Origin of the sequence: Legionella birminghamensis, assembly GCF_900452515.1 — a bacterium.
Taxonomy (GTDB): domain Bacteria; phylum Pseudomonadota; class Gammaproteobacteria; order Legionellales; family Legionellaceae; genus Legionella_C; species Legionella_C birminghamensis.
Genome location: NZ_UGNW01000001.1, coordinates 3,307,501 through 3,538,186, shown reverse-complemented (window position 1 = coordinate 3,538,186; position 230,686 = coordinate 3,307,501). Strand labels below are relative to the sequence as shown.

The window sequence follows — 230,686 nt, the reverse complement described above, 5'->3', positions numbered from 1 at the left end:
CTTAGAGAACTCAAGCAATTGCCTATTGCCGACCTTGTCAATATCGCTCAAAAAAAGGGAGTCGAAAACGTTTCCAGTAAACGCAAGCAGGATATTTTATTTGCTATTTTAAAAGCACATGCCAGTGAAGGCGAAGATATTCTCGGCGGCGGTGTCCTGGAAGTGTTGCCCGACGGCTTCGGCTTTTTGCGCTCTGAAGACGACTCATACCTGGCAGGACCTGACGATACCTATGTTTCACCAAGCCAAATTCGCCGTTTTGGCTTACGCACAGGAGATACCGTCTATGGAAAAATTCGTCCTCCCAAAGATAATGAACGTTATTTTGCCCTGCTGAAAGTCGATCAGATTAATTTTGATGCGCCTGACAGTGCCAAACGTAAAATCCTGTTTGAAAACCTTACGCCCTTATTTGCTACCGAGCGTCTGGTTATGGAACAGGGGAATGGCAGTACGGAAGACCTTACCGCTCGTGTAGTGGACCTTTGCGCACCTTTTGGACGTGGCCAGCGTGGTCTTATTGTTTCCCCGCCAAAGGCAGGAAAAACGCTGATGCTGCAAAACATTGCTCATTCCATCGCGAAAAGCTATCCAGAATGCTATCTGATTGTGTTATTGATTGATGAGCGTCCCGAGGAAGTAACCGAGATGCAGCGCTCAGTTAAGGGTGAAGTGGTTGCCAGTACTTTTGACGAACCAGCAAACCGCCATGTTCAGGTTGCTGAAATGGTTATTGAGAAAGCCAAGCGTCTGGTCGAGCACAAACGTGACGTAGTTATTTTACTAGACTCTATCACTCGTCTTGCCCGTGCATATAACACGGTAGTGCCTTCTTCAGGCAAGGTACTGACCGGAGGAGTTGATGCCAATGCGCTTCAGCGTCCCAAGCGTCTCTATGGTGCTGCGCGAAATATCGAGGAAGGCGGCAGCTTGACGATAATCGCCACCGCGTTGGTTGATACCGGCTCCAAGATGGACGAAGTAATTTATGAAGAGTTCAAGGGAACCGGTAATATGGAAATCCATCTAAGCCGAAGCATTGCCGAGCGGCGGACCTTCCCTGCAATTAATATCAATCGTTCCGGTACCCGCCGTGAAGATCTGCTGCTTTCACCTGAAGATCTGCACCGTACCTGGATTCTGCGCAAAATATTACAATCAATGGATGAGTGTGATGCAATTGAATTCCTGATTGAGCGCATGAAGAACCATAAGACCAATGCAGAATTCTTTGAGGCAATGAAGCGTCAGGAGTAGTAACGCCGCTTTGCGAGCGAAGCTCCTCGTCATTGCGAACGAAGTGAAGCAATTGTCTCGGTGCTCCCATCGGGCTCCGATCTGGATTGCTTCACGACGCTCGCAAAGACGTATTCAGTTACTTTCCAAGGCTATCAACTGCTTCTTATCCATCGCTTGAGCAAGACTCATGATATTCTCAAGCTGCATGGCAATCTGTTTCGAACTCAAAAGCTGTTTTATTTCATCCCAGGCAGTATCTGAGCGGATGGATTCCAAAAAATCATAGCCAACCCAGGTCAAACGCAGTAAATGAAAGTCATGCGGCGAGCCGCCCGGCGTTTTATGAATTTTTCCCTGCAGGAGACCCCCTTCCTGTAATATTTCCAGGTGGGAGGAGACTTCACTATGTTTTTCTAAAGGAAAACTGTCCAGGGTTAATAAGGCATTAGGTGCAAGGCTCTCTATTTGTAACAGAATATCCCTAATCATATCCCAGTCTCTTTTCATAGTTATTTGTCCACAGGTTGTTTATCAATCAGAGTATAGAAGAATAACGGCTTCATAGCCCGTCTACAGGGTGGCGGCTGTTCGCTCATACTGCAGATAGGATACGGTATGGCTGAGCAAAATAGTACCCAGTGCTGCAACAAAGGGAACAGTCAGTAAGTAAAACCAGGGCATACGGAAAGAGATCCCCAACAGGCTGTCTGCTACATAAAAATTAATAGCAATTGCGGTGCTGACTGCGAGCAACCCGGCATAAAATCCGATGAAGAAGGCTTCACTGCTCTTAATCCATAACATTTGCTTCCTGCGCATTCCCAATGTTTTCAACAGGTAAGTTTCCTGCTTTTTGCTTCCGGTCAGGGAAAGCATGGCCAATGCTGTAATAATTAACCCGGTGAATAAGCCAAACAAAGAAACAAGGCTTATTGCTTTACCCACATTTTCAAAAATTGTCCGCACTTTCTCAAGAGTGGTTGCAATATCAATCACGGTTATATTGGGAAATTGCTTTACCAGCCTCATCAGAAAGTCGCGGTTTTCTGGTGGTAAATATAAACTGGTAATACTGGTTTGCGGGAAGGAGTTGAGCACTCCCGGCTTAAATAATATAAAGAAATTCGGTTTAAAACTGGACCAGTTAAGCCTGCGAATGCTGGTAATTTCGCCGCTAATAAGCCGATCGATAATGCGAAAACCAAGCTTGTCGCCAACCTGCACTCCCAGGCGGTTCGCAAGCCCTTCTTCAATCGACAGCCCGGTATTCCATTGACCCTGAGTCAGTGTATTGTCATCAGGGAGACTATCTGTCCAGGACAGATTGAGTTCGCGCTGCAAGGCATTAATCTCCTGGGCATTACTCCCCAGCGCCTGATTAATCGACTGATCATTGATTGTAATCAAACGGCCGCGGACAACGGGATAGATAGGCGCAGCATTGATTTTCTGCTGTGTCAGAAATTGCTGCAGCGAAGGAATCTGGCTGGGCTCAATATTAATCAGGAAATAGTTGGCGGCATCGTGCGGCAGCTGATGCTGCCAGTCGGCTAGCAGTTGTGTTCTTAACAGGCTCAGGCTTAGCAGAGCAGTCAGTGCCAGGCCCATGCCGATGATTTGCAAGGCACTATTTCCCAGGTTGCGCGAAATACTGATAAATCCAAAACGCCAGTTAAGATGGATTTGCCTGGCGCTGGCTAGCAGGCCAAAACCAATATGAAGGCTGAAAATGACCAGGACAATAAACAAAAGGCAGGCCATTATCACCACGGCCGTGATTGACCATGAGCGGGTGTAAAGATAAGCCAGTCCAGCAGAGAAAATGAAGGCCAGTGCATAGCCTTCCACCAGGCTGCCTTGGGGCTGCACAGTACGGCTTTTGAAAATACTGACCGGACTGGTATTTCTAAGTTTTAATAAGTGAGTGAGACTAAAAGCACTCAAAATGAGGATACCCGTGGCAAAACTGAGTAAAGCAGGTTTTAAGCTAAATGGCGCTTGCATTTCAGGGGTAATTCCGCGCAGCCACTGTATTAGCAGCGGTTTAAGTGCATACCCTAAACCAATACCTAAAATACTGGCAATACTGCCCAGAAAAAGAATGCTGAGAAAGTACCAGCGTAAAATATGTTTTTGCGAAGCGCCAAAGCAGCGAAGAAGAGCCACATGCTGCTGATGCCGTTGGCTAAAGCGTAAACTCGCCATGCTGATTGCAACGCCGGCTAAAACCAGGCTCATTAAAGTGCCCAGATTAAGATATGCGAGCGTCCTGCTGGTGTTTTTCTCCACTGCCTGGTTGCCTGACTTGCTGTCAAACCACTGTTGCTGCTCGTTTAATTGCGGCTGCAAGTATTGATACAACTGATCGAGCAATAGCGGGTTGCCGCTGACAAGCCATTGATAGCGTATATTGCTTCCTGTCTGAATCACCGCTGTTTTGCCAATATCACTTTGGTTCATCAGGATGTGAGGAGAAATATTAAACCAGTCTCCGACCTGCCCCGGTTCCTCGATGATAATGCCGTCAACAATAAACTCGGCTGCCCCAATCTGAACCTTACCCCCGATTTGAAGATTTAAAGGGGGAAAGAGACGCCATCCCATCCATATATGCCCCTCTGCAGGTGCCTTGTTGGTAGTGAATTGCTCAGTTCTGTTCATTGTTCTGGCAATGGTTAAGCGGCCATTGAGCGGAAATGGCGTCTGGATTGCCTTTATTTGTGCCAACTGTAAATTGTCTCCATGACTAACCATTGATAGAAAGCTTAACGCTTGCGATTGTCTTAATCCTAAAGAGGAAGCTTTCGCAAACCATTCCTTGTTAAGCACAATGCCGCTGTTTAGCTGGCGATCAGCCCCCAATAATTGGGCTGCCTGGCGGTCAAGCTGATAATGAATCACTTCCGCGAGATTATTTAAAGCACTGACACATGCCATCGCAAAGAATAAAGCAAAAGCAAGAAGACTCAATTCGCCGCTTTTCCATTCGCGAATAAAGCTTCGAAAAAATGCGGGCATGGCTAACATTGTAACCGCCCTTCCACCAGCGGCCAGTGTGTATGACAGCGGGCCGCTAAGGACTCGTCATGGGTGACAATAATTAGCGTGCTCTGATGGACACTGTTAAGCTCAAAAAGCAGATCAATAATGTGCTGGCCGGTTTTTTTATCCAGATTACCGGTTGGCTCATCAGCAAATAAAATAGAGGGGGTAATTGCAAAAGCGCGGGCGATGGCGATACGCTGCTGTTCTCCGCCTGATAATTGGGATGGAAAATGCTGTGCCCGCCTGGAAAGTCCAACTTGTTCCAGCCATTGCAAGGCAATCGCCATGGCATTGGCTCTGTTGCTAATCTCCAGCGGAAGCATGATATTTTCAAGCGCAGTAAAATTGGGCAATAATTGGAAGGACTGAAAAATGAAACCGATACGCTCGGCTCGCAGGCTGGCGCGGCTGTCTTCATCCAGTTGGGTGATGTCGATATTATCATAGAAAACATTGCCTGAGCTGGGTAATTCCAAACCTGCCATAATATTTAATAGCGAGGTTTTCCCTGAACCGGAAACTCCAGTGATGGCAATGGTCATTCCGGAATTGATTCGCAGATTGATATCATTGAGAATAACCAGTTGCTCATTTCCACTTTGAACCTGATAGTTCAGATCCTTTAATGTAATTGATTCAATAGGAGAAACCATGTTAAGGACAATCCTTGCACTTTTGTTTTCACTAGTTATGATAGCACCTTTACAGGCCGGAACGCTGTTAATTGTAGGCGATAGTCTCAGTGCCGGCTATGGCCTTGCTGATCAAAAAAATTGGGTGGGCTTGCTTGAGCAAAAATTAAAGAGTTATCCGGGTAACTGGAAAACAGTGAATATCAGTACCAGCGGCGATACGACTATTAATGGGCTGGCCAAGCTGCCTGATGCGCTGGAAAAATATAAACCCGGGATTGTCGTTATCGAATTGGGCGCTAATGATGGTTTAAGAGGCCTGTCCATCGAAGAGATGAGCAAAAACCTGGAAACGATGATTAATCTTTCCCGGCAATCTGGCGCCAAGGTGGTTTTATTGGCAACCAAACTGCCGCCAAATTATGGCCAGCAATTCCTGTCCCGTTTTGATCAAGCGTATCAGGATTTAGCAAAAAAATATCAGCTGGTCTTTGTCGCCATGTTTTTGGAGGGTGTTGCCGGCCATCGGGAATATATGCAAAATGATAATATTCACCCGAATCAAGCAGCACAGGGCAAGATTTTTGATAATGTCTGGCCAGTGATTGAGCCGCTGTTAAAAAGTAACTAAACCGTTGGACTAATTGAACCGCCGCGGGCGAAGACAATCGAATCCCCGCGACTTCGACCATCCGTACCCCGCGGCATCGACCATCCGAATCCCCGTGGCATCGATCATTCGAATCCCCGCGGCATCGACCGCGGGGCCCACACTACGCCTATACAATATCGGTCTTGCTAATTGCTTTTCAATCTCTATTTTTTTGCAAATTTGAAACTCATTTGGGGAGCCTGTTTCTCCAAGAGACATGGGCCCCGCGGTCGGTGCCGCGGGGATTCTGGAGCGGGAAAAAATTTATGTAGATACCTAAGCGAGTAACAATTGTTAACAACTGCTGGTTTACCTTCTTGCCTGCTAAAGCGATAATGTTAACATAAGGCATGGTTCCTGCTTAATAAAGTGAAACCATAAGTCAGGCTCCTCATTGGATGAGCCAGCAATCCTATATAAGGGGAAACGCATGAAAAATTTTCGATTAACAGCACTTGCCTGCGTTTTAAGTGCCATTTCAACCTGGACGTACGCCAATCAGCAGTCCTGGAGCAGTTGGGTTGCTGGTGTCAGGGAGGAAGCCTTGTCGCAAGGAATCCCGGCCTCTTTGTTTGATCAGGCCTTTGCTGATATTCATGAACCTAGCCGTCAGGTTAAAAGCCTCGCTCGTTCGCAGCCTGAGCACCGTCTGACCTTCAGTAAATATTTAAATACCCGTGCAGATGCCTACCGCATTGCCATGGGTAAAAAGAACTATCAAAAGAATAAAGCCTTGCTCGATCAGGTAGGTCAAAGCTTCGGTGTCGACCCCTGTTTCATCGTATCTTTCTGGGGTATGGAAACAAGCTATGGGACTTACATGGGTGATTTTCCAGTCATCAAATCCCTGGCGACCTTGGCCTATGATTCAAATCGTCAGGATTTCTTCCGCAAGCAGTTAATGCTGGCCTTGCATATCGTCAACGATGGCCATGTAAGTCTTAAGGATTTTAAAGGTGAATGGGCCGGTGCTTCCGGGCAGCCTCAGTTCCTGCCTTCGAGCTGGGTAGAGTACGCAGTGGATTATGATGGAGACGGACGCAAGGATATCTGGAAGGCTAAGGCAGATGTGTTTGCATCAATTGCTAACTACATGAAGAAAAATGGCTGGCAAACCGGTGAGCCCTGGGCTATTCATGTTCGCTTGCCGGCAAATTTCGACAAAAGTCTGGAAGGCAAGACTACAGTCAAGCTCGCCAGCGAGTGGAACGCTATGGGCGTGCGCACAACGGACGGAAAGCCATTGCCTTATCAAAATCTCGAGGCCAGTATTGTTCAGCCTAACGGCGGCCCGGTATTTCTTGCTTTCCCTAACTACAAGATGATTTTGCGCTACAATAATTCTATCTACTATGCAGGCGCAATTGGTTATATGGCAGACAAGATCTGCGGTCGGGTCAACTAAGTCTTTTTCGCTGGGCTTCACCGCCCAGCCTACCCTATCCTTACCCGCCTGCCTTTCTAAAGGTGAATTTCATGGATAACTACCTCGATAAAACAGCAAGCCTTACACCTCAAAGCCGACGTATTATCTGCGACAAAGCCACTGAATATCCTAACACCGGCCAATATGTCAAGCCGGTAAAACAAGGCAGTTACCTTTGCCGTCGCTGTGGGCTGGCTTTATTTCGCGGCTCAAGCCAATTTCATTCCGGCTGCGGTTGGCCAAGTTTTGACGATAATATCATTCAGGCCGTCAAGCAAGTCCCTGATGCCGATGGTCAGCGTACTGAAATTCTTTGTGAGCGCTGCGATGCGCACCTTGGGCATGTGTTTACTGGCGAGTTTTTTACCCATAAAAATCTGCGTCATTGCGTTAACTCTGCCTCTATTGATTTTGTAGAAAATAGTGAGGTGCTGGATACGGAAGAAGCGATTGTTGCAGGGGGATGTTTCTGGGGTGTAGACCATTTTTTGAAACTGCTTCCTGGTGTTTTGAAAGTTGAGGTTGGTTATACTGGAGGCCACAGCGCAAATCCTGGCTATGAACAGGTTTGCTATGGTCATACCGGTCATTTTGAGGCAGCAAGGGTTGTTTATGATCGCGATAAACTGGACTATGACTCCGTGATTAGACGCTTTTTTGAAATTCATGATCCAACTCAGGGCAATGGACAGGGGCCTGATATTGGTCAGCAATATCAAAGTGCCATTTTTTATTATAATGATGATCAGCTAAAGATAATCCAGCAATTGATCAAGCTATTAAAAGAAAAGGCTTATCAAGTGGTTACTAAAGTATTACCAGTGCAGGTGTTTTGGCCGGCGGAGGACTACCATCAGGATTATTACCAGAAACACCGTAAAGCACCCTATTGCCATCGTCCGGTGCCGCGGTTTGATAATTAAAAGCCCCTGCCTGTCAAAGCCATAGGTATCTACACAAATATTTTTCCCACTCCGAATCCCCGCGGCGAAGCTCTACCGAATCCCCGCGGCAGCGACCGCGGGGCCCATGGTGGGCACTAACAGGAGCTCAGAAAAACAATAAACCTGCCAGAGTAAAGATTGAATGAACTGATTAGTAAATTGGGGCTCTGAATAAGATTCATTGGGCCCCGCGCAGCCCATAGCTATCTACACATCCCTGAAAACACAGTCTGCTCTTAGCTTCGACTTCCCTCGGCTTGTGTCCAGGGATCCAAATGACTCATAGAAACACTGGACCCTGCGGACAAGCCGCAGAGCATAGTGGTGATGCGTAGATACTTATGGGCTAGGACCGCGAGGTCGAAGATTGAGCTGGGTTATGGGCCCCGCGGTCAGTGCCGCGGGGATTCGGACGGGGAAAATATTTGTGTAGATACCTAGGTCGCAGCCGTGGGGATTCGAAAGCTTTATTGCTAATGCATTTGTGCAGATACCGATGCTGTCAAAGCCTGCCTCGGGTTTCCCCGCCTATTCCTTTTCTTGCTGATAAGCAGAATCAGCCTCTTTTGCCTTGCGTTCATTTTCAAGTAACTGCTGTTCATTCATTTGTTTCTGCCAGAATTGATAGGCTTGATCGCGGAAATGATTTAAGTGGCGGAACAGTTTTCCCAGGTGTTGTGCCAGCATAGGTAATTTTCCCGGGCCAAAAACGATAATGGCGACAATGGCAATGACCAGCAATTCACTGCTGTTCATGGATTCTTTTCATCGTTTTTTTCCTCATCATTCATGGCTTTGCGAAAGCTTTTGATAGCACTGCCCAAATCACTGCCAATATTTTTGAGCTTGTTAGTGCCAAACAAAGCGAGAATGATTAATAGGATAAGTAATAATGATAAAGGACTGACGCCGCTTAAGCCCATGTTAGCTCCTGTTGGTTCGCTGAATGAATGTTATTAAAGCCCCTGCGCAGGCGACCAGCAGGCTTGATAAGCCCAGCTGATGCGCATCCAATAGCTTAAAATAACTTAAAATGCCAGTAGCTGCCAGACTAATAAAAATGCCTGTGCCTAATCCTCTGAGCCAGAAACTTCTTTTCTGCGGTATAGGCAGATTGTCCCTTTGGTAGAGTGCGTGCATTTTCTCTTCTTTACTTAACAACAACACTTCATGCATCAGGCGCGGCAGCTGCGGCAGTTGCTCAGCATAAAAGGGAAGATTCGCTTTTAGTTGCTCCAGGAAAGCCCGCGGTCCCATCTGCTGCCTAATCCATTTCTCAAGAAACGGTTTGGCTGTTGCCCAAAGATCCAGTTCCGGATACAACTGGCGCCCCAGTCCCTCGATCGCAAGCAGGGTTTTCTGTAACAACACCAGTTGCGGCTGGACTTCCATCTGGAAACGGCGTGCCACCTGAAACAGACGCAGTACGACCTGGGCAAAGGAGATGTCTTTAAGCGGTTTTTCAAAAATGGGTTCACAAACTGTGCGCACCGCGCTTTCAAATTCTTCAACCCGGGTATCTCGGGCTACCCATCCTGACTCAACGTGCAATTGCGCCACCCGGCGATAATCACGGTTAAAAAAGGCAAATAAATTTTCCGCCAGATAGCGTTTATCATTCTCATTCAGTGTGCCAATAATCCCGAAATCGATACAGATATACTGGGGATCATGGGGATGTTCAAATGAAACAAAGATATTGCCTGGATGCATATCTGCATGGAAGAAACAATCGCGGAACACTTGGGTAAAAAAGATTTCAACACCGCGTTCCGCGAGTTTTTTGATGTCCACCTGATAGGCATTCAGGCTGGCAATATCTGCCACAGGAATCCCGCGGATGCGCTCCATTACCATAATATTCTCGCGGGTATAATCCCAGAAAACCTCTGGTATGTAGAGCAAGGGGGAATGCTGAAAATTGCGTCGGAGTTGACCGGCATTAGCCGCTTCACGCTGCAAATCAAGTTCGTCTATCAGATTGTTTTCAAACTCCTGAACAATTTCCCGTGGTTTGAGACGTTTGCTTTCTGCCCAGTAACGCTCAGCAAGATTGGCAATCGTATACAGGATGCCAAGATCCTGTTGAATAATCTTGCGCATGTTGGGTCTTAGGATCTTGACCACCACTTCTTCACCCGTTCTCAGGCGGGCGGCATGCACTTGGGCCATGGAAGCGGATGCTAGCACATTGGTATCAAACTCGGCAAATACTTCGAATGCCGAACGCCCATAGGCCGCTTCAATGATGGACAGGGCTGTTCTGCTGTCGAAAGGCGGCACATTGTCCTGTAATTTGCAAAGCTCAAGGGCAATATCCGCGGGCAAAATATCAGGACGGGTCGAGAGCGCCTGGCCAAACTTGATAAAAATCGGACCCAATTCCTCAAGGGTTTTACGAATGGCCTCGCCCCGGCTTAATTTCTCACGGCGAAACCAGTTCCATGGATTTAAATAGACAATGAAACGGAAAGGAGAAAAGAGCCGTATTGAAACAACCACGCTATCTAAGCCATTGCGTGCCAGAATGGTATTGATATGTAAAAGTCTAATCAGTTGTTTAACGGGTTTCATAGGCTTTTTTTAATAAATTGAGTTTGGCCTGCAGTCGTTCGACGGCGAGATTTAACTGGTCAATATCATGGAAGAAATCATTGACTTCTTCTCGCGGGGGGAACAAGCGGGCTTCTTCATGGAGATAATCATTTAAATTGCTGCGCAGCGAATCTTCCATGCGGTTTTTCAAATCCTTGCCCTGGCGAAGGAAAGAGCCTAGTTGATAAGCAATTACATCACCCGTAAAACGTGCCAAATGCCCCTCCCAATCAATATCCAGCTCATCAAAGAGCTTTTTCACTTTCTCGCCAAGCTCAATGTCGCCTGAGATACGGATTTTATCGTTAAACAGAGAGCGGGCTTTGGAGGCTGGAAGAAGGCTCAGACGAATTAAGCCTAAGGGAGAGCTATGAATCATTGTATCCGGTTTTTCTTCATAATGGTCCAATAGGCGTAAACGCTGCCCATTAAATTGAATGAAAAATTTTATTCCCAGGGTATCGATAAAAATTTCAATGACTTTTCCATCTAGTTGAGCAATTTTACCCGGCATGCTGTCGTCAAGCGACAGGGCAAGGTTGATGGCCTGCTGTAACACTTTCAATGAATATTTTTTAATCATAAAAATGCTCTCAATATTTGTGGGCAATGTGCAAGGCAACAATACCGCCGCTCAAATTGTGATAATGACAGTCTTCAAAGCCGGCTTTCTCAATTTGTGTTTTCAAATCTTCCTGATTTGGGTGCATGCGAATCGATTCGGCAAGATAGCGATAGCTGCTGCTATCATTTGCAAATAACTGTCCCAGCTTTGGTAAAACACTAAATGAATACCAATCATAAATGGGTTTTAAGCCAGGTAACACCGGAGTTGAAAACTCCAATACCAGTAATTTGCCTCCTGGTTTACAAACTCGAAACATTGATCGCAAGGCTTCATCCTTGTCAGTTACATTTCTTAAACCAAACCCGATACAGATACAGTGAAAGCTGTTATCAACAAAGGGCAGCAATTGTGCATTGGCCTGCGCATAGAGCACATTGTGCAGCAGTCCTTCATTAATTAAACGATTACGGCCTACTTCAAGCATAGCTGAATTAATATCAGCCAGAATGACCAAACCTTTTTCTCCTACCTTTTTGCTTAGCAGACGGGTCAGATCACCGCTGCCGCCAGCCAGATCCAAAACCGTTTGCCCAGGTCGAACCTGGCTGAGTTCAACGGTAAAGCGCTTCCACCAATGATGAATACCAAAAGACATAAGGTTATTCATTAAGTCATAGTTTCCTGCGACGGACTGAAAAACCTCTTTGACTTTTTTTTCTTTGTCTTCCCAAGCGACGGATTCAAAGCCGAAATGAGTTTTCTGGTGTTTGGTCATGGTCTGTTCGATAAAAAAGAATGGCTTATGTTAACCGATTCTGTATATAAATGAGTAGCTTTTTTGCGGTTATTGCCATAGGTCCGGGTTCAATAAATTTTTTTCTGCCGAAAGCAGATAAAGAAAAAAAATCTGTTTTGGTGTAATCTTTTGCCTCAAAAATCTAAATCTTTTTAGTATTAGTTAATCTATGGAAAATTTTAATGCCGTATACATCGGCAAAACTGAGCGATTAGCCGAATTAAATACCGAGCTTGGTAGTGAAACACAAGTGATTGAAAATCTCGTTTTATCGCCGCGGGTTATTCCGGCATGTTTTGCCCTTGATATCTGGTTTAATCCACAAATTATTCAATTTGCTTCGATTAGCGAGGCGGTGAAGCGGTTAAAACAAGCGGGTAAATACTGGTACTTGCAACCTGCAAGCCATATCAGACGCTCGCGCCTGATTGAAGGGCAACTTCGCAAACTGCCTTCCCTGCAGCGCTCATTTCCCTTGCAGGAAGACATCCCCTCAATTGGCGGTTTTTGCCTGCTTGATCAACATACGCTTTTGTATAGTCTTGAACGTCTGAAACCCTGGCCAGGCGGCCACTGCCTGTTTATTGAAGATAAAATCAATCCTCCCAATCGCGCTTATTTAAAACTATGGGAAGCCTTAAGTTTATTAGGGCGATATCCTGCGCCTGGCGACACTGCCCTGGATTTGGGTGCTTCACCCGGAGGCTGGACCTATGTCATGCAGTCTTTAGGGGCAGAAGTCACCGCTGTGGATAAAGCAGCACTTGACCCACGCATTGCTGCGCTGCCTGGCGTTAACTGCCTGAATCAGAGTGCTTTTGCGCTTGAGCCTGCAAAACTGGATCAATCCTACGATTGGGTATTATCGGATATTGCCTGTTATCCGGAAAGGGCTTTATCGCTAATCATGAAATGGCTGGAATCGGGTAAAGCCAGGCAGATGGTTTTTACAGTTAAATTACAGGGCGAAACGGACTGGACCACCCTTAAACAGCTGCAGCAGATCGAAGGGTCTTCTCTGCTTAACCTCTTCTATAACAAGCATGAAGTGACGTTCTTCTACCCGGAAATCCGCGCAATACCCAGATGATGCGATTATTTTTTCAAGCGTTTGAGTGCTGATAAATAATGATCCTCAATCGCTAGAGGCGACGGGCTGCGCTGGGCCTGCCAGAGTGTCTCTGCCAGGCACTCCATCATCAAGTGTTCAACTGTAAGCTCATCCTGCCATTTCATCATCAATTGCTGGTAGATATCTAAGATCCCGGCTGGACGGTTAGTTGTAACCTGATCCCGGATAGCCAGGTGCAGGCCCATGTGCAGGAAAGGATTACTCTGGCCCATTTCCGGTGTATAGGTTTTGTCCAGATGGATTGCTGGATCTTCGAGCATGGCATGGTATTCAGGATGGGCAATAATGACATTCGCTACCTGCTTCTCCAAAGCGCTCAGCTCTTCCTGCTGGCGGTATTTTCTCCAGCTTTCGAAAAAGATCGTTCGCATATCCTGTACATTATCACCATAAAACATCGCATACTCATTTTTAGTAAATGACGAAGTCTACTGTACATCATTGAGCAGGTCTACCCGGATAATGGAAATTCTTAGAGCAGAAATATTGACAATAGAGCATCCGCTATGAGATATTTCGTTTGCGAGGTTGGACTTGCTATGTGTCATTCCACTGGGTCAATTGGCGACACACTGATTGGCCCTTTCTAATTCAAAATCCCTTCCTAACAAATTTTTGATTATCTGTTGTAATTTTCCGCAAATTGAAATAAAAATGAGATTCATTATTTTCAATGGATGGAGAGGTTTATGTCAGGTTATACTCTATTTGGTTATGTATTCGGACAAGGGCAGCAACAAGCTGGAACAGCAGTACAGACTGAAAATAATTTCAGTAATGCATTGAGTCTGCCGCGTTTTACTCGGCCAACAAGCCCGTTTTCGGCTTCTGATGAGGGCCATCGTAAAATGCTAACTGCCTATACAGACAAATTTAATAAAGCACTTAAAGAATACCACTCGCTGAATGTTTTCACCTTGGTTCTGTTGTCAGTATCCGCGGGGAGTTATCTCCTTTCTTTCGCATTGAGCACAGTACTATTGTCAGTGATATCCGGATTCGGAGCAGGTTATGAGCTTAAATCAATAGGTGACAAACAACTGAAGTATAAAGAAGCGCTTAATGATTTAATTGCTGTTTACAGCTGGGCAATGGGCAAAGAGACTGGAGATCATTCTGTTAAATTGAATTGTCCCGAGGTGCGCGCGCTAATTATGACTTTGGGCCATTATGTTCCTGCCAGTACTATCATAACCTGGAAAGACGAGCAGCAGGAGCAGACAAGCCTTTTTACAGCAATTAAATCTATGTTTACTGGTGATACCGAGCCCAGTAAAGAAAGGCAGTCGCTGCAGAGTTTCCTGTTGTATCTTGAGCATGGCAGCCACGTCAAGACTTCAAATTATTCGGTATACGGACAAGGGGGCAAAGGACTAGTCAGATATCTCTGGGAGCAAATACAGCCAGAGCTGCAAGATGTGGGGCAAAGTATCCCAGGTCATTTAAAATTTAGTTAGGTTCAGGGGTTAAATGCTGTAATAACCTACCATCAGCATTAGAACCGTTCGGCCTGAGGAGGAGCAAAGCTCCGTCTCGAAGGCTTTGCATCAAGCAACTTCAAGACGTCGCTAAAGCGGCTCCTCAGGCGAACGGATTGTGAAATTAGGGTTCAATCTTTGGAGGGGCGCCCAGTCTCATGATGTGAGTAACTTCAAACCAATCGCAAGCATCAAAATACCACTGCCGAATTCAATCCGCCGCCACACTTTGGCGCGGGACAGCACTTCAGAAAAATAAAAAGTGGTGAAAGTCAAAGAACTGAACCAAATGAAGCTGGCAGTCAGAACACCGCATAGGAATAACCATTTATGATCGGGAAATTGCGCACTGCCGCCGCCAATAATCACCAGGCTATCAATAATGGCATGTGGATTCAATAAACTGAATCCGAGCGCAAGTAATAGAATCTGTAAGCGGTTGCTGGCCTGTTGAGCTTCCTGTTTCGTCTGGGTGTTCATTTTGAGCGCTTTTCTTATCGACATGAAACCATAATAAAAAAGAAAAAGCGTACCAAACCAGGTGACCCAGATCCTCAGGGTGGGGTGCAGTTCAAGCGCCTGGTTTAAACCGGCAATGCTGCCGCATACCAGAATAACGTCACAGAAAAAGCAGATGGTCGCTGACAAAATAGCATGGCGGCGCATGGCGCCCTGGCGAATTAGAAATATATTTTGCGGGCCAAGTGCAGTGATTAAGGATAAACCAAGTAATAATCCATTGATGTAAACGGGCATAATACGAATAGAAAGTAAAGGAGGGTTATTATCGCTAATTTTGCACTTTTATTAAACTATTTTTTTTCATCACTTGATTTCAAAGTTCTTATAACGGGAATATCAAAAATCAAAGCCCCTGCCATATTTTAAACAACCTGTTCAAGTATCATTAAGTGAGCGCTATCCATTAATCAGATATTGCATTTTAGTAGCGTATTTGCTGCGAAACACGATTGCAAGTTATAGTAGGAGAAGTATAAAATGCAAAACTAATTTTTCCTGCCTGAAAGACCCCGGTTAATTGATTTAAGGAGGGAGCGTGCGCTCTTTGTTGAAAAATAATGCAAAAATAATAAGCTTTATATTGACCGCTGTTGTTTGTAGCCCTTGGGTTAATGCCGCTGAGACACAAGTCACAGATCTGCAGGCTGCAGCGCAGGTTGCCACACAGACTGACAAGCCGGCCACTCAACAAACCAGCCCGGCTGCTTCGCAGGAAGATCGGCATAAGCAGATCCCTGAGATCTTTATCGAGGGTTATTATCCGGAGTATCCACAAACTGCGCCAGCTGAGGGTGTCCAGCAGGAATTGATCAAACGTGGTGAATATCTTGCCAAAATGGGTGACTGTATTGCCTGTCATACGAATGTAAAAGGCAAGACGCCTGCCTTTGCAGGCGGTTTGGAAATTGATACGCCTTTCGGAAAATTTTACAGCCCCAATATTACCCCTGACAAGGAAACAGGAATTGGTAACTGGACGGAGGCCGATTTTATTCGTGCTTTAAAAGATGGGCGTGATCCACAGGGTCGGAACTATTTTCCAGTATTCCCCTATGTTTATTTTTCAAAAATTACGGATGATGATGCCAGAGCTCTTTACGCCTATTTCATGAGCATTCCACCGGTTAAGCAGCAAAATAAATCCCTCCCGTTTCCCTTTAATGTGCCAGGGGCTCGTCTGAGTCTATGGGGATGGAATTTGTTATTCTTCTTCCCTGAAGAAAATGAAATTCCCTATGATCCGGAAAAATCACCCGCCTGGAACCGTGGTCGGTATATTGTTGACGGACTTGGCCACTGCAGCATGTGCCATACACCGCTCAATGTGCTTGGTGCACCAAAAAATCGTTATTACCTGACTGGCGGTTTCGTGGATGGTTACTGGGCGCCTAATATCACCCGTCTTGGGTTGGAATCAGCAAGCCATTATGAAGTGGCTGACGTATTCAAGACAGGCGAACTTATTAATAAGGCAGGACCGGTAGCAGGTCCAATGGCGGAGGTGAATCATAATAGCCTGGGGCATTTGAGTGAAGAAGATACCCTGGCGATCGCGACTTATCTGAAAACCGTTGAGAGTGATGAATCATTGGGCGTTGCTGCTTCTGATGCACAACCCACGCTCAAACGTGGCAAACAGGTCTATATCAATGCCTGTATTGTTTGCCATCAGAACGGAAAAATGGGAGCTCCCTTGATTGGAAATGGCAACAACTGGTATCAAAGGCTAAAAAGCAGTGGTTTGACCGGATTATACCGTCATGCCATCCATGGCTATAACAGCATGCCGGTTAAAGGTGCCTGCGTCACCTGCTCCGATAACGATATTATTGCGGCCACTGACTATATTCTTAACCAGTCACTTTCCCGCTCTCAATGGCAGGATCTGGCCAATAGCGGCGCGCAGAAATATCCTTCTAGTGGCAAAGATGTTTACAATGAGAACTGTGGTGTTTGTCATAACGAGGGTAAACAAGGCGCTCCCAAAATAGGTGATAAAGCCCTGTGGAAGCCGATAATTGAGAAGAATATGGATGTGCTGATTGCCGATATTCTACATGGCGAAGCCCATCCTAAAAATGGCGGTTGTAAGCAATGTACAACTGGCGAAATTATTGAAGCAATTAAATACATGGTTAGCCAGTCCAAAACAGAGGGCAATTACTCTCTCTGGTAGGATTAAGATAATTTCTGCGGCAAGGACTAATCGCTTTGCCGGTTTTAATTTTATGAATCGTCCATGGTTCTACGCCATGGCTATCAGCTGATGTGAGGAAAGGGGATGCAAAACAGGTTTCTGAATGTGAAACAAATCATTGCTCTGGCTGCAGGTCTTGGGATTGGCAACTCTGCCATAGCCGCTGCAGATACCTGGCAGCTCAATATGTATAAGGGTGTTACGCCATTGAGCAAGGATATGTATTATCTGCATACAGTTGCGATGGTAGTATGCGCGATTATTGGTATCCTCGTTTTTGGGGTAATGGTCTATTCGCTGATACACCACCGTAAATCCAAGGGTTACAAACCTGCCTCTTTTCATGATAATACCCGTCTGGAAATTTTATGGTCGATAATTCCTTTTCTGATTCTTGTCGGCCTGGCCGTGCCAGCTACAAAAATCCTGATTGATTTGGAAGATGCCAGTGATTCTGATGTAACCATTAAAGTGGTTGGCTACCAGTGGAAATGGCAATACCAGTACCTGGATCAGGGTATTAGTTATTTCAGTAACCTGGCAACGCCCTATCAGCAGATACAGAACCAGGAAAAGAAAGGGCAATGGTATTTGCTGGAGGTCGATAAGCCGCTGGTCATTCCCGTTCATAAGAAAATCCGCTTCCTGGTTACTGCTAATGACGTCATACACTCCTGGTGGGTTCCTGAGCTAGGGATAAAACGCGATGCGATACCTGGGTTTATGCACGAAGCCTGGGCGCGTGTTGAAAAGCCTGGCGTCTATCGCGGCCAGTGCACGGAACTTTGCGGAATTAATCACGGTTTCATGCCCATTGTGGTTCAGGCAGTTTCCGATGAAGAATTCGACAAATGGGTACAAGAGCAACCCAAGGTGACTGATGAATATGCCCAGGATGCAGGCGTTGCTGCCGAACAAAAGCCCATGACTCGTAAAGAGCTGATGGATCTTGGAAAAACAAAATATGACCTGATATGTGCGGCCTGCCATAAAGCGGATGGAACAGGGATGCCGCCTATGTTTCCGGCATTAAAAGGCAGCTCAGTTGCAGTCGGTAAGCCAATTTCACGACACATAGGGATCGTATTGAACGGTGTACCCGGTACAGCTATGCAGGCTTACAAAGATCAATTAACTGATGCTGAAATTGCAGCGGTTGTTACCTATGAGCGTAATGCCTGGGAAAATAATACAGATGACGATGTCCAACCTGCAGATGTAAACAAGGTTCGACATGGCGACGATCAAGAGCCTACCAAGGTCAATAAAGCTCAAGCTGGAGGTTTACAATGAGTGAAGTACTGACACATCACGATAAACATGATGCTCATCTCCATGATCATGAGCATGATCATGGGCCTGAACAAGGAAAGGGTGTTCTCGGGTTTATCAAGCGCTGGTTATTTACAACCAACCATAAAGATATCGGAACGCTTTATTTATTTCTGGCATTGTTCAGTTTCTTTGTTGCAGGCGGTATGGCGCTGGTGATCCGTGCGGAACTTTTCCAGCCTGGACATCGTTTCGTGGATCCTAATTTCTTCAACCAGATGACCACGTTGCATGGTCTCATCATGCTCTTCGGGGTGGTGATGCCCGCTTTTACCGGCATGGCAAACTGGCAGATTCCGATGATGATTGGTGCACCGGATATGGCGCTGCCCCGATTAAATAACTGGAGTTTCTGGATATTGCCATTTGCGTTTGCATTATTGGGCTCAACAATGTTTCATGGTGGCGGCGGTCCAAACTTTGGCTGGACGATGTACGCTCCATTATCAACCAAGTATGCCCCTCCAAGCACCGATTTTATGATTTTTGCCATCCACATGATGGGGCTTTCTTCAATTATGGGTTCCATTAATATCATCGCAACTATATTCAATATGCGTGCGCCTGGCATGACCTTGATGAAGATGCCGATGTTCGTTTGGACCTGGTTGATTACTGCATTCCTTTTAATCGCTATTATGCCCGTATTGGCTGGTGCGGTAACCATGATGCTGGCCGATCGCCATTTCGGTACCAGCTTCTTTGAAGCGGCTGGCGGCGGTGACCCAATCCTTTTCCAGCATGTGTTCTGGTTTTTTGGTCATCCGGAAGTTTATGTATTGATTCTTCCTGCATTTGGCGTTATTTCCGAAATCATTCCCACATTTAGCCGCAAGCCATTATTCGGTTATCATTTCATGGTTTATGCTACCGTGAGTATTGCGCTTTTATCGTTTATCGTCTGGGTGCATCATATGTTTACTACAGGTGTTCCTTTAGGCGCTGAACTGTTTTTTATGTACACCACTATGTTAATTTCGGTTCCAACTGGAATTAAGGTGTTTAACTGGGTAAGCACCATGTTTAAAGGTTCGATGACCTTTGAAACCCCCATGCTGTTTGCTATCGCCTTTGTATTTTTATTTACTATCGGCGGTTTTACAGGATTAATGCTGTCGCTGGTTCCTGCAGATTACCAGTATCAGGATACCTATTTCGTGGTTGGGCACTTCCATTACGTTCTGGTTCCAGGTGCGATATTCTCATTGATGGCCGCAACTTACTACTGGCTCCCGAAATGGACTGGCCATATGTACAATGAGACCCTGGGTAAATGGCATTTCTGGCTGTCTGCAATTTCTGTGAACATTGCCTTTTTCCCCATGCATTTTCTGGGCTTGGCGGGCATGCCGCGCAGAATTCCTGACTACGCCCTGCAATTTACCAATTTCAATATGGTTTCAACAATTGGAGCCTTTATCTTTGGCTTTTCGCAGTTGCTGTTTTTATATAACGTCATTTCGACAGTCAGAGGCGGTAGAAAGGTGGATGCAAAAGTATGGGAAGGTGCTCATGGCCTGGAGTGGACTTTGCCTTCGCCGCCTCCATATCACAGCTTCTCTGTCCCACCAACTATTAGCTAAGCGACATCAGCTGCAACAGCAGCTGATTAGCCGATCGATAACCATGAGGTAATAAATTTGGTTAAAAATCATTTCAGGTTGGTAATATTGTTAACCGTAGTTGTTTTATCAATGTTTGCCTTCGGTTTTGCCTTAGTCCCTATCTATAACAGCTTATGCAAGACTCTGGGCATTAATGGAAAAATCACTGGCCCCGCTGGTAAATATGATCCTTCTCAGCTGAAAGTGGCCGCGGAAAGAACAATCACTGTGGAATTTGTGGCAACGAATAATGGTAATTTACGTTGGAAGTTTTATCCGCAAACTAAAAAAATAAAGATTCATCCGGGAGAAATTGCGAAACTTTCGTTTTATGCTGAGAACCAGACCAATCATCGTATGACGGTTCAGGCAATACCGAGTATAACGCCAGGGATTGCAGCTAAGTATCTTAAAAAAACGGAATGCTTTTGTTTTGCCCAGCAAACGCTTAATGGGCATGAGGCAATGGATATGCCTCTGCTGTTCCATTTAGATCCGGAGCTTCCGGAAAACGTCAGGACGATAACACTGGCGTATACATTGTTTGATGTAACAAACCGGGTTATAAATTAGAAATAGAATTGCGTCAAATTACTAACAGGAGATAAAGAAATATGGGAGCGCACGGCACCTATTACGTCCCCCAACCAAGCCACTGGCCGCTTGTTGGTTCAATCGGTTTAACCACAATGCTGGTGGGCGCCGCATCCTGGCTTCATCATGATTGGTATGGCCCTTATTTATTTACCTTAGGTCTGATTATCATGATTACCATGATGGTTGGCTGGTTCGGCCAGGTTATTTACGAGAATCAGAAAGGCCTCTACGATCTGCAGGTAGACCGTTCATTCCGTTGGGGAATGTGCTGGTTTATATTCTCGGAAGTCTGTTTCTTTGGTGCATTTTTTGGCGCCTTGTTTTTCACTCGCTTTTGGTCTGTTCCCCTGCTCGGCGGTGAAATTCACCCAATCACTCATTACACCCTGTGGGCCGATTTTAAAGCAGCCTGGCCTTTGCTGCAGAACCCGAATAATCAGATTTTTGTTGGCGCTCAGGAAGCAATGGGAGCCTGGGGGCTGGCGGCAATTAATACCTTAATCCTGTTAACATCTGGCGTCACGATAACCTGGGCACACTGGGCTTTGAAATTGAATAAACGCCGCCAGTTGGTAATTGGTATGGCGTTAACAATTGCCCTGGGTATACTCTTCCTTGGCTTGCAGGGCTATGAGTACCATGAAGCATACACCGAAAGAGGTTTAACCCTGGATGCGGGTATCTATGGCACGACCTTTTTTATGTTAACCGGCTTCCATGGTTTGCATGTGACCATTGGTACCATCATGCTGATTATTATCATGATACGCTGCATTTACGGCCACTTTACCCCGGAGCGTCATTTTGCTTTCGAAGCGGTTGCCTGGTATTGGCACTTTGTAGACGTTGTCTGGTTGTTCTTGTTTATATTTGTTTATTGGTTATAGTACTCCCGTTTGGCCTGAGGAGCAGAGCCCCTCAGGCTAAACAGGTTATCCAATGCCTGTTATTTATTAAGTCAATTTGATTGCCAATTGCTCTTTATGTTACAATAGGTACACCTTCCTCAAACCAAATCCACTATGGGAATCCGCAAACTTCTAAGCCCCCAAAATTTTCCCCGTGTCTCCCTGACTCATTTAAACGAGTATTTAAAACTCGTGAATCAAGTCATAGATCTGATTCCCGATGAACAAACTGAGTTGGATCTAAGTGGAGAAGATTTATCCTCCCTCGCCCAGGGTTCGTATGATTTAGTAGTGGAACGTCTCCCCGCTAATATTAAGACGATTGATTTGAGACAAATAGGTTTGCATAAGCTAAATCTGTTTAATATCCAGGAATTATGCAAATTAATTAATATGAAGCGTAAGAATGGGAAATTTGAAGAATTAAAATTTACTCAGGAAGAGCTTCAGCGGTTTTTTTCCAGTACAGGTTGGGAGGCAAGAACCAAAATCAACCATTTGCATGAGGCGATGGCGGATGATAAACGGATCCATGTTGTTTCGCCTTCCGGAACGAAGATATTTAACTCCCCCGCCCAGCTTGTCAACTTTCTGGAGGGGTTGCCGCCCCTGACAACTAAAGAATCCATGAGTGAGCAGGAGGTGGTCGAGCATCTTCGCAAATTGATTCTCGATATTGAAATTAAGATTCATGCATTGAAACATGCCCGTTGCCGTTTTTTCAATTTCAACAAGCTGCACAAAGCACATATGATTCAGAATGCGCTTGATAAAGCGATTGAAAGCGATACCCAGGATTTTGACCGTTTCGTCAATGACAAACACGGTGATTGCGGATACAGCCTGCGGGATGCATTGAATTACAATCGTTTATGGGTACATAAAGACCATACTAGAACGTTGCGGGAACTGCATACTGCCAATCCTGCGTTTAATTTAATAAAGGGTTAGGGACTTGGATCCCGCGGTGTAGACTCTTCGAATCCCCGCTGCAGCGACCGCGGGGCCCATGTCTGAGCCGAACATGCTCTTCAGATGAATCCAATGTTGCCGAAAATAGCAATGATAAGCAGTTAGGAACAAGTCTTTCAAATCTTACAAAAACCGATATTCTAAGTAGGCTTCGTGTGGGCCCCGCGGTCGCTGCCGCGGGGATTCGGAGCGGAAAAACATTTGTGTGGATAGCTATGGGTCGTAGCCACGGGGATACGGAGCGTGTGTAGATACCTATGGGTTAGTCACTACTCTCTCTACAATTGTGTATTCACCAGAAGACCCGGTTGAAAATTGATCTGTTCTATCTCTAAGGTATAAGTAAAACGATAGTGATCATAGGATATCGTTATGATGGATGCTTCACCGCGGAAATATCTGGATTTGAAAAGAACAGCGCTTCCTTTTTCAAGAAAGTCAGTGCAAGTGACGCTGAGCATATGTTCAGTTAATTCTACAAGATAGCTTGTAGTCTTTACTTCGCCGCAGTTAAGCAATACGACTAACGGCTCTACAGGCTGAATCTGCATAGAACCCCCTCACCATCTTCCATAGGAAGCGGGTGGCAATTTTTACCGCCATACTATGAGTATGGTTGAGGGTGCCCCAAAAATAAAATTACTTCTCAATTATTTGCTTAATGACAGAATCGAGATCATGTAAAGTATCATAATGAATAATTAAGCTGCCCTTGCCATTTTTACCCGGCTTTAATTTGATTTTAGAGCGCAGGTGCTGAGCCAGGTTCTGAATCTGCATTTGGGTATGTGCAGGAATTTCGCGCTCTACCGGTTGTGCCGCTTTCCCTTCTTTAATCCGGCTAACCAGTTTTTCCGTTTCACGGACAGAAAGCGATTTGGCAACGACCAGCTTGGCAACCTGTACTTGCTGTTCCGCATCCAATATTAGCAGTGCTCTCGCATGCCCCATATCCAGATCACCATACTCCAGCATGCGCATCACTTCTTCGGCCAGGCTAAGCAGGCGCAGATAATTGCTGACTGCTGTCCGTGACTTGGATAATAACTCGGCAATCTGCTGATGGGTTAATTCAAACTCATGATGGAGGCGACCCATGGCTCTCGACTGATCCATGGGATTTAAATCTTCGCGCTGCAGATTTTCGACTAAAGCCATGGCCATTGCCGTTTCGTCGTCCACTTCTTTAATAACGACAGGGGCTTCGGTCAAACCGGCCAGTTGGCAGGCCCGCCAGCGGCGCTCACCGGCAATAATCTCGTATTTCTGATTTCCCAATGGGCGAATAACAATAGGTTGCAGTAAGCCTTGCTGTTTGATTGAGCCTGCCAGCTCTTCCAGAGACGCTTCGTCAATTGCCTTACGCGGCTGATACTTACCAGGCTGCATCAATTCCAGTTTCAATTTGCTGGTATCGGATGCTTTTATAACAGGAACTGCAGTCGCTGGGTTTGTTCCTAATAAAGCAGACAGATTTTTCCCCAGACTGCCTCGTTTAACTGACATATTGACCTCTAACTGGTTACAGTTTGTTTACTGATGACTTCGGCGGCAAGCACCATATAAGCCGCAGCTCCTGGTGATGTTTTATCATATTGCAAGGCAGGCATGCCATGGCTGGGTGCTTCTGCCAGTCTGACGTTGCGGGGAACTACCGTACGGTAAACCTTGTTGCCGAAATGATCCAGCAACTGGCGCGATACTTCGGAACAAAGCCGATTACGCGAATCGTACATCGTTCTTAAAACCCCTTCAAGCTGCAGCCGAGTGTTAACAGAATTCCTGATTTGCTCAATCGTGTTCAACAAGGCGGCCAGACCTTCAAGCGCATAATATTCGCATTGCATGGGAATTAATACGGAATCTGAGGCTACCATGGCATTAATGGTTAGTGTATTCAATGCTGGCGGGCAGTCTATCAGAATAAAATCATAGTTGCCCTGTATTGGCTGAAGGGCTTTAAAAAGAAAGGTCTCCCGATGGTTTCTCTCCATCAGGCTGACTTCAGCGACGGTCAGATCACCATTGGAGGGGATCAAATCATAGCCGCAGGCTGTGACTAGACAGGCTTGCTCGGCTAAACAATCCCGTAAAATGACTTCATTACAAGTATGTACCAGTGCATTTTTATCGACGCCGGAGCCCATTGTGGCGTTTCCCTGGGGATCCAGATCGATTAGCAGTACATTCTGGCGGTGGGCAGCAATCGAAGCAGCCAGATTAATAGCAGTCGTTGTTTTGCCAACGCCGCCTTTTTGATTGGTAATAGCAATAACTTTGGCCATGGTTATTCCTTGGTATTATTGGCAATAATGATACAGCAACGTTCACCATCGAGACCCGGGACATCGTAGGGAATAACCTTATAACTTCGGTTGATGGTGTTTAACTCAGTCTCAGGGTGGCGGCCTTTCATCGCCAGCCAGATTCCACCACTGGCAATCAAGTGTTCAGTCCAGCTTATCATTTGCGATAAATCGCTGAAAGCCCGACTTACCACTGTATCAAAACCAACAGCAGGTTTATAGTTTTCAACACGTGATTCGATGATTTCTATGTTGCCTAGCGACAGCTGCCGTTTTACTTCCTGCATAAAGCGAATTTTCTTGCCATTGCTGTCCAGCAAACTAAACTGCAGATGCGGATGGGCAATTGCCAGGGGAATACCCGGCAGCCCCGCCCCGGTGCCTACATCAATAATTCGTTGACCCTGCAGCCAGGGTGAAATAGCAAGGCTGTCCAGAAGGTGTTTGCGGACCATTTCGGGAAAATCACGGATGGCGGTTAAATTGTATGCTTTATTCCATTTCTGTAACAAGAGCAAATACTGTAATAAGGGCTCAACAGGAACGGATAAACCAAGTTGCTGCAAGCCCTGTTTTAATTCATGTTCGCTGGTCTGCATCATGCGGAAGCTCGATTTTTTTTCAAATGAACCAGCAGTAGCGATAAGGCTGCTGGAGTGACCCCTGAAATCCGGCCAGCCTGCGCAAGAGTGGTCGGACGGATTTTATTTAACTTCTGCACTACTTCATTGGAAAGGCCTGTGACTTGAGAGTAATTCAGCGTGGCGGGCAGCTGTGTTGCCTCATGCTTGCGCAAACGTTCAATTTCCAGCTGCTGACGCTCGATGTAACCCGCATATTTGCTCTGAATGTCCAGCTGTTCTGCTACTTCATCGCTAAGAGCAGGCAAGTCCAGACTTTCTAAAGCCTGTAACCGCTGATAGCTGATTTCAGGTCGTTTCAACAGGTCAATTGCCTTGCAATCCTGCTGCAGAGGCTTTTCAAGTAATTTTTCCAGCACTTCCTGGTTGTCGGCGCGAATGGCGGTATTTTGTAATAATGTTTTACTGCGTTCGATGGCATCACGCTTTTCACAGAAATGCTGCCAGCGTGAGTCAGCCACCACCCCTAGCTCCCGTCCTTTCGCGGTTAAGCGTAAATCGGCATTGTCTTCCCGCAGCAACAGCCGGTATTCGGCACGGGAAGTAAACATGCGATACGGTTCCTGGGTTCCTAATGTAATTAAATCGTCTATAAGCACTCCAATGTAGGCCTCATCACGGCGCGGGCACCAGAGCTCTTTTTCCTTAACCATTAAGGCGGCATTCATACCGGCAATAATCCCCTGCGCTGCAGCCTCTTCGTAGCCGGTAGTACCATTAATCTGGCCGGCAAAAAACAAATTATTAATGACTTTGGTTTGCAAAAACGAGGTCAGGCCGCGCGGGTCGAAATAATCGTATTCAATGGCATAGCCTGGACGAGTGATATGGGCATTTTCAAAGCCTTTAATAGAACGAACAAACTGGACCTGGACTTCGAAAGGCAGGCTGGTCGAAATGCCATTGGGATAAATCTCATCACTGGTGAGGCCTTCAGGCTCTACAAATATCTGATGTGATGATTTATCGGCAAAGCGAACCACTTTATCCTCAATGGAAGGGCAATATCGTGGACCCACTCCTTCAATAACGCCGGCATACATCGGTGACTGGTGTAAATTCGCCAGAATAATCTCATGCGTTTCTGTGGTGGTGTGGGTGATATAGCAGGGCAGCTGCTGCGGATGCATATCGGCACTTCCCAAATAGGAAAACACAGGCACCGGCGTGTCTCCTGGCTGGATTGTCATTTGCGAGTAATCCAGCGAGCGGCTATCAATCCGTGGCGGCGTTCCCGTTTTTAAACGGCCAACCGGCAAGTCGAGCTCCCGTAATTTGCGGGCCAGTGCAATCGCTGGCGGATCGCCGGCGCGGCCGCCTGCATATTGCGCCATCCCCACATGGATTTTGCCGCCAAGAAATGTCCCTACAGTCAACACCACCGCCCGGGCGCGCAGCTTTAAGCCCATTTGAGTAATAACGCCGGTGACCTGGCCATTTTCGATAATGAGATCGTCCACTGACTGTTGAAACAGGCTTAAATTGGCCTGAGCCTGCAGAAACTGCCGGATAGCCTGGCGATAGAGTACCCGGTCGGCTTGGGCGCGGGTTGCGCGTACCGCAGGTCCTTTGGATGCATTAAGCATACGAAACTGGATGCCGGCCTGATCGGCTGCCAGCGCCATCACGCCATCCAGCGCATCAATCTCTTTCACCAGATGCCCTTTGCCGATGCCGCCAATGGCGGGATTGCAGGACATTTGGCCTAAAAGATCCATATTATGCGTTAGCAGTAAAGTTTCGGCTCCCAGGCGCGCTGAGGCAAGGGCTGCTTCGGTACCGGCATGGCCTCCACCGACAACAATGACATCGTAATGCTTTTCCAGATTCATGATCGTAAGAAGTTGGACAACAAAAAGGAAGGATTATACACATTTTTGACTGTGCACCCAAGGTTGATAGTGACTAATTCACGTAAATATCGTTTCAGTAATGTAAAAATAAAAAATCCAGGCTTGTCTCATAAATACCTGCTATGTTATAAAAAAGAACAGCTTGTGTCTTTTTATAAAATCACCAGCACCCCTTGACCAAATGAGGTGATCATCATGTCGGATAAAACAGTTCAAAATTCAGCGATGCTCGATCAAATGCTTGGATTTGAATTTGTTCGCCGCTTTGAGGACTTTGAGTCACCTTATAAGATAGACGAACTGGCTGATAACCGGGATTGGATAGCCTTATTTTTAAACTACCACAGACAGCAGCTTAAACAGGCCAATCCTCATCGGTACCGGTTTCTGACACCCGCACAGCTTGCGGAAGAAAAAAAGCGGCTGCGGTTTATTATGGAACTGCTGAAATATCAAAGCTTTCTGCATTTTCACGAAAAGAGAATGCATCCCTTAAATGATTTGAATGCTGATTATCTGAAATGTGAGCAATTGCTGCTAAAAATCGACCAAGTGGAAGCACCTGGGGACGATCGGGCAAAAAAAGCACAGCTTAACGAAGCCATTGAGGAAAGCCCCGAAAAGCCCGCCAAATACCTGGGTTTTGCTGTCGGACAATTCATTGCTGACAAAATGGCCGAAATTGCCGAGGCAAAAACCGGTACCCTGATTGGCTGGATGTCGGATGTGAATGAAAGGCGGCTTTACTGGGTATGGGGCGGCGGGATGCTAAGCTCGGTTATCGAAATGCTGCCCGATGATTTTTACCGGAAGGCCCAGGCGCAAAAAGCAGTGTCTGCCCCAGCCCCGATTACTGGCTATATGAGTTGGGTGCTTTACTATACCCGTTTCGCTATTAATTTATCCCTGCTGTTGAAACACAGCATTGATGGTCCCTGGATGAGTGAAGAAGAGCGAAAAATCCCCGCCTGGGAGCGGTTTAAGACCCAATGGAACCAACGAAAATTTTCTTTGCTGAATGATTCCATCTGGGGATTGGCGAACATGGCCTGCTTTTTCTGGCTGAAAGGGCCTGGTGCTATGGGAATGGCAGGCAACGTGGCAACCGCCGGCTTATTATTAATGGATTTGAGTTTATCGATCTGGCGTTTCTATGAAGAGAGTACAGCTTACAATAAGCGGATCCAGGCAATGTATGACGCTTACGACCGTTTGAAAGGGAAATTGAAAAAGGCGGAAGAATCAAGTACCCCGGATCCGGATCGCATTGCGGAATTGCAAAGGCAGTTGCGGGAAGCAAATCGTTTAATTATGCGCACTGAACTGGATTGGAAATATAAAAAGCTGAATATGATTAATGATATGGCTTATGCAGGAGGGCTTTTAGCTGCTTTTTGTGTGGCTTGCTGCTTTTTCTTTCCACCGGCAATGCTTGCTCCGGCAACATTTATGATGATTGGGTTAATTGGCGCCAGTCTTTGCTTTGTGTTAAATGCCGCTTATGCCGGTATTGCCGGCAGTCTGGACGTTTCCAAATCAAAGGCTTTAAGTGATCAGAACAAGTTTGAGGGCCGGGAATTGCTGGAGTTATTCGACAAGTCCACCAATGAAAATGAACGAAAAGCCTTGTTTCTGGAAATGAAGGGTCTGATGATTGATTCTGATTATCAGGAAAAAATGATCCGCTTTCAGAAAATCAAGTTAGCAAGGGCAATATTAATTGACGCCCTGATTCCGGCAGTCATTTTTGTGTCCTTTATCTTTATGCCTGTGGGCGCAGGTATTGGCTTAATGGCGGCAGGCTTTGCACTTGCAGCATTGTCTCACATCGTGCTTAAGCAGTTTGAACCCCAGGCAGATGCGCTGCCAGACTTTGATGATGCACTGGCGCTGGAATACGATAAGTTTTCTGCCGATCCGGATCATAAAATAGAAGATTTAAGCCCTGCCAGGATTAGAAAGGCGCCGGTATTATTCAAACCGGAGAAACAGCCTGCAGATAATGCAAGCGCCGAAGTCCTGATTGAAGGCAAGCCCTTGCTATCCTGACCACGAAAAGCGTGCTGCATGCAGGGGCTGGTGCGGCATACTTGATTGAAGTAGGTTACAATCCGTCTCAATTCAGAATTAGAGAAAAGTTATGAAAAATGCAGTTGTATTATTGTCTGGCGGGCTTGATTCAACCACTTGCCTTGCGATTGCCAAAGCCGCAGGTTATCAGTGCCATGCCCTAAGTTTCTCCTATGGTCAGCGTCATAATTCCGAGATTGAGGCAGCCAGGCGGGTGGCTGCATTTTTCGATGTTGCTGAACATCGTATCGTCAATCTGGACATCAACCAGTTCGGCGGTTCTGCCTTAACCGATGAAACAATATCTGTCCCTGACTATCAGCCATCACAAAGCATTCCTGTAACCTACGTTCCGGCAAGAAACACTATTTTTTTGTCTATTGCTTTAGGTTATGCGGAGGTAATTGGCGCTAGTGATATTTTTATTGGCATCAGCTCAGTCGATTATTCAAATTATCCGGATTGCCGCCCGGACTATATGGATGCGTTTAAAAAAATGGCTGCGTTGGCGACCAGGGCCGGTGTTGAAGGGAAGCCCCTGGAAATTCACACTCCGCTTGTTTCATTAAGTAAATGCGAAACCATCAAGCTCGGCGCCAGCCTGGGGGCTGATTATGCCCTGACGATTTCCTGTTATCAGGCCGATAGCCAGGGAAAAGCCTGCGGACGATGTGATAGCTGTACTTTCCGTCGCAAGGGTTTCATTGAGGCCGGCCTTAGCGATCCAACCATCTATCAATAAAGCCAATCATTGTTCCAGAATGATAAAGAAATGGCTATTTTTTAGTTCCCTTGTGCAATTGGGATTGCTATGATACTTCGGTCTTGCACTGGCATTCACTAGGGGCTAACAATGGGCAAATGGTTACGTCGTCACTGGAAATTGCTAACTGCTATTTTACTGGCTCTGCTGGCCGCCACGGCGGTAGGTTGTCTGGTTGCATTTTTTCCCCCCGCCCTGCCGGCTATCGCTGGCCTGGTATTATTTAATGGCTGGCATCCCTTTTTATTTTTGTTGTCTATGGGGGTTGTTAAAGCCACATTCGCAGCCGCTGGTGTAGCTGCAGCCGCAGCGCTGTTTTTTTCGGCAGTGGTCAATTTGTTCAGTTGGGTAATTCAGGGTTTGGATAATTTAATTAACCCTCCCAATCAGGATAAAATGCCCAATTTAACCGAGCAGGACTATAGTGATTTTTATGGTGAAACTACCCAAACAACTTACCAGCAGATTTTGCAGGGCCTGGATTTCGATTTGGAACCTCCCGAACAGGACAATTCTGCCTCTTGTGGTTGCTTTGGGGGTGGAAAAGACAGGCTTTGGGGCAACGGTCAACCGGTCAATCCTGAACAGGAGATTTTGCATCGGCCTCTGACTGCCCCTGCTCTTCAATAGCCAGGCTGTCTCACTTAACAAGGGATTTTTGCAACGCAATCGATTATACTTGGCGATTTTTATTAAATGAGAAAACGATGACGGAAGTGCGTAAACTATTGGTAACCAGTGCGTTACCTTATGCCAATGGCCATTTACACCTGGGGCATTTGGTTGAACATATTCAGACTGATATCTGGGTACGCACGCAAAAGATGTCAGGCCATCAATGCATCAGCGTTTGCGGTGATGATGCGCATGGCACCCCGATTATGCTGAAGGCGGAGCAACTGGGAATGACGCCTGTTGAATTAACCAGCATGATTCGTGAAAGCCATGAGCAGGATTTTAAAGCCTTTGCGATTGACTATGATTGCTATCACACCACGCACTCTGAAGAAAACCAGTTGCTCGCTAATAGCATTTATGAGCGTTTACAGGCTAATGGCGATATCATTAAAAAAACAATTCGACAATCCTTTGATCCAGTAAAAGGAATGTTTTTACCAGATCGCTATGTTAAAGGGACTTGCCCCAAGTGTAAAACGCCAGACCAATACGGCGATAATTGCGAAGCCTGTGGTGCCACCTATTCTCCCACTGATTTGCTCGATGCAGTTTCAGTCATTTCAGGTGTGAAACCGGTAGAGAAGGATTCCGAACATTATTTCTTCGATTTGCCGCGATATGAACAGTTGCTTAGGGAATGGACGCGAAAAGGACACCTGCAGCCAGAAGTAGCCAATAAACTTGATGAGTGGTTTGCTGCCGGGCTTAAGCAATGGGATATTTCCCGTGATGCGCCTTATTTTGGTTTTCCCATTCCCGGTGCACCGGATAAGTACTTCTATGTCTGGCTTGATGCGCCGGTGGGTTATATGGCCAGTTTCAAGAAATATTGCAATGAAACGGGTGTGTCTTTTGATGAATTCTGGAATAAAGATTCCACTACCGAATTATATCATTTTGTAGGTAAAGATATTGTTTACTTCCATGCCTTATTCTGGCCGGCGATGCTGGCTGGCAGCCAGCATCGCTTGCCCACAGCCGTTTATACGCATGGCTTTCTTACCGTAAACGGCCAAAAGATGTCCAAATCCCGAGGAACGTTTATCGAGGCGCGCAACTATCTCAAGCATTTGCATCCAGAATACCTGCGTTACTATTTTGCCGCCAAATTAAATGGCCGGGTTGATGATCTGGATTTAAATTTTGATGATTTTATCAATCGTGTCAATGCGGATTTGGTTGGCAAAATTGTTAATATCGCCAGCCGCTGTGCCGGTTTTATCAATAAGCGTTTTGACAACCATCTGGCTGGCAGCCTGAGTGAGCCCTCTCTGTATGCGGAGTTATTGGGTGCCAAACCGATAATCGTTGAGGCCTATGTTCAAAGAGATTATGCCAAAGCAATCCGTCAGATTATGGATTGCGCTGATAAAGTAAACCAGTATATAGACAGCAACAAACCCTGGGTCTTAGCCAAAGACCCGGAGCGCAGCAGCGAAGTGCAGGCAATTTGTACCATGGGCCTGAACCTGTTTCGAGTATTGATGACCTATCTGAAACCGGTATTGCCGATGATGGCCAAAGAGGCAGAGGACTTTTTAAATGCCCAGGTTGAAACCTGGGATGCTATCGAAAAGCCTTTGCTCAATCATGATATTCGAGTCTTTAAGCCATTAATTACACGAGTGGAAAAGGAAAAAATTGAGGCTTTACTCGACGAAGGCAAACAAGAGAAACCGGCCACTACCAAAGCAGCTGCCGAAAACCAGATGGCCAGAATTTCAATTGATGATTTTAGTAAAATTGATTTGCGGGTGGCGCGAATTGTTTCAGCAGAATCAGTTGAAGGCGCGGATAAATTACTAAAATTGAAACTGGATTTAGGAGGCGAAGAGCGCCAGGTTTTTGCAGGAATCAAGTCTGCTTATCAGCCAGCTGATTTGCTTGGCCGATTGACAGTTGTGGTTGCCAATCTGGAGCCGCGAGCCATGCGTTTTGGGCTTTCTGAAGGAATGGTGCTGGCAGCCGGCGATGGAAAAGGGATTTATTTGCTAAACCCTGATGCAGGCGCATTACCCGGTATGAAAGTGAAATGAAATCCCTTGTAGATGCGATTGATAATGTATTGCCGCAGACGCAGTGCGGCGAATGCGGATTTGCTGGCTGTATGCCGTATGCCGAGGCATTGGCCCAGGGAAGTACGGCCATTAATCTCTGCCCGCCTGGTGGTGTAGAAACAGTGAAGGCTTTGGGTGCATTGCTTAACCAGGATGCGGCAGCTTATCTGGAAGAAGCGCGCAACAATACCAGAGCGCCTGCAATTGCTGTGATTCGCGAAGCGGAATGCATAGGCTGTACTAAATGCATACAGGCTTGTCCGGTGGATGCAATTGTCGGCGCTGCCAAGTTGATGCACACAGTTATTCATTCCGAATGTACTGGCTGCGGACTCTGTGTTGAACCTTGCCCGGTGGATTGTATTGAAATGACAGCAGTAGAAACGGCCAATTATGATCGGCAATTGGCAAGGCAGCGTTTTAATGCGCGTAAGATCCGCTTGCTTCGAGAGGAACAGGCGCAACAGCAAGCTTATCGTCAAAAAAAGCAACTTGCAAAAGTAGCGAAAAACCAGGGAGAAGATATTCTCGCCAAGCAGGATTATATTTTACAGGCCTTGGCACGTGTTAAAGAGAAAAAAGGCAGCTAATGCATGCGGGGAAGACATCTTTTTAGAACGCAATAAGAAGACTCTTCTCGAATCCCCGCGGCAAAAATCATCCGAATCCCCGCGGCTTCGACCGCGGGGCCCATGTCTGGTAGCCGAACATGCTCTTGAGTTTGCAATGTTGCCAAAAAATAAAGAGTGGAAAAGTGCAAGACTGATACCTGAATAGGTATCATGTGGGCCCCGCGGTCGAAGCCGCGGGGATTCGATAGCTTTATTTTAAATGCATTTGTGCGCCGCGGGGATTCGTGTTTCTTCTACAGCAATTTTTGTTGGTTTGACCAGCGGATGAAAAGAGAAAGGTATTCTTGCTACGGTTCTGAGATGACCAGGGTGGGCGCCTCATTAGATGTTTCAGGCTTCTTAATTCACGTTAAGCATGCACACCACATCTAGGTTCTGGCTCCAAAAGTAGGTTGTTAGCCGAGCAAGAATACCTTTGTTATATTCAGAATAAGCCTTCCCCTCTAATTATTCCAATGAATAATTGTTAATTATTTGCAAAGTTTATAAGTGCCGGCACGCCCTAAACCACTTTATCCCCGAAAGGATCTATGCGCATAATTTTTCTAGCCAGACGAATCATTGCCGCATTATAGACAATGTTAATGCCGATATAACAGATAATTGCGCCGTCCAGACCCAGCCAGTTGATCAGCACCAGGCAGCAGAAAAGCTGAAAAACCAAGAGATCAATGGTGAGTTTTGCGCCTACTTCGCTCCCTTCGTGTGAATATTGAATCATTTTTGAAAGCGGCATGGAAATCGCGTAGGTCACTATATTAATCAGACAGAAATAGGTGTAAGGAAGCGCATCAATAAAATCTGATTTATACCAAACCAGAATCTGCCGTGCTGATAGTCCTAAAATGGCGACCACAACGATGGAAATGGCCAGGCAAACCCACAAATATTTCTTCATTACCTTTTTCAAGTGCTCGCGGCTTTGCGCAAAGGCAGCAGATATTTCAGGTCCAATCAAAACGCCGATTGGTGCAATGGCAATGAAACCCAGCGATATAATTGAGCTTACTGCGGAAAATAAACCGACAGAGCGTTCATGCTGTCCCAGCCACTCAATAACCATTAAGGGAATGGCGGTAAAAATATACTTATTTAAATTCTGCACGGTATACCCGTAAATCTTCCCTTTCCATTCGTGGATGGCGGCAGCCGATTTTTTGTAGCGTCTGAGCGCGCTGCGGCTTTGTATAACCACTGACAATAAAACAATCACCAGATAGCTGGCAATGAAGCCAATCAACATAATGTGTGGAAAATAGCGGCGCTCGTGCTGGAAAAAATAAGGATAGATATAAAAATAAATCAGCAGGCTAAAAATAAAATAACACAGGGTTTGCAGCAGGCTCATAATGACGGCGATGCGCATGTAATCTACAGCGCGAAAAAATTGCAGATAAATATTATACAAAGAAAGGGCAATTGTACCCCAGATAAACAGAAAAAGCGGGTGGCTGATATCAAAAAGCGCCAGGCTGCTAATTGTCTGACTGAGGACAATGAGGGTTATCGCTGTTAAACAGCCGATTGCTGCTACAGCAAGGTATATCGGTTTCAAAAATCCTTTCATCGATGAAGTGAGCGTGCGAATGTCGCTGTATTTGCGATGAACGAATAATTTGGGAACATAATAGGCAATAATCGAGTCTATACCCAAGGTGATCAACGTGGCGAGCAAAAGCAGCGCGTTGGTCGCTACTGTAAAATCGCCAAATAATTCCTCACCGGCGTGCCTGGCAACCAGCATGTTAACAACAAATAACATGAACTGATCAGCAATAATAATAAATAAATTTAACCCAAAACCCATAAATTGACGGGAGATGATAAACCTTGCAGTACTGTACTGTTGATGGTTGGTAAATTCAAGAAGATATGCAGCCGCTGCAGATTAAACCCCCGCGGGGATCGATAAAGGATTCTTCTTCAGAATGTGTTTAAATTCAACCCATGAGCTACAATTTAAATCAAGAATTAACAAAAATGAGTTTAGATCATGAGCCACCAGGATAAAAAATACCATCGACTGGATAGTAAAATTCTAATTCTCGGCTTTGGCAGTGTGGGACAGGCGATACTTCCACTCTTGCTGCGCCACCTCGACATGTCACCCTCCCAGATTATCGTCCTCACTCAGGATGCAATGGGGGAAGCAATTGCCCGAGAACACGGTCTGACCTTTGTCAGGGAAATGGTCACTCGAACTAATTACCTGAATGTACTCAATGAATTAATGAATCCGGGCGACTTTTTAATCAACTTGTCCACCGGTATTTCCAGCCATGATTTGATTAAATACTGTCAACAAAAGTTTATCCTTTATCTGGATGCCTGCACTGAACCATGGCTGGACGCCAAACCCAGACAGCATTCCTTTCATACTCGCTATGATCTGCGTCAGGGAGTGCTGAAGTTAAAAGAAGAGCATGGGCCTACGGCTATTCTGACCCATGGCGCTAACCCCGGATTGGTTTCTCATTTTATCAGGCAAGCATTGTGGAATATGGCCAAGGACAATGACTTATCCACTCCTTTGCCTGCTACTCAACCAGAATGGGCCAGCTTAGCTCACACTCTAGGTATCAAAGTGATTCACGTAGCTGAGCGTGATACCCAGGTCAGTAAACAGTTCAGGGTGCCGGGTGAATTTGTGAACACCTGGTCGGCTGAAGGATTGATTGCAGAAGCCAGTCAGCCTGCCGAGCTGAGCTGGGGAACTCATGAGCGGCATTGGCCCGAAGATGCCACCCATCACACCTTCACCAATGATGGGGCAATCTATCTGAAACGCACAGGTGCCAGCACTAGAGTCAGAACCTGGACACCTACTCACGGGCCGTTTTATGGTTTTTTGATCACCCATGCTGAATCCTTAACCATCGCTGATTTTCTGACAATAAAAAAGGATACCGATGTGATTTATCGGCCTACTGTCCACTATGCCTATTATCCCTGTCCTGATGCAACTCTGTCACTGCATGAGTATGAGGCGAGCAATTGGCCGGAAGAACATCGTAATCGCTTAATTATCCAGGATGTGGTTGATGGTACCGACGAATTGGGCGTATTGCTGATGGGCAATAAGAAAGGGGCATACTGGTTTGGTTCACAGTTGTCGATTCATGAAGCCAAACGTCTCGTCCCTTATAATAATGCCACGAGTTTGCAAGTCGCAGCAGGTGTATTGGCCGGTGTTATCTGGGCACTTAAAAATCCTAATCGAAGCATTGTCGAGCCGGAAGATCTTGATTTTCAGGCAGCCATACAGATTGCTTTACCCTATTTGGGTAAACTGGCCGGATACTATACCAGCTGGACGCCCCTGGAAAATAGATCCCGCTTATTCCCGGAAAAATTGGACACCAGCGATCCCTGGCAGTTTCTCAATATAAGGGTGGACTGATAACTTTATTGACAAAGGCTTGCTTTTTTCTGCACTCGGTTTAAAGTTGCTGCAAAACCTAGATCGGAGTAACCATGAGCAGCAGATTGAAACAGGCCTTAAGCCAGCTTATCTTCATGGGGCGATGGCTACAAGCCCCATTATACCTGGGCCTTTTGTGCATTTTAGGGGCTTATGTTTATCGCTATATTATTGAATTATATCATTTGATTATTCACATCAATGGGCTTGACGATACCCAGATTATGCTGGGGGTGCTGGATTTAATCGATGTGGTGATGATAGCGAACTTATTGATTATGGTAATAATGGGAGGCTATGAAACCTTTGTCTCTCATTTACAGCTGCATGCCCATCCCGATCAGCCGGAATGGCTGGATGAGCTGGATGCTGGCGCAATGAAGATCAAGCTGGCCTTGTCACTGGTCGGAATATCATCCATTCATCTGCTGCGAACCTTTATCGATCCCACCAAGCATCAAAATGATACGATTATGTGGCAAGTTCTCATCCATCTAACCCTGCTTGTATCGGTTCTGGCAATCGCGTTCACCAATCGCTTATTGTTCAAGGGGAGGTAGGACGCAGCCAATTGTGAGGATTGACCATTCCGTTCCCGCGACGCAGCCTCTTCGAATCCCCGCGGTGCCGCGTTTTCGAATCCCCGCGGCTGCGACCGCGGGGCCCAAACGAAGCCAATTGAATGTCAAGAAGACTTGTTTACGACTACCTGTTAAATCTTATGTTTTGGCAACATTGAAACTTGTCTGACGACCCATGCTACTCCTACAGGCATGGGCCCCGCGGTCGGTGCCGCGGGGATTCCATTGTTCTGATGCTGCTTGGCTTCGATTGTTTAATACCGCGGCTTCTGAAAAATCAATTAAACGATTGCTGTGTCCTGACGAAACGGATCGGCAATTACAGTATTGGTATCAACCTGCTCCAGAGCGTGGCAGTAATTCTGACGTTTGACCGGATCCTGTTCTTTGGCGCAACGCTCTTGATAGACAGTAATCATGGCATCATCTTTAGGGGTAGCGAAAGAGACTACAGGAACTAAACATAAGATTAATGCAATATTTTTCATGAAAGATACCCTTGGCTGGTTGCTAAAAACCCGTCTATGATAACAGGTTAAATTCATTCCCGATAGATGTAAATTAATGAAAATTGTTAAATATTCTTACAGGCTAATGGATCGGAGGTTTTTCTGAATGCAATCTAGCACTTCTTTGATGTCACTGTCCAAAGGAATGACATGTGCGGAATTTTGTAGCCAGTGGATTTGAATATGCGCTTGCCCGGCAAAACGAGCAGCGACTTTATGAGAGGATATTACTTTATCGTGACACCCTAGAAACACATCAGTGGGGCAGCATGGCAGGGTAAACTGAAAATTACGGATAAGGCTTAGTATTTCAACAATGGTATTGAGCGGCAATTGGCGGTAAGCAATTTCGCAACTTGAGGGTTTAAAAATATTTCCCGCGGCACTTCGTAAGCGGATAAATCCCAATTTGCGCAGCGCCCTGGCAAGATGTAATGTTTTTGACAGAGTGAATGGCAAATCAAGTGCAGGAGCAAGTAAGTAAAGATGATTCAGTTTGAATTCAAAGCCCAGATGACAGGCTAGCAGGCCACCCAGGGAAAGCCCCAAAATATCGACCTGCTCGTACTCGTTAATCAGCGTTGCACAAATTCCTCTCACATATTCCAGCCAGTCCTGCGCTTTGGTGCGGGTAAATTCCTCAAGATTGCTTGCATGGCCGGGAAGAACAGGAATAACAATAGCATCATAGCCCTCAAATCCGGTCTGTAATTCTCTAAACACTGCCGGGGAGGAGGAAAAGCCATGCAAAACCAGTAGCGCTTTTTGTTTCTTTCCATTTCGGCGATCGATGGCATTTAGTAAAGAAACCTGTTCCGGTTTAACGACCGATAATTGTACTCCTTGCCGCATGCAACGAAAGTCACTGAGATTCATAATGGCCTGTCTAAAAATTGAAAAGAAAATGTAAACCTTGGCGCTTGAAGATTTTTTCCATCTTCAATTTGTTATAGTTATCATACTCGTTTTATCTGGTTTCTAAAAGCAATCAGGATAGCTGCGCTACAATGTGAGTTTATGCTATCTTTAATAAGAAACTATTTTTAATTATAGGTGCTGATATGTCTGGTATGAGTCCAATGGGCGGCGGTTCAGATGCCTCGAGTAACCTCGATCAAATGATGGGGCAAATGTTTCCCAGTGACGATGGGAAAAAGGACAAAAAAGATCCCTGGCAGGAAATCCTCGAGGGTATGCAGGATATGGTTAATCAATTAGGCGGTATGCTAACTGACACCGTGTCAAACGTTTTTGGCAATATGGATTTTGGCAAGGCGTTTGATCAAATGGCCGGCATGTTCAATCAAAGCCAGCCTGGGGGATCTTCATTTGGCATGGGTTCCGGCCAGAGTCTTGACAGCGGTGCTTCACTGGAAAGTGGTGTATCAATGATGATGTAATCCGCTTCAAGGTCACTGCGGACAAGCCGCAGCATGTTCTCTTCCCTACTTTCCGCGACATGTTCGCGGAATCCATGTTGCAGTCGAATCCCCGTGGCATCGACCTATAGGTATTTACACAAGTTCTACAAGCCGTCTTGGCGGGCATAGCGAAGCAAGAACGGAGTTAATATGAAGCACCGAAAACTCGATTGCTTCACTTCGTTCGCAAAGACAGATGGCTTCTCCGTCAGACTCATTTTATCTCATATGGCTTGTAGGCACTTGTGTAGATACCTATGGGTTTATCCGCGGGGATTGAAGCGGGCTTTGAATTCTCAATCTGTCTGCGGATCAAACTCCGGACTACCATTAACTACCTGGTTAATCCGCGTCTCAAGGGAATTGATGAACTGTGTGACCTGATGGCGTTGCTGTTCCTGTTGTTTTTGACACGATATCAATTCGTGGCTGATATGAATGGCCGCCAGCAAAAGATTCTGAAACTCATCCAATTGCCTGAACTTTTTCTTATTGGCGAGCAGTTGCTCATTTAATTTTTGACCGGCACGCTGTAAGTTATCCACTTCATGATCAGGGCATTTAATTTCATAAGTTTTATTTAATAATCGAATAGAGCAGGGTTTTGATGTTGTCATAGCAGATGCCTTGGAATATTCAGCGACATTCAAACAGTTTAACAATTTTGGTTTGTCCCAGCAAATCAGTTATTATAATCACAATAAGATTATTAAAAAATCCTATCATTTTTTAAATTGTTTATATCAGAGTGTATTATGTCGAATGAATTTACCCACTTGCGTCTCCCTGCTTTTCAAGCCTTTGAAGAGAAAGTTGCTGTGCTGAACTTACCGATTTCCAGCAGTGAATTGCATGGTGTCCTATGCGGTTATTTATGCGCCGGGGCGGTCAGTGCGGGGGAGTCCTATGTGCGGGCGCTTATGATTGATTACAGGAAAAATGAAGAAACCAAGCAAGCCGCGATGGCGATGTTTGATGTTTATTCTGTTAGCCTTCACCAGATCAATAATCTGGACTTTGATTTTCAGTTGCTGCTTCCCGAAGAACATATCCCGCTCATCGAAAGGGCGAAAGCGTTCAGCGAATGGTGTGAAGGATTTACCCAGGGTTTGACGATGGCCGGCATTGGCTTTTCTGAATTCGAAGAAGAAGAATCCCAGGAGGCCTTGCAACATCTTCAGGAGTTTGCTGAACTGGATTACCAATCATTGCAAATCGATGAAGATGATGAAAAGGCTTTAATGGAAGTCAGCGAATATGCCAGAATGGCTGTGCTTCGCCTTCATGGCGATTTGAATTCCAATCAATCGAATCGAGGCTCTTCTACTAACACGCATTAAGGAATAAAAGCATGATAAGCCAGCATGAGTATCACCAGAGGCGTTGCCGCCTTGCGCAAGCATTACCTGCCAATAGCCTGGCAATTATACCGGCCGCTGACGAAGTACTGCGAAACGGAGATGCTCACTACCGCTTCAGGCAGGACAGCCATTTCTATTATTTAACCGGCTTCCAGGAGCCAGAAGCCTTGCTGGTCATTATGGCGGGAGAGGAAGGGGATAGCCTGTTGTTTAACCGCCCCCGCAATGCAGCGATGGAACAATGGACTGGCAGGCGTTTGGGTCAGGATAATGCAGGCAAAGTCTTAGGCGTAAAACAGGCCTTTTCCATTACCGAACTCTCCGAGCGCTTACCCCAGTTACTTGCCGGTAAAAATGCCGTCTATTATACCCTGGAGCGCAACCCGCATTATGATGCCTTCATCCTGGGCGCAATTGATTCCCTTAAAAAGCAGATAAGACGCGGTGTGCAGGCACCGGAGGCAATTGTAGATGTAGATCCGCATATCAGCGAATTGCGCTTGTTCAAGAGCGAGGCGGAAATTAATCTAATGCGCAAGGCGGCTGATATTTCAGTGGCTGCCCATAAAAAAGCCATGCAAAAATGCCGGCAATTAGCTTACGAATATGAACTGGAAGCAGAGTTAATCCATGAGTTCTTTCGTCAGGGTTGCCGCAGCGTTGCCTACGACCCCATTGTTGGCGGCGGGGAAAATGCCTGTATTCTGCATTACACCGACAATAACCAGCCCTTGAAGCAAGCTGATCTGGTTTTGATCGATGCCGGGGGCGAATATCAGAACTATGCTGCTGACATTACCCGTACCTTTCCAGTGAGCGGAAAATTTTCTCCGGAACAGCGTGCAATTTATGAGTTGGTATTAAAAGCCCAGAAAGCAGGCGTGGCCTGTATTCGACCAGGCTTGCGCTGGGTTGAAGTCCAGCAGACGATGGTAAAAATCATGACGGCCGGTCTCATTGAACTGGGATTGCTCCATGGTAGTCTCGAAGAGCTGATTCAAAAAGAAGCCTACAAATCCTTCTATATGCATAATTCCGGTCATTGGCTGGGTCTGGATGTTCATGATTGCGGCGCTTATAAACTAAATAATGACTGGCGTTTGCTCGAACCGGGTATGGTCTTGACTGTTGAGCCTGGACTTTATATTAGCGCCAATACGCCGGGAGTCGATGAAAAATGGTGGAACATTGGCGTTAGAATTGAAGACGATGTGCTGGTTACCGCAACCGGCCATGAAAATCTGACTGCTGCATTACCGGTTGAGGTAGATGAGATTGAACGCCTCATGCAAAGCTGAAGAAAGCATTGATATTCTTATTGTCGGCGGCGGCCTTGCCGGCGCCGCCCTGTTACTGGCTTTAGCCAATACCGGCTATCGCTGCCTGCTGATTGAGGCGCAGTGTTTTTCTGAACGCATAAGTCCCGATTTTGATGCGCGCACTCTGGCCTTATCGCCAGCCAGTATACGAATTTTACAAATGCTCAATGTCTGGCCTTTATTACAAGCGCATGCGACTGCTATAGAGGCTATCTATGTGTCAGAGCAAGCCCATTTTGGCGGTACCCGCCTATACAGGAAAAATGAAGAGTTACTAGGCGCGGTACTTGAAATGCAGCATATCAATCAGGCTCTGCATTCGCTGCTTGATAAAGATTCCATTCTCGCACCTGCCCGTCTGATCAATTGGGATAATGAGAAGCATATTGCACTGGTTCAGCAGGGAGAGCAGACGCGGCAGATTAAAACCAGACTGCTGGTGGCCGCTGATGGGCTAAATTCTATGGTTAGGAAGCTGCTGAATTTACCGGCTGAGGTGAAGGACTATCATCAGGTGGCGCTTGCTGCCAACATTGGTTTGTCCAGATCACATGCCAACTCTGCCTATGAACGGTTTACCTCAATGGGACCTATGGCGATCCTGCCGATGAGCGGGCAGCGTTCTTCTCTGATTTGGGCGATGCCGCCAGCGGCGGGACAGGAGCTGATGGCTCTGGATGACCGCGCTTTTCTAAGCCGTGTGCAAACTGTTTTTGGTTACAAGCTAGGCCGTTTTCTGAAAGCGGGCAAACGCCATTTATTTCCTCTGCAGCAGGCCATTATGCCCATGCAAATACAATGGCCGGTGGTGTTTGTCGGTAACGCCGCACATACTTTGCACCCTGTGGCGGGGCAAGGGTTCAATCTCGGGCTGAGAGATGTAGCGACTCTGGCACAGTTGATTATTGAGAAAGGGCTAAATCCTCCTATGTTGTCGCATTATCAATCCATGCGCCGTTATGATCAGACCGCCATAAGCTATTTCACCGATGGTCTGGTAGAACTGTTCACCAGCCCCTTGCCGGGGGTGGGGCTGGCTCGCCGCCTGGGCTTAATGGCAATGGATAATTCTCCAATGCTGCAGAAATTATTAACCTATCATGCTCGCGGTTTTTCAGGTCATGTACCTGACCTGGCCTGTGGCATCCCTTTAGAGCAGAGAGAAAAACATGATTGAACCGGTTGATGTGCTGGTCGCGGGCGGGGGTGTGGTTGGGCTGACTGCGGCTCTGGCCATGGCAAAACGCCAGTATAGTGTTGCTTTGCTGGACGCCAGGGAAATGGCAATCTCAGAGGAGCCGGATCTAAGGGTCTATGCAGTGAATCAGGCATCGGAGCATTTATTTAAAACGCTTGGGATATGGGATGCTATCCGGCAATCGCGCCATTCTCCCTACCAGGCGATGCATGTCTGGGAAGCCAATGGGGCAGCCATTGATTTCGATTCACGGCTGATCGCCGCTGAAAAGCTGGGGACGATTATTGAAGAATCGGTAATAAAAAACGCTTTGTTGAAGGCCCTTCAGCAACTGGATAATGTTCGCTGCTTTGCCTTAACCGAAATTAGGGATATTGCCCCTTGTGCGGATAAAATTACTGTTAAAAGCAAGACAGGCTGTTGGGAAAGCCAACTGTTAATTGCTGCGGATGGTGCAGAATCGCCAAGCCGTAAGCTGCTTCATGTTGACCTGGATTCCTGGCCTTATCATCAGCATGCGCTGGTTGCCACTGTACAGACTGCATTGCCGCACCAGCAAACCGCTTATCAGATTTTTAATAGCGACGGCCCCCTGGCTTTCCTGCCATTAAAGGATTCTCATCAATGTTCGATTGTCTGGTCTACAACGCCGGCGCGTGCGCAGCAATTACTGGGAATGGCAGAGCCTGATTTCAATCAGCAGCTTAGCTTGGCATTTCAAAAAAAATTGGGACAGGTGGAGCTTATCAGCAAACGCTTTCAGTTTCCGTTAAGAATGCGCCATGTTAAACAATATTCGGGTCCGCATTGGTTATTAATGGGCGATGCCGCCCATACCATCCATCCATTGGCGGGTTTGGGTTTAAATGTGGGCTTAGAAGATGTTGCTGCCTGGCTTGCAATTCTTGATCGAAGCGGCAAAAAAATAGTTACAAGGAAAATGATGGCGGAATATCAGCGTGCCCGCAAAGCCAGTGTATGGCAGACCATTTTACTGATGCAGGCTTTAAAAAGCGGCTTTGCCAACCCGCTGCCGCCACTGCGGTTTCTGCGCGGAGTCGGAATGCGATTTTGTAATCAGGTGACCCCATTAAAGCGCTTGTTTGTTGAGCATGCCAATGGCGAAACGCTTTTGTGAAAGCTAATCGAATCCCGCCGGGATTCGATTAGTGATACAGCTGTCAGCCTCTCAGCTTCAATGTCACATAAGGTCCTGCGACAGAAAAATTGCTTTGTACATGTTTCACACTGGAGGTGGATAAAGAGCCGGTGTCCAGGGCAATCACATTGGTGTTGGTTTCATAAGCAGCTAAGGGGTGAACATACACTGTACCCATATAACCCGCTTCGAAAGTGAGTACGTGCTCATGCAATAAATGGCTATAGCTTAATCCCAGTTTTGCATCGACCGCAGGAACTATCTGATCAACACTGGAGTTGGCCAGTTTTTCCTGATTTAAAGCAATACCCACCAATGCCAAATCAGACGAACTGCCAAGAAATTGATATTCACCGGGTTTCAGGCGGCCAAACAACACAGAGCCGGCCACTTGCCCTACCAGGTGCAGCCCTTGATAAATGCTGTAATCATTGAATAAGCCTAACCTTGGTCCTGCGCCTTGATAAGTGGATTTGTTCTTTAGAGAAAATACAACCGTGGGAGCGCCATTAAAAGTAGAAACCAGTTCCTCTTTTATCCATGCGCCGCTTATTCCGGTAAAAAAACGTGTCTGCAAATCAGGGCCGAAATTGACAAATTTTCCAATGTCGAGATTGATGGCATTATAGTTAAAATCCAGGTTCGCCTCCGCACTGCTTAAAAAGGCAACGCCAGTAATTTCTCCTCCAGAAGGAGGTGTTCCGGTTTGAGAAAAAGGCGAAACCCATTGAGTCAGCGGATTAACAACAACGCTGTCATGATCCCTGGTATCCAGGTAAAACCAGTTGGCCTGAATATCAGTCCCTGAGTTAGGGAAAACATAGCGTGCACCTAAATGAAAGCCCGTATCAAAATCAGGTTCAATGGCATTAATCTGCCATTGAGGATTTGGGATGGGAAATACAGTGGTATTAGCTGACCAGCCCAGATTATCCGCTTCTGGTTTTAGAAAAAGGGCACTGACGGATAGTTCAAAGCCTGGCTTAAGCGCGGGAATGAATACCATACCAGCAGTAGATGCTTCGCCCATTTCGCCTGCAATGCCGATCATGCTGACAGTTTGCAAACCCGCTGCAATAATTAATTGATAGAGTCCTTTCATGGCTATTCTTGTGTAGTTGTAAAAGAATGTGGAGAATAACCCAGTTTCATTGGTCTGGGTAGTGTCTTCTGTCGGTAATTATTAAAGAAGCCGAGCTAGTAAATCAGGCCAAAATGTGGTTTAATTTTAAACATGAATCAGGCTGAGAGGATGAATGTTGAAGGTTTGGCAAGTATTATCTGCGATGTTATTGCTGGCCTTTCTGCCATGGAATAGCTGCAGCGCCCAGGCAAGCCAACCTCAAAGCCCTGCTGAAGCGGTTTCCCTGTATCGCTGGACAGCTGATCCGGGCAAGGAAGCGCTTGAGGTGAGCGAGGCTGAAGCCCGGCTTGAACAGGCAATCCATAATCCGGAATATATGCTTGATCACTGGATTGAATTGCCGCTTTCCCCCGATGCCAAAAACAAGAAAGTACAGCATCTTGGACTAAGGGAGGCCATTTTGCTTGCCCTGCGCTATAACCCCAATATCCAGAGCGCCGAACTGGATCGTATCATTCAACGCTATCAACTCCGCCTGGCCCATAATGAATTTGAATTACAATATGCACTTGCCGGCACCGCTTCGATTGAAAAAAGCCGCTATGAGAGCGTGGGGTCTGCGGTTAATAAGAATTTTATGGCGACACCAGAACTGGATCTGAAAACTAAACTGGGTACGCAATTATCATTGAATCTCGATAATAATGTTTCCAATTATAACAGTTACAGCCCGGTGCTGAATTTTTCGGTCACCCAACCGCTGCTGCAAGGATTCGGCAAGGCAGTAAATGAGGCGGGCTTACTGGATGCTATTGACTCAGAGCAACTCAATAAAATTAATCTGCGCCAATCGGTTATCGAGCAGGTTACCCAGGTCATTACCGCCTATCGCAGTCTAATAGTCAGTGGCAATAATCTTGAAAATCAGCGTTATCAACTGGAAGAAGCGCGAAAAACCTTTGAAATGAATGAGAAAAAGATTAAGGCAGGGCAGCTGGAACCGACCGCTAATATTCAGCAGTCTTACCAGATTGAGTCGTTGAATTTAATGGTGGAACAGGCCATTAATGAGTTTGAAAATGCTAGCCAGGACTTGCTGCAGGCCATTGGCCTGGATCCGGCCATGCGTCTCGCCGTTCCCAATGATATCAAGGTGGATAAAATTATAGTGCCTGATTTACAGGAATCCATCCGCCTGGCTTTGGAAAATAACAGCAATTATATTGCCCAGCAAATGCAATTAAGGGCGGATGAACGGGCTTACAAAGTGGCGCAAAATCAGCAGTTATGGCAGCTGGATGTCGGTGCCAATGTGCAATCTGGAATGGTGACTGACGTGGATGGCAATAATGGTTTTCGCGGTATTTATAATGGCCGCAATGTAAATGAGTCTGCCAGGCTGACTTTGACAGTACCCTTAAATGATATCAGCCGTCGAAGCCAGCTTATTAATGCCAAGGTAAAGCTGGAAAAAGACCGGCTGAACCTGACGGCCAGCCGCCGCGCTTTAATTACGACCATTACCAATACCATTACGACTATTCAAAGTCTGGCGAAACGCTACAAGCTGGCTGAAAAGCAGGTGAAGCTGGCGGCGCAATCCTATGCGCTGGAGAAAAAGAAACTGCAGGCGGGTATTGCCAGCGCACTGGATGTCAGCAACACCCAGAACCAGCTCATTTTGGCCCAGTCGGGTCTGATTAGTGCTAAAATCGCCTATTTGAATCAACTGTCTACCCTTCAGCGTTTATTGGGCACCACATTAACGGAATGGAATATTAAACTCAGGTTTGGCGAATGAGACTTTTTAAATTTATAACGTATTTATTTTTTCTGGCCTTATTGAGCGGCTGCGGTGACGACTCCCCTGCAAGCCACGGTGGGCAAAGCTATGTGGTGAAACCGGAACCCATGAAAAAAACATTGGCTTTTACCGGAATTATCCAGCCCTTGAAAGAAAACACCCTGAGCAGTTCAATGGATGCAATCATTGAAACAATGAATTTTCACTACGGTCAATTAGTTCATAAGGGTGATGTGGTTGTGGTGCTTAATTCCAATGAATTACAAAAGCAATACAATGAAATTTTGACTGACTATCTGAAAGCCAAGGATAGCTATAACATTGCCAAGGCGAAGTTTAGCGGCACGCAGGAGCTCTGGGATGCCGGCTTATTATCAAAAAATAATTATCTTAGTGAAAAATCAAGCCTTGATACAGCGCGCATCACTTTGATGCAGGCGACTCGTAAATTAAGCGAGATACTGGAAAAAATGGATGAGGGTGCGGATTTATCCAGCTTAAGTCTGTCGGAGTTTGATAAAGTCAGACAAGCCTTAAACACTAATCACAATCTAATCCAGCTTAAGGCGCCGGAAACCGGTATCCTGCTTTATCCTCCGAAAAGCGGCGATGACAAGACCGGGCGCTTGACAGTCGGCTCTGCGGTCAAATCAGGGCAGGCCATTGCTTTGATTGGCGATATGAGCGGCATCAGTGTGGAAATTGATGTGCCCGAGGTGGACATTGATAAAATACACCCTGGAATGAAAGCCACTGTATCTGGTGTCGCTCTGGGGCAGGAAGCATTGAGCGGGGAGCTGGTGGCGGTCAACGCCCAGGCCACGGCGAATGGCGGTGCCCTGCCCTCATTCAGCGCTATTGTTGAAGTAAAGCATTTAAGCAAGGCACAGCAGGCGCTGATTAAAGTAGGGATGAGTGCTTCTATTGAGCTCTCCACAGAAGAAGAGAGGCATCTACTCATTCCCATTGCCGCCGTTTCCCAGGATAATGGCCGCAGCATGGTCAATCTGCGTCAGGCGGACGGCACAATCAGTAGACAGCCCATTGCAACAGGTGCTTCTCAAGTGGATAAAGTAAGCGTTGTCGCTGGCTTGAAGGAGGGGGACGTAATCGTTTATGACTAATTCCGCTCTGATTCGCATCCAAAACTTATGCAAGCGTTATACCATTGGGGGAGTGAGCAGTCAGGTTCTCAAACAGGTTTCCCTGACCGTTAAACGCGGCGAATTACTTGCCATTGTTGGTGCCTCCGGCTCCGGGAAGTCCACCCTGATGAATATCATAGGCTTGCTGGATAAGGCCGATAAGGGGGATTATTATCTCAATCAGCAGCCGGTCGCTGATTTATCAGAAGATGAACTCGCCAGCCACCGCAATCGTAACATTGGCTTTGTTTTTCAGCAGTTCAATTTATTACCCCGGTTCACTGCACGCCAGAATGTCGCTTTACCCTTAACTTATCGCTCCATTGGCTCAGAGGCATCAGAAAATCTGGTGATGTCTGCCCTGTCACGGGTGGGAATGGAAAAATTCGCCCAGCATAAGCCTACCCAATTATCAGGCGGGCAGCAGCAGCGTGTGGCAATCGCCCGCGCCTTAGTGACTGAACCCGAGGTCATTCTGGCGGATGAACCCACCGGTGCGCTGGACTCCAGGACAGGGACTGAGGTAATGAATCTGTTTCTGGCGCTGCATGCTGAAGGCCGCACCATTATCATGGTTACCCATGATGAGCAAATTGCGGCCCAGTGCCAGCGGCGAATCGTGCTTTGTGATGGGGAGATTGTAGGGTGAATTTTCAAAACAGTCTCCCCGCAGCGCATCCACGTATCCCCGCGGCTTCGACCGCGGGGCCCATGCCCTTTGGCGCGAAGAAGAATTGTAACTATTACATAATTCAGTGGTGGACCCCGCGGTCGGAGCTCAAAGCTATCTACACAAATGCATTAGCTATCGAATCCCCGCGGCTGCGACCGCGGAACCCAAACGATGCCTATTCAGGGTTTCAGTCTTGTACCTTTTCCCCCTCTAATTTTTGGCAACATTGCAAACTTAAAGTGCAGGTTCGGCCACCAGACATGGGCCCCGCGGTCGCAGCCGCGGGGATTCGGAGCGGGAAAAACATTTGTGTAGATAGCTATGGGTCGAAGCCGCGGGGGTACAAGCTGGTTGGCGCGCTGATACAAATTGGAAATCTCCATGAACTGGTTTAATCATTTTCAGCAAGCCCTGGTTAATCTGACCGCTTCCAAGCTGCGCTCCTTTCTTGCAGTGTTGGGCGTGCTGGTAGGAACGGCAGCCATTGTTGCCTTGATCAGTTGTGGGCAATTGGCGACAGAAAAAGCGCTGGAACAATTTAAGGCTTTGGGTACTGATCTCTTGGCCACCACCGTGTTCCAGAAAGAGCGGGGCCAGTCCAGTGTGCAGTCTGAGTTAGCTTTGCAATTCTGGCGCAGTTTACCCGCGAAAGTTCCCTCCATTTTAAAAATAGCCCCCTATGCCACCGCTTATCAGCCGGTGAGCTTTAAGGGCCAGGTTTTACAGAGTGCTATTATTGGTGCAGATGACAGTCTGGCTGATATTATTCATATTCAAGTGGCGCGCGGCCATTTTGTTTCGTTTCTGAATTCTTTTGAACATTTCTGCGTTATTGGAGATGATTTGGCCCGCCAAATCCGCGAGATAACGCTGGATGATCCCATAGGAAAACAAATTCGCATTGGCAATTCGCTTTATACCATTATCGGGGTGGTGGATCGCTGGCAGGAAAACGGCTTTTTCAATGAAGACGTCAACCATTCCGTGATTGTACCGGTGGCCGGCATTGCTTTGATCAGTAAAGACAGCAAGGTGAATAATGCCGTCATGCTTTTAAAGCCTGACACTGATATCGATTTAGCAATTGGCCAGATCAAACAACAGGTGGAGTTAGAGGCGCCGCGGCTCAGTTTGTTTACCCGAAGTGCCAAGCAAATTATTGCCAGTATGGAAAGCCAGGGGCAGATTTTCACCTTGCTCTTAGGCGTTATTGGCGGGATATCTTTGTTGGTGGGCGGTATTGGTGTGATGAATGTGATGCTGGTTTCAGTCAGTGAACGTAAAAAAGAGATTGGAATTCGTAAAGCAGTCGGTGCCAGGAACAGCGAAATACAGAATTTATTTCTGGTTGAATCGGTGCTGCTTTCGTTTCTGGGCGGCGGCCTTGGTGTATTGTTAGGTCTTATATTCACAAGAATTGTCGCTTATTTCAGTGAATGGACCTTCATTCTCCATAGCCTGCCCCCTTTGGCGGGCTTTGCCGTTTCTGTAGCCACGGGTATCTTTTTTGGCTTTTATCCAGCAAGGCGTGCTGCGAAGCTGGAGCCGATTATGTCTTTACGGAGCGAGTAAAACGAATCCCCGCGGCAACGACCGCGGGGATTCGGATGAACTGGAGCGCGAGCATTCGAGGAGACTGCTCCGCTGGGATGGAGTGGAGTATCCCCCTACCTCTCGAGGGCTAATGCAATTCCCTGGCCGCCGCCAATGCACAAGGTAACGATACCTCTTTTCAAATGATCCCGGGCCATGGAATAAAGCAAGCGGGTAGTCAGTATCGCTCCTGAAGCACCGATTGGATGGCCGTGGGCGATAGCGCCGCCATCCACGTTGACAATGGATTCATCAAGATGAAGCTCGCGCATGACCGCCAGCGTTATCGCGGCAAAGGCTTCGTTGATTTCCAGGCGTTCCACATCAGCCAGCTTCCACTGTGCTCTTTCAAGCGCTTGCTTTACTGCCGGCACGGGACCAAGACCAAACATCCCTGGTTCTACGGCGGAAATACCGTAGGATACAATCCTCGCCATGGGATCCAGCTGATAACGCTTAACGCATTGGGCGCTGGCGACAATCATGGCGGCCGCCCCTGAATTTAACCCGGGTGCATTGCCGGCCGTGATAGTACCTTGCGGGCGGAATGCAGGCTTTAGTTTAGCGAGGATTTCGGCGGTGGTATCGGCCCGGTTATGTTCATCTTTTTGAAACAGCTCAATTCCCTTGCGCGAACCAATTTCCACTGCAGCAATTTCCTGTGCAAATTCTCCTGCTTGCTGCGCTTTGGAAAAACGTTGATGGGAGCGCGCAGCCCAGGCATCCTGCTCTTCTCGGCTAATGTGGTATTCACTGGCTAAATCTTCAGTATGCCAGCCTGAATGCTGGCCGGAAAAAATATCATGCAGACCGTCTAGCAATAAACTGTCACGCATTTTTCCGTCCCCCAGACGATAACCCCAGCGGGCTGAAGGTAAAAGATAGGGGCAGAGATCCATATTTTCCATTCCGCCCGCAATAGCGCAGTCAATATTGCCGCTGACTACCTCAAGATAGGCGGAGACGACTGCTTGCGCCCCCGAACCACAGACCCGATTCACCGTAAGTGCCGGAACCTGCACTGGCAAACCGCCTTTAATGCTGGCCTGACGTGCAGGATTCATGCCGGCCCCTGCTTGTACCACTTGCCCCATAACGACTGTTTCAATTGTTTGGGAGTCCAGAGCAGCACGCCGCAGGCTTTCTCGAATAACCACCGCTCCCAAATCAGGAGCGGGTGTATTTTTCAAGCTGCCATTAAATGTACCTATTGCAGTGCGCACAGGGGCACAGATAAAGACGTCATCGGTCATAATGATCTCACTTTAATGTACTTTTGACTTCACCGGGCTTTTACCCAACAGCCAGTGAGGGTTAACTTCCAGCTCGTCAGCTACGATATTGACTAAACGAGTATCGAATACGCTGCCGTTAAGTAGTTCCTGAGCGGTGAATGAGGGCAATTTAAAAATCTTTGCTACTGCTTTGACTCGTTCTTTGTATATACAGGGAACTCCAATAGCATCCAGCTCTCGATTCAATCGTTCTGAAAATTGTTTGTTAGGCATGTTCCACCTCCAATTATTTGGTTAAATCCTGATTAATCAGGTAAGGCTTGGGTTTACCGCCATGACTACAAACTGCATTACAGAAATGGAAGCGTATCTTTCTATTTCTGCACGACTGTATTTCTTTCTTTATCTTCCTTGATAACTAGTGAATCAATTTGTACTTAATTATTATAGACTATAATTATTTTTATCAAGCATTGAGGAAATCCGATGATTTATAAGTTATTAATCCAGTATTTCAGATTGCATCTGCTGCGCTTATTTCTAAATAAGGTGATTAAGCCTAAAGGCATTAATCGGGGTAAATTACATCCGGTAAATTTAGCAGCCATTGCTTTAGAGCTGTTACTGACTGTATGGGCTAGCGGGAAAAAGAAATCCTGAGTTATTCGGGTGTCACCAGAGAAATAAAGTCTTCAAATTTTCCACCCGGGCTTCGCGGAATGTTTTCCATGTATTTGAAACGGAAATGGAAGGGATACTTGAAAATAGTTTTAAGTTTTTCGCGAAGTTGCTCTTCCTCTGATGAGGTGTAAGGGCTATGAGTCAGATTCACCTGGATTTCAGTCAGAGTCATTTGTATCAACTGAAATTGCGAACCGCTAAAAAGATCCATGAGCCGAAGTCCATTACCTGCAAAGCTTGGCCACAGCTTGCGGCCGTCTGGCATCAGAAGCATATTTCGTTTTCTGCCCAAAACAGTTTTCAATACCGGTAGTTGACGCCCGCAGCGGCAAGGGCTGCCAGGAATTGCATAATCGCCGATATCATAACGGATCAAAGGCGATGAGAAATTATGAAGCGTAGTTACCACCACACGTCCGGGCTCGTCAACCTGGCAGGGCTGGTTTTTTTCATTCAGAATTTCAACCAGAACATTTTCAGACTGAACATGATAATGTCCACTCTCTGGACATTGGAGGGCAATATAGCCGCATTCCTTAGAGGAGTAATTATCGATCAGGGGGATCCCCAAAACTTCATGGACCAGGGACCGTAATTCAGGCTCGACGATTTCACTATGGGTGTGGACCTTTTGCAGGCGAGATGGCTTTATGCCGTGCCTGGCAAAATGAAGCGTTATTTCCCTTAAGGTGGATGGATTGCAATTCAAATAATGCGGGTTCACTTTGAGCAGCCATTCAGCCTCTTCCTCAGGAGTGCATAAATTCAGATGGAAGCAAGGGCCTGTTTCCACAATGGCATAGGTTGCAGGGCTCCAGTTTTCATAGCGAGTACCCAATGGCGGCAGCGCTTCCTTTTTTTCAGTGTAGCGGATACTGGCAAATGAATTTGCAAATTCATCCCCATGCCATAAATGATTGCGAAGGGAGATAGCGTTCCAGAAAAATTGCGTCGCCATATTTCCTTTTACAGTAACCGGCCGGCCGGTTGAACCGCTGGTAGATAATAATTCGGCGGGCTCATGCCCTGAAGGAAGCTTCACGGCAAAAATTGATTCGCCGGCATTTTGTATATCTTCCCTGGTTAACAAAGCTAATTGAGGCCAGTATTCAGCCAGTTGTTGCCATTCCTTAAACAGGGGTAAATGGGCCCATCGTTTCTGATAATAAGGGACATATTGACGCGCGAATTGCATGAATACTAATAGCTGGGAAAACTGATGTTTTTGAATCTCAGCAGCAGGCAATCTCTCTGTATAAAGGAAATGATCCAGCTGATAATAGAGCTGGGCAGCCATGGGATGCGGCGCAGGCGGCCAGGCGATACCTGGAATTGCACTGCGCATTTTTGAGGGGGATAGTTTCATTAAATACAATTATCCACTAGAGGCAATCGCTTGTTAATTTAACACCGAAGAATAATCCCTGATTGCTAAAGTTGGACGTTCTGGGTAAAACAACACCTACAGAGCCCTCACCTCCAATAAGCCCGGTAGAGGGGCGTTCAATGGGATCAATATAGGTTTCTGCTTGCCAGCCCAGCTGTAAATCGATTAATGATGTGCTGCCAGTTAAATCAAACGATTTTTTATAATCCAGACCCACTCTCAAGCCGAATTTAGGCACTACTACACTTCGGTCAGCAAAATCTCGGGAGGTACCATCAAGATCTAATGCATGTAAAGCAAAAGTTCGTTCTCCGATTAAAAGAGCCGAATTTGCGCTCGCAAATACACTGATATCCTGATAGAGATTATAGAAAATATCCGCTTCCACGCGTGGGCCGAAGCCATGAAAATCGCTGACATTACTATAGCCGCGCTCTACAAAATCAGTAGTCCTCCCCTTTACCGATAATCGGGAGTCTATCTCTGCATATTCAGCACCGGCACCGTAACGAACAAGCCAGCCGTTTGCAAAATCTTTAGTATGTGCAAACACGCCAGAGACTTCATCATAATCAAAACTGCTTTTACCGCGAATGTATTCCCAGGGGAAGAATGTTAACCAGCGAGGTTCGACAGGTTGGTTGCCATCGCTGCCGATATTATCCAAATCGTTGGTGTGAAGCCTTTGCCATGCGATGGTTATATCATTGTTATTGAGCAATTTTACACCGCCGTAAAGCCGGAATCCCCAATCGTAATCCAGATTGACATTGTGGGTTTTGGTGTAGCCGCTGGAATAAACGGTTACATAGTCCAAATCGTCATTTCGCGGTTCAAGATAGAGGGCGTCTATGCCGGCAAAAAGATGGTATCCGCTACAATCTTTTATCGGGCCCATACTCCCGGCAACAACAAGGGGTGAATTACATAAGCCAATAACAAATGCGCTAAGCGCGGTCCTTCTGAAAGCAGTCATTTAATTCCTTCTCCCTGACTATATAAATGGCACACTATTGCAGCACTATAATCGAGAAAAAAGTATATTGGAAGATAAAATTGCAAGCCGAGCGAGACTGGATTATTTCTTTTCGGCAAAGAGCAAAGATAACTCCCCCGGATGATTTAGCACAAAGTCTGGTTTATAACGCATCAGTGCTTCAGCATTATTCAAACCCCAGGATACCGCACAGCTTTTAATGCCGGCTGCGGCTGCTGCTTCAATGTCCCGTGTTTCATCACCGATATAAATGACTTCAGAGGGTTGCATTTTTTTAGTTCTTATAAGTCCCTTTAAACCTGTCGCTTTGTTAAAAACCGTGTAGAGACTCGAAACCGATTCAAAGTAATGGCTGATATGGTGATGCTTGAGGAATTGGCGGATATTCCTCGCAGAATTGGACGATACAATATGTAGTTGGTGACCTTGGCTGTTAAGCTTCTTCAGCGCTTCTTCCATGTGTTCCACCAGACCGATGTCATGAATATTTCGCTGGAATTCTTTGCGGATGGAATAGATTAAATAAAGAAAATGCAGCCTGCCGATATGCATAGTGTCCAGTATTTCCCTAAAGCTCATGCTTCGCAATGTCTCAAGCTCTATCGGATAGGGCAGGGCGTCCTTAAGCTTTTTCAGGAGCAATGGGGCAGAATTGGCAATGGTTCCATCAAAATCAATAACCAGCTGCATAATTACTATCTAGATAATCAAAACACTATCATACCAGGCATCAGAGGAATGATATAGCAAGAGCCGTTTAACTCGCTTCCATGCCGGACTTATAGCCCGCTTCAAAATCATTTACCCTTTTTTCTGCTTCCTGGAACATCTCGCTCATTGCTTTTTGGGAACTGGTTTCCCGACCAAATGTTTTAGTCCAAAGCCCTTGCGCTGATTCAATAATTGTTTTGTCATTTGATGATTCATAATCCCGGCGTACCTCGTCGAGTTCTTCCTTAGTTGTACAGGATGCGATTTTTTCACGGTATTCTTCCACTATTTTCCGTTTCAAAGCATCGCCGCGGAGCTCCGCCAAGTCATTTCTCAATCCATTTGCGGAAGCAGCCCGCCAATGATAACGGGTTCTATTATTGTCGCCATGGTTATAACCATGACTAATACTCATTAAAGTCTTTTTATCAAGGATGGTTGCTTCCTTTACCATGGCTTCAAGCTCTTTGGAGAACCTGACGCTTATACGTTGGGGTAGATTTTCAATTATCGCCGCTTTATAGTCTACGATATATTTGGCAATGGCAGGCCATTGCTCCTTGGGGTAGTTATCGCGGATGAAAGAGCCGCCCTTCTTTATTTCAGATATCTTGAGATGCAGATCCTGTTGCGTTGTTGACACCTCTTTGCTGTTGACCAGCGCGTTATCTTTATATACGACCATGCGATCAGCAATGGATTGTTTAAGGTTGACTTCGTTAAATGCATCATTCCATGTTGGAAACCCTTTAGGCTGGAATGCCCGTTCCCGCTCTCTGCCAGGGACAGGTTTATATTCCCCTTCGATGCCTGAAATTATCTCATGCGCATTGGTGGCTGCGATACAGCCTTCATCGGTTTGCCTGCTCCCGGCGACCCAGTCGTTGCCCTCAAATGAAAAAGGATCCCAGGCAAAGACTTTACAGCGTCCGTAATTTTTAAACTCTTCCAGCTCTTCGGCTGATTCTGCAAACTCTTCAGCTTTAGATAATTGTCCCAATTCAGAGTATGGTTGTCCGCTGTGTAAATGGTGATCACCATTGTTCCCACCGGAGTTACGTGCACGTAGCAAGGTATTTCCAATGCGCTGATCATTAATATGGGGGCTTTGCCAGCCATCCAGCCAAACACAGCCTATATGTTCCCATTCCGGGTGTGCTTCCAGGATTGTTGCGATGGCTTTTTCCAGGTTAGGCATCGTTTTACCCTTGAATGCACCAGCAAAAACCCCATTACCGATACCTGGCACAGTAACCAAGGTTTTACGCCCCTCTTGTTTTCCCAATTCATTAGCTTGCATGAACATCATTTCCAAACGATCCACATACACATCGTTGTACTTTTCCTGGTTAATGGCTTTGGAGCCATCCGGCTGGGTATCGACAATCCTATCGGCATCAATCGGATTGGCGAGAACAGCGCCCGGTATACAGAGTAAGTGGACTTTATGCGGGTTGTCCGCATATCTGCCATCCCCCTGGATTTGGGGGTTACTGTGCCGGCCATTATCATAGACAGTAGCATTTTCAACAACAGAACCAATACAACTCAGTATTTTAAACTCCGCCTCATTCCAGGCCTGGCCATCACCAATACGGACTTGCTCTGCAAAGATCCAGTTTTTTCTGGAATTCATCAGGATCTGGGCAAATTCTTCAGTCGAAAGCTTGCGGATTTTTTCCAAATCTTCGGGAGTAAAGGCTTTGTTGGGATCGAATTCGTCATTACCCTCCGCTAAAAGGTAATTAAGGGCTGCCCGCACGTTGACGCCGGGCTCTACCTTACCCTGGCCCAATTGCTGTTGATATTCATGAATCGCATCAAAGGTTTGTTTACTAATGAGATATCGCTGTTGGCCATTATTAGGCATATAGCTTTGGGGGATACGTTTAGGCATAGTAACTTTTTAACAGATTTATTTATACCTTATTATAGTATCATTTTGTTTTGGATGCTTCATTTTTAGGATTTCAAATGGATTAAATAATGCATAAATCTAATTGCTTTGTTTTCCCACCTGATTGTTTGGTATAGACTGTAATAAGTCCATTCTTAAGATTAATACTTGTTTTGCATCAATCGATTAGTGGTGCAGGTTGTCTAAATGTTTTGCAGGAGCTAATATGCTGGATGAATCTCCAGTGATAGAACGAAAAAAGGAACTGGCTGAGTTACAGTGTGAACTGCAACTTAAAGAACAAAAAATCAAAGCACAGGCCGAACAAATAAATGCGCTTTACGCGACGTTACGCTCTTTACAAAACGGTAATAGCATCCAAAAAAATAATGTAATTAATTCAACGTATTATGATGAAAGCTATTTACTCAAATTGGAAACCGAATGCCTTGAGCTCAAGCGCTCATTTAATTTAATAAACAGTTTGTTTCAAACTGCCAATGAAGCGATAGCAGCTGTCGACAGTAATTTCAATTTTATTGCTATCAATAAATCGTTCTTTTCTTTCTTTTCGCAAGTCTTCGCCGAAGAAATCTCAATTGGCATGAATTTGGCGCATCTGATGAATAATCATTCCTTAGTAAAGGACAGAATTATGACGGCTTGCTCTAACGCACTAACAGGCGAATACAGCAGCATTGTGATTGAGAATAATAATCTGGAAGAAGAACTTTTTTACTACGAGCTACATATAGGCTCTGTGGAGCCCCTCTATTCACAAAGGAAAAAAATTTATCTGCATATTAAAAATTTAACAGCGTTTAAATTGCAGGAGAGAGAGGTTCACAAACAACAGGCGGAGATAGAGCGGGTGGCACGGAGTAATGTGATGGGCGAACTAATTTCAGCATTGGCTCATGAAATTAACCAACCCCTGACAGCAATTAAGGCATACAGCCGCAGTTGTTTACTAAAAATAAAACAGGATCCTGCATATGTCAGTCTTGCATTTCCTCTGGCACAAATAGCCAATCAATCCGAACATGCGGGCACCATTCTGCATCGCATGAAGGACTTTATGCGTGATGGCACGCTTTATCTTGAATTAACAAATATCAATGACTTGATAACCCAGACTATCCCTTTTCTTTACTATGAAAGAGCCGACAAGTTACAAGTTAAGCTGCAATTAGAAGACAATTTGCCCCTATTGCTTGTTGACCGCATTAAGATAATGCAGGTTATCCTCAATTTAGGCAGGAATAGTATTGAAGCCATTGATGGGAGTAAAAGCATTAAACCGGTTATTACTGTCAGCACTCAAAAAGAAGAGGATAAACTGAAAATTCATTTCCGCGATAATGGTCCCGGAATTCCAGAAGAAATACGTGGCAAAATCCTGTCATCCTACTTTACTACTAAAACACAGGGTGCAGGATTGGGTTTATCCATCTGCCGAAGTCTTGTTAAGGCCCATGGTGGGTCTCTGCTTATCAATGATACAAATGATGGAGCCTGGTTTACAGTTAGCCTGCCTATCAGGAAGCACGATGATGCCTGCTAATACAATCTACATAATTGACGATAATGAGGCGGTTTGTTCTGCTCTTAAATTTCTACTGGATTCATTTTTCAGTGTACCTATCGAGATTTATGACAACCCGCTTAATTTTCTTGAGAATTATTCCACTGAGTGGCGGGGTTGCCTGATTATTGATTTATTTCTTCCGTTCATGGATGGCAACGAACTGCTTCAGGAGTTAAAAGAACGTGATAATTGTATGCCGGCTATCGTTATGAGCGGGCATGGCGATCGAATTGCCAGGCAACAGGCATTGCAAAATGGAGCGACTTATTTTTTAACCAAACCATTTAACATTAATGAATTGTTAGAAAAGATCACAGAATTTCTGGAACCTTCGCCAGTGGCAGGTTAAATTTAATCACTTCACGGTGGGGCTATGGCTCACCTGGATTCCTGGTAATGGCCTTGATTTTCCTTTTCCTTCAGCCTTGTCTAAGATCTTAATACAGAACAAAAAAAAGTTTTAGTCTGGGCTTATATGAAAAAACGCTGGGCTTTGTTTTTGATAATCGCAATGCTTGTTGCTGCCAGCTATTTTATTCTGCCGGCCAGAAGAATAATGGTTGTGCACCCTCATTATGGCCCTGCGGTACAGGCAGCTTATGGTACCGGCACTGTGGAGGCCTCAGTAATGATGCCCATTGCCTCAAGGGTCACGGCCCGGCTTATCGAGTTGAATGTGGATGAGGGAGCCCAGGTCAAGAAAGGGCAAGTTCTGGCACAGCTTGATAATGAAGAGCTCCAGCATAACCTCAAGGAATTACAATCCCGCGAAGAGTTTGCTCGCAAGAAATACGAGCGCAGTGCCTCTCTTCTAAAAAAAGGGAATGTCTCTATCAATGAATACGAAAGCGACCGCTCGGGCTGGCTTGCCGCCCAGGCTGCGGTGAGCGCTGCTGAGTCAAAACTCACTTATCTGCAGTTGATTTCCCCGGCCGACGGAACCATCATCCGCCGGGATGGTGAAATTGGCGAACTGATTCCGGCCAATCAAACGATATTCTGGCTAATGTGCTGCGCACCGCTTCGGGTTTCAACTGAAATTGACGAAGAAGACATTGCCAATGTAAAGCCAGGCCAACAGGTACTCATTCGGGCGGATGCATTTCCAGGCCAGGTATTTCATGGTGTGGTGCAGCAAATTACTCCCAAAGGAGACCCTATTGCGCGCAGCTATCGGGTTCGGGTTCGCTTCACTCAGGAGAATCCGCTCAAAATTGGCATGACTGCAGAAACAAATATCATTTTCTACGAAAACAAACACGCCCTTCTTGTTCCCTCTTCTGCAGTTATGAATGACAAAGTCTGGCTGGTAAAAAACGGGCGTCTCAAACTGCTGTCAGTTAAAACCGGTGCAAAAGGGGAGGAGCAGGTCGAAATAATGAGCGGGCTTTCGGTCGATGATTTAATTGCTGTTTCTCCCGATGAGCATTTCAAAGAAAACCTTCCTGTACAGATCCAATTGCAGGAAGCATCATGAGCCTGCCCGTAAAAATTGCAGTCAAATACCTGCTGGCGCGCAAACGGCAAAGCCTTGTTTCCCTTTCGGGAATAATTTTAGGTGTTTCTTTTTTTCTGGCCATTTCAGCGACCATGCAGGGTTCGGAGCGTGATTTCATAAACCGTCTAATTAATAATACAGCCCACATTTCAATTTCGGATGAATTCCGCAATCCGCGTCTCCAGCCTGCTGAAAGTTACTATCCGCAAGGCGCTATCGAAATCAGTAATGTTCGCCCTTTAACGGAAACCCGCGGTATACGCGGCTATAAAAAAGTGATCAATTACCTTCGCCGCAATCCGAATATCCTCGCTGCGGCTTCATTGAAAGGGCAAGTGTTAATCAATTTTGCAGGAAAAGATTATGGGGTAAATTTAAACGGCATGTTGCCCGAGGAAATTGGCCAGGTGACTACCTTGGCTTCCTATATGAAAGCGGGCTCACTCGATAACCTCATTGCCAATCAGGATGGCATCATTATCGGCAGCGAACTGGCCAGAAAGTTATCCCGCAACCTGGGTGATAATATAACCATTACAGCAAGCAGCAACCAGATCCGGGTATTTAAGATAGTCGGTATATTTCGCACCGGCAGGGCTGATTTTGATAATACCCAGGCCTATGCCGGGCTTAAACGGGTACAGGCATTGCTGAACCGCCCGAACCGTGCCAATGCAATTACCATCAAATTAAAAGATCCTTACCAGGCTTATGATGCTGCGGCAGCCATTGAAAACTATATCGGTTATAAATCAGTTTCCTGGCAGGAAGCCTCTGAAGATTTACTCAATACTCTAATGATTCGAAATATCATCATGTATACGGTGGTTTCCGCTGTTTTAATCGTTGCCGCCTTCGGGATTTATAACGTCATTTCGACAGTGGTAATGGAAAAACACCGAGATATTGCTATCTTAAAATCTATAGGCTTTCACGCAAAGGACATACAGGGAATTTTTTTGTCACAGGGAATTATACTCGCTGTGTTGGGCTGTCTTCTGGGCCTACCGTTAGGTAGTTTACTAATGTATGGGATGATGCAGATAGAGTTTAAAACGCCTGGAAGTACCGAAATTATTCATATGCCGATGGATTGGGGCTGGCAGCAGTTTGCCATTGCTGGCAGTTTCGCCTTAATTGCGGCTTTATGTGCCAGTTTATTGCCGGCAAGAAAAGCAGCTTTAGTAAGACCGATAGAAATTCTGCGAGGTGAAATATGAGTGCTTCAGTCATTAAAGTGGAACATTTAACCAGAAAACTAAGGGGAGAAGTACCGATAACCCTTGTCAACGACGTGAGCCTGCAGGTTGAACCGGGGGAATTTCTCGCCATTACCGGCCCTTCCGGTTCAGGAAAATCCTCCCTGCTTTATCTTTTGGGGCTGCTGGATGTCCCCACGCAAGGCAGCATCTGGATCGAGGATGAAGATATCAGCCATTACACGGAAGAACAGCTGGCTAATATTCGTTTGCGCAAATTGGGTTTTATATTTCAGTTTCATTTTCTGCTGCCGGAGTTCAGCGCATTGGAGAATGTCATGTTACCGATGCAACGCCTGGGCAGGCTTTCGCCAGATGAAATTCATAAACGGGCGAGCGGTTTACTTGAGGAGCTTGGCCTGGGCCAGCAGATGCACAAACTACCCAAACAGTTATCCGGAGGACAGAGCCAGCGGGTAGCCATTGCCAGAGCCTTAGCGAATGAACCGGTGATGCTCCTGGCGGATGAGCCGACTGGTAATTTAGACAGTGCTGCGAGTCAGAACGTGCAAGCTCTGCTTAAGGAAATTGCGCATCATTATCAGCGGACAGTGATTGTAGTCACCCATGATACGCAGTTCGCGGCCGCTACCGATCGCCAATTGGTATTAGTAGATGGACATTTGCAATGACAGACCGTCCGAATTCCCGCGGCTGCGACCCTGAGCTCTACACAAAATGCTATCGAATCCCCGCGGCTGCGACCCTGAGCTCTACACAAATGCTATCGAATCCCCGCGGCTGCGACCGCGGGGCCCACATGATGCTTATTCAGGGTATTAGTCTTGTGCCTTTTCACTCTCTATTTTTGGGGCAACAATGCAAACTCAGTGAGCATTTTTGGCCACCAGACATGGGCCCCGCGGTCGCAGCCGCGGGGATGCGGTAGGTCGCAGCCGCGGGGATACGGTAGGTCGCCGCTCGCGAGGATATGGTAGGTCCCCGCCGACGGGAAGAATGCCTTACACCGCAATAGGTGCCTTGATAAGCGGGTGAAATTGATAATTTACAATTTCAAAATCTTCAAAGCGGTATTCAAACAAAGAATCTGGTTTGCGTTTGATTTCCAATTGCGGCAAGGGATAAGGGGTTCTTTGTAACTGGGTTTGCGCCTGTTCCAAATGGTTCAGGTAGAGATGGCAGTCGCCGCCCGTCCAGATAAATTCCCCTGGCTCGAGATTGGTTTGCTGAGCCACCATGTGAGTCAATAAGGCATAAGAGGCAATATTGAAGGGAACGCCGAGAAACACATCAGCGGAGCGCTGATACAGCTGACAGGAAAGCTGGCCATTGGCTACATAAAATTGGAAAAGTGCATGACAGGGCATCAAAGCCATTTTATCCAGTTCACCCACATTCCAGGCACTGACCAGTAAGCGTCTGGAGTCAGGATTGCTTTTGATCTGCTGTACCAGTTCGCTTAGCTGATCAATCGTTTTACCCTCAGGCGTTGGCCAGCTGCGCCATTGCCGCCCGTATACCGGACCCAGATCGCCATTGCTGTCTGCCCACTCGTTCCATATGCTTACGCCATTTTCATTGAGATAGGCAATATTGGTATCGCCCCTGATAAACCATAATAATTCATGAATAATGCTGCGGGTATGCAGTTTTTTAGTAGTAACCAGGGGAAAGCCCTGGCGAAGATCAAAACGCATCTGATAACCAAAAACCGAGAGAGTCCCGGTACCGGTTCGATCCGTTTTTTCTGTACCATTTTTTAAAATATGTGTCAGTAAATCTAAATAGGTTTGCATTGTTTTACCCACCATAAACATAATCCGGCTAACAGCATGGGAATTGAGAGCAATTGCCCCATGGTCAGCGAATCAAATGCCAAATAGCCGAGTTGCACGTCAGGCTCACGGAAAAATTCTACAAAAATACGGCAAAGTGAATAGCCGATTAAAAAAACAGCTGATACACAGCCTGTTGGACGTTTTTTAGACGCATATAACCAGACTACGATGAAAAGTACAAGCCCTTCCAGGCCTAATTCATAGAGCTGTGAGGGATGACGCGGCTGGCCGTCACTGCCAGGGAAGATCATTGCCCAGGGCACATCGGTCACCCGTCCCCACAATTCACCATTGATAAAATTGCCAGCACGTCCAGCTGCAAGGCCAAGAGGTACCAGCGGCGCAATGAAATCTGCGACCTCGAGAAAGGGTTTCTGCATACGCCGCGCGAATAACCACAAGGCCAAAGCGACCCCAATTAAACCGCCATGGAAGGACATGCCCCCTTCCCAGAGTTTAAATAAAGCCCAGGGAGCGCTAATCAGCTGATGGGTATTGTAAAAAAGCATATAGCCGACACGGCCGCCGATAATAACGCCGAGCGCAGCATAAAAAATAAGATCGCTTACCTGCTCGGCACTCCAGTTTAAATGGTATAACCTGACTCGTAAGCGCGCCAGAAGCCAGGCCATAAGAAATCCAAGCAGATACATCAGTCCATACCAGTGTACCTGCACTGGACCCAGCGAAAAAGCGACGGGATTAATAATGGGATAAGTTAGCATGTATGCCTCGATTAAACAGTTTAAAAGAAGTCCCAAAGTAAATGCACAGCAGTAACAATTAACATAAAAATAAAAATATAGTTTAACTGTTTTACCGGTAAACGGTAATTCAAACTGACCCCCGCTGGCGCAAATAAAATACTGCTTACGGCAATGGGAAGAACTGCCGGCCAGTAGACATAGCCGCAGGCCCCTGAGGGGAGCTGTGTGTCAGTATAGCCAGCAATAGTAAAGGCGATACATCCTATTGCGCCAACAGTCAGGGTGCAAAGAGCGGAAATACCAGCAATTTTTTTAATATCCACGCCGCAATAAGCTAAATAGGGAACAATTATCAGTCCGCCGCCTATTCCCAACAGCCCGGAGATAAAACCAGTGAACAAACTGAAGGAATGATTAATCCAGGCGGCAGGAAAGCTGCCCTGCGTTCGGGAAGGCAGTCCGGATCGCATGCGGATTGCCGCCCCGACGAGAAAAATACCGAGCAAGGCTTTGAGCCAATAAGCGGGCAATATCCTTGCTATGGCTGCCGCAAGCATAACCCCTGTTGCCAGCCCGGGCCAGACATGATTAAAAAGCGGCCATGAAACATTGGCACGCTGATGATGCGCCCAAATGGCTGCCAGCGAGCTGAAAACCATAACTGCCAGCGAACTGCCGACGGCCAGATGGGGGGCTAACTCGTTGGTGATTAATGGATTTTGTTCAAATAGAAAAAGCAGGGCAGGCACAACAATAATTCCACCGCCAATGCCTAAAAGTCCAGCCATTAACCCGGCAAATATACCGGTAAGAGAATAGGCAAGCCCATTGAATAATAAAATATTGCTCACGACTTCCCAGCCCGGATTAAGCCCCCGAGGCCCTCATTTTCAAGTGCAGTCTGTAAGTACAGTTTAATTTCTGCTGGATGTTCCATTTCCAGCACATCGGCTAAAATCTTACGGCAAGTGGCTAGTGAGACATTGCGAATGATCCATTTAACCCGCGGCAAACTGGTAGAGTTCATGCTCAAGGTATCAAATCCCATCGCCAGCAATAACATGACGGCCAGAGGATCGCTTGCCATTTCACCGCAGATGCTGACTTCAACACCGGCTGAATGCCCCCCCTCTACAACACGCATCAGCGTTTTTAGCATCGCCGGATGAAAGGCTTCATAAAGCCCGGCAACCCTTGCATTATTGCGATCAACTGCCAGTAAATACTGAGTCAAATCATTACTGCCCACTGATAGAAAATCCACCCGCTTTGCTAATTCCCGAGCCAGGTAAACAGCGGCTGGCACTTCAATCATAACGCCCAATTTGGGTTTCTCAATGCGGCATCCCTCTTCCAGCAACTCATGGTAGGCCTGCTCAATTAACAGGGCAGTCTCCTCAACCTCGCTAATCGTGGTCACCATGGGCAGCATAATCCGGAGATTATTTAATTCTTCACTTGCACGGATCATGGCCCTTATCTGCATCAGGAATACGTCTGGATGATCGAGTGTTACGCGAATGCCGCGCCATCCCAGATAGGGGTTTTCCTCTTCTACCGGGAAATAAGGCAGTATCTTATCACCGCCAATATCCAGAGTGCGCATAGTTACAAAGCGTGGGGCAAATGCCTTTAGAATCTGCCGGTATATAATGTATTGCTCATCTTCCGATGGGAAGCGATCCCGGCTCATGAAGGGTACTTCAGAACGGTATAAGCCAACACCCTCTGCGCCTACGCTCATTGACAAGCCGGCATCCATTGCCAGACCAGTATTGACCTGCAGAGAAACCTTATAATTATCCAGCGTTTCAGCGGGTTTATCGCGAAGGCTTACCAAGGTCTGGTTCAGATCATGTTCTTCCTGGGCCAGCTTCTTGAACTCAGCGAGAACCGTGCGATTGGGAGAAATATACACATGGCCTAAAAAGCCATCGACAATCACCGCCCTTTCCATCAGATACTCGGTTTTTAAGCCGCGAACGCCCATAACTGTCGGTACACCGAGCGCACGGGCCAGGATTGCCACATGCGAATTATTAGCCCCTTTGGCTGACACCACGCCGGCTAAATGCCCTTCCGGTACTTCAGCCAGCGCCGATGCAGTAATCTCCTCACCGACTAGAATGGTGCGTTTGGGATAAACAATTTCTTCGCGCTGGGTCCGTTGCAGTTCAGCCAATACCCGGCGTCCCAGATCACGGAAATCACTGGCACGTTCACGTAAATAATCATCCTCCATGCTTTCAAACTGCTGGATGTGCTTCTTGATTACACTCGATAGTGCTGCCTGGGCGCTTAGTTTTTCAGCGCGGATGACTTCTTCAACTTCGGTACCCAGACTGTCTTTGTCCAGAATACGGATATACACATCAAACAGGGCATGCTCTTCTTCCGCAACCGTATGCTTCATACGTTTACTCAGCCTTTGCATATCCTGCCGGGCAATCTGCAGGGCATCAAAAAAGGTGGCTGCTTCCTGTTCGACATCCTCGATATTATGCCGGGGGACAGCGTCAATGTCTGCGGGGGGATAAACAACGACTGCGGTGCCAATACCCACGCCTGGCACGCTGCCTACCCCGGTCAGGGCGGTTTGCGTTGCTTCAATTTTTTGGCTGCCAGTGGGTTTGGGCTGGGTGATCTGGATGAGTTCACCGGTGGCTTCAGCCTGCGCAATAATCCCGCCAAGCTGGGCGGCCAGCGTGATAAGGAATGCTTCTTCAGCGTCATCGAAGCAACGTTGTTCCGCCTGTTGAACGGTTAATACACCATACAGCTTACGATGTTGAATAATAGGCACACCCAAAAATGCTTTCAGATGCTCTTCGCCGATTAAAGGATTCTGGTGAAACTCAGGATGAGTGGGGGCATTCTCCAGATTGATAGGTTCTTCGCGCCGGCCAACCAGGCCGATAATACCGCTATCCAAAGCAACCCGTACCCGATATTCCGCCATTTTATTTAAGCCGTCAGTAGCGACCAGCACATACTCGGCATGTTTGTTGTCAATCAGAAAAACGGATACCGCGTCCGCGCTGACCGCTTTGCGGACACGCTGAACGAGAATGGACAATGCATCACTTAAATGGTTGGCTGTAGTTACATCCTGAACTATTCGCTTAAGTATTTTTAACATTTATCGACTTTGGTTACCTCGCTTTCGTCGAATGCCATAGGGCGTGCGCCGTTTTCTTAATAAATGCTCCAGCTCTTTCATTGCCTGGGCATAAACTTGCCGTTTAAAAAAAATAACCTGCTCCTGCGGCTCGTGATAATCTATCCATCGCCAACTGTCAAACTCGGGCGAGTCGCTTAGGTCAAGGCGCAGTTTCTGTTCACTGGTCAGCAAACGTAAAAGATACCATTTCTGCTTTTGACCGATAACCAGCGGTTCGCTGCCATGTCTTAAGTATTGCTTGGGCAGGCGATATTTTAACCAGCGTTTGGTGACGCCCAAGACCTCAATGTCATCCCGATCCAGACCAACTTCTTCCTTTAGCTCCCGGTACATCGCTTCCAGTGACGTTTCACCCGCTGCCAGTCCCCCTTGAGGAAACTGCCAGGCATCATGCCCGTGGCGCCTTCCCCAAAAAACCCGGCCGGAGTCGTTCACCAGAATTATACCGACATTCAGCCGATATCCGGCACGATCAATTACCATGACTTTACTACTTACACTAAACTCTTAATGCCCTGATTTTTTCACAAACTGTCAATCCGAGCAAATAAAACTGTATTTAACTTGATTCCAACACTAAAATAATAGCTGTTTTGTTTATTTTTGACCGTTTATGAAGAAAAAACGCGTTCTGATCATTAATACCGGCGGTACCATCAGCAGTATCAAAACGGATCACGGCTACGAGCCAGCCCAGGGATATGTGCAGCATGCACTAAAGCAAATGCACGCCCTGGAGCATCCAGGCATGCCGGAGTATGAGATTAAGGAATATTCCCCGCTGCTGGATTCATCCAATATGACACTCAATGACTGGAATCAGATTGCCTGCGATATTGCCTCTAATTACGATCAGTTTGACGGCTTTGTCATTTTTCATGGTACCGATACCATGGCTTATACGGCATCAGCGCTTTCCTTCATGCTGGAAAATCTAAATAAGCCGGTGATTCTTACCGGATCACAAATCCCCCTGTCTGAAGTTAGGAATGACGCCTATGATAATATCCTGACCTCTTTATGGCTTTGCGTGCACCAGCCTGTTGCGGAAGTCTGTATATATTTCAATCAGCGATTATTAAGGGGCAACCGAAGCCAAAAAGTTTCCGCACAGCATTTTGACGCCTTTGCCTCTCCGAATTTTCCCTTACTGGCGAGCGTTGGCATCGATATAAAAATAAATCAGGACTTAATCCTGCCGCCTGCCAAAAAACCGTTTCATTTACAAACTATCAGCCCGCATTTCATCGCAAACTTCAGATTATTCCCCGGGTTTTCCACTGATGTGCTGCAAGCGCTCCTGCAACAGCCCCTGCGCGGCCTGGTGCTTGAAACCTATGGCGCAGGCAATGCCCAAAATAATGATTTGCGTTTCCTGCAAATGCTGGAAGAGGCCGGCAAACGCGGGGTCATCATTGTAAACTGTACCCAATGCCAGCAAGGCTGTGTCGAGATGAACCAATATGCAACTGGTCATACGCTGAAAGATGCCGGATTAATCAGCGGCCATGACATGACTCCGGAAGCGGCGCATTGCAAATTGCTTTATTTGTTCAGTAAAAACCTGTCTGTGGTAAAGATCAAGGAGGCACTGGAGAAAAACCTGTGCGGTGAACTGACAGAGACCGACCTTAAATGGAGGAAGAGTTAAGCAAAAGCTTATTTTCTTCCTCGATTGAGCTTTGTCTAGGAAAGCGTCGGTAATGCGGCGTGCTTCGGTTCGGTTATTATAGTTTGAGCTTGATCAAGGCAATGTTTTAAATACCCTTCTGCGGGTCTTAATTTTCCTAATTCAATGGAAAATGAGGCCAGCACATTAATCGTGCAGGGAGCTGATACATTAGTACTTCGTTCGTCAATTGCTTTCAGGTTCCCTTCGCTCAGTTGTTTGATGTATTCCAGGACTCTCTCCCTGCGTTTCTCAAGATATCTGGGGTGATGTTTGTCAAGGGTATCAAGATCGTCAGTTAGGGTGATGAGAATTCTTTTAATCAGACTTTCCTTCTCATCAGCTAGTTCCTTTGGATTTCCCCAGAAGCCCCAGCTTTTCCGCCCGTAAACCTCCTCGCTGACATTTTTATATATATACTGGGCCATCCAATATCTGAAAATATCAAGTGGATCATCTGTCTGAAGTGCACCAGTTACGGGGTGTAAAGAAAAACTGATATTTGCCAAACCTGCTTTTGCAAAGCGCTCGTTCAGCTTATTTGCCAATTTGATACATAAATCAATCTTGGATTCAAATGTTCCGTCTTCTTTATGTTTTTCATCCGCTTTTATAGATGAGGTAGCCTGATTCCGGGTAAGAATTGCATTAACTTCATTATGAAGCTCTGTGTCTGTTTTCGCTAATGGAACCTCCTTTTTATCGGAACTTTTATCCGCTTCGACATCTTCTTCGTCATCTGAAGTCTTTTTTACCGCTACAGCTGCTTTTTCAAGCGTAATTTTCTTCAGGTCTTCAATAATTATACTTCCGATATCTCTCTTTGCCCCTGAAAGCTCGGAATCAATTCCCATTTCAATACCAGTGACCGATGTAGCAACAGCGGCTGCAGCATTCCACCATGAATTTTCATTTGCTACAGATTTGCCTGTATAATTTAATATTTCTTTTTTAATATGGAATCGCACTATTTCCAAATACATTGTCATTGCACTACTCCTTTTGTTGCAATTTTTTTATCATAACAGTAATTTCAGGATTAGCAATACAGACGCAGAGTGTTTAATTCAACACCGCCCTAAACAGTAAAAGAGCTTGTTTTTACAGGAGAATTTGAAAGATGTCTCTACACATCATTATTTTAGCAGCTGGAATGGGAAAAAGGATGTATTCCAATACACCCAAAGTGCTGCATAAGTTGGCAGGTAAACCCATGCTATCCTGGGTGGTGGAGGCAGCTCAAAGCCTAAAGCCTGAGGCGGTTCATATCATATACGGCAATGGCGGCGCCCTGGTACGCGAGGCGCTGTCGTCTCTGGATGTGAATTGGGTGTTGCAGGAAAAGCAACTGGGTACGGGCCATGCTGTCATGCAGGCCTTGCCTTTTATTCCCGACGAGTCCAGAGTACTGATTCTTTCGGCAGATGTTCCCCTGATTAGTGTCGATACACTGGAGCATTTAATCAGACAATCCGGCAGTTTCAATCAATTAAGTCTTCTACTGGCTAATTTGGACAATCCGTTTGGATTGGGCCGAATATTGCGGGATGGCAATTCTGCTATTTACGGTATTGTCGAAGAAAAAGACGCGAATGAACAGCAAAAGCAGATTAAGGAAATCTATAGTGGTATTTGCTGTGCCAATGCCGGTGATCTAAAGCGCTGGCTGCCTAAACTCGGCAGTAATAATGCCCAGGGGGAGTATTATCTGACAGATATTATCGCCCTGGCAGTGCAAGAGGAGCAAATGGTGCAATCGATTACCGCCAGGGATAACATTGAAATCCAGGGGGTTAATAATCAGTTGCAGCTGCAGCAACTGGAACGGATATGGCAGCAGCGGCAAGCCGAAAAGCTCCTTTTGTCAGGCGTATCGATTGCTGACGCAGCCCGCTTGGATATTCGCGGCGAATTAGTTTGCGGTAAAGATGTTTTTATTGATGTCAACTGTGTATTTATCGGTAAGGTTATTTTAGAGGACGGTTGTCAGGTCGGCCCTAATTGCTTTATCCGTAATAGCAGCATAGGTGTGGGGACAGAGATTCTGCCTGGCAGCGTAATTGACCAGGCGGAGATCGCTGCGCAATGCCAGATTGGTCCCTACGCCCGTCTGCGTCCCGGCACCCGGCTTGCCTCTTTTTGTAAAATCGGGAATTTTGTCGAAACCAAAAATGCCTTATTGGATGAACATTCCAAAGCAAGCCATCTAAGCTATCTGGGAGATGTACGGATTGGCCGGGATGTGAATATTGGTGCCGGTACAATAACCTGTAATTACGATGGGGTAAATAAGCACCAGACCATTATTGAGGATGGGGTGTTTGTCGGTTCGGATACTCAATTAGTTGCGCCGGTAACTATAGGCACAAACGCTACCATAGGCGCCGGCAGCACGATTAGAAAAAATGTTCCTGCGGATGAACTTACATTGAGTGAAAACCGCCAGAAGACGGTGTATGGCTGGAAAAGGCCAGTGAAGGAAGAAAAGCGTTAATCTGTTCACGAAACCAGGCGGTGTGCGCCCCGCGGTCTTTGCCCCATCCCATAGCTATTGATACAAGTGCATGAGAATTAAAAGCGATCGAATCCCCGCGGCTGCGACCGCGGGGCCCACACGAAGCCAATTTAATGTTAAGAAGACTTGTTTATGACTACCTGTTAAACTCTATTTTTTGGCAACATTGAAACTTGTTTGACGACCATGCTCAAACAGGCATGGGCCCCGCGGTCGCAGCCGCGGGGATTCGGTGTCGGTGCCGCGGGGATTCGGACGGGGAAAACATTTGTGTAGATAGCTATGGGTTGAAGCCGCAGGGTCCATGCTAAGCTAATCAGGCTCTCATTCCATATACAGGGTTGCAGCTTGCCGTCTTAAAATCTGTGAGTTAAGCAGTTCATAAATCCACAGGACAAAGGGAACGCCAATCAAGGTGAGGATAAACTTTAATACCCAGGCATTGGTAGCCAGGTTGAAAATTTGTTCGAAAGGATACATTCCGCCAAATAACAAGCCATAGTTCACCAGGCATAGCAGCGTATTAACAATCAGATTAGCTACTAAGAGACGTAACCCGCGATTACTGCCATAACCGGTCTGTTTTAATTTTTCCAGAAGAAAACTGTTGCCGGCCAGGCAAATTAACAAGGTAAGAATAGTTGCAGGGATACGTCTTGGCATCATGAAGGAATAAAATGGCGTCAGATCAAAAAAATCTGGCGAAGGTAAAATGATAGCCAGCATCAATAAACCATCAAACACCAGTTCCGCAAGAATGATGAAACAGGCCAGAAGCAAATTGGCCTTGTACCCATAAAGCTCACCAATTAAATTACTGGCCATAATCACCAAAGGAAACACAAGGCCGCTGGCTGTTAAAGTCCAGTCATTACCAAATGAGACAATGCGGTATTCACAGGATAATGAAATTAACGTTACAGTAACCGCAAAACTGACCAGGTAGTGATACCAGGGGGAAATAAAATAAAAGGATTCTTTGCGGCTACTGATAGACGTAGGCTTGCTCAGTATATGGCTTATTAGATAGATGATTGCAGCAATAAGCAGAATGCTTGAAGTAATAAGCAGCGAATCAAAATAAATGCGGCCAAAGCTTTCAGCATGAGGGTCGGCAAACAAGAGGAGAAAATCAAACGTGAAAAAAGAAAGCCCGCCAAATAATGCCAGCCATAGGCGTTTTTTGGCAGAGGCCATTATTTTGGGTCGGCGTGAGCAAAAATAGAGGTGAGGCAAATAGAAACTGACAGCAAAGGCAATTGTCGATGCAAAAAACTTTCTGGGAATGTCTTCAAATACAATCTGATAGGCAGTGCTGTCGCGCATATACTCAGCAGCAGGTAAATTCACGAGAATATAAATGCCGATAGAGAACAGGTAAAGTGTCAGTAAGGATTGATTAAGCGTGTGCCGTTGCTGTATCAGACTGCATTTATTCAATATTGCCAGATAAAAACAGGCAACCAGCGGGCAGAGTACACTGCTGGAGGTAATTAACATGCCCTGAAAAATAATAATCTTGAAGGATACGTTAATGAGCAGCATCAAACAGGTCAGCAGGGAGACTGTTAATATCAAGCAATTGCGTGATTGTTGCTGTATTGGAAAAGACATGAGCCAACCGCCCTAATTCAAATCATTTAGAGCACCCATTGCCCACATCCGTGCCAATAAGTGCCCAGCAATATACCACTATAACAATTCTTTTGGCAAGTTGTGGGGCTTTTCCGAATTCCTCATGTCCTCATGGGCCAGCTGCGTAGCTAAATTGCCAATAAACCCTTCTTTCATTTACACTCATAACATACTGGGAACAGGGAAATAGCGATGGTTCATTATAGAAAGCAATCTTCTGCAAAACGCGGGATGCTGCCCGGATCGGCGGTATATGTTGGTGAGAACCCTCCAAAGCCCACGCAGATTTTTATACATGTATATGATGAGTCCAGCTATACCTGCTATGAAGGAATGAACCAGGCAATTGTAGAAACAGCTCTGCGGGAAAAGAAAACAGTCTGGATTGATGTGTTTGGTTTGAACAATGTTGCTCTTATTGATAATTGCTGTGACCTTTTCGATATCCACCCTTTAATCGTGGAGGATATTATGAACACCCATCAACGTCCCAAGGTGGATGTCATTGATGGCGGCTTATTTATTGTGTTCAGAATGCTTGATAAGCCAAAAGAATTCGAGTGTGAGGACAGTGAGCAATTCAGTATGATTATTAAGGAAAATCTCTTGCTCACTTTCCGGGAAAGCGATGATGAGGAATTAGTTGCCTTATATAAACGCATGGCTATGGAAAATTCGATGATTCGCGATCAGGTTGTGGATTATCTAGCGTATTTATTAATGGATCAGGTGGTTGATAATTTTTTTGATTATGTAGAAGGGATCGATAGATCCTTAACAGCGATTGAGGATCTGCTCATTGGCAATCCTCAAGCCATCTCCTTGCAAGATGTATATGTAATAAAACGCCGGGTTGTACTTCTTCGCAAAATCATTGCGCCGCTGCGCGATATTGTCCATTTATTAACCTCAAATAAAGGCACGCTCATCAATCCTGAGTACCAGATGTATTTTCGTGATTTGCATGATCACTGCCTGCGCTTATTGGAGTCACTTGATTTGCAGCGTGAAATGACGAATAACATACTGGAAATTTATTTGTCAACGCTGAATAATCGAATGAACGAAACCATGAAGATATTGACTCTTTTTGCGAGTATTTTTATCCCATTAACGTTTATTGCTGGCGTTTACGGAATGAATTTTGAACACATGCCTGAGTTAAAATGGCGTTTTGCCTATCCGCTGGTATTGGTCGGCATGGCCTTCATTGCGTTGGCCATGCTCTATTTTTTCAAAAAAAAGAAGCTTCTCTAGATTGTGAAAGTTCTTTGAAATTACTGTTGGTCGTATTGCTATCAGACTTAAAATCCGCCAGATCGTATTGGGAGAATGCGCCGACATGGCGCAAAGCTTTCGCTGAAATCGCCAATGGACAGGGCTTTAAGTCCTCAATTAAGGCTTCAGGAACCTGCGGTTTTAATTCGGTTGAGGGTGGAAGAGGCGTTGCCGACTGTTGTTCAGAGTTTGCTGCCAGATCGGAGGCAGCAGCCGATTCGATTACCCTTAACCTGTTATCATCAACAGGGACTATCGGTTTTAATTCTTCCGGCTTTTTTCCTGTAATTTTAAAATTAATCAGATAGACAATTTTCATTAAAGGTGGAGTATATAATGAAGCCAATGCAAACACAGTGACAAAAGGTGGCAAATTTTTGAGCTTCTGCAGTACACTTGCTGAGGCGTTTGGTACCGATGAGGCCATCTGTACAAGCTTATTTTCTCTGATATCAATAATTACATGGGTAACCGATTCTGTGCTCTGCAGTATTGCGTTCCAGCACGGTTTAATCATGGGATCATTGGTGAATTTTTCCTCGCTGACCAGCATGGAGGGTAATAGGTATTGCTTGGGTTTTTGCAAATAAGGGTTATTCCAGCAATCTTGCGCAATTTTAATAGAATTCGGCCAGTCGAAGTCTGATTTCTGACCCTTTAACATTTCAGGTACTTTTTTCTTGGCCCCTGCAGTCATCAGTTCAAAAACAAAATCAACACCTCTGCTAAAAATCGATAAGGGGTCAAGCAATTCCCTGGACGATTTTTTAACAGGCGCTGGCAGGCTCATATGAGTAGCTGTGCCTATCTGCATTAAAATGGCAAATTTTTGTAATACATCCTGATAATGTTCGCGGGGTATACCTGTTAAATAGAATACCCCTTCCACAAATGCAAAATTAATAGCGCGGGAACCCAAGCCAAGGGAAGCAGCCAATTCCCAGTTTTGTTCCAGATAAGCGGTAATGTGCCGGTTACAATGATCTGGCATAGCCATTGCCAGGATGAATTGACCGTCATATAGGATGAGCAATACGGCTGACAGGGGTTTTCCTACATAGGGAATAAAACTGATGCCCCATAATAATCCACGTATAGCCCAATAGTTTACACTGTTTTCAATCCCCCCTTTGAATTTGCGCAGAAAATTACAATTCTCTTGCTCGCAGATAGTGACCTGTTTAAGTTCCCCTTCCGGTGTGGGATTCGAAAATACCTTAAAGGTTGAGCCCTGTAATTCTTCACCAGCTTGCGAAAACTGATTCGATGCTTTGGCCATCAGAATCAACATATTAATAGTCGTTTCAGCACTTTTCTTGGCTTGATACATAAAAGTCAGACAGTTAATAGCACCAACCATTAGGGTTAGGGCGGTATTGACGCTGATCGATTGATCATTTTCTGGATCAGTCATTTCTTGCAGTTGGGTAACGATCAAACTGTTGAGGTAACTTGCTAAGACCCAGGGTGTTACATTTTTGTAAAGGATATAGGCCATATCTGTGTAAATGGATTGCACATTGGGATTGGTCGTCTCAGAGACCAGATCAAAAAGGCCAGCGCTTTGTTTAAAACCGTAGGAAAATACCTTGCGTGTTGAAGAGCCTATCCCTTTTGCTACCTTTTTTATGGTAAGATTATTATTCAATGCAGCGACTGCATTGCTTACCACAGCCGCTTTGTCACTCAGACTTTTACCCCATTCCCGAACCGTGGGCATCCAATTGTTATTCAGACTTTTTCCCCATTCCTGAACTGTGGTCATCCAACCCATAATGCTCTCCTGCAATAGTTCGAAATTTCATTCTATGGGTAAAATCTGCAAATAACCAGAGCAGCACGTTTTTTTTATGGCATCTCACCAGTGGGATCTTCGGTGGCGTCGAGCCATAGGTATCAACACACCACTACGCCCTGCGGCTTGTCCGCAGGGTCCAGCATTTTTTTGTGGATCTTCTGGATCCCTCGGACATAGCCGAGGGACGTAGAAGCCAGGAGCAGGCTCTGTGTTTGGATATGTGTAATACCCATGAGTCGGAGCCGGGGGAGTGCGGTTGGGACCGCTAGACTTAACGCGTGAAATCCAGCGTTGCATCAAAGCTTATTTAAAATCCGCAAGAGTAGTCTTATCCGGATACTCACAGTATTGGCGGATTGGGCATTCAGGGCAGCGCGGCTTTCTTGCCTGGCAGATATACCGCCCATGCAGGATGAGCCAGTGATGGGCATCGTGAAGGAACTCCTTGTCTACCCGCTTTAGTAATGCCTGCTCCACGGCCAGAGGCGTTTTTCCCGGTGCTATTCCCGTGCGGTTGGCCACGCGAAAGATATGCGTGTCTACCGCCATAGTCGGTTGGCCAAAGGCGGTGTTGAGGATGACGTTTGCCGTTTTTCTGCCAACGCCGGGCAGTTTTTCCAAAGCGGCACGTTCTGCAGGCACTTGCCCTTCAAACTGCGAAACCAGAATCTCACAGGTTGCAATGACATGTTTGGCCTTGGTATTAAAAAGACCTATGGTTTTAATGAAATCCTTCAGTCTTTCTTCCCCCAGTTTTAAAATGGCCTGAGGGGTATTGGCCACGGCAAAGAGTTTTGCCGTTGCTTTATTCACGCTGATATCAGTCGCCTGCGCGGATAGCAAAACAGCAATCAGCAACTCGAATGCTGAGTGATAGATTAGTTCAGTGGTTGGGTGCGGGTTTAAGGATTGGAAGGTTTTAAATATGGCACGACGGGTTTCCTGATTCATAAAGCATGTTCCAATCGGATTAAAAAGTTTCTGGCCAAGTGTAGTGGCTTAATAATTGATGGGCAAGTCAAAGCGGTGGACGAAGAAGCTAAGCGGTAAAATATCGCTATAGCCAATAGTTGTTAATGTCACAAAGGAATAATAAATCACAATCGTTTAATCAGGGCGACAAAGCGTTTCATCAGGAAATCCTTTTCCATTTTTATCATTCAGGAGTGTTGAGCCAAGAGTTCACGGGCGTGGGAGCGCGTTTGCTCAGTAATTGTAATCCCCCCCAGCATTCGCGCAATTTCATTTACCTTTTCAGCCGCGCCAAGTTCAAGAATGCTGGAATAAGTCTGATTGCTGTCACTATGCTTTTGAACCACAAAATGATGATGTGCTGAAGAGGCAACCTGTGGTTGATGCGTCACGCAGAATACTTGCAGGCGCTCACCCAGCTTGCGTAACAGCTGACCTACCAGCGCGGCAGTTGAGCCGCCGATACCCACATCCACTTCGTCAAAAAGTAAGGTAGGCGTGGCACCGCGTTGGGCTGTAATCATCTGGATAGCAAGGCTAATCCGGGACAATTCACCGCCAGAAGCGATTTTACTTAATGAGTCGGGCGCCATGCCGGGATTGCTGCAGACCTTATATTCAACTTTATCCAATCCATGCGATTGCATTTTATCGAGTTCGCTAAGGGCCACATTGATATAGCCTTTGGGCATGCCTAATTGCTGGATGATACCGGTAATTTCTTCAGCGAGCTGTGAAGCATATTTTTGGCGGGATTGGCTGAGTTTTGCAGCGGCTTCCTGATAGGATCTCAGTTGAATCTGATATTGCTTTTCGAGCTCGGTCATTCGCTGCTCGGCATGGCTGAGCTGTTTAACTTCTTCCCTTAACTTTTCGGCATGCGCTGGAAGTTGCTCTGGATCGACATGGTATTTACGGGCGGCCTGATGAAGCGCCGCAAGACGCAATTCAACTTCCTGCAGACGTTCCGGATCTAATTGGACCGATTCAACAAACTGCTTTATTTCAGCCAGGGCTTCCTCGCATTGGATAGAGGCTGTTTGCAGGAGTTCCAGCGCATTCTGCATGGCAGGATTTTGTGCTGGTAAATTAGTGAGAAGCTGCATGCTCTGATGCAGCCCCTGCCGCAGGCTAGGCCCCTCATCGCCATCCAGAAGCTGAATGATCTGATTGCCATTCAGGAGATAATCCTGCGCATGGTGCAGCAGCTGATGCTCGGTATGCAGGCTGTCGATCTCCCCCGGTTTGGGAGCGAGATTGTCCAGTTCTTCAATTTGAAACTGCAGCAAATCGATGCGATCCTGCTGGTTTTCAAGTTTTTGTAATTGTTCCAGTTCCTGCTTTATTTTCTGGCATTGTTTGTAATGATGCTGAACCTCCTGCAATAGCGCAGGATGATTGGCATAATGATCCAGATGTTGGCGGTGGGTCGCATGCTGCATTAAGGTCTGGTGCTGATGTTGGCCATGAATGTGAACCAGCATTTCACTTAGTTCTTTGACCTTCTGCAGTGGGAAAGGATTGCCGTTGATATAGGACTTTGAGCGGCCTTCGGCGTAAAGCACGCGCCATAATACCAGCTCGCCGTCTGAATCAATGCCATGTTCTTTCAGCCAGGCGGCAGTATCCTTTGAGCCGCTGCAGTCAAAAATAGCTGTGATGTCACAGCGATCAGCCCCAGGTCTGATTACCGAGGAATCGGCGCGCTCCCCCAGCGCAAGCATTAAGGCATCAATCATAATGGATTTGCCTGCACCGGTTTCCCCTGTAAAGGCGGTCATGCCTCCGGCAAAATCCAGTTCAAGAGATTGTACAATGGCAAAGTTTTTGATGCGTAAGGTGGTCAGCATGATTTATCCCTGATGCTTGGATTCCCAACCCAATTTAATGCGTAGTGTATCATAATAGTGATAGTCGAGAGGATGCAAGAGGCGCAGGCATTGCGTATTCTTTTCAACATTAACCTGCTGGCCGGGTTTTACCATCCTGGATTCATGGCCGTCACAGCTGATCCGTAGTTCGGATTCATTGGTATCGCTTATCACCAGATCAATGGAAACCTGGGAATCGACCACTAAAGGCCGGGAACTGAGACTATGGGAAAACATCGGTACCAACACGATGGCATTAAGATGAGGGTGCATAATGGGTCCGCCTGCGGACAGGGAGTAAGCTGTTGATCCGGTTGGCGTTGAAAGAATCATTCCGTCTGAGCGGTAATGGCTTACAAACTGCTGATTGATATAAACATCAAATTCAATCAGGTGAGTTTCATTACCGCGGCCAAGCACCACGTCATTTAATGCGTTGCTTTGAAAATAGGTATTTTCATTGTCATGAATGCGTGTTTTAAGTAAAAAACGCCGCTCTTCATAATATTCGCCATCAAGGACGGGTTTGAGCTGTTTTTCAATTTCGGAAGGGAGAATATCAGTCAGAAAGCCCAGGCGGCCACGATTAATCCCGATAACCGGCACATCAACGCCAATCGCCATGCGGGCAGCCGACAGCAGGCTTCCATCGCCGCCGACCACCACAATTAAATCCTGTTTTTTGCCCATCTGCATACGAGATAATACGGGCAGACCACTATCGAAATGGTCTGCCGTATCGGCATCTACAAACGTTTCAACCTGTTTTGCCAAAAAATCAATCAAGCGCTGTAAGGTTTCATTGACCCCTTGATTAGCGCGGTACTGCCGCGCATATAAAATGACGCGTTGAAATTTCTGTTTCATAATCTGCCGTGGCAAAATTAAATCCTATTCTTCAACATTAGCACGAGAGCTGCGTTTGCGTTCGTTTTCCTTCAATTCCTTTTTGCGAATACGGATGGTTTGTGGGGTTACTTCCACTAATTCATCGTCATCGATAAATTCCAGGGCCTGCTCAAGGCTAAGCTTAATCGGCGGCGTTAATAAAATATTTTCATCGCTGCCGGATGCGCGAATGTTTGTCAGTTGTTTTTCCTTGGTCACATTCACTACCAGATCGTTATCGCGGGAATGAATGCCCACGACCATGCCTTCATAGCACATGACCTGCGGATCAATGAAGAGACGACCGCGTTCCTGCAAATTGAATAATGCGAAAGCACGCGCTGCGCCTTGACAGTTGGCAATGAGAACGCCGTTGTTGCGCTTGCCTAAACGGCCTTTAAACGCCGGGCCATAATGATCATAGACATGATAGTTAAGGCCTGTGCCGGAAGTGCTGGATAGAAATTCAGTATGGAAACCAATCAGGCCTCGGGTCGGAATGATATAATCAAGACGAACCCGCCCTTTTCCATCAGGCAGCATATTTTGTAATTCACCGCGGCGCTCTCCCAGTTTTTCCATGATTGCGCCCTGATGCGTTTCTTCAACATCCACCGTTAACCGTTCATAAGGCTCCAGCATAACGCCGTCCTCTTCACGCATAATAACTTCTGGCTTGGAAATTGCCAGCTCATAGCCTTCACGGCGCATGTTTTCAATGAGAATGGATAAATGCAGCTCTCCGCGGCCGGATACCCTGAATTTATCTGGATCGGCAGTATCTTCAACGCGAAGTGCTACGTTATGGAGCAATTCAGTCTGCAGGCGTTCGCGAATCTTTCTACTGGTAACATATTTTCCTTCCTGGCCGGCAAAGGGGGAATCATTAACCTGGAACGTCATGCTAATCGTTGGCTCGTCCACTGTCAGCGGGGTTAATGCCTCGACCTGGTTTGGATCACAAAGCGTGTCGGAAATGTTTAGTTGTTCGATACCGGTAACCGCAATAATATCGCCGGCATTGGCTTCGTCTACTTCGACTCGCTCCAGCCCTTTGAATCCCAGCAGCTGTAACAGACGGCCGCTGCGGATATTACCGTCTTTATCGATAATTTTAACGGGCGATTTTGCCTTGATATTGCCGCGGGTAATACGGCCAATGCCGATGGTACCTACATAAGAGGAATAATCAAGTGAACTGATTTGCATCTGGAATGGACCATTCTCATCCACGTCCGGCGGGGCAACACGCTCAACAATGGTTTCCAGCAGCGCATTCATGTCGCTGGCTTCCTCATCCAAATCAAGTTTTGCGTAACCATTCAGTGCAGACGCATAAACCACGGGGAAATCAAGCTGCTCATCGGTCGCGCCAAGATTATCAAAGAGGTCGAATACCTGATCCATAACCCAGTGCGGACGGGCTCCTGGACGATCGATTTTGTTAATAACAACGATGGGCTTAAGGCCGCGGGCAAAGGCTTTTTGCGTAACGAAACGGGTTTGCGGCATGGGGCCATCGACCGCATCGACCAGCAGCAATACGCTATCGACCATGGAGAGAATACGCTCCACTTCGCCGCCAAAGTCAGCATGGCCTGGGGTATCAACGATGTTAATCTGATAATCCCGCCAGTAAACACAAGTATTCTTGGCTAAAATAGTAATGCCGCGCTCTTTTTCCAGGGCGTTGGAATCCATGACGCGTTCCACTTTGGGGCCACGCTCATTCAGGGTACCGGTTTGTTGCAGCAGCTTGTCAACCAATGTAGTTTTACCATGATCCACGTGGGCGATAATGGCTATATTTCTTATCTTCTCAATCATAAAAAACCTTGTTCACGACGAATAACGATGCACAGCAGCAGGCGTATAAGCCAACAGGCCAAAAAGGGGGCTTTTTGGAGTTTGCAGCAGTGAGTAATTAATTGTGCTTACATTATACACTAGATGCAGGCACAATCCTAATGGCGTGTAAAAGAACCGTTCGGCCTGGGGAGGAGCAGAGCCGTCTCGAAGGCTTGACACCGAGCGAGGCCTTCAAGACGCCGCTAAAGCGGCTTCTCAGGCCGAACGGATTGAGGTAAAAGTTTAATCTATAGAGGCCATTGCAATACTTCACTCGCAAAAGCAGTGTAATGGACTGCATTAGGGCATCCGTACTGTCTGCTGGTTTTGCTGCTCAGCTTCCGCGCTAGCCTGCATGCTTGGTGCAGGTGCGTCGCCGCAGGAGCGAAATTGCTCGGTCAACTGTCTGATGTTATTGGGGTCAATCGGCTGGCCCTGGGGGATTTGCCGGAGCAGGGCGTTGGTTTGCTGATTTTGGCCAAAAGTATTCACTACATGATTTTGTAATGCCTTCATGCCCCCATCACTGTAGTTATCCGCAACCCGATTAAGCATTTTGTAAAAAACAGACGTTGCCTGATCGATTTCCGCCTTGGAGAGCTGCTGATTTCCTGATGCAGGTGAAGGGCTTGGGCTGCGTAAATTATTTTTAGCATCCTGACATTTTTCTTTTTCTTTCAGCGCTGTTTGAAGCTGCATGCGCATCTCTGCGGATTCGCTCATTAAGCTCTGTTTCTTTTGTTGGGCGGCGTCCAGGCTCTGGTTATTCATTCCATGCTCACCGCTGCGGTTATTTTTGATAACATCCTGGACACTGGTCATTGCATTTTTATTTCTTTGAAAATCTGCCTGCGCTTGCTGTTTCTCCCCAGTAGATAAACTATCAACACTAGCGACCCCTTTGTTAACCAGGTAGAGATTGCCTGCATCATCTTTTAATATACTTTTGTTGCTGGGAGCCAGATAGGCAAATTCATCGGGATTAGAGGTCTGGGTACCGTCTGCTGTATAAGCCGTTTGTTTTCCCTCATAGACATCCAGCATTTCTTCCAGTGCTGCAATTTCCATGATATTATTTTTTGCCTTTTGCAAGTCTTCCAGAGCCCCGTCTTCGTCTCTATCCACTCTCTCAAAGGCGCTTTGCTCGTTTTTTTCAGCTTCAGCCCTCATTGCCCCGATACGGCTCCTCATCGCAGCCCTGTCGTCTGGATTGTCGGGGTTAAAACTTTTAGCCCGATTAACTCCATCCTGATATGTGTTGTGTTTTGCATCGATAGATTTACCCTTTTGCTCGAGGCGCTCAATCTCTTTATCAACTTCTGCAATTTCTTTATCTTTTTCAGCAATTGCTTTTTGCAAGCTTTCAATCTGCTCGTCATAAGCGCCAATCATCGCATCCAGATCAGCTTCTTTTTGTGCTTTTTCATCAGGTGACATGGAGTCAGCAAGCTGTTGCTGTTTCTGCACCTGTACCCGTTGATCAATATCTTCCTGTATTCGAATGTTCCTTTCGGCAATCAAATCAGCATCCTGGCGGGCCGCATGGATGAGAAAAGCCGCCAGCCGCTGCTCCTGCAGAAGCTGCTCTCTTTGTATTTCTTCGTTTTGCTTCTCTCGCTCTACCGCCTGAATCAATTCCGTTGCAATTCTTTCTTTGGTTGTGTCGCCTGCTGGTGTGTTAAGGAAATTAATGACATCCCGTGCTTTCTGCAAACCTGTTTTACCCAGGGTGATTGAAGGATTATCGGTTTCAGAAGTCTGGGTGCCGTCCACTTTATTGAGCCAGTTTTGTAATTTTACGGCAGTCAGTTCAACCGTAATCTGTTGATCGGAGTCGTGAAGCATTACTGAATCCTGATCAATTTTGGGTGCAGCACTTGCCCCTACATCGAGTGGTTCGTCAGCCTCTAACTGTAATTCAGGATTATAGAGGAAAGAGCTGCCGACTATATCTTCGGGTGATTCGTAGACAGTGCTCATTTCGCTTAAGTTGAGACCCGGGGCTGGTTTTGGCTTTGCTTCGCCTGTTAACTCGCTTCCATCGAGATCAAGCCCTTCATCCCGTGTCGGCTTGCTGGCGGTCTCCAGACGAGCAGTTCGCCGCATCAGATCGTCTTGCGGTTTCGGAGGGTTAAAATAATTTTTTACCGCATCAAAAGCTTGGCTTCCAACTGCTTGGGCACCCTGGGCAACCCCTTTTAGTTTTTCCCCTGCAAAGTCAGTAAATTGGGCATTCAACTCGTTAATCAGGTTAAGCCATTCCTTAACCATTTTTAGCCAGGGTTCATCATTCTGATCTATCGACTGTTTAAAAAAATAATCATCTTCAGCTGGCGGCGGCGTACTTTCCTTGGTTGCTGCAGCAGTTTTAGCTGGAGCGACAGGCGCCATTGTCGCCTTGGCCGCAGCAGGTGCCGCTGTGGTTGCAGGTGCAGGGGCTGGTGCCGAGCTCTGCGGTGCAGAGGTCGGAGTAGAAGTGGGGGTGGATTCTGCAGTTTCTGTGCTGCTAGAGGGTGCTGATCCGGACATGGTATTATCTTATCAAATAAAATTCATAGATTATCATAGCATAGCCTAATTCACTGATGCATGACGCCTAAGGTGCCATTAGATTTTCCTGGTTTAGTTCTTCACCGTCATCTGCCATTGCGGAGAGTTTATCTCCTTCGTCCATTGTGGTCATTACAGAAGCAGTTTCTTCAGGGGTGGGATTAAGTTCCCCCAGCTGGAAATCAGCATTGTCCGCAAACGAACTGCCCAGGACAGCTTGGGGAGACTCTGGCAGGGCACTCATTTCAGGGCTGGCTAAAGGCATATCGGCTTTCGGTGCCATAGTTTCGCCCAGGTCCAACTCATCTCCAGTATCCCAATAATCGGCACTGGGATTATATAAATGAGAAGTGGCCAGAATATCTTCAGGAGCTTCCATTTCCGGCTTCGGTATGGCTGCTGAAATATTATGCTCCGCATCAAGTGCTAATCCCGCATCAGGTGAAGGTTTTCCTTCATGGCCGGGAGGAACCTCTGCTGCTTTCGGAGGGGGATTGAAATAATCCTTCAGTGTGCTAACGCCATTGGCGGCTTGTGATTTCAGCCCCTCAAAAAGCTGACCGCCAAGTTCTTTGGCACCCATGGCGGCACCTTTTAGTTTGTTCCCGGCGTAACTGGTAAATTGTTCATTCAGCTCATTAATAAGATTTATCCATTCTTTTATGATTTTTAGCCAGGCATCTTCATTGGGATCGATGTCCTGCTTTAAAAAGGATTCTTCCTCGGCGGGGGCTGCTTTCTCCTCTTTTTTGCTTGCTGCTGCAGCTGCAGGCTGAGCTGCGGCCATCGTGGTTTTTGCTTTAGCCGCATCTGCGGCGATCGCGGCATTAGCCGCAGTATCCTGAGCCGCTTTTTTATTAGCAGTATCAGTATCGCTTGGCGCAGTAGCAGCCGGCGCGGTGCTTGCAGGGGTTGCGGGGCTCGCGGCAGAAGGGGTTGAAACAGTTTCAACAGTTTCTGCACTGCTTGATTGGGTAGTTCCAGACATTCTGCTTAAATCTCATTAATGACTCATACATTAATCATAGCATAGTCATTTTTTTCAAAAAGCCATGCTTGAGATCTTAATAGAATCTTTACGTTGTTCCTACCGAGCTGCTAACTTATCGTCTAAATAAACACGGAATGGGGGTAGTGGATAATATTATGAAAATAAACGCTTTGGCCGCTCAAATTGCGATATCCATGGGGTTTGTCGGCAGCGAATCGAATAGCTTCTCCTTTACGCAGTGATTTCCATTGTTGCTCAACCAATACCTCCAAGGCGCCATCAATAAGAATAACATGCTCGATAACACCTCTTTCGTGCGCGGTCGAATATTGTTCGCACCCGGGAAGCAGTTCAATCTGAAAAATCTCAAGATGTAAATGTTTGTCAAAGGGAAAAAGCGGAGTGATTTTTATTAATTCGTCCCCATGTTCCCAGGCACTGGTTCTACCCTCGCGGAATTCTTTCGCGGGCTCATCGTTCGTTTCTTCCAGAAAAGAGGAGAAGGAAACGCGAAAGCCGCTGGCGATTTTCCAGAGTGTAGCTACCGTAGGTGAAGATTCGAAGCGCTCAATTTGTCCCAGCATGGCTTTGCTGACGGTGGTTTCCTGTGCCGCTTTATCAAGACTCCATCCGTAGTGTTGTCTTAGTTCACGCAGGCGTATTCCAATACGCTGGTTTAACTCTTCCACAGACTCTCCCATTAAAGCACTCTCGTATCCGGGTGGAGAACCTGATACGAGAGTCTGGTAAATAAAACTTGAGCGTTATAACGCACGGTGTTATGCTTTCTGCTCTGTGCGTTATAGCGCATCGATCATAACATACCTAAAGTGTTTTTAACAGGAATCCAAGCATGCGATTGTATTTTTCTCTTTCTCATCTTTCTGCCGGGTTTATCGCAGTGCTAGTGGGTTTCACCAGCTCGGCTGCCATCCTGTTTCAGGCAGCTTCTGCAGTGCATGCTTCAACAGCGGAACTCGCTTCCTGGATTCTGGCTCTGGGGGTAGGCGTTTCAATAAGCTGCATCGGCTTATCGCTATACTATCGCATGCCCATTCTGACCGCCTGGTCTACGCCTGGCGCTGCTCTTCTAGCCAGCAGTCTGACTGGCCTGACCTTATCCCAGGCGGTCGGTGCATTTCTCTTTTCGGCTTTTTTAACTGTTCTGGCAGGCGTCAGCGGGTGTTTTGAGCGGTTCATGTCCCGTATACCCAGTGAGCTGGCATCTGCCATGTTAGCTGGAATTCTTCTGCATTTTGGTTTGAATGTTTTTCTGGCTTTGCAGAATGCCCATTTAATGATTCTGATAATGTTATCTGCTTACATTCTTGGCAAACGGTTTTATCCACGCTACGTGTTGCCTATTGTCTTACTATTAGGTATTACTGTCGCTGCTTTCCAGGGCGAAATTCGCATGGATTTGGTGCACTGGGGGTTTTCATCACCTGTGTTTACCTGGCCTGAGTTTTCCTGGTTTGCATTATGCAGTGTTGGACTGCCGCTGTTTGTCATCACCATGACCTCTCAGAACATCCCCGGCCTGACTGTGCTCAGAGCTGCCGGTTTTCATCCGCCCGTTTCTAAGTTGGTCAGCATCATGGGAATGGGGAATTTACTGATGGCGCCCTTTGGTGGATTCAGTTTAAATCTGGCGGCGATTACTGCGGCTATCTGTGCCAATGAAGAAGCGGACCCTATCGCATCGCGCCGTTACCGCGCTACAATCAGCGCTGGCTTGTTTTATTTGCTGATGGGTTTGTTCAGCACCACGATTGTTGCATTGTTTGCCGCTTTTCCCTCTAATTTGGTTTTGGCAGTTGCTGGTATGGCCTTGTTCGGTACCCTCGCTTCAAACCTTAAAGAAGCGCTGGAGAATGACAAACAGCGTGAAGCGGCCATTCTTACCTTTCTGGTCTCCGCATCGGGCCTCGATTTTCTGGGATTTAGCGCCGCATTCTGGGGCTTGCTCACCGGTATTTTATCTTCTTTAATTATTAAACCGGGTTTGGTTAGCCAATCAGTTTTTTCTCCTGTAAAGGAAGGAGCGGAATTGCTTAATGAATAGACTAAAAGCAGGACGGTTTACATTTAGCGAGACAAAATCACCGACTTTTTTTAATTTGAATTATTATCTCCTTGAAGCAGGATGGAAGCCTGCACGATTCAAGTGGATGGCAAATTTTAGTGATGCCAACCTGCAATTCAATGAAGAGGCTGCCCAATGTTTGGAGTTTAAGCATTCTCTGGCCGAGTTGGTGTCAGAGTTTTGTCCGCAAATTATGATGCCTACTTTCCTGATTAACGATCAGAACTGGCCTCTTGTTTTGCAGTTTCTTAACAAGGCCGCTTTGGAGCAGCCGTCACCTGTCTGGATTTTAAAGCCTTCTCTGCTAAATAATGGGCAATTCATTAAAATATTTAGCAAGCTTAGTGATCTGGAAAGGCATTTTTCGACCAATCGACGTTTGGGCGGCGACCATGTATTACAGGAATATATTAACCCACCGCATTTATTGCGTGATGATCGCAAATACAGTATCCGCATGTTTCTGGTACTTAGTAATTATGCAGGTGCTTATTTATTTCCGCGCGGGTATTTTAATGTTTCCCGCCATCCCTATACCCCAGGGCGGTTTGAAGATTTGCGCCCGCATTTGACAAATGAGCATTTGCATGAAGAGGAAAGTAACGTCATCCAGATTCCAACGGATCGTTTTGAGTTTTTTGCCCTGCTTTATCCGCAAATACAACATATTATTGGCCAGTTGGCTGAGGCTTTAGCAAGGCGTTATCCCCAGGCATTTACCAGCAATGGGTTGAAATCGTTTGCTTTATTTGGCGTGGATTTTATGGTGGATTGCAATTCGAAGGTCTGGCTTTTGGAAGTAAATCACGGCCCCTGCTTTCCGATAGAAGCGGAGCATCCCTTACAAAATTATCTTTACTCCGATTTCTGGCGTGCACTATTGAGTAGTTTTGTTTTGCCTATTGGTTTGAATCAGGACGATAAACGGGTGGATTATTCTACCTTTGACAAGGTTGACTTGCACCCAGTCCGCTAGGTCATGGGTACCTATAAGATTCATTGGGGTCGCAGCCCCTTCGAATCCCCGCGGCTTCGACCGCGGGGCCCAATGAATCTTATTCGGAGACCCAGTTTACTAAGCAGTTCATTCAATCGTTACTTCAGGCAGGATTGTAGTTTTTTCTAAGCTATTATTTAAGCCCACTATGGGCCCCGCGGTCACAGCCGCGGGGGGGCGGAGCGGGAAACACATTTGTGTAGACACTTCGCTATGAGGAGCAGCGCTCCGTCTCGAAAGCCTTCCACTCCGTCCAGCTCCCTGAATAACCCTGGAGATAATCCTGGGCATAGCGGTAGAAGCGTTGCAGAAACTGATAGCGCTCCTCGAAAAAATGGGTTAATTCGCTATCTGAACGGCTTGTATTGGCCAGATCATAATAAGGTGGTACGGCTGCATGCCGTGCTATGATCTCTTCAAAACTGAAGTCCTGAGCATTTTTCAACATATCATACATCACGATAAAGGTTGTTGAACGCCCTTTTCCTCCACGGCAATGAATATGCAGCCAGGCCTGAGGGGGAAGATGGTTTATGAAATTTACAAATTCATCAACAATCTTGTCACCAGGGGCCTGGTGATCACTGACCGCCATGCGATAATAAGTAAACCCAAGATTACTGACTATCTGTTTTTCATTATTCAGGGATTCAACTTGCACAGTAGTCCCTGAGCTATAATTTTTTTCGACAAATTGTTCAGGCGTTAAAATGCCGGAAATTTCCGCAGCACTGCCAAGGGTCAATAGCCAATCGCGCTCAGCCTGCTCAGCCTGTTCCGTGGACTTGCCAAGGTTTATCCAGTTGTGAGTGTCGCAAAGCGTAATTGAATTGCCATTCAGATAAGCGTGATTTTCCTGTCGCAAGTCAAGGACAATACGCGGATTGGCCATAAAACTGCTTTTCAAGTCAATGAAATCCGCCAATTCAAGCCAGCCTTTTAAATTGGGATTAGCGCTTGCTGAAACCCATAACTCAAAACTGTCTTTATTTCTCAGTGGTATGATTTGCGATAGATCCCGCATGGAACCGAGCGAGGTAGAATCCGGCATTGTATCTTGAATTAAGCATGGTTTCTCAACTGTTCCATCGCAAGTGGATTGATCACTGGCGTAGAGGTTGAGACAAAGAAAGCCGATTAGGAGCGCGAATAAACGTTTATACACTGCAGACCCCAAAGCAAGGCAAAAATTTTAGTTTAGGGAAAAAAAAAGCGCTCTACAATAGGGGTTGTTAAAATAACTTCATGATAAATAATAAAAAAATGCCTAATATTTTTGAATTGTGCTCACAAAAATGATGCTGTTGTGGTGACGGGGTCAGTATGATTTTTTATCTTATTTAGCGCCTTAATTTTAATCTTTTGGTATGCCCTTTGCTAAACTTTCAGTGACAAGTACAAAAAAAGGAAGCCATTCATGAAGAAGTTGATACTGCATCCTACAGAACTCAGTCAATGGCATGCATTGGTCAATGAAGCGCAAGCCACAACCGATTTGATTTTAAATGAATCAACAGAGAGTTATCTTGTTTTTTTATTGATGCGTTTTTCCCAGGGAACAAAACTCATCGAATCAGTTGTTGCGCTGGACTTTCTTGAGTCCATGCAGTCAAAAAAACACAAACAGGTAGAGTTATTGCGGGACGTAGGGGATAAGAGTTTATTGTTCTGTGGCTTGTTCCCCGGTATGGCTGAAAAAAGACATGTCAGCCTCAGTTATTTTTCGAACATGGGAAAGGCCGCCTATTTAACAGTTGGTGAGTTGCAGGAAAACCAGAGTGCAGAGTTGTATTTTCAGCTCAGCTATGAATTCTCAACCTTGCAGCAGATTTTACAGGCGATGCGCTGTGAATATCTCCATATTCAGCAGCTTGATAGTATTGTTGTTTCAGGTAAAGAGGTTCCCTTGCAGTAAAGGTCGGTCGACTCCCCATCTGGGGAGTCCAAGTGGCCAAGGAGGATTTACATCCTGTAAAACTGGTAAATCGTTTTACTCAGACGTTCTACCAATTCATCCATTTCTTCTTCATTGATAATCAGCGGCGGTAAAAGCCGGATGACGTTTTCGGCGGTCACATTAAACAATACGCCGTTTTCCAGTCCAATTGCGCGCGCATCATTCGCCGGTTTGTCAATTTCAATGCCCAGCATTAATCCTCGTCCGCGGATTGCCCGTATTCCCCGGTGCTCGTGAAGGCTGCGCATGAGCTTGTCTTGCAATTGTATGCCATTGTGAGCTGCTTTTTCACAAAGATTATCTCTTTCGATAACCTCCAATACAGTGAGCGCTGTTGCGCAAGCCAGTGGATTTCCGCCAAAGGTTGAGCCATGGTTGCCCGGTTTAAACAAGTCGCAGGCTTTTCCACTCATCAGGCAGGCGCCAATCGGCATGCCATTACCAAGACCTTTGGCGGTAGTTAAAACATCCGGTTTAATGCCTGCATGCATGAATGCAAACAATTTCCCGGTACGGGCATTGCCAGTCTGGATTTCATCCAGTATTAATAGCCAGTCGTGTTTCTTACATAATTCAGATACGGCACGTAAATAGGAATCCTCTGCTGGAAAAATCCCGCCTTCACCCTGTATGGGTTCGAGCATGACTGCGACGATGTCGTCACGGTTTTCTGCAATGGTTCTTAATGCCTGAATGTCATTAAAAGGGGCGCGGATGAAACCGGGCACCAGGGGTTCAAAGCCGGCCTGTACTTTACGGCTCCCTGACGCGGTCAGCGTCGCCATGGTGCGGCCGTGAAAAGCGCGATCCATCACAATGATGGAAGGGGTTTCAATTCCTTTCTTATGACCGAATAAGCGAGTCAGTTTGATAGCTGCTTCATTGACTTCGGCGCCGGAGTTGGCAAAAAATGCCTGCTCCATACCAGTCATTTTTGTCAAGCGTTCAGCAAGAAGTTCCTGCTCTTTGATATGAAAAACATTGGAGGTATGAATCAGCTTGGCAGCCTGGTTTTGAATTGTTCGGGTGACATCGGGATGGGCATGCCCCAGTCCACAGACTGCAATGCCGCTCAAGCCATCTAAATAGGCTTTTCCATTCTCATCATACAACCATACTCCTTCTCCATGAGTAAATGAAACAGGCATTGGACTGTAACTGGTTATAATGGCCATTATATTCCTTTTTTTGGTTTATTCGCTGCTGCATGGTACATGCAGATATATTTATCAGGGATATCGGGACGAGCGTCTGATATCGATCGTCCCTAAAATAGCAGCATTTAAACTAAAAATGAACTCCTGGGTTAACGCATGTTCTGGTTCACAAAATCCCAGTTGACCAATGACCAGAATGCATTCACGTAATCCGGGCGGGCATTGCGATAGTCAATATAGTAAGCATGCTCCCAGACATCGCAGGTGAGCAGGGCGGTGAGATTATCTGTCATCGGGGTGCCTGCATTACTGGTGCTGATAATTTTGAGGTTCCCGGTATTATCCTGAACCAGCCATGCCCAGCCAGAACCGAAAGTGGTGATGGCCGCTTGCGTAAACTGTTCCTTAAACGCAGCAAAAGAACCGAATGCCTTGTTAATCGCTTCAGCCACTCGCCCAGTGGGTTCGCCTCCCCCCTGAGGGCTCATGCAATGCCAGTAAAAGGTATGGTTCCATACCTGTGCGGCATTATTAAAAACCCCGCCAGCTGAATTTTTGATAATGTCCTCGAGTGACATCGATTCAAATTGGGTACCCGGAATGAGTTTGTTCAGGTTAGTGACATAGGCATTGTGGTGTTTGCCATAGTGATATTCAAGCGTTTCTTTGGAAATATGGGGCTGCAAAGCATCCATTGCATAAGGGAGTGGAGGGAGTGTAAAAGCCATGGTTTCTCCAATTAGTAAGTTGAATGAGTAAGTGTAGCAGGATGCTGGACATATTCAATGAAATCAAAAGCCTCTCTGAGGCTTTTGCGGCCCAGGCGTGGGAGGATAATTGCAGTTCGGTTGCTAATTGATCTTATTTTCGCCATAATTAAGGTTTACTAATATTTTCGTAGGTATAATCAGTGGAAATTTCAGTTGATGTAATTAGCAAAATAAAACAGCAAATTAAAGACAATGCCATATTACTTTACATGAAAGGCAGTCCCAAAATGCCTCAATGTGGCTTCTCTGCCCGGGCAGTACAATGCATTGATGCCTGCGGTGTCAATTTTGCCTATGTTGATATTCTTGCAAACCCCGATATCAGACAGGCCTTGCCGCAAATCGCTGATTGGCCTACGTTTCCCCAGCTATATGTAAAAGGTGAATTAATCGGCGGATCTGATATTATAGCCGAGTTATACCAGCAAGGTGAGCTGGAAGCGTTGTTACGTGAAGCGGTAACTTCTTAAGAAAAATAACAAGAACTTTATGCACATTGATTGATGTGCTGAAAAGGAGAGCAGGAATGAGTGTTTTAGTTGGAAGAAAAGCCCCTGATTTTACTGTGCCTGCAGTGTTGGGCAATGGTGAAATTACTGACAAATTCAATTTACATAATGCATTAAAGGATCGTTACGGATTAATTTTCTTTTATCCCCTGGATTTTACCTTTGTATGCCCTTCAGAATTAATTGCCCTGAATCATCGTATGAATGAATTTAAAGCAAGGAACGTTGAAGTCATTGCAGTCTCTATTGATTCCCAGTACACGCATAATGCTTATCGTAATACGCCGACCAAGCAAGGCGGTATTGGCGCTGTTGAATTCACAATGGCTGCCGATATGACGCATACCATTTGCCAATCTTATGGCGTGGAGCACCCTGTCGCAGGCGTTGCTTTCCGCGGTGCGTTCATTATTGATAAAAACGGAATGGTGCGCTCACAAATCGTTAATGATCTGCCAATTGGCCGTAATATCGATGAAATTATCCGTATTATTGATGCGGTACAATTCTTTGAAGAGCATGGCGAAGTTTGCCCTGCTGGCTGGGAAAAAGGAAAAGCAGGTATGAAAGCTTCTCCAAAAGGGGTTGCTGAGTATTTATCTGAGCACTCTGACAATCTCTAGCATTAATGCGGAGGATTGCTGATCCTCCGCCATTCAATTCGTTTCTGCTTTCCAACACCTAGAAAATGGTCTTATTGATTGAAGTTTGCCGTTTCTTTTTTTTTAGTCTTTCCCGAAGGAGAGGCGTTTGGGTTACCTTCAAACACGTAGCCTTTCATCTCGGCTTTGGGTGTACGCATAGTACCACCGGACAAGTTTTCAGATTTTCATCGGTAATCTTTTTGTCTTTGGTGGTGGTTTTGTGTGTTCTGGTCACGATATATTATCTCCAGTACCAACCTTGTTAATTCTTTGATCCATATCAAAATTGTATACAAGAAATCATTTTTAATCCGTCAACCCTGTATTCAATCAACGGCTTTTCTTTTTTTTACCCTTATTTTTGGATGTATTTTTGGGTTCCTTAAATCCTATAACCTGAATATTCAGGCCGCCTGACAATTTTTCCAGATTCTCATCGGCTATTTTTTTGTTTTCTTTTGCATAGGTTTTATCAACTTTGGCCATGATACATTACTCCAACATAACTATTACCTATTATTAATTATATGTAGTAATTGTGCAAAAAAAATCCAATTTGTCTTGTTGAGGTTCGATGAATAAAGCAGATATAAAACAGGATGTCAACGGGTTTCCCGCTTTCACGGGAGACCGAGAGACGATGATATTGCTGGGAGATTTATTTACCGATTAGAGACAGAAACTCAGCCCGGCTGCTCACATTATGACGCATATCGCCCAACATCACTGAAGTTAGCATTTGCGAGTTTTGTTTTTCTACGCCGCGCATCATCATGCATAAATGTTTGGCTTCAACAACGACTGCTACTCCTTTGGCGCGGGTGATTGATTCAATGCAGCTGGCAATTTCCATTGTCAGCCGTTCCTGAATTTGCAGGCGGCGGGCAAAATATTCAACAATGCGTGCAACCTTGGATAATCCAAGTACTTTTCCGTTAGGAATATAACCTACATGGCATTTGCCCAGGAACGGCAAGAGATGATGCTCGCACATTGAGTACAACTCAATGTCTTTAACAATCACCATTTCACTCATATCGGATTCGAACAGCGCATCATTAATGATTTCCTGCAGATCCTCGTTGTAGCCTTTCGTCAGGTATTGGAAAGCGGTTGCAGCGCGTTTAGGAGTGTCCTTAAGGCCCTCTCGATTAGGATCTTCTCCAATTTCCTCTAGTATTTTTTTATATAATTCATGCATTGACATTGTCCTAACCTGGAGGCCAAGTCATTTGACGGCCGCCAAGAAGATGTAAGTGAATGTGGTAAACTTCCTGCCCTCCACCTGAATTCACATTAAAAACAAGCCGGTATCCTTCTTCACTTAAGTGCTCTGCCTTAGCCAGATTTTTGGCTGTCAGGATCATTCGTCCGAGAAGCTGCTCATCTTTGCTGTCAGTGTCATTGATAGTAGCAATATGCTGCTTCGGAATGACCAGAATATGAGTCGGTGCCTGAGGACGAATATCGCGGAAGGCCATGATCTCAGGCCCATCAAACACGATTGTCGCAGGGAGTTCACCTTTTGCAATCTTACAGAACAAGCAATCCATAGTCTTCCTGAAATTTGGCTGAATGAAGTAGTATACTCTGAGATGACAGGCACTTCAAAGTTTCCTGTTAATAAGCGACTAATTTTGCCTTTTAAACGGCTTTTGCGCATAATACCTGCGAAAAAATTTTTTGGATGAATAAAATGGGCTTAATGCGAATTAATAGTGGTCGTGACATACCCAATGAAATTAATGTCGTGATTGAAATTCCTATGCACGCTGAACCGGTCAAATATGAAGTGGATAAAGAATCCGGTGCTTTATGTGTTGACCGGTTTATGGCAACAGCGATGTATTATCCGGCCAACTATGGCTATGTTCCCAATACCCTTTCAGAAGATGGCGATCCGGTCGATGTGCTGGTGGTTACACCAGTTCCTTTAATCAGTGGTTCCGTTATTGCCTGCCGCATTCTGGGTATGCTGAAGATGACCGATGAAAAAGGGGTTGATGTCAAATTGGTCGCGGTACCTACTCACAAATTAACTAAAATGTATGAGGGCGTTGAAACTTACCAGGATCTACCCAAACCTTTATTATTGTCAATCGAACATTTCTTCGAGCATTATAAAGATCTTGAAGAAGGTAAATGGGTTAAAGTCGATGGCTGGGCCGGCATTGAGCCAGCCAAGCAGGAAGTCCTTTCCAGCGTGAAACGCTACAACGAACAAGCTCAATAAGCTTATTAAATCCTTCGGTCTGGCAATCTAGGCCCTATCCCGCTACGTACCGCGACTTGTTCGCGGTATCTAAATTATACTGTCTGGCCAATCAAAGCAATTAAACGATTGTTGGATACTGCGGACACAAGCCGCAGTAAGTAGGCCGTAAGGCAGGTTCTGATGCTCTGCAGACCGGCAGTTCCTGTAGCTCAGGAGCGTTTCGGCAAGGCTACAAACAATGCACCGGTATGGTTTACTTCATTCGCCTCTACACCAGCCTGATCCCCTTCTCCTTTATACAGATCAACATGGGCTCCAACAATAGCGCCGCCTGTATCCTGGGCTATGCACCATGAAGTGGTGTTTCCAGTAGTGTACAAAAAGCTCATTCCCACGGGGATGACCCTATGATCCGTTGCGCAGGACGCATGGGCCGTCAGGGGGATATTTTCCGAGCCATAGGGTCCGCCATGTTCTTTGGCAAAAAATACATAGCTTTGATCCCTGTTTCGTAAATCGGCGGCCTTTTCAGGGTCAAAAAGATTATCCAGGTATTTTCGGATAAGCTTTTCTGACGCGGCGCTTTGTTTAATTTCGGCAGACAGGTTACAGCGTAATTTCGCTTCATCGTGGCATTTGGGATCTTTTGCGCAACGTTCAATGCTGTCAAGATTGCCGCCGCAGGTCGGATCTTGCGAGCACTGGACAATCCGGCCAAGCATGGTGCGAGGCCTGCCGTTTGAACCATTGTAATTGATATGGAATAACTGCCCGTCAAGAAGTAGGGAGCCAGAGCCCTCAACCATTAAAAAAGCCGGGTCATTGGGATCCTTCACATAGCCGATTACGTATTTGGGGTGTAGTGCGCCATGTTCAATTTCGCTTCGATCCGGGGCGACAGAGTAAGTTCCGTCCGCATTTTTCAGACAAAATCCACGTGCCATGCCGGTAAGCGGATCAACACCGCAAAGAGGCATTTTCAAATGGTATCTTCTGCATTCCAAAGCCGCATTCACAACACCTGGGTTGCTATAAATAGGGTATACAAAGGCTTTTTCCCGTTTCCTGCGCGCCTCAACAGCGGCAGGCGCATAATAAGCAGTAAACTGAAACTCGCCCTTTTGAAATCCTGCGTGATTTTCGGGCCAACCCTCGCTTTTATACCAGTCAAATTCTGATTTGATTCCTGACAGAAATTTTTGGAAATCGCCGCGAGCCGCTTTGGCAATCGCGAGCATTTTTCTGTTGGAATTCAGGCACCATTGTTTACGCGTATAGCGATGACCTGCAATCGTCACTGATTGAAATTCACCGCGGCTTTTTTTGCAGTTTCTAATCTGAATGGCTAAGGCGCTGATAATCTCATCCATATTGCCTGCAGGATTCACGAGCGGCAATTCAGCTGCCTGGATTTTATGGAATTTAAAACGCAGGACACCTGGTTCTTTAGCAGCCATTTTTTGTCTTGAGGTGAAATCAGCAAGTCTTCTTACATCCAGACAGCGCTGAATGGGGTCAGCAGGCAGCGCTGCCTGGATGAGGAGGCTAACGCTCATTAATACAATAAATAAAAGGGATTGAAACATGCTTATCTTCGCAATGAAAGAGGCAAGAAGTATATCGATTATTGAAAATCGAATCAAAATATCACACAGCGGCAAACAGCGGGCTGATTTAAGCCGGTGCTGATGGCATGCTTTCAGCTTTCACTGAAGCCTGCTGTGCCGTTTCCAAATCTGCCTGTAGAACCCTTTCGAGTTCCCAATTGGCCTGCCGCGAAAAACTGATCAATGTGGATTCTTCATCAAAAAATTCAAAGGATTTTCTCAAAGAAGTTTCATCAAACTGAGCAAACATCTGGGCTTTTTTGGTCATTTGCCGGGGATTGTGCCCAAGATGAACCATAATATCCCGTGCCATATTGAGCGCCGAATCAAAAGTATCGCGTTTAAAATAGTCAACACCCAGTTTATGGAGGTCATAAGCATGCCGCCGATTTCTTGCTCGCGCAAAAATTTTCAGATTGGGAAATGCTTCCTTGGCCATTGCTGCAACTTCCAGGCTCACTTCGGGATCTGCGATGGCAATAATAAGCAATCGCGCATGCGCGGCGCCGGCATTTTTCAACAAATCAAGTCGCGAGGCATCTCCGAAATAGCCTTTAAATCCAAATTTCCGCAGTAATTCAATTTGCTCCGTATCTTTTTCCAGAATAGTGAGATGTATTTTTTGTGCACTTAGAAATCGTCCAATAATCTGCCCGCAGCGTCCATAGCCAGCCAGGATAACAGGATGATTTTCCTTGATTGCATCAAACTCCGGGGTTGGTATTCGGCTCATAAAGCGAGGAACCAGGCAATGATAATAAAATAACATCAGGAAAGGGGTTATTGACATTGAAAGTGCCACCACCAATATGCTTAACTCACTCACCTGGCCTGAAATTATCTTGATGGATGCGGCAAATTTTAAAAGCACGAAGGCAAACTCTCCCACTTGGGAGAGCGACAAGGCAAAACCAACAGTCTGCAGCCTGGTTAGGCCAAAGGAATAACCCAGGGCAACTAAAATGATGGCTTTAATGGCCACTATCATCAATACTGATGACAGAATGGATGAGGAATGGGATGAAAACAAACTGAAATTCATTCCCATCCCGACTGAAATAAAGAAAAGCCCCAGCAGCAAGCCCTTAAACGGCTCAATATCGGTTTCAAGTGTTCGTTTGTATTCCGAATTTGCCAACACCACCCCGGCGACGAAAGCGCCCAGGGCGGGGGACGCACCAATAGTCTGCATCAGCAAAGTGATGCCAACTACCAGCGCAAGAGACGTTGCCGTAAATAATTCGCGCAAATTAGTACGGGCAATCATCGAAAACAGGTGGCGGGAAAAGTAATGGCCAGAAATCACCAGTAAGCCAATGATAGTGGTGACGGCAATTGCACGGGCCCACTCCGGCAGGTTCAAAAGTTGACCTGCATGGGCCTCACTGGAGGCCAGAAGATTGGATTTGACAGCCAGTAAAGGCAGGACAATTAACATCCCAATGACTGCAATATCTTGGAATAATAACACGGCAAAAGAGGTTTCTCCTTCAACAGTCCGCAAGAGATTCTTTTCTTCCAGCATTTGCAGGACTAAAGCGGTGGATGACAAGGAAAATGCCATGCTTAGCGCCAGGCTGGTCTGCCAGTTAAACCCTAGCAACAACCCAGTGAGAGCGAACGCCAGTGTGGTCATTAGCACCTGAAGGCTTCCCAGGCCGATGATAGCTTTTCTTAAACGCCAGAGCATTGCCGGTTCGAGTTCAAGGCCGATAAGGAACAGCATCATGATGACGCCAAATTCGGCAAAATGCATAATCTGTTCGGCATTCCCCATCAGCCGAAATCCATAGGGGCCAATGAGGATTCCAATTGACAGGTAACCTAAAACAGAGCCCAATTTGAATCGGCTGGCCAAGGGAACGATTAAGGATGCCGCAGCCAGAAAAATAAAAACCTGGGTCAAAAGCGTATTTTGCATATAAGAATCAGGCGAAAGAAGTGAATACTCATTATAACTGTAACCACAGGCGAATAAACAATAAGCATTAAATACTTGTGATGTTTAAAATAGTTTTTCATGAATGATTAAAAATTATTCAACGGAGGCATTATTTACAAATGGGAAAGAGTGTCGTAGAGTGAAGCATTTTGATAATTTAATCGCAGGTTATTGAAATAAATGGCTCGCTTTGAGCATAATTTATTCAAAAATTAAGATTTTCTTAAGCTAAAGCCAATATAATAGCTTCAGCAAGTGTAGACCAGCAGTGAAGGAATGTAATGAGTAAGAAGCATGCGCTTAGCATTTTTAGTCTGACAATGATTACTGTAGGCTCGGTAGATAGTATCCGTAATTTGCCGGCAACAGCGTTGTTTGGCAGCCAGTTAATTTCGTTCTTCTTTCTGGGGGCTTTTTTCTTTCTAATCCCGACAGCTTTAGTATCCGCCGAACTGGCTTCCGGTTGGGCTAAACAGGGTGGCATTTACATCTGGGTTAAAGAGGCTTTCGGCAAAAGAGCCGGCTTCCTTGCGATTTGGCTGCAATGGATTGAAAATGTCATTTGGTATCCCACCATCCTGTCCTTTGTCGCAGGGACCATTGGCTATTTGATTAATCCAGCCATGGCCGATAACCCTTATTTCCTGTGGCTGGTGATCGTCTGCTCTTTCTGGGGTGCTACTCTGGTTAATCTGCGCGGCATGAAGTCCTCTGCATTATTTAGTAATATCTGTGCTATCTCGGGGCTCTTGCTGCCGATGGGCTTGATTATCGGCTTGGGTGCTGCATGGCTTGCAGGCGGAAATCCCTTACAAATTCAATTTGATGTACAAAGTATTAGCCCCCATTGGCAGGATCGCTCCATGTGGGTTTCATTAACAGCCATTATGATGTCTTTTTGCGGCATTGAAATCGCCACGGTGCATGCAAATGATGTGAATAATCCACAACATGCATTTCCGCGGGCGCTGATCTACTCCGTTCTGATTATTCTAAGTACTCTCATATTGGGTTCCCTGGCTATTGCAATTGTGTTGCCAAACAGCGAAATCAATCTGGTAGCGGGAATCATGCAGGCCTTTCACGCGTTTTTTAGCCAATACCATCTGGTGTGGATGATGCCGGTTGTTGCCCTGATGCTGGTTATGGGCGGCCTTGGCGGTGTGAGCAACTGGATTATCGCCCCCACCAAGGGGCTGCTGGTGGCTGCAGAAGACGGTAATTTGCCGGAGCTGTTTCAACGTACTAATCGACAAAATGCGCCTGTTGTCATGTTAATTACCCAGGCTGTGATTGTAACATTGTTATCTACCCTCTTTTTATTCATGCCCAGCGTGAACGGCTCCTACTGGTTGTTGACAGCCCTGGCCGCACAACTGTACATGCTGATGTATCTGATGATGTTTCTTGCTGCGATTAAATTGAGGTTCAGCGCCCCCGATCATCATCGTGCTTTTCGTATTCCTGGCGGAAAGGCGGGATTATTGTTCGTTTGCGGAATCGGTATCATCGGCACCCTGACCACATTGGTTGTCAGCTTTATGCCGCCAGATAACATCAATGTTGGCAGTACAAGCCGATATGAATTGACTCTGGTTTTAGGATTGCTGTTAATGTGCTCTCCGCCGTTAATCAGCAGTTGGTGGCAAAGCCGAGGCCGGTTTAAGGCTGCTAATGTTGAGGCAATTTAAGGGTTAGATAGGCCCCGCGGTCGCTGCCGCGGGGATTCGTAATTTAAACGAACCACGCGAGCATTCGAATCCCTCGGAGCATTAAGCCGTAATCAGGCAGCATTACGCCGAATCCCCGCGGCAGCGACCGCGGGGCCCATCATCCCGTGTACTGGCTCAGCAACTCATTATTAATCGCTGTTTCCTTCACTTCATTGCATTTTTCAATATTGCTGACAACAGCGCCTATATTCAACTGAAAAAAGCTGAATAATCCAACTTTCTGGGCTTGCTGCAGAGGGATAACAAAACCGGTGCCTTCTTCTTTCTTTTTTCCTGGCGCGTGCCGCCAGAATTTCAGTTGATGCGAAGTATGAATCAGGGTGGGTTTCAGCTGCGGATCCAGGGCTTCGACGGTTACTTGAATGTCTTCAACATCCAGCTGGTTTTTTGCCAGGAATTCGGCGCAACTTAAATTGTGCATTTGCCCGTTTTCATGCCTGCTATCTATTTCATAGCCCCGTAATTCCATAGCCCTTTTTTTATAGTTTGCAGCAATAAGGGCTGCTACGCTATGTACAATCAAAACAATGGGAAAGAATAGGGCTGTGGCTGCTCCACTGACTATGGCACGCAGGGCATAAAAGAATACAGCCCCTCGCCAGGGTAATACATTTTCAAAAAGCCGGGGTATAAATAAACTCACATAATCATAAATGCCCACGTGATTCTCATTGCCAGCAAAAATAAAATAAGTATCTTTTACTTTTTGCCGAAGTGAGGTTCGCAAAGCCCGGGCATGAGGTGTGTGCTTTGCTTCTCTGATCCCTGAGAAAGGGTTGAAAAAATCAACGGCCATAGGTGTTGAAATTTTGGATAAAAATTCAGTGTATTAATGCCATTCAATTTTGTCAATGAAATGGCACTAATTACTGAGGCATTAATAAGGGCGATGAACGCTGCTTATTGGACTCTGAGGCTCGGTATGGGGTGCTTTTTTCTCAGAGCGGGATAAGGCATTATCGAATAAAGCATTTATTTCAGCAATCTTGTCGCGTTGCGGGACGGGTTCTGGGCGGCTAAAAAATTTAATAAGCGCTTTAATGGGCTGAAATTGAGCGGCAGCTTGCTGCGGAGATGCATCGGTACCAGTTGAGCTGGAAGGAGCCGACAATTTATGTGGATGTGTTTCATAATAGTGTTGCAGGCTGCCAGTACGTAACTGTTCGATGATTTTCTCGCGGTTTTCCGGCTTGAGAGTGTCCATTTCGGCTAGAGTATATTTGATAAAATGTATTATTTTTTCGAAACGTCCGCCGCCTGTCCAAAGTTTCAGATCATGCAAAAACGCTTTAGTCAATTGTAATTCAGCGGGTTTTTTAGAAGAGCCAATCAATGCTTCCAGCAAAGCCATACGAGAGTCGGGAAGATATGCTTTTAGCGATTGTGTCGCTGGATGATTAAGGACGTGAGCGTAATCAATATAGTTTTTCAGGCAAGTCATCTGAATAATATATAGCGCACTGGAGCCGTATAAGCCGGAGAAGAGGGCTATTTCAGAATCACATTCCTCTTTCGTAGTTTTGGGCCGGCATCTGATCAGTGCAGGAAGTAATCCGATTTGAGCATCCTCAAGGTGGAAGTGGAGGATGTAAAATAAGCTTGCCATTAAAGTTAAAGAACCCTTTAAACTATGCTGCTGTGTTAGAATCTTTTTGTATTCGACCTGATCCTGCATTTGCAGAATTCTTAAGAAGGGGTAGCGCTCTATTTTATCGATTGTGAATTTATCGGTTGTGGCTTCTCCCAAAACTCTTGCTGTGGCTGTAATAAGACTGAGCATACTGCCCGCGGACTGATATATCCCCACAAATTTGATAAAAATAATTGCAGTTAAATTCGAGTAATGATCTAATTCCTCCCAATAAAACAGATTGGGATGAATGATGGAAGCTATTGATATTTTACATACTCATTTGATGGAAGAGTGCCCTTTTATCCATGGTAAACGTTTACAGGCGGTCATGGATGTGGCTTGCTCTCTTCAGAAGAAGCAAAACCTATCTCTAACAGCGATAGGAAAAGGATTATCTGGCGACGTTTCATTAAAGCATAAAATTAAAAAAGTGGATCGCCTTGAGGGGAACAAGCACCTTTATGAAGAAATCGGCGCAATTTATACAGGTCTTTCCAGCTTTCTATTTCAATACCTTGCTTTTCAAGAAGATGTTCCTGTGTTAATCGATCTTTGTTATTTAAAAGATGATCATGATATTCAAATGTTAAGTGCAGAAATTGCGCTTAAAGGCAGAAGCATTCCCCTGTATCGAGAAGTGTTTCGCTCCGGGGGATTATCTGGACGAGCGCACTCTTTTTTACAGGGATTAATGCCCTGTATTCCAAAGAACAAAACCGTCATTTTTATTATGGACGCAGGATTTGGTGAAGACTGGCTTAAAGCAATAGAGTCATTGGGCTGGTTCTGGTTAACTCGGATTAGACAAGGAAAAATGCTAAAACTTGGCGCTGATGAAGAATGGACTACAGTAAAAGACTTCGTCCCCCAAATATCGGAGAAAACGAAAAGTTACAATCAAGCCTTTATCATGAAAGACCATAATCGTGCATGTCGCGTTATTACCACACAACGTAGTCCTGGGGAAAAAAGAAGTCTGAGTCGAGTTCCAAGGAATGATAAAGCCGGCTCTAATCATTACCGACGTTTGGCACGAGAGCCATGGATATTGGCAACGAATTTACCTAAAGAGACTTTTAACGCCACCAAAGTAGTGAACTATTATTCTAAAAGAATGCAAATAGAACAATCATTTCGTGACGTTAAAAGCCATCAATTTGGTTTGTCAGCTCGCTATGCAAGCACTAAAAGCATTTATCGCTGGGGGGTCAAAATGTTATTGGCTGCTATTGTTCAGCTGATGTTTTGGATAATAGGCGTGATTGCCCATAGCCAAAATTATCAAAGGGTTTTTCAGGCTAATACCGTCAGGGATAAAAAGGTATTCTCTTACTTCTATTTAGGACAATTGATGGTTGAATTTGACAAGATACATGAGCTCGTTATTGACCATGAAAACTTACCAAATCTTATTGAACAGGAGTTGGCTAGAAAATGGTAATTTTGTGGGGATCAGTCAGCCCGCGGATATATTTCCTGCCTTATTAAATTCCTCGCTATAGCGTTCAAAAACAAATGGATAATGCCGGGTATATACATCGGAAAAGCCATTTCTCTCCAGTGTATTTTGAAGCTCAATCCAGCTGCCAACCTGTGTATTCTCGCGCCACTTTTCGTCAACAATATTATTGGTTGCCCAATGCCAAAACTGATCAATCCTCAGGATAACTTCATTTTTTAGGGAAGCTTCCACTGGCTTTTCTTTTTCAGTATCGATATGTCGAGTTAAGGAAGCAAGGGACGCAGAAAGACGCTCAGATTCACTATCTGCTTCAAATTCTGAGCATTGTTTTGAAAATTCATCAAGAATTTTTTTCAAGTCACCCAGGCTGATCGTCATTGTTATACCTCCTTACTTCGTCACTTATGCTTTTAATTGATCTTTAAGGGCCAGAAGTTCATCACGCACTTTTGCGGCTATTTCAAATTCCATATTCTGGGCGTGAGTATGCATTTGTTTTTCAAGTTGCTTAATTCGTTTGGCAAGCTGTTCCGGCGGCAGAAGCTCGTATTTTGGCTGGCGCTCAGCAATCTGATTTTTCCGTTTATTACTGTAAGCACCTTCCATGATATCTTCAATTGATTTTTTAATGCCTTTGGGCGTTATACCATGCGCTTCATTGTAAGCTAATTGTTTGTTACGCCGACGCTCCGTTTCATCAAGCGCCCGCTGCATGGAGCCCGTCATGCGATCGGCATATAAAATGGCCCGGCCGTTCAGATTTCTGGCGGCTCGGCCTATCGTTTGAATCAGCGAACGGTCGGAACGGAGGAAGCCTTCCTTATCCGCATCAAGAATGGCAACCAGGGCGACTTCGGGCATATCCAAGCCTTCACGCAATAGATTGATTCCCACCAGCACATCGAATTCGCCCAGCCTTAAATCACGGATGATCTCGACCCGCTCAACGGTATCGATATCTGCATGCAAATAGCGGACGCGAACACCTTGATCCTGGAGGTAGTCGGTTAAATCCTCTGCCATCCGCTTGGTTAAGGTGGTGACAAGGATCCGCTCGCCTTGAGCCTGAACCTGGCGGATTTCAGAGAGCAGGTCATCGACCTGATTCCTCACAGGCCTTACAATGACCTGCGGATCGACAAGGCCGGTTGGACGAACGACCTGCTCCGCGATATTATCGGCCTGTTCCTTTTCAAAAGGGCCAGGAGTGGCCGACACATAAATAGTCTGCGGTGAGCGGCTATCGAATTCTTCAAAACGAAGCGGGCGGTTATCCAGTGCGGAAGGCAGCCTGAAACCGTAATTAACTAATGTTTCTTTACGGGCGCGGTCGCCGCGATACATGCCGCCGATTTGCGGTACGGTGACATGGGATTCATCAATTATCAGCAAGGCTTCTGGCGGTAAATAATCAAACAAGGTAGGCGGCGGCTCACCCTCGTTTCGCCCGGATAAATAACGGGAATAGTTTTCAATGCCCGAGCAATAGCCCAGCTCTAACATCATTTCGATATCAAAACAGGTGCGTTGCTGCAAACGCTGCGCTTCCAGCAGTTTGCCCTCCCGGGTGAACTCATCCACCCTTATCCTTAATTCTTCCTTGGCTTGTTCGATGGTTTCAAGAAGCCTTTCCCGCGGCGTTACATAGTGTGTTTTTGGAAAAATGGTAACGCGCGGGAGATGCTGGATAATGTCGCCTGTTAGCGGGTCAAATCGCATAATGCGTTCTACTTCATCATCGAATAATTCGATACGGACGGCTTCCTTCTCCGAGTCGGCCGGAAAAACATCAATTACATCGCCAGTAACCCGGAATTGCCCCCTATCCAGTGACTGATTATTGCGGGTGTATTGCATTTCTGCCAGACGGCGCAAAATTTTACGCTGGTCGCATTGTTCTCCGCGTGAAAGATGTAATACCATACGCAGATAGGAATCCGGATCGCCCAATCCATAAATGGCAGAAACCGTGGCAACAATAATCGCATCTTTACGCTCGATTAAAGCCTTGGTCGCAGAGAGGCGCATTTGTTCGATATGTTCGTTAATCGATGCGTCTTTTTCAATGAAAGTATCAGAGGCAGGGACATAGGCTTCCGGCTGATAATAATCATAATAGGATACAAAATATTCAACAGCATTATCAGGAAAAAAAGCTTTGAATTCCCCATAGAGCTGTGCGGCCAATGTTTTGTTAGGTGCCATAATTAAGGTAGGGCGTTTCATTGCTTCAATAACATGGGCGATCGTGAAGGTTTTACCTGAACCGGTAACTCCAAGAAGAATCTGTCTGGCCAACCCGGATTCAATGCCATCAATTAATGAGGAAATGGCCGTGGGTTGATCCCCTGCGGGCTGAAAATTTGAGTAAATTTTAAATATATTTTTCATAATAAGAACTATACATTTTGTGGAAAAAGATGCAAGTTTTTTACAACTTGACTAAACCGTCACTGCCGTTTGACGGATATACGTAGAGAAGAGACGAACAGTCTGCCTACGCTCTGCGGCTTGTTCGCAGAGTCTATGGATTCCGTGAACACGTCGCGGATAAGTTATCCCAATTTGCGGTAATTTTTAAATAGGAGTGATTGATGCAAATTACACTGGCTAATCGAGTAAAGCAGGTAAAGCCTTCGCCAACGCTTGCAGTAGCTGCCAAAGCGTCGCAAATGCAGGCCCAGGGCATGGATATTATTAATCTTGGCACCGGCGAGCCTGATTTTGATACCCCCCAGCATATCAAGGATGCTGCCATTGCGGCTATTAATGCGGGTTTTACCAAGTACACGCCAGTGGATGGTATCAGCGAATTAAAAGAGGCCATTCGGGAGAAGTTTAATCGGGACAATGGGCTTGCCTACCAGTTAAATCAGATCCTTGTCTCCGTCGGTGGAAAGCAAAGCTGTTATAACCTTTGCCAGGCGCTGCTTAATGAAGGCGATGAAGTATTAATTCCGGCACCGTACTGGGTATCCTATCCGGATATGGTATTACTGGCGGATGCCGTTCCGGTAATTATTCCAACGACCCCGGCAATGCGCTACAAAATTACTTCTTCCCAGCTAGAACAGGCGATCACCCCTAAAACCCGCTTGTTTATTTTAAACAGTCCCTCCAACCCTTCCGGAGTGGCCTATAGCCTGGATGAATTAAAAGCCCTGGCTGAAGTGCTGAAAAGACATCCCCAGGTTTTGATTGCAACAGATGACATGTATGAACATATAATTTGGTCACAGCCCTTTTGCAATATACTCAATGCCTGCCCTGAATTATACGAGCGGACGATTGTATTAAACGGCGTTTCCAAAGCCTATTCAATGACTGGTTGGCGCATTGGCTATGCTGCAGGCCCGTCTGCATTAATTAATGCCATGAAAACTGTGCAATCGCAATCCACATCAAACCCTTGTTCCATCGCGCAAAAAGCGGCCGTTGCTGCATTAACGGGCGGCGATGAAACGGTTCACCGTATGGTTAAAGCGTTTCATCAGCGCCATGATTATCTGGTCGATCGCATGCAGACCATGCAGGGGATTGAGGTCATCCCGGCGGATGGGACTTTCTACAGTTTCCCCAATGTCCAGGCGATAATTGAGAAAAGAGGCTATGCCAATGACGTGGAGTTTGCCGAGCATTTGCTTTTGGAAGAAGGCCTGGCGCTAGTCCCCGGTTCTGCATTTGGCACCGAAGGCTGCATACGCTTATCCTTTGCCACCAGCATGGATAATCTAAGCAGCGCTCTTGATCGCCTAAGCCGTTTTTGTAAAAAATAAAAAAGCGAATAAAAACCCTTGACTCTTAAGCGGGATCTCTTTATGATTCCGCCTTATTCCCTGGTAGCTCAGTCGGTAGAGCGGATGACTGTTAATCATTAGGTCACAGGTTCGAGTCCTGTCCGGGGAGCCAATTCCAGTCTAGGTTTTGGCGAAAATCAATCACACCTTAAATTTTACGTGTCGAATATGTGTCGAAGTTTGAAGCATGGCTAAAATTATTCTTGCTCATCTAAAGAATAGTAATTTTTAATAAGATTAATAATAGAAAAGGAATCCCTTTTTTCTTTATGTTGCTTCCAGGCTTGCTTGTAATATAACTTCCAGAGAGATGGATTCAACAATTTTAATTTGGCTAATTCTAAACTTAAGGGTGTTTCTTCTTCATCCCTTAGCAAACGATTTGCAATCCCTATAGATTTTATAAAATTAATAAAAGGGTAACATCCAATTTCATTTAGAAAAACATTTGCAAATATATTCCATTTAATAGGGCAACAATATATTTCTTCAATTTCTGAGGTTAGTCTCTCTGCTAACTGTTCGTAACTAGGATTAATAATATACAATCTTTTCTGATACCGTGAGGCTAATTCCGAAATTAAGTGAAAATAGAACATGTCATTCATATCATTTCCATCATCACAAAATGAATAGCCCATAATAAAAATATTGTCATATTGGTTGAAATTATTTCTTAAATAATTATATGGGTGGCTAAATAATATACTTTCCTTTTCTTTTAAGGGGGGATGTATTTCCCAATGCTCAAATAATTTTAAGTCATAATCTAGGCTTAAATCATCTAAAGAATTTAGAAAATCTGCAGCATGGCAAGGAAACTTTCCATGAGGATGTTGGATTAAAATATTTTTATTTTTTATAAACCGACAACTTAATCCATCATGATTAAAATCAAAAATATCACCAGATTGGCAAAAATTAAAAATTTCATATTCTGGACATTTTTCAGGAATTGTCGGGAGTATGTGTTTTAAGTACTCGTTTTCAAATCTGGCATTTGGAGTGCAATTAAAATAAAGCCATGGTATCGTTTCTTGGATTTCAGCAAAAGATGGTTGTTCTATTAGACTTTTTTGCAAATCGCTAGGATTTTTATTTATTTCTACTGGGAACGAGCCACTATTAAAAATACTTGTTTTTATAGCGGACTTTGTAGCAGAGATGGTTTTAGCATATTTAATAGATATTCCTGACCCAACTAAATACAATGAATTCTTTCTAAAAAAGTTTTCTATTAAAAAAATGATGCCATTTTCTATTTCCTTATTCATATAGTTAAATCCAGCGATTATTCAAATTAAATTGTTTTGATGCATACTGTCTTTTAATGAAAATTTGGCTTGCTTTTAAAGACAGTATCTCCGATTGCTAGGTGTATTTTATCTCTGTCATCTAGTGCTAGTTTTATTGATTCAACATTTTGTCTCGCATCATCCTTAATAAGTAAAGGCCATAATCAAGCTAATAGCCACATAACTTAATATTTCCTGAGTATTCATCATAAATTTGTCATGCACCCAAACAACGTCGATAGTATTCGATCTACCCATGTTAGGGTTTGCCCTCCACCCATCTTCTATATGCTGTAGGACTCAATTCACGGGCATAAATATTGTGAGTTTCAAAATGTTTTTTTTGAATATCAGGAAGATTGCTTAATTTATATAACCAAGTAGACAAATAACCACAATCATAATTAACATCAATTTGTAAGCTCCATCCTTCTGTTTGTGAACTCAAAACGCCTACATCGTTATTAAGATTAATAGAATAATCTGGGTTACTGCTAAATTTATCTAATACTTTGATGTTAAAAGAAACAATTAATAAATTTTCACTTTTTTGTAAGTTTGATAGATCAAAAGATTCTTTTCTGGCGATATAAAAATCATTGCTCATAGCATTCTCCTTAACACCTCATCTATAATTTTTATTACATTGTCAGCTTCTCCATCCAATGTGGCATAATGATTAACTTCTAAGTCTTTATATAAATTTTTCACTTGGCCAATATCTGTTACAGATTTTTTTTGAAAACTAACCAACTCATCTGAAATATAATTGTAACAATGAATATACCCGTTAGGATTTAGCCGCCTTTTCAAGTAAAATTGTGGGATATAATGATGCTTACTCATAAAATATTAATCCCTTAACTGATGAATAATAAAAGGTAATTGTATATACAAATTTATCGAATATAGTTCAAATATAGCATATTCTCTAAATTGATCAGCAAGTAGGCCGTTTGCTTGCAAACGAGGAAATCAAACTATCATTCCTAAACAAAATAATAATTGATTCGCAGACATATAAAAAATACACGGGACAATCGGGACAACTGGGGCACCCGCATAAATAAAGGGCTAAATGCATTCCCACCTTATATGTTGAAGGTGGGGCATAAGGGACAAATAATTGTTTCGGTATATTAACAAAAGCACTGTTCTTGTCGCACAAAATTAAACGATCACAATAAATCTTTTATATTTGGAATAGGATTATATTTAAATGAGGGGGTAGAGGTATCCTTTGTCTTACTGGAACTCCCAACTGACTTCTTAGCTCGAACTTCAACAGATTTATTTTGCGAATACCCTGGCTTTTGACCATTAAGGTATTTCAATACGTACAACCGGAACGTATTGTAAGTTGCAGTGAAGCTTCCCTCATCCCTAAGAGTTTCCCATATGATGGTAATCGACCATCCTTTTTCCAAGGCTTCGGAAATATCTTCGCGTAACGCAAGAAACTCCACTTTATTTTTCCTGGAGTTCGTTTTTTGTTGACCTTGTTTAGAAGTCGTTAAGTTTTCTGTTAAGGATTTTTTCATGATCTACTCTCTGTAAAATGGCTAATCAATCCTTTGAGTTTTATCGTTTATTTCTATTTATTTATGACTTTTTCAGTCACTGGCAAGCCCTTTTTGGTAACTTTCGGTAATTTATTATTTATTTCTGTTTATTCTTGATTATCTTCGTTACTAATCGTTATATAACGCATAATTACCAAAAGACGGTTCCAAAATAAATTTCAAAATGCAGGGCAAGATAGGTGAAGTTAGCTAACCAGCAGGCTGGTTACCAAACTTCACAAGCCTTATTCGCACCTTCGGTGCTCAACATAAAAACCGGTGGTATAGGCAATTTTATTCACCTCCCCAAATTTTACCGGTAAATACATACAATCTTGGGGTGCCAACTCCTTTGATCCTTGGCTTATGTGAGGCTTTACCATCCGGAGCGGGTTTCAGCCAGCCGGCTTGCAATAAAACCCTTGTCACGGTGCGTTGATCAAAGCCTTTGCACAGCTCATTCTTGTACGCCTCGGTTAACACCATGTAGATTCGAAACCCTTCATCATCTGTTTGATAAAATCCTGCTCGGTTGAGAATCTTGTCGTTGTTAGGTGAGTTGGCATTATCAAAGCGGCTGGCACCATGAGATTCGAAGAAGGCACGTACTTGCGCCATAATGGCGCGATCTTCGCGGTGACCATCAACCCCAAAAGCTTCTTGCCATGCAATGAAGCAAGTCTTCGCAGCATGAATAGATTCGCCTTTTTGCCATCCTGTCAGACCAAATTGACTGGCCAGTTCTCCGGCAGCAGCAACTAATGCAAAGCGTCTGGCAACACGGATTATCTGACCTGTTGCATCAGGCTGAATGACTACATCAACAAAGGTTTGAATGGTATCGGTGATATATCGGCTGATTGTTTGTCGATTGGAAACTACTTGATTCAGCCACGCCATACCGATTGCGCCATGATATCGGCTGCTGTATTTCTTTAGCGATAATGCCATGCTGGCAGGGCTTAGTTGATCATGAATTGTTTCAAAGATCCCCATACCGTAACCTGCATCCGCTTCAATATCAGCAAGCCTGATTTCCTGACCAGCGTTAATGCGTTGCCCTGATTTTGCCATGAGTGCTGTCAAAGACTCTTCACCAGCAGATAAGAAAAATAAAGACCATCGGGATGATTGCCTGACTGTACCTGTACGAGAAGCACGTGTTTTTCCCTGACCATTAGCTAGCAAATAAGCTGCTTCTCCTGCTTCGCTGGGATCCATTTGACTGAGTTCATCAAGAATCAATAATCCATCATTGTGTAATGATGCTAAGCCTTCAAGGCCATTGGTGGTGCTGCGCCATAAACGGCAATAGGATTGTGGGTTTCCCCAAACAGAGGCAGCCAGACTCAATGCAGTGCTTTTGCCTGATGAAGACGCACCTCTGAAATGAAAACCGCCTGAGTCTTCGCCAACAATTTTTGCCAGTACAGGGGCTAATGCTACAGATATGGCAAACACCAATCTTGAGTTGCCTGATGCCAACCGACCTATTGAGTCGCGCCATTCTTCAACGCTACCATTGATAGACACAGCTGGCTCAATGGCATTGGTTTCTGGAAAACAATCTTCTCAGTTGATTGCCCGATGCATTGGGATGCTGTTACAAAGACATCGCCATGCCAACCAAGTTTATCAACACATCGTGCACGTGCGTCTACTGGAAAGACTTGTAAATAGGAGGCTAATAAATCGCGAGCAGTTCTATTAGGTGAAATACTCAATCCTAATCTTGCCAATTCTCGCCTCACATCAGACGCATCGCCTTGTAACAAAGCCAGGGGCATTGCCCATTGGTGAGTGATTCCGTCATCATCCTTCCATCCAAAAGACGACCCCATTCGCCACTTTGGGCATCGCGTGTTTTCGCAACGACATACAATGGCGCGCATATCCACCGAGGTGGTAGTGGATTGCCGTCCTTATCAATACCAATAAAGGTTAATCCCTCAGCAGTTAATCGAAAGCGACCGCCAGCATAGTCGCAAAAAACTGGGCGCAGCCTCGGTGTATTGGGTAATTCAATAACATGATTTTGTGACATACATTATTCTCCAAACAACAGTCAAACCATCGGAATGAAGCAAATTCATTCTGACGAATTTTAAATTTATGCGTTCTCAACGAGCTGTAACTGACCCTCGTCACTAGTTGAGTAATAAATTTTTTGTTGTTGGAGAAAATTCAACACATTACTTTTTCGGTACAATACCTTACGACCGATTTTCAAATAAGGAACACCACCACCCGACCAACGGTTACGTTCAAGTAATTGGGTGGAACAGCTTAATACCGCAGCGATTGTTTGTTGATTAAAAAGCGCAGAATGTGGCGCAGATTCAAATTCGTTTAATAGATGTAAACGGGATAATTTTTGAGCAGACATAGGGATCTCCGCAATTGATTATTCATTCGGCATAATGCCGACCTGCACGTCCCTGTGTATGAACTCAAATGCCTATCCGTCTATACTTGGACAAGCCATTGATATTCATTAGCCTTTGTTGGCTATGAAAGCTTATAATTCAAGCTTGGAAAAAATATTGCGTATTCCTTCAAAGATTGTCAAGGGAAAAAGTTCGAATTCAAAGAACTGTTATTGAATGATATCGTTTGATCTTTGCCTAATGATGTTTTTTATAAGATGTTGAATTCAGTTTCAAAGTTCTTTATTTGAGAAATAATTTCATCCCAACTTACGGGCTCACCATAAAACATTTCTTTCATCAGTCTATAGTCATTTTCAAAAGCTTTTAACATTTCACTTGAAGGAATAAGATTTAGAGAGCCTTTTCTAGCATCATCATAATTTGCCCATCCAGCCCGAAAGTAAATTTTTTTATGTTCAACAACATTTTCAAGCAAACTTAAATCTCGCGCCGCTATTTGTTTTATATTAGATTTAATAAGTTTATAAAAATCAAAAAAATGCCTGGACTGTCTTAATGGCAATGGTTTATTTTCAGGCCAATTTGCATACATATGTAATATGGTAGCTTTTTCCCAAAATGTCCTTTCGGCTGATAATGTTTTAATTTCTATGCTTGAAGTTAAATTTGCATCTGTAATATCTTCCTTAATGAAAGGTGAAATATTGCATATATTAAATGGGTTGCCCGCACCTCTTGCACCTAATTCTATCTTTACAGCCGGGCGAATATATGAGTCAGTTGTGGGCTTAGATAATGTTGGGTAATAAAATAATAGTGTTTGCCTATCAACATCTGAAGGATCAATTTCAATATACCAATTAACATCTACGGATTTAAGTTCCTTAGAAAATTGAGAAACAATCTCATTTTTTAATTTGTTTTGCACGAACTCAGAGCATTCAACAGCTAGTTCCTTAATGAGTGCTTGTTGTTTCTTTTTGGAAGACACTTGTTCAGGATCTCGTTCTTCGATAAACCCTAAATATTTTTTATCAATTGAAATATCAATATCTTCTGAAAAACGTTCAATTAATTGATACGCTTTTGAGAGAGAGGTTCCGCCTTTAAATATGAGATTTTCGCCAATATCGGATAATAAAAATAATTGTTTTAAACTCCAACAAACCCAAAAGTCTTTTTCAATAATATATTCTGGCAACCCCTTTTTATCAGCGGTAAATTCATAATATGCTTGCTTCTCACTTTCAGGTAAATTTGCAAAATTATTCAATTTATTCTCCAATCACTTCAGACTTTATCAGTTTGGCAATCCATGCTGGAGCCAAATGTATTTCTCGGTTTATGCGTTTTAGTTGCTCTTCAGATAAACGACTTCTAATCTGATTTAGATACTTTGTATCAATATGCTCTTTTCCAATATATTTCATTGCCTGAATAACTAAACCCGTAATTGTTCCAGCTGTTTCCATATTTTTGGGGGTTGTTCTTTTGAAAATAAGTTTCTTATTTCCAATTTGAATTTTTTTTGAAGGCCCATTAGTTAAGAGCACTATATTGGTAGGTACCTGTTCACTCAAGCCTAGCAGATTAGCTGCATAAGCGCCTGTAGGTTGGCATTTTATATGATAAGCATTTTGTATGGCGTCGATAATAGCCTCCATTTTCGGTGGTAGCTTACCTAGAGAATCATGATACTTAGGTAAGTAATAAACACCATGTGCTAGTCGGTCAATAAAACCAACTTTATTTAAGCGTGATAATGTTTGTCTCACGACATCATTATTGGCAATATCAGAAAAATCAGCAGGGGTAAAACACCACCCGTCACCTTTGTCATGAATGCGCTTTTTTATCTTTTCCGCAAGAAAATTTGGCATATCCCCTCCACTCATGTCACAATTATATACCATTATTTGTGACAAATAAATTGATTTAATGTGACGATCGCGCTAGAGAATAACAAGTTTTAAGCTCTTTATCTCTCAATTTATCAATACTTTTATCATTGGACATACAATGGCCCATGCATCCCACCAATGAAAAATGGGAGAGGGACTGCTCCAAACCAGTAATGGCGTGGGTGCCCCACTTGTCCCTGATGTCCCTGCAATTTTTTTCACATGTTCATATTTATTGTGTTCAATAAATATGAACAACATAAAAAAATGAACACCATGATTTTATTTACCTGTGTTAAAACTTTTACAATATAATGAAAATCGATATATTAAATAAGTTTTAACACAAATCTGTTATATCTCGTTCTGTGATGGCTGGATTGCTAATATTGTGGCGGATGGTTGAATGCCCATACATTTTAAGAAATAATCTGTAATTTGTTGCATGGGTTTTCTTAAACGCTCCACATCAGTCACGATCCTGCTGTAATATCCCCATTCATTTTATGGTTCATTAAGCGTTTTAAGGCATAAGCTGAAATATCAATTCCTTCAGCAATGGTAATAAAGGTGCGTCTTAGATCGTGTACAGTAAAATGAATACCAGATGATTTAATAACATGTGCCATTTGCTTTCGAGGTTCGATGATATAACCTCCAGCACCATTGCCCGGGAAAACGTAATCATTGATTTTGTTATGACTGCGTGCCAAGAGCAGATCGAACAAGTAGTTGGAAAGCGGGAGGGTATGTGGTTCATGGTTTTTAGTATCGAGAACCGTCAGTGTTTTAGTTTTAAATCGACTTGAGCCCAGCGTAAAGTGGCTGCTTCCTGACGACGTAAGCCAGTAAATAAAATTAATAATAGGTAATCCCTGACAATCTCATTATCAAGTTGTTGTATACCAACATACCAAGGTGCTAGTTCATGTGCCTTAATAACACTTTGGCGTCTCTCAACTCGATACCAGGCTCGAGTCTGGGATAAACGTTTCACAGGATTTTCGGTAATTAACGATCGGCCTTTGCTATCTTCATATTGACCGGCAGCAAAATTAAAAAGTGCTCGCAGTAGGCGCATGGCTAAATTGGCATAGGCTTCTCCACGTTCTTGGCCTAACTTTTGATGGTGTTTTGCGACCTTGTCTTTTGTAATGGCAAGGAACGGCTTATTATCCCAATTGGCAAAAGCAGTTCCTAAGACTTTTTTATAGTTATAGAGCGTATTGTGTTTTAGTGATTTACGCACTTTTACGTAATCAATAAATACATCATTTAATGATAGTTCCCGCATTTTTTCAGCGCGCTTTTCGGCAACTGGATCCAAACCTGTTGCAATTTGCCCGAGTAATTTTTGCGCTTCTTTTCTCGCCATTTCAACCGTGAGATCTGGGTAGCGACCTAGTGTAATGCGAGAAAGTTTATTCTTTATCAGTTTTTCAACAAAAAAGGCTTTTGTTCCACCAGAAGTGATCCTAACGCCAAACCCCTTCATGGAATCATCATAATATCACTTTTGTGCCGTTCTTCCGGGAGTGGTTGAAACAGGTTTGGGTAATTTATCAAGGGCTGATTTTGTGATTCTAATATTGACTTCCAATTTATGCTTTTCTAAAACGTGTCGAACATGTGTCGAAGAATTAATTAAAACATAATAAAAGAGCTTATACCAAAAAAATGGCAAAAGCCCTCGTAAACAAAGGGATGTTAGAAGAATTTAAAATCTGGTAAAAGACCTTAAAAGCCGTAATTTTATAACTGTTAATCATTAGGTCACAGGTTCGAGTCCTGTCCGGGGAGCCACACTCCATAAGGCTTTTATGGCCAAATAAACTGGGTCTTTTTCGATTTCCATTTATCTTGAAAAATAATCTAGTCACCAACTTTAGATGTTAGAGCTATTTTCTGCTTTATATCCTTAATGGGAACTGCTATTTACACCCTCGCTCAATAGTTTACTTTTAAGCCCATCAGCTTCGAGTTATATGCCACATAATTTCGGCCATGATTTCTCCTATATGTGTACAGTATATGCTAATAATCTTGTTTTTATTTAAACTATACAGTTTTCCTTCATATCATGTTTGAACTGAATCATTATCATGCTGAATATTTTCATATTCACTCGAGTCAAGTGCCTCTGCACGGCGATCTGGCGTGTACTTCGCTCCCTATATTTTAGTGATGTACTGTTTGATCAGTTCAAGAATTTCACTGAATTGAGGGTGATTGCCAAAATATATTTCAGATTTTTGATCGTAAAGTTTGGAAAAGGTTTCCAGCTCGCCAGCTTCTGATAATAAGAAAGCAGGATTTCTGCATAGATTTAATTCATCATCTCGACCAAATTTTTCAGCCTTGTATGATTTGTAATCCTTCGTACTGATAAAGTTAAGTATCCTTTCATTTTGTAGTAACATATAGACATCATAATAGTGTCGAATAAAATTAACCGGTGAGTTGATCTTCTCAGATTTATGTCTACGATACTTTGTGGAGATGGTTTGTAGCTTTTCTACAAAAGTATATTCCGGGCAATAACATTTTACTTTTAATGCCCTGTTGTCAAAGACTTTAATGCCGGACATTATTACCTTGTCATAAGCCCAGGAGCTAATATCTTTTTCTTCATATGGCGTTGTTCTATCAAATCCCATTTCAAATAAAATACCTTCCTTTAAGGCTTTAAGAGGCTCAAAATGAGAGAGGTAGTGACCCCTGATTCCGGCACTTCTCATTTTTTTATCATCAAATTCGTGATCACGGCTAAAAGATAGGTCTTGTATTGCCAAATTGTCAGATACATCATCGAAAAATGTGCTTCTTGCTTCTATGTGACTTGTCCTGTCATGGTTCTTGCCAATCTTCAGGTTGAGTTCTGGTTCGGGGTGTACTTGAACATCAATATCCTCAGAAAATCGATTGATGAGATTAAAACCTTTAGATAATGACGTTCCTCCTTTTAACTCAAACTCGTGCTGTTATTGCAATCCCCACAAGGCATGCATAACCCAATAATCCTTCTCAACAATACTGGGGCTTATGCCTCTCTCTTCGGAAATAACCATGAATAAATCTTTTGCATCAGGTAATTCGTGTAAAAACATATTAGTTTCCGAGGAGGGTATGTAAATATTTTCTGGTGGCAACTTTGCCATACTTGGCAGATAGTTTTATCAACTGGACTTTATCAAACTGATCGAGGTTTTTAGCAATTTTTAATTGCAATTGGCTTACATCTTCCGTTAAATACTTAGCATTATTTAATAAGTCCACCAATAAAAATTCTTTAGTCAGCTTAGTTGGGAAACCATTATTTGGGCGTTTAAAAGAGAAAACTCGATTTCCAAGCCTTTTATCCCCATGGCGTTCACTGTTATAAACAACTACTTGGTTATAAAGCTGTGTTAGGCCTAAGCCCAATTTATTGTAATCATTCCATGAATACATAAGAAAGGGTTTATTTAGAAAACCTTTAACAAGTGCCTCATCAGTCGGTGGTAGTAATCCAAAACGGGAATGCTTTGGTTTGTAATATAAACCGGTTGCTGGCTTTTTGAGCTTGTTTGCTTTTACTAAGGCATTGAGGTCCCTATCCAAATTGCTTGAAAAAGGCAACAAGTCCTCTCTCCGGTAAACGAGGCCGACTTTCATATGGGAGTATAGGTTGTCGCGTTTTAATGTATTCATGGTTATATTATTGCAATCACTGACTTTATTGCAAAAAATTTTATTAAAATTTCATGTAAAGAAAGCTCTCATATCCAGCTATGTTTGTAAAATATATTATTTAATATAAATCAGGCGCACCAAATTCATGGATTACTCTTTACTGATCAGAATAATAAAATCAGTCAATTAGAGTTGTGGGCTGGCTCCTTGCAATTAGGGATGCTTCTTCCGATTGAATCAATCTCTTTGTATTCTAATTCACTGTTAAATATATATAAAAAAAACTTAATTGTACGTACCTTCTGGTAGCGACTTTCAAACGTGGGTAAAACCCATATAAGTAAATACATTGGGGTTAGAAAATAGAAAAATAAAATATGCATTTTATTTATTGATTCCCAAATGGCATTACCAAGTATAATAGTAGCAATAACCAGGATAACCCCTGCTATTGGGTTCTTATAATAAGATGCACTACTGTTAGCTTCTAAAAGCAAAAAGGCTTCGCATTCTGCTAAGGATTTATTTAGAAAATTTTTTTCATAGACTCTATCTTGCTGTAAAATTTTTTTAATTGAATATAACCTTAAGCTGCGATAATGGTGGTTTAATAATTTGTGATTTTTAAGTGGAATTAATGATGCATAATCTCTGTCCATTGTATGGAAAACAGTATAGATCTGGAAAAACATTGCTAGTCCTAATAATAGGAAAATCGCTTCATTAACTGTTAAAGATAAATAACCCAATAAGATTATGAAAATCCAACTTATAAGAAACATAGCCTTTCGAAAGTTGTTCTTACAAACAGTTTCTTTAAGAAAATGCCAATAATTAAATTTATCTAATAAATCATATAAATAGCATAAATTTTCCATTTGTCCCTAGGCCTCACTTTCTGGTTTATATGGGTATTATAACAATTTAGCTACTCATCGGCTTTGTCTACACAAACTTATAATTACAATATCTCTTGCAGTAACGTATAATCAACACCTGGAAGAAAAATATCCTTTATCGGTGTTGCGCTGGGATTTATGGCGTAGATTGAGGGATCAAGGTTTGCTTCGCGAAGGATTTCTTCATCAATACAATAATTTCCGGTAAATTCCGAGGCCTTTTTAAGTGACATTATGTAAGCAGCTTCTGCGTAAACTTCAGGACGGTTACTACCCTGGACAACCGTATTAGCAAAATTTTCCATCAATGTGTTTGTGGCAATGGGTCGTTCTTGCCATAAAGAATTGACTGCAATACCCAAGGGCTTGAGTTCTTCGGACATTCCCAGAGTGGAAAAACTCATCCCATATTTAGAAATTGAAAATAATAAATGGTGCTCACAAGCTTCCTTGGCCGCCTCCATGTTAATGGGGGGTGAAATATTTATAATATGTGGATTGGATGATTCTTTTAAATAAGGAACACAAGCCTTTGAAAAGAAGAATGTAGCAAATACATTTTTCATCACACTATGAAACATTTCAGCAGTGGTATCCTGCATCTTCTTGAAATTAAAAATACTGAAGTTATTGATAAGAACATCTAAGGAACCAAATTCAGCAATAATGGTCTTAACAGCATCAATTATTTGCTGCTCATCGTCAAAATCAACCGCAATTAACCTTGTACTATCCGAAAGCTCAACTTGGGGTGTGATCAAATCAGATTTTTCAGCAATCATCACAACATTTGCACCATTCGCCGCATATTTTTTGGAAATAGCCAGACCGCCTCCACGGTTACCTGCTGTAACTACAACTGTCTTATTTTGAAATGTTTGCATGGTGCTCATCATAATCGGTTTGCTTCAATTGTATTCGGTACAGAGCATCTCACACAATTATTTGAAATAAAATCCCTTGATAGTTCGAATAACACTGCCCAAAACTTATCTATAAGCGGTTTACCCTCAAGTGCGGGTATAATTGATTTTACCCGCACTTGAGGGTAACTTAGAAGCGAATGACATTACCCCAACTCGTTTAATTAAGACGCAATAACTCTTCAGGAATTTTACTAAATCCTGGCGATTGTTCATCAGAATAAAGGAATACAATACATGAATAGACCGGTCGTCATTGTTGATCCATTATCATCGGGAATAGATTTAGCGCCGGCATTTAGATCCAGGGGCATACCTTCTGTTGCGGTTACCTTTAAATCGCTCGAGGAGATAGGTTTTGGCCTGGAAGTTCAAACCTCCGATTTCATTTCCATTATTCCTGATCAGCCGAATCTTGTAGGAATCCTTAGAGACTATAATCCCCTTGCTATTATTCCAGGCGACGAACGAGGTGTAGCTCTAGCGGAACAATTGACCCAGGCATTAACGCCCCATCTTTCAAATGATCCTAGAAGATCGCTGCATAGGATACATAAGGCCTACATGCAAACTGCTCTGGAGGAAGCTGGGGTGCCGCACCTCAAGACAATCAACACTGCGTCAGAAAAAGAAGTGGAATTATGGATCAGGGAAAATGGACTGCAACATTCCCCATTAATAGTTAAGCCGCCCCTGTCTGCTGGCAGCGACAAGGTGTTTCATATTAACGTAAACCAGGATTGGAAAGAGGCTTTTAAAAAAGTGTTGCAGGAGCCCTCTAAAACGACGGGTAAAAAGAGTGAAACGGTTGTTGTGCAAGAACAGGCAATGGGTACAGAGTTTGCGGTCGGTACTGTGAGCGCCAATGGAAAGCATTATTTGGCACATTTGATACAGTACAATAAAACATCGTTTCATGGACGTAAAACAGTTTTCGATTATGTAGAATTTCTACCTTACTGCGATCAAAGGCATAAGGAGTTATTTGCCTATACTCAACAGGTCCTGGACGCTTTAGGAGTTCGTTGGGGTGCTGCACACACTGAAATTATGCTAACGGCAAATGGACCACGGCTTATTGAATCAGGCGCAAGAATATGTGGCGGGCCGACTGTTCGATTCGCTCGCGAAGCGACCGGTAGCAGTCAGGCTGATAAATTAGTTGAAGCCTATGTCAATGGCGATGTTCTGACCAAAGAGTATCAGTTCAAAAAATCGGTAATCCCTGTTTTTCTGAAGTCACCCGCTGAGGGAATAATATCCAATGTTGAAGCGATTGCTGGGGTTTCTGAATTACCCACTCTGTTGGATAAATACATTTGGTTTAAGAACGGGGATCGCGTACCTCATACTGTTGATTACTTAAGCAGCATTGGAATTGTGGCCTTGTCCGGCGAGCGTGATTTGATTTTCTCAGACTATAAAAAAATTCGGAGTATGGAAGCGAAATTAGTGGTTTTATCCTGAGATATCTTGAGACAGTAATTCCATTACTATTGATTCTGGTTTACCAATTATCAGACCTGCGTTATTATTGGCCAAAACTAGCTGTGCTGGAGAAGTCCGTGCCTAAAAAAGAAATTAATGTAACTGGGATTTTAATTGATGCAGAGGATGAAAAGTTTAAATTTTATCAAGTAGACGAGGACTGGACTTATAACGACTCTGGTCATTCCAGCGCCCCAACTTCTGGTTCGTGTTCTGCTGAGGGTTTAGAAAACATTCTTGCCCTTCTCGCTCTAAATGAAAGTTCTAACGCCCAATTTGTGATTATGTATGATGTATCCTGCCCAAAGAAAGAAGAGCTGATCAAGAAACTTCTCTCCGAAATCAAGAAAAAAGATTCACCCGTCACGCTGGTTTCTATCGGCCATGAGGAGTCTCCGCTCAGCAAAGCGATTACTGAACAGCTTGCAAAGAGCCGGGAGATTGCAAAGGTTTCAAGCCCTGATCGATTACTCAAGGCTGTGGTAGATAAAGAAGTCCTTGAGATTAAGAAAGGCATATTGTTTTCAGTAAACCTGGAAAAAAAGCGAGAAGCGTTTACTGAGCAGTTGCAGATTATTTCACAAAAAGCACAAAAATTGCGAAAGGATAAGCATATAACTGCGGCTGATGCGGCTGATGCGCTTCATCGAAGTCTCACTGATCTCTCAGAAACCTATTTTTCCCATCCAAGCGAGGAAGCTTATATCACCTTTAGAAGGGAATCGAAGAAGGCTATTCAAAAGGGTCATGAGGAGTTGGACAAGCATAGAGGCTGGAAGCGGGTGTTGGGCAATTTCGGGCTTGCCATTTTAGGGTTTGGCCTTCTGTATGGGATTGCAGTCGCCATTAATGGAGGCCTGTTTTTCAATAAAACGGACTCCGCTGAAAAATTAGATAGTCTTGAAATACTGATTGATAATAATGCTTATCAGATGGGGTAAGCTTAAAGGAACACTCGATGTCTATTGATAAAATAGTTTGCGTGGGAAAAAATTATCTTGAGCATGCCAAAGAACTTGGCGAAGCGCTGCCAGAAAAGCCTGTGCTGTTTTTAAAACCGGCCAGCGTCTTGAAACAGGCTAGTGCCTGGGGTGAGCAAATCGTTGCTGATTTTCCAGCGGAGGACACTGCCGTGCAACCTGAATGCGAGATTGTGCTTCGCCTTGCTTGCGATGCTTATCGCATGAACCGCGAGGATGCAGTGAATGCTATCTCAGATCTTAGCCTCGGCCTTGATATGACATTAAGGGCGCGCCAATCCGCGCTAAAGAAACAAGGGCATCCCTGGACTACTGCGAAGGTGTTTAAGGATGCTGCGATTCTTGGCCCCTGGATTCCTTACTGCCAATTTCCAGACTATATGGAGACGGAATTTCAATTGTCACTCGACGGCAATCTTCGTCAAGCTGCAAAAGGAAGCGATATGATGATGCAGCCTGAGGATTTGCTGGTTTATATCAGCCATTTCTTTCCTTTAAAAGCAGGCGATATTATTTTCACCGGTACTCCAGCCGGGGTGACTTCAATATCGCGGAACACCCGAGGCGAATTAAGCTGGGGAAAGTATTCCTATCAGGTGAACTGGATCTAGGAGGTCTGGCTCAGTGATAGCTTAATAATCTGAATAATTTTTTTACTCACCAGGGTTCTATGTTTTTCCGGGCGGTATATCAGGCAAATCTCATCTTTAAATAAAGGGGCATCTTTTAATTTTTGAAGTTGCTTGTATTGTGAAGCTACCCGGGTTGGCAGGAATCCGTAGCCGAGTCCCAGGGAAGTTAACTTGGCTACGATCTCAAGGTTTGCCGAGTTTAGCACACCGTCAAAACGGTTTTTCTGGCCAAGTTTTTTTAGGATGTATTGAGATTGGGCAAGATTCTGATCATAGATTAGTTTATTTGCTGCGCCCTCAACATGGAAAATAGTGACTTCATCGCTACTAAGCCGACTAATGACCAGATCAGGATGCTTGATCGGGTTTACTACAATTCCAAAATCAGCTTCCCAGCTAATCACTTTTTCGGTCATTTCCCTTGAAAGACCGTGAATAAAATTAAAATTCAGTTTTGGAAAATCAGCCAGCAATTTAGGCATAAAATGTTCAAAGGTATAAAGGGCTACTGAGGGGTGGGCTGCAATGGTATAGCTGCCCTGCACCAGGCCGAGCTCGGCCTTGGCCAAATTTTGAACCTGCTCCCATTCATACAAGAGACGGCGGGAGTGCTGTATAAACTCTTCCCCCAGCTTGGTTAACTGAATTCCATTTTTAAGTCTGATAATCAGCTGTCCACCCAGTTCATTCTCTAGTCTTTTCACGGCATAGCTTAATGCTGGCTGAGAAATACCAATAATCTCGGAAGCACGTGTTATGTTGAGTGTTTCACTAACGGTTATGAAATACTTTATATCATCCATTATCAGTGACATAAATAATCCTTATCACAACGATTGGAACCAGTTATTTTATTTATGTGTTGAAAGTCTGTATTTTTTTGTAATCAGGAGATTAAAATGAAAAATACAGCCCGCAGTTCCATCATAACCCAAAACCCTCCCATTAAAAATTTTGAGTTACCCAGGTTATCTGCAACCCTTATCGCCAGAAAAATTCTGGCAGACATCATGAAATTTCGCCGTGTCCCTGAGTCCGGCAAATCATGTCTGGATATTGATTGCCAAAAGTGTTCGCCTATTTATTTACCCCGCATTATTGCCGCTATCAAAGCCAATAAACCGGTTCGTTTTGTGTTACCGGCATTTCCTGGCAAATCGCCAAACCCTGAAAAAGTGCTGGGGCCCCTGCCTGATCAGGCCGAACGGCTTTCTTTGGCTTTTCTTGGCAATCTTTGCCAGCGGATAAAAACTTATTATTCGCCGGGTATTAAAATAATCCTCTGTTCCGATGGAAGAGTATTTAGTGATGTGGTAGGAATGAGGGAAACCAATGTAACAGCTTATCAGCATGGGCTGGAACGGCTCATTAATGAGATGTCTCTTCGTGATATATCTACTTTCAATCTGGATCATTTCTATCAAGCGCTCAATTTTAGCGAAATGCGCGGCAAGCTAATGGAACGTTATGGCAATTCCCTGGATTTTCTGAAGAAAAAGATCCAAAGCGGTGCCCATTCTGTCGTTAACGCCGATGATCAAGAAGCCAATCGTATGTATCGCGGGATAACACGGTTCTTGTTTGAAGATTCAATATATGCCGGACAAACAAAAAGCCGTACGGCTATTCAGAAAGAATCGCGCCTCAAAGCCTATGAGGTGATTCGAAGGAGTAATGCATGGAGTGAATTAATTGCAGAGTATTTCCCTGATGCTGTACGGTTGTCGATTCACCCTCAAAGCTGCGGGGCGGCTAAGTTGGGGATTCGCCTGATCGGCAATGAAAGCTGGATGACGCCATGGCATGGGGTCGCTCTTGAAACAAAAGATGGATATGTATTGCTCAGGCGCTCAAAAGCTGAGGCTTTAGGTGCAAAACTAATTTATTCATTGGATGGCCATCCCAGCCATTATCAGTTGTTGACCGCGTCAAGGAGGGTTCATGAATTGTAAAATGACGAGGCTTAAACCCTTTGGGATTTTACTTGAACCGATACATAAGAATTTCCGTGTGGAAGATCTGGATGTCTCGCATCTGCGCGAGTTATTTCAGGGGGAACAACTCGTTTTGCTCAGAGGTTTTTCAGCGTTCAAAAGCGCTGCGGATTTTGCCGGCTATTGTGAGTCTTGGGGGGAGATTAGTGTCTGGCCCTTTGGGAAAGTGCTCGAGTTGATTGAGCAGGACAATCCAGCAGATCATATCTTTGATCATAGTTATGTACCTATGCATTGGGACGGGATGTATCGACCGCAAGTCCCTGAATATCAGATGTTCCATTGTGTAAAAGCACCCTTGGCGGGACAAGGGGGGCGAACCACTTTTTCCAATACCATCCTGGCCTTGAAAAATACACCGTCTAAAACGAAAAATCTTTGGGAGAAAGTGACCGGCTTATATCAAAGAAAAATGGAATTTTATAACAGTAAAACAATATCGCCAATTATTAGCAAGCACCCCTATAAAGACTATTCTGTGATTCGTTATAATGAACCTCCCTCGGCTGGGAGAGGCCGTTTTGTGAACCCTCCGCAGCTTGAGTTTTCCGGGCTTGAATCAAAAGAGTTGGTAGAATTTCATCGGAGTATGAGGAAAGCCCTTTATGCGCCAGATCATTTTTATGCGCATGCATGGCAAACAGGGGATGTGGTTATTGCGGATAATTTTTCCTTGCTGCATGGACGGGAAGCATTTATTTCCCAATCCCCGCGGCATCTTCAGCGGGTGCATGTTTTAAGTAACCCCCCCTTTACTAATCCCGGCCTGGAGTTTCATCAATGAGTGTACAAACTGTTGACGTCCTGATCGTGGGCGCAGGACCAGTGGGACTTCTGTGCGCCTATTTGGGACAGCTTTGCGGAATGAGAATAGCGATCGTTGATAAATCAGACGGGCCTTTGCAAGTAGGACGGGCGGATGCGTTGAATGCCCGCAGTTTGCAGCTTCTTGAGTTAATCGGTTTATTTGACAAACTGTATCCTTTGGGAAAGCCATGCAATACCAGTTCGGTATGGGCAGATGGCGAATTTATTTCGCGCCAGTCAAGCTGGTGGGATGAGCTTGAAGGCTGTCTGCATAAGCATTTTCTTATGCTTGGACAGGCCTATCTGGAAAAGTTGCTGGATACCAGGCTTCTCAATACAGCAGCGGCAGTAAAACGTACAACCACTGTTGAAAGCATTGAGATCAATGAGCAGGGTTGTCTTACGAAACTCTCCAATGGCCAGCGAATTCAGGCCGCTTATCTCATTGGCGCGGATGGTTCGCGATCGTTTGTGCGTGAGCATTTTAATATCCCTTTTGAAATTATACGGCCTCAGTTGGTATGGGCAGTTATTGACGGTATTATCGACAGCGATTTTCCCAAGGTGCCTGAAATAATTGTCTTTCAGGCGGAAACCTCGGATGTTGCCTGGATTCCCAGAGAAGGAAATCTCGATCGCTTTTATGTGAGAATGGATACCAGGGATTTCAGCCTGGAAGAGGCGATTGACAAGATTAACCTGGCACTAAAGCCGCATGCATTAAGTTTTAAAGAGATCGTCTGGTTTTCTCAATTTTCTGTCAAAGAATCAGTGGCGGGAAGCTTTTTCATCCATGATCGCATCTTTCTTGCCGGCGACGCCTGCCACATTCATTCCGTTAATGGCGGGCAGGGACTCAATACAGGTCTTGGGGATGCCTTCAATCTCATGTGGAAATTAAACATGGTGGTTAATTTAAATTTCCCTGCCGCGCTTTTACAAAGCTATGAGGATGAGCGCAAGCCGGTTGCAGAAAGCGTCATTGAGACCTCAGGTGAACTGGTTCGTTCAACCAAATATTCTGTAAATGGTAACCATGCCCGGGATTACGTAACAATTGTCGAAAAAAGAGCAGGAAATATTACTGGAATGGGGATCCGTTATGGAGAAGCAGGTATTAACGGCTCACGTTTATTTGATTTTGAAGTGTTCAAAGGTTGCCATCGTACACGGCTCTACTCCCTTCTGGATTATACGAAATATAGCTTACTAATCTTCGGAGAGTCTGAAGTACCGCTTAATTTGCCTGAGTATGTAAAAATGATTCAAATTCATTCGGCGCCGAATCAACTGGCTTATTGGACAAATAGTCAAATCTATTCAAACCAGATCATTCTGGTAAGACCCGATTCTTATATTGAATCCTGTGAGTCACTCACAACGTTTTATCTGAATCCCTTGGGTCTGAGGAACCCCCTCATTTTTATATAGGCAGCGTATGACTTAACAATGGCTCAAACAGATCTATTATCGAATCATTTCCGCGTAGGCGGAAATCTATTTCTCAAGATAATTCCTAACTTTGTTTGCAAGATGGATTTCCGCCTACGCCGAAACGACACTATTTATAGTCATTTTGACCTAATAAGGTACGTATTTTTTGAATGAAAAAATGAGGGGATTACTCAGCCCCCGGTGCCGGCCTATAGGTATACACAAATGCACTCGAATCCCCGCGGCTTTGACCGCGGGGCCCATGCCTGTTGAAGTAGCATGGTCCTCAGACAAGTTTCAATGTTGTCAAAAAATAGGGTTTAACAGGTAGTGATAAACAAGTGTGCTTAACATTCAATTGGCTTCGTGTGGGCCCCGCGGTCAAAGCCGCGGGGATTCGATAGCTTTTAATTCTCATGCGCTTGTGTAGATAAACGACACTGTTTAAAGTCATTTTGACCTGATAAGGTACGTATTTTTTGAATGAAAAAATGAGGGGATTCCTCAGGCCTCAGGCCGAACGGTCCTAACGCAGTTAGGTATTTTTATTAAATACACTATCAGAAATTCATAGAAATTTTCTATACTTAGCAAATAACCATTACAAAATCTTGGAGAAGAGGATGAGTAAACAGATGTTGTTCGGAGTACTTCTGGCAACTATCCCCATGCTGACCGGATGCTGGACGGTTCAGTCCGGTCAGAAATCAGGCATTATTGTTAAGGTAGCCAAAGAAGGACGTTATTGGGGGACATGGGAAGGGGAGTTAATTCGGGGCGGGCTGGATAATGCCAGTGGCGCGACAGGCCGGGAATTTAACTTTACCCTGGGGCAATTCAAATCCGATCTGGTGGATGAAGCGATTGCAGCCATGGAAAATAACCGGCACGTAATGGTTAAATACCATTGTGATCAATTTGTTTTACCCTGGAGCGGCGAAACCAAATGCTTTGCTGATGATATAAAGGTTCTGGAATCAGTGAAAACGCCCGTAAAAGCACAATAGAGATGATGCGCCGGCTTGAAGAGATCATCGCTGAAGCGATTGCAGTGCGATCAATGCTGCCGGCTATAATTACAATTAGGCTGAGTCTTTGTGAATAGTCGCTGGGATTAGAACATGAAATCAAAAATCGCTCTGTTTTTCCTGCTTCTGCTGGGGCTTTTGCAAATAGCAGCTGTAAGCCAGAACAACCCGGCTTTAGGACCACTGCTTCAACAACAGGATGGCGCCGTAATGGCCAACTTATTGGTTCTCAACGAGAATCAGAGCTTATTAGCTCAATCAGCCTATAAGAAATCCACCAATACGATGATCCAGAAATTTGCCCTGCAATTGGATCAGCAGGCCAGGCATAACTTAAAAGCAATTTATCATTTGGGCACAACAACGGGGATTTCAACCATTGACGCAGCAACCGCTTTAAAGCTGCGTAATGTCGGTAAAGCGCAAGTAAAAAAGCTCTCTGAGATGGATGGGGTAGAAGTGGACAGGATGTATATCCAATTGGTCATTACTAATTCAAGAAGCGCGCTGAGACTTATTGCGCATGATTTTCAACCGCTTGCTTCGCATCCGGCTTTAAAAAATTATCTTGAAAGCTCTAAAGCGCTTTATTCCGAGAATATAAAACAGGCTGGGTTAATCGAGAAGGCATTGGAGACGCAATAACCTGTTTCAGTTTCGCTGCGGGATTTTAATATCCTCTATTTCGCCTTCCGGAGTTGGATCAATCTGGTTTTGCGGTAGAAACATCTCGCGAAAGCCATGTAAATTCTTTTCCATTTTTGTAGCAAAAAAACTGTCAGAGCGCTTGGATAAAAAAGGGCGGATTAGCCATTGATCGATAAACCGAAGGAAGGCATTCTGCTTTTTGAGAGAAAGTGCTTCGAGGTTTTTATCGCTTAACTGCTCAGTCATTTGTCTGGGTATGGAACTGACTAATTGATTAGTCTCCTGAACATATCTTAGTAAATCGGCCTTGGTTTCTTCCATAGTGTCCACAGTCAGATGTTCAGAAGAGCGCACTATTAATTGATTAAGTGCTTGCAGCTTAATTTCAAAAGGAAGAAAAATTTCCTGTGATATAGCTCGCAATGTTGTAATACGGGGATCATCCTTGTCTTGGCCGACCCGTTGCTCCTTGCCTTCGAGCTTATATATAATTTCTTTCACCTGTTGGGCGAGCGTCATATTTTTATACAACTGCCTCTTTAACTGTGCAGACAGCATCTCTACGGTATGTTGGATAGATAATTGCCTTTGCCTTTGCCGTTCCTGCTCCGCTTCCCTGGCTGCTGCGGCTTCTTTCTCTCGTTGTATAATGATTCGTTCATGCTCCTGTGCTTTATCTGCTAATTCAGTAATGGAATCCAATGCCGGTTTGATTTTACTGAGTGCTTGTAGGAGAGATGGATAATCAATTTGTTCATTGGCCCCATTTTGAAATGCTGTCGATAATCGTGTATAGGCATCCAGATAATCACGGCAATGCACATCGATGTAATTACGCAACTCTCCTGTATCACCTGTGGCGATCAGGCCTTTAATATCTGAATTGGCCGTTTTAAAGGGAGGCAGCCTTTTCAGAAAATCACTATGTTTGATTAGCAGTGAAATCATCTCTTCCCGGTTATAGCGTTTTCCCCTGTATTCCAGGAAATCACTGCCGGAATTAAATTCTGGGTAATTATTTATAAAATTCTGCCGGGCCGCAGCTGTCTCAGCCTCCATTCTGTTGATAAATTTATTGATTTCAGACAGAGGATCCCCCCATCGATACAGGTTAGTGATATCCGAAAGGCTGGTTACCAGATGTTCAGGGGGCAGGTTGAGGTAGTCAAGGCTTAATATTAAATTAAAGCTGCGCAACAGACTTTTTCGTTCCTTGAGTATACCCAACTGGACGAGCAAAGCTTGTTTTGCAGCGCTCTGGTGAAGTGGTTTTGAAAAGGGAGCAGGCGTTGTTTCTCAGTTTCAATAGCCTGTGCTACGTTACTAAGTGCTTGATCAAATTTCTCGAGCTGTTGCTGCAACACTGTTAATTGAGTGTCCCGTTGGATTAATAGTCCAGGTACTAATTCACTTCGATTATGCCATTGCAATTCATCTGAGCTGGTTAGCTGAACATCTAAAGTGATTATCTCTTCGCTGTTTTCAAAATTAGCCAATAAGTGCTTAATCTCCTGAATAAATTGGGATCGGATTGGATATAATTGGATAATATTGAGCGTTTGTCTCAGTTGCCGTTGTTTAGTATTGGCTAGCCCTTGTGCCTTGCTGATAGCGGCATCCTTGTTTTCCAAAATCAACTTGTCATCAATCAGCTTAATCCCTTGACGAATCTCAAAACTTTTCTGCTGTAATTGCCAATGGATATTCGCAAGCCTGATATGATCGTCATTTCCCGCCTTTTCCGAGGTTTGTATCCGTTCCTGTGCTTTCAGAAATTGGGTCATTGCCTGTTCGAACTGTAGTATGGCATTGTCTGTTTCCTGGATAGTTCGTTTCAAGTCGCTGGAAGCTGTTGATTCGCCAACGCGATTTCGCAATTGTTCAATATGGGTTTTCACCTGGGCATATAACTCATGGGCAGTTCTTATAATTACAGTAGCGGGTATTTTTTCCAGTGATTTTAAATGATTAAAGGGAGGCTGGATGTCGGAAATGGCCTGTTGCAACAGCCTATTTTGAATGGGAAATAAGAGGAGCGCAATTTGCTGTCGCTGTTGGGTGCTCACCGTATTATTCCTGACAGAAATAATAGTTTGCTCCAGGAAGGAAATTTTTTCTTCGAAAGAGGCGACACCCTCCTTATCAAGCGTCTCAGGCCTGGTTTGAAATTGATCCAGTAAAGCTGATTTGTCACTTAACAGCTGTTGCTGTTGTTTTTCAATCAGGCTGATAAACTCCGCCTGATCTTCTCCGGTTAGTTGGTTTGACTCAAGCCGTTCCATTTGCAACTGGAGGCGCTTGTTATTTTTTGCTGAGTTGGAAAGAATGGTATTAAATTCGTTTAGGGAGCTGCTTGCTTCATAAAGCCTGGGTGCTATGTTGAATGCTTCGCTGCTAATCACTGCCAGTTGGTCGCTTAACGCTTGCCGTTCATTCATTAATTGTTGAAGCCTGGCTTGTTCTTCAGCAGACAATTGCGCTGCCGGTGCAATAACTACCTGGCGGATTTTTTTGTCTGGCGTATCTTTTTTCCTGGGCATAATTTGCGGAGTGGTTGGTTTACGCCCTATAAGTATAATATATTATCTGTATGGTTAAAATATGTATTCAAGTGGGTGTTAATTGTATTTTTTTGTTCCTGTTGATATAATTTGCTCGCATTTTTGCCATTTCTTGACTGGGAGTTAAGTGTGAAATTTAAACTGTCCATCCTCATTTTATTCAGCGCGTTGCTGGGCTCACCCATTTTTGCAGATGAAATTTCATTGCGCGATAAAATTGGGCAAATGTTGATTGTGGGCTTCGAAGGCAAAACTGTAGATAGCAATTCACCTATTGTAAAAGCCATTGAGCGCTACAATCTGGGGGGGGTGATCCTTTTTGATTACAACTATAAAACCCAGGCATTTGATAAAAATATCGAAAGCCCGGCTCAAGTTAAAAAACTAAATTCTGATTTACAAGCGTTTACCAAGACAGCCAACCAAAAACAGAAGCGTCCGCAGCTACCCCTGATTATTTCAGTCGATTATGAAGGGGGCTATGTCGATCGTTTAAAAGAGACCTACGGTTTCCCCCAAACCTTTCCAGCTGCTGATATCGGGCAAATGAATGAAATCCAGGCTAACCAGGCGGCAGAAACAATGGCAGACATCTTGCAAAAAGCGGGTTTCAATCTTGATTTTGCGCCTATTCTGGATGTGAATGTTAATCCACAAAACCCAATAATTGGCCAACTGAACCGCAGCTTCTCAGCGGACCCTGCCCAGGTCAGTTACTATGCCAATATTATGGGCGACAATTTTTTAACGAAAGGTGTCCAATGTGCCTACAAGCATTTTCCCGGGCATGGAAGTTCAACGGCAGATTCTCACCTGGGATTTGTCGATGTGACACAGACCTGGCAGGCCTATGAGTTATCGCCTTATCGTGATTTGCTTAACAGAGGCTCCGCCTGTGGAATGATTATGACGGCTCATATTGTTAACAGGCAGTTGGATGAAAGCGGTTTGCCTGCGACATTATCCTATAAAATATTAACCGGTATTTTGCGCAAGCAACTGCAGTTTAATGGCGTAATTATTACCGATGACATGCAAATGAAAGCTGTCAGCGAACACTATCGCCTGGAGGACTCTCTACCCCTGGCGATTAATGCTGGTGTGGATATGTTTATTTTTGGTAACCAGATTACAAATAGGGCACAGGATCCTAAGCAGGTTATTGATATCATTGAATCTAAAGTAAAATCTGGGGAAATTAAGGAATCGCGCATTGACGAGGCCTATGCACATATAGTCAAATTCAAGCAAAGCCTCATCCAAAAGGATAAATAGATTGACCGTTTCGACCCTCCCTGCCGAAAATCGTGTACGGCTGTTATCCCTGGATGTGTTTCGCGGAATAACAGTCGCGCTGATGATCATCGTTAATTGCCCCGGCAACGCAGAAAGTTATGCATTTCTTAACCATTCTCCTTGGAATGGTTGCAGCCTGGCTGATCTGGTTTTTCCATTTTTCCTGTTTATGGTGGGGGTATCAACAGTATTTGCCCTCTCTGCCAGTAAAGGAAGATTAACATCAGCTCAGCTGCTGTATAGGGTGTTTAAACGCAGTATTATCCTGTTTTTATGCGGCTTGTTTTTAAATGTTTTCCCGAATCATTTTGCCTGGGAGACTTTGAGAATTTCAGGGGTATTACAGCGGATTGCCGTTTGCTATCTGGTTGCCGCCCTTTTAGAGATTTCAACCAGCGTCCGTTTGCAGATTTTTATAGGCAGCGTTATCTTAATCGCTTACTGGCTTTTCATGTGTTATTTTCCAGTTCCAGGATTCGGGGCTGGTAATCTCAGCCCGCAAGCCAATCTTGCCGCCTATGTCGACAGGCTGCTGATTCCCGCGGCCCATTTATACCAGCCGCTTTATGATCCTGAAGGCGTTTTGTCGACCCTGCCGGCAATCGGCACCACCTTGCTTGGCTGTATAACGGCCCACATTTTGCTAGCTGCCAAAGAGGAAAGCAGGCTGAAGTCCCTTTTTTTCCTTGCCCTGATACTCAGCCTTATCGGTTGGGGCTGGGGATTTATATTTCCCATTAACAAAAGTCTCTGGTCCAGCTCATTTGTCTTATGGACAGGAGGCCTGGCTATTTTTGCCTTCAGTTTATGTTACTGGTTGATCGATATACTGAAAAAACAGAACTGGTGTCGAGCGTTTAAATTTTTTGGCGCGAATGCGCTTGCCCTGTATATGTTTCACATCATTGGGCTTAAGCTGCAGGTTTTAATTCACTTTGAAAGAGAAGGCCAAAGCCTAAATGCCAAAAATTACCTGACCCAGTCCATGTTTGGCAGCTTTTCTCCACCGCTTGGATCCCTCTTATATGCCGTCAGTTATATGCTATTCTGCGGACTTTGCCTCGCTGTTTATCAGGAGACAAGAGGTAAAATTCACCAGAAAATTTCACTCCCGGCATAATCTCTTGTTAAGCCGCTGTTCTGAATCTCTTCAATGGGATATAATTGTGGACAATTATATTCCAGTGAGTGATTCATGATTGCCATTCTTGAAGCGTACCGTGCCGGGTTATTAAACCGGAAGTTCTGGTTGTCCAATATTATTTCAGGCTCTATTGTCGGTGTAGTTGCCCTCCCATTGGCGATGGCCTTTGCCATTGCTTCCGGCGCCAAACCGGAGCAGGGAATTTATACTGCTATCGTTGCCGGCTTTCTCGTTTCAGTATTTGGCGGCAGCCGTTTGCAAATTGCCGGGCCAACCGGCGCTTTCATTGTCATTCTTTCCGGTATCACTGCAAAATATGGTATTGACGGGCTGCAAATAGCCACGATCATGGCCGGCGTTATGCTTTTCTTTCTCGGGCTTGCCCGTCTGGGGGTTATCATCAAATTTATCCCAGATCCGGTGATTGTCGGCTTTACCGCCGGGATCGCAGTCATCATCTGGGTGGGGCAATGGAAGGACTTCTTTGGTTTGCCGGCTATTTCGGGCGAACATTTTCATCAAAAGCTATGGCAGCTAATCCAGGCTCTGCCACAGTTGCATTTGACCACCACAGTGCTTGCCGTATTTTCATTAGTAGTCCTTATTGTGGCACCGCGGATATCTTTCCTGAAACGGGTTCCCGCACCATTAATTGCTTTAGTGATTGCGACCACTTTGCAGGCTATCTTCCAGTTTGACGGCGTTAATACGATTGGCAAAGCATTTGGCGGTATTCCCCAGGGGCTGCCTTCATTGAATTTTCCGCCAATCACCAGTGCCAGAATTATAGAATTGATCGGCCCGGCATTTACGATTGCCATGCTGGGTGCGATAGAGTCCCTGCTTTCTGCGGTCGTAGCTGACGGAATGGCGGGAACCAAACATAATTCCAACCAGGAGTTGATGGGACAGGGAATAGCCAACGTGGTTGCGCCTTTTCTCGGAGGGTTCGCTGCAACTGGCGCTATCGCCCGAACCGCCACCAATATTCGCAATGGTGGAAATAGCCCTTTATCCGGGATAGTTCATGCCTTAATGCTGGTATTAATAATTCTGGTGCTGGCGCCTTTGGCAGTGAATGTGCCTCTGGCAGTTCTTGCTGCTATCCTGTTTGTAGTTTCCTGGAATATGAGTGAGGCACGTCATTTTATTAAGATGCTAAAGCAGGCGCCTCGTGCTGATATTGTTATTTTGTTAGTTACTTTCGCATTGACAGTATTTGCCGATCTGGTGATTGCGGTAAATATCGGCGTGATATTGGCGGTGCTGCATTTTGTTCGCCGAATGGCTGCAAGCGTCGAAGTCCGCGAAGCGGATGAAAAAGATATACAGCAGGAGTTACAGGAAAATGGCATTGATAAATTGCCGGCGGGAATTCAGGTTTACACTGTCGAAGGTCCCTTCTTTTTTGCGGCTGTGGAAAACTTTGAGCACGCCCTGGCGGCCACCCATACGGATCCGAAGGTGCTCATTATTCATCTGCGCTGGGTGCCATTCATTGACATTACCGGTCTGCAGACCTTGAAAGAAGCAATTCATAATCTTCACCGACGTGGGGTTAAGGTAATTCTGTCCGGTGCCAATAACAGGGTAAAACCCAAGCTGGAAAAGGCTGGTGTTGAACATTTAATTGGAGCTGCAAATATACTGCCAGATATTGCTAAGGCAATTGCTGCGGTGAAATAAGGCCGGTTAACCGTCAGTTGTAGGCTGGGCTTTAGCCCAGCTTGAGATGTTTATAAAGCCCCGGGTATTAATCAGTCATCGTTCTCATCTTGCGGCTGCGGATAAACCGGCGTCCCAGGAATTTTGCGCGTTTCTGCTGCCCATTCGCCCAGGTCGATTAATTTACAGCGATCAGAGCAAAAAGGGCGATAGGTATTGTCCAGGGTCCAGGTATTTGCTTTGCCGCAGGTTGGGCAGGTAATTTTTTGCTGGTTTTGCATAATATTGTACCTTAGTTGTAGGCTGGGCTGTAAAACCCAGCGCTGTGTTCTTCTGGAGGCCTGTGCGGCTGGGCTTTGCAGCCTAGCCTGCGATAGTGGGGGGGCTCTTGTTGCTGCTCTGATTTTTCAAAAGAATACAGTGGCTCATCCTGCAATTCTTGTAAATCCCGGCCAGAGGTCTTCAGTGTTTTATATAACCATTTTGTTCGCTCCTGCCCGTCAGCCACCGCCACTGCCAGAGAGGCGGCAGAAATAGCAACACCAATGGCAAAAACCAGAATGCCCAGCCCGAGAACCGGAAAACTGCCAAATCCGGCAAATAAGCCCATGCTGTATAGCAGGCCTGAAAATCCCGAGCAAAAGCCCGCCACAGAACCAAAAGCACCGGTGAATACAGTAAATGCGACCTCTGTTTTTGAACTGGCACTTAAAACCTTTGCCTGCTGTGAATAAAACACAAGCAGCAGGTACTCATCAAGATTCTTTTTCAGAGCCTTTTTACCTTCATCACCGCGAAGGGTCAATATGCGCAACCATTGCTGCTTATCCTGTTTTAGATAAGCCATGAATTCAAGGATGAAGGTGCAATCCCTCTCCGGCTGGCAGGCTTTTTCTTTCAGCCTTCTTTTGAGAAAACTATAAAAGTCCTGATTAAATTCAGGCTCAGTTTCACACTGTTTTTGATAGGCAAGTTGCGCATGAGCAATCAGCTGGGAGAGTTGATCGGAAAACTCCTGGGAATATTTTATAAATCGCTCCGCCAGCTTATCTTCTTTTTTTTTAAAATGCTGATAAGTCCAATAGAACACAGGGATGGAGACCAAGACAAAAAGTACAGCGCTTACAGCCCCTAAAGCCAGCGCAAAACCTCCTCCCGTTGTCAGGACGAAAATAGAGACGATAAGGCCAAAAAATGGCCAGGCAACTCCTGATGCAGTACCGATACCGGCAAATCCTGATTTCAGTAGAGACATATTCTCTCCTGTTTTAAATTAAAACTGACTGCCAGGCTGCGTAGCCCAGCCTACAGCCTAACTTACCGTAAAATCTTCGCCGATTCCAGGCACCACTTTCCAGTCGCAGTGCGCCCCATGATAAGCCAGTGCGTGAATGTCCGGTTGGGCTGGACCATTTGCGGTTACTACAAAAACGCAGGTTTGTGATTCAAAACCGGGCTTTTCCTTAATGGCTGTAATGGTGTAGGCAATATCAAAACTTGCATCGCCTGAAAAGCCAAATCCATATCGTAATCCCTGGGCGGGGTTAATTTTGAATTCATTAACCGGCTGACAGGATGAATCGACCAGCGCTCCCTCCTGGCTAATCATTCGTAAGCTAATTTTCCAATTGCCTTCGAAGGCACGGATGTCATGCCAGGTGTGGACTCCACAATGGGGTGAAAAAGCGAAAGAGGATGTACACAGGGCCAGCAGGCAGATGCCAGGCAAACTCATGTTAAATCCATTTAAATGAAAAATCACTAATCATACAGGAATGATAATCATTTGCAATTGAATTTTTCATCATTTTCCTAATGCTTTTTTACGAGGAAAAGTATAAAATTTGCCCATTGGGAAATTAATGGACCTATCATGATTTATTTCAGCTATCTTTATTTTTTGTTTACTGGAATTTTTCATACCGAAATTCATACGTTCACAATTGGTGATGTAACTAAAATTCAAATTATCAAGCAGGCAGGTCAAGGGAAAACACTGGTGCATCTGCATGAAAATGAAAATACTGCGCTGCAGGCGGCCAAGCTCTATGTCGATTCCAATGGAGGTACTTTAATTACCCTGCGTCATTCAGGGAAGCGCAACATTGTTTTTTACATCAAAAAAGACCGCTATGAATTTGATCCCAACCGTATATTTACTGATACGGGTATAAAGAAGACCTTATCACAATATGGGAAATATTCACTGGCTGCACACCAGGAAGTTAAACGTTTTGCCAAAACGATTCTTGAGTTAATTCCTCCAGGTAAAGTGATTGCTGTTCATAATAATCAGGGCTATTCCATCCGCGAGTATTTTCCCAAACACCCACTGGCTCTGGATGCAAAGGCCTTAAACTACCTGCGCAATTCCAATTTTCGCAATTTTTTCTTTGTGACCCGGGAAGAGGAATTTGCCCGGCTGAAACGTCTGGCGTTTAATGTCGCATTACAATCGGATAAAGCGCAGGACGATGGTTCTCTTTCCTATTTTCTCGGTAGGGAAAATTACATTAATATCGAGGCGGGGTATGGGCAGTTAACGGCTCAGCTGCAAATGCTTTTTAATGCTTGATCAGCTTCGCTAAGGTTTCCCCGTGCAGGCCTACTAAACTCGCGCAACGACCCCTACACAAATGTTTTCCCCGCCCGAATCCCCGCGGCTGCGTGGATTCGATAGCTTTTAATTCTCATGCACTTGTGTAGATAGCTATGGGCATTAACCGCGGGTATTCGATATTTCTAATGCATTTGTGTAGGCATGAGGCCAGGCCGCGGATACGAGTTGCGTGTGCGGGAGTTCATAACTGAATAAAAAAAGACACCCGAAGGTGTCTTTTGGGTGTGCTATTAAACCGGAGGAGGCGCTCCGCCGCCGCCAAACAGGTTCAAAATCAGTAATACAACGAAAATAACCAGGAACAGGAAAAATAAAATTTTAGCGATACTGGTTGCTGTTGATGCAATTCCACCAAATCCAAAGGCGCCTGCGATAATCGCAATCACCAGAAAAATAAGAGCCCATCCTAACATAGAGATCTCCCTATCTTAAGTTCTGGCATTCAATGAATGCCCCTACATTTAAATGATAGTCAAATAATTCCAACTAGTAAAATTCACTAATTTTCATCGGGGTTAAAGCTTTCAAATTCATCTTCGGCAAAGGGATTGTATTTCTCGCGCTGCTCTTCTTTCTTTGCAAGTTCCTGATCCTGCAATTCATTAGTCTGTCTGAACAGGGCATCAATATCCTGTTCCCCGGAGGAGTTTCCTCTTTTTTCTTTCAGCTTCTTAAGTGCGTCGGTATCCATGGTCATATTTAGAAGTGGGGCTATTCATATAGTTTAGCCCAGTATTTTTTCTGTAGAATGCTTGGTGCGCTTTATGGATCAAGCTTTTTTGGACTCGTATTACAGCGGTAAAAAGGCTAACATAATACATAATCGAACTATCAACTGGACAATATCATGCGGTATTTCAACTTGCTTGATCAATGCCTTACTCAGATTGATACGGCAATTCGAACTCTCTTGCCTCCGGAAAAACGCGAAGCAGCAAGGGCTTCGCCGGCACAAGACTTGATGGAGCCGCATTTAAACATGCAGGAAAGAAAACATGTGGCCGGGTTGATGCGGGTGAATCATGCAGGGGAAGTGTGTGCCCAGGCCTTATACCAGGGGCAGGCATTAACAGCCAATCTGGCCCATGTTCGCGAACAAATGAAGCAGGCGGCCAGCGAGGAAGTAGATCATCTAGCCTGGTGTGAACAGCGTTTAAAAGAACTGGGAAGCGAGCCCAGCCTTTTAAATCCTTTCTGGTATCTGGGTTCGCTGATGTTAGGGGCTCTCGCGGGTTTCGCGGGTGATAAAGTGAGTCTGGGATTCCTGGCTGAAACAGAAAATCAGGTTTCTGCACATCTCAAAAGTCATTTAAAACGATTGCCGCCTCAAGACAATAAAAGCCGGGTCATTATTGAAGAGATGGAGCGCGATGAAGCGAATCATGCCCATGAGGCACTTGAAGCCGGGGCCATGGATCTACCCCTGCCAGTTAAAAGAATAATGTCCATGGTCTCTGAACTAATGACTAAAACCGCTTATTATATTTAATAATCATGACCATACTGTTAATTGCTGCTGCCTTTCTTCTGGTTCTGCTGAACGCGTTTTTTGTCGCGGCTGAGTTTGGTATGGTTCGTTTGAGAACAACGCGTGCTGCAATTATTGCGGAAGAATACCCATGGCGCGGACGTATACTGGCCAAGGTCCACAGCCAGCTCGATGCTTATCTTTCGGCCTGTCAGCTGGGGATTACCTTGGCATCACTTGGTCTTGGATGGATTGGGGAGCCGGCTTTTTCTGAACTAATCGCCCCTGTCTTGCATCAGCTGGGTATTGAAAGCCAGGGTTTGATTGAGTTTGTCAGTTTTATATTTGCCTTTTCCCTGCTCTCTTTTTTGCACATTGTGGTGGGCGAGCTAATGCCAAAATCCCTGGCTATTCGGCAGAGTGAGCAGATTTCCTTATGGACTGCAGCCCCTTTATATTATTTTTACTGGCTCATGTTTCCGATCATCTGGGCCTTGAATTATTCTTCTAATCTTTTTCTGAGACTGCTCGGGCTGGATGTCGTCCATCCTGGTGAACAATCGCATTCGAGTGAGGAAATCAAACTGATCCTGCGTTCCAGCCAGCAGCATGGCGAACTCAGCTCCCAGGAAAGCAATATTCTGGCGCAGACTTTAGAGCTGGCTGATCTGCGGGCAGACGATGTCATGCAATCCTCTAATGATATGATTAAATTGCCTAATCCTATTGAGAAAACCAGCCTTCTGGAGATTTTGAATCGTTATCGTTACAGTCGTTATCCTGTGTTTGATCAAAAAACCAAAAAGATTATTGGTCTTTTACATGTCAAAGATTTGCAACTCTTACTGCACACTACTGAAGAAGGCCCAATGCTCAATCTGCAGAAGTTGGTGAGACCTATACCCAGAGTATCCTATCGCATGCCCGCATTGGTTTTACTTCGCAGATTCCAGGAAGGAATGCCGCACTTTGCCCTCATTGTCAGTCGTCAGGGGGGAATTATTGGATTTATTACCCTTGATAATCTCTTGCACCTGGTTCTCGGGGTGATTAAAGATGAATTCCACAAAACCCAGGATGCCTGGGTGGAACAAAAAGATGGTTCGTTTACAGTAAAAGGGGATTGTCCCCTCTACACCATAGAGCGTGCTTTACACAAGGAATTAACCTTGACGGAAGAGCAGGAAGAAGAGGCGGCCACGATTGCCGGTTTGATTTTACATCAGCTGGGCTCGGTTCCGACCGACGGTGAAACCATTGTCTTTGCCGATTTTGTTGCGAGGATCGAGCAGATGCAAGGGGCGCGAATCGCCAAAGTCAGGATTACACCGATTGCTAAAGAGAATGAGGTTTAATTCACAAAAGAGATGCAGGAGTAGGTTGGCTGTGAAGCCCCAACAAATAGATGCAAACAAGTTCACTGACTAGGAAATAATATGGATTCTGCAGCCTGGTTTATAATTCTGGTGATTATAATTGCTTTTGTTTTTGATTTTACCAATGGCTTTCATGATGCGGCCAACTCGATTGCCACCATTGTGGCGACTGGCGTTCTGAGCCCTCGTCAGGCGGTATGCTGGGCCGCTTTTTTCAATTTTATTGCATTTCTGGTATTTAACTTAATGGTGGCCAAAACAATCGGCAGCGGCCTGATTGATACTTCTATTGTGGATGCAAAATTAATCTTTTCGGCTTTAATCGGCGCCATCTCCTGGAATTTGCTGACCTGGTACTATGGTTTGCCCTCCAGTTCGTCTCACGCTTTGGTTGGCGGGTTGGCGGGAGCGGCTGTAGCAAAAGCCGGCTTTACAGCGCTCATACCACCAGGTTTTATCAAGGTTTTCGCCGGTATCTTTATTTCCCCTGTTGCAGGTATGCTGCTCGGTGTTTTGTTTACCAGTATTTACAAGCTGGCTGCAGGAGATCAGCATCCAGAACAGACGCACAAGGCTTTCAAATGGCTGCAATTAACGTCTTCTGCTTTTCTTAGCCTGACGCATGGAGGTAACGATGCGCAGAAAACCATGGGAATTATAGCGGTGCTATTGTTTTCAGCTTCCTGGTTGGGTGAAACTTTTTATATTCCGTTCTGGGTTGTTATTTCCTGCCATTTGGTGATTGCCCTGGGAACGCTTGCCGGTGGATGGCGTATTGTTCGCACGATGGGGCATAAAATAACCCGTCTAAACACACTGAAAGGCAGTGCGGCAGAAACGGGTTCTGCAATTACCATTTTTATAGCAACGGAATATGGCGTTCCAGTATCCACCACCCATACAGTGACAGGTGCTATCGCCGGTGTAGGCTTAATAGAGTCACAAGGCGTATCGGGCACAGAGTGGGCGACTATAAGACGGATCTTCAGCGCCTGGTTATTAACTGTTCCCGCATCAGCGCTGGCCGCAGCAGGGATTATGCGGTTATTGCGAATGTAATATACTGTTTGTATTGACTTTTTTTAAAAAATGGCTATTGTTTCGTCATTATAAAGATTTTGAAATTTTTTTTAATTCGAAAATCAAAAACAGTACAATTTGAATAGTTTAATAGTTTGTAAAAAAAATATAATGTGATAGAATTGTCAATTGTCCCTCCTTTTTGTATCTTTTGCAGTCAATGTGAAAATATTCTTGCCATTATCCCTCTAATTAGGTAGAATGCGCAGCATCGTCGCCGTTGCATTTAACGAGCATGAAGTTGAAGTCTGAAAGCTTTAAAAAAGTTAAAGAAGAGTCAAAACCTGATGCTGAAGAGCTATATGAAAAAGGGTTTTCGCAAGCTATCGCCTTCATGCTTGCAATCCCCGGCAGACTAGATGCGCAGGCTCGGTCGCTGGCCAAAAAACTTCACGATTCAGGCAATGTCTATACTGCTTTCGCAGTGATTGATGCCCTGAACCTTTCCATCAGTAATGACAAGTTAGTCTTTGATCTGGCGTATACCAACTCCAGCCAAAATTCCGCCGATGCAATGCATGATTGGCTGCTCACACCAGCAGGGATCTCTATTGCCGTCACCCAATCAGTTGGTCTTGTTGCCCTCTCTGTCATGGGTAATTGCTTTGATGAAAATGACAAAAACTGGCTGAAAAGCAGTGTTGCCACCCTTTGGCCTTACATGCGCGATGTGATGAAAGCCTTAAAGAACGCCTATAAGGGAATACGCAGCCTAATGCAGGTCGCGAATGCCTTTGATCATAGCAAGGCTTTTAACCCCCTGATATTGCCCTTAGGGCTAACGTTTGGAATTTTGGCTTCCATAAACCGGCTTTGGTACCGGTATATGCTTAGCATCCGCAAGGAGTCGATGCGCCTGAATGCCAAATATCTGGCAATGATTCAGGAGAGAAAAGATTTGGCTGCCAACGAAATTGAAGAGTTTCGCAAAGCAGTCAGAAGGCAGACAACCCAGGTGCGGATTATGGCTCTTTTGTCTGCCACTTATGGCGGCGTTATTGATAGCCTCTATCTTTACTTGGGGGTGATGAGTTTATGCCCCTTATCCATTCCCTCTTTCGTCATTATGACGGTATTTAGTGCCATTTACTGTGTGACCTGTGTTGTTACCCGCATGTATGAAGAATATGATTTTCAGCAAAGGCTGGTTATCAAGCAGGCTCAGATAGAATTGGCGCTTTACACCCAGGAATACCGCGATCTCTTGACTCAGAAGTTTGCCGAGATTGAGGCCTTGACCCTGAAACTCTCCAAGCGAAACTCAGCTTATTACGGCGGTCTTGTCGAACGCATGAATCATGTGTCAGGTGAGATGGAGTTTGAACCTTTATCCTCCCTGGAAAAGGATCACCTGGAAAAATATGAAAAATGGAAAGCAAAACAACAGGAATTGACAGAGGAAATCTATGAAATACTGAATGGATTTAGCAAGCGGCGCCAATACCTTCAGAATTTAGTATTACTTTCCAATTCCTCCGCATTTCTGGCAGGTTTAAAACAGGGCCTGGCAGCCTATGGTGCGCTGGCAAGCATGGTTTTCTCTGTTGCGACCTTCCTTACGCTGGGCTCAATCGCATTTCCGCCCTTTCTGATGATCGCTTTCGTGTCTTCAGGGATAGCCCTTCTAATCGGATTCGCAGCTTACGCCATCTATAAAAATCATAAGTACCGTACTGAGCAGACCCCAGAGAAGCGTGATCCTTATTTACGGCTTTCCGATTTTCTGAAAGAATGCGTCGAATTACAGAACCCAAAGAAACTGGGAGAAGATGAGGATGTATCAGCCGTTTTTGAGGATGAACTGCTTCTTTATGAGTCACCCCAGGATCCCATACAGAGTTGGTTTGAGTTTGTACGCTCCTGCTGTTCATTTAACAAAGGGCTTAAAGCAACTGATTTTACATTGAATCCTTTGCAGGATGCTGATGAAAATGGCCATTATCACGATACACCGGTTATGCTTGTTTGTGGTGTGATAAGCTCGGCTATCCACTCGGTGATTCTTGGGGCCAGAGCCCTGGCTCGCGGATTTGGCCGTGATTCAATTGACAAAATCGCTAAAAAAGAGGGTGCAGATGTCGAACTGCAGGAGATGCAGTCGAAAAATTATCCGCCCGCACAAGAATATGAAGAAGATGAAGCTTATAATAAAGAGGAAGAGCCTAGCCCCGGATCGGAGCAGGGATCAGAACGGGGTGCCGAACGACCTTCTGACTCCCCTAAGAGTAATTTGCATCGTCGTTCAGCGTCCATGTTAGCCTTTCCCACTCCAAACGATGACATTTCCAAAAAAGCACTAAACTCACCTATGTCGCCCACAATATTCAAAAAACCTGTCAATCCGCCTAGCAATTTTCCCAGCACCTCGCTTAATTCTGCTCATACAGGCATGGGTTTAATGTAGGATCATTGTACATTTTAAACTGGTGATAAACCCTGAATGTACGTACTCCTGTTTTCACTTCATGGATTAATTGCCGCAAACATTCCTGCAATTGCTTTTGCTGCAGACACAATGTATCCAGTTTTCGCTGGCATAACAGGCGGTGCGCCTCGCCAGCGTCCTCACGTCTTGTTTGCAAGGCCATGTGATAGGTTTTTAAAGCCAGAATAGACAAGCGATCGATAATCATGCCGGGTGTCTCGGAATGCACAGGACAGTTAGTGGCATTACTTGGTGACAAATGGGTAAACAACCATTCATCCATGGCTTCCATTCGATTATTTCTCTGCTGATTGAACCCGTCAATTTCCCTCTTTGCCTCATAGACATATTGATAGCCCTGATCATCGCGGCGGGCGCGATCTTCAGCATTCCACAGTTGGAAGTTAAAGGCATGATTTTCTTCCGCCAGAGCAAAAAATCCCTGATGAATTAAATGAAGCGATTCTTTTTTCCAACGCTCAATGGACTCCCCATGCAGGGCAAAAAGCGCATCGAGATCAATAGTCATATGTCAAAACCTGGAACGTAAAAAAGGGTCTAGTGTAGCATGTATGGTAGAAATGTGTAGTCTGGCCTTGTTTTGCGGGTTGATAAAAGCTGAAGTTTGGCTGTTTAAAATTTGTGAGGATCACTCAGACATGGATCACGCGGCCGCGACCAGCCGACCCTCGGCAACGACCATCCGAATCCCCGCGGCAACGACCGCGGGGCCCACACGAAGCCTATTTAGAATACCGGTTTTGCTAATTGAAGGATAATGTTTGAAAGACTTGTTCCTGACGGCTTTTAATTGCTATTTTCGCCAATGTTGGATTCCTCTGAGAGCATTTTCGGCACCAGACATGGGCCCTGCTGTCGATGCAGCGGGGATTCGAAGGGGACTTGACCTATGTACTGAGGGTTACAAAGCCTGATCAAAATACTTGGAGTAAATTTTTACATAAGTCCCGTCATTTTCCATGCTTAGCAATGCTTTATTGATACGGTCAATCAGGGCCTGTTCCCTTTTGTTCGCCATAATCCCGTAACCAATACCGATTTTCATTTCCGGACCTATTAACTTGAAATCGCCATTCGCGCTCCAATATTTGGAAGAGCCTTCATCCAGAATCAATGCGTCGATTTCGTTATTGCCCAAAGCCTGAAATATTTCAGGCTGCGTGCTGTATTCTTTGATCTGGATATTATTATTAAATTTTTCCAGTAAAAGACCTTTAAAGATTGTTCCCTTTTCGGAACCAATTTGCTTGCCTGCCAAATCATTGAGGTTCTGGATAGGTGAGTTAGAGCTGGTTAAAAGTTGACCGCTACTGGGAAGATAAGGTAAACTGAACAAATAGCTTTCCTTACGATCATCAGTAATTGTAATCGCTGCGATAGCGAGATTGACATTTCCGGTGTATGTCCTAACCATTAATTGTTCAAAGGTCATGGGCATAAATTTGCAGTATGCCTGAATACGGCGGCAGATTTCCTCCATGATATCGATATCAAATCCAAAAAAATGATCGGATTTATCGGCGGCCATTTCGAAAGGGGGCGCATAGGGAAGTGTGGCAACAGTTAGTGTTTCTGCCTGCAAAACGCTGCTGAACAGGAGTAGAATCGCCAGTGCGAATTTTTTCATTGTTAACCTTAGTGAGCGAGCGCTGATAAATAAAAACGGGTGAATTTTTTTAGTCACTATAGCTTAGCTAAAGCAAGAGGTATAGTCTAAAAATTTATGATACTATTGAGGTCTGTTGACATTAAATGTCTGCTTCAATGTCAATTTAGCCGGGACCAGAAGTCCTTTCTCACCAAGACGCAAAAATCAGGAGATGAGTAATGAGATTAATTGTCGCTGCGTTGCTTTTATTGCCTTCTTTGATCAGTCGAGCGGAGAATTTCCCGGCGACTTGCCAGCCTGTTGCGGTGCAGGGGGAAACCGTTATCCTGAAAAACAAACAGCCGGTAGTTATTCTGATTCATAATTTATCTGAGTCGGATTTATGGATAACCCATCCGGTTTCAGAACCTGATGCCAGTGCGGGTTGGAGCAGCCGCCTCACTGCCGGCAATTGGTCTGCCTTAAGCCTGGATAAAAAGAAATTCGAATTAAGTTGTATCGAATCCAGACCCGGCCATGAACAGCAGATTCCTTGTGAAGGAACGATTGCTGTGTGTAGCTGGACTGGTGTTAAAGCCCCGGAGAAAAATACTGGCACCTTCTGGGCTGCTGAAAATATGAGCCTTGCTTCCCTGTCTGCTAGCCTGGGTGGTCGAGGATTTAAATTACCTGATCAGTCTCAATAAATGATAGACTGAGAATAATGTTGATTAAATTGAAAAAATTGTGAGTAAGAAATCAAAAGATCCCTACTTTAAAAGGGAAAAAGAAAAATATGAAGTCCCTATTCCCAGCCGCGAGTATATTATGCAGGTTCTGGAAGAATACGGACGTCCAATGACGCGTCAGCAACTCCTAACCCGCCTTGCGGTTGAAGAGGAAGGTGAGCAGGAGGTTCTAGGCTATCGACTTAAGGCGATGCTGCGTGATGGTCAGATTATGCAAGACCGCCGTAATCGTTTCTGTTTATTGAAACGCATTAATCTTCAGCGTGGAACCGTCCAGGGGCACCCCGATGGTTTCGGGTTTTTTATACCCGATGATGGAGGCGATGATTTTGTATTGTCCGCCACTGAGATGCGTGGGGTTATGCATGGCGATATTGTCTTGGCTTATCAATCCGGTTTCGATCGGCGCGGCCGCCCTGAGGGGCAAATTCATGAAGTGATTGAGCATGTCAATCTAAGCGTGGTCGGTAAATTTTTTACCGAGCATGGCGTAGGATTTGTTATTCCCGATAACAAGCGGCTTACCCAGGACATAGCGATTCCACTGGGATTTTCTGCCGATGCAAAAAATGGTCAAATGGTTCTGGCTGAAATTATCGCTTTTCCTTCCAAGCGAAATCAGGCCATTGGGAAGATTGTTCATATCCTTGGGGATCATATGGCCCCGGGGATGGAAATCGAAGTAGCCATTCATGCGCATGGCATTCCGGCTGACTGGCCTGAAGAAGTCCAGGCAGAAATGACCCGTGTTTCCCAGAGTGTTACCGAGGAGCAAATCAGGGGGAGGACTGATTTAAGACATCTTCCCTTTGTCACGATTGATGGTGAGGATGCCAAAGATTTTGATGATGCCGTGTATTGCTATAAAAAGCCGAAAGGCGGTTTTCAGCTCTATGTGGCTATTGCTGACGTCAGCCATTATGTCAAAACAGGCTCGGCACTGGATCAGGAAGCAAGCAAACGGGGTAATTCCGTTTATTTTCCCGGTAAAGTGGTGCCCATGCTGCCCGAAGCGCTATCGAATGGCATTTGTTCGTTAAATCCGCATCAGGATCGTTTGTGCATGGTCGCTGAAATGTCAATTAGTGTTGAGGGTAAAATTGTTCGTTCCCGATTTTATCGAGCAGTTTTTCACTCTAATGCCAGATTGACTTATAACCAGGTAGGTACCTGGCTTAATCAGGGTTATACCGATGAAGCGCATCAGGCTCTCTGGCCCATGCTCGATAACCTGCAGGAGCTTTATTTGCTTTTGCTTAAGGCGAGAAAATTACGGGGTGCGATGGATTTTGAAACCACCGAAACCAAAATTGAATTCGATGCCAAGCGCAAGATAGAAAAAATCGTACCTGTTGTTCGCAATGATGCTCATCGTTTAATCGAGGAGTGTATGCTGGCAGCGAATGTGGCCACAGCCCGTTTTCTTGAAAAATCTGAAATTCCCAGTCTGTATCGGGTACATGCTGCGCCAGATGAAGATAAAATTGCTGCGCTGAGGCAGTTTCTCGGCGAGCTGGGGTTACGTCTTGAAGGCGGGAAGAAACCCAGTCCCAAGGACTTCCAAAAAACGCTGTCCATGATTCATGACAAGCATGAAAGACATCTGATTGAAACCGTTATGCTGCGTTCCTTAAAGCAGGCACAATATCATGAAGAGAATGAGGGGCATTTTGGTTTGGCTTACCCTGCCTATACTCATTTTACTTCGCCAATACGCCGCTATCCCGATTTACTCATTCATCGCGCTATTGGTCATTTGCTAGACAAGCAGGACCCTGAATCATTCAGCTATTCGCATGATGAGATGAGTAAGTTAGGCAAGCATTGTTCAATGACCGAACGAAGAGCCGATGAAGCGACGCGAGAAGTAGTTTCCTGGTTAAAATGCGAGTACATGCAGGACAAACTGGGTCAGATTTTCCATGGAACAATCTCTGCGGTAACTGGCTTTGGAATTTTTGTTGAGCTGGATGAAATATACGTCGAAGGCCTGGTCCATGTCACCTCACTTCGCAATGATTATTACTCCTTTGATGCGGTAAAACATCGTCTGGTTGGAGAGCGGACAGGGCAGACTTACCGATTGGGAGACAAGATGACGGTATTGGTTGCGCGGGTTGATCTGGATGAAAGAAAGATTGATTTTGAGCCTGCCGAAGAGGAAAAGAATCATGGCTGATCAATTGGTTTATGGACTGCATGCGGTAACTGCACTGTTAAAACACCCGCATCGTCCTGTCCACAGGCTGTTGTTAAGCCAGGAACGCCAGGATAACCGTATACAGCAGCTGGTAAAGCTGGCGGAACATGCCGGTATTCCAATGGAATTTGTTTCAGCGCAGAAAATGAAGCAGCAATATCCTGACTTGTCCCATCAGGGCGTTCTGGCAATAACTGGCAGATTACCAGAGTTTGGCGAGAGTGATCTGGTGCATTTGGTGGCGGCCTGTAAAAAGCCGCCCTTAATTCTAATCCTTGACAGTGTGACTGATCCCCATAATCTCGGCGCATGTCTGCGTACTGCTGATGCGGCCGGGGTTGATTTTGTTATTATTCCCAAGGATAAAAGTGCCGGCATCACGCCCGTGGTCAGTAAAGTGGCTTGTGGCGCCGCTGAATCCATCCCGGTAGTTAAAGTCACTAATCTGGCTCGATCAATGGAAATAATCAAACAGGAAGGTGTCTGGCTATATGGGGCTGCCGGCGAAGTGCAGGAAAGTATTTATCAGCTCGACTTAAAAGCTTCTGTTGCGCTGGTGATGGGGGCAGAAGGCAGCGGCTTGCGCCGCCTGACCCGCGAGCATTGCGATGGTCTTTTTGGCATACCCATGCTAGGCAGTGTTGAAAGCCTGAATGTTTCAGTCGCTGCAGCAATTTCCTTATATGAAGCTGTTCGCCAAAGACTGGGTTAATTTCATTCCCCCGTCAACAGCCATCGCTTCCCATTACTTAATCTTGCCACCAGCATGCTGCTGACACTATTTCCGGTAACATTCAGCAGTGTTGCCGGCGGATCTATGATAATACTGATGGCTGCAATCGCAATTAACACCGAGGGTGGGAAACCATAAATATTCAAGATAAGCAGCTCCCCCAGCATTCCGCCGCTGGGAATGGCCCCCATGACTGTCCCCACCAATAGTGAAACACTAAAAGCAATGATCAGCGCTGAGCCCGAATTAAAATCAAGCTGAAAAAGGCTAAACAGAAATGCAATCTTAAACATGCCGCCAATAACTGAACCGTCCTTGTGAATAAGCGAGCCCAGGGGAATGACCGTTTCGGAAATTTCGAGCGGCACATTCATTTTCCGTGTTGCCGCCAGATTTGCGGGAATACTGGCAGCGCTACTGCAGGTGGCCAGGCTGGTGATTGCCGGCAGAAAGATATTTTGCCAATAAATCGTCAATCCGCCCTTCCCCCCTGCAAGATAGGCATAAAGACTAAAGAAAACAAAAAAATAAAGCGCGGCGGCAATGTAATAAGTAAGCGCAATATGAAAATAAGTTTCAAAAATTTGTGGCCCGAGCTCGCCGACTAAGGAAGCAGAATAGGCAAAAAAGCCCAGGGGGGCAAAATACATAATCAACGAAAAGACCCGCATAAACAGAGTCTCTCCTGTCTGTAAAAATGAAATAAAATGCCCGGATTTTTCTTTGGTCTCCGCCGCGGCAATGCCGACTAGCAGAGAGAAAAGGATGAGCGATAGCAAATGCTGATGAGAAAGCAATTGGAAAAATTCAGGTACCGTGAAAATACTGACAATTTGCTGGCTTAAATTGACTGGTTCAGACGGTTGCGTAGTGTTTAACACTAAATTGGGCAAAGCATCCAGAGGAAATAATTTCACGACCATCAAAGCATATAAGGCAGCCAGAGCACTGGTGCATAAAAATACCACTACCATGTTACACATTATCTTTTTCAGGCGTTCCAGTGAGCCCAGGCGTGCTATAGCCGAGGTAATGCTAAAGAAAACCAGGGGAACGATTGAAGTGAATAATAAGTTAAGAAAAATGTCGCCTGCAGGTTTAAGGTAAATGACCTGCTGCTTAAAAAAATAGGCAAACAGCCCGCCCAGGAGAAGCGCCAGGATTAGAATCAGAGAAAACAGGTAAGAATCCAGGAATCGTTTCACTATACACCCCTCTAAATCATTTTTGGCAACATATTACACTGCAAGTACTCTGCTGGAAATGACGCGGAAACCATATTGATTTTAAACAGTTATCCGCACTGGTCTATACTTGCACTTAAGGGTCTATTAACAGCAATCATGGACAAGAATAAATTTGAGGCATTATCCAGAATGGTTTTCTTTGAACAGCTTACCCAGGATGAGCTGTTATTCCTTTCTGACTACATTAAGGAGCAATTATTTCCCCAGGGGAAAACGATTCTTCGTCAGGGGAGGATAGGCGGTGATTTATATTTAATCAGAGATGGTTTGGTCTCTGTATGGATTGCCTTGCCTGGCGATTACACCAAGGAAGCGACTACTTTGCAACCGGGGCAGTTTTTTGGGGAAGTCGCTTTTCTGGCGCATGCCCCTTTTACAGCAAATATCATTGCCGAAGTCGATACTTTTTGCTTTGTGCTGACGCAGGATGTTTTGCTGATGCTGCGGGTCGCTGCGCCGCAAATCGCTTATAAGATAGAAAAGGCAATCGCTGCTCAGACAGCAGAAAAAATTGTTGCCAATTTTAATCACATGACCCAATTATTCCGGCAATTGCCAGAAGAATACTGGGTGAGTGCCCATGCACGTCATTTGCCAAATCCCCAAGCCAGAGGGGAAACATTAAGCATAGAAGGTTTGGATCTGGAGCATTTGGCGCGTTTAAGTTTTTTTCGCGAAATGGACAGAGAGCAACTGATGTATTTGCTTAAACGCATGTCCATCTGTTGCTATGATCGAGGTTATCGTTTTGTAACCGATAACTCTGATAATCGCCGCCTTGCCTTAATTTACTCTGGCGCGGTAATGCTTTTCTTTAAAGAAAACGGCAAATTGCAAAAAGCAATTGCAGTATTTGGAGTGGGTGAACTATTTATGGAGAATTTTTTTCTGGCTGAATTCAGAAAACATGCTAATTATGTGACTTGTGAAAAAAGTATCGTCCTGGAGTTGGACGATGAGGCGTATTTCCAATTACAGCAAGCGCGGCCGGAACTTTTCTATTTAATTAGTCAGTATATTCATCGTGGCATTGCCCGTTCGGTTTATATAGTAAACCGTCAATTTATTCGAATTGATAGCGAATACCACGATTTGTTAAAGTGAGGAAATATATGTGCAGGGTACTGATATATCTGGGACAGCAGGAAACCCCCATTTATGATTTGCTTTATGGTCCAGACAACTCTCTCGCCCATCAAAGCTATGCTCCCCAGCTGATGCACCATATCCAGAATCTGGCTGGCCTTGGCTTTTGCGCCTGGTCTCAAAGCTCCTATAGTCCAGACGAGCCTTTCTATTATAAAACCACTCAACTCCCTTTCTTTGATAAAAACCTGCACCGCTTATCAAAAAAAATATCGGCAAGTTGCTTTCTTGGGCATGTAAGGGGGGTGGGATATAGCACTAGCGAAACCGTCTCCGAACAAAATGTACATCCTTTCAAGCTGGAAAATACTCAGCTTGCATTTGCCCATAATGGCACACTTGAGCATTTATCATTAATGCAGCAACCGCTGGCGAACCGCATCAAACCAGAGATTTTTTCGCAAATTAGGGGAACAACCGATAGCGAGTGGATGTATGCTTTATACCTGTCGCAGCTGCAGGATTACACCCGTGACATTCCGCTTGATGAAGCCTGGGATGCATTAATTGAGACCTTGAGAATTATCCGTGAAGTGCGTCAGCACTGCGGTATTGAATTGGCTTCACCGGTCAATCTTTTTGTTACGAATGGCAAATACCTTATTGTTACGCGCTTTGTGTACGATTTTGGCCGTAATACCAGCAAGGTGCAGAAAGCCTTCCTGGAGTATCATAGTCTCTGGGTTACTTTCGGTGAGCAATATGGGGTTTATGACGGCGTATATAAAATGCATGGTTTCGATAGACGAAACAATATTTTGTTTGCCTCGGAGCCATTAACCAATGACAGGACAACCTGGATTGAGCTGCCGGAATATTCCATTACCAAAGCATGGATTGAAGAGGGAGAAGTGATTTTCAGAACGCATGATTTAATTGTTTAAATTGGAGTGATTTTAAGGGGAACAGAATGATTGTTTTCTTATTAAGAACAGTATCTCTGCTTTTACTTTTAGTACGCATTGCATTATTTGCTGCAATATTATTATTCCTGATTCCCTATTTGAAGCAATGGAAGCCGGAGTGGGGGAATAACCAATACATTTCTGCACTTGAAAAAATTGAGCAGCCTGTTTCAAAACCAATCGACGCAGTGATTATGTCAATAGTTCCTCCTAACAAAGAACATGATTTGACCGGCTTGATTAAAATTATCGTTTTTTTGATTTTGTCATCGAATGTTAAATACCTTCATAAGCGTATCAGAAGGTATGCCTATTACCTTAATCAGAAAAAACAGTTGCTGGCATGGCGTAATCAAAACAAAATTGCACGAAATAACAGCTTATATCTTGCATTGGAAGAAAAACTCGAGCAGATTAATACGACTAAGAACAAAAGGGTTTCAAAAAAGCTGTATCAGGAGTTTATGATTCTTAAAAAGAAGCTGGAGGCGATGTCAAGATACTTTGCTTTTTTGTCCATTGATGTGGTTGACTCAACCGGCATGAAAACAAAGGAAGATCGCTCCCTTATCCAACTGGATTTTCTAAGATTTAAAAGAATGGTTCAGAAAAATCTGGATGAAAATGGCTGCGTAAAGGCAGCCTGGACACCTGACGGGGTAATGGCTTGTTTTAATACCGTAGATAATGCCGTGAATGCCGCGCAGGCTTCTATAATTCAGTTAGAGGACTTTAATAAAAAGATCAAGCAGATTTCAAGGGATTTCGCCATTCGCTGCGGTATTCATGCAGGTGTAATTTATTATGACGAACGTTTACCTTTGGAAGAAATTACTGATCAGGTTATCGATATAGCGGGGCATATGCAAAAACATGCGGAGCCGGGTACCATTGCCATATCAAAGACCTCCATAAAACCGTCAGAGGATACCAGCGGTTTTGTAAGTAACGGCAAAACGGTAGATGATTATGAAGTGTATCAATGGAGTACGAAGGGGCAGCCGGCTAATACCCTGGCTGCAAATGGAGCAGATTTTCCTTCGACCCAGTAATGTAGTTAGATCCATAAGGTAAGCAAATATGTCACTTAAAATGACTTTTCTAGGAACAGGCTCTGCATTTACGGTGGGACATAATAATTTCCAGTCCAATGTATTACTGCAGTTGAATGGGGAAAGTCTTTTAATCGATGCGGGTTCCGACGTTCGTTTTGCCTTATATGATTTAAAAATTGACTACCATGACATTCGAAGCGTCTACATCAGTCATTTGCATAGTGATCACATCGGAGGACTGGAGTGGTTTGCATTAAGTACTTTTTTTGATGATCGCTATAAGGGAAAACCAAGGCTGTTTGCTTCAGAGGCGATTATTGGTGATTTATGGTCAAAATCCCTGGCGGGAGGTTTAAGTACCTTGCCTCATCAAAGAGCCAGTTTGCAGACCTATTTTAATGTACATTCCATTAATAAATACGGCACCTTTGAATGGGAGGGAATTACTTTCAAGTTAGTGCAAATGATTCACGTATTTAATGATTATTCATTAATGCCTTGTTTTGGTTTAATGTTTGAATATAATTCCACAAAAATTTTCTTTACCGCCGATACTCAGTATGTACCTGATCAAATGATGCATTTTTACAAAGAGGCCGACCTAATTTTCCATGATTGTGAAACGCAGACATTCCCGAGTGGTGTACATGCACACTATAAAGAATTGGTTACTATTCCTGCTGAATTGAAAAAGAAAATGTGGTTATATCACTATAACCCCTGCAAATTGCCGGATGCCCAGGCAGATGGGTTTCTTGGCTTCGTCGCAAGAGGTCAGAGCTATATTTTCTAAAATATTTCGTTTTTATTACAAAAGCGGATATTGCTAATAATTTCTTAAGCTAGTGTTTCTATAATTAGTGTAATATTCAATTGTGATGCACTGATTATGCCCTCCAAACTGACCGCTTTTGATGGATATGATAAAGAAAAGTCGAGCGCTGCATATCGGTTGCAGAACTGGCGTTTTTTAAGAGGAAAAACGGGCGGTGCAAATGATGCGGGATTGCATGGCGGTTTATACCAGGTTAATTTTGCAGATAATCAAGAACCGGTACTGGCCTATTTAAAAAAAGACCCGCAGGAAGATAAAAATATCTGCGAAGTATTCTCCAGTCAGTTAATGCGCTTCATTGCCAGTGAAACTGGCGAAAATCCTGATGTTATTGCTAATGTAAGTTATGTTCCTACTGCGAGTGACGGCGTATATATTGCCTCAGAAGTGTTTGATGGATACCGAGATTTATTTGTAGACGCTCATTTGGCTTACCATCTGCCCACCGAAGAGCCTTTAAAAGACACGGTACCTAACTGGAAGGTCTTACCTCAGCATCGCCCTTCCTATTTACAGCATGATCCTGCCATTGATGTGATGATCCGCACAGGCCGATATCAGGATCTGACGGTAGGTCTGGCCTTAAGGGCAATTCCCGATGATCCTGACTTGCATTATGAAAACATTGGTGCAGTTCCAATAAAGCGCTCCGGGCCAAAAAATTATCTCCCCCTTATCAGTAATGGCAGCTATCAGGGATTTGTGCTTTGGACAGAGGAGCCTCATAACGGGCAGCCCTTTGAACGAATGGAAATTGGTTCAAAGATTTATTATAAACAAAAAGTGCATGAATATGATACTGAAACTAATTTGTTAAAATCGGTTTCAGGCATGAGTGATTATGAAATTATTTCCGATAATGTCATTGAGTATTGTGTAGAAGTTGAAGGCAAATCGTATATTATCCCAGCCAGGAATAATACACGGGCTGCACATATTGATTTTGGCGGTTCTTTAGGTGATTTCCGCCTCTTTAACCGCCATCTGGATGGAAAAATCCATGTAAACAAGTTATTGGATTTAATTCGTTATAGACCTTCTTCGAGCGGCCCTCCGGCTTATCATAAAAAATTACCAGCGGCCTTAATGGAAGGGAACGAGTTTTTTCATGTTTTAGCGCGATTTTCAATGATTAGCCAGGATAAATTAGCTGCTAAAATAGAAGAGGAAATAGACACAGCAATAGAGACTTACAGAAACAAACCGGAGGTTTTAATTCGATTTGCCAAGCGGGTTGGCGCACCCATCCCGCATGATGCCAAAAACAATCTTAATGCATTGGGCGCATCGCTGAAAGAATTTATTACCAATAATATGCTTTCCAAGCAACAGCATGCAAAAACGCTGTTCCTGAATCATTTCTGCCGCTTACCGCGTTCTGAGCAGAATAACCTACTCAATAATCTGCATGCAGATATCAGCAGCCCGACACCCAAGCAGCAATACTTACAGAAGTTCTATCAGCAGCTTCGTGCAGAGAACAATGAATTGTTCAATACCTTGAAAGAAATAGATGCGTTGCTACTGCCTAATATTTCGCAGTCCTATCACGATCTAAAAAATTCACAGGGTGAAAATCCTTTACTGCCTGTGGGTGCGAGTCTCAACCGATTTAAATCAGTATTGCACAGCCGTTTATGCAATGCTTATTTTAAGGGTAATTTAGAGAGCGAAACCAAAAGAATTGGCGAAATCCTTGTCGAAAGCAGGGAGTTGATGCAGGCATTCAGTGAACATTATCAGAAAGTCGTTGATCCCAAATTGCCTGCTGAAGAAAGGCTGGCAGCAATTGATTCTTTCATGGACGCAGTAAAAACCTTTGAGGAAGAAGCAATAAAGCCCAGTGCCATGCAACAGTTTGCGATAGCAGCCAGCATTTTTGCGGGCAGTTTATTAGGAGCGATTATTGGCGCTGCTGTTGGGCTTATAGTAGGGGTGACCGTTGGTTCTATTCTCGGCCATGCGGGTGGAGCTGTTGTCGGAGCCGGTGCAGGCAGTGTCATCGGTGCAGTTAAAGGCGCTGGTTTCGGAACAGTTATAGCCATGGGCGTTGCAGCCTTTCTCTTCGGTAGTGCAGGCGCTGTTGGCGGAGGTGTGAGCGGGCGTGGACTTTTCTTTAGTAAAACGCAGCAAGCAGCGGTGGATTTCTCGAAAACCACACGAGATATGCTATTTAATGAAAAGAAGGCTATTCTGGAGGCTACGGAAGCCCAGGAGTCGGATGAATCGCATTCCCACGGTGCAGACCCATCGAATCCCTGAGGCGTAGGCGAAACCGAATCCCCGCGGCGTAGGCGAAACCGAATCCCTGGGGCGTAGGCGAAACCGAATCCCCGCGGCTTCGACCGCGGGGCCCACGCGAAGCCAACTTAATGCTAAGAACACTAGTTTATGACTATCTGTTAAATCCTATTTTTTGGCAACATTGAAACTTGTCTGAGAACCATGCTACTCCAACAGGCATGGGCCCCGCGGTCGCTGCCGCGGGGATTCGATATGGAGCTACCCCCGCCGATTCTCCATGGACTCACCAAGGCACAATGCCATGAAGGCAATAAAGAAATAACCCGAGCCTGAGTAAAATAACAAGGAATCAGAAATATTCCCCACTGCAAAAACCAACAGCAAAGCTAATGCTGTGAAACGGTATTCTTTCAATCGATTGGCTACACTAATCAAGCTTAAGTAAAAGGCGCCAAATAAAAGAATACCAGCCACCCCGAATTCCACCGCAATCAGCCAATACTGGCTATGCGGTTCCAGAAGCCGTCGATCCCAGGAAGGTACAGGTTTATGCAGTTTAAAGGAATAAGTAAACCCTGCAGTTCCGTTGCCGAATAAGGGGTGTTGTTTGAATAGTTGTTTGGCAAAATTATGGAACTGCAAACGATAACCCACAGAGGTGTCCTTATAGGCATGATAATAATCAAGCTCCGCTTTCACCTGATGAATGCCAAAATTCATAGCCGGGCTTAATTTATAACAGACTGCAAAGCATGCCAGAATCAGGGCAATTGCTATGAGGGCCTGTTTCCTGCTGAAAAGCTGACAAGACAAGGTAACCATTAATAAGAGATAAATTACATAGCCAGTGCGTCCGGTGCTGATAAAAAGAACCTGATAGCTGCACAGCAAATAAATTAATGCATACGCATAGCGGCTCGCTGTTTTGCTTTGGAAAAAGTAAAAAGCCGATAAATAAGCAGCAAAAGACATCATGATGCCGGTCATAATATGATTTCGAAAAACGGCATCAGCATTCACCTGGCCCCCGGGAATGATATTTTTCGATTGCAGAATGGAGAGTATGCCGGTTAGGAGCATACCGGCCAGAAACGCGTGTATTGCCTTTCTGCGTGTATCAGCTTCGGTAAACCCTAGTGTTAGCAAGGGCAGGTATACAAATTTGCTGTATTTCTCAATAACCAGCCATTTCTCTCCCATACTGGCCGGACTCCAGAAGCTTGCCAGCAAAGCGAGAAAAAACAAGGCGGTGGCCAGCAAACTCCATGGCTTGCGAAATACTGCAGAGAGGTTTTCCCGGTAATGGGGAGTGAAAATAATAGCGAGTACCGACAGTCCCAGAAATATGCTCTTTGCGGTAGAGCTTAAAGGTTCGACAAAAAATAAAACAATCAGGCAAAGAGGGGCAAGATTATAAGCTGACAGTTTCTGCCAGGTTGTTTGCAGGGTATGCATTGATGATCAATTCCATTGGAAAAGTCAGCATTGTACTCATTTTGAACCAGAAAATCGATAGAAAGGGAAAAATTGGAGAGGTAGGCTGGGCTGTAAAGCCCAGCAAAAAAGGGGGTTTACATAATGGACTGTTGAATCGCCTGTGCTTCCTGTAAATGCTGGCTTACATGAGCGCGCGTTTTTTCAAGATGCGCACGCAGCATGGGATTAACCGCTTGTTGCATTAACTTGGTATCAATCAATTTTAATGCTTCTGCATGGCCTTTCACCATCGCAGCGATATAAGCTTTGTCAAAAGCAGGACCATTTAAACGCTTCAGTTTGGCAAGCTCCATTTTCCCTTTATACTTTAGCGTTGCAGCAACTGGTCCATTGATCGGCGTAATTCCAGTCCGCTGAGCAACCATTTCAGTGGTGGACAGATTAGCGCCATGCTCTCTAACCATCATCTGACCAAAATTTTTAACAGAAGGACTAACCGCTTTCGCTTCTGCAAGCTGCCCCGCTGCAATTTCATTTTGATTTAAAGCAATGAGACCGCCAATAATTCTTCCATCAATCGCTTTTTGTGCGGCTGTCATGGGTGTAGAAGGGGTATCCAGATAATCGGGTGAATTCATGCCACAGGCTGAAGCAAAGAGAATGGCGCTACTGAGCAACGAGAATTTAATAAAATTATGCATGTTTTTTCCTTGGAGAAGATTGAAACACCCTCTAAAGCTACCTGATTATTCAACAAAAAAATACTAGGGCAATTCACTATTGCCCTGTATGCAATCAGGACGTTTGTAAAAGTTTTAAATTTTGTTTGCTTATTTCAGACTCGGATTCCGAGCAGGTCTTGCCAGGGGCTGTCTGAATAAACTGATTCAGTTTGCCTGCAAGCAGCCACATGACGGCTCCGATAACCAGCGTCACCAGACCGATGCCAGCAAACACATTGCTGTAAATCTCCAGTGAGGCTATCCCGGGTTTAATATGGGCTGGCAGGGCAGTGAGGGATGCTACTGATGCACCGATAAATCCAGCTACTGAAGAGGTGAGAAACCACATGCCCATTACGAAACCGGCAATCCCGGCAGGAACAAGTTCGGCAACCATCGCAACTCCTAACGCTGAAACCAGGAGTTCCCCTGTACTTTGGAAAAAATAGCTGGCAATCAACCACCAGGATGAAACCACCCCATTGCCATCATGCATGAAACGGGTGAAATACAGGAGTCCAAAACCGAGGCCGCAGCACAGCATTCCCACTGCGAACTTGTAAGGAATTGAGAACGAAATACCATGATGGTGCAATTTGCCATAAAAAATTGCCAATACTGGGCTCATGGCAATAATCCAGATTGGATTCAAGGCTTGAAAGCTTTGCGGATCGATAGCGAATCCCAATAAAATGGGATTGACATTATTTACAGCGAACAGATTTAAGGAAGTGGGCATTTGCTGGTATAAAGTAAAGAAGACTATTGCTTCCAGCATCAGAATAAATGCGACCAGCATGCGCATGAAGCTGGCTTGGTGCTCGCGGCGCATATAGATAAAGTAAACCCCCACGACGAAAGCAGTCACAACCCAGACCAGGTCCTTGGCAATATTGACATGCTGCAAAAGATAGGAGGAAAGCAAAGTTATAGCAGCTATGCCGGCTACTATTCCCATCCATAGCCAGAGGGGAATTTGTTTTAAGTCGGCCGGTGTATTGATGTGTTCTACAAATTTTCTTTGAAAAAAATAATTTGCCAAACCCAGCATCAGGCCAATAAAGCTGGCGAAATAAGCATAAGAATAACCATAGCGGCTGGCAAATATTGGACCAATGAATAAGGCCACTGTGGAACCCAGGTTGATTGACATGTAGTACAAAGTGAATGCACCGTGTAAACGCGGATCATTCTCTGCATAACATTTTGCCAGCAAGCTGGAAGGGTTCGCCTTAAAAAGTCCATTCCCAACACAGACAAGGCCAAGAGCCAGAAAAACAGTATTGGTATCGGCAAGGGCTAATGACAAATAGCCGAGAGCAAGGGTGATAAGCCCCAGAATAATAGTCCGTTTAGTGCCCAACACCTTGTCGCCCAGGTAGCCGCCAAAAGCAACCATTCCATAAACCAGAGCAGAAAACGCGCCAAAAGTATAATATGAATCAGTATCGTTAAAACCCAGAAAGCGAATAAAATAAAGCGTTAAAATTCCCTGAACAGTGTAGTAACCAAAACGCTCCCAAATCTCCAGCATGAAAATCATATGAAAAGCCCGGGGTTGCTTCCGAAACAGTTTCAGCATGTTTATCAGTCCTTTGCGATTATTAATGTGAGTGGGTTCGATATTCCGAATATCGCCAAATGAACGCACATCTATTTAACCTATACGAGTTTAAATAAGTTTGCAATGAAATAATTGTGAAAAAACAAGGCTGTGACAAAAAGCAGGATGCTAGGGAAATCCATTGCTAACCTTTTCTTTTATTCCCTCCCGCTCAGCATCGCCATCCCCCTCGTTTTCTCCTGAACCCTGCTTTGCAAGCGCATCGATCAGCGGCTGGAAATGGATTTGCCGTTTTTGCAGGGCAACCCTTAGCGGTTCAGAATCCAGCAGTGCATTAATCTCTGTCGGGGATATATCCAGTTGGTGATCGATAACAGCCTGTTTTGCCTGTTTTAGCAAAGCAAGGGCTGCATCGGTGCACTCAAATTCTTCAAGGAGATCCTCTATCGTATTCTGATTTACGTTATGCTGGTCGTTTTGAAAGTGAATAGCAATCTGATTGAACGTTCTCAGAATGGCCCGTTGATCAGAGTGTTCAATCGCATTATCCAGTTCTCGCTCGGTGTTATCTACCCAATGGAGATGATCCAGTTTACGTCTGAGAATACTGGGGGATTCTGGTCCCTCAAGATTCAATTCGGCTTGCAGGGTTGAGCTGTGGGAGGGCATGCCGCTCTTCAGATCATGGCTTGGCTCGGGCGTTGGTTCCGGTGAAATTTGCTTGCTCTCCTCAAGCAGTTCTTTTTGCTCGTTTTCAGTATTGTCATCATCCTGTGCTTCGATCTTTACCCCTGTTGCTTTTCCTTTTCCCAATAGACTATTCCAGGCTTGTTTGAGAAGGGGAAAACCGACGCGTCCAAGCACATATAACCCGCCGGCTACAGCGCTGGCTGCAATCAGGGCAAGCCCTGCCGGAGGAAAAAACAGGCTTAGGACAATGCCGGCCAATGCCAGGGATGATACAGCAATACCCACGAGTTTATCGGTGATACCCATCCCTCCTAGCCGTTTAAGCTTATCTTCGCGGGAAATTCGACGATTTTGCAAATTATGCATTGCCTGCTTGAGCTTTTCAAAGTCCTCGCTCAATTTGTCTATCTGTGTGGACAGATGGCTGGCCTCTTCCTGATTGTCGGACTGGATGGCCGCTGTTAGTTGTCTTTCAAAAATTGTGGCCTGTTCTTGCAAATTCTCCAGATTTGTTTCTTCCAGTTTAATTGCCAGATTAATGGATTTGAGCTCTTTTTTAGCCTGATAGATTGAATGCAGGTGTTTGCCTAAGGTCACCAGGCTAAGGCCCAGACCCAATACAGCGGCAGTCATTGCCATAATCGGGGCAACGGGTGGAAAAGCCACTGCGGTAATGGCGATGCCAAGTAATACGGCTGAGTATATCAGGCGGGCATTTTTTGAAAGGCTGAAAGGCAGTTTTTCGCCCAACATATAGGCAGCCAAATAAATAAGCGGGATGCGGACAAAATCAATCCCTGCTAAAACGGCACCGCCAATCTGGAAACCGCGGCTGGCGTTTTGAACCGCACTTGAAAAATTACCCTGGGCCATCGCCAGTTTACTGAGGGCATTCCCGGCACCGTCTATGCTGTGAAGAAACCCAGAGAGTAATGGGATTCGTTTAAGCAGCGCTAACAAAAGGGCTTTTTTGTTGGGCGGCTCGGGGGGACCAAGCGGCTCCCTTATCTGCTTAAGCCTCTTCAGTGCTTGCTGATAGGAAGTTGATGCCAGTAATTCTGATTCTTTATGCGTCATAATTAATTACCCGTTATTGTTTTTAATATAGCAAGTAATCATTAACAAAAAATGAAGTTAATATTCAATGTATATAAATTTATACGTTCTTACTTGCCATCATTGCATGCTCTCCTCTATATTCCTAGCAGGATCTAATAAATAATAAGAATATGGCAAAAGTAGCCCTTTATCTGGCCGGCGGCGGAGCCCGTGGCGCGTATCAAGCCGGTGTTATCAAAGCAATCGCAGAAATTTTGAATGTGAGGGAATTGCCCTTCGCAATGATTAGCGGCGTCAGCGTAGGCAGTATCAATGCCGCGGTGCTGGCTGAAAACGCAGGTAATTTCCTTGAAGGCGCAGAAAAGCTGGAGTATTTATGGAGTAATATTTGCTGCCAGCAGATCTTTAATGCCAGTAATTATGCGTTGAGTAAATCGGTTTTTCGCAATGTTAGCAATCTAGTCATCAAGCAAAGACAATCCGGACATCTGCTCGATACCAGTCCGTTGCGCGAATTCATCAGCAGTAATATTGATTTTGAAGTTTTAAAAGAAAACATCCTGAATGCGCAGCTGGGGACAATGGAGGTCATTACTTATTGCTATGATGCCCAGCAAACGATTTCTTTTTACCAAGCCCATGCAGACGGTTTTGAAGATTGGCATTATCCGCGTCATACAAGCCAGCCGGCAACGCTTGAAATGGAGCATATTCTGGCGTCCAGTGCACTCCCCTTGTTTTTTCCGACCACTCGAATCGAGAATTTTCATTACGGTGATGGCAGTATGGGTTTGGTTTCGCCTTTGCGCGGAGCGATTCGTTTCAAGGCTGAGAAAATCTTAGTTCTGGGTACACGCCAGCTGCCTGTCTTCCATCATGAAAAATTGCATAATGGCGAAATTGGCTTTGCCAGAATTCTCGGCAGCATGCTAAATGGACTTTTTCTGGATAATCTGGATCGCGATATTGAAATGGTTAATCGAATGAATGAGATATCCAAGCTTCTTTCGCTGTGGAAAAAGAGAAATGCGCCCTGGCGGCCAGTACAAACGCTGCATCTGCGTCCGAGTACAGATATTGGCGCGGTAGCGCAAGCCCAATATAACAGTATGCCTTCTTTACTGCGTCTGCTATTAAACATGCTGGGTGCGAAAAGCCACTCAGGGGATTTGCTAAGCTTTCTGCTGTTCGAAAGCCCTTTTACGCGCGAGCTTTTGAAAATGGGCTATGAAGATACTTTCGCTTCAAAGGAAATTGTTTTGGAGTTTTTTGAAGATTAACTCTGGTCTCCGAATCCCCGCGGCAACGACCGCGGGGCCCATGTCTGGTGGCCGAAAATGCTCTTTAAGTTTGCAATGTTGCCAAAAAGAGACTAAAAAAGCACAAGACTGATACCCTGAATAGGCATCATGTGGGCCCCGCGGTCGTTGCCGCGGGGATTCGACCACTCTGGTAGTCTTACCGTTTTTGCGAGCTAATGGCGGAGCAATCCAGATAGGAGTTCTTGCCTGGCATGGGTTAGATTCCTTAACTATCTACGCAGCATCTCCAGTACCGGTTGAGTCCTGGGCTTCACTCCATGCCATATCGCAAAGGCTTCCGCTGCCTGCTCCACCAGCATTCCCAATCCATCCAAAGCCTGGCATGCCTTCAATTGGGCTTCGGCTACAAAAGAAGTGAGTCCATTTCTTTGGTAAGCCAAATCATAGCAGAAGGGTTGTGCTGACCATAGTACATCAGGAAGTTCTATGGATTGCCGGGTGGTGCTGATCGACGTGGCATTAATAAGAATGTCAAAGGGGCGGGAGAGCTGATTGTACTGAACAGGGGCAATATCCGGGAAATCCCTGGCTAAAATCTGCAAACGCTCGGTACTTCGATTATAAACTGCCAGCTGTTTTATCCCTTGTTCCAATAATGGATAAATAATGCCGCGTGCGGCACCGCCTGCGCCGAGAATCAGAACAGTCTTATTGTGAAGGGAAGTGTGTCTCTTTAAGTCATTAATTAAGCCGATACCGTCAGTGTTATCGGCATACAGCTTGGTTTGATTCTGCCATAAGGTATTGGCAGCTTTTGCTTGGCGGCAGCGCTCAGTGGCAATGTCTGCCAGCTGAAACGCCTCCCCCTTAAAAGGCAGCGTAACATTCATGCCTTTGCCCTGTTGGAAAAAATCAGTAACCTGCTGCTTAAAATGCAGGGGCTCTCCCAGTATCCGCTGGTATTCCAGTTCAATTCCGATCTGCTCTGCAAACGACTGATGTATTTCAGGTGAAAGACTATGCTGAATGGGGTTTCCAATAACTGCAAATCGCAAGAGGGACATATTCATTTCCTGGATTGCCGGGCTTTACAGCCCAGCTGGTACTATGCTGCTTTTCCTGCCTTGCTCTGGGCAACCAGATAATCCAGGATTTTAAACAGGCGATCTTCGGTTTTTGCCATTTGCAAATCAATTTTATATTTGCCATTAACTATGAGGGCAGGGACTGCATTAACGCGGTATTTTGCCATTAGCCCATTGCTTTCTCCCACCTTCATATCAATTGTAGTGGAGTGGGTAAATGCACTTTCAGCAATATCCTTGTCCACGCCCTGGGCAATGAAAAAATTAACCATTGCTTCATTGGAGTTGAGCGGTGTTTTGTCCAGTTGAATGGCTTTGAATAAAACAGGATTAAGTTTGTCACCCAAGCCCAGCAAATGGCTTGCGTAATAGGCTTTGGCATAAAATCCCCAATCCGGCTTGAATACAACAGGAACACGGTTAAATTTTATCGCGCTACCCTGCTGTGCAACCCATTTTTCCAGATTCGGTTCCAGGCGATAGCACCAGGGGCAGCCATAGCTGAAGAATTCAGTTACTTTTATCTGGTTTGTTGCTGTTTTAGCTGAGGAATCCAGAACTTCAAAATCCTTGCCGGCAGTGAAATCTTCTGCAAAGCAGAGTACGGGAACTAACAAAATCGATAATAAAAGCGCTTTAAACATAATAAATTCTCGCATTTAATCAAAAAAAGATAGCAGATTCCAATTGTACTCTGAAATCCGCTGATGCAGCAATTTCAATGCAGGCCCTGAATATAATAAGCTACTGCCTCCATATCTTCATCACTCATGCGCCGGCTGATATCCTGCATAATGTGGTTAAGATCATTGCTGCGTTTTTTATCTTTGAATGCCTTTAACTGCGCAATGGTATAAGGGGCATGCTGTCCCGACAGCACAGGGAAGCCCGCTTGCCCATTACCGGTCCCTTTGGGACCATGACAGGCAATACAGGCGGTAATGTGTTTGTCAAAATCGCCGCCGCGATACAACTCTTCCCCGCGTTTCACATAACGTTTGGGCGTTTTGCCTGGCACAATGGGTTGTTTGGAGTAATAATTGGCGAGCATTTCCATCTCAGGTTCGGTCAGACTCGCTGCAATGCCGGTCATGCTGGCATCGGCGCGGGTTTTTCCCGCCTTGTAATCCTGCAACTGCTTAAGCAGGTAATTGGCATATTGTCCGCCGACATTAGGCCATAAGGGATTGTTGCTGCTGCCGTTTTCTCCATGGCAGGCGGAGCATAAGCTGATTTTTTCAGGCCGGCTGGCGGCTGGCTGGGGCTCTGTGGCGGCAAACCCTGTGGAAAAAATCAATAGAGTTGCAGCAATGACTATTTTTTTCATATTGCACCAAGACTAGTGTTCTGACTCTTCAGAGTTCGCTGCATACATTTTTTACAGTGAACTCAAATTCCCTATCGCAAAGGATAATGTTACACTGCCTCGGCAAAAATCCCAAAATGAAATTCACATGATGATTAAGAATCCATACAACCAGGCTGTTTTTTTGAAAAGCGCAGCACGTGTAAATCAGTTACCTGAGGATATCGGTTATGAAGTGGCATTTGCCGGACGCTCGAATGCCGGGAAATCCAGTGCATTGAACTGTTTAACCGGCATTAGACAGCTGGCAAGAACTAGTAAAACGCCGGGTCGAACCCAATTGATTAATTTGTTCAGCATCGACGAACAGCGCCGACTGGTTGACTTGCCCGGTTATGGCTTTGCCAAAGTCGGGTTAAAGACTAAGCAGGAATGGCAGGAGAATCTCGCGCATTATCTGGAGGTTCGTCAATGCCTTCGAGGCCTGATATTATTGATGGATTGTCGCCATCCCTTAAAAGAGCTGGATCAAATGATGATCAACTGGTCACTGGATCGCGGGCTTCCTGTTCATATTTTACTCACCAAAGCCGACAAGATTAGTAAAAGTGAAGCCAAGAACACAATGTTAAAAGTCAAAAAGCAATACGATTTACTCCCTGATCTGATCAGCGTACAAACGTTTTCCAGCCTTAAGAAAGAAGGAGTAGAGGAATTGATTGCTCAATTGAATCAGTGGTATGAGCTCAATCATTAGACCCTGCGGACAAGCCCATAGCTATCTACACAAGTGCCTGGGAATTAAAAGCTATCGAATCCCCGCGGCATCGACCGCGGGGCCCACACGAAGCCCATTTAATGTTAGGAACACTTATTAATGACGACTTGTTAAACCCTATTTTTTTGCAACATTGAAACTTGTCTGAGGACCATACTACTTCAACAGGCATGGGCCCCGCGGTCGGTGCCGCGGGGATTCGGCGGTCGGTGCCGCGGAACCCAGGTTTTAAATTCAGCCCTTCACCTATTTTTGTCCTATGTTGTTCTAGAATTAAACATATGGGCTTTGCCAATGTGAGCCAGATGAATAAATATGACAGGAATAAAAAACATGCTGTTACGATTCCCAGTGGTAAAGACAGCCTGGATGGTCTTTTGTTTATCCCGGAAGCAGCCAAAAGCATTGTATTATTTGTACATGGAAGCGGCAGCAGCCGCTTGAGTATCCGTAACCAGTTTGTGGCAGGCGCTTTAAATGAGATGGGCCATGCCACCTTACTCTTTGATTTGTTAACTCCTAAAGAAGAAGCTATCGACAGTTTTACCAGAGAGCTCCGCTTTAATATCTCCCTTCTTGCTTCCCGCTTAATTGATGTTAAACACTGGTGCCAGGACACATTGGATCCGATGACTGCAGGTATCGGTTATTTTGGGGCCAGTACAGGTGCCGGTGCGGCGCTTGAGGCTGCCGCCAGAGAGCCTGATCAGGTAAAGGCAATTGTTTCACGTGGCGGAAGGCCTGATCTGGCCCTCGCTTACCTGCCGCGGGTCAAAGCGCCCACGCTGCTAATAGTGGGAAGTTACGATATTGCGGTGATTAAATTCAACCGCGAGGCAAGATCAAAAATGACCTGCCATACTCAGCTGGATATTGTGCCAGGCGCCAGTCATTTGTTTGAAGAATCTGGAAAACTTGAAGAAGTATCCCGTCTGGCGAATGCCTGGTTCAATAACTACCTTATGTAATCGAGCACTGTGATGGCAGAGCCATATTCTTAGCTCAATTTAATTTTTAACAACTCCTCGACCACCTGGGGATTTGATAGGGTTGAAATATCGCCAAAATCAGCAATAGAAGACGCCTTGCCTGCGCCGATTAAGCGTAGGATGCGGCGCATGATTTTTCCCGAGCGGGTTTTGGGTAAATCAGCGACCCACTGGATAACATCCGGTTTTGCAATGGCGCCAATTTCCCTAATCACCAACTCCACCAGAGACTGCTTTAATTCCTCGCCAGGCTGGCAGCCCAATTTCAAGCTGACAAAGGCTAACACCCCTTCTCCTTTAATCTCATGAGGAATGCCAACGACCGCTGCCTCAGCTACTGCGGGATGTAACACCAGCGCGCTTTCTATTTCAGCCGTACCCAGCCGGTGGCCAGAAACATTTAATACATCATCAATTCTCCCCAAAAGCCAGTAGTCACCTGCCTCATCCCGTTTAGCGCCATCTCCTGTGATATAATAACCGCCTCTGAAATAGGTTTTCAGGTAGCGCTCATGATCCCCAAAAATGGTCCTGGCCATGGAGGGCCAGGGGTGTTTTATGGCCAAAGCGCCTTGGGCCGGACCATCCATCTCTTCATCGTCCTCATTAAGCAGAACAGGAGTTATACCAGGTAATGGCAGGCAGGCTGCCCCTGGTTTCTGATGATGGTAGGGCGGTTGCTCGCTGATCATAATCGAGCCAGTTTCAGTTTGCCACCAGGTATCGACAATCGGGCAACGTTGCCCACCGACCTGCTGATAGTACCATTCCCAAACTTCAGGATTAATTGGCTCGCCTACTGTTCCCAGCAAGCGTAGTGAAGATCTGGAGGTTTCTGCCAGCCAGGTATCCCCAGCACGCTTCAGAGCTCTTAGCGCGGTAGGCGCCGTATAGAATACATTGACTTTATATTTATCAATAATCTTCCAACAGCGGGAGGGATCTGGCCAATTAGGGATCCCGGCAAACATCAGCGTGGTGGTTCCGTTACCCAATGGGCCGTATACCACATAACTGTGACCAGTTACCCAGCCGACATCTGCAGTACACCAGAACACCTCATTCTCGCCACAGCCAAAAACAAGCTGGTGACTATAAACGGTTTGCACCAGGTAGCCGCCGCTTGTATGTAACAGGCCTTTTGGCTGGCCCGTACTGCCGGAGGTATAAAGTATAAACAGGGGATCTTCCGCATCGATCCACTCTGGTGGACACTCGGCAGTGACTTGTCCCCTGAGTTCATCCCAGTAAAAGTCAGTGCCTGGAGCAAACTCAATGGGGTGGTGGGTTGAGCGAACAATTAATGTTTTGAGCTTCAGATTGGCACTGGCTTCATCTGCCTGCTGTTTCAATGCATAGGCTTTTCCGCCACGTTTGTAAGCATCGACGGTTATTAATAATTTACAGGCTGCTGCTTCAAGCCTTTGCCTGAGCGCATGCGCTGAAAATCCTGCAAAGACAACGGTATGGATGGCGCCTATGCGTGCACAGGCGAGCATAGCAATCGCTGCTTCCGGAATCATTGGCAGATAAATGGCGACAGTATCGCCTTTAGCAACGCCCATTTTTTTCAAGACGTTGGCCATACGACATACTTCTTCATGCAAATCAGCAAAACTGAGTGTCCGCTGTTCGTCTTCATCATCACCCTGCCAGATGATGGCAGGCTTTTCCGCCTTTTCTGGCAGGTGTCGATCGACACAATTGAAGCAGACATTTAATTTGCCATCAACAAACCATCGAACAGAACCCTGCCCGAAATCTCCCTCCATCGCCCTAGTCCAGGGAGAATACCAACTGACCTGTTTCTCGGCTATGGCGGACCAAAAGTTGACTTCTTTCATGATAAAGCCTTATCCGTTCAATGCCTTAATAATGGCAGAAAAATCCAGATCGCTGAATCCGGCATCGCTGAACTGCTGATAGAGTAATGTAGCCCTTTCAGATACAGGAGTATGCAGGCCAGTCATAGAGGCTGCTTTCTGGCTGAGCAATAGATCTTTTAGCATCATTGCTACTGTAAATCCTGGCTGATAATTGTTATTCGCCGGAACGTCCGGTATGACATCCGGAACGGGCATGTATTTCGAAGTGACCCAGCACTGGCCTGAAGAAGAATTCACTACTTCATGTAATTTTTCTGCAGATAATCCCAGGGATTGTGCGAGGTTAAACGCTTCTGAAACCGCAATCATAGTCACGCCAAGAATCATATTATTGCAAACCTTGGCCGCTTGCCCGCTTCCAGCATTCCCCGCGTAAATAATGCGCTGGCCCATATTATTCAGGACAGGTTTTACCTTTTCCAGGGCATACTCTCGGCCGCCAACCATGAAGGTTAAACTACCTGCTTTTGCTCCTGCCACGCCGCCAGAAACCGGTGCATCCAGCGATAAAAGGTGTTTTTCTGATGCCTGTTGATGCAGTTTTCTGCTCGTCTGGACATCGATGGACGAGCAATCGATGTGTGTGGCATGTTTCGCTGCTGCATAAAGACCGGTTTCACCCAGGCAAACCTGTTCGACCTGCGCACCGGACTGCAGCATGGTAATAATAATTTCATTACCATCGGCCGCTTCCTGCAGCTTTCTCGCCGCAAAGCCGCCAGCATCGATTAAGGCATCGAGTGCGGCGGCCTGTAAATCAAAGCCGGTCACATCATGCCCTGCCTTGACCAGATTGATGGCCATGGGTAATCCCATATGGCCTAGTCCAACAAATCCAATTCGCGCCATTCGGCCTCTCCTTATGCAATAGGCAGTTAATCGTGGGTCGGCATCACAAATGCGCTTTGCTTCAATCTCGTTATTGGCCACTTGCTGGTCACTGTTTTACGATGCGTATAAAAATGGATGCTTTCCAGCGCATGCATATTGGTATTGCCAAATGCAGACTGCTTCCAGCCGCCGAACGGATGGTTAACGATGGGAACCGGAATGGGTATGTTAATACCCACCATACCCACCTGAACCTCCTGGCTGTAGCGGCGGGCGGTATAGCCGTCGCGGGTAAATATCGCAGTACCATTTCCATATTGATTACGGTTAACCAGTGCAAGCGCCTCATCGAAGCTTTGAACCCGAAGGACAATCAGTACCGGGCCAAAAATTTCTTTCTGATAAATGGACATGGATTCCGTGACATGATCAAAAAGGCTGGGGCCGACAAAAAAGCCCTGCGGGTGTTGCGGATGGGTATAGGAACGCCCATCGATCAGCAGGCTCGCACCTTCCTCGACACCTTGGGAAATGGCCTCAAGCACCCGTTCTCTATGTACTTTGCTAATCAGAGGCCCCATATCACATCCCGCAACATCGCCTGCATCCACGTTGATGGCATTGACCAGCGGTGTTAATTCTTTAAGGAAGCGTTCAGCCGTATCGTCCCCGACGGCAATGACGGCAGAAATAGCCATGCATCGTTCCCCGGCAGAACCATAAGCTGCACCGGTAACCGCTTGGGCCGCCTGTGCGAAGTCCGCATCTGGCATTATCACGCAGTGGTTCTTGGCGCCGCCGAAGGTGTGTGCCCGTTTACCATTTGCGCAGGCCTCGGTATAAATATGTTCGGCAACCGGGGTCGATGCAACTGCTGTAAACGCCTTTATTTTGGGGTGCCTGAGCAGATAATCCACCGTATCTTTATTGCCCTGAATGCAATTGGCGACCCCTGGAGGCAATCCGGCGTCACTTAGCAGCTCAAGCAGGCGAAGGGGGGCGGAAGGATCCTGCTCTGATGGTTTTAACAGAAATGTATTGCCGCAGGCAATCGCCGGTATCATCATCCACACAGGAACCATTACCGGAAAATTGAAAGGCGAAACACCGGCGCATATGCCAAGCGGCTGATATATCGTATGGCTGTCAATTCCAGTTGAAACCTCCGCTGAAAACTGACCCTGTAAATGGTTGACCAGCCCGCAATGGAATTCAACAACCTCAATCGCCCTTGCAATCGAGCCTTTGGCGTCATCCAGGGTTTTCCCATGTTCGCGTGTCACTATTTGGGCTAGTTCATTCTGATTCTTTTCCAGCAGTTCACGGAATTTGAAAAAAATACGTGATCTTTTAAGCGGGGGTGTTTCTGCCCAGGATGAACCGGCTTTTTCCGCCGCATTAATGGCTTCTTCACAAACCTGCTGGCTGGCGAAATGAACTTCGCCAATGACTTCACCCAGGGCTGGATTATATACCTGATGTTTGTTTGTACTCTCTGAATGTACGATTTTACCGTCAATAAAATGCCCAATGGAAGCACTCATCTTTAACTCCTGTATAAGCAATTGCTAAGGATTATTCACTAAATGTAGTCAAGGTTGCTTGGTAATGCCGTTTACTATCCTGAGGTTGAGTACTTCTGGTCTCAATGACTTTGACCTGATCATGGTCCTTTCCCGATTTGGCGAGCGCCTGAGCGATAGCATCTTCCAGGCTGCTGTCTGAGTAGCCGGTGTAATCTCTTGTATTGAGGAGGGTCATCCTTTAACCTTTCTTTGATGAAAAGAAGCATCTTAACATGAAAGAAATCAGTTGAAAAACCGGTCTTCTTTTTGAAAAAATGAAAAGCAGATAATTTTCTATTTGAAAAGACTAACAAAAAATTGTTAAGTCTGGCTTTTTAATCAATAATAAAATGACCTAAAGCAGGCAAGGATCGATGCAAAATGGCAAAAACGACAATCTTGAGGGTTGAAAAAGGAACGGTATTAACTGCTGAAATGCGGAAAAATTTAAAATCTCTGCTCGGAGATTTTGAAACCAGGGAATATATAAAGACACCTGATCTCAAAAAGATTTACCAGCGCCGAATAGATATTCTGGCAGAAGCGTTTGAATTCATTTATAACTCGATTACCCCCTCCAGCTGTACCTCCGCGGAACTTGCTGCCTATCTCCAATTTTGTAAACAACTCAATCAGCTGCCAGACATAGCCGACCAGGACAAATATCAGGAAATATTGACCAATTTTACCGGAATGCTGGTCAATGCCCTGATTGATAACTGGAATTGGCCGTATCGCGTCCGCGATGCTGTAGGTTTGCTTAACAAAGCTGAGCAATATGTCATTATGCAAAAAGGGCGTCAGAATTTGGCTACCTTAAGCACAGTTTCCCAATTAAAAGACAGCTTCGTCCTAAACTGGGAAAATACGCTTCCCTCCTGTTCCAAGCAAACGATAGATGAGCTTATAAAAATTAAGCAAACTTATCTTTCGGATTTGCCAAACTGGCTTGAGCAACTTCCTTATTACCAGCAGGTTTTTTTCCTTACTTCACCAGAGACCTGCACGACAGTGACCCAACTCAATAGTGAAAATAACGATATCATTGACTTATGGCGATCGAAGACCTTAAGTAATGATGATTATATAGCCATCATTGATGGATATAGCATTGATGGAACCAAGAAGAAAAAGCCGGACTGGTATCGCGAGTTGCCTGGGAACCGCAAGCAGATTCTTCGCTCCTTGCTAATTTCCGAAGGGAATAATAAAGAAAAGGTGGAGCAAAAGCTAAATGATTTGACAAAAAAGCTCTGCGAAAAGAGTGATGAAGCAACTGCTGCGCTGATTAAAAAAATTCGCGGTTTACCCAGCTGGTTTGTTAAATTACCCTTGAGCGAGCAAAAATTACTCAAAGCGGCGCTCGATAAAAGCGAAAATGTTGCGGATGTAGTTCATTTTTTGCCGAGCCGCTTGCGAACAATTCCTGGCTTAGCCAACCTCGCCGAACATAACTGTGCTATTCTGGATACCAACTGCAATGTAAAGAAACAATTTGGACCCAAGCTGCGAAGCAGCCATCTGGCTTCCCGTGATGTTAAATCACAACCTGAGCCAATCGGCCAATTGCATGCCAGACGAAATTATGCACAGATCCTAGAGATAGCCAAGACTCGATATGAAAAGTATTCCATTCTAATCCAGACTTTAATCAGCCCTGTGCCGGGGGCTGAAGTGGTCGACGTGCCGGATGAGTATCTGGATAGAATGCGTGAATGGGTTATCCAGAATAACTCTTCGCATGGATTCACGGTTTATACGAAAAACCATCCCTATAATGTGGCGAAGCGATTTATATGGACCGGGGCTAGCGATCCTGACTGTCTTGCACTGCTTGCTGCCGCAAAAGCGGTAACACCAAAAAAGCCTGCGTTGGAAAAGCTAATCAGGAGTTATGAAGCTACCCTTAACTCCGGGTTCCTCACAACCAACTTGCGGGATTACACTGGCCGAGAATTATCCCTAAGCTCCTACGAACACTTATTAGTTGAGCATATTGGCGGTGTCAGCTATGGATCCTGCGTAAGCGGGAAGGATAGGAAGGCTCTGGAAATTATTCATTCGGATGCAATGCAGATTTATTATGAAATTTATAATGAATGGCCGCAATTTAACGAGTTCAACAAGGATAAGCGTGGCAATTTTGTGGATATTGTGTCGGATCTTTATGTAACTCGCCATGCGCATGAGTTTGCCGATGAAAATGCACCGGGTACGGAAGGAATTAAAACACCTGAAAACTATTACCCGGCAGACATTGCCGCGGCGATTCAGAAAAAAATGGATCCGTTTAAAAATTCTCTGGCCTGTGATGATAAGAATGCCACCAATAATGAAGTGAAAAAAATTGCTAAATTCAAACAAGGATCATCTAAATATGTCCCAGATGGCAATAAAAATCATTTGATTTTCAATGGCTACTCTTCCTGCCTGATTGCTGCACAACGACTAAGTTCGGAACAGCAAAAAAAACTCTTAAATGAGATCAGAACATTAACTGGTGAAACGGACTTTTGGAAAGAGAAGCGCTATGCCGTAGGCAAAAATATTCCTTTTTTTAATCGAACAAAATATGTTAATGCGATGCCGGGAGGAATTGATTTTATGTATAAAGCGACTGGCAGGCAGGATAATCTGACCCGGATTCTGGCTGAAATTTATTTTAATCTGGAAAATCGCCCTGATGATCCCAATCGCGATCCTGTAACATTGGATGTTTATAATGCAATTCTCGATCTAAGAAAAGCAAACCCGGCTGATAACGTTTATCAAAATAGCCTGGATAGTATAATTAAAGTCAGGAATATGGCATTTGAGGCTAACCGCTTAATACCGGTCTGCTAAATCCGAATCCCCGCGGCGAAGACTGCGGGGCCCATGTATGAGCTCTGTTATGGGTCCCGCGGTCTTCGCCGCGGGAATTCGGATAGGTCTTTGCCGCGGGAATTCGGGTAGGTCTTTGCCGGGAATTCAGTGGTCTCCGCTTTACCTGAGGCCCAGCAGACTCTCCAGCCCATAGACCATGTGATCAAGTTCCATCACCTTTTGGCAGGACAATAATAAACCCGGCATAAAAGCACTTCGATCGATGCTGTCATGGACAATGGACAAGGTTTCTCCCTGGCTGCCAAAAATGACCTGCTGGCGGGCCAGAATACCCGGTAAACGAATTGAGTGGATGGGAATTCCTTCGCATTGGCCGCCGCGGACACCGAGAATGGACTCCTGAGCCAAAGTCTCTGTTTCAGGGCCAGGCTGTCGGAATTGCGCGATCATTTCCGCAGTTTTAATAGCTGTTCCTGAGGGGGCATCAAACTTCTGTTGATGATGAGCCTCAATGATTTCAACCTGCTGGAACAGTTTGGCTGCCTGCGCTGCGAAATGCATCATCAATACAGCCGCTAATGAAAAATTGGGAACGATGATGCCGCCAAGTTTCAGTTCGGCAGAGAGTGTTTGCAATTCTTCAATCTGTTCGGGCAGCAAACCGGAGGTGCCAATAACAGGGTGTGCGCCGGCGCTGATAATTGTCATTGTATTTTTATAAACAGAATCAGCGCGGGTCAGGTCGATCACAATTGTTGCCTGAGTTTCTGCAATCGCTCTTTCAAGATTGTCTTCACGGCCAAGCGCTGCTGCCAACTGGAACTCAGCTTGGGCCTGAATTGTTTCACAGGCAAGACGCCCCATTTTGCCTGAGGCGCCATTCACAATAACCCGAGTGGTCATTTATTCTCCTTGACTATTTTTTTCCGCCTTTCTTGCCTGTTTGGCCTGTTTCTTGACTTTATAATTTTCCCGAACGACTCTCAGTGCCCACATACTTGCAGGAAGCCAGCCAAAGAGGGTTGCCTGCATGACCAAGGCTACAATTGCCCCGCCGGGGTTGTCATAGATTAATAATACCAGCCAGGGAAAAAAAAGTGCTAATAAAGACATTAACCATCTCATGGACTATATCCTAACGCTTGGGTTCCCAACTTATTGAGTATTATATACTGAGGGATAGCATTTGGCGACATCAGCTCAAATCAGCCGGCCTGGCATTTTTTATCACAATTCGAAAAAGCAGTCTGAATGACAAACGGCTTAAGGCGAAAATATTCTTGGTAAAATAGACATTTTATTGATCATTAAGGGTATTTTTTGGGTAATTAAAATTTACTTTTAATTTTTTGTTTTGTAGAATGGCTCCCTTCCTCGCGATTAAATCAACGATTGTTGATGGCCGAGGTTATTTTTTCAATTCTCGAATCATTATCCACTCAAGGTATCATAATGAGAAGACAAGAGCTTCATCCACGAACAGCGGTGATCAACAAATCACAGAAAAATCAATCAAAAAAATCACGCAATCAGGCTCTGGCATGGCTTAGTGAGCAATTCCCTCAGACTTTTGACAATACTCAGCGTATCCGTCCGTTAAAAAATGGTATTATGGACGATATTCTTGCTTATGCAGACCAGGCTAATGAGGCTGGAATATCCCGCAGCAAATTGCGCGAGGCGGTGGTTATTTTTACTCGCCGTCTGGATTATCTGGCCTGTCTCAAGGCCAGGGAAATGCGGGTCGATTTACAGGGCAATCCAACCACCCAGGTAAGCGAGGAAGAAGCAGAGCGGGCGGCTGCAAAAATTAAAAAGCGGGTTGAGAAAAGCGTACGCAATGCCAGGAAATTACAGACAGTAAAACCGGTACTGTCATCTTCCGCAAAAATGGAATCGATCAAATCGCCAAGCAGCCATTACACACATTATTCATCCAGCTACGATTACAACCAGCCCGGCGAGCGCCATTATTCGTCACCCGCTCAACAGACAGCCAAATCCGCTGCTGATATTATTGTTAAACACAAGACGGTGAAGCAATATGATCCGGATGCTGTTGCCAGGCTTAAGGAAAAATTAGGTATTTCGCGAAAGGAAGAGCAAAAGGAAGTGGCTGATTAAACAAAAATCGTTTTAACCAAGAAGAGGTCGTTATGAAGTTATCGGTTTCAGGGAAGCCCGAGCAATCCGCGGGTAATATCGATATTACGCTGACTGAGGAATCGCCAACTCATGTAGCCTACAGCGGAACTACAGAGACTTCTTCTGGGGTAGAAAGATTAAACGCTGCTGTTCACAAGAAAGATGATCTCCAATTATTGGCTCGAGGTGGAAATGGCCATGATGGCGTGAGGGGCGCCAATGGTCGAGACGGCAGGGATGGCAGAAAGGGAGCTGATGCCACAGCGTGCATGGATGCTGGTCCTGGTGAAAATGGTACAGATGGTGAACCCGGACAGACTGGAACCGACGGCGGGCCGGCTGGTGATGGCGGTCATATTAAAATAACGGTCGGGGATGCTGATTTAGCCCTGTTAGGGATCATTCGAGAAACTGACGTATCAGCAGGGACTCCCGGAAAAGCAGGAAGCCATGGAAAAGGCGGCAAAGGGGGGCGTGGCGGTCAGGGGGGGGATCAATACATGGAATATGGATCTGATCACCATCACCATCATGACAGCCACCACCACTACCATCCTCATCATGACATGCCGCACTTTATATACAGGCCACAGGGAAGCAATGGGGAGTCTGGTAAAGACGGCTTTACACCCACTACTCCTTTACACCCTGGCAAACCGGGCGTAAACGGAACGGTTAATTATTACATTACCTCCCAGGGGCGCGTCCAATCCACACATAGCGAACCGTATCATTTAACAATGGCTTCGCTTAAGCTCCAATCGGAGCAACAAAGCGGTTTGTTTGAACCCGGTGATACTGTGTATGTAACCACTGAGGTTTACAATCAGGCATCGACGATGCCTTCACCCATTGAAGCAATGCCCGTTCGTCTGGCAAGGGATCCTGTGTTAATGGAAAAAACAGCGGGAGAAGTTGCGGGTAATATTCCCGCCGGAGGGGTGGCTGATAATCAACTGAAACCATTGAGCTTTGTAATCGATGACCCGCTAATTCCCGAGGGATATTGCAGTAAGCCCTATGTACAGAAAGCGACAGTAAGTGCTCGTTTGATGAATACCAGGCTCGACCGTCCCTATACAGAATCGGCAGCCCAGACTATTGAGATTCGCTATCCAGTGGAATTATTGGACAGGCAAATGCATTATGCTATCGGAATAGATGAGGAATTAAGCCTGGAGCTGGAGGCAAAAAATATATCGCAAAAACCGTTGGGTGCCGAGCTGGGAAGAGATGTTTTCCTGCAGATCATCGCACCTGAATACAATGTTATTGAAGCAAAAGCCGTTCGTAGACTCGAACCTGGCCAATCAGAAAAACTAACTGCCAGGGTTACTATGAATGCGCAACAGCTTTATGGCTCGCAGACGCAATACAAAGCGAACTTGTTGTTGCAGCCTATCGATCGGGATAAATCGGTAAGCCTGATTCAGCAGCAGATATTCAATGTCCAGTTAACTCCCAAATATCAGCTTTCAGAAAGCGGGTTTACCTTGGTTATTAATGCGGAAACCTCTCCTGCTGCGATTCAATACTGGATGGAAGAATTAACCCGCATCGCACAAAAACCCATTGCGGTGTGGAACACTTCTTATTATGGGGCTTTTCCCCTGGAGACTATAGAAAAGTCCTTATTAGCTGAGAATCCCCATGGCACGGTGGTCGTTCTGGATAATGAATACACTGCAGCGAATGGAAAAAAAGTCAGAAATAGCGAGTTTGTCAGCAAAGATAATTTACTTCATGCCGCCCAGGTGCACGATAGTTCAATAGTAATCGTAGGTGAAAATAAACAGCTGCCGGAATCCTACAAATCCGATGAGCCTGTATTATTTTGGCCAGAACCGGTAAAGCATTATACATCCCTGGACTCTTTGGTGCAGGATTTATTGCTTGATAAGCCTGAAGATATCAGTCATGCCAAAGTAACCCTTCCCGCCGAGACTTTTTTTTCTGTGAGCACCCCTGAGCAGGTATTAGCGCGGGTCAGAGAAACACTTGAGAAGAGTTTCCCTTATCGGGATTATCATCTGAAGGTGCAAAGAGCGGGTAATTCTGCCAGTCGTGTAATCGTTGAAGTCAGACGCCTGGCAGATAAATTGGACGCTCAGGTTAAAGCAGTTAATCTTAACGCCTCGCAGATGCTGGATCCTCAAAAAGCAGCTTCCACAAACCAACGGACATTGATTAAAGCGCTGCCCTTTAGCCAAAAACTGGGATTATTCATGAAAAGCGGTAATCCCTTTCATCAGCATCTAACCCAGGCCATTATTAGCGATCTTTTAGCCGAGCAGACCCTGGTCAGACAAAGCAAAACCTATGGGTCATGGTGGGATTTAATCAATGGACGCTATCGTCCTGATTATCGTAGCGAACTCAAAAAACTGAACCAGCTGGTGTCCTGCCTTCACACCATGGCTTTGCAGGGACAGCTGTATAATGCGCAAGTCTGGGTGCCAATGGTGATACAGGTTTTAGCACAAATACAGTACCAGGTGCGCCAGCAGACCACATTCTGGTCCCGCCTGGCTGATTTTTTTATCAGCCAAACCAATGAGGAAATCAACCGCAGTACCCGTGCACTTTGCAAACAGGCGCTTGCTTCTTATAGTCAGATAACCCAGGCTCCTTTGAATAGTCTAGAATCACATCTCGACAACCAAAGCCATCGCCTGGAGTTTGAAGACAAACTGGAAAAATACATCAACCGCCTGGATGAGGCTTTGCGTCGAAGAGGTTGCTTTTTCAATACCCGGCAGTGTCAGAATGAAAGGGCTGCGGCCCAGGCTTTGCTGCTTGTATGCAGGCGGCAGCTAGCTCCTGCAACACTTGAGAATCTGGAGTTATTGCATAAAGGCAATTTAAAATCCTTTTTCAGGGAATTTACCGCATTATACCCCGAGCTACAGGAACATAACGAGCATCATCCTGCTTATGTGTAAAGAAAAACCCCGGTTTTCCGGGGTTTTTTATATAACAATTTCCAGCTGGCTGGAGTTATTTGCTCTTGGAACTGCCGCCTTTGCTGCCTTTACCAGACTTCAAAGAGCTTTTGCCTTGGCCGCCATGGGAGTGTTCACCACCTTTTTTACGATCAGCCTGAGTCAGGTTAGAACCTCGTCCACCGCCTTGATTTTGAGTAGCCATAATAAACTCTCCTTGTTATTTATCATAGTTAGAATAAATGGTTCATTGAGTATGAAAACAACTCACCATTTAAAATTAGACCATCTCACCGGGATGTCAAACTTACGATAATCAATCTGCGCCATTACCGGCTTCATTTTCATTAAAGTGTATTTTCTGCCCACCATTTATAGGCCCCGCGGTCAAGCCGCGGGGATTCGAATGCAGCTTCCCGCGGCTGACCAACCCCACCCCACTGCATCGAACACCCCGCGACACCGCCTACGCAGAATCCCCGCGACACCGCACACGAATCCCCGCGGCTTTGACCGCGGGGCCCATTCTTTCACACTGCACTTAAATTAATCAGCTATGATTAATAAGAAGCCATTGCGCGTTTTGTTTATGCAGGTGATACTATGTTCGGAAAAGTTGATAGCACAATTCGAGATTTAGAGAAAAAACAGCAGGCGTTAACTGAGCAGGCAAGTGTTCTGCAAGCCGAAGTTAGGAGGCTGCGGGAAAATATTTCGGCTATGGAGAGACCTAAGGAAGATGTTAATCGCCATAAAGCGGAAATCGAAAAAACGCTTAGAGAAATTGCCGCTTTGCAAAAAGAGTTACGTGGTGAGCTCAATAAAGTAACTAATAAAACCAGTGAGATCAAATCAGCCGCTTCAGAACTTTCTACAGTTTCCCCGAGTGAACCTGCGGCAGCTATACCCAGCGCTCCTCCTGCCCCGCCGGCTCCTCCTGCGCCACCCAAGGCACCGCCGCCCCCCATGATGAAAAAAGCGTCACCCAAGCCGCAGACCGCAGCAGTGGCGAAAGCGAAAGAGCCGGCAAAGCCAAGTACCGATCCGCGTGCTGAAATGCTGGAAAAATTAAAGTCTGGCGTCGTCTTGAAAACCCAATCAAAAGAAGGGCCGGTTGAGAAAAGCAGCGAGCAGCTGGCGCAAGAGCGGGAGGCAAAGATCCAGCGCTATGAGTCCAGTATCAAAACAAAGCAAGCTGATATTGAACGTCTGATGAAACAGGTGGAGGAAATGTCAGCCAAATTAAAAACCGCAGAAGCCAGCAAAGGAGAGTATGAGCAGGCACTCGAAGGCCAGACTGTATTGCTTGAACAGATATTGCAAAAAAAACAGGGCATGGAAGAGAAGCTAAAAGATGTAAAAGTAAAAGTAGGAACAGTGCTAAGTCAGTTGGATGAGAAAAGAAAGGCTGAGGAGGCTGAGAAATTAAAAGCAGCTGAGGAAAAGGCTGCGGAAATAGCCAAAGCAGTAGTACAGCCTGATGTAGAGCTTGCGGATGCCAAAAAAGCCGCTCCGCCGCCGCCACCCCCACCTCCAACAGCCCCTCCGCCTCCGCCAATGGGACTTAGGCAGAAAGCTAAAGTTGCAGAAGTCGAATCACCGGGAGGTGTAGCACCTGTAGTCAATAAAGCGCCGCCTGCACCCCCGCCACCCCCGCCACCGGGTATTAAAAAAGAACCTTCTGTTAAGGAAAAAGAACAGGCGGCCAGCACAGCGTCAGCTGATGCATCTGCTAAAAAAGAGCCGCCTGCCGCAGCACCGGCGGCTTTTGATGTAGCTGACATTCAACGAAAGGCAAAAGAGGCATTAAAGAGGCAGGAGGCAAATGCAGTAAAGGCCTATGTTGTTGATCAACTGATTGATTTAGTGCTAAAAGTTGGTTCGGAAGATCTCAGCGACGTCGATTTTGAAGCCAATCAGCAGCAAGTGGTGGATATATTGGGGGAGGAGGGATTTACTCAATTGAAGGGTAGTCTCCAAACTGAAATAAGGCAATTACCCAAAAGCACGGACAATATTCTGGCGCGAACTCTGCTCAACAGACGAAGAGCGATGGCTGACGAAGACGAGCAAGTGGACACATTTGATATGCATGCGCTAAGAAAAAACAGAGATGATGGCAAGATAAAGCTGGCTGTCGAAAAGTTTATTAGTTTTGAGCCGCAACGAGAGAGCAAGTTACTGGAAGTCGGTAAGATGCTTAAGCATCAGGAGGATGAAGTCGATCGCAAGCTTGAGGAGGCGCGGAAGCTGGCGGATGCCCAAATGATTGTGGAAAGAGCCAGGGAACTGGAGGAAAAACAACGCCAGGCTGAAGAGAGAAAGGCCCTTGAAGTACAAACCAAACTGCAGGCAATGGGTGTGAAACGGGGAGAGGTTGATCAGCAGGGAGTGAAACAGGCTGAGGCTGAAAAAAAACAGGTTATCGAGGAGGTTTCAGCTAAAAAAAGCGACCTGCAACAAGCGGACAACTTCATTTCCTCTTTGGATGAGTTATTGGATAATAAACTATTGGAATTGCAAGAGGCCGAAAGTTTACGCGTAGCTGCGCTGGAAGCAGCCGCATCTGCACCGCCTGCAGAAGAGGTTCAGGCTGCTGCAGTACCCGTTGAAGTTGAGGTGGCCCAGCCAGAGGAGTTGCAAACGGAAGCCTTAGAGTCTGTCAGTGAATTACCTGCAGCCGAATCACTATCAATTGCCGCTGAAGAGGTTCAAGCCGTATCTCAACCAGAATTCAATGCCGATAGTGTAGCGATGGGAGAGCCAAGTATCGCAGAGGAACCAGAAGAGGTGCCGATTGTTGAGCCTGTAAAATCTGCTCCGCCGGGATTAAGCCCGGCCGAACGGGCGAAACGCGAGGCCATGCTGTCGCAGTTCAATTTTGATAAGCGCCTGCAGTCAATTGCCAGTAAGGCGCAGCTTTTGTTTAAGCAGGGTCATAATGAAGCAGCCAATGAGGCGCTATCAATCTGTACTAAATTAGTAAATGGCAAGGAAGACTTTTTAAATACTGCAAACCCAATCAGTGCAAAGCAGTTCATTGAAATCGGCAATGAGGCGATGAGTCCCAGCAATACTAAACATCTCTCGCAATCAAGAGGGAGATTTTGGGATGCCATCATCAAGTTTAAGCAAGTCCTTAGCGATGCTTTATCCGGCATTTCACCTTTCGAGTCGAGTAAGAGTTCTGCAAAGCGTATTGAAGAGATGCGTGATACTTTAAAAATGATTAAGACTGACGGCATGACTGACAAGGAAGAGCATATTAAAGCGACAGGTCCGGGCATGGGAGGATAAATAAGCAGCAGCCTTGTAGCTGGGCTGTAAAGCCCAGCAACCATTGTTGGGCTTTACAGCCCAACCTAGCTTACTCGAGGACAGTTCTTGCCTCCAGTGGTTGCTCTGCTTTGGCGTACAAATGGCCGAGTAGGGAGTCAGAGCGCATCAGTACTTCATCCACCAGGGTTTTAAGATGCCCAGGCAGAAGCGGGCGATGCTGTTTTAAAAGCGCGATTGTGTTTTGCAATCGACCGGCTTCCAGGCCTTCTGCATCATGCTGGTTCACAAAGGTATAGAGATGTGCTCGCAAGTCAGCACAGGCCTGTTTTTCCCTCGCACTAAACCAGTTGCCAATGCGATACATCAACTGCTTATTACGCTCGTCTTCAGGAGGCAGATATGCGGATTGATAATGCAGATTCAAGGCATCCCAAAGTTGTCTGGACAAATCAATGACATCGCGCTGGCATCGTTCCTGATAATTCTGAAATCGTTGAATGGCACTCATATCCTGGACCCAGTGACGCACTATTTCATCTTCCATCTGGTTCAAGGTCGAGAATAACCGGCTATGACCACTACGGTTCAGCTTTTGTCTCCTTTGCGCATTCTCCCGAAAATCCGCTTCCATCGCGTCAATTCGGGTTTGTCGAATAATTTCCAATACCGCTTCATAACGGCTTTGTGGGCCATGAGCCGCGCCCTCAAACTGATTGCGTAATTGTTCTGTCAAGTTCTGAATTTGATCCTTCCTTCCCTTCGATTTAAACCAGGCGCCATGGTAATTAGACACTAGTTTATGCAGATTATTTTGCAAGGACTGTAGATTGTCCCTGCTGTCCTTTTGCTGATGCAAGCGGCTTAAATCCAGATGAGCTTGACCAATAACACTCAACTCCTCGGCAAGACCAAGTAAGCCCCTCTGCTGTGTAACATTCAGGTCGCGTTGCAAAGAAAGGCCTGCGCGGGGTTTAGCAGCCAATAAGCGTTTAGTTTCAGCGATGTAACAATCAAATCCCTGTTTTAACAAGCCCAGATTGTCCTTTGCTGTCCATTGGAAAGAATGATTATCCAGCGCTGGCAGCTTTTGCTGTCCTGTGACGAAGGCCTGGTGATTCAAAAGATGCATCAATATAACTCGATGATTCTGCGCTGTTTTGGAGCCATTGTTAAAATGGAACTGGGACGATTCTTTGAGCGCTTGTTTCATCAGTTCCGGATTGCCATGAGACGTTTTGGCGTGATCATAGAACCATTTAATCATTGCATTAACCGGCTGGCGCTGGCCATCTTGAACGTGTTTTGCGAGATAATCCGCCAGATCATTAAACAATACTTCTCTAGCAGACAGCGCATTGTCACCTTCCATCAAACTCATTGCATACAATGCGGCGTCATCACTGTAGGAAGCATTTCTGAATCGATCGACACCCATCATTAAATGGTTTAAGTCCGCTGGTGTTTTGATCCGGGTGCCTGCCGTCTGCAGCAGCAAACAGGTCAAATTAAGCAGCCGGTTGGCGGTAATCGCGGCAGTTTCGGCATATTCCAACAACGAGTGAATCACTCGGGGATTGGCTTCCAGTTGATGCGGATGCTTTTCAAACACTGCCAGTAACAGGGTCAGTTTATCTGCAGGAAGTGCTGCAAGACGCTGATTAAAACCTGCTTTTTCCTGCTGGCTCAGTTGTGCTGTTGATTTTAAAAGCTGGACAAAGGTATTCAGGCCGCTGCACCAGAGCGAGAAACTGTCTGAAGCGGGATTGAGTTGTAATGCGGTGTTAAACAAGTTGCTCGTCCACTTTCCATCAAAGGAGTTGAGATTCAGCTCATGCCTCAGGGTTTGTAATGAGAGCAGTCTATTTTCCTGTCTCACTATGCCGTCTAAAGCTGCTCTTGCCTCCGGTACTTGCTGAATCAGCGACAAATACCAGCGGTTAGCAACTATGAGCTGTCCTGGATCCTCTTCCTGATATTGCCTGAGATACTGCCCATAGTTTTCAAGAAAAGCATCCACTTGTGCGCTAAAATCGGGTAATTTCCGCCAGTCTTTAAATAATGCTGATAAATACTGCAAGCATTGACCCCTTTCCTCTGCAGAGAAATGGTACTGGGACCACAGCGCTTGCAGATTGTTCCACTGCTCCAGTTTTAGCAAGGAAAGGAAACTGGCAGGCATTTGGGTCAGGCTCAGCAAGCTTTGTATCCAATCGTTATCCTGGGCAGTAAGACAGCCATCGATGAGTGGTTGAATTTGCGATAATGCGGGGTATGCGGCCATTTGCTGCCATAGCAGCTGAATATCCTGACGATATTTTCCATCGGCAACATTCCACCAGCGCTCTGTTTTCTTCAGCAGGTTTTGAAAGCTGTTCCAGTGTTGTTGATCGCCAAATGTGGTCATTAGGATGGCAAAATTATTGAGAAACGATGTTTTCTCTTTCTCTGAAAGAGAGATTAACAGGCGTTCGCAAAGAACAAGTGCGCGTATCCTTTGTGTGGACGCATTTTTTAAGGATTTCTGCAGATTAGCCAGTATGCTTGTTTCCTGGCCTGGACATTGCGTTGCCAATCGCCACAGGATTGCATTTGTGTCATAACTCATGGCCACGCCGCTAAGCCTGGCGGGCAAAGTCTCTCTGGCACTATGAAGCAGGCTATCAATCCCGGCGATATAATCCTGTCCCCAGTTGCTTTGTTCGGTACGGGTAAATCGGGCCAGATAGGCAATCAAGGGAAGGATTGCTTCCACCTTATCCCTTGCTCTAACCAGGCTTGTGCTATACAACCATTCCTCAATACCATCCTGGAGGGCAGGCATCAGGCAATTCATTGATGCCAGATAGGTGGCGCGAATGTCGGCTGGCAAATCATCGAATAAACTGTGGACAGCTGGTTTTTCAGTGATTTCTTTGCTTGTTTGTTTGAAGGATTTTGAAGGCTGGGCAATCTGAATCAGGCGGATAGCCAATTGATCCATAAATTCCCGTACTGACTGGAATTGGGCAGCCTGTCGCGTAAAATCAACTAACTCTTCCCTATGCCTGGCCAGGGCGTTGAGTTGCGCGGGAATTTCTGCCGATAGCTCCCGGTCTTTTTCAGCAATGGGTAATACGGCCAGAATAGCGCCCAGTTGCGCCATGCAGGCTGCCTCAAATGTCCCTTCTTGCTTAACCTCCGGTTCAATCAACAAGTTAACAGCCGGATAAGCTTCCAGTTTGAAATCGGCTATGGAGTGGTCTTTTTTCATTTGCAGGTAAATCACATGCAGACTCAAGGCTCGTTCGCGGATTTTCTCTTCAATCATCCGTATTTTATCACCCGGCGATAGCTCCCGGCTGGTGATGCTTAACCAGTGTTTGTCCAGTTCAATCATTGATTGAGTTAAGTGATGAGTCAGCTCAGAGGCTTGTGCAGGTTCAGTGAAGGTACTGACCAGCCTCATTGCCCAGTTGGAGAATTGCGCTATACCTGCACGGTATCCTTGATTGGCAATGTTTTGCAGCGTGAATAAATATTCTCGCAAAAACATAACGCGGTAATAGGCCTTTTCATTAGTATTGCGTCCTTCCGTTTCTCTGAGTGCACGTTCCAGTGCATCCTCTGGAACGCCCGGAGTTTTTGCAATCAGGGATTGCAGCACTTTCTCTTCAGCCTGTACTTCGCTTTCCACATAAAATTGAAAAACCTCGCCTTCTTCCCCATTACGGGCTGTACGTCCGCCTTTCTGCTTCAGATCGTTAATATCGCCTGCATCATAGAGGAAGACTGCTTCAACGCCGACATTGTCTCCGCGGCCGAATCCTGAGGCGACCAGGGCAATCCCCTGTTGCTTTTTGCCGTCCTGCCAATTTTCCTTCTTCTGTTTTCTTTGAAGTACTGCTCTGCTGCTTTCATTGTCTTCATTGGTATAGAATATAATATTAGCCATTTCTGCTTCGCTCAGTACTCGGCTAAGCTTCTGTTTCAGCAGCAGAACCTGCTGATCACTTTTACAGGAAAACAGGATGGATTGTTTGGCGGTCATGCATTTTCGCAGTTGATAAACCATTCCCTGCATGCGTTTTTCGTCACTGGTGTAAAATTTGGGCTCATGCCAGTTGCGTAAGTCATGCTGGTTGGTACACACATGGAGAACAGTTGTGCCATGACTGTGATAGAGATCCTGGGCCTGTGAATTGGAGACTGTTCCGGAGAATCCTTCCCACTCTCCCCACAGCTGATGCAAATGCCGGCCAGCAATCTGCGAACTGATAATATTACTTTCAGCGTGGACATGATAATTTTGCGCTTCATTGCGAGCTTTTGCTTCGGTGTTGAGCCTGACAGCAAGTAACTGGTGAACGCCGGCACTAAAGGTTGAGCCAGGCATTTTCTGGTTATCAGTGGAGAGCGGAATGATTTCTTTCATCAGATAGGAGGCATCCCCCACCTGAATGTTTTCCTCGCGTACGGTGAAGCCGATACCGCGTTCAAGTGTATGCGCTTCATGGGCGGATTGCAGCCAGCGCACCAGTTGCAGGCCGTCTCTGGCCAACTCGCCGAGGAAGGCTTCCTTGTCTTCGTCCCCATTGGCTTTTTCAACCATGAAGTCCAGGAATAAACGCAGATCCTGGTTCGAAATTTTATCGATAAGTAAATGCTGATGCTGAAGCCGGTAAAATTCATTAACAGCCTGGTAGAACCAGATCATCTGTTTGGGCGTACGGCCAGTGGGGCGGGCATAGTTGTATTCGGTTTTTCGTCCTTCATCAAAGAGCGTAAAATCAATTTCGTCACCGAGTCCGACCCGTTTGTTTTTATCCAGAGGAATCGGCTTGCCCTGATAGCTTTGTTCATCAAGAAACAGGGATAAATCACCGAGGGTGAGATAATGGATTTGGCTATTCACATAGTTTTCACGGCTTGATTTTGGCGTAATATTGCTTGCCGACAGATGTAAATAGGAAAAGAAATCGCTGTAGTCTTTCAGATCGCGCTCTGCCAGGCTGCGTTTAGCGGTAAATACATCAACAGCTTTACCCTGGGCCGCATGATAGGCAGCACGCATGGCCACAAAATGGCTTTTTCCTTCACCCGTTGCCAATTTCAATACCCGTGATTTGGAATCTACAGCAATATCATTGGCCAGTAAGGCAAATTGCTGCGCCAAATGCGGGTATTTACGCGTGGTTCGGCCCAGCGCTTCAAACAGAACGGCCCACATCTGAACTTGCAGAGAATCATTTTTACCTTCACGAAGCCGTTTCGCAAGGCATTGAAATGACTGCGCTAATTCAGGCTGGCTCATTTCATGAATGGGTTTATTGGTTCCTTCAACGCAGATTTCGCCTGACTCCAGCTGTTTCAGTTCAGCAAACATAAGGCTTAAGCGGCCAATTTCAGTCCCGCTAAGTGGACGGGTGAGTTTACCGTCAGTTACCCGCGTTTCAACAAACATACGTTGCAAATCGGGTTGACGGGTTTTGGCGACCTGCTGAAAATCCGCGCGGGTCTCAGGATGCGGATGTTTCAGGAATTGCTCCAGGGCTTCATATAAATCTGGTTTTTTCAGTAAGCGAATCAAATCATCTGCCCCAGGTGAGGGTTGGCGCGGATAGCAGGCCGATAATGCGGCTAATTGTTCAGAGGATAAGGAAGCCAGGCGGGCTATCAGTTTGGGAGCCCTTTGCCTTAATTCAAATTCATAGGTTTCTTTGTTCCTTAAGCCAGGACGTAAGCTACTCCAGGCGATAATGTGCAGGAGCATGGCGCGTTTCTCTTCCTGGGCATCAGCAACACTGGACATCACCTGCTTAAACAAATCTTCTTCATGAGGGTCGGCTGTCATCGCTTTGAGCCAGAGAGCCGTGGTTTTGCTCCAGGTACCTGAAACCGTCATTGAACCAGTATGGTGGTTTAACAGCTGGCTTAATTGTTGAAAACGTTTATTGAGTTCAGAGGTGTTGCGGCTTGCCAGCAGAATTTGCAAGGCGTAGCCGCGGCTTTCAGCTCTGTTTTCAGGAGAAAGCAGATTCAAGGCATCATTCAGTAGCAGGGTTGTACGACTAAACTGGTATTCTTTAATCGCCAGTTGGCATAGCAGGGCTTGCTGTGGACGCGTGAAAATGGTGTTGCGCAAGATTGCTTTCAAAGGAACAACTAACTCAGAAGGGAAGGCTTCCTCAACGCTGTCAATTGATTGCGCCCCTAGAATTTCATTCGACAAAATAACCTGCAGCATATCCAGGGGAAATGCATCCTGATCTTTTTCGGGTTTTAAAACATCAAGCATCTGGCTGAAGTAGCTGGCGCTCCATACACCTGCTGTCGTTTTCTCAAGGATAGCCAATAAAGGCTCGATCTCATTCAGATAGGTACGATTGAGCTGCAGACGGGTAAAAAATGCCAATATAGGCTTCAGCTGTTCGGAGACGGCTTCACCTTCCCGCAATACCACAATACGTTTTTTAAGAAACTCTTTTAGGCGGTACTCATGATCAATAAACAGGCTGAGCGAGGGGCATTCATTGTCAGTAATATGCCTGAATTTGCCCGATTTTGAGTATTTAAAAGCAATGCCCTGATCCGCCAAACTGCTGATGAACTGGTTGCGCAGCTGCGTTCGTTCACCGGGTTTCTGGTTCATCTTCTGAATGCATTCCAGTAGTTGCTGCCAGTTTTGGGGATTCTGCAATGCTGCATTATTGGCCTGGTAATCCACAGATAAAAGATGTTTTATCAACAGGGAAAGCTCATGCTGCACCGCTAGTTTCAATCCGCTCGTAGCATCTATGAACTGCTTGAAATGCTCAGCAGAAAAGGCACCGAACAAAGTCGCGAGTTTGAAAGCTTCGCGGTATAGAAAATCAGGATAATCTTCTTTTTTAAGGGGTTTCGATTCGAACAGGGCAAGCATGTCGTCAAAATGTGCCTGCTGCTTGCTGTTAGCCAGAATACTTAATGATTCCAGCAAGTTTCCTTCAGGATATTGCGCCATCAAATACTGGAAGCGAGGCTGTGTAAGTTCAGCAGCAAATTCTGTTAGGGCCGTAAGGGATATTTCCAGGAGCTGATGGCCGTATTTAAATGCTGCCTTATGTAAATATTGAGCGACCGCCGAAACCATTTCCCTTGGCAGGCCTTGCAGTTGCCCTAAGATATCCTGAATTTGGCGGGAGTCAAATTGGGTATAAAGAAGCCATATCAGTTGATCGCGTGAACTTAAATTTTCATTGGCCAGTTGCCGGCATAAAAAACCATAGTCTTCATAAGTGAATTGCGGGCAGGAGGCTAAAATACGCTGTATTTTCAGGCTTGCTTCTGGCCAGGTATACAGTTTGGCCAAATCAGGACCGTAGGTCGGATCGCCTTTTTTAAACTGGTGTAAGTATAATTCATCATCGAAATATTTAAAATTCTCCTGCTGAATTGCATAATGGACGCCGCCATGGGTCAAGTCCAGTTTGTACAAGGACGTCAGGAATCGTGTTTTCTCATTCTGATTGGGTAAGCTCTGCAGACTGGCAAGAATCCTATCCAAAGCAACAATCATGTTCTGCGGCGGCAGGCGGTTAAATTCATGTCCCGACAATGTCAGGCCCATATCATTCAGGCGCTGAATAAACTCATCAAAGGCCTCCCAGAGAGTAGTCGGATCTTCCCAGGGCACATGGCTTAAATGCTTGTCGCAAAAACTGAGCCAGATTTCGCTGTTTGCGCCTGTCTTGTCTTTGGATAAATGGTTGATCATGGTATCCATTGACTGGAAAAAGGCCACATTAAAAAAGCAGCAGAAATTGTTACTTCGGTTTAAAACAATTCCAGTAAATTTGTCAAAAAATTCAGTGCCTAAGCGATTTTCAATTTGTCGGAACTTGCTCAACAGCAAACCAACCGCCTGCTCACCATAGCGATAATACACTTGGCCAATAGCGCGCAGGGTTGCATCATCCGTCTTACCGCGCCTTGCCCAGTTTAACGTCCATTCAATCAATTGTTCGGACTGGCCGCGAAACAGGATCTTGCAAGCGCTTGGAAGGTGCAGGAGAAAATCAGTTTCTTTTAAATTGAGAAATTGCTGAACTCCATCAACACCCTGATATTGCCAGGCTTGTAAGAATACCAGCCAATGATCAACCACCCGCTTTTCATGTTTTTTGCCAATCAGCTTCGCAGCCTTCGGATTCTCTTTTTTAAATTCTTCCCAGGCTTCATGATACGCTTTTGGGGGTTGCATGGCTTCAAATAATATCAGGCTTTGAAAATCCACTGCGCTTTTAAGTGCGGGAGCTGATGCCTTAAGATAAGCCTCGACATTGAATTGGCGGAAATCCCCTTCCCATAACTCAGCTTCAGGTGTGCTGACATACAGGATGGGTGTCAATGGCGTGCTGACACCGCTGACGTATCCGATTTCCGGGCTGTAACCAAGAATAAGCTGCCCATCTTTAGAACGCTGTGCGTAGAAGCCTTTAGCTGGATTGGATAAGTTAAAGCCAGAAGAAACACGCGTGTGATGATGAAGCATCATCTTGGCTGCTTCCTGGGTCATCGAAGCAATCACCTCACGCCCGGCAACTTTGGGCATAGCGTTGATCCAGGTATGAAAAAAGCCTTGTAATTCCGTCTCAGTGTCTGATTGCCAAAGGCTTGCAAACTTCTTAGGATCACAGTGGTTTTCTTCTTTGAATTTTCGATAGTAGTCGCCTAACACACGGTCGATATTGTCATAAGTAACCAGTTCGCTGCTAATGGGTCTTTCCAGCAGCATATTTAACATCTTCTGTTGTTTCTGCTGGATTTGCCGGTTTTGCTGAATTTCCTGTTGCTGCTGCAATTGTAGCTGGACAGCACCTCCGCGTGTCAGGGGCCAGGGGCCTATGTCGGATTCTGGTAACCTCAGATGGATGTCATGCACCGCAGGCTTTTTGTGGTTCTTGTTTTTGCTGGATTTAGTAGCAAAGTCTTCGAACTCACTACTGTCCTTGATTTGCTGAGAGAGCGCAATACCCTGTTTCTTGTGGCGATTCGTTAAAATGACATTATTGAGTTGGCGGTAAAGTAATCGCAGCTCGCGATATTCTTCGCCTGTGTTCTCTTTTTCTTCCAATTCAGGGATGACAATCAGCCCTGTCCATCCTTCCTGATTGGCTTGAATGGCCAATTGCTTCAAAAATCCGCCAAATTCATCTTGATGGCGCAGGCAATCAGTCAATTGAATACGGTTAAAATCGGTCTGGCTATTTACATAAGTGATCAGTTCCAGGTATTTCTGGTTATATTGCGGTTGGAAAGCGGCACCCAACTCACTAAATGGGAAAGCATGGCCATGCCGTAGATGATTTAACAGCAATTCCAGATAGTCATTCATCTCATCGGGCTGGCAGGCAAGATAAAAAGCAGGCCGGTTTTTGCCGTAAACACCAATTAAATGCTGGAGCAATTGCGGGTCGCCCAGATAATCCAATACGGCCTGCAATCCTTTAAGGCCCATTTCTTCTACACAGCGTTTAAAGAATTCATGTTGCTGCTTTGGCTTTAGCAGGTCGGCATGTTCATTAAGATGGTAAAGCCAGTACTTCGCTGCCCGCTTCCAGTAGAAATCAAACATGGGCGGTAAATAGCCATTCTCTTTCAACCAGCGGTTTCTTGCGAGAACTGGAAGCAATTCTTTTTTTAATTCTTTCAGCGAATGGTTATCATTCACCACTAACTCGGTTACAAAAGCATTGTCCTGCATCATGCTGACAATCTGCTGTTTTTCCTGGGCATCCAGTTGAAATTTGGCGGGTAAATGAATATTAAGCAGCGGTTTTTTGGCGCGTGCACGAAACAGGGTAAGCACCATGGCGGTGGCCAAGTCTGCTTCATGTGGCCTTGATGCCGCGGGATTACGTTTTAAAAAACGGAAAAGAAGAGGGTCGGTGTGGGTATCACTGCAAGCTGCCCGATGCACATCTTCCAGCCGATCGCAATCAATCATTTCCGGCACAGTCAGTCTAGCCTGGTCTTCATCGCCTGTCAGAAGAGTTGGGGAACCATATTTGCCTAATGTATGGGCGAATCGCGGGACTTTTGAACGAAAACCAAGATTTGAATAGTGCTCAAATTGATTGTCGGTTAATCGTCTTCTGCCGACAACTTCAATCACCCTGGCGAGGTTATTATAGGGAATAGCTTCGCCTTCAATTTGATCAAGCGTTGCAAAACCGGCCATGCGAAATAAGCTGAAATTGCCCCATAACTGACTGCCTGCAGCCGGATCCCGGCCCTGTCGGCCATAACGGGCATCAATAGTGGCTCGTAGTTCAGGGGTAAAATATTGCTGATATTCGTTGTTGACAGATCTAAAATGAACTCCGCCGGCGTCCGCACGGAAAATGGTAAGCGCGTAATCACCAAAAATGACATTAAAATCGGCATCGGTATCAAAATTCCAGCCATGGGTTATGTTTTGATCAAGCCAGGCGATGGCACTATAGCCAGTGGATTCAAGGCTGTCGGCTTTTCCAGGGCTAACATCGGTGAACAATCCAATCCGCTCTTCCAGGGCGCGGCGTTCACTTTGCAGCAGAGGCGTTTCACAATAGACTCTTGGGTTCTTATGATCCTGGAGATTGATGACCCCCCATTTGGGAGTTCCTTTTAAATCCAGATTGAGATTGATGACAATTGCGCGGCTATTTTGCATAAACTTCTGCATATCGTTTTTCTGCACACTGGCGAGATTCAATACCGCTATATCAGTATCCTGTGTGCTTGACCTTGAGCTGCCTGTATGCCGCTCATGCAGTCTTTGCAAAAAGTATGTAATACGTAACATATCCAGATACGTGACTGCTTCGCCTACTTGTAAACTGCCGGTTGCAACTTTCTCCTGAAAGCCCATCTGATTTGAAGGAGTCTGATCCTGTGGCGGAACAAAAATAAGCTGACTTAAAAAACGGTTTCTCAGCGCAAAATCATTGTGGAGGATTGTGTATATCTGATTGGCGATCTGGCTGACCGTATAGAGGTCATTATGCTCAGTAGCGCGTAATTGATTGACAAGCTCGGAAAAAAATTGAATGTAACTGCCATTACGCTGGCCATTTTTTAGTTCGTTTTCAATAATATCCAAATTAAATAAACTGGGAAAATGCTTTTCAATCGCTTCGACAATTACTTCAAAATTATCAAATGGAAACGCTTGCTGTAACTTGGGATATTGCTCTGAATACATAAACCAGCCTCATGATTGGAAACTGGTGGTATTGTAAGCACTTTTCCTTAACCAATTATTAAGGATTTTTTGACCTGTATTGTTTAATGGAAATCTGCAACAATAGTGCTTTCCAATAACTGTCAATATTGTATGAAATTGATTCGTTTTTTTCTTTTTCTTTTCGCCGCCAAACTACAGGCGTTTTCCTGTTATGATTCGAAGAATATTCACCAAAAACCAATAGAATTTACTAAAAAACGAATTGAACTTAGCCGGCTTTATCAGTCGACACACTATGGAATTGACTCTTCTTCCATTGAGATCGAACCTAAAATGATTATCCTGCACTGGACCTGTCTGCCTACTTTGGAGCTCGCCTTACGCGTTTTTAACCCTGAAATGTTACCGGCTAACTCACCGCGCCGGCAGGAAATTCCGGATGATTTGAATGTATCAAGCCATTACCTGGTTGATCGCGACGGCAGTATCTATCAGTTGATGCCGGAAAACTGGATGGCCAGGCATGTAATTGGTTTGAACCATTATGCCATTGGCATTGAAAATGTGGGCGGCATTGACGGCAAAGATGATTTGACGGAAAAGCAGGTTGAAGCCAATGCTTTTTTGGTTTGCTATTTAAAAAATAAATACCCGGGGATAAAGGATGTAATTGGCCACCATGAATACCTGCGCTATAAAAACACGCCGCTGTGGCTGGAAAAAGACCCTGACTATGAGCGCTTGAAGACCGATCCTGGCTCCAATTTTGTAAACCGTGTAAACGCATTAGTTGCACAGGGCAGCAAAAGTCAAAAATAGCAGAGAAGTACTAAAATTTCTATTTCCTGGGTAATTTTTGCCTAATTTGTGTATAATGGTCTCTTTCTTGTTGATTTTGGAAGAGGAAATATGGTTTTTGCCCGTAGCGTCTGCCTCGAGTGGCTGTTAAGAAATGCTATTTTAATCAATTATAAAAAATTGCTTGTCTCAGATATTGAAGACGAGATTAAACCCGAGGAGGGGTCTAAAAAAGCTCATCCGAAAAAGAACGTTTACCTCGCTTGTGTCCTGCCGAAGGGCGAAGTAGGTATGACAGAGCCTCAACCGGTTCCCTTCCGGATTAAAAAACATGATTCCGCTAATCATTGCCAATATATGGAGGCCTTAACTGCAGGCGTTGTGTACTATGTCAAGGGCACAATACCAACCGTCGATCCTACGAAGAAGGGCTTGGGTAATGAAACAATCATGGTTTGGCAATGCAAGGAAGATTTGGATAAAGAAGAGCCAGCCAGGGAGCAGTCAACGAAGGATAAGGCCGATCAGAATAAGCCAGGGAAAGAAGTTAAAAGTTTAGTATTTTTATCTTATCCCCAAGTGATTCAGTTTCAAAAAATATTCTCCATCCAAAAACAGAAACATGGTTTTTTTGGTAGTAAGAAGGTACAGGTGGATCCGGTAAAAAATTTTCTAAAGTCTAAATTTTTCTTAAACGCAAATACATATTTGCCAATTTCCCACAAACAGTTACCCGCTTTAGCTGAAGAGTTGGATAAGACCAAACTTGAAATTGCTTGCTTGCCAGTGCATGGACAAAATCGCCGTGAAATTATAACCCCGCTGTGCGCTGATGAAGAGCAATGGGAAATGATTCAGGTTAGCGGAAAATATACCCTTGACGAATTAAGTCATGAAATTCCCAATACAGTCAAAAGTAGTCTCGAAATTGTTGATAAGTCGCGAAAAGCAAGCTCGTCTAATTCAGAAAAAATAAATTCTTCCCTTGGACAAACCTGCAAAAAAATAATAACGAGGGGCTTTGATAATCCTAAGCTATTAGTCTCGGGCAAGTTCGACGAGAAAACCAATAGTCAAACAAGCAGCAGTGCTTCCATAAGTATGTCCTCCTGATTTGCAAAAGTGAAAACCGGGTAACCTAATCCGGGTAAGATTCAGGAAGCCGTATTGGTATACTTGTTATATACTTAACATTACATTTGTTAAGGATAGTTATGCGATGGCAAAGCTTATCTTAGGTTCATGCGAGAAGGCTTCAACTGATGCTTTTGCCCGTGAAGGATCGTTTTCTTCAACCCAATTAGAACTCATACTGGACGTTTTGCAAAAAATTTCTTTGGCAAAAGATCTTGAAACCATTATGTTTATCGTGCGCAGGGCGGCAAGAAAATTAAGCGGTGCGGATGGAGCAACTTTTGTACTTCGTGATGGCCAACAGTGCTTTTACGCCGACGAGGATGCTATTTCCCCTCTCTGGAAGGGGAAACGAATAGTGAAGTACCCGAGTATATCGGTTGATTTTATCAATCACACTATTGTTTGTTAGTGCTCAAATAGGATAAAATAAACTCATTTTTGCTGTAAGAGTATCCTATGTCAAATATCAAAAAAGCCGTTAATTACGCTAATTTCCATTATTATTCCCATCCGATGCGGGTAGTCAACCTCAATAAGCTGCAGATCCCGTTCTCACTTCTTCCTCTTACTAAAATTCGATTTAAAAGAGAAGGGTGGGCAATTCAGGATAAAGCGGAAAACTATGAGTTTGATATTCGCCTGTCGCATGGTTTGCCTCATGCCCTGGCTGCAATGGAAGCAATTCCGGCGATTGATAAGGCTTATTCGACCCATGTTTTTAGTTATGACAGCGCAATAGCGGATTTCTGTAAAGCGTTTGAAATAACCAAAGAGCAGTTTCTGGAAATGGTAGAAATTGCTACCCTTTTTCATGACACTGGCCGTTTAGGGGATGGGGTTGATCTTTGGGATAAACAAAGCGGCGATAATTGTGAACACTATTTTAATTCAGTGTATTGGGCAGATTTTCAGGTCAAACCTTCCTCTGAGCGGATAAAGAAACTGGCCAGGATTTTTGGTGATGCAGTCCGTTATAAAGACAATCAAGCCCGTTTCATGGGGGAATATGGTTTGGCTTATGATTATATAAGGCAACTGATTAATATGGCTGATAGCCTTGAAGTCATGCGTACCCGCGATAAATTCCATCCCGCCCGCTTACCTATCGCCAGACGTGTCGAGCCCCAAGTAATGGTGGAACACATCATTCCGGAACTGGTTATTCCCCATCGCCAAAAAATCATCGATGAAGGGCGCTTATCTTTAAAAGGACAGGTGGAGTACAAGGTTTCAGATGAAGGTATGACTGAGTCCTATGATGACAGCAATTATAAAGCGAAACCTGGTTATGATATGCAGAAGCTTGCTGCCAGCTACATTGAAAAAATGAAGAAGTATGATGCGGCTGTCTTGCATATCAATCAGCAGAATATTGATGATGTATATCAACGCGTATTGCAGGGAATCAAGGCTTACATTATTGACTATAAATCCCATTCTGGCCTGCAGCTTGTGCACAATGGATTTTTTAGTATTCGATACCATGGAAAATTAGGACAACAGCGTGCGCAATTTTATCAGCAGATCTTTGAAAGCGAGAAAGTGAGCGAAAAAGACAAGGCAACCGCATTGCACGCGCTGTTAACCAGCAAGGCAGGCGGCCAATCATTGAGAGATTATGTGTATCGCAGCTTTAATCAGGCCAATAGGGACGTTGTTATTGAGCAGCTCGCTAATCATGTCCGATCATACGGCCAATGGGATGCTGCTACCTACACCCGGATCGCTGATTTTGCCAATGGTATAACCACCAACAATCCCTTAGAGCGTCTGGAGGGTAGGAAACAAGCGCAGCCGTCTCCCCTGTGATGCCTTTTTTTGAACCACAGGATCTTGTAAAAGATCAATAATTGCGCTAATGTAGTACAAAGAATTAGTTGGGCTTACACCGCTCAAATTTTTACCCAGGAGGTTAGCTCTTGCAAGCGGTGTGCATGCTTCATTGTATGAAGACGCCTAAAGCTTGTAACCCGACTTCCACCTGTACATAACAGGCCGGTGGTAAGCCCACTAATTCTTCCTCATTTGAATAGCACGTCTATTAAGGTTTACCGGTAACAGCGCAAATTCCCATGATCATTAATCCAGCAATCAGGTCTGCCAGGCGCTGGTCTTGCCCATGGGCCGGGTGCATTGGGTACACATCTTCCCCAGTAATTCATATGATTTCCAAACCCGCATCCCTGTGCTGCTTCAGCGTTTGAAAAATAGCCGACACCCAACATCAGGAGAGCAGCAAAGGCGATAGGGCCTAAAACTTTAGAAAAACTATGCACTTGTATCTTCATAATGAATCCTTTTTATTAAAGTTTTTTCCACACAACCTAAGTATAGTTTTAATTTTGGAAACTGTGAGTTAAGAATGCGCAAAGCTTAGAATCGAATTCCATGACGGAATTCGATTAAGACCTTAGCAGGTTATTGTAGAAGTAACTGGGGAGAAAGATATAAAAAGGAATAAGGCGAATTAGTAAATAAACCATCAGGGGGAATGCAACCAAGCCCGTCAGGAAACGCAGAGTGGGGGACGCATGCAGGGTGAAACTGAAAATGATTAGAGGACTTAAAAATACAATTAAAACCAGAATACGGGTCAAGCCCATTGCAATGATTTTTCCATAATGATTTTTGTATAAATTTAAATGGCTATTCCAGAAAGATTTAAAAGAAGCAGCCGGCTCAGTGACCGCATTCGCGGCCAATAGAAAAACAAACCAGAGCGCAATCCCTAAAAGAGAGGAAAGGGCAAAACCTATGCTGGTTAGCAGGGAGCATAATGCGACAAGCAGGGTCGCTTGCCAGGCTATTCCGAAACGGACAAAGCCGGTGTTCTCATCAATAGTCTCTTTTTCAATATGCTTCCGGGATACCCAATTACAGGCATGCACAAACCTGCCGCCTACCGCGAAAAACAAGAGCAGCAGCAAAAACAGATAAATTTTGCTATCCATAAAATGATCAGAAATGAATCCCATTTTGGCGATAAATCCGGGAACAATAAAAGCAAGAATCAATGCAGCAAGGGGTGTGAGTAACAGAAAAGCAAATGGCCACCAAAGTGTTTTACGGCAAGCCTCATAGGATTTCCAGGCCTGGCTGATCAATGAGAGGAAGGTTTTAAATTGGAACAAAGCGTATTTAACCGTTGGGAAAAGACTCATTATACGCTGCTGCAACCGTCTTTGCGAGTCTGTGAGCGATTCAGCCCGGGGATTCGATAGCTTTATTTCAGATACATTTGTGTGGATACTAGGTTTGCAAAACGGGGTGCTCATCAGCACTACAGTCTTATTGATTCGCAGCCAAACTTTCAATAATTTTCTGCTGCGTTTCAAGCAAATGTTCATCATCCCGGTATCGGCTTCTCGGCCAGAAAAAACCTTTCAAACCATCCCCTTTATTCCGCGGCACAATATGAACATGCAGGTGAGGGATACTCTGGCTGACTTTATTATTAGTGGCAATAAAGCTGCCTGTTGCCTGCATTGCGTCAATAACCGCTTTGCTCAGCCGCTGGCATAGAGTAAACAATGGCCCTGACAGAGAGGCGGGCAATTCATCAAAATTGGCAATATGTGCCTTAGGCGAAAGCAAAACATGCCCAGGAAAAAGGGGATGATGATCCAGAAAGGCTATAAATAGCTCGTTCTCATACACGATCCAGGCTTTTTCCTCGCCGTTGACAATTCGGTCAATGATACACTCAGCGGTTTTCATACATGCCTCCTGAGTGACCAGGTCTATACCCTATATATCCGCCTATGCAACTGGCCAATGCGCCAATCAGGAACAGAAAAAAAGTTTGATAAATGTTCAGACGGACTATCTTCTGAGCTTTTTCGCTGTCAGGTATTGCTGGCTTCCCTTCTTTTTCCGAAACCGTTTCCGTCATCATCGGTGAATCAGCGCTGATGTGGATGCCTGTTAGATTCGAGGTAAAATTAGCATGAAAAGCAGTATATTGAATCATATTGGTAATTAAAATGATGGTGAATAATAGCAGCAGGCACCAGGCCAGAAAACCGTAGATTATTCCCCAGGCCCGCGGCAGTAATTGTCCTGAGGAGAGTTTGCCTCCCAGCCAGCCGGTAAAAAACATGGCTATAAAAGCAGACAGGCAGAAAAGCAGATAGCCGCTAATGAGAAAACGGGTATGGGTATTTTCCTCAACCGAAAAGCTGCTAATGCCGAAAGCTAAAGCCAGAAGATTAAGCAAAAAATTCAAGCCTACCCCGCCAATGGCAGCTGCAAACAAAGCAGACCAGCTAATCTTTTTTCCTTTAATTTCTGGCATAGGTCATTGTTTCACTATCCACACAATGAGTATCAATACGCCGCACAAAGCCAGGCCGCCATGGCCAAGCACCATTAACTTCGAGGGTGCGACTCCCTGAATATCACGAAGAAAAATATAAATCCCTCCCAATGCCGCGAGAACAAAAATGAACAAAGCGGTTAGCGGTAATGAGTAAAAAAAAGCCATAACAATGAAAAATAAAATACTCAGGGCTCCTAAAGAACCATGCGCTAGCGCGACTCCTTTCGGGGTTTCTTTGTTGGCAAACACATAACTTGCGAGGTAGGCTCCTCCGAGAGCGGTGAGACAAAAGAGAAGTACCAATAAAATACGCATCTTAATTCCTTATTCATCTTTAAAATTAGGGTTTACCGTCAGATCCTGTGTCGCCGACCTTCCAGAATGCGGCCGTCCGGGCTAAAACGGCTGCCATGGCAGCGGCAAATCCCAGGTCTGTTCGCTATGGTTCCAGTTTACAATGCATTTCATATGTGGACAAACTGCGGACCCGACATGAAGCTGATGACTTGCATCACGCGATACAGCAAATTTTTCACGCTCAATTTCAACTACTTTCCTTCCCCTGGATGAATTTCTTTTGGGGAAGGGGGATAGCGTCAGCTGCCTGGTAATGTTGGGCCGACCAGCGATAAACCTGTTCCGCCTGAGGATAACAGTCGAGCAGGAACTTTTCCAGTTCCCTGTAATGTTTGCCAGTATTTATTTCTTGTCCGGTTTTATGATGTGAACCGGGGGTTAAAAGGATTTCCGGTGCATTGTGATGTATCGCATGGGTCGAAAGCACATGCCGGGTATCAAAATCCCAGACATGCCCTTTAGGCCAGTGCGATTCTACTGATTTAAACCCCGTCACATAACTGCTCATTGCATATTGAGATTCCCTTCATTCCACATGCTCCTGATTCAATATTCAGTAAAGTGAATATTTCACAGTCCTTATTTCACTATAGCATTATCGGTAGAAAAATGAGTTAATAGGGCATTCCCTAAGGGCCAATTTAATCGCAAAGGAGACTTCTGTGTTAGTTAAATTCAGTAGCGATGCCTATGAAAACATTGTCATGTTCGAAAAGGTCGCCAGACAACTATTAACCATGATGGGCCATTCTGGTGAAATTCCCGGTGCACTCACTGATGATCTGATCCCTGATGCCTTAGCCCGTTTGCAGCTGGCTCTGGAAAAAAACCGGCAAACGCCCTCCAGAGAAGGTTGTGAAAATGAGGACGAAGAAAAGCCAGTAAGCCTTTCAAATCGTGCCTTCCCGCTAGTGAATATGCTCAAATCAGCAATACGCGACAAATCTGACGTCCTCTGGGATTACCAATAAATTAACAGTAGGTTGGGCTGTAAAGCCCAACAAATAAACTTTCTTTTGGTAAGCATGCTGGGCTTTACAGCCCAGTCTACAAATATCTCTTCCTAATCCAAAATCGTCTACTATTAAAAAGGGATAACCACGAAGAGAACTACAATGAAACTCATTCCCATGTGTCTTTGTTTATCCTTAAACTGTCTATCATTACTCGCTTATGCGTCTGATGAGGAATTTGATATGGATATCTGTATTCAGGAAACCGTACGCGATTGCCAGGATTCAGTATGTATGCGCGGAAGCCCTGCTGATTGTATTGAGCAATGTAAGAAAGATGCTGAAGAAAAATGTGCGGAATTATCAAAACAATCGCTCTAATTCGAGAGTAATAAAAAAGCCCCTGTAAAGGGGCTTTATCAAGTGAAGATTAATTAACCGCCAAAACAACAGGATGCTTTTTCTTCATCGCCGAATTCGATTGCTTCCTCGACGCGATGCTGTTTGCCAAACATTCTGGAATGATGGGCTTCTTGTCTGGAGCCATGAGAATGGCTAGTTTCTGCAGCACCTTTATCAGCATTTACGCCAAGGCCTCTGACTGCCGCTTGCGGACCACCATTTTGATTCTCGGGTACGAATTTGAAGTCATTTGCTTCGTATTGAGAATAGTCGAATTCCTGGCTCTTTTCATTTTTGGGACCACAGAACAGGTTTTTCAATCCGCGGCCTGCTGCTGCCAGGGCATCGATCAGGAAGATAGGTCCATTGATTACCAATGTAGAGGCAACTTTGGCGGCGATTGCCAAAATAGGAAGCGCGCCAACGGCAAGAATATTTAGTAAGCGGGCTGTTTCAACGGCTGCTGCCAGTCCAAGGAAAAATGGGCTTGCCACGATAAGGAAAGGCCGATAAATCAAAAAGGACAGGGTGCTGCTAAACCATCCACCTGTGAAAGGTCCAAAGATGTTCCGAATCAAAGCCTGTCCTGTTCTTTTGAGATGACCAAAAAGGATTGGATGCTGAGAAACATTTTGTTTAGCTTCCTCAATCGCCTCTTGTTTAATTTGCACTTCTAAATAAACCCTTGCATCTTGCAATTGTTCTTCGCTTGGCGTCTTTTCAGGAGTCAGCATACTTCTTTCTCTTGCGACAGCCTCTACTAAACGATCAAAGATCTGCTCGTCTGTACCATTACCTAGGTCGATGCCTTGTATTAAAAGCCTCATCCTGTGGTTTACAATGACATTTGCTTTGGCCAGGGCGATTTGTTCTGGATCATTTTTAGCGCGATGGATCGCGTCATTTAAGTCTTCTAGTATGGCTTTATCGTATTCATCGCCGGTAAAAAGATTGAAAATAAAACGTTCAATCATTGAATAACTTTCGACCATCAAATAGGTAAAACCTAATGCTACCAAGGCTGCGATGCCTGTGACGATGATAAAAACAGAAATTGTCTCATTGAGTAGTTTCGCAATAAATCGAAGCGGCTGTGGATATCGTTCATCAGCAAACAGGAAATAATGTGTCGCGGACATAAGGAATTTAATCCACTCCACGATGTTATCCATAACATTACCGCCATCAAATAATTTACCTAATGTCCTCGTTCCTTTATTGGCTGCATCTAACTGTTGAAAGGCCATTTTGGGATCAAGCCCATAATCGCTCTTGAGTAACTCATTGAATTCATTATCCATTCTGTCAGGATGTAAAAACAGGGCGAATCGCTGATAGACTTTTTTATTAATGCTCTCTTTGCTTTCTTCGACCGTGTTCACAGCTTCTTCGTAGGCTTGGCTAATGGTTTTAGCGAACATATGATCAACAGCCTCTTGCAGCCTCTTGATCCGCTCATTTTCAGCTTGTTGATACGCTTCTTCGTTGGCAATTTTTAGATTTTTGGTATAAGCCGTTGCATTCACGCGATGCAAACGTTTTAACTCATTCTTCATATGGGCGATTGCTTGCTCAACAATTTTTGCAATAGACATTACTACTCCTGCTCTGTTAGACCGACCAATTATAAAGTGCGAATATTAAGGCATTATTAAGAAAATATGTAACAGTTTTTACACAAATGCTACAATTGATCATTTCTTAATGTGAGAACATTTATGCCTTCTTTTGATATCGTCTCAGAAATCAATCTGGTTGAGCTGCGGCACGCTGTTGATAACGCCATCCGCGAAATGGGAACACGCTTTGATTTTCGCGGCGTTGAGTCCAGTGTGGAGTTAAAAGAGTTAACAGTTACGCTTAAATCGGAATCAGATTTCCAGGTTAGACAGCTGGAAGATTTATTCCGCAACCATTGCACCAAACGCGGCATCAGTTTGATCGGCGTAGAGATGGAAGATAAACCAGTTCATAGCGGAAAAACCTTCTCCCTGAACATGAAATTCAAGCAGGGGATTGATCAACCTGACGCTAAGAAGATTGTCGGAATAATTAAAGATGCCAAGCTAAAAGTACAAACCTCTATCCAGGGTGATAAACTACGGGTCACCGGCAAAAAGCGCGACGATTTGCAGGAGGTGATTGCTTTACTCAAAAAGGAAAAAATGCCTTTGGAATTGCAATTTGAAAATTTCCGCGATTGAAGACCGAAAGCTGCGTTTTAAAATTAATCATCGCGAATTAACAATTGTTGGTCTATTATAAAACATATAGGTAATGACTTATCCTGGCTGAACCAAAATCAAGTTTAGGATAGGAGATTGCAGTTGAGATGTGGTGTGCTACCTGGGGCAGCAGGAGGCCTAAAGCATTTCATAGATCGCCACAATATAACATAAATTGCGGCTCAGAGACTCAGGAGAGCCATTGCCTGTATCCTAGAATCAAGCTTTTCTGCTGTAAAGATAGAAGCTCATTGAATAGGGGTTCTTTTCATCCTTCTCATGCTCCCCAATTAGTTCACAGGACCATTCTTCAGGATTAATCGCTGGAAAAAATACATCGGCAGCGAAACGATGATGAATTCGGGTCAAATAAATGCGCTCAGCCTGCGGCAGGATCTGCTGATATAGACTGGCACCGCCAATGATCATCACTTCTTCAGCCGCTTGGGCAATGCTTAGCGCATCTTCAAGAGAATGGGCAATGTCGATGTCCTGGACAGGCGTCATGCTGCGGCTAATGACGATATTCTGCCGCCCTGGCAGCGCCTTTCCGATAGAGGTGAAGGTTTTGCGGCCCATAATAATAGGCTTACCCAATGTCGTCTGTTTAAAAAATTTAAGATCGGCCGGTAAATGACAAAGCAATTGATTATCCTTGCCGAGGCCATTATTTTCGTCGACTGCTGCTATTAAACTAATTTTGCTCATGTAATTATCCTCTCCCCTGTCAGCGGACCTTGGTTAATCCAGAACGAAACTCTGTCCAGACACTGCGCTGGATTGCTTCACTGCGTTCGCAAAGACGGCCTCCCGTCATTGCGAGCCTTGGCGAAGCAATCCAGAGCGGAGCTCTGCCTTGGCATTGATCTGGATTGCTTCACTGCGTTCGCAAAGACGAGCTCCCGTCATTGCGAGCCTTGGCGAAGCAATCCAGATCGGAGCTCTGCCCTGGCATTGATCTGGATTGCTTCACTTTGTTCGCAAAGACGACCCCCCGTCATTGCGAGCCTTGGCGAATCAATCCAGATCGGAGCTCTGCCCTGGCATTGATCTGGATTGCTTCACTGCGTTCGCAAAGACGAGCTCCCGTCATTGCGAGCCTTGGCGAAGCAATCCAGAGCGGAGCTCTGCCTTGGCATTGATCTGGATTGCTTCACTTTGTTCGCAAAGACGAACCTCCCGTCATTGCGAGCCTTGGCGAAGCAATCCAGATCGGAGCTCTGCCCTGGCATTGATCTGGATTGCTTCACTTTGTTCGCAAAGACTGCTGATTCCGTTGCTTAACCATCGACCAGGCTGTTTTAACCGCGGCCTGCAGGCTCCCCGTTTCCGCCTTTCCTGTTCCAGCTAATTCCAGCGCTGTTCCATGATCTACTGAGGTTCGTATAATCGGCAGACCCAGGCTGATATTCACCGCATTGCCAAATCCGGCATATTTAAGTACTGGCAGGCCCTGATCATGATACATGGCCACAAAAGCATCGGCTTTGTGCTGGGGCGTGAACATCGTATCTGCAGGAAAAGGGCCCTGAACATTAATCCCTTCTGCCTGTAAATGCTGCAACGCCGGGCTAATCACCTCGATTTCCTCCCGGCCCAGATAGCCGCCTTCTCCGGCATGGGGATTTAGTCCTGCCACCAGGATAGTAGGCTCACCAATACCAAAATCAATTTGCAGAGACTGATGCAGTTGCCGAATGACGGACTTGATTGCCTGCTCATTGATGGCATCAGGAACTGCTCGAAGCGGCAGATGCGTGGTGACCAGAGCAACCCTTAAGGCATGGCATGTCAGCATCATCACCACTGTATTGGTATTACAGCGCTCAGCCAGAAATTCGGTATGGCCTGTGAATGGGATCCCTGCCTGATTAATCACCGCCTTGTGAACGGGCGCCGTTACCAGGGCGCTGAAATGGCCTGCGAGGCAGGCATCAATCGCCTGCGCGAGCATGTTGATAACCATCGTGGCATTGCGCGGGTTAAGCTGGCCGGGGGTTACTTTCTCTACGCAGGGACTATGTAAAACCTGCAGACATCCTTTACGGAACTGAAAGGGACTGCCCTGATGAAACTCGTTTAACTCAAGCGAAAGATTTAACTGTCGGGCACGTTCTGCTAACACATTCATATCGCCGGCAATGACCACCGGATACTCATAATCTGCCAGGGTCAGGCAAATATCAGGGCCAATGCCGGCAGGCTCGCCGCTGCTAAGCAGGAGCGGCTTCATGCCAATTCCTTGTCCATAATTTTGATGTAGGCGTCCGTACGTAAATGCTGCTGCCAGTTTTGTACGGCTTCAGTAAATTTCTTCTGCTGCAGGAATTGACGTACCTGCTGTCTCTGATAGGAGGCCGAATCGTCTACTTTTTTACGCTCAAGTACTTCAATCAAATGCCAGCCAAATACTGATTTAACCGGTTTACTCACTTTATGGAGCGGCAGCCCATCCATTGCTTTTTCAAATTCGGGAACCAATTCACCTGGCGTTACCCAGCCGAGATCGCCCCCTTTAACGGCGCTGGCTGCATCCAGCGAGTATTGTTTAGCCAGCAGTGCAAAGTCTTTACCGGACTTAATTTGCTGATAAAGATTATTCGCCTGACGGCTTGCTTCAGCAGGAGTCAGACTGGAGTCCGACTTGAGCAGAATATGGCGGACATGGGTTTTCACCACCTGATGCTGGCTGTTATCTCCGCCAATAGCAGTCAGCTTAATCAGCTGATACCCATTACCAGTGCGAATTGGACCTGCAATTTGCCCCGTCTTCATTTTGACCACTTCACTGACAAAGACATCGGGTAATTCTGCAAGATGCCGCTCGCCCAAATCGCCGCCTTCCAGGGCAAATTCACCGCTGGACTCAGCGATGGCAATTTGGCTGAAATCAGCGCCCTGATGAAGCTTTTTCAAAAGATCATTGGCTTTTTTCTGGGCGCTTTTTAATTGTTCTGTGGTAGGCTCTTCGGGCAAGGGGATAACTATATTTTGCAGATGAAAGGTCATCTGGCTTTTATCCTTATCCTGCTGGTAAGAAGTTTTTAAATAATCTTCTACTTGCTGATTGGTGATAGTGATATCGCGCCCGATTGCTTTTTGCTGCAGCCTGCCCAGCAAAATCTCTTTGCGGATATTCTCACGGTAATTATTCCAGCTGATGCCCTGATGCTCAATCGCCTCACGCAAGTCGCTTAGTGAAATGTGATTGGTTTCCGCAATTTTATTAATCGCTTCATTCAACTCGGAATTATCAATGGTGATATCGTTCTGCTTAGCCAGCTGAAGCTGTAAGTCGACATCAATCAGATGCTGTAAAACCTGTTTACGCAAGACCTTGTCCGAGGGAACCTGCATATTCTTGGCTTCATACTGTTTCTTTAAAATTGAAACCTGCTGATTTAATTCACTGGAAGTAATCACGCCATCATTAACAACGGCGACCACCCTGTCTAGCTGCTCTGCGAAAAGCGATGGCGCATAAAAGGATATCAGCAGACCCAATACTGCAAAACGTTTAAACATGCCTGGTTTCCTCATTTTATTTTTCCTGGGATTTTGAGTTATTTTTAAACAAAATTCAAGTCGTTACTTCGATTAGTTTCGATGAAAACTGTCACGATAACCCGGAATATAAGTATGAATAATGGTCGCAGGATCACTATTCCCCACTGAACCCAAACCTTTCAGCAAGAGTTGCAGATAAATATTGTCATTATATTGCGGGCGTGCTTCCTGGCTTAAGCTCTTGAATGCGCGGCCGCCGACCAGGCGGACGGCCCAGCAGCAATTATCATATTGAATACCCATAAATGTCATCATATCGTAGCGTTTGCTGATATTGTAACTGAATGCTCCTAATGTACTCCATGCGTCACTAATTGGCCAGGCAAAGGAGGCGGAGGCCTGGTGGAGTGCATTCTTCTGCACAGGATAATCGGATAACTCCACCACATCGCCGTTCACCATGTAGGTATATCCCAGCGTAACAATCTTATTGACCTCCGGCTGGTAATGGAAATTGATATGGCCATTGTTCGTAGAGCGGATAGCGGGATCCCATACGTAATCGCCAGTAACTATCCAGGAAGGGTTCAACCGGTACATCGCGCGCGATGCGACAGGTGAATAATCCTCGGTGGGGGAAAGATACCCCAATGACAGGGGCGGATCCTGACAGTAACCTGTCGGGGATTGACAAAGTTGTACACGGCGATCTGAGAAATAGCGGATTTGCCCAATGGTGAAACTTGCTTTTTCAGCACCTGTTTCATCAGAAAGAAAGCGCGAAGTGACTGCATAGGAGAGCTGATTGCTGTCCCCTATTCGGTCATAACCCGAAAAACGGTTGGTTCTAAACAATTGATCGGCATTGAATATGGTAAAGGCTGATTCAAAGACAGGGACTTCAGTTTGATCATGATAAGGTACATAAAGATAAAATAATCGAGGTTCGAGTGTCTGGTTAAACGATTTTCCAAATAGCTGCGTTGAGCGATCAAAATACAAACCGCCATCAATATAATATCGGGGTATCGTATTGCTGAAATCCCTGCTGGTATTGCTGTAATAACGGTGCACATCATAATAATTCTGAACCAGCTCAACATTGGGCGTAATGTATCCCCAGGGGCGCAGCTGCGGAAAGGATAAATAGGGATTAAAATAATAACGAGGCCCTTGCGGTTGATAGGTTAAACTGTTTGGCCAGTCAAAATTATCAAACTGACCATGCAAGCTCAAATTGCCGTTAAAGGGTAAATCCTCATAAATTCCATGAGCCATCAATTGAGGGAAGCGTTGATAAATACCAGCGATTTTTGATTCATTGATGGGCTGCATGGTTTGATAGCTCTCCAGCAAACCCCGAAACAGCCAGTGATCCGTCGTATAACTCAATTCCCCTTCACGCAGCAGTTGCCGCTCAGTGAGTACCGCTAGATTACTGCTGAAGTCCTGTAAATAATAATCATCCGACACTTGCTGATAATTAATTTTCAAATTCAGGTTAGGGGCAATTCGGGTCAAATCAAAGAACTGGACCGACCAGCGATCAGTTGACAGACCGCGTAATTCCGGAAAATTCAACTGGTTATCATTTAAAAAATCAGCGTAGGCACGATCATGAGGCAAATAACGGCCATTAAAAGTCCCGTTCGAATTCTCGGTCAGATAACGGAATTGTCCCCCCATCATCAACCCCCGGCGTGTGTATAAATGGGGGATAATGGTGGCGTCATAGTTTGGGGCGATATTCCAGTAATAAGGCAGGGAAAAGTCAAAGCCGCCCACATTGGAATAACCTTTAGTTGGGATCAGAAATCCTGATTTTCTGTCTTTTGAGGTTGGAAAACTCAGGTAAGGCGTATAAAGAACCGGAACCCTTCTGATTAAAAGCTGGGCGTGGCGGGCAACACCCATTTTTTCCGAGTCGTCCAGAGTAATTTCATCCGCCTTGATTTCCCAAGCTCTGTCCTGTGGCGCACAGGTGCTGTAAGTTGCCTTATTAAGATAATAATCTTTATTGGCAAAGCGCTCGATTAGATTAGCTCGCCCCCAGGCCGGTAAAACTGCTCCCTGACGGGAATTAAAGCGGTAAATAACATTCTCTGCCTTGCCTGATTTATCTTTCACATTGATGGTGACTTTCCGCGCCACCATTACCCGTCCAGGCTCCAGGTAGCGGACATTGCCTAATAATTCAATGTGGCTGACTTCATTGGTTTTGTCATCGCGATAGACATAAGCCGTTTGCGCGTTAACAATGCGCTCGTTTTGCTGGACGCTGACATCACCGGATAGGGTGGAGCGGCCTTGGCGATAAAATGAAACGTTGTTGGCCTGCAGGCGTATTTCATCTTCATCCAGCGGGGGAATACTTATTTCGGCATAACTGCCCTGACAGACTGGATGTGCTGAATCAGGTTGCCAGCCGAGGCAGCGGGCAAATAATTCCCGGTTGACATTATTATCTTCCATATCAGGGCGAATTACGCAGGCTTGTACCGGTTCAATAATTGCAGTCTCAGCATTTACGCTTCGGAAATAAAATAGACTGCCAGAAACTATAGTCGATAGAGCGCCTGCGCAAAACAGAGAAGCAATCGTTTTGCTGTTCATTGAGAGGATCTTCTGATAAAACCTGATTTTCACCGTCACCAAAATACCTTATGATCCACGAGCACAAAGTGCATTACATTTGAATGATTGCTGAGATAATTCAGCCGTCTATGAACAAGGTTTTGGAGTATAGCATGCAAGAACGGGAAAACGCACTGCACAATTGGTTAAAACCATGGGTAGGCGGACAGTATCAATTAAAAGCGTTGACCGGCGATGCCAGTTTCAGACGTTATTTCCGAATTGAGTATGGCAACTTCAAAGGTATTATTATGGATGCGCCGCCAGAAAAGGAAAAAATTGATTCGTTTCTTGTCATTGCAGAATTGTTAAAACAAAATGAGCTGCGTGTCCCAACCATATACCGAGCTGATCAGAGGCTGGGGTTCATTGTGTTGGAAGATTTTGGCGATCAATTGCTTCTACCCGCTTTGCAGGCGGAAACCGCGAGCCGCTGGTACGAAGCAGCGATCGATAGCATACTGCGTCTGCAGCAATGCCCAATCACAAAACTGCCCTTATTTGACAAGTCCTTTATGTTGCAGGAGTTGTCGCTTTTTAATGAATGGTTTATCAAGGCCTACTTGAAGCTCACGCTGGATGAGTCCGAGCAAAATCTGCTGGCTGCTACCTTTGATTGGCTGGTCAATCAGTTGGCTGAACAGCCGCAGGTGCTGATTCACCGCGATTTTCACTCACGTAATCTGATGATTTTGCCCGGAGAAAAAGAAGCGCTTGGTATTATTGATTTTCAGGATGCAATGAAAGGGCCCTGTACTTACGATCTGGTTTCCTTATTGAAAGATTGCTATATCCAGTGGCCGAAAGAGCAGGTGCTCCTATGGATGAGATTATTTTATGAACGCTCGACCCTCACCGAAGAGATGAGCTTTAAAGAGTTTCACCGCGCTTTCGATTTATGCGGTTTACAGCGCCACCTGAAGGTACTCGGTGTTTTCTCAAGGCTATATTTGCGCGATAATAAACCTGGCTATCTAAACGACTTGCCGTTAACACTTCATTACGTTCTTGATTGTCTGGAAAGTTATGAAGAGCTAAAACCATTTTACCAATTCATTCAAAAAAGGATCCATTTGCCATGAAAACTGCAATGATTTTGGCAGCTGGTAGAGGAGAGCGGCTTAAGCCCCTTACTAAAACTTGTCCAAAAGCGATGTGCCGTGTGCAGGGCATGCCTTTAATTGAATATCACGTGGCCAATCTGGCAGCTGCCGGTTTTCAGAAAATCGTGATTAACCATGCCTATCTTGGGAGCCAAATCCGACACCATTTGCAAGACGGCCGCCGTTGGGGTGTAGAGATTTGTTATTCGCCAGAGCCCCCCGGAGGCCTTGAAACAGGCGGAGGAATTATCAATGCATTGCCGCTGCTCGGCAACGCACCGTTTATTACCGTGAATGCAGATATCTATACGAATTTTAATTTTGCCAGTATCCACTTGCCAAAAGAATCACTCGCCCATCTGATCCTGGTCGACAATCCTGCTCATAATAGCCGGGGAGATTTTGGGCTGAATGGGAATCGGCAAGTAATTAACGATGAGAAAAAATTTACCTATTCTGGAATCGCCTGTTATCATCCGACGTTTTTCCAAAGCTATGAACCAGGCCGCTTTTCTGTGACCCCCCTCTGGCGGGCGGTTGCAGCGAAAGGCTTAATAAGCGGCGAGCATTTTGCGGGTGACTGGATTGATATTGGCTCAATCGAAAGATGGCATTCTGCTAATAAATCGTAGCTGGACGCTTGTAGCTGTGTAGGCAAAATAAAGGCCCTTTCCTTTACGGACGCAATAAACAATCCAGCTCTCAGTGCCTTATTCTAGCTCCGGCCTGGTTCACTTCGTTCGCAAAGACGAGAGGACTAACCCCCGGCGCCCATCCCGGAGCCTGAAGTGGGGGCTTCCTGGTCTGGCTCGCGCTGTGCCTGGGCACTTGCCGCCTGCTTGGCTTCGGCGCGTTGCTCTGGATAGCGGTGCTGCTCTACAGTAACGTTTACTCCTTTGCTGGATAAGGTCTTTTGAAAACCATGTTCCGGGTCACTAATCATTTTACTCAGCTTAACCGCATCGACATTGACTCGATTTCCGGCGGCGTCTTTCTTAATATCCCCATTGCTATCACATTCGTAAATCCTGCTCCCTTTGCTTATCATATTTCTTTCTGCCAGCCAGGCATTAAAGGTCAGATCAAGGGCAGCCAGCAATGGATCTCCGGCTGGCAGGACATTACCATTAGAAGAAAATCCACGTATTATTTTGGTTTCCTGGTTAAGGGCAAAATCAAGTTTTATTGGGCCGCTTGCCAGCTTTTTAATCGTTTCTATAGCGGATTGGGCAAAATTATGTTGAAAATTCTGGAAGTCAGAACGGACAGGCCCCTCATTTGATTGTGGCGAAGGACGATCTTGCTGCATCTCCACACTACGGCGAAAATCGGCAAGGACCTTAAGCACTTGCTGCGCTTCTTCAAGCTTTCCCAAACGCGTCATTTTGTTTATGGTTTGCTGTTCCAGGTATCTTGCACCCTCTGGACTATAGGCGACAACCTGGCAGGCTTGCTTGATTGCGGCGGAATAAGGCAAGTATTCGCCAACACTGCTGCCGCGGGTTGTTGTCTTCAATTCTCCCATGGTATTGCACTCTCACATCGATGAATTCTTAAGGGTTTGCCAGCATAATGCTGGCAAACGGATCAGGTTTAAAAAGTATAGCAAAAGGATAGCAGGACTAGGCGATTATCAGTAGCTGCTGAAGTGTTAAAGAACAGTAAACCATACTGTTAATCAAAAGGCGTCGCTATTTTATCGGTTACTGATGAATACGTTTTGTTTTTCATCGAGTCAAAGGTGAACTCATCGACCTGAATGGCATCCCAGCGCGCTTTTTCAACCTTCATTAAGGTGTCCATTTCCTCTTGGGTCAGCTCTCCTTTGGTAACCTTGGTTTCCAGGAGGTCATGCAGCTTGTCAAACTGGTAACGTTTTAAACCGCCCACTTTTTGGTACAAACCGGCATTTTGAATTAACAATTGCAAGGTTTCCTCCATGCGATCAACAGGCTGACTGCTGTCGCCGCTCAAGAAAATCCAGTGTTTCATGTCATCGCGGTATTGATTATTGCTCATCATCGATTTCGCAAGCTTCTTGTCTAGGCGGTCACAGGGATAACGCATGGTTTGCCCAAGTGGGAAGATTAGGAACTGCACTAAGCCGCCAATCAGCTTCGAGGGGAAATTTTGACAGAAATTAATCATTGCCTGCTGTGCATGATAAAAACAATAGGATGTCGCCCAAAGGGCGTGCAGCTGTTGATCGGCATTGTCTTTATTATCCTGATAAAGTCTGAGTGCGGCCATTGCCAGGTATAAATAGGACATTGCATCGGCTAAGCGTGCAGAGAGGCGCTCCTTGCGCTTTAATTCACCGCCAAGATAAATCAGTGAAAGATCCGCCAGCCAGGAGAAGGCATGACTTAAGCGGGCCAATTTTCTATATTGTTTTTTGAGTGCATTATCAGGCGCTGCGATAAATAGTCCGCCTGTCCATCCGGAACAAATGCTCTTGGCAAAATTCTGCAGAAAATAATGAATATGCTGCCAAAGCAGATTGCCAAATTCTTTTTTATCTTCCTTGGCAATTGCATAAAACTCTTTGCGTACGAAAGGGTGGCAAGCCATGGAACCCTGGCCAAAAATCAACAAGTTCCTGGACATGATGTTAGCGCCCTCAACCGTAAGCGATATCGGCAGGCTCACATAGAAACTGGTTAAATAGTTTCTCGGCCCGACAACCACCGCGCGGCCAGCATGAACGTCCATCGCGTTATTTATAACCTTCCGTGCCAGTTCCGTATTAAAATATTTGGTCAAAGCAGAGGCTACAGACGGCTTCATATGCTGATTAACGGCGGCAACAGTTAACAGGCGGGTGGCATTAATCAGATAATTCAAGCCCGCAATTTCAGCCAGCTTTTCCTCGATGCCTTCAAATTGCCCAATTTCCACATTGAATTGGCGGCGGATGCGAGAGAAAGCACCGCTTACCAGATAACAAATGGATGAAGAGGCGGCTGCCAGGGCGGGTAGAGAAATTGAACGTCCGATGGAGAGACATTCGACCAGCATTTGCCAGCCATGACCGGCATTTTTCTGACCGCCGATAATAGTATCAATGGGTACAAAAATATTTTTTCCACGGATAGTTCCATTCATAAAGGGCTGGTCGGCAGGCAGGTGACGGTTGCCAATTTCGAGGTTTTCAGTATCCCGAGAAATTAATACACAGGTTATTCCCTCTTCACCGACACCATTCAGCAAGCCCTGGGGATCTTTCAAATTGACCGCCAGTCCAATTAATGTGGCGACCGGCGAAAGCGTAATCCAGCGCTTGTTAAGGTTAATAGTCAAACCAAGGACAGTCTCGCCATTGACTTGTTTTTGAGTAACAATAGCTTCTGACTGGATGGAAGTCGCATCACTACCGGCGCCGGGCTCAGTCAATGCAAAGCAGGGTATATCAATCCCTTTCGCCAGATTAGGAAGATATTTGGCTTTTTGCTCATCAGTGCCATAATAATGCAGAAGTTCACCTGGCCCAAGGGAATTAGGCACCATTACCGTAACTGCAGCAACTCCTGAGCGGCTGGCAATTTTCATAACGACATCGGAATGGGCCCTGGCAGAAAATCCCTTGCCGCCGTATTCTTTGGCAATAACCAGACCCAAAAAGCCTTTCTCTTTAATAAAGTTCCATACTTCTTCAGGCAAGTCTCCTTCCTGACTAATATTCCATTCATCCAGCATGTTGCAAAGCGCCTGGGTTTCGTTATCCAGGAAGGATTGTTCTTCAGAAGTCAGTGCTGAGGAAATGTTAGAAAGTTTATCCCAGTCAGGAGTACCGGTGAAGATATCTTCTTCAACCCAGGTATCGCCAGTATTAAGGGCTTCCTCTTCTGTTTTTGAAAGCTTGGGAATGGATTTGACCGAGCGTTTATAAATAAAGTCGACAAAGGCCGCTCTAACCGGCTCCACGTGTAAAAGGACAACGGTTGCTAAGATAACCAGCCAGATTAAAATGCCTGGCAGCCAATGCATCCCGATAAAAAAGCTAGCCAGAATCAGATAAACGGCCGACCCTACTTCCCAGGCTATAGCGGGCAAACCGCGATACAAGACGATTAGAGTAAACACGAGATAAATAAGAAACAGAAGTGTAGCCATGTTTATTCCTTTAAAATATTATGAAGTAATAAATGAGCAATTAAGCATTTGATTTTGTAGTATATACTCGTTACAGTTATTTTTGCGAGAGTAGCGTGGCAAATGATTTTAATTCCTTAAGGAAAACTGAGGCATGGCAAACAAACGCTTGGTTTGGAATTTTGAAATTGACTCTGACGGTTTAATTGATTTTTCTGCTTTGGCATCTGAAGAACCCGATATACTACGTTGGGAGATCCGTTATTTTTGGCCTGCAGACAGTTTTATCACATTGTATGGGTTGGGAGAGGCGTTTCTGGATTTGTCGCGGTATCAGATCAAACAGCGAGTGGATGTTTATCATCTTCTGAACGATGGCTATTACAATATAAAAGATCGCCGCGATGAATTGCTGTACAAACCCATGATTGAAGAGCGCGGCGGATGTCAGGGGTTTGGGCATAAAATAAATCTGCTGACCCAGTCTCCGGGGGAACTTTTGCTTGGCGAGCCAGCACTTACCGTAAGGGAAATGTTGAGCAAAATTGAGCAGGAAAGCCGCATGATTCGAGTGGATAAAGTGGCGCTTAAGTACAAATTACCCCTTGCCCCTGCGATTAAGCTCGAATTGGCAAAGATTCGCATTGCCGACCAGGGCTTTTTCAGCGTCTGCATTGAAGGACGCTCCCACCAGTTGGTAACGCGGGTAAGCCAGTTATTGATGAGACAGCACATTCCCTGCGATTATGTGCGTTTTTTGAAACAGACTCATTTTCATGAATAATGTGTTGTTAAACCTGATTACCAGTTTTGGAAAAATCGGCGTGGTCTCTTTAGGGGGCGGAAATTCCATGCTCAAACTGATTGAAGTAGAAGTGGTCAATCACCGGCATTGGGTAGGCCAGGAAGAGTTTATTGCCATGGTCGGCTCAAGCTTTCTTTTTCCGGGTTTAACTGCGGTTAAATTATCCGCCTTAATTGGCTATAAGCTGGCTGGTTTTCTTGGTTTGCTGCTGGCAGTTTTCGCTTTAAATTTACCCGGATTAATTCTGGCGGTGCTTGGCTATCAGTTTTTAAATAATCACAATTCGCCGCTTGCACAGAAAATAATGATTGCGGTGCAATATGGTGCATTGGCATTACTGGCTGCTGCTTCCTATTCAGTTGCGCAAGGGGTTATACAGACTTATTATTCCTTGCCTGTGCTTATTGCCTGTATCTTATTTTTTCTGGCTTTGGTATACCTACAACTATCCCCTTTCTGGGGATTTATCGCCTATATTGGCATCTGCTTCTTTTTAGTCCATACCTAATAGAGAGTAAATGTTTTAATTACAGCAGGAGCAATTTTGAGCAAGATTTTGGACAATCCGGATTTTTTTATAAACAGGGAATTCACTGCCCTCGCGTTTAATGAAAGGGTTTTGCAACTGGCAAAGGATGAGCGTATTCCCTTGCTGGAGCGGATGCGTTTTCTATGCATTTGCTGCGGTAATCTTGATGAATTTTTTGAAATCCGGGTCGCAGGCCTCAAAGAAAAAATAGCCATTTCCTCCCCTAAGTTGAATATAGACGGTTTACGGGCCGATGAAGTGTTTAGTCAGGTCAGTAAAAAAGCCCATAGTTTAAGCGATGAGCTTTATCAGATTTTCAACAAACAGCTGCTCCCGGAAATGCGCAAGGAAAACATTCACTTCTATGATGTGGAGGAGTGGACTGAAGATATTCATTTATGGGCGAAGCATTATTTTAAAAATGAGGTGCTGCCTATCGTTAGCCCTATTGCTCTCGATCTGGCGCATCCATTTCCGCGCTTGTTCAATAAAAGTCTCAACTTTATTATTTCCTTGCGCGGCAAGGATGCTTTCGATCGGAATATTGATTACGCCGTAGTCCATGCGCCCCGTTCCCTGCCTCGGATGATCCATTTGCCTTCTGAGTTGTGTACAGATGGCGGCAGTTATTTCGTGTATCTTTCTTCCATTATCCAAACGCATATCAGCAGCCTGTTTCCGGGGATGGAAATTAATGGCTGTTACCCTTTTCGTTTAACACGCAACAGCGACTTATTCTTGCGGGAAGAGGAAATTGAGGATTTGGCTGTTGCAGTACAGCGCGAACTGTTCTCCAGGCATTATGGCCATGTGGTGCGTCTGGAGGTCGATAAAAAATGCCCCGAACATATTGTCGATTTCCTCTTGCAAAAGCATCATTTGCACCATGAAGATACTTATTATTGCGATGGCCCGGTGAATTTGCAGCGCTATTACAGCGCTATTAACCGAATCGATCGCCCCGACTTGAACTATCCGCCATTGACTGTTCAATACCCTGATTATATTCATCAGCGCCGTAATCTTTTTAATGTGCTGGATGAACAGGATATTTTCCTGCATCACCCATACCAAAGCTATGAAGTCATTATTGACTTTGTACGCCAGGCTGCTGCTGATCCCAATGTTTTGGCGATAAAACAGACTCTGTATAGAACACATTCGGAATCCGTAATGGTGAGGGCCCTGGTTGAAGCTGCACGTTCCGGCAAGGAGGTAACGGCCGTTGTAGAGCTTCGTGCCCGTTTTGATGAGGAGTCTAATCTGAAATTAGCCAACCGCCTGCACGAAGCCGGTGTTTTAGTTCTTTACGGGGTAATGGGCTATAAAACACATGCCAAAATGACACTGGTGGTGAGAAGGACGCATGGCAAACTCAAGCGCTATGTACATCTTGGTACAGGAAATTACCATGAACAAACTGCAAAGCGTTATACTGATTTTGGCTTACTAACCTCCGATCCGTCAATCACTGCAGATACCCAAATCATCTTCCAGCAACTAACCGGTTTGGGCCGCACGGTCAAACTGAAAGCATTATCCCATTCACCCTTCACCTTGCAAAAGAATATTATGAGTCATATTGAAGCCTGCTGTGAAGCGGCAAAAGAAGGAAAAAATTCGGAAATCAACATAAAAATTAACGGGCTGACTGATAAAGCCATGATTCAGGCGCTGTACTTGGCCTCGCAGGCGGGGGTCAAAATTAATTTAATTGTACGCAGTATGTGCTGCCTTAAACCAGGGATCCCTGGAATATCTGACAATATCCGCGTCCTCTCTGTATTGGGGCGGTTCCTTGAACATCATCGTGTCTATCATTTCCGGATTGATGACGAGGAACATTATTATTGTGCCAGCGCAGACTTGATGGAGCGCAACCTATACAATCGCATTGAAGTATTGTTTCCAATTCAGGAGGAAGGGATCAGGAAACGCATTAAACAGGAAATATTCAAAAACTATTTAAAAGACAATATGTATGCCTGGGAAATGCAAACGGATGGAAGCTATAAGCCCTTGTGCAATGGCTCCCATTCTGCGCAAGAAAAATTACTTCAAATTTATGCAAAAACAGCCAGTAATGAGTTCAAAAAAGTATAGCCGCTGTGTTTTGCTAATCATAATTTCTTATCACGTGATTGATTCTTATCATTAACGCTCAGCGTTCTAATTTGCCTATTATTTTCTGGCGATATAAAAACACTAAGGAAAATATATGGATACATTTGAAAACAATAGTAATTTAGACACTATCATCAGCTATAAAACCCTGGATAAAGACTATGGGCGGACAAAGTTTGCAGGTCCTGGCTATGGTGAGTTTGATATGGAAAAGTATAAAGCGCTTGAGGAATTGTTAAATCCTGATGCCGTTGATGTAACACTGTAAACTGTATTATCCCGAGTGGGGCTGTAAGCCAGGCCCCAGGGGAAATTAGGAGTCATTATGGATAATTTACAGGTTGAACAACGTGCTTACAATCTTAATGATGCTTTATTGATTGGTCTTGATGAAGCTTTAAAAAATCACATTAAGCCCGCTTTTCAATGTATAGGCAGTTTGAAGCACAAGGGGATTCATTTAAGTACTTATCTATGTGCTGCCAATAACCATCAGTTGGAGCTGTCTTCCTTAGGGGGAGCAAGCGGCAGCGAGGAACAGGCTAAAGTAAAAGCCTTGTTTGAATCATTAGAAAAATCAATTGGCATCAGTCTGTATAAAAATAATTTACTCAACCAGTATTCATTTTCTACCGCGAGTTCGCCATCCACGAGTTTTCTGACGAAGCATCAACTAATGCCCAAACGTTTACTGGAAGAAAGCTACCAGAAAAAACCTTACCCCTGGATTGAATTGCACCCCCTCTTTAATGGAGGCAGCATATATTACCCATTGGCTTTAATTTATCCTTTTATTGATGAAAACATTGCTTCACTGAGCAATGATATCGGGCTTGCTATCGGAGCGACGCGAGAAGAAGCGATCATCCATGGCATTAATCAATGGGTCGAGCGGGACGCCTATTCGTTGTTTCTGCTAAAAACAGTGCTTCATCATAAGCCAGTTCCTGCAAGGGTGATGCGAAAGAACACCTTGCCTCCATCTGTCACTGAAATCATAGCGGCCATTGAGCAGCATTATGATGAAAATATATTAGTGGTAGACATCAGCAGTGATAATTCTATCCCAGCCTTCGTTGTCAGTTTTACCCGGCAGACGATGCTGCTGCAGCCCCAGGGGTTTGGCGCCTCACTTTCTAAAGAAGCGGCATTGAAGCAGGCCCTGTATGAGTCGGTACAATACAAAGAGCGATTCAATGCAAATGCCAGGGTTTATCGTGAGCAAAATGCCAGGTTTTTTGAGAAAAGCCCTTTGCTGTTAAAGGCGATGATCGGCGATCTGCAAATGCTGGTAGATAATAAAATCTGTGTAGAGCTCAATTGGGATGATGTTCCTTCATATTGTTTGCCAAACACCTTAAGTCAGCAAATTCAATTGATGGCCGAACATTTAGGGGCTTGTCAGGCGACTATTTATGTCGCTGATTTATACCAGTCATCCACTGGTGTCACGATCACTTACACCTTAATCCCAGAGCTTGAAAATTTTAGTTTAATCCGTGACGCAAAATGTGTGGCGATTAAGCAGCGGGCATGGAGTATATTAAATGAATTATGAAAGACAAATGCCATCCTGGATGGCTATGGGAAAAGCAAAGCTAACCCTTAACCAATTGAATTTACATGCTGATTTCCAGCAATATGGCAGTGAGATTAAGACCTTTCATTGCAAATTAATTGATGATCAATCGCATTCCATCTTTTATGGTTGCGGGAAAGGAATCGGGATTCAATCGATGGTAAGTGCTTGTTTTGAAGCCCTGGAACATTATGCGGTGTTCGATTTTTGTCAAAAAAATCAGAATAATTATTTTTCTTTAAGTGATCCGCGGATTGCAAATCCCTTGAAAACACATCAACTCCTGACTCCTTCAATATATCAGGAAACAGGAGAATTACCCTTCGCCAGATTTGAAGAAATTGCCTCTGGTGAAATACTGTATTATCCATTGTATTTAATCGATCCGCGCTACGCCAAAAGCCCGGCTGCCCGGGATGAATTTAATTATGAGCCTTATTCCTGGCAGGCCTGTGATTCAGGCATTGCCTCGGGTACCAATGAGGATGAAGCCAGTATTCATGCCCTGAATGAAGCGATAGAGCGTGATGCTTACTCTTTATTTCTCATTCAGGCGTTTTTATTGCATGGACCTGTTTCGATCATCGACAAAGATACAGTGCCTGAGTATTTAAAAGAAATGATCAATCATATTGAGCAGGTGTACGACGAGGAGCTCCTTCTGGTGGATATCACCAGCGATATAGGTATTCCAAGTGTTCTGGTCAGCCTGACTAAACAATCGATGCCCATTCAACCCATTGGTTGTGGTACATCGCTTTATAAAGACTACGCTCTGGAGCGGGCACTTTTGGAATCCTTACAGCCATTGCATTTGTTTAATGATCATTTGCTGCAAAATCAGCTGAAAACCTTGAGCAATTTTGCGGAAAAGCCATTATTGGCTCAATGTGCCATGGCGGATATTGCCAGTCTGTCAGCTCAATTTAAAATGAAGCATTTTGATTCGCTTCCTGATTATAAAGGGGCTTCTTCGCTAAGCCATCAGTTAGATTGCATTATTCAAAGCATTCGCAAGCAGAATTTTTCTATATTCAAGACTACTATCGCTGAACTTGATAGCGGTTTTCATTGCCTGAAGTATATTATTCCTGGCCTGGAGCAATTTTATCTGGTAGAAATCGGAAAACATATTCTACCCAATACAAGAGGTATGAATTTTATTCGGAATAGCAGGCTCAACCGGCGTACTTCAGCTTGCTCTTGAGAAATGGTTACAAGCTTTGAACGAATAGAAACAATCTGGATCTGATTGTATTGGGACCGTTCGGCCTGAGACGGAGCTAAATCGGCACATCAGGCCGAACGGCGATACGCCCCTCAGGCTTTTGCGCTTTAATGCTCCAAGGGCAAGCCGCGGAGGTGGAGCTTAAAAAATGTCATTTGAGAAGGATAAATGAAATTACTGGATCCTCAATTGCAGATTTTCTTTGCTGTCGCCCAGCATAAAAGTATGCATGCAGCAGCCAAGGCGGTGCACTTAAGTCAGACAGCGGTTACTCAACGTATACGTGCTTTGGAAACCAGATTACGCACCACACTCTTTATACGCAGCCATCACGGCGTCTTGCTAACCTCCGAAGGGGAGGCTTTGCTCCGTTATTGCCAGGCGTCTCGAGAGCTGGAAGGGATTACCTTATCCAATATTCATGGGGCGGGGGTGGAGGCGACTGTGCGATTGTGCATCAGCGGTCCCACCAGTATCATGTCCTCACGGATAATTCCTGCCTGTCGCCCATTATTAAAAAAATATCCTCGCTTACTTATTACTTTCCACATTAATGATTCTGAGCACAGAATTGCCTCGCTGCAAACGGGCAGTAGTCATTTTGTAATTATTGAACCGCAGCATCTCTTTAAAGAAATGCAAGTGAAAGCGATCCGGCCAGAGCGTTATGTCCTGGTGGCTACAGCGGACTGGGCTGGCCGGAATTTGAAAGATATTTTACAAACAGAACGAATTATTGATTTTGATGAGTCAGATCCCATGACCCTCAATTATCTGAAACACTATGATCTGCTGAAATACGTTCAATCCGAACGCCATTTTGTGAATATTAATGAGTCATTGCTCAGCTTATTTAAAGATGGGTATGGTTATGGTGTTTTATCGGCTGAACTTTGTCAGCCTTTTCTGGAGAAAGAACAATTGATAGTCCTTAACTCAGGTCAGTTTTATGAGAATAAGCTCGTACTTGCCTGGTATGCGAGAACAGAAACGCCATCCTATTTCGCAGATGTTATTACTTCCATAGTCTGAATCGTTAAGAATGCAGTAAACAGTGCAGGCGAATTATACGGAGGATTGCCATTGATTCAATATTGTCCGGGTAAATTCGAAAGCCCAGGCTTTAATAAAGCAAAGTTTTACTGCTTTTTCCTGCTTCTTCCCTCGCCAGTCGCGGCACCAGGTATCCAGGAAGCAAGGTCTGCAGCTCCCGGAAAATCGCGGATGCTTTTTCATCGGGTAAATCAAAATGCGCAGCACCGGCGACTTTATCCAATACGTGCAGGTAGTATGGCAGTATTCCACAGCTGAATAAGCGTTTACTTAACTCCGCCAGAGTGCTTGCTTCGGCGTTCACCGCCTTTAACAAAACCGCCTGATTGAGTAAATGGCAACCCGACGCCCGCAATTGCCGGCAGGCTGTTTCAACGTCTTCATTGATTTCCTGGGCATGATTGCAATGCAGTACCACCACCTTGTGCTTTCGCAATGCACTTAAAATGCTTGAAAACTCTTCATCGATACGTTCAGGCAGCACAATTGGAACGCGTGTATGGAAACGTATCGTTGTCACATGGTCAATCTGATCAACTTCCCCGAGCACCTCTTTCAAAACCCTGTTAGAGGCTAATAGGGGATCGCCGCCGCTCAATATTACCTCAGATACATCGGGATGTGTCCTGATATATTCAATAACCCTTTGCCAGCCTTCTCTGCCAGGATTATTTTTCTGATAAGGAAAATGTCTGCGGAAACAATAGCGGCAGTGGACAGCACAAGTACCAGTCAATGTTAATAGAACGCGTCCATTGTATTTATGCAATAAGCCATTTAAAGGATTGCTGTTGTTTTCCTGCAGGGGATCCTGTTGATAGCCTTCGGCGTCAAAAAGCTCTTTTTCAGTAGCGAGGACTTGCAACAGCAAGGGATCATCTGGGTTATTTTTTTGCATGCGGGCGGCAAAACCGCGAGGAACGCGGGTTTTAAATAACCTTTCCGCGGCCGAACTGTCTTGAGTGGCCAAGCCCAGAAACTGCAACAACTCAGTCGAAGAGGCAAATCCCTGCGCTAAAATTTTTTGCCAACTCACAAAGGCATCTCGCATTAATGGAACAAAATTGATAAACTCGCCACTCTAACGAAAATGCGACAAAATCTCAACTGTGGAGTACTAATGGCTATTTATAGCACGAATGAGTTTAAAAATGGATTGAAGGTAATGGTTGATAATGCCCCATGCAGTATTGTTGACTGTGAATTCGTTAAACCAGGAAAAGGCCAGGCGTTTACCCGAGTTAAAATTCGGAATTTGAAAACAGGCCGGGTAGTGGAGCGCACTTACAAATCAGGCGAAACGCTGCCATCTGCGGATGTAAGCGACGTTGAAATGCAATATCTATACAGTGATGGAGAGCTTTGGCACTTCATGGTTCCCGACACGTTTGAACAATATGGAATTTCAGAAGAGACTTTGGCAGATGCAAAACAATGGCTGAAAGAGCAGGATATCTGCATTGTCACTTTGTGGAATAATGAGCCTATCCAGGTTATGCCTCCCAATTTTGTGGTTCTTGCGATCACTGAGACCGATCCTGGCGTTCGCGGCGATACGTCTGGCGGCGGCGGTAAACCCGCTATTCTGGAAACCGGAGCAGTAGTTCGCGTGCCCTTATTCATTCAAACTGGCGAACTGATCAAAGTTGATACACGTAAAGGCGAATACGTTTCCCGCGCTAAAGAATAATTTCTCCCGCCTTACTTCCTATTACCGTCTTTGCGAGCAAAGCGGAGCAATCCAGATCGATGCCTGAACAGCGCTTCGATCTGGCTTAGCCAACGCAGGTCAGACGCAAACAAAGTATTTGTCTAAGTCGAATCTCCGCAGCTACGACCATCCGAATCCCCCGCTGCGCAGCCCCTTCGAATCCCCACGGCCGCGACCACCGAATCCCGCGACTGCGATCACCGAATCCCCGCGGCATCGACCGCGGGGCCCATGCCTGTAGGATTAGCATGGCCGTCAGACAAGTTTCAATGTTGCCAAAAAATAAGATTTAACAGGTAGTCATAAACAAGTGTGCTTAACATTCAATTGGCTTCGTGTGGCCCCGCGGTCGCGGGGATTCGATAGCTTTTAATTCTCATGCACTTGTGTAGATAGCTATGGGTCGCAGCCGCGGGGATTCGGAGCGGAAAAAGAGACCTGTACATCAAGGCGGGACTCTACTAATAGCACCCGATAGATGAACCATTTTGACTTAAATTAGTTCATCGGGTAAAATATTTGCTCTATTTAGTAGGTAAGTGAGAAATATGAAGTATATCAAGTCAAGCGATTGGAGAAATGCAGTCAAACTACATAAGCCGGGAACATATGGCGAAGCCGCAAATAAATTTCAAGCAATGCTTAATCAGCTGAATATCAGAATGGATAAATTTTCGGCAAACAATACAAGTGTTCCGAATGCTTTATATGAGGACTACAGCGCAGTAAGTGAATATTTATTAACTTCCTATTTTAATTTATATAAAGAATCAGATTTTGACATTGTGGAATATGAGCACATTTGGCAGTTAATATCGTCTATTACCGGAGTTATGCTAAAGGCATCCGAAAGATTTCCTGAAGCTGACATTTTAAAAATTATTACCCTTAGCGCTGAGTTTTGTGAAAAAACCAGTGGTAAAGCCTCTGAAAGTTGTCTGGAAGCCGAAGAAGTTTCTGAGAAAATTCCATTGTTGGATATTGCGCTGAAGTGGGTGGATCGTTCCATATCATTATTCGATGAACAAGGAATCAAGGTGGGTTTTAGTGCATTCTTGCTAAAGCTTGAAATTTTGCGTGATCGCTTCAATCTTTCTGAAGATAAACAGAATTTTCTGGACATGCTTGAGCTGATTAAAGAGCGAAACCTTCTTAAAACACATGGCGTCACACCAGCACAACGTCTTTACTTTTTTGCATTAAGCCTTCAGGCGGCTAAACACTTTCCGGAAGCCAGGTTAAGCACTGCGATAGTAAAAGCGGCATTGAATTTCTCAACCTCATCTTCTTTTCCTATATTAACTGGTAATGATGAGGAGTTAGAATATTTAAAGTACTGGTTGGATATTTTTCAAAACCAGCTGGCAGAAAATTTGGGAGAGTCTACTATCGAACCCGCTGAGTTCTTCAGCCGCAGCGTAACACCCGAAGGGGAAGAAGCAATTCATTTGGCAATCGAACCGCGCCAGTTTCTTAGCAATATAGCTTTAGAAAAAATGCCTGTTGATTTGGATGATACTGATGATTCCTCTATTAATATAAGTACAAACAGTGAATCATCTAGTTCTTCTGAGATTATCGAAGAAGTCGTTGTGATATTCGACGATGAAGAAGCACTGCCTTTACTTTTGGAGACTGGTCAGGGAAATAAAGGCCGCAAAAAAAGAGAAGCTTCTCAGGTGGTTGGAGAAGATATCATTTTAACTAAAACTTCGACAAAGAAACAAAAAAGAGAGGAAGTTGAAATTATCGAAGTCTGTTTGGAAACCCCAGATACCGTTGTCATAGAAGAAGAAGTGATACTTATTGAGGAAAATAATGGGCTCTTGCAGCAAGAGCAGGATATACCGTCTGCCACTGCCGCGCAAAGACCAGCTATGCAGCAGCCGGCCTACTTTTCCAGTAGTGCCCAGGTGATTTTTTTCAGAAGAAGCCCAAACTCTTTGCCCGCTTCGGCGCCGGGTATTGAAAACAAGACATATAATATTCCAGCCATTGGCCACGCATTAATTAAGGTTTTGGAAGATTTCATTGCAGAAAGATCACGAGAAAAGTTCAAGCCCATCATTTTGTCCTTTATTGCTAACTTTATGGAAAGTCCCAGACACGGTAACCAGCCGGCTGTTAGTTTATTCTTATATCGACAGGCAAATGTATTACATCCTCAAAATAATAAGTTGCTTAAGGGAATGTTCAACCTGGTTAAAGAGCATCCCGAGCTAATAAATGAAGAGCAAAACTATGCTTGTGTCGCCAATGAGAAAATTTATTCAAATACGCTGATTATGCTTCATTCAAAACTGGGCCGACTGTTTGAGGACAAGGCGGAAGAATATAAAATTCTTGTTGAAAAATTGCTGCAATACTTAGAGCGAAAATTGCAAGCATGGAAGTCAGAGTTCCCTCCATCTGTACTTAAGCAAGCTTTCATTGAGAAGTTTAATGAGGAAATTAATAAAGCAGCGACTTCTTCATATGCAATAATCGGTATGTCTCAAGCGGGTAACTGAGCCAGGATTGTTTTAGAACCGTTCGGCCTGAGGAGGAGTAAAGCCCCGTTACTAAAGGCGGTGGCCTCAGGCTGAACGGAGATAAAAGCTATAGGTTGGCTATCCAAACTTTGAAGAACTTCAATAGTTATTCGCGGTAAGAGTACTATTAACTCCTTCATACATATATAAAATCCTTCATTTTGACCAAAATTAGATCTCAAGGTATAATGCTTGCTCTTCTTTATATGAGTAGTAAAAAAATGACTAAGGCTGAACTTCTAAAATACCGCAGGCTGGTAGCGAAGAAATGTAAAACAATAAAAACCCATTGCGACAATCTTGTAAATGGCGGCCCTTTTGATGCAGCAGAATGTGTTAACGTTTGGGAATTAATGAAATCTGATATCTCATACTTGCAAAAAGTAAACGATAACATTGGTGAATTAAGATCAAAAGATTTGCAAAAGAAAGTTAACGATACCTGGATGTTACTAGCTGAGACGAGCATCAATATTGCTGACTGGATTCTTTCAATTGTGAAGGAAGAGGTCGAGCCAAAAGAGGGTGAAACGCTGAAGATTAAGGATGTCATGCTATGGAGGGACAGAGGTTTCCAGTATCTGGAAGATGCTCAGTTATTTATTCCTTACTATCATCATTTTCTTGATGTAAAAATAGCTTATTACCAGGCTCGCGATGAGAAAGAGGCACCCATCTATTTTAAAAAGATTCTTAATAAGTTTAAAACCACTAAACTATTGGAAGATGCAGCAAAAAAATTGTACATGCCATATCTGGTTGAGCTTTTCGAAATTGCGCTGGATGTGATAACGAGTTCAACTGAGGACGAGAAGCGAAGCCAGATGATTCAGCATATTCTTAACTTTGCTGAAATGTCTCCTCTCTCTCTACCCTATGATGAGAACACTAAAAGAGCAGACAAAGAGGCATATAAGCGGAGATTTAAGGATTTTGTTCAGTTAGTCAATCAATATATGGCTGATGAGCAGAGAAAAGCGCTGCCTGCTGAAAATCGTTTGCGTGAAAGCCTGGAAGAAGAACTCAGTGATGATGAGGTATATATTGCTGAGCCTGAATCCGAAGAAAAAAGCGAGCTTCTCCCTATGGAAATGAACAGTGAAAGTGATTCTGAACTTTCACCTGCTGAGATTACATTAAAAGCAAAATATGCTGTTCTGCGTAATAATCAGAATGGCTCCGTCAATGGAAAAAGAAGAAATATCATTCTGTCTGATAATGAAACGGAAAGCGAAACTGAAAACGAAGAGGAATTGCATACTCCTGCGACTAAAAAGAGAGCGCTTGGTTTGTACAATAGTACCGATGCGGTTAATGATCTGGCATCGATGGCTAATTTAGATGTTGATGTCGTTATGCCTCAAACTCCGATTTCCAGTTCTTCAACGCTTGTACAAGGAGGCTTCTTTGCGAGTCATCGAAACTCGCCGTCACCTGTAAGACCCAGTGAAAAGATCTACACTGCGAGTGAAGTAAGTAATGCCCTGGTTACAACATTGCAGCATTTCACTCCTTACAGCAAGTCCTATCATGCAAAAGTTCTTGAACTGGTAGCTGATGGTTTAAAAGCCCAGCTTTCGTTTTGCAGTTTATTCCTTTATCGTCAAGCATTAGTGCTTGATTCTGGCAATGATGAAGTATTGTATAAGTTTGCAGGCGTTCTAGAG

General features: G+C 45.0%; 202 protein-coding genes, 1 tRNA gene, 1 other RNA gene and 3 pseudogenes (2 of these 207 running past the window's edge). 98 read left to right on the top strand and 109 right to left on the bottom strand.

Annotated features, from left to right (window positions below):
• Window positions 1–1,257, top strand: partial view of a transcription termination factor Rho gene (rho, locus tag DYH42_RS15145; RefSeq protein ID WP_058524347.1) — the 3' portion only. The gene continues 6 nt to the left of window position 1, outside the view; 1,257 of the gene's 1,263 nt are visible here — the last part of the coding sequence; its start codon lies beyond the left edge, outside the window; its stop codon occupies window positions 1,255–1,257.
• A gap of 114 nt (window positions 1,258–1,371) precedes the next feature.
• On the opposite strand, the gene DYH42_RS15140 is transcribed toward rho, so the two are convergent.
• The 3 genes from DYH42_RS15140 to DYH42_RS15130 form a co-directional block, all read right to left on the bottom strand.
• A complete protein-coding gene (locus DYH42_RS15140) occupies window positions 1,372–1,746 on the bottom strand; it encodes a DUF2513 domain-containing protein (protein WP_065232842.1) in 375 nt (124 codons plus the stop codon).
• 63 nt (window positions 1,747–1,809) lie between these two features.
• Window positions 1,810–4,266: an ABC transporter permease gene (locus DYH42_RS15135; protein ID WP_058524349.1), complete on the bottom strand. Its 2,457-nt coding sequence runs from the start codon at window positions 4,264–4,266 to the stop codon at window positions 1,810–1,812.
• Window positions 4,260–4,937: an ABC transporter ATP-binding protein gene (locus tag DYH42_RS15130; RefSeq protein ID WP_058524350.1), complete on the bottom strand. Its 678-nt coding sequence runs from the start codon at window positions 4,935–4,937 to the stop codon at window positions 4,260–4,262. Before DYH42_RS15130 ends, DYH42_RS15135 begins: the two co-directional genes overlap by 7 nt.
• Here DYH42_RS15130 and DYH42_RS15125 point away from each other — a divergent pair.
• The 3 genes from DYH42_RS15125 (at window position 4,936) to DYH42_RS15115 (ending at window position 7,917) form a co-directional block, all read left to right on the top strand.
• Window positions 4,936–5,547 carry an arylesterase gene (locus DYH42_RS15125; protein WP_058524351.1) on the top strand — a complete coding sequence of 204 codons (612 nt, stop codon included), beginning with the start codon at window positions 4,936–4,938 and terminating at the stop codon, window positions 5,545–5,547. The two genes, DYH42_RS15130 and DYH42_RS15125, sit on opposite strands and share 2 nt — an antisense overlap.
• 451 nt (window positions 5,548–5,998) lie before the next feature.
• Complete coding sequence (locus DYH42_RS15120) at window positions 5,999–6,973, top strand: lytic murein transglycosylase (RefSeq protein WP_058524352.1); 975 nt, start codon at window positions 5,999–6,001, stop codon at window positions 6,971–6,973.
• A gap of 71 nt (window positions 6,974–7,044) precedes the next feature.
• Complete coding sequence (locus DYH42_RS15115) at window positions 7,045–7,917, top strand: bifunctional methionine sulfoxide reductase B/A protein (RefSeq protein WP_058524353.1); 873 nt, start codon at window positions 7,045–7,047, stop codon at window positions 7,915–7,917.
• A gap of 549 nt (window positions 7,918–8,466) precedes the next feature.
• Here DYH42_RS15115 and DYH42_RS15110 read toward each other — a convergent pair.
• The 5 genes from DYH42_RS15110 to ubiE are packed head-to-tail and all read right to left on the bottom strand — an operon-like array spanning window position 8,467 to window position 11,876.
• A complete protein-coding gene (locus DYH42_RS15110) occupies window positions 8,467–8,694 on the bottom strand; it encodes a Sec-independent protein translocase subunit TatA/TatB (RefSeq protein ID WP_058524354.1) in 228 nt (75 codons plus the stop codon).
• Window positions 8,691–8,861, bottom strand: coding sequence for a twin-arginine translocase TatA/TatE family subunit (gene tatA, locus DYH42_RS15105; protein WP_058524355.1), 171 nt, complete (start codon window positions 8,859–8,861; stop codon window positions 8,691–8,693). Before tatA ends, DYH42_RS15110 begins: the two co-directional genes overlap by 4 nt.
• Window position 8,862: 1 nt before the next feature.
• The gene (ubiB, locus tag DYH42_RS15100) at window positions 8,863–10,512 is read right to left on the bottom strand and encodes a ubiquinone biosynthesis regulatory protein kinase UbiB (protein ID WP_058524356.1); all 1,650 of its coding nucleotides are present in this window, start codon (window positions 10,510–10,512) and stop codon (window positions 8,863–8,865) included.
• Window positions 10,499–11,116 (bottom strand): ubiquinone biosynthesis accessory factor UbiJ, encoded by a 618-nt coding sequence (locus DYH42_RS15095; RefSeq protein WP_058524357.1) that lies wholly within the window; start codon window positions 11,114–11,116, stop codon window positions 10,499–10,501. Before DYH42_RS15095 ends, ubiB begins: the two co-directional genes overlap by 14 nt.
• Before the next feature lie 10 nt (window positions 11,117–11,126).
• Window positions 11,127–11,876 (bottom strand): bifunctional demethylmenaquinone methyltransferase/2-methoxy-6-polyprenyl-1,4-benzoquinol methylase UbiE, encoded by a 750-nt coding sequence (ubiE, locus tag DYH42_RS15090; protein ID WP_058524358.1) that lies wholly within the window; start codon window positions 11,874–11,876, stop codon window positions 11,127–11,129.
• A 190-nt stretch (window positions 11,877–12,066) separates the two neighbouring features.
• On the opposite strand from ubiE, the gene DYH42_RS15085 reads away from it, so the two are divergent.
• Window positions 12,067–12,987, top strand: coding sequence for an SAM-dependent methyltransferase (locus tag DYH42_RS15085; protein WP_058524359.1), 921 nt, complete (start codon window positions 12,067–12,069; stop codon window positions 12,985–12,987).
• A gap of 5 nt (window positions 12,988–12,992) precedes the next feature.
• Here the strand turns inward: DYH42_RS15085 and DYH42_RS15080 are convergent, their stop codons facing one another.
• Window positions 12,993–13,427, bottom strand: a complete 435-nt coding sequence (locus DYH42_RS15080) for a DUF1841 family protein (protein WP_058524360.1) — start codon at window positions 13,425–13,427, stop codon at window positions 12,993–12,995.
• A 291-nt stretch (window positions 13,428–13,718) separates the two neighbouring features.
• On the opposite strand from DYH42_RS15080, the gene DYH42_RS15075 reads away from it, so the two are divergent.
• The gene (locus DYH42_RS15075) at window positions 13,719–14,486 is read left to right on the top strand and encodes a hypothetical protein (RefSeq protein WP_058524361.1); all 768 of its coding nucleotides are present in this window, start codon (window positions 13,719–13,721) and stop codon (window positions 14,484–14,486) included.
• Between the two features lie 177 nt (window positions 14,487–14,663).
• Here DYH42_RS15075 and DYH42_RS15070 read toward each other — a convergent pair whose 3' ends face one another.
• On the bottom strand, window positions 14,664–15,263 hold the full coding sequence (locus tag DYH42_RS15070; RefSeq protein ID WP_058524362.1) for a LysE/ArgO family amino acid transporter: 600 nt from the start codon (window positions 15,261–15,263) through the stop codon (window positions 14,664–14,666).
• A gap of 496 nt (window positions 15,264–15,759) precedes the next feature.
• On the opposite strand from DYH42_RS15070, the gene DYH42_RS15065 reads away from it, so the two are divergent.
• The 6 genes from DYH42_RS15065 to DYH42_RS15040 all read left to right on the top strand — a co-directional run bounded on the left by DYH42_RS15065 (window position 15,760) and on the right by DYH42_RS15040 (window position 22,618).
• Window positions 15,760–17,205: a c-type cytochrome gene (locus DYH42_RS15065; protein WP_058524478.1), complete on the top strand. Its 1,446-nt coding sequence runs from the start codon at window positions 15,760–15,762 to the stop codon at window positions 17,203–17,205.
• A 105-nt stretch (window positions 17,206–17,310) separates the two neighbouring features.
• On the top strand, window positions 17,311–18,519 hold the full coding sequence (gene coxB / locus DYH42_RS15060) for a cytochrome c oxidase subunit II (RefSeq protein ID WP_058524363.1): 1,209 nt from the start codon (window positions 17,311–17,313) through the stop codon (window positions 18,517–18,519).
• Entirely contained in the window at window positions 18,516–20,141 is a 1,626-nt protein-coding gene (ctaD, locus tag DYH42_RS15055) for a cytochrome c oxidase subunit I (protein WP_058524364.1), read from the top strand. The genes coxB and ctaD overlap by 4 nt, the downstream gene beginning before the upstream one ends.
• A gap of 51 nt (window positions 20,142–20,192) precedes the next feature.
• Complete coding sequence (locus tag DYH42_RS15050; protein ID WP_058524365.1) at window positions 20,193–20,735, top strand: cytochrome c oxidase assembly protein; 543 nt, start codon at window positions 20,193–20,195, stop codon at window positions 20,733–20,735.
• Window positions 20,736–20,776: 41 nt separating this feature from the next.
• Entirely contained in the window at window positions 20,777–21,646 is an 870-nt protein-coding gene (locus DYH42_RS15045) for a cytochrome c oxidase subunit 3 (RefSeq protein WP_058524366.1), read from the top strand.
• 213 nt (window positions 21,647–21,859) lie between these two features.
• Complete coding sequence (locus DYH42_RS15040; RefSeq protein ID WP_131792995.1) at window positions 21,860–22,618, top strand: hypothetical protein; 759 nt, start codon at window positions 21,860–21,862, stop codon at window positions 22,616–22,618.
• 299 nt (window positions 22,619–22,917) lie between these two features.
• On the opposite strand, the gene DYH42_RS15035 is transcribed toward DYH42_RS15040, so the two are convergent.
• The 5 genes from DYH42_RS15035 to mnmG all read right to left on the bottom strand — a co-directional run bounded on the left by DYH42_RS15035 (window position 22,918) and on the right by mnmG (window position 27,418).
• Window positions 22,918–23,190, bottom strand: coding sequence for a hypothetical protein (locus DYH42_RS15035; protein ID WP_058524368.1), 273 nt, complete (start codon window positions 23,188–23,190; stop codon window positions 22,918–22,920).
• A gap of 88 nt (window positions 23,191–23,278) precedes the next feature.
• Window positions 23,279–24,145 (bottom strand): ParB/RepB/Spo0J family partition protein, encoded by an 867-nt coding sequence (locus tag DYH42_RS15030; RefSeq protein WP_058524369.1) that lies wholly within the window; start codon window positions 24,143–24,145, stop codon window positions 23,279–23,281.
• 8 nt (window positions 24,146–24,153) lie between these two features.
• Complete coding sequence (locus tag DYH42_RS15025; protein WP_058524370.1) at window positions 24,154–24,924, bottom strand: ParA family protein; 771 nt, start codon at window positions 24,922–24,924, stop codon at window positions 24,154–24,156.
• Between the two features lie 2 nt (window positions 24,925–24,926).
• Complete coding sequence (gene rsmG, locus DYH42_RS15020; protein WP_058524371.1) at window positions 24,927–25,547, bottom strand: 16S rRNA (guanine(527)-N(7))-methyltransferase RsmG; 621 nt, start codon at window positions 25,545–25,547, stop codon at window positions 24,927–24,929.
• On the bottom strand, window positions 25,544–27,418 hold the full coding sequence (gene mnmG / locus DYH42_RS15015) for a tRNA uridine-5-carboxymethylaminomethyl(34) synthesis enzyme MnmG (protein ID WP_058524372.1): 1,875 nt from the start codon (window positions 27,416–27,418) through the stop codon (window positions 25,544–25,546). Before mnmG ends, rsmG begins: the two co-directional genes overlap by 4 nt.
• A gap of 216 nt (window positions 27,419–27,634) precedes the next feature.
• Here mnmG and DYH42_RS15010 point away from each other — a divergent pair, with 216 nt between their 5' ends.
• From DYH42_RS15010 to DYH42_RS14990, 5 genes are all read left to right on the top strand, one after another.
• The gene (locus DYH42_RS15010; RefSeq protein WP_058524373.1) at window positions 27,635–29,488 is read left to right on the top strand and encodes a hypothetical protein; all 1,854 of its coding nucleotides are present in this window, start codon (window positions 27,635–27,637) and stop codon (window positions 29,486–29,488) included.
• A gap of 91 nt (window positions 29,489–29,579) precedes the next feature.
• On the top strand, window positions 29,580–30,251 hold the full coding sequence (queC, locus tag DYH42_RS15005; RefSeq protein WP_058524374.1) for a 7-cyano-7-deazaguanine synthase QueC: 672 nt from the start codon (window positions 29,580–29,582) through the stop codon (window positions 30,249–30,251).
• 111 nt (window positions 30,252–30,362) lie between these two features.
• Window positions 30,363–30,902: a hypothetical protein gene (locus DYH42_RS15000; RefSeq protein WP_058524375.1), complete on the top strand. Its 540-nt coding sequence runs from the start codon at window positions 30,363–30,365 to the stop codon at window positions 30,900–30,902.
• Window positions 30,903–30,979: 77 nt separating this feature from the next.
• Window positions 30,980–32,986 (top strand): methionine--tRNA ligase, encoded by a 2,007-nt coding sequence (gene metG, locus DYH42_RS14995; protein WP_058524376.1) that lies wholly within the window; start codon window positions 30,980–30,982, stop codon window positions 32,984–32,986.
• Window positions 32,983–33,597 carry an RnfABCDGE type electron transport complex subunit B gene (locus tag DYH42_RS14990; protein WP_058524377.1) on the top strand — a complete coding sequence of 205 codons (615 nt, stop codon included), beginning with the start codon at window positions 32,983–32,985 and terminating at the stop codon, window positions 33,595–33,597. The genes metG and DYH42_RS14990 overlap by 4 nt, the downstream gene beginning before the upstream one ends.
• 544 nt (window positions 33,598–34,141) lie before the next feature.
• Here the strand turns inward: DYH42_RS14990 and DYH42_RS14985 are convergent.
• Window positions 34,142–35,401: a lipopolysaccharide biosynthesis protein gene (locus DYH42_RS14985; RefSeq protein WP_131792993.1), complete on the bottom strand. Its 1,260-nt coding sequence runs from the start codon at window positions 35,399–35,401 to the stop codon at window positions 34,142–34,144.
• A gap of 231 nt (window positions 35,402–35,632) precedes the next feature.
• On the opposite strand from DYH42_RS14985, the gene DYH42_RS14980 reads away from it, so the two are divergent.
• Window positions 35,633–37,039: a saccharopine dehydrogenase C-terminal domain-containing protein gene (locus DYH42_RS14980; protein ID WP_058524379.1), complete on the top strand. Its 1,407-nt coding sequence runs from the start codon at window positions 35,633–35,635 to the stop codon at window positions 37,037–37,039.
• A gap of 74 nt (window positions 37,040–37,113) precedes the next feature.
• Complete coding sequence (locus tag DYH42_RS14975) at window positions 37,114–37,620, top strand: TIGR00645 family protein (RefSeq protein WP_058524380.1); 507 nt, start codon at window positions 37,114–37,116, stop codon at window positions 37,618–37,620.
• Window positions 37,621–37,922: 302 nt separating this feature from the next.
• On the opposite strand, the gene DYH42_RS14970 is transcribed toward DYH42_RS14975, so the two are convergent.
• Window positions 37,923–38,129 carry a hypothetical protein gene (locus DYH42_RS14970; RefSeq protein WP_058524381.1) on the bottom strand — a complete coding sequence of 69 codons (207 nt, stop codon included), beginning with the start codon at window positions 38,127–38,129 and terminating at the stop codon, window positions 37,923–37,925.
• A gap of 96 nt (window positions 38,130–38,225) precedes the next feature.
• Window positions 38,226–39,026 (bottom strand): alpha/beta hydrolase, encoded by an 801-nt coding sequence (locus tag DYH42_RS14965; protein WP_058524382.1) that lies wholly within the window; start codon window positions 39,024–39,026, stop codon window positions 38,226–38,228.
• 185 nt (window positions 39,027–39,211) lie between these two features.
• Between DYH42_RS14965 and DYH42_RS14960 the strand changes: the two genes are divergently transcribed.
• Window positions 39,212–39,550: a hypothetical protein gene (locus tag DYH42_RS14960; RefSeq protein WP_131792992.1), complete on the top strand. Its 339-nt coding sequence runs from the start codon at window positions 39,212–39,214 to the stop codon at window positions 39,548–39,550.
• Window positions 39,551–39,867: 317 nt separating this feature from the next.
• Here DYH42_RS14960 and DYH42_RS14955 read toward each other — a convergent pair whose 3' ends face one another.
• Window positions 39,868–40,188 (bottom strand): cell division protein ZapA, encoded by a 321-nt coding sequence (locus tag DYH42_RS14955; protein ID WP_058524384.1) that lies wholly within the window; start codon window positions 40,186–40,188, stop codon window positions 39,868–39,870.
• Window positions 40,189–40,326: 138 nt separating this feature from the next.
• On the opposite strand from DYH42_RS14955, the gene DYH42_RS14950 reads away from it, so the two are divergent.
• From DYH42_RS14950 to DYH42_RS14935, 4 genes are read left to right on the top strand one after another with little or no spacing between them, the layout of a single operon-like run.
• Window positions 40,327–40,911, top strand: coding sequence for a UPF0149 family protein (locus DYH42_RS14950; protein ID WP_058524385.1), 585 nt, complete (start codon window positions 40,327–40,329; stop codon window positions 40,909–40,911).
• An 11-nt stretch (window positions 40,912–40,922) separates the two neighbouring features.
• The gene (gene pepP / locus DYH42_RS14945; RefSeq protein WP_058524386.1) at window positions 40,923–42,230 is read left to right on the top strand and encodes a Xaa-Pro aminopeptidase; all 1,308 of its coding nucleotides are present in this window, start codon (window positions 40,923–40,925) and stop codon (window positions 42,228–42,230) included.
• Entirely contained in the window at window positions 42,202–43,428 is a 1,227-nt protein-coding gene (locus tag DYH42_RS14940; RefSeq protein WP_058524387.1) for an FAD-dependent monooxygenase, read from the top strand. Before pepP ends, DYH42_RS14940 begins: the two co-directional genes overlap by 29 nt.
• Window positions 43,421–44,587: an FAD-dependent monooxygenase gene (locus tag DYH42_RS14935; RefSeq protein WP_058524388.1), complete on the top strand. Its 1,167-nt coding sequence runs from the start codon at window positions 43,421–43,423 to the stop codon at window positions 44,585–44,587. The genes DYH42_RS14940 and DYH42_RS14935 overlap by 8 nt, the downstream gene beginning before the upstream one ends.
• Before the next feature lie 43 nt (window positions 44,588–44,630).
• Here DYH42_RS14935 and DYH42_RS14930 read toward each other — a convergent pair whose 3' ends face one another.
• The gene (locus DYH42_RS14930) at window positions 44,631–45,710 is read right to left on the bottom strand and encodes an Lpg1974 family pore-forming outer membrane protein (RefSeq protein WP_058524389.1); all 1,080 of its coding nucleotides are present in this window, start codon (window positions 45,708–45,710) and stop codon (window positions 44,631–44,633) included.
• Window positions 45,711–45,864: 154 nt separating this feature from the next.
• Between DYH42_RS14930 and DYH42_RS14925 the strand changes: the two genes are divergently transcribed.
• The 4 genes from DYH42_RS14925 to DYH42_RS14905 all read left to right on the top strand — a co-directional run bounded on the left by DYH42_RS14925 (window position 45,865) and on the right by DYH42_RS14905 (window position 50,886).
• Window positions 45,865–47,493 (top strand): TolC family protein, encoded by a 1,629-nt coding sequence (locus tag DYH42_RS14925; RefSeq protein ID WP_058524390.1) that lies wholly within the window; start codon window positions 45,865–45,867, stop codon window positions 47,491–47,493.
• Window positions 47,490–48,620 carry an efflux RND transporter periplasmic adaptor subunit gene (locus tag DYH42_RS14920; RefSeq protein WP_058524391.1) on the top strand — a complete coding sequence of 377 codons (1,131 nt, stop codon included), beginning with the start codon at window positions 47,490–47,492 and terminating at the stop codon, window positions 48,618–48,620. The genes DYH42_RS14925 and DYH42_RS14920 overlap by 4 nt, the downstream gene beginning before the upstream one ends.
• On the top strand, window positions 48,613–49,290 hold the full coding sequence (locus DYH42_RS14915) for an ABC transporter ATP-binding protein (RefSeq protein WP_083503168.1): 678 nt from the start codon (window positions 48,613–48,615) through the stop codon (window positions 49,288–49,290). The genes DYH42_RS14920 and DYH42_RS14915 overlap by 8 nt, the downstream gene beginning before the upstream one ends.
• Before the next feature lie 405 nt (window positions 49,291–49,695).
• Window positions 49,696–50,886, top strand: a complete 1,191-nt coding sequence (locus DYH42_RS14905; RefSeq protein ID WP_058524393.1) for an ABC transporter permease — start codon at window positions 49,696–49,698, stop codon at window positions 50,884–50,886.
• 95 nt (window positions 50,887–50,981) lie between these two features.
• On the opposite strand, the gene DYH42_RS14900 is transcribed toward DYH42_RS14905, so the two are convergent.
• Window positions 50,982–52,160: a thiolase family protein gene (locus tag DYH42_RS14900; protein WP_058524394.1), complete on the bottom strand. Its 1,179-nt coding sequence runs from the start codon at window positions 52,158–52,160 to the stop codon at window positions 50,982–50,984.
• Window positions 52,161–52,172: 12 nt separating this feature from the next.
• On the bottom strand, window positions 52,173–52,415 hold the full coding sequence (locus DYH42_RS14895) for a hypothetical protein (protein ID WP_058524395.1): 243 nt from the start codon (window positions 52,413–52,415) through the stop codon (window positions 52,173–52,175).
• Window positions 52,416–52,628: 213 nt separating this feature from the next.
• Here DYH42_RS14895 and DYH42_RS16665 point away from each other — a divergent pair, with 213 nt between their 5' ends.
• Window positions 52,629–52,802, top strand: a complete 174-nt coding sequence (locus DYH42_RS16665) for a hypothetical protein (protein ID WP_157062406.1) — start codon at window positions 52,629–52,631, stop codon at window positions 52,800–52,802.
• A gap of 1 nt (window position 52,803) precedes the next feature.
• Here the strand turns inward: DYH42_RS16665 and DYH42_RS14890 are convergent, their stop codons facing one another.
• The 4 genes from DYH42_RS14890 to DYH42_RS14875 all read right to left on the bottom strand — a co-directional run bounded on the left by DYH42_RS14890 (window position 52,804) and on the right by DYH42_RS14875 (window position 57,815).
• Complete coding sequence (locus DYH42_RS14890) at window positions 52,804–54,189, bottom strand: phenylacetate--CoA ligase family protein (protein ID WP_058524396.1); 1,386 nt, start codon at window positions 54,187–54,189, stop codon at window positions 52,804–52,806.
• A 16-nt stretch (window positions 54,190–54,205) separates the two neighbouring features.
• Window positions 54,206–55,186, bottom strand: a complete 981-nt coding sequence (locus DYH42_RS14885) for an Lpg1974 family pore-forming outer membrane protein (protein WP_058524397.1) — start codon at window positions 55,184–55,186, stop codon at window positions 54,206–54,208.
• Window positions 55,187–55,288: 102 nt separating this feature from the next.
• On the bottom strand, window positions 55,289–55,897 hold the full coding sequence (locus DYH42_RS14880) for an HAD family hydrolase (RefSeq protein ID WP_058524398.1): 609 nt from the start codon (window positions 55,895–55,897) through the stop codon (window positions 55,289–55,291).
• A gap of 67 nt (window positions 55,898–55,964) precedes the next feature.
• The gene (locus tag DYH42_RS14875) at window positions 55,965–57,815 is read right to left on the bottom strand and encodes a hypothetical protein (RefSeq protein ID WP_058524399.1); all 1,851 of its coding nucleotides are present in this window, start codon (window positions 57,813–57,815) and stop codon (window positions 55,965–55,967) included.
• 226 nt (window positions 57,816–58,041) lie between these two features.
• Here DYH42_RS14875 and DYH42_RS14870 point away from each other — a divergent pair, with 226 nt between their 5' ends.
• From DYH42_RS14870 to DYH42_RS14850, 5 genes are all read left to right on the top strand, one after another.
• Window positions 58,042–59,379: a sensor histidine kinase gene (locus DYH42_RS14870; protein WP_058524400.1), complete on the top strand. Its 1,338-nt coding sequence runs from the start codon at window positions 58,042–58,044 to the stop codon at window positions 59,377–59,379.
• The gene (locus tag DYH42_RS14865; RefSeq protein ID WP_058524401.1) at window positions 59,366–59,752 is read left to right on the top strand and encodes a response regulator transcription factor; all 387 of its coding nucleotides are present in this window, start codon (window positions 59,366–59,368) and stop codon (window positions 59,750–59,752) included. The genes DYH42_RS14870 and DYH42_RS14865 overlap by 14 nt, the downstream gene beginning before the upstream one ends.
• 126 nt (window positions 59,753–59,878) lie before the next feature.
• Entirely contained in the window at window positions 59,879–60,880 is a 1,002-nt protein-coding gene (locus DYH42_RS14860) for an efflux RND transporter periplasmic adaptor subunit (protein ID WP_058524402.1), read from the top strand.
• Complete coding sequence (locus DYH42_RS14855; RefSeq protein ID WP_058524403.1) at window positions 60,877–62,121, top strand: ABC transporter permease; 1,245 nt, start codon at window positions 60,877–60,879, stop codon at window positions 62,119–62,121. The genes DYH42_RS14860 and DYH42_RS14855 overlap by 4 nt, the downstream gene beginning before the upstream one ends.
• The gene (locus DYH42_RS14850) at window positions 62,118–62,792 is read left to right on the top strand and encodes an ABC transporter ATP-binding protein (protein WP_058524404.1); all 675 of its coding nucleotides are present in this window, start codon (window positions 62,118–62,120) and stop codon (window positions 62,790–62,792) included. The genes DYH42_RS14855 and DYH42_RS14850 overlap by 4 nt, the downstream gene beginning before the upstream one ends.
• A gap of 330 nt (window positions 62,793–63,122) precedes the next feature.
• On the opposite strand, the gene thyA is transcribed toward DYH42_RS14850, so the two are convergent.
• Genes thyA through DYH42_RS14820 form a run of 5 tightly spaced genes read right to left on the bottom strand, consistent with a single transcriptional unit; the run spans window position 63,123 to window position 68,330 of the window.
• On the bottom strand, window positions 63,123–63,917 hold the full coding sequence (thyA, locus tag DYH42_RS14840) for a thymidylate synthase (RefSeq protein WP_058524406.1): 795 nt from the start codon (window positions 63,915–63,917) through the stop codon (window positions 63,123–63,125).
• The gene (gene lgt / locus DYH42_RS14835) at window positions 63,902–64,684 is read right to left on the bottom strand and encodes a prolipoprotein diacylglyceryl transferase (protein ID WP_058524407.1); all 783 of its coding nucleotides are present in this window, start codon (window positions 64,682–64,684) and stop codon (window positions 63,902–63,904) included. Before lgt ends, thyA begins: the two co-directional genes overlap by 16 nt.
• A 20-nt stretch (window positions 64,685–64,704) precedes the next feature.
• A complete protein-coding gene (locus DYH42_RS14830) occupies window positions 64,705–65,517 on the bottom strand; it encodes a sulfite exporter TauE/SafE family protein (RefSeq protein ID WP_058524408.1) in 813 nt (270 codons plus the stop codon).
• A complete protein-coding gene (gene ptsP / locus DYH42_RS14825; RefSeq protein WP_058524409.1) occupies window positions 65,514–67,805 on the bottom strand; it encodes a phosphoenolpyruvate--protein phosphotransferase in 2,292 nt (763 codons plus the stop codon). The genes DYH42_RS14830 and ptsP overlap by 4 nt, the downstream gene beginning before the upstream one ends.
• Complete coding sequence (locus DYH42_RS14820) at window positions 67,806–68,330, bottom strand: RNA pyrophosphohydrolase (protein WP_058524410.1); 525 nt, start codon at window positions 68,328–68,330, stop codon at window positions 67,806–67,808.
• Between the two features lie 130 nt (window positions 68,331–68,460).
• Between DYH42_RS14820 and ansA the strand changes: the two genes are divergently transcribed.
• Window positions 68,461–69,498 carry an asparaginase gene (ansA, locus tag DYH42_RS14815; protein ID WP_058524411.1) on the top strand — a complete coding sequence of 346 codons (1,038 nt, stop codon included), beginning with the start codon at window positions 68,461–68,463 and terminating at the stop codon, window positions 69,496–69,498.
• A gap of 35 nt (window positions 69,499–69,533) precedes the next feature.
• On the opposite strand, the gene DYH42_RS14810 is transcribed toward ansA, so the two are convergent.
• Window positions 69,534–70,505 (bottom strand): hypothetical protein, encoded by a 972-nt coding sequence (locus DYH42_RS14810; protein ID WP_058524412.1) that lies wholly within the window; start codon window positions 70,503–70,505, stop codon window positions 69,534–69,536.
• A 131-nt stretch (window positions 70,506–70,636) separates the two neighbouring features.
• On the opposite strand from DYH42_RS14810, the gene glmU reads away from it, so the two are divergent.
• Window positions 70,637–72,010, top strand: coding sequence for a bifunctional UDP-N-acetylglucosamine diphosphorylase/glucosamine-1-phosphate N-acetyltransferase GlmU (gene glmU / locus DYH42_RS14805; RefSeq protein ID WP_058524413.1), 1,374 nt, complete (start codon window positions 70,637–70,639; stop codon window positions 72,008–72,010).
• 345 nt (window positions 72,011–72,355) lie between these two features.
• Here the strand turns inward: glmU and DYH42_RS14800 are convergent, their stop codons facing one another.
• Window positions 72,356–73,645 (bottom strand): VUT family protein, encoded by a 1,290-nt coding sequence (locus DYH42_RS14800; protein WP_058524414.1) that lies wholly within the window; start codon window positions 73,643–73,645, stop codon window positions 72,356–72,358.
• Window positions 73,646–73,858: 213 nt separating this feature from the next.
• Between DYH42_RS14800 and corA the strand changes: the two genes are divergently transcribed.
• On the top strand, window positions 73,859–74,923 hold the full coding sequence (gene corA, locus DYH42_RS14795; RefSeq protein ID WP_058524415.1) for a magnesium/cobalt transporter CorA: 1,065 nt from the start codon (window positions 73,859–73,861) through the stop codon (window positions 74,921–74,923).
• Here the strand turns inward: corA and DYH42_RS14790 are convergent.
• The 9 genes from DYH42_RS14790 to DYH42_RS14750 all read right to left on the bottom strand — a co-directional run bounded on the left by DYH42_RS14790 (window position 74,901) and on the right by DYH42_RS14750 (window position 86,551).
• Entirely contained in the window at window positions 74,901–76,718 is a 1,818-nt protein-coding gene (locus tag DYH42_RS14790; RefSeq protein WP_058524416.1) for a hypothetical protein, read from the bottom strand. The two genes, corA and DYH42_RS14790, sit on opposite strands and share 23 nt — an antisense overlap.
• Before the next feature lie 327 nt (window positions 76,719–77,045).
• Window positions 77,046–77,693, bottom strand: coding sequence for an endonuclease III (gene nth, locus DYH42_RS14785; RefSeq protein WP_058524417.1), 648 nt, complete (start codon window positions 77,691–77,693; stop codon window positions 77,046–77,048).
• Between the two features lie 48 nt (window positions 77,694–77,741).
• Window positions 77,742–77,843, bottom strand: coding sequence for an ion channel (locus DYH42_RS16930; protein WP_162263108.1), 102 nt, complete (start codon window positions 77,841–77,843; stop codon window positions 77,742–77,744).
• 59 nt (window positions 77,844–77,902) lie between these two features.
• Window positions 77,903–79,564: a DNA repair protein RecN gene (recN, locus tag DYH42_RS14775; protein WP_058524418.1), complete on the bottom strand. Its 1,662-nt coding sequence runs from the start codon at window positions 79,562–79,564 to the stop codon at window positions 77,903–77,905.
• A 3-nt stretch (window positions 79,565–79,567) separates the two neighbouring features.
• A complete protein-coding gene (locus DYH42_RS14770) occupies window positions 79,568–80,452 on the bottom strand; it encodes an NAD(+) kinase (RefSeq protein ID WP_058524419.1) in 885 nt (294 codons plus the stop codon).
• Between the two features lie 24 nt (window positions 80,453–80,476).
• Window positions 80,477–82,300, bottom strand: a complete 1,824-nt coding sequence (gene typA, locus DYH42_RS14765; protein ID WP_058524420.1) for a translational GTPase TypA — start codon at window positions 82,298–82,300, stop codon at window positions 80,477–80,479.
• 321 nt (window positions 82,301–82,621) lie between these two features.
• On the bottom strand, window positions 82,622–84,850 hold the full coding sequence (locus DYH42_RS14760) for a hypothetical protein (RefSeq protein WP_058524421.1): 2,229 nt from the start codon (window positions 84,848–84,850) through the stop codon (window positions 82,622–82,624).
• A 67-nt stretch (window positions 84,851–84,917) separates the two neighbouring features.
• Window positions 84,918–85,859, bottom strand: coding sequence for a hypothetical protein (locus tag DYH42_RS14755; RefSeq protein WP_058524422.1), 942 nt, complete (start codon window positions 85,857–85,859; stop codon window positions 84,918–84,920).
• A gap of 122 nt (window positions 85,860–85,981) precedes the next feature.
• Window positions 85,982–86,551, bottom strand: coding sequence for a helix-turn-helix domain-containing protein (locus tag DYH42_RS14750; RefSeq protein ID WP_058524480.1), 570 nt, complete (start codon window positions 86,549–86,551; stop codon window positions 85,982–85,984).
• 164 nt (window positions 86,552–86,715) lie between these two features.
• On the opposite strand from DYH42_RS14750, the gene DYH42_RS14745 reads away from it, so the two are divergent.
• Together DYH42_RS14745 and DYH42_RS14740 are read left to right on the top strand one after the other, a co-directional pair.
• Window positions 86,716–87,927 (top strand): benzoate/H(+) symporter BenE family transporter, encoded by a 1,212-nt coding sequence (locus DYH42_RS14745; RefSeq protein WP_058524423.1) that lies wholly within the window; start codon window positions 86,716–86,718, stop codon window positions 87,925–87,927.
• Window positions 87,920–88,924 carry an ATP-grasp domain-containing protein gene (locus DYH42_RS14740; protein ID WP_058524424.1) on the top strand — a complete coding sequence of 335 codons (1,005 nt, stop codon included), beginning with the start codon at window positions 87,920–87,922 and terminating at the stop codon, window positions 88,922–88,924. Before DYH42_RS14745 ends, DYH42_RS14740 begins: the two co-directional genes overlap by 8 nt.
• Window positions 88,925–89,156: 232 nt before the next feature.
• Here the strand turns inward: DYH42_RS14740 and DYH42_RS14735 are convergent, their stop codons facing one another.
• Window positions 89,157–90,110: a phosphatase domain-containing putative toxin gene (locus DYH42_RS14735; protein WP_131792991.1), complete on the bottom strand. Its 954-nt coding sequence runs from the start codon at window positions 90,108–90,110 to the stop codon at window positions 89,157–89,159.
• Window positions 90,111–90,362: 252 nt separating this feature from the next.
• On the opposite strand from DYH42_RS14735, the gene DYH42_RS14730 reads away from it, so the two are divergent.
• Window positions 90,363–90,860 carry a hypothetical protein gene (locus tag DYH42_RS14730; RefSeq protein WP_058524426.1) on the top strand — a complete coding sequence of 166 codons (498 nt, stop codon included), beginning with the start codon at window positions 90,363–90,365 and terminating at the stop codon, window positions 90,858–90,860.
• Between the two features lie 47 nt (window positions 90,861–90,907).
• On the opposite strand, the gene DYH42_RS14725 is transcribed toward DYH42_RS14730, so the two are convergent.
• Window positions 90,908–92,077 (bottom strand): aspartate aminotransferase family protein, encoded by a 1,170-nt coding sequence (locus tag DYH42_RS14725; protein ID WP_058524427.1) that lies wholly within the window; start codon window positions 92,075–92,077, stop codon window positions 90,908–90,910.
• A gap of 131 nt (window positions 92,078–92,208) precedes the next feature.
• Window positions 92,209–92,787: a superoxide dismutase [Fe] gene (sodB, locus tag DYH42_RS14720; protein ID WP_058524428.1), complete on the bottom strand. Its 579-nt coding sequence runs from the start codon at window positions 92,785–92,787 to the stop codon at window positions 92,209–92,211.
• 188 nt (window positions 92,788–92,975) lie between these two features.
• Here sodB and grxD point away from each other — a divergent pair, with 188 nt between their 5' ends.
• Window positions 92,976–93,299 carry a Grx4 family monothiol glutaredoxin gene (gene grxD / locus DYH42_RS14715; protein ID WP_083503177.1) on the top strand — a complete coding sequence of 108 codons (324 nt, stop codon included), beginning with the start codon at window positions 92,976–92,978 and terminating at the stop codon, window positions 93,297–93,299.
• Window positions 93,300–93,355: 56 nt separating this feature from the next.
• On the top strand, window positions 93,356–93,961 hold the full coding sequence (locus DYH42_RS14710; RefSeq protein WP_058524429.1) for a peroxiredoxin: 606 nt from the start codon (window positions 93,356–93,358) through the stop codon (window positions 93,959–93,961).
• 351 nt (window positions 93,962–94,312) lie between these two features.
• Here DYH42_RS14710 and DYH42_RS16660 read toward each other — a convergent pair whose 3' ends face one another.
• From DYH42_RS16660 to DYH42_RS14700, 3 genes are all read right to left on the bottom strand, one after another.
• The gene (locus tag DYH42_RS16660; protein WP_157062407.1) at window positions 94,313–94,468 is read right to left on the bottom strand and encodes a hypothetical protein; all 156 of its coding nucleotides are present in this window, start codon (window positions 94,466–94,468) and stop codon (window positions 94,313–94,315) included.
• A 172-nt stretch (window positions 94,469–94,640) separates the two neighbouring features.
• Window positions 94,641–95,183, bottom strand: coding sequence for a GTP cyclohydrolase I FolE (gene folE, locus DYH42_RS14705; protein WP_083503178.1), 543 nt, complete (start codon window positions 95,181–95,183; stop codon window positions 94,641–94,643).
• 10 nt (window positions 95,184–95,193) lie between these two features.
• Window positions 95,194–95,535, bottom strand: coding sequence for a histidine triad nucleotide-binding protein (locus DYH42_RS14700; RefSeq protein ID WP_058524431.1), 342 nt, complete (start codon window positions 95,533–95,535; stop codon window positions 95,194–95,196).
• Window positions 95,536–95,678: 143 nt separating this feature from the next.
• On the opposite strand from DYH42_RS14700, the gene ppa reads away from it, so the two are divergent.
• A complete protein-coding gene (gene ppa / locus DYH42_RS14695; protein ID WP_058524432.1) occupies window positions 95,679–96,215 on the top strand; it encodes an inorganic diphosphatase in 537 nt (178 codons plus the stop codon).
• A gap of 191 nt (window positions 96,216–96,406) precedes the next feature.
• On the opposite strand, the gene DYH42_RS14690 is transcribed toward ppa, so the two are convergent.
• Both DYH42_RS14690 and DYH42_RS14685 read right to left on the bottom strand, forming a co-directional pair.
• Entirely contained in the window at window positions 96,407–97,783 is a 1,377-nt protein-coding gene (locus tag DYH42_RS14690; protein ID WP_058524433.1) for an MltA domain-containing protein, read from the bottom strand.
• 88 nt (window positions 97,784–97,871) lie between these two features.
• Window positions 97,872–99,725, bottom strand: coding sequence for a monovalent cation:proton antiporter-2 (CPA2) family protein (locus DYH42_RS14685; protein WP_058524434.1), 1,854 nt, complete (start codon window positions 99,723–99,725; stop codon window positions 97,872–97,874).
• A 302-nt stretch (window positions 99,726–100,027) separates the two neighbouring features.
• Between DYH42_RS14685 and DYH42_RS14680 the strand changes: the two genes are divergently transcribed.
• Window positions 100,028–101,437 (top strand): APC family permease, encoded by a 1,410-nt coding sequence (locus tag DYH42_RS14680; protein ID WP_058524435.1) that lies wholly within the window; start codon window positions 100,028–100,030, stop codon window positions 101,435–101,437.
• A 139-nt stretch (window positions 101,438–101,576) separates the two neighbouring features.
• On the opposite strand, the gene DYH42_RS14675 is transcribed toward DYH42_RS14680, so the two are convergent.
• Together DYH42_RS14675 and DYH42_RS14670 are read right to left on the bottom strand one after the other, a co-directional pair.
• Complete coding sequence (locus DYH42_RS14675) at window positions 101,577–102,275, bottom strand: hypothetical protein (RefSeq protein ID WP_058524436.1); 699 nt, start codon at window positions 102,273–102,275, stop codon at window positions 101,577–101,579.
• Window positions 102,276–102,356: 81 nt separating this feature from the next.
• Window positions 102,357–103,259 (bottom strand): hypothetical protein, encoded by a 903-nt coding sequence (locus DYH42_RS14670; protein WP_058524437.1) that lies wholly within the window; start codon window positions 103,257–103,259, stop codon window positions 102,357–102,359.
• Window positions 103,260–103,359: 100 nt separating this feature from the next.
• Here DYH42_RS14670 and DYH42_RS14665 point away from each other — a divergent pair, with 100 nt between their 5' ends.
• Window positions 103,360–104,553 (top strand): IS4 family transposase, encoded by a 1,194-nt coding sequence (locus DYH42_RS14665; RefSeq protein WP_058524076.1) that lies wholly within the window; start codon window positions 103,360–103,362, stop codon window positions 104,551–104,553.
• Window positions 104,554–104,568: 15 nt separating this feature from the next.
• On the opposite strand, the gene DYH42_RS14660 is transcribed toward DYH42_RS14665, so the two are convergent.
• Together DYH42_RS14660 and uvrB are read right to left on the bottom strand one after the other, a co-directional pair.
• Window positions 104,569–104,952: a hypothetical protein gene (locus DYH42_RS14660; RefSeq protein ID WP_058522639.1), complete on the bottom strand. Its 384-nt coding sequence runs from the start codon at window positions 104,950–104,952 to the stop codon at window positions 104,569–104,571.
• A gap of 24 nt (window positions 104,953–104,976) precedes the next feature.
• Window positions 104,977–106,965, bottom strand: a complete 1,989-nt coding sequence (gene uvrB, locus DYH42_RS14655) for an excinuclease ABC subunit UvrB (RefSeq protein ID WP_058522638.1) — start codon at window positions 106,963–106,965, stop codon at window positions 104,977–104,979.
• A 203-nt stretch (window positions 106,966–107,168) separates the two neighbouring features.
• Between uvrB and DYH42_RS14650 the strand changes: the two genes are divergently transcribed.
• The gene (locus DYH42_RS14650) at window positions 107,169–108,350 is read left to right on the top strand and encodes a pyridoxal phosphate-dependent aminotransferase (RefSeq protein WP_058522637.1); all 1,182 of its coding nucleotides are present in this window, start codon (window positions 107,169–107,171) and stop codon (window positions 108,348–108,350) included.
• Between the two features lie 57 nt (window positions 108,351–108,407).
• Window positions 108,408–108,483: transfer RNA gene (locus DYH42_RS14645), tRNA-Asn, on the top strand.
• 85 nt (window positions 108,484–108,568) lie between these two features.
• Here the strand turns inward: DYH42_RS14645 and DYH42_RS14640 are convergent.
• From DYH42_RS14640 to DYH42_RS14580, 14 genes and pseudogenes are all read right to left on the bottom strand, one after another.
• A complete protein-coding gene (locus tag DYH42_RS14640) occupies window positions 108,569–109,645 on the bottom strand; it encodes a hypothetical protein (protein ID WP_058522636.1) in 1,077 nt (358 codons plus the stop codon).
• 280 nt (window positions 109,646–109,925) lie between these two features.
• On the bottom strand, window positions 109,926–110,273 hold the full coding sequence (locus DYH42_RS14635) for a hypothetical protein (protein ID WP_058522635.1): 348 nt from the start codon (window positions 110,271–110,273) through the stop codon (window positions 109,926–109,928).
• Window positions 110,270–110,512, bottom strand: coding sequence for a DUF4238 domain-containing protein (locus DYH42_RS14630; protein ID WP_058522634.1), 243 nt, complete (start codon window positions 110,510–110,512; stop codon window positions 110,270–110,272). The genes DYH42_RS14635 and DYH42_RS14630 overlap by 4 nt, the downstream gene beginning before the upstream one ends.
• A gap of 332 nt (window positions 110,513–110,844) precedes the next feature.
• Complete coding sequence (locus tag DYH42_RS14625) at window positions 110,845–111,207, bottom strand: TraK family protein (RefSeq protein WP_058522633.1); 363 nt, start codon at window positions 111,205–111,207, stop codon at window positions 110,845–110,847.
• A 315-nt stretch (window positions 111,208–111,522) separates the two neighbouring features.
• A pseudogene (locus DYH42_RS14620) lies at window positions 111,523–113,272 on the bottom strand (DUF927 domain-containing protein).
• A 66-nt stretch (window positions 113,273–113,338) separates the two neighbouring features.
• A complete protein-coding gene (locus tag DYH42_RS14615; RefSeq protein WP_058522632.1) occupies window positions 113,339–113,614 on the bottom strand; it encodes a hypothetical protein in 276 nt (91 codons plus the stop codon).
• A gap of 251 nt (window positions 113,615–113,865) precedes the next feature.
• Window positions 113,866–114,891 (bottom strand): nucleotidyl transferase AbiEii/AbiGii toxin family protein, encoded by a 1,026-nt coding sequence (locus DYH42_RS14610; RefSeq protein WP_058522631.1) that lies wholly within the window; start codon window positions 114,889–114,891, stop codon window positions 113,866–113,868.
• Window position 114,892: 1 nt separating this feature from the next.
• The gene (locus tag DYH42_RS14605; protein ID WP_058522630.1) at window positions 114,893–115,498 is read right to left on the bottom strand and encodes a DUF6088 family protein; all 606 of its coding nucleotides are present in this window, start codon (window positions 115,496–115,498) and stop codon (window positions 114,893–114,895) included.
• 375 nt (window positions 115,499–115,873) lie between these two features.
• Window positions 115,874–117,107: pseudogene (locus DYH42_RS14600) on the bottom strand (tyrosine-type recombinase/integrase).
• Between the two features lie 583 nt (window positions 117,108–117,690).
• Window positions 117,691–118,485: pseudogene (locus tag DYH42_RS14595) on the bottom strand (nucleotidyl transferase AbiEii/AbiGii toxin family protein); the annotation flags it as partial.
• Between the two features lie 15 nt (window positions 118,486–118,500).
• A complete protein-coding gene (locus tag DYH42_RS16865) occupies window positions 118,501–118,626 on the bottom strand; it encodes a hypothetical protein (protein WP_272946861.1) in 126 nt (41 codons plus the stop codon).
• Between the two features lies 1 nt (window position 118,627).
• Window positions 118,628–119,209, bottom strand: coding sequence for a hypothetical protein (locus DYH42_RS14590; RefSeq protein ID WP_058522628.1), 582 nt, complete (start codon window positions 119,207–119,209; stop codon window positions 118,628–118,630).
• Window positions 119,210–119,373: 164 nt separating this feature from the next.
• Window positions 119,374–120,069, bottom strand: a complete 696-nt coding sequence (locus tag DYH42_RS14585) for a hypothetical protein (RefSeq protein ID WP_058522627.1) — start codon at window positions 120,067–120,069, stop codon at window positions 119,374–119,376.
• Window positions 120,070–120,152: 83 nt separating this feature from the next.
• On the bottom strand, window positions 120,153–120,986 hold the full coding sequence (locus tag DYH42_RS14580; protein WP_058522626.1) for an SDR family NAD(P)-dependent oxidoreductase: 834 nt from the start codon (window positions 120,984–120,986) through the stop codon (window positions 120,153–120,155).
• Window positions 120,987–121,250: 264 nt separating this feature from the next.
• On the opposite strand from DYH42_RS14580, the gene DYH42_RS14575 reads away from it, so the two are divergent.
• The 3 genes from DYH42_RS14575 (at window position 121,251) to DYH42_RS14565 (ending at window position 124,092) form a co-directional block, all read left to right on the top strand.
• Window positions 121,251–122,480 (top strand): ATP-grasp domain-containing protein, encoded by a 1,230-nt coding sequence (locus tag DYH42_RS14575; RefSeq protein WP_058522625.1) that lies wholly within the window; start codon window positions 121,251–121,253, stop codon window positions 122,478–122,480.
• Between the two features lie 98 nt (window positions 122,481–122,578).
• On the top strand, window positions 122,579–123,442 hold the full coding sequence (locus tag DYH42_RS14570; RefSeq protein ID WP_058522624.1) for a hypothetical protein: 864 nt from the start codon (window positions 122,579–122,581) through the stop codon (window positions 123,440–123,442).
• Between the two features lie 17 nt (window positions 123,443–123,459).
• Window positions 123,460–124,092: a fumarylacetoacetate hydrolase family protein gene (locus tag DYH42_RS14565; protein ID WP_058522623.1), complete on the top strand. Its 633-nt coding sequence runs from the start codon at window positions 123,460–123,462 to the stop codon at window positions 124,090–124,092.
• Here the strand turns inward: DYH42_RS14565 and DYH42_RS14560 are convergent.
• A complete protein-coding gene (locus tag DYH42_RS14560) occupies window positions 124,089–124,928 on the bottom strand; it encodes a LysR family transcriptional regulator (protein WP_058522622.1) in 840 nt (279 codons plus the stop codon). The genes DYH42_RS14565 and DYH42_RS14560 overlap by 4 nt on opposite strands.
• Before the next feature lie 84 nt (window positions 124,929–125,012).
• Between DYH42_RS14560 and DYH42_RS14555 the strand changes: the two genes are divergently transcribed.
• The 5 genes from DYH42_RS14555 to DYH42_RS14535 all read left to right on the top strand — a co-directional run bounded on the left by DYH42_RS14555 (window position 125,013) and on the right by DYH42_RS14535 (window position 130,021).
• Entirely contained in the window at window positions 125,013–126,065 is a 1,053-nt protein-coding gene (locus DYH42_RS14555) for an L-tyrosine/L-tryptophan isonitrile synthase family protein (RefSeq protein ID WP_058522621.1), read from the top strand.
• Complete coding sequence (locus tag DYH42_RS14550) at window positions 126,055–126,891, top strand: TauD/TfdA dioxygenase family protein (protein WP_058522620.1); 837 nt, start codon at window positions 126,055–126,057, stop codon at window positions 126,889–126,891. Before DYH42_RS14555 ends, DYH42_RS14550 begins: the two co-directional genes overlap by 11 nt.
• Window positions 126,888–128,345, top strand: a complete 1,458-nt coding sequence (locus tag DYH42_RS14545) for an FAD-binding protein (RefSeq protein ID WP_058522619.1) — start codon at window positions 126,888–126,890, stop codon at window positions 128,343–128,345. Before DYH42_RS14550 ends, DYH42_RS14545 begins: the two co-directional genes overlap by 4 nt.
• A gap of 626 nt (window positions 128,346–128,971) precedes the next feature.
• Window positions 128,972–129,355 (top strand): hypothetical protein, encoded by a 384-nt coding sequence (locus DYH42_RS14540; protein WP_058522618.1) that lies wholly within the window; start codon window positions 128,972–128,974, stop codon window positions 129,353–129,355.
• A 114-nt stretch (window positions 129,356–129,469) separates the two neighbouring features.
• Complete coding sequence (locus tag DYH42_RS14535) at window positions 129,470–130,021, top strand: DUF4142 domain-containing protein (RefSeq protein WP_058522617.1); 552 nt, start codon at window positions 129,470–129,472, stop codon at window positions 130,019–130,021.
• Window positions 130,022–130,027: 6 nt separating this feature from the next.
• On the opposite strand, the gene DYH42_RS14530 is transcribed toward DYH42_RS14535, so the two are convergent.
• Entirely contained in the window at window positions 130,028–131,221 is a 1,194-nt protein-coding gene (locus tag DYH42_RS14530) for a hypothetical protein (protein ID WP_131793012.1), read from the bottom strand.
• Window positions 131,203–132,564 carry a coiled-coil domain-containing protein gene (locus DYH42_RS14525; protein ID WP_058522615.1) on the bottom strand — a complete coding sequence of 454 codons (1,362 nt, stop codon included), beginning with the start codon at window positions 132,562–132,564 and terminating at the stop codon, window positions 131,203–131,205. Before DYH42_RS14525 ends, DYH42_RS14530 begins: the two co-directional genes overlap by 19 nt.
• Window positions 132,565–132,714: 150 nt before the next feature.
• On the opposite strand from DYH42_RS14525, the gene DYH42_RS14520 reads away from it, so the two are divergent.
• The 3 genes from DYH42_RS14520 to DYH42_RS14510 all read left to right on the top strand — a co-directional run bounded on the left by DYH42_RS14520 (window position 132,715) and on the right by DYH42_RS14510 (window position 136,711).
• Window positions 132,715–133,860: a glycoside hydrolase family 3 protein gene (locus tag DYH42_RS14520; protein WP_083503055.1), complete on the top strand. Its 1,146-nt coding sequence runs from the start codon at window positions 132,715–132,717 to the stop codon at window positions 133,858–133,860.
• A 1-nt stretch (window position 133,861) separates the two neighbouring features.
• Complete coding sequence (locus DYH42_RS14515; protein ID WP_058522614.1) at window positions 133,862–135,001, top strand: acyltransferase family protein; 1,140 nt, start codon at window positions 133,862–133,864, stop codon at window positions 134,999–135,001.
• A gap of 75 nt (window positions 135,002–135,076) precedes the next feature.
• Window positions 135,077–136,711 (top strand): SulP family inorganic anion transporter, encoded by a 1,635-nt coding sequence (locus tag DYH42_RS14510; protein WP_058522613.1) that lies wholly within the window; start codon window positions 135,077–135,079, stop codon window positions 136,709–136,711.
• A 71-nt stretch (window positions 136,712–136,782) separates the two neighbouring features.
• On the opposite strand, the gene yacG is transcribed toward DYH42_RS14510, so the two are convergent.
• From yacG to DYH42_RS14495, 3 genes are read right to left on the bottom strand one after another with little or no spacing between them, the layout of a single operon-like run.
• The gene (yacG, locus tag DYH42_RS14505) at window positions 136,783–136,971 is read right to left on the bottom strand and encodes a DNA gyrase inhibitor YacG (protein WP_058522612.1); all 189 of its coding nucleotides are present in this window, start codon (window positions 136,969–136,971) and stop codon (window positions 136,783–136,785) included.
• Window positions 136,972–136,982: 11 nt separating this feature from the next.
• Window positions 136,983–137,945, bottom strand: a complete 963-nt coding sequence (locus DYH42_RS14500; RefSeq protein WP_058522611.1) for a hypothetical protein — start codon at window positions 137,943–137,945, stop codon at window positions 136,983–136,985.
• A gap of 57 nt (window positions 137,946–138,002) precedes the next feature.
• Window positions 138,003–138,425 (bottom strand): hypothetical protein, encoded by a 423-nt coding sequence (locus DYH42_RS14495; protein ID WP_058522610.1) that lies wholly within the window; start codon window positions 138,423–138,425, stop codon window positions 138,003–138,005.
• A 138-nt stretch (window positions 138,426–138,563) separates the two neighbouring features.
• Here DYH42_RS14495 and DYH42_RS14490 point away from each other — a divergent pair, with 138 nt between their 5' ends.
• Window positions 138,564–139,265, top strand: coding sequence for a hypothetical protein (locus tag DYH42_RS14490; protein ID WP_058522609.1), 702 nt, complete (start codon window positions 138,564–138,566; stop codon window positions 139,263–139,265).
• Between the two features lie 275 nt (window positions 139,266–139,540).
• Here the strand turns inward: DYH42_RS14490 and DYH42_RS14485 are convergent, their stop codons facing one another.
• Both DYH42_RS14485 and DYH42_RS14480 read right to left on the bottom strand, forming a co-directional pair.
• Window positions 139,541–139,723 (bottom strand): DUF1328 domain-containing protein, encoded by a 183-nt coding sequence (locus DYH42_RS14485; RefSeq protein ID WP_058522608.1) that lies wholly within the window; start codon window positions 139,721–139,723, stop codon window positions 139,541–139,543.
• 86 nt (window positions 139,724–139,809) lie between these two features.
• Window positions 139,810–140,001, bottom strand: coding sequence for a hypothetical protein (locus tag DYH42_RS14480; protein ID WP_157062381.1), 192 nt, complete (start codon window positions 139,999–140,001; stop codon window positions 139,810–139,812).
• A gap of 156 nt (window positions 140,002–140,157) precedes the next feature.
• Between DYH42_RS14480 and coq7 the strand changes: the two genes are divergently transcribed.
• From coq7 to DYH42_RS14460, 4 genes are all read left to right on the top strand, one after another.
• Entirely contained in the window at window positions 140,158–140,799 is a 642-nt protein-coding gene (coq7, locus tag DYH42_RS14475) for a 2-polyprenyl-3-methyl-6-methoxy-1,4-benzoquinone monooxygenase (RefSeq protein ID WP_058522606.1), read from the top strand.
• A 5-nt stretch (window positions 140,800–140,804) separates the two neighbouring features.
• A complete protein-coding gene (locus DYH42_RS14470; RefSeq protein WP_337589136.1) occupies window positions 140,805–142,133 on the top strand; it encodes a hemolysin family protein in 1,329 nt (442 codons plus the stop codon).
• 81 nt (window positions 142,134–142,214) lie between these two features.
• Window positions 142,215–143,213, top strand: coding sequence for an inorganic phosphate transporter (locus DYH42_RS14465; RefSeq protein WP_058522604.1), 999 nt, complete (start codon window positions 142,215–142,217; stop codon window positions 143,211–143,213).
• A 256-nt stretch (window positions 143,214–143,469) separates the two neighbouring features.
• The gene (locus DYH42_RS14460) at window positions 143,470–145,638 is read left to right on the top strand and encodes an AAA family ATPase (RefSeq protein ID WP_058522603.1); all 2,169 of its coding nucleotides are present in this window, start codon (window positions 143,470–143,472) and stop codon (window positions 145,636–145,638) included.
• On the opposite strand, the gene DYH42_RS14455 is transcribed toward DYH42_RS14460, so the two are convergent.
• Together DYH42_RS14455 and DYH42_RS14450 are read right to left on the bottom strand one after the other, a co-directional pair.
• Window positions 145,604–146,188, bottom strand: a complete 585-nt coding sequence (locus tag DYH42_RS14455; protein WP_058522602.1) for a DUF4254 domain-containing protein — start codon at window positions 146,186–146,188, stop codon at window positions 145,604–145,606. The two genes, DYH42_RS14460 and DYH42_RS14455, sit on opposite strands and share 35 nt — an antisense overlap.
• Before the next feature lie 393 nt (window positions 146,189–146,581).
• Complete coding sequence (locus DYH42_RS14450) at window positions 146,582–147,307, bottom strand: transporter substrate-binding domain-containing protein (protein ID WP_058522601.1); 726 nt, start codon at window positions 147,305–147,307, stop codon at window positions 146,582–146,584.
• A gap of 200 nt (window positions 147,308–147,507) precedes the next feature.
• On the opposite strand from DYH42_RS14450, the gene DYH42_RS14445 reads away from it, so the two are divergent.
• The 3 genes from DYH42_RS14445 to rlmB are packed head-to-tail and all read left to right on the top strand — an operon-like array spanning window position 147,508 to window position 150,929.
• Window positions 147,508–147,975, top strand: a complete 468-nt coding sequence (locus tag DYH42_RS14445; protein ID WP_058522600.1) for a hypothetical protein — start codon at window positions 147,508–147,510, stop codon at window positions 147,973–147,975.
• Between the two features lie 40 nt (window positions 147,976–148,015).
• Window positions 148,016–150,196, top strand: a complete 2,181-nt coding sequence (rnr, locus tag DYH42_RS14440; RefSeq protein ID WP_058522599.1) for a ribonuclease R — start codon at window positions 148,016–148,018, stop codon at window positions 150,194–150,196.
• Window positions 150,189–150,929: a 23S rRNA (guanosine(2251)-2'-O)-methyltransferase RlmB gene (gene rlmB, locus DYH42_RS14435; RefSeq protein WP_058522598.1), complete on the top strand. Its 741-nt coding sequence runs from the start codon at window positions 150,189–150,191 to the stop codon at window positions 150,927–150,929. Before rnr ends, rlmB begins: the two co-directional genes overlap by 8 nt.
• 2 nt (window positions 150,930–150,931) lie before the next feature.
• Here rlmB and DYH42_RS14430 read toward each other — a convergent pair whose 3' ends face one another.
• Window positions 150,932–152,158, bottom strand: a complete 1,227-nt coding sequence (locus DYH42_RS14430; protein WP_083503054.1) for a dicarboxylate/amino acid:cation symporter — start codon at window positions 152,156–152,158, stop codon at window positions 150,932–150,934.
• Window positions 152,159–152,293: 135 nt separating this feature from the next.
• Between DYH42_RS14430 and DYH42_RS14425 the strand changes: the two genes are divergently transcribed.
• The 5 genes from DYH42_RS14425 to DYH42_RS16475 all read left to right on the top strand — a co-directional run bounded on the left by DYH42_RS14425 (window position 152,294) and on the right by DYH42_RS16475 (window position 158,400).
• Window positions 152,294–153,301, top strand: a complete 1,008-nt coding sequence (locus DYH42_RS14425) for a cyclic nucleotide-binding domain-containing protein (RefSeq protein ID WP_058522597.1) — start codon at window positions 152,294–152,296, stop codon at window positions 153,299–153,301.
• Between the two features lie 8 nt (window positions 153,302–153,309).
• Window positions 153,310–154,227, top strand: coding sequence for a class II glutamine amidotransferase (locus DYH42_RS14420; protein ID WP_058522596.1), 918 nt, complete (start codon window positions 153,310–153,312; stop codon window positions 154,225–154,227).
• 26 nt (window positions 154,228–154,253) lie between these two features.
• A complete protein-coding gene (locus tag DYH42_RS14415; protein WP_058522595.1) occupies window positions 154,254–155,300 on the top strand; it encodes an adenylate/guanylate cyclase domain-containing protein in 1,047 nt (348 codons plus the stop codon).
• Between the two features lie 28 nt (window positions 155,301–155,328).
• Window positions 155,329–156,096 (top strand): MBL fold metallo-hydrolase, encoded by a 768-nt coding sequence (locus DYH42_RS14410; protein ID WP_058522594.1) that lies wholly within the window; start codon window positions 155,329–155,331, stop codon window positions 156,094–156,096.
• A gap of 96 nt (window positions 156,097–156,192) precedes the next feature.
• Window positions 156,193–158,400, top strand: a complete 2,208-nt coding sequence (locus tag DYH42_RS16475) for a glycine zipper family protein (protein WP_058522593.1) — start codon at window positions 156,193–156,195, stop codon at window positions 158,398–158,400.
• Between the two features lie 240 nt (window positions 158,401–158,640).
• On the opposite strand, the gene DYH42_RS14400 is transcribed toward DYH42_RS16475, so the two are convergent.
• From DYH42_RS14400 to DYH42_RS14385, 4 genes are all read right to left on the bottom strand, one after another.
• On the bottom strand, window positions 158,641–159,837 hold the full coding sequence (locus tag DYH42_RS14400) for an O-antigen ligase family protein (protein WP_058522592.1): 1,197 nt from the start codon (window positions 159,835–159,837) through the stop codon (window positions 158,641–158,643).
• 116 nt (window positions 159,838–159,953) lie between these two features.
• Complete coding sequence (locus DYH42_RS14395; RefSeq protein ID WP_058522591.1) at window positions 159,954–160,520, bottom strand: DUF4142 domain-containing protein; 567 nt, start codon at window positions 160,518–160,520, stop codon at window positions 159,954–159,956.
• 94 nt (window positions 160,521–160,614) lie between these two features.
• Complete coding sequence (locus DYH42_RS14390; RefSeq protein WP_058522590.1) at window positions 160,615–162,123, bottom strand: oligopeptide:H+ symporter; 1,509 nt, start codon at window positions 162,121–162,123, stop codon at window positions 160,615–160,617.
• A gap of 150 nt (window positions 162,124–162,273) precedes the next feature.
• Window positions 162,274–163,872: an AAA family ATPase gene (locus DYH42_RS14385; RefSeq protein WP_058522589.1), complete on the bottom strand. Its 1,599-nt coding sequence runs from the start codon at window positions 163,870–163,872 to the stop codon at window positions 162,274–162,276.
• A 152-nt stretch (window positions 163,873–164,024) separates the two neighbouring features.
• Here DYH42_RS14385 and DYH42_RS14380 point away from each other — a divergent pair, with 152 nt between their 5' ends.
• The gene (locus DYH42_RS14380) at window positions 164,025–165,134 is read left to right on the top strand and encodes a patatin-like phospholipase family protein (RefSeq protein ID WP_058522588.1); all 1,110 of its coding nucleotides are present in this window, start codon (window positions 164,025–164,027) and stop codon (window positions 165,132–165,134) included.
• Window positions 165,135–165,385: 251 nt separating this feature from the next.
• Here DYH42_RS14380 and aroE read toward each other — a convergent pair whose 3' ends face one another.
• The 3 genes from aroE to DYH42_RS14365 all read right to left on the bottom strand — a co-directional run bounded on the left by aroE (window position 165,386) and on the right by DYH42_RS14365 (window position 167,528).
• Window positions 165,386–166,180 (bottom strand): shikimate dehydrogenase, encoded by a 795-nt coding sequence (aroE, locus tag DYH42_RS14375; RefSeq protein WP_058522587.1) that lies wholly within the window; start codon window positions 166,178–166,180, stop codon window positions 165,386–165,388.
• A 41-nt stretch (window positions 166,181–166,221) separates the two neighbouring features.
• On the bottom strand, window positions 166,222–166,845 hold the full coding sequence (locus tag DYH42_RS14370) for a thiol:disulfide interchange protein DsbA/DsbL (protein WP_058522642.1): 624 nt from the start codon (window positions 166,843–166,845) through the stop codon (window positions 166,222–166,224).
• Window positions 166,846–166,919: 74 nt separating this feature from the next.
• Window positions 166,920–167,528, bottom strand: coding sequence for a c-type cytochrome (locus DYH42_RS14365; protein ID WP_058522586.1), 609 nt, complete (start codon window positions 167,526–167,528; stop codon window positions 166,920–166,922).
• 130 nt (window positions 167,529–167,658) lie between these two features.
• Between DYH42_RS14365 and yihA the strand changes: the two genes are divergently transcribed.
• Both yihA and DYH42_RS14355 read left to right on the top strand, forming a co-directional pair.
• Complete coding sequence (gene yihA, locus DYH42_RS14360; protein ID WP_058522641.1) at window positions 167,659–168,264, top strand: ribosome biogenesis GTP-binding protein YihA/YsxC; 606 nt, start codon at window positions 167,659–167,661, stop codon at window positions 168,262–168,264.
• Window positions 168,265–168,590: 326 nt separating this feature from the next.
• Window positions 168,591–169,253 carry a dienelactone hydrolase family protein gene (locus DYH42_RS14355; protein WP_058522640.1) on the top strand — a complete coding sequence of 221 codons (663 nt, stop codon included), beginning with the start codon at window positions 168,591–168,593 and terminating at the stop codon, window positions 169,251–169,253.
• 29 nt (window positions 169,254–169,282) lie between these two features.
• Here the strand turns inward: DYH42_RS14355 and acs are convergent, their stop codons facing one another.
• From acs to DYH42_RS14335, 4 genes are read right to left on the bottom strand one after another with little or no spacing between them, the layout of a single operon-like run.
• A complete protein-coding gene (gene acs / locus DYH42_RS14350) occupies window positions 169,283–171,118 on the bottom strand; it encodes an acetate--CoA ligase (RefSeq protein WP_058522585.1) in 1,836 nt (611 codons plus the stop codon).
• Window positions 171,119–171,127: 9 nt separating this feature from the next.
• Window positions 171,128–172,009, bottom strand: coding sequence for a 3-hydroxyisobutyrate dehydrogenase (mmsB, locus tag DYH42_RS14345; RefSeq protein WP_058522584.1), 882 nt, complete (start codon window positions 172,007–172,009; stop codon window positions 171,128–171,130).
• 26 nt (window positions 172,010–172,035) lie between these two features.
• On the bottom strand, window positions 172,036–173,535 hold the full coding sequence (locus DYH42_RS14340) for a CoA-acylating methylmalonate-semialdehyde dehydrogenase (RefSeq protein ID WP_058522583.1): 1,500 nt from the start codon (window positions 173,533–173,535) through the stop codon (window positions 172,036–172,038).
• A gap of 31 nt (window positions 173,536–173,566) precedes the next feature.
• Entirely contained in the window at window positions 173,567–173,752 is a 186-nt protein-coding gene (locus DYH42_RS14335) for a dodecin domain-containing protein (protein WP_058522582.1), read from the bottom strand.
• Between the two features lie 185 nt (window positions 173,753–173,937).
• Between DYH42_RS14335 and DYH42_RS14330 the strand changes: the two genes are divergently transcribed.
• A complete protein-coding gene (locus DYH42_RS14330; RefSeq protein ID WP_058522581.1) occupies window positions 173,938–176,400 on the top strand; it encodes a hypothetical protein in 2,463 nt (820 codons plus the stop codon).
• 141 nt (window positions 176,401–176,541) lie between these two features.
• Here DYH42_RS14330 and dapB read toward each other — a convergent pair whose 3' ends face one another.
• Both dapB and DYH42_RS14320 read right to left on the bottom strand, forming a co-directional pair.
• Window positions 176,542–177,285 carry a 4-hydroxy-tetrahydrodipicolinate reductase gene (gene dapB, locus DYH42_RS14325; protein WP_058522580.1) on the bottom strand — a complete coding sequence of 248 codons (744 nt, stop codon included), beginning with the start codon at window positions 177,283–177,285 and terminating at the stop codon, window positions 176,542–176,544.
• Window positions 177,286–177,507, bottom strand: a complete 222-nt coding sequence (locus DYH42_RS14320; RefSeq protein ID WP_058522579.1) for a YqaE/Pmp3 family membrane protein — start codon at window positions 177,505–177,507, stop codon at window positions 177,286–177,288.
• A 327-nt stretch (window positions 177,508–177,834) separates the two neighbouring features.
• On the opposite strand from DYH42_RS14320, the gene DYH42_RS14315 reads away from it, so the two are divergent.
• Both DYH42_RS14315 and DYH42_RS14310 read left to right on the top strand, forming a co-directional pair.
• On the top strand, window positions 177,835–178,506 hold the full coding sequence (locus DYH42_RS14315) for a ProQ/FinO family protein (protein WP_058522578.1): 672 nt from the start codon (window positions 177,835–177,837) through the stop codon (window positions 178,504–178,506).
• 32 nt (window positions 178,507–178,538) lie between these two features.
• On the top strand, window positions 178,539–181,469 hold the full coding sequence (locus DYH42_RS14310; RefSeq protein ID WP_058522577.1) for a collagen-like triple helix repeat-containing protein: 2,931 nt from the start codon (window positions 178,539–178,541) through the stop codon (window positions 181,467–181,469).
• A gap of 55 nt (window positions 181,470–181,524) precedes the next feature.
• Here the strand turns inward: DYH42_RS14310 and DYH42_RS16655 are convergent, their stop codons facing one another.
• Window positions 181,525–181,674: a hypothetical protein gene (locus tag DYH42_RS16655; protein WP_157062380.1), complete on the bottom strand. Its 150-nt coding sequence runs from the start codon at window positions 181,672–181,674 to the stop codon at window positions 181,525–181,527.
• A 398-nt stretch (window positions 181,675–182,072) separates the two neighbouring features.
• On the opposite strand from DYH42_RS16655, the gene DYH42_RS14300 reads away from it, so the two are divergent.
• Window positions 182,073–184,766 (top strand): hypothetical protein, encoded by a 2,694-nt coding sequence (locus DYH42_RS14300; RefSeq protein WP_058522575.1) that lies wholly within the window; start codon window positions 182,073–182,075, stop codon window positions 184,764–184,766.
• Between the two features lie 70 nt (window positions 184,767–184,836).
• On the opposite strand, the gene DYH42_RS14295 is transcribed toward DYH42_RS14300, so the two are convergent.
• The gene (locus tag DYH42_RS14295) at window positions 184,837–195,951 is read right to left on the bottom strand and encodes a hypothetical protein (protein WP_058522574.1); all 11,115 of its coding nucleotides are present in this window, start codon (window positions 195,949–195,951) and stop codon (window positions 184,837–184,839) included.
• 132 nt (window positions 195,952–196,083) lie between these two features.
• Here DYH42_RS14295 and DYH42_RS14290 point away from each other — a divergent pair, with 132 nt between their 5' ends.
• The 5 genes from DYH42_RS14290 to ssrS all read left to right on the top strand — a co-directional run bounded on the left by DYH42_RS14290 (window position 196,084) and on the right by ssrS (window position 199,889).
• Window positions 196,084–196,752: an N-acetylmuramoyl-L-alanine amidase gene (locus DYH42_RS14290; RefSeq protein ID WP_058522573.1), complete on the top strand. Its 669-nt coding sequence runs from the start codon at window positions 196,084–196,086 to the stop codon at window positions 196,750–196,752.
• A 90-nt stretch (window positions 196,753–196,842) separates the two neighbouring features.
• Window positions 196,843–197,844, top strand: coding sequence for a hypothetical protein (locus tag DYH42_RS14285; protein ID WP_058522572.1), 1,002 nt, complete (start codon window positions 196,843–196,845; stop codon window positions 197,842–197,844).
• A 106-nt stretch (window positions 197,845–197,950) separates the two neighbouring features.
• Window positions 197,951–198,277: a hypothetical protein gene (locus tag DYH42_RS16825; RefSeq protein ID WP_058522571.1), complete on the top strand. Its 327-nt coding sequence runs from the start codon at window positions 197,951–197,953 to the stop codon at window positions 198,275–198,277.
• 47 nt (window positions 198,278–198,324) lie between these two features.
• Window positions 198,325–199,677, top strand: coding sequence for a hypothetical protein (locus tag DYH42_RS14275; protein ID WP_058522570.1), 1,353 nt, complete (start codon window positions 198,325–198,327; stop codon window positions 199,675–199,677).
• Window positions 199,678–199,735: 58 nt separating this feature from the next.
• Window positions 199,736–199,889: non-coding RNA, 6S RNA (ssrS, locus tag DYH42_RS14270), on the top strand.
• Window positions 199,890–199,916: 27 nt separating this feature from the next.
• Here the strand turns inward: ssrS and DYH42_RS14265 are convergent.
• The 7 genes from DYH42_RS14265 to DYH42_RS16820 form a co-directional block, all read right to left on the bottom strand.
• Window positions 199,917–200,156: a GCG_CRPN prefix-to-repeats domain-containing protein gene (locus DYH42_RS14265; protein ID WP_058522569.1), complete on the bottom strand. Its 240-nt coding sequence runs from the start codon at window positions 200,154–200,156 to the stop codon at window positions 199,917–199,919.
• A 114-nt stretch (window positions 200,157–200,270) separates the two neighbouring features.
• Window positions 200,271–201,029, bottom strand: a complete 759-nt coding sequence (locus DYH42_RS14260) for a hypothetical protein (protein ID WP_058522568.1) — start codon at window positions 201,027–201,029, stop codon at window positions 200,271–200,273.
• A 127-nt stretch (window positions 201,030–201,156) separates the two neighbouring features.
• Window positions 201,157–201,585 (bottom strand): HIT family protein, encoded by a 429-nt coding sequence (locus DYH42_RS14255; RefSeq protein WP_058522567.1) that lies wholly within the window; start codon window positions 201,583–201,585, stop codon window positions 201,157–201,159.
• A complete protein-coding gene (locus tag DYH42_RS14250; protein ID WP_058522566.1) occupies window positions 201,572–202,162 on the bottom strand; it encodes a hypothetical protein in 591 nt (196 codons plus the stop codon). The genes DYH42_RS14255 and DYH42_RS14250 overlap by 14 nt, the downstream gene beginning before the upstream one ends.
• A gap of 3 nt (window positions 202,163–202,165) precedes the next feature.
• On the bottom strand, window positions 202,166–202,501 hold the full coding sequence (locus DYH42_RS14245; protein ID WP_058522565.1) for a hypothetical protein: 336 nt from the start codon (window positions 202,499–202,501) through the stop codon (window positions 202,166–202,168).
• An 81-nt stretch (window positions 202,502–202,582) separates the two neighbouring features.
• Entirely contained in the window at window positions 202,583–202,729 is a 147-nt protein-coding gene (locus DYH42_RS16925; protein ID WP_420324117.1) for a Rieske (2Fe-2S) protein, read from the bottom strand.
• A gap of 1 nt (window position 202,730) precedes the next feature.
• On the bottom strand, window positions 202,731–203,051 hold the full coding sequence (locus DYH42_RS16820; protein WP_058522564.1) for a hypothetical protein: 321 nt from the start codon (window positions 203,049–203,051) through the stop codon (window positions 202,731–202,733).
• A 154-nt stretch (window positions 203,052–203,205) separates the two neighbouring features.
• Between DYH42_RS16820 and DYH42_RS14235 the strand changes: the two genes are divergently transcribed.
• Together DYH42_RS14235 and DYH42_RS16470 are read left to right on the top strand one after the other, a co-directional pair.
• Window positions 203,206–203,514, top strand: coding sequence for a DUF1840 domain-containing protein (locus tag DYH42_RS14235; protein WP_058522563.1), 309 nt, complete (start codon window positions 203,206–203,208; stop codon window positions 203,512–203,514).
• 144 nt (window positions 203,515–203,658) lie between these two features.
• The gene (locus DYH42_RS16470) at window positions 203,659–203,877 is read left to right on the top strand and encodes a hypothetical protein (RefSeq protein ID WP_131793013.1); all 219 of its coding nucleotides are present in this window, start codon (window positions 203,659–203,661) and stop codon (window positions 203,875–203,877) included.
• Window positions 203,878–203,930: 53 nt separating this feature from the next.
• Here DYH42_RS16470 and DYH42_RS14230 read toward each other — a convergent pair whose 3' ends face one another.
• Window positions 203,931–205,493 (bottom strand): hypothetical protein, encoded by a 1,563-nt coding sequence (locus DYH42_RS14230; RefSeq protein WP_058522562.1) that lies wholly within the window; start codon window positions 205,491–205,493, stop codon window positions 203,931–203,933.
• A gap of 123 nt (window positions 205,494–205,616) precedes the next feature.
• Here DYH42_RS14230 and DYH42_RS14225 point away from each other — a divergent pair, with 123 nt between their 5' ends.
• Window positions 205,617–206,102 carry a YajQ family cyclic di-GMP-binding protein gene (locus DYH42_RS14225; RefSeq protein ID WP_058522561.1) on the top strand — a complete coding sequence of 162 codons (486 nt, stop codon included), beginning with the start codon at window positions 205,617–205,619 and terminating at the stop codon, window positions 206,100–206,102.
• Window positions 206,103–206,342: 240 nt separating this feature from the next.
• Here DYH42_RS14225 and DYH42_RS14220 read toward each other — a convergent pair whose 3' ends face one another.
• The 4 genes from DYH42_RS14220 to DYH42_RS14205 form a co-directional block, all read right to left on the bottom strand.
• Window positions 206,343–206,831, bottom strand: coding sequence for a dihydrofolate reductase (locus DYH42_RS14220; protein WP_058522560.1), 489 nt, complete (start codon window positions 206,829–206,831; stop codon window positions 206,343–206,345).
• 538 nt (window positions 206,832–207,369) lie between these two features.
• Window positions 207,370–208,356 (bottom strand): 4-hydroxythreonine-4-phosphate dehydrogenase PdxA, encoded by a 987-nt coding sequence (gene pdxA, locus DYH42_RS14215; protein ID WP_058525104.1) that lies wholly within the window; start codon window positions 208,354–208,356, stop codon window positions 207,370–207,372.
• Complete coding sequence (locus DYH42_RS14210) at window positions 208,353–209,648, bottom strand: peptidylprolyl isomerase (protein WP_058525190.1); 1,296 nt, start codon at window positions 209,646–209,648, stop codon at window positions 208,353–208,355. The genes pdxA and DYH42_RS14210 overlap by 4 nt, the downstream gene beginning before the upstream one ends.
• A 72-nt stretch (window positions 209,649–209,720) precedes the next feature.
• Entirely contained in the window at window positions 209,721–212,243 is a 2,523-nt protein-coding gene (locus tag DYH42_RS14205; protein WP_058525103.1) for an LPS-assembly protein LptD, read from the bottom strand.
• Between the two features lie 134 nt (window positions 212,244–212,377).
• Here DYH42_RS14205 and DYH42_RS14200 point away from each other — a divergent pair, with 134 nt between their 5' ends.
• Entirely contained in the window at window positions 212,378–213,346 is a 969-nt protein-coding gene (locus DYH42_RS14200) for an aminoglycoside phosphotransferase family protein (RefSeq protein ID WP_058525102.1), read from the top strand.
• Window positions 213,343–213,999 carry an N-acetylmuramate alpha-1-phosphate uridylyltransferase MurU gene (gene murU / locus DYH42_RS14195; RefSeq protein WP_058525101.1) on the top strand — a complete coding sequence of 219 codons (657 nt, stop codon included), beginning with the start codon at window positions 213,343–213,345 and terminating at the stop codon, window positions 213,997–213,999. Before DYH42_RS14200 ends, murU begins: the two co-directional genes overlap by 4 nt.
• A gap of 125 nt (window positions 214,000–214,124) precedes the next feature.
• Here murU and DYH42_RS14190 read toward each other — a convergent pair whose 3' ends face one another.
• Together DYH42_RS14190 and DYH42_RS14185 are read right to left on the bottom strand one after the other, a co-directional pair.
• Window positions 214,125–214,892, bottom strand: coding sequence for a hypothetical protein (locus DYH42_RS14190; protein ID WP_058525100.1), 768 nt, complete (start codon window positions 214,890–214,892; stop codon window positions 214,125–214,127).
• 149 nt (window positions 214,893–215,041) lie between these two features.
• A complete protein-coding gene (locus DYH42_RS14185) occupies window positions 215,042–217,480 on the bottom strand; it encodes an acyl-CoA dehydrogenase (RefSeq protein WP_058525099.1) in 2,439 nt (812 codons plus the stop codon).
• A gap of 133 nt (window positions 217,481–217,613) precedes the next feature.
• Here DYH42_RS14185 and DYH42_RS14180 point away from each other — a divergent pair, with 133 nt between their 5' ends.
• The 7 genes from DYH42_RS14180 (at window position 217,614) to DYH42_RS14155 (ending at window position 224,756) form a co-directional block, all read left to right on the top strand.
• Complete coding sequence (locus tag DYH42_RS14180) at window positions 217,614–218,243, top strand: hypothetical protein (protein ID WP_058525098.1); 630 nt, start codon at window positions 217,614–217,616, stop codon at window positions 218,241–218,243.
• Window positions 218,236–218,772, top strand: a complete 537-nt coding sequence (locus DYH42_RS14175; RefSeq protein WP_058525097.1) for a chromate transporter — start codon at window positions 218,236–218,238, stop codon at window positions 218,770–218,772. The genes DYH42_RS14180 and DYH42_RS14175 overlap by 8 nt, the downstream gene beginning before the upstream one ends.
• A gap of 36 nt (window positions 218,773–218,808) precedes the next feature.
• Entirely contained in the window at window positions 218,809–220,896 is a 2,088-nt protein-coding gene (ppk1, locus tag DYH42_RS14170) for a polyphosphate kinase 1 (protein WP_115317103.1), read from the top strand.
• A 115-nt stretch (window positions 220,897–221,011) separates the two neighbouring features.
• A complete protein-coding gene (locus DYH42_RS16650) occupies window positions 221,012–221,185 on the top strand; it encodes a hypothetical protein (RefSeq protein WP_157062417.1) in 174 nt (57 codons plus the stop codon).
• Window positions 221,186–221,242: 57 nt separating this feature from the next.
• Entirely contained in the window at window positions 221,243–222,475 is a 1,233-nt protein-coding gene (locus tag DYH42_RS14165; protein ID WP_058525095.1) for a YcaO-like family protein, read from the top strand.
• The gene (locus DYH42_RS14160) at window positions 222,465–223,703 is read left to right on the top strand and encodes a YcaO-like family protein (protein WP_058525094.1); all 1,239 of its coding nucleotides are present in this window, start codon (window positions 222,465–222,467) and stop codon (window positions 223,701–223,703) included. The genes DYH42_RS14165 and DYH42_RS14160 overlap by 11 nt, the downstream gene beginning before the upstream one ends.
• 189 nt (window positions 223,704–223,892) lie before the next feature.
• Window positions 223,893–224,756 (top strand): LysR family transcriptional regulator, encoded by an 864-nt coding sequence (locus DYH42_RS14155; RefSeq protein ID WP_058525093.1) that lies wholly within the window; start codon window positions 223,893–223,895, stop codon window positions 224,754–224,756.
• 91 nt (window positions 224,757–224,847) lie between these two features.
• On the opposite strand, the gene epmB is transcribed toward DYH42_RS14155, so the two are convergent.
• Window positions 224,848–225,846 carry an EF-P beta-lysylation protein EpmB gene (gene epmB, locus DYH42_RS14150; protein ID WP_272946886.1) on the bottom strand — a complete coding sequence of 333 codons (999 nt, stop codon included), beginning with the start codon at window positions 225,844–225,846 and terminating at the stop codon, window positions 224,848–224,850.
• A gap of 51 nt (window positions 225,847–225,897) precedes the next feature.
• Between epmB and efp the strand changes: the two genes are divergently transcribed.
• From efp to DYH42_RS14135, 3 genes are all read left to right on the top strand, one after another.
• A complete protein-coding gene (gene efp / locus DYH42_RS14145; RefSeq protein WP_058525091.1) occupies window positions 225,898–226,467 on the top strand; it encodes an elongation factor P in 570 nt (189 codons plus the stop codon).
• A gap of 569 nt (window positions 226,468–227,036) precedes the next feature.
• Window positions 227,037–228,998, top strand: a complete 1,962-nt coding sequence (locus DYH42_RS14140; RefSeq protein WP_058525090.1) for a hypothetical protein — start codon at window positions 227,037–227,039, stop codon at window positions 228,996–228,998.
• A 242-nt stretch (window positions 228,999–229,240) separates the two neighbouring features.
• Window positions 229,241–230,686, top strand: partial view of a hypothetical protein gene (locus DYH42_RS14135; RefSeq protein ID WP_131793054.1) — the 5' portion only. 273 nt of this gene lie beyond the right edge of the window; only the first 1,446 of its 1,719 coding nucleotides appear in the window; it begins with the start codon at window positions 229,241–229,243; the stop codon falls past the right edge of the window.

Excerpts from the sequence above, each read along its gene's own strand:
- DYH42_RS14615 (WP_058522632.1), bottom strand. The coding sequence starts at position 113,614 with ATGTCTGCTCAAAAATTATCCCGTTTACATCTATTAAACGAATTTGAA.
- DYH42_RS14320 (WP_058522579.1), bottom strand. The coding sequence starts at position 177,507 with ATGAGATGGTTAATGTCTTTATTAGCACTTTTTTTTCCCTGGCTGGTA.
- corA (WP_058524415.1), top strand. The coding sequence starts at position 73,859 with ATGGTTCATTATAGAAAGCAATCTTCTGCAAAACGCGGGATGCTGCCC.
- DYH42_RS14790 (WP_058524416.1), bottom strand. The coding sequence starts at position 76,718 with ATGGGTTGGATGACCACAGTTCAGGAATGGGGAAAAAGTCTGAATAAC.
- DYH42_RS14680 (WP_058524435.1), top strand. The coding sequence starts at position 100,028 with ATGAGTAAGAAGCATGCGCTTAGCATTTTTAGTCTGACAATGATTACT.
- DYH42_RS14365 (WP_058522586.1), bottom strand. The coding sequence starts at position 167,528 with ATGAAAAAAATAGTCATTGCTGCAACTCTATTGATTTTTTCCACAGGG.
- DYH42_RS14905 (WP_058524393.1), top strand. The coding sequence starts at position 49,696 with ATGAACTGGTTTAATCATTTTCAGCAAGCCCTGGTTAATCTGACCGCT.
- DYH42_RS15070 (WP_058524362.1), bottom strand. The coding sequence starts at position 15,263 with ATGCCCGTTTACATCAATGGATTATTACTTGGTTTATCCTTAATCACT.
- lgt (WP_058524407.1), bottom strand. The coding sequence starts at position 64,684 with ATGCTAACTTATCCCATTATTAATCCCGTCGCTTTTTCGCTGGGTCCA.
- DYH42_RS14915 (WP_083503168.1), top strand. The coding sequence starts at position 48,613 with ATGACTAATTCCGCTCTGATTCGCATCCAAAACTTATGCAAGCGTTAT.
- DYH42_RS14295 (WP_058522574.1), bottom strand. The coding sequence starts at position 195,951 with ATGTATTCAGAGCAATATCCCAAGTTACAGCAAGCGTTTCCATTTGAT.
- DYH42_RS14205 (WP_058525103.1), bottom strand. The coding sequence starts at position 212,243 with ATGAACAGCAAAACGATTGCTTCTCTGTTTTGCGCAGGCGCTCTATCG.
- DYH42_RS14970 (WP_058524381.1), bottom strand. The coding sequence starts at position 38,129 with ATGAAAAATATTGCATTAATCTTATGTTTAGTTCCTGTAGTCTCTTTC.
- DYH42_RS14565 (WP_058522623.1), top strand. The coding sequence starts at position 123,460 with ATGTCTATTGATAAAATAGTTTGCGTGGGAAAAAATTATCTTGAGCAT.
- DYH42_RS14555 (WP_058522621.1), top strand. The coding sequence starts at position 125,013 with ATGAAAAATACAGCCCGCAGTTCCATCATAACCCAAAACCCTCCCATT.
- DYH42_RS14335 (WP_058522582.1), bottom strand. The coding sequence starts at position 173,752 with ATGACCCTCCTCAATACAAGAGATTACACCGGCTACTCAGACAGCAGC.
- DYH42_RS14175 (WP_058525097.1), top strand. The coding sequence starts at position 218,236 with ATGAATAATGTGTTGTTAAACCTGATTACCAGTTTTGGAAAAATCGGC.
- coq7 (WP_058522606.1), top strand. The coding sequence starts at position 140,158 with ATGCGGTATTTCAACTTGCTTGATCAATGCCTTACTCAGATTGATACG.
- nth (WP_058524417.1), bottom strand. The coding sequence starts at position 77,693 with ATGAATCAGGAAACCCGTCGTGCCATATTTAAAACCTTCCAATCCTTA.
- DYH42_RS15075 (WP_058524361.1), top strand. The coding sequence starts at position 13,719 with ATGTCAGGTTATACTCTATTTGGTTATGTATTCGGACAAGGGCAGCAA.
- thyA (WP_058524406.1), bottom strand. The coding sequence starts at position 63,917 with ATGCAAACCTATTTAGATTTACTGACACATATTTTAAAAAATGGTACA.
- ppa (WP_058524432.1), top strand. The coding sequence starts at position 95,679 with ATGGGCTTAATGCGAATTAATAGTGGTCGTGACATACCCAATGAAATT.
- DYH42_RS14180 (WP_058525098.1), top strand. The coding sequence starts at position 217,614 with ATGGCAAACAAACGCTTGGTTTGGAATTTTGAAATTGACTCTGACGGT.
- DYH42_RS15130 (WP_058524350.1), bottom strand. The coding sequence starts at position 4,937 with ATGGTTTCTCCTATTGAATCAATTACATTAAAGGATCTGAACTATCAG.
- DYH42_RS14585 (WP_058522627.1), bottom strand. The coding sequence starts at position 120,069 with ATGGAAAATTTATGCTATTTATATGATTTATTAGATAAATTTAATTAT.
- DYH42_RS14710 (WP_058524429.1), top strand. The coding sequence starts at position 93,356 with ATGAGTGTTTTAGTTGGAAGAAAAGCCCCTGATTTTACTGTGCCTGCA.
- DYH42_RS14755 (WP_058524422.1), bottom strand. The coding sequence starts at position 85,859 with ATGTCTGGAACTACCCAATCAAGCAGTGCAGAAACTGTTGAAACTGTT.
- DYH42_RS14310 (WP_058522577.1), top strand. The coding sequence starts at position 178,539 with ATGAAGTTATCGGTTTCAGGGAAGCCCGAGCAATCCGCGGGTAATATC.
- DYH42_RS14690 (WP_058524433.1), bottom strand. The coding sequence starts at position 97,783 with ATGTTTCAATCCCTTTTATTTATTGTATTAATGAGCGTTAGCCTCCTC.
- DYH42_RS16665 (WP_157062406.1), top strand. The coding sequence starts at position 52,629 with ATGATTTATAAGTTATTAATCCAGTATTTCAGATTGCATCTGCTGCGC.
- DYH42_RS16655 (WP_157062380.1), bottom strand. The coding sequence starts at position 181,674 with ATGGCTACTCAAAATCAAGGCGGTGGACGAGGTTCTAACCTGACTCAG.
- coxB (WP_058524363.1), top strand. The coding sequence starts at position 17,311 with ATGCAAAACAGGTTTCTGAATGTGAAACAAATCATTGCTCTGGCTGCA.
- DYH42_RS15125 (WP_058524351.1), top strand. The coding sequence starts at position 4,936 with ATGTTAAGGACAATCCTTGCACTTTTGTTTTCACTAGTTATGATAGCA.
- DYH42_RS14265 (WP_058522569.1), bottom strand. The coding sequence starts at position 200,156 with ATGAAGATACAAGTGCATAGTTTTTCTAAAGTTTTAGGCCCTATCGCC.
- typA (WP_058524420.1), bottom strand. The coding sequence starts at position 82,300 with ATGATTGAGAAGATAAGAAATATAGCCATTATCGCCCACGTGGATCAT.
- ansA (WP_058524411.1), top strand. The coding sequence starts at position 68,461 with ATGAAGAAAAAACGCGTTCTGATCATTAATACCGGCGGTACCATCAGC.
- DYH42_RS14940 (WP_058524387.1), top strand. The coding sequence starts at position 42,202 with ATGAGATTGAACGCCTCATGCAAAGCTGAAGAAAGCATTGATATTCTT.
- DYH42_RS14290 (WP_058522573.1), top strand. The coding sequence starts at position 196,084 with ATGAAATTGATTCGTTTTTTTCTTTTTCTTTTCGCCGCCAAACTACAG.
- DYH42_RS14930 (WP_058524389.1), bottom strand. The coding sequence starts at position 45,710 with ATGAAAGGACTCTATCAATTAATTATTGCAGCGGGTTTGCAAACTGTC.
- DYH42_RS14540 (WP_058522618.1), top strand. The coding sequence starts at position 128,972 with ATGAGTAAACAGATGTTGTTCGGAGTACTTCTGGCAACTATCCCCATG.
- rsmG (WP_058524371.1), bottom strand. The coding sequence starts at position 25,547 with ATGATGCAGACCAGCGAACATGAATTAAAACAGGGCTTGCAGCAACTT.
- DYH42_RS14575 (WP_058522625.1), top strand. The coding sequence starts at position 121,251 with ATGAATAGACCGGTCGTCATTGTTGATCCATTATCATCGGGAATAGAT.
- pdxA (WP_058525104.1), bottom strand. The coding sequence starts at position 208,356 with ATGAAGCCGCTCCTGCTTAGCAGCGGCGAGCCTGCCGGCATTGGCCCT.
- DYH42_RS14250 (WP_058522566.1), bottom strand. The coding sequence starts at position 202,162 with ATGCCAGAAATTAAAGGAAAAAAGATTAGCTGGTCTGCTTTGTTTGCA.
- DYH42_RS14460 (WP_058522603.1), top strand. The coding sequence starts at position 143,470 with ATGAAGTTGAAGTCTGAAAGCTTTAAAAAAGTTAAAGAAGAGTCAAAA.
- recN (WP_058524418.1), bottom strand. The coding sequence starts at position 79,564 with ATGCTGACCACCTTACGCATCAAAAACTTTGCCATTGTACAATCTCTT.
- DYH42_RS15115 (WP_058524353.1), top strand. The coding sequence starts at position 7,045 with ATGGATAACTACCTCGATAAAACAGCAAGCCTTACACCTCAAAGCCGA.
- DYH42_RS14185 (WP_058525099.1), bottom strand. The coding sequence starts at position 217,480 with ATGGCTACACTTCTGTTTCTTATTTATCTCGTGTTTACTCTAATCGTC.
- DYH42_RS14225 (WP_058522561.1), top strand. The coding sequence starts at position 205,617 with ATGCCTTCTTTTGATATCGTCTCAGAAATCAATCTGGTTGAGCTGCGG.
- DYH42_RS14165 (WP_058525095.1), top strand. The coding sequence starts at position 221,243 with ATGGATAATTTACAGGTTGAACAACGTGCTTACAATCTTAATGATGCT.
- DYH42_RS16650 (WP_157062417.1), top strand. The coding sequence starts at position 221,012 with ATGGATACATTTGAAAACAATAGTAATTTAGACACTATCATCAGCTAT.
- DYH42_RS14920 (WP_058524391.1), top strand. The coding sequence starts at position 47,490 with ATGAGACTTTTTAAATTTATAACGTATTTATTTTTTCTGGCCTTATTG.
- DYH42_RS14480 (WP_157062381.1), bottom strand. The coding sequence starts at position 140,001 with ATGGATACCGACGCACTTAAGAAGCTGAAAGAAAAAAGAGGAAACTCC.
- DYH42_RS14285 (WP_058522572.1), top strand. The coding sequence starts at position 196,843 with ATGGTTTTTGCCCGTAGCGTCTGCCTCGAGTGGCTGTTAAGAAATGCT.
- DYH42_RS14300 (WP_058522575.1), top strand. The coding sequence starts at position 182,073 with ATGTTCGGAAAAGTTGATAGCACAATTCGAGATTTAGAGAAAAAACAG.
- DYH42_RS14860 (WP_058524402.1), top strand. The coding sequence starts at position 59,879 with ATGAAAAAACGCTGGGCTTTGTTTTTGATAATCGCAATGCTTGTTGCT.
- mnmG (WP_058524372.1), bottom strand. The coding sequence starts at position 27,418 with ATGAATCTGGAAAAGCATTACGATGTCATTGTTGTCGGTGGAGGCCAT.
- DYH42_RS14560 (WP_058522622.1), bottom strand. The coding sequence starts at position 124,928 with ATGTCACTGATAATGGATGATATAAAGTATTTCATAACCGTTAGTGAA.
- DYH42_RS14525 (WP_058522615.1), bottom strand. The coding sequence starts at position 132,564 with ATGCCCAGGAAAAAAGATACGCCAGACAAAAAAATCCGCCAGGTAGTT.
- DYH42_RS14730 (WP_058524426.1), top strand. The coding sequence starts at position 90,363 with ATGAAGAAGTTGATACTGCATCCTACAGAACTCAGTCAATGGCATGCA.
- DYH42_RS15030 (WP_058524369.1), bottom strand. The coding sequence starts at position 24,145 with ATGTCAGTTAAACGAGGCAGTCTGGGGAAAAATCTGTCTGCTTTATTA.
- DYH42_RS14965 (WP_058524382.1), bottom strand. The coding sequence starts at position 39,026 with ATGAATCTCAGTGACTTTCGTTGCATGCGGCAAGGAGTACAATTATCG.
- DYH42_RS14725 (WP_058524427.1), bottom strand. The coding sequence starts at position 92,077 with ATGGCCATTATAACCAGTTACAGTCCAATGCCTGTTTCATTTACTCAT.
- ctaD (WP_058524364.1), top strand. The coding sequence starts at position 18,516 with ATGAGTGAAGTACTGACACATCACGATAAACATGATGCTCATCTCCAT.
- DYH42_RS14640 (WP_058522636.1), bottom strand. The coding sequence starts at position 109,645 with ATGAATAAGGAAATAGAAAATGGCATCATTTTTTTAATAGAAAACTTT.
- DYH42_RS14880 (WP_058524398.1), bottom strand. The coding sequence starts at position 55,897 with ATGCAGCTGGTTATTGATTTTGATGGAACCATTGCCAATTCTGCCCCA.
- murU (WP_058525101.1), top strand. The coding sequence starts at position 213,343 with ATGAAAACTGCAATGATTTTGGCAGCTGGTAGAGGAGAGCGGCTTAAG.
- rlmB (WP_058522598.1), top strand. The coding sequence starts at position 150,189 with ATGGCTGATCAATTGGTTTATGGACTGCATGCGGTAACTGCACTGTTA.
- DYH42_RS14660 (WP_058522639.1), bottom strand. The coding sequence starts at position 104,952 with ATGACGATCAGCCTGGGTGACTTGAAAAAAATTCTTGATGAATTTTCA.
- DYH42_RS14625 (WP_058522633.1), bottom strand. The coding sequence starts at position 111,207 with ATGAAAAAATCCTTAACAGAAAACTTAACGACTTCTAAACAAGGTCAA.
- DYH42_RS14900 (WP_058524394.1), bottom strand. The coding sequence starts at position 52,160 with ATGACCGATGACGTCTTTATCTGTGCCCCTGTGCGCACTGCAATAGGT.
- DYH42_RS14550 (WP_058522620.1), top strand. The coding sequence starts at position 126,055 with ATGAATTGTAAAATGACGAGGCTTAAACCCTTTGGGATTTTACTTGAA.
- DYH42_RS14895 (WP_058524395.1), bottom strand. The coding sequence starts at position 52,415 with ATGCCTAACAAACAATTTTCAGAACGATTGAATCGAGAGCTGGATGCT.
- DYH42_RS14220 (WP_058522560.1), bottom strand. The coding sequence starts at position 206,831 with ATGAGCAAAATTAGTTTAATAGCAGCAGTCGACGAAAATAATGGCCTC.
- sodB (WP_058524428.1), bottom strand. The coding sequence starts at position 92,787 with ATGGCTTTTACACTCCCTCCACTCCCTTATGCAATGGATGCTTTGCAG.
- DYH42_RS14865 (WP_058524401.1), top strand. The coding sequence starts at position 59,366 with ATGATGCCTGCTAATACAATCTACATAATTGACGATAATGAGGCGGTT.
- DYH42_RS14855 (WP_058524403.1), top strand. The coding sequence starts at position 60,877 with ATGAGCCTGCCCGTAAAAATTGCAGTCAAATACCTGCTGGCGCGCAAA.
- DYH42_RS14800 (WP_058524414.1), bottom strand. The coding sequence starts at position 73,645 with ATGTCTTTTCCAATACAGCAACAATCACGCAATTGCTTGATATTAACA.
- DYH42_RS14455 (WP_058522602.1), bottom strand. The coding sequence starts at position 146,188 with ATGACTATTGATCTCGATGCGCTTTTTGCCCTGCATGGGGAGTCCATT.
- glmU (WP_058524413.1), top strand. The coding sequence starts at position 70,637 with ATGTCTCTACACATCATTATTTTAGCAGCTGGAATGGGAAAAAGGATG.
- DYH42_RS16865 (WP_272946861.1), bottom strand. The coding sequence starts at position 118,626 with ATGTTTTTACACGAATTACCTGATGCAAAAGATTTATTCATGGTTATT.
- DYH42_RS14535 (WP_058522617.1), top strand. The coding sequence starts at position 129,470 with ATGAAATCAAAAATCGCTCTGTTTTTCCTGCTTCTGCTGGGGCTTTTG.
- DYH42_RS15045 (WP_058524366.1), top strand. The coding sequence starts at position 20,777 with ATGGGAGCGCACGGCACCTATTACGTCCCCCAACCAAGCCACTGGCCG.
- DYH42_RS14975 (WP_058524380.1), top strand. The coding sequence starts at position 37,114 with ATGAGCAGCAGATTGAAACAGGCCTTAAGCCAGCTTATCTTCATGGGG.
- DYH42_RS14260 (WP_058522568.1), bottom strand. The coding sequence starts at position 201,029 with ATGAGTCTTTTCCCAACGGTTAAATACGCTTTGTTCCAATTTAAAACC.
- DYH42_RS14210 (WP_058525190.1), bottom strand. The coding sequence starts at position 209,648 with ATGTTTAAACGTTTTGCAGTATTGGGTCTGCTGATATCCTTTTATGCG.
- DYH42_RS14190 (WP_058525100.1), bottom strand. The coding sequence starts at position 214,892 with ATGGGAGAATTGAAGACAACAACCCGCGGCAGCAGTGTTGGCGAATAC.
- DYH42_RS15110 (WP_058524354.1), bottom strand. The coding sequence starts at position 8,694 with ATGAACAGCAGTGAATTGCTGGTCATTGCCATTGTCGCCATTATCGTT.
- DYH42_RS14495 (WP_058522610.1), bottom strand. The coding sequence starts at position 138,425 with ATGAGTTTGCCTGGCATCTGCCTGCTGGCCCTGTGTACATCCTCTTTC.
- DYH42_RS14160 (WP_058525094.1), top strand. The coding sequence starts at position 222,465 with ATGAATTATGAAAGACAAATGCCATCCTGGATGGCTATGGGAAAAGCA.
- DYH42_RS14580 (WP_058522626.1), bottom strand. The coding sequence starts at position 120,986 with ATGATGAGCACCATGCAAACATTTCAAAATAAGACAGTTGTAGTTACA.
- DYH42_RS14380 (WP_058522588.1), top strand. The coding sequence starts at position 164,025 with ATGGCAAAAGTAGCCCTTTATCTGGCCGGCGGCGGAGCCCGTGGCGCG.
- DYH42_RS14340 (WP_058522583.1), bottom strand. The coding sequence starts at position 173,535 with ATGAGTGCTTCCATTGGGCATTTTATTGACGGTAAAATCGTACATTCA.
- DYH42_RS15085 (WP_058524359.1), top strand. The coding sequence starts at position 12,067 with ATGGAAAATTTTAATGCCGTATACATCGGCAAAACTGAGCGATTAGCC.
- DYH42_RS15025 (WP_058524370.1), bottom strand. The coding sequence starts at position 24,924 with ATGGCCAAAGTTATTGCTATTACCAATCAAAAAGGCGGCGTTGGCAAA.
- tatA (WP_058524355.1), bottom strand. The coding sequence starts at position 8,861 with ATGGGCTTAAGCGGCGTCAGTCCTTTATCATTATTACTTATCCTATTA.
- DYH42_RS15000 (WP_058524375.1), top strand. The coding sequence starts at position 30,363 with ATGGGCAAATGGTTACGTCGTCACTGGAAATTGCTAACTGCTATTTTA.
- DYH42_RS14385 (WP_058522589.1), bottom strand. The coding sequence starts at position 163,872 with ATGACGCATAAAGAATCAGAATTACTGGCATCAACTTCCTATCAGCAA.
- DYH42_RS14400 (WP_058522592.1), bottom strand. The coding sequence starts at position 159,837 with ATGCATACCCTGCAAACAACCTGGCAGAAACTGTCAGCTTATAATCTT.
- DYH42_RS14960 (WP_131792992.1), top strand. The coding sequence starts at position 39,212 with ATGTCTGGTATGAGTCCAATGGGCGGCGGTTCAGATGCCTCGAGTAAC.
- DYH42_RS14810 (WP_058524412.1), bottom strand. The coding sequence starts at position 70,505 with ATGACAATGTATTTGGAAATAGTGCGATTCCATATTAAAAAAGAAATA.
- ubiB (WP_058524356.1), bottom strand. The coding sequence starts at position 10,512 with ATGAAACCCGTTAAACAACTGATTAGACTTTTACATATCAATACCATT.
- DYH42_RS14630 (WP_058522634.1), bottom strand. The coding sequence starts at position 110,512 with ATGAGTAAGCATCATTATATCCCACAATTTTACTTGAAAAGGCGGCTA.
- DYH42_RS14700 (WP_058524431.1), bottom strand. The coding sequence starts at position 95,535 with ATGGATTGCTTGTTCTGTAAGATTGCAAAAGGTGAACTCCCTGCGACA.
- DYH42_RS14670 (WP_058524437.1), bottom strand. The coding sequence starts at position 103,259 with ATGCTCAGTCTTATTACAGCCACAGCAAGAGTTTTGGGAGAAGCCACA.
- DYH42_RS14605 (WP_058522630.1), bottom strand. The coding sequence starts at position 115,498 with ATGCCAAATTTTCTTGCGGAAAAGATAAAAAAGCGCATTCATGACAAA.
- DYH42_RS14935 (WP_058524388.1), top strand. The coding sequence starts at position 43,421 with ATGATTGAACCGGTTGATGTGCTGGTCGCGGGCGGGGGTGTGGTTGGG.
- DYH42_RS15120 (WP_058524352.1), top strand. The coding sequence starts at position 5,999 with ATGAAAAATTTTCGATTAACAGCACTTGCCTGCGTTTTAAGTGCCATT.
- DYH42_RS14390 (WP_058522590.1), bottom strand. The coding sequence starts at position 162,123 with ATGCTGAAACTGTTTCGGAAGCAACCCCGGGCTTTTCATATGATTTTC.
- uvrB (WP_058522638.1), bottom strand. The coding sequence starts at position 106,965 with ATGAAAAATATATTTAAAATTTACTCAAATTTTCAGCCCGCAGGGGAT.
- DYH42_RS14395 (WP_058522591.1), bottom strand. The coding sequence starts at position 160,520 with ATGCATAATTTTATTAAATTCTCGTTGCTCAGTAGCGCCATTCTCTTT.
- DYH42_RS14510 (WP_058522613.1), top strand. The coding sequence starts at position 135,077 with ATGATTGCCATTCTTGAAGCGTACCGTGCCGGGTTATTAAACCGGAAG.
- DYH42_RS15010 (WP_058524373.1), top strand. The coding sequence starts at position 27,635 with ATGTCGGATAAAACAGTTCAAAATTCAGCGATGCTCGATCAAATGCTT.
- DYH42_RS14465 (WP_058522604.1), top strand. The coding sequence starts at position 142,215 with ATGGATTCTGCAGCCTGGTTTATAATTCTGGTGATTATAATTGCTTTT.
- DYH42_RS15140 (WP_065232842.1), bottom strand. The coding sequence starts at position 1,746 with ATGAAAAGAGACTGGGATATGATTAGGGATATTCTGTTACAAATAGAG.
- DYH42_RS15135 (WP_058524349.1), bottom strand. The coding sequence starts at position 4,266 with ATGTTAGCCATGCCCGCATTTTTTCGAAGCTTTATTCGCGAATGGAAA.
- dapB (WP_058522580.1), bottom strand. The coding sequence starts at position 177,285 with ATGACCACTCGGGTTATTGTGAATGGCGCCTCAGGCAAAATGGGGCGT.
- DYH42_RS14850 (WP_058524404.1), top strand. The coding sequence starts at position 62,118 with ATGAGTGCTTCAGTCATTAAAGTGGAACATTTAACCAGAAAACTAAGG.
- yacG (WP_058522612.1), bottom strand. The coding sequence starts at position 136,971 with ATGCAAAACCAGCAAAAAATTACCTGCCCAACCTGCGGCAAAGCAAAT.
- DYH42_RS14885 (WP_058524397.1), bottom strand. The coding sequence starts at position 55,186 with ATGACTGCTTTCAGAAGGACCGCGCTTAGCGCATTTGTTATTGGCTTA.
- DYH42_RS14450 (WP_058522601.1), bottom strand. The coding sequence starts at position 147,307 with ATGAAAAAATTCGCACTGGCGATTCTACTCCTGTTCAGCAGCGTTTTG.
- DYH42_RS14485 (WP_058522608.1), bottom strand. The coding sequence starts at position 139,723 with ATGTTAGGATGGGCTCTTATTTTTCTGGTGATTGCGATTATCGCAGGC.
- DYH42_RS16825 (WP_058522571.1), top strand. The coding sequence starts at position 197,951 with ATGGCAAAGCTTATCTTAGGTTCATGCGAGAAGGCTTCAACTGATGCT.
- DYH42_RS14665 (WP_058524076.1), top strand. The coding sequence starts at position 103,360 with ATGATGGAAGCTATTGATATTTTACATACTCATTTGATGGAAGAGTGC.
- metG (WP_058524376.1), top strand. The coding sequence starts at position 30,980 with ATGACGGAAGTGCGTAAACTATTGGTAACCAGTGCGTTACCTTATGCC.
- DYH42_RS14675 (WP_058524436.1), bottom strand. The coding sequence starts at position 102,275 with ATGGCCGTTGATTTTTTCAACCCTTTCTCAGGGATCAGAGAAGCAAAG.
- DYH42_RS14245 (WP_058522565.1), bottom strand. The coding sequence starts at position 202,501 with ATGCGTATTTTATTGGTACTTCTCTTTTGTCTCACCGCTCTCGGAGGA.
- folE (WP_083503178.1), bottom strand. The coding sequence starts at position 95,183 with ATGCATGAATTATATAAAAAAATACTAGAGGAAATTGGAGAAGATCCT.
- DYH42_RS14985 (WP_131792993.1), bottom strand. The coding sequence starts at position 35,401 with ATGTTATTTGTTGTTAACATGCTGGTTGCCAGGCACGCCGGTGAGGAA.
- queC (WP_058524374.1), top strand. The coding sequence starts at position 29,580 with ATGAAAAATGCAGTTGTATTATTGTCTGGCGGGCTTGATTCAACCACT.
- DYH42_RS14875 (WP_058524399.1), bottom strand. The coding sequence starts at position 57,815 with ATGCCTAAACGTATCCCCCAAAGCTATATGCCTAATAATGGCCAACAG.
- DYH42_RS14820 (WP_058524410.1), bottom strand. The coding sequence starts at position 68,330 with ATGGTAATTGATCGTGCCGGATATCGGCTGAATGTCGGTATAATTCTG.
- DYH42_RS14870 (WP_058524400.1), top strand. The coding sequence starts at position 58,042 with ATGCTGGATGAATCTCCAGTGATAGAACGAAAAAAGGAACTGGCTGAG.
- DYH42_RS14990 (WP_058524377.1), top strand. The coding sequence starts at position 32,983 with ATGAAATCCCTTGTAGATGCGATTGATAATGTATTGCCGCAGACGCAG.
- DYH42_RS14925 (WP_058524390.1), top strand. The coding sequence starts at position 45,865 with ATGTTGAAGGTTTGGCAAGTATTATCTGCGATGTTATTGCTGGCCTTT.
- pepP (WP_058524386.1), top strand. The coding sequence starts at position 40,923 with ATGATAAGCCAGCATGAGTATCACCAGAGGCGTTGCCGCCTTGCGCAA.
- DYH42_RS14420 (WP_058522596.1), top strand. The coding sequence starts at position 153,310 with ATGTGCAGGGTACTGATATATCTGGGACAGCAGGAAACCCCCATTTAT.
- DYH42_RS14200 (WP_058525102.1), top strand. The coding sequence starts at position 212,378 with ATGCAAGAACGGGAAAACGCACTGCACAATTGGTTAAAACCATGGGTA.
- DYH42_RS14770 (WP_058524419.1), bottom strand. The coding sequence starts at position 80,452 with ATGAAACAGAAATTTCAACGCGTCATTTTATATGCGCGGCAGTACCGC.
- DYH42_RS14330 (WP_058522581.1), top strand. The coding sequence starts at position 173,938 with ATGGCAAAAACGACAATCTTGAGGGTTGAAAAAGGAACGGTATTAACT.
- DYH42_RS14470 (WP_337589136.1), top strand. The coding sequence starts at position 140,805 with ATGACCATACTGTTAATTGCTGCTGCCTTTCTTCTGGTTCTGCTGAAC.
- ubiE (WP_058524358.1), bottom strand. The coding sequence starts at position 11,876 with ATGACCAAACACCAGAAAACTCATTTCGGCTTTGAATCCGTCGCTTGG.
- DYH42_RS14230 (WP_058522562.1), bottom strand. The coding sequence starts at position 205,493 with ATGTCTATTGCAAAAATTGTTGAGCAAGCAATCGCCCATATGAAGAAT.
- DYH42_RS14980 (WP_058524379.1), top strand. The coding sequence starts at position 35,633 with ATGAGCCACCAGGATAAAAAATACCATCGACTGGATAGTAAAATTCTA.
- DYH42_RS14950 (WP_058524385.1), top strand. The coding sequence starts at position 40,327 with ATGTCGAATGAATTTACCCACTTGCGTCTCCCTGCTTTTCAAGCCTTT.
- DYH42_RS14890 (WP_058524396.1), bottom strand. The coding sequence starts at position 54,189 with ATGAAACTATCCCCCTCAAAAATGCGCAGTGCAATTCCAGGTATCGCC.
- DYH42_RS14490 (WP_058522609.1), top strand. The coding sequence starts at position 138,564 with ATGATTTATTTCAGCTATCTTTATTTTTTGTTTACTGGAATTTTTCAT.
- aroE (WP_058522587.1), bottom strand. The coding sequence starts at position 166,180 with ATGTCCCTCTTGCGATTTGCAGTTATTGGAAACCCCATTCAGCATAGT.
- DYH42_RS14315 (WP_058522578.1), top strand. The coding sequence starts at position 177,835 with ATGAGAAGACAAGAGCTTCATCCACGAACAGCGGTGATCAACAAATCA.
- DYH42_RS16475 (WP_058522593.1), top strand. The coding sequence starts at position 156,193 with ATGCCCTCCAAACTGACCGCTTTTGATGGATATGATAAAGAAAAGTCG.
- DYH42_RS16820 (WP_058522564.1), bottom strand. The coding sequence starts at position 203,051 with ATGAGCAGTTATGTGACGGGGTTTAAATCAGTAGAATCGCACTGGCCT.
- DYH42_RS14545 (WP_058522619.1), top strand. The coding sequence starts at position 126,888 with ATGAGTGTACAAACTGTTGACGTCCTGATCGTGGGCGCAGGACCAGTG.
- DYH42_RS14425 (WP_058522597.1), top strand. The coding sequence starts at position 152,294 with ATGGACAAGAATAAATTTGAGGCATTATCCAGAATGGTTTTCTTTGAA.
- DYH42_RS14590 (WP_058522628.1), bottom strand. The coding sequence starts at position 119,209 with ATGAATACATTAAAACGCGACAACCTATACTCCCATATGAAAGTCGGC.
- DYH42_RS14740 (WP_058524424.1), top strand. The coding sequence starts at position 87,920 with ATGAATAGACTAAAAGCAGGACGGTTTACATTTAGCGAGACAAAATCA.
- DYH42_RS14370 (WP_058522642.1), bottom strand. The coding sequence starts at position 166,845 with ATGTTTAAAGCGCTTTTATTATCGATTTTGTTAGTTCCCGTACTCTGC.
- yihA (WP_058522641.1), top strand. The coding sequence starts at position 167,659 with ATGATTAAGAATCCATACAACCAGGCTGTTTTTTTGAAAAGCGCAGCA.
- DYH42_RS14140 (WP_058525090.1), top strand. The coding sequence starts at position 227,037 with ATGAAGTATATCAAGTCAAGCGATTGGAGAAATGCAGTCAAACTACAT.
- DYH42_RS14415 (WP_058522595.1), top strand. The coding sequence starts at position 154,254 with ATGATTGTTTTCTTATTAAGAACAGTATCTCTGCTTTTACTTTTAGTA.
- acs (WP_058522585.1), bottom strand. The coding sequence starts at position 171,118 with ATGAAAGAAGTCAACTTTTGGTCCGCCATAGCCGAGAAACAGGTCAGT.
- DYH42_RS14745 (WP_058524423.1), top strand. The coding sequence starts at position 86,716 with ATGCGATTGTATTTTTCTCTTTCTCATCTTTCTGCCGGGTTTATCGCA.
- DYH42_RS15080 (WP_058524360.1), bottom strand. The coding sequence starts at position 13,427 with ATGTTTTATGGTGATAATGTACAGGATATGCGAACGATCTTTTTCGAA.
- DYH42_RS14685 (WP_058524434.1), bottom strand. The coding sequence starts at position 99,725 with ATGCAAAATACGCTTTTGACCCAGGTTTTTATTTTTCTGGCTGCGGCA.
- DYH42_RS14760 (WP_058524421.1), bottom strand. The coding sequence starts at position 84,850 with ATGTCCGGATCAGCACCCTCTAGCAGCACAGAAACTGCAGAATCCACC.
- DYH42_RS14355 (WP_058522640.1), top strand. The coding sequence starts at position 168,591 with ATGAATAAATATGACAGGAATAAAAAACATGCTGTTACGATTCCCAGT.
- DYH42_RS15095 (WP_058524357.1), bottom strand. The coding sequence starts at position 11,116 with ATGATTAAAAAATATTCATTGAAAGTGTTACAGCAGGCCATCAACCTT.
- DYH42_RS14500 (WP_058522611.1), bottom strand. The coding sequence starts at position 137,945 with ATGTCTCTACTGAAATCAGGATTTGCCGGTATCGGTACTGCATCAGGA.
- DYH42_RS16660 (WP_157062407.1), bottom strand. The coding sequence starts at position 94,468 with ATGGCCAAAGTTGATAAAACCTATGCAAAAGAAAACAAAAAAATAGCC.
- DYH42_RS14155 (WP_058525093.1), top strand. The coding sequence starts at position 223,893 with ATGAAATTACTGGATCCTCAATTGCAGATTTTCTTTGCTGTCGCCCAG.
- DYH42_RS14255 (WP_058522567.1), bottom strand. The coding sequence starts at position 201,585 with ATGAAAACCGCTGAGTGTATCATTGACCGAATTGTCAACGGCGAGGAA.
- efp (WP_058525091.1), top strand. The coding sequence starts at position 225,898 with ATGGCTATTTATAGCACGAATGAGTTTAAAAATGGATTGAAGGTAATG.
- ptsP (WP_058524409.1), bottom strand. The coding sequence starts at position 67,805 with ATGTTAAAAATACTTAAGCGAATAGTTCAGGATGTAACTACAGCCAAC.
- DYH42_RS14410 (WP_058522594.1), top strand. The coding sequence starts at position 155,329 with ATGTCACTTAAAATGACTTTTCTAGGAACAGGCTCTGCATTTACGGTG.
- DYH42_RS15035 (WP_058524368.1), bottom strand. The coding sequence starts at position 23,190 with ATGCAGATTCAGCCTGTAGAGCCGTTAGTCGTATTGCTTAACTGCGGC.
- mmsB (WP_058522584.1), bottom strand. The coding sequence starts at position 172,009 with ATGGCGCGAATTGGATTTGTTGGACTAGGCCATATGGGATTACCCATG.
- DYH42_RS14445 (WP_058522600.1), top strand. The coding sequence starts at position 147,508 with ATGAGATTAATTGTCGCTGCGTTGCTTTTATTGCCTTCTTTGATCAGT.
- DYH42_RS14275 (WP_058522570.1), top strand. The coding sequence starts at position 198,325 with ATGTCAAATATCAAAAAAGCCGTTAATTACGCTAATTTCCATTATTAT.
- DYH42_RS16470 (WP_131793013.1), top strand. The coding sequence starts at position 203,659 with ATGAAACTCATTCCCATGTGTCTTTGTTTATCCTTAAACTGTCTATCA.
- DYH42_RS14635 (WP_058522635.1), bottom strand. The coding sequence starts at position 110,273 with ATGAGCAATGATTTTTATATCGCCAGAAAAGAATCTTTTGATCTATCA.
- DYH42_RS14650 (WP_058522637.1), top strand. The coding sequence starts at position 107,169 with ATGCAAATTACACTGGCTAATCGAGTAAAGCAGGTAAAGCCTTCGCCA.
- DYH42_RS14955 (WP_058524384.1), bottom strand. The coding sequence starts at position 40,188 with ATGACAACATCAAAACCCTGCTCTATTCGATTATTAAATAAAACTTAT.